Below are 203,377 nucleotides of genomic sequence, written 5' to 3' on the forward strand. Positions count from 1 at the left end.
TTACGTCGCGGGCTTCACGGCTCCCGAGGGCAAGACCATGGGCCACGCGGGCGCCATCGTCTCCGGCAGCTCCGGCACCGCCGCTGCCAAGAAGGAGGCTCTCGAGGCCGCAGGCGTCAAGGTCGGCAAGACGCCGAGCGAGACCGCTGCACTGGCACGCGAGCTCTTCTCGGCACTCTGATCTGTTCCGACCTCCGGGTCGGACGTGAATCGCACAGCGCCCCGGCGCGGCAGCAATGCCGTCCGGGGCGCTGTACTCTTTTCGCCGGTGCAAGACACCTTCCCCCGCGTGGAGTCGAGTGATTAGATGCGTGCATGACGAACCCGCAGGATCCCGAGTCGTCGGCGTCGACCGAACGACAGGCCCCGTCCGAGCAGCAGACGCAGTTCGTACCGCAGCCCCCAGCGGGCGCGCCGATGCCGCCGGGGCAGCAACCTCCGGGCGTTCCGTACCCCGCGCCCGGCCCGGATTCACAGCAGTGGACGACGCAGGCCGCGCCTGCCTATGGTCTACCGCCGCAGCACCCGCCGTACGGTCCGGGCTTTGTCCCGATGCCGCCGCAGCGGCCGTCGTTCTTCGCGCAGTTGCCGCGGCCGACGCTCCTCGCGCTGGCGGCGTCGGCGGCGGGCATCGTCACCTTCTTCATGGGGTTCCTCGGGTGGATCACCATTTCGTCGGACATCGAGCGGAAGGCCGAGAACTGGTCGGCGGGGGTCGGCGACAGCGTCAACATCCCCGCGTACTTGACGCCGTCGCTGGTGCTGAGTCCGGGATGGTTCTTCCTCCTGCTCGGGGCGGTCGCGGTCGCGAGCGCGGGGCTCGTCGCCCCGAAGCTGCGGCGCTTCCTGCCGTACTTGGCGTTCCTGTCCGTGGTGGGATGGCTGGGCTTGTTCGTGTGTGCGCTGGGACTGCCGCCGTTCATCTCGCTCGGGGCAGGCGCCTACGTCGCGCTGGTGATCGGGTTCGCTCAAGCCGCGCTGTTGGTGGTCGCCGCCGTCCTCGACGGCATGGACCCGGGGCACCCCGCACCGCCGCAGCCGCCGCTGCAGCCCGCGCCGACACACCAGCAGCCCCCGCCCGCGTACTGACGGCAGCAGCCTGCTCGCACCGCGATCGGGTGGAACCGGCGTTGCGGTGAGGCATCATCGGACCCATGAGACTTGATCGACCGGATGCGCACGCCATGATCGACGCCGCTCTGGATCCCGCATCGTGGGAACCCTGGGACCAGGCGGACGAGTCCGTCCTGACCGGCCGGGGCACAGCGGGTGGTCGTGCGGTCGCGCTGGTGGTCAGTGAGTTCGGCTTCGCGGGCGGCTCGATCGGCGGGGTGGCGGGGCAGCGGATCGTCGACGCGGTCCGGCGGGCCACCGCCGAGCGACTCCCGATCCTCGCCATGCCGGCGTCGGGTGGCACCCGCATGCAGGAGGGGACACCTGCATTCCTGCAGATGTCCGCGATCACCGCCGTGGTGAACGACCATCGCGAGGCGGGCCTGCCCTACCTGGTGTACCTGCGGCATCCGACGACTGGCGGAGTCTTCGCCTCGTGGGGATCGCTCGGCGACGTGATCTGGGCGCAGCCCGGCGCGCTCACCGGTTTCCTCGGGCCCAAGGTGTACGCGGGCATCTACGGCCGATCCTTTCCGGCCGGCGTCCAATCGTCGGACAACCTGCGCCGGTTGGGCTTCAACGACGACGTGTTCGCCCCCGCAGCACTCGGCGGCCGACTCAGCGAGGTGCTCGAAGCCCTCGACCCCGCTGCACGCACCGTCCGCAGCGACGGGCAGGTGCGGGTGGCGACGCCGGTCGACGATGCGTGGGCCGCGGTCAAGTCGACCCGAGCGCCGGACCGTCCCGGTCTCGCCGACCTCGAAGCCCATCTCGGAGCAGTGCACCTGGCGGGCGACGGACCCGTGCGCCTCGCCCTGGCACGCGTCGCCGGACGTCCGACGGTGCTCGTCGGTCAGGACCGCACCGTGCAGGAGGCCGGGCACCTGATCTCGGCCGCCGAACTCCGCGTCGCGCGCCGCGCGGTCGCGCTGGCCGGTCGGTGGCGACTGCTGCTCGTCACCGTCGTCGACACCAGCGGCGGTGAGCTGTCGGCGGCAGCCGAGGAATCCGGGCTGGCCCGACAGATCGCCCACTGCACCGCCGAACTGCTCGCGGCGCCGGTGCCGACCGCGTCCATTCTGTTGGGGCAGGGGACCGGCGGCGCAGCGCTGGCGATCTTCCCGACCGATCTGCGGATCGCGGCATCCGACGCCTGGCTCTCACCGCTGCCGCCCGAAGGAGCGAGCATCATCATGCACGGCGACGTGGAGCATGCGCCCGCGATGGCCCGCGAGCAGCGGATCTGGGCCCGTGACCTGCACGATCTGGGGATCATCGACAGCGTGGCCGACACGATCGGCGACCTGACAGCGAGACTCGACGACTGGGCGGCGTCGGATCCGGTGCCGGATCGGGCCGGTCGCGTTCGCGTCGGGCGGTAGAGTCGGCACCGCCATGCCATCTGACCTCGATCCGCCGCGACCGGCCACCCGCCGTGACCAGGCGAAGGCCGCTCGACGGGTGGAGATCCTCGCCGCGGCCGCGCGGCAGTTCGCGAGTCGCGGCTACCAGGGGGTGCGGCTGGAGGACATCGGCGCAGCAGTCGGCATCAGCGGTCCGGCGATGTACCGGCACTTCGCCTCGAAGACCGCCTTGCTCGACACGATCCTCGTCGACATCTCTGAACAGTTGTATGACGGCGGCTCCGCGGCGGCGGGCTCGCCGGGATCGCCCGACGATCGGCTGCACAAGCTGATCGAGTTCCACATCGATGTGCTCGTCACCCGCCCCGACCTCATCAGCGTGCAAGACCGAGACCTGTTCTCCCTGTCCGACGACGCCAGGTATCGGGTGCGATCGTTGCAGCGGCGGTACGTCGAAGAGTGGGTGCGGGTGCTGTGCGAACGCGCCGCCGAGCGGGGGACCGATCTGGAGGCAGTGGAGGCTCGGGTGCGGATCCATGCGATGTTCGGGCTGCTGAACTCGTCGCCACGACTTCCGGCGTTCCCTCCGGAGCGCCTGCGCGCCTTGCTGATCGGGATGGCACTCGGCGCACTCGACGGCTAGGTCCGGTTGGGTCACCGCGCACTCGAGAACTCATCGTCACGAACCACTGGAAAAAGTGGGCGCTCTCACCTATCCTCAATTTCAGTTAATCGAAACTAACTGAAAGGCGGGCACGACGGTGACGACCTCAACCGATGCGCACCTGGCCAATGTGGACGTGCTGCGGACCCGCTTGGCCGCGGCGGCGCAGGGCGGCGGCGAGAAGGCACGCGCCCGGCACCTCTCCCGCGGCAAGCTGCTCCCGCGCGATCGCGTGGACGGCGTGATCGACCCGGGCTCGCCCTTCCTGGAGGTGGCGCCGCTCGCGGCCAACGGCATGTACGACGACAAGGCGCCCGCCGCAGGCGTCGTCGCGGGCATCGGCCGCATCCACGGCCGCGAGTGCATGATCGTCGCCAACGACGCCACGGTCTCCGGCGGCACGTACTACCCGGTCACGGTCAAGAAGCATCTGCGCGCCCAGGAGATCGCCTCCCAGAATCGGCTGCCCTGCATCTACCTCGTCGACTCCGGCGGCGCCATGCTCCTCAACCAGGAGGAGGTGTTCCCCGACCGGGAGCACTTCGGCCGCATCTTCTACAACCAGGCCACGATGAGCGCCGCGGGCATCCCGCAGATCTCCGCGGTCCTCGGCTCGTCGACCGCGGGCGGCGCGTATGTCCCGGCCATGAGCGACGAGACTGTCATCGTCCGCAACCAGGGCACCATCTTCCTCGCGGGGCCGCCGCTGGTGAAGGCCGCCACCGGCGAGGACGTCACCGCGGAGGAACTCGGCGGGGGCACCATGCACTCCACCGTCTCCGGCGTCACCGACCACCTCGTCGACAACGACGAGCAGGCCCTCGCGAAGGTCCGCGAGATCGTCAAGACCCTGGGCCCGCGGGAGCCCGCGCAGTGGGAGACCACACCGACGCGTGTTCCGCAGCGCCCGCAGACCGACCTGTACGACGTGGTTCCCACCGATCCGCGCATCCCCTACGACGTCCACGAGGTCATCGAGATCCTCGCCGACGGCGGCGAGTACACCGAGTTCAAGGCCGGCTACGGAACATCACTGGTCACGGCCTTCGCGACCGTCCACGGACACCCCGTCGGGTTCGTGGCCAACAACGGCGTCCTGTTCAGCGAGTCGGCGCTCAAGGGTGCGCACTTCATCGAGCTCTGCGACCAGCGCCGGATCCCACTGATCTTCCTGCAGAACATCACCGGCTTCATGGTGGGACGCCAGTACGAGGAGGGCGGCATCGCCAAGAACGGCGCCAAGATGGTCAACGCCGTCGCCTGCGCTCGGGTGCCCAAGTTGACCGTCATGATCGGCGGCTCGTTCGGTGCAGGCAACTACTCCATGTGCGGGCGCGCGTACTCACCGCGCTTCCTGTGGATGTGGCCCAACGCCCGCATCTCGGTGATGGGCGGACCGCAGGCCGCCGACACCCTCGCGACCGTCCGGCGGGGTGGAATCGAACGGTCCGGCGGAACCTGGTCGGCCGACGAGGAAGAGGCCTTCAAGGAGCCGATCCGCAAGCAGTTCGAGGAACAGTCCGACGCCTACTACTCCACCGCGCGGCTGTGGGACGACGGGATCATCGACCCCGCCGACACCCGCACGGTGCTCGGTCTGGCTCTCGAGGCCTGCCGTCACGCGCCACTGAACGACCCCGCCTACGGCGTCTTCCGGATGTGAGAGACCAGGAAATGAACTCAGCAACGAACTCTGCCACCACCGTGCGCGCCCGCAACATTCGCAAGGTCCTCGTCGCCAACCGCGGCGAGATCGCGTGCCGCGTCATCGCCACCCTGCACCAGATGGGGATCAAGTCCGTCGCCGTCTACTCCGACGCCGATGCGGACGCACCCCACGTCAAGGCGGCTGACGAAGCCGTCCGTCTCGGACCGGCCGCCGCGACCGCCAGCTACCTGCTGATCGACGCCGTCATCGACGCCGCCCGGATCACCGGTGCCGACGCCGTCCACCCGGGCTACGGCTTCCTGTCCGAGAACCAGCAGTTCGCGCAAGCCCTCGCCGACGCGGGCATCGTCTTCATCGGCCCGCCGGCATCCGCGATCGCGACGATGGGCGACAAGATCACGGCCCGCGCCGCCGTGACCGCGCGCGACGTCCCCGTCGTCCCCGGCATCTCGCGCCCCGGCCTGTCCGACCAGGAACTCATCGACGGCTCGGACGCCGTCGGCTTCCCGGTGCTCATCAAGCCGAGCGCAGGCGGCGGCGGCAAGGGCATGCACCGGGTCGAGGACTCTGCGGGCCTGCCCGACGCCCTGGTGACCGCGCGCCGCGAAGCGGCGTCCGCGTTCGGCGACGACACCCTCTTCCTCGAGCACTTCGTCCTCACTCCGCGCCACATCGAGGTCCAGATCCTGGCCGACGAACACGGCAACGTGATCCATCTCGGCGAACGCGAATGCTCCCTGCAGCGTCGCCACCAGAAGGTCATCGAGGAGGCGCCGTCGGCTCTGCTCGACGAGGCGACGCGGGCCCGGATCGGCGCCGCCGCGTGCGACGCCGCCCGATCCGTCGGCTACACCGGCGCGGGCACCGTCGAGTTCATCGTCTCCGCCGCCAAACCGGACGAGTTCTTCTTCATGGAGATGAACACCCGCCTGCAGGTGGAGCACCCGGTCACCGAGATGGTCACCGGCGTCGACCTCGTCGAACAGCAGATCCGCATCGCGCGCGGCGAAGTGCTCGCCTTGACGCAGGACGCCATCGTGCTCACCGGACACGCCGTCGAAGCGCGCGTCTACGCCGAGGACCCCGCCGAGGGATTCCTGCCGACCGGCGGCACCATCGCCCGGCTGTCGTGGCCGCGCACCGCGGTCGACGAACCCCGGCACGACGTCGGCGTCCGGATCGACAGCGGCATCACCGCCGGATCGGTGATCGGCAGCGACTACGACCCGATGCTCGCCAAGGTCATCGCCCACGGCGCCGACCGCGACGAGGCCTTCGATCGTCTCGACGAGGCGCTCGCGGAGACCCGCCTGCTGGGCGTCGTCAGCAACATCGACTTCTGTCGCCACGTCCTGGCGCACCCCCAGGTGCGCGACGGCCGACTCGACACCGAACTGCTCGACCGCATCGGCGCCGAGTACGTCGGCGCCGAGGCCGATCCGCGAGCGCTGGTCGCCGCGACCCTCGGCGCCCTGGATCTGGGCGATCCGAACGATCTCTGGTCCTGTGCCCTGGGTTTCCGGATCGGAGCGCCGTCGCCGGTCGTTGCCCGGCTCACCGAGGGCGGTCGGCGGTACACGGTCTCGGCGCACATCCTGCGGACGCAGCCGGGAATCCTCGACGCTGCCGTCACCATCGACTACGTGGACACCGACCGGGAGCCGTGGAGTACGGACGTCCGTCTCCGCGAGGTGAGTCCCGGTGTCTTCGACCTCGTCTTCGACGGGCGCTCCCGTCGGTGGGAAGTGAACGTCGACGACCGCTCCGGTCGCCGCTGGGTTGCCGGACAGCCCGGAACGTGGATTCTCGAGACGGAGCGAGCCCTGGCGGAGGACGATGAGACCGACGCCGCGGGCGGAGTCCTCAGTCCCATGCCCGGCACGGTGGTCGCCGTCCCCGGCGTGGACGGCGACGAGGTGGCAGCAGGCGACGCACTGGTGGTGGTCGAGGCGATGAAGATGGAACACACTCTCCGCGCACCGATCGGCGGTACCGCGTCGATCAAGGTCCGCGTCGGCGACAAGGTGGACGCCAAGCAGCTGCTGGCCCTGGTCCAGCACACCGAATGACCAGAATCGCCGGCATCCGAAGAACCGTCACCCCACGTAAGAATTTGTAGAGACGACAGAGGGACTGCACTCACATGGAACTGACTCAGGAATACACCGACCTGGTGACCACGGTGCGCGACTTCGCGCAGCAGGTGGTGGCGCCGGTCTCGGCCAAGCACGACGAAGAGAAGTCGTTCCCGTACGAGATCGTCGAGCAGATGGGCCAGATCGGCCTGTTCGGCCTTCCGTTCAGCGAAGAGTTCGGCGGCATGGGTGGCGACTACTTCGCCCTCGCGCTCGCCTTGGAAGAGCTCGGCAAGGTGGACCAGTCGGTCGCCATCACCGTGGAGGCCGGCGTCGGCCTCGGCGCCATGCCGATCTACCGGTTCGGCACCCAGGAGCAGAAGGAGACCTGGCTGCCCGACCTCCTGGCAGGGAAGCGGCTCGCGGGCTTCGGCCTCACCGAACCGGGCGCTGGATCGGACGCAGGCGCCACCGCCACCACCGCACGTGAGGACGGCGACGAATGGGTCATCAACGGCGGCAAGCAGTTCATCACCAACTCCGGCACCGACATCACCTCGTTGGTCACCGTCACCGCCGTCACCGGTGAGCGAGACGGCGGCCGCAAGGAGATCTCGACGATCATCGTGCCTGCGGGCACGCCCGGCTTCACCGCTGAACCCGCCTACAACAAGGTCGGCTGGAACGCCTCCGACACGCATCCGCTGAGCTTCGACGATGCTCGCGTCCCGCGCGCCAACCTGCTCGGCGAGCGCGGTCGCGGCTACGCGAACTTCCTCTCCATCCTCGACGAGGGGCGCATCGCGATCGCCGGACTCGCGACCGGCGCAGCGCAGGGCTGCGTCGACGAGTCGATCAAGTACGCCCGCGAACGGAAGTCGTTCGGCAAGGCCATCGCCGAGTTCCAGTCCGTCTCGTTCGCGATCGCACGCATGGAGGCTCGCGCTCACGTCGCCCGCATGGCCTACTACGACGCGGCCGCCAAGATGCTCGCAGGCAAGCCGTTCAAGAAGGAGGCCGCGATCGCCAAGATGGTGTCGTCGGAGGCGGCGATGGACAACGCGCGGACGGCTACCCAGATCCACGGCGGCTACGGCTTCATGAACGAGTACCCGGTGGCCCGTCACTACCGCGACTCCAAGATCCTCGAGATCGGGGAGGGCACCACCGAAGTCCAACTCATGCTCATCGCCCGCTCGCTGGGACTGCCCGCATGACCCCCGGCGAGGGCGCGAAACGCGTCACCCAACGCGGCCTCTGGTACGAGGAGTTCGAGGTCGGGACCGTGTACGAGCACCGTCCGGGGCGCACCATCACCGAGGCGGACAACACCTTCTTCACCACGCTGACCATGAACACTCAGGCGCTCCACCTGGATGCGGCGTGGTCGGCGACCCAGCCCGGATTCGGCGGTCAGCGACTGGTGAACTCGATGCTCACCCTGTCGACCATCGTCGGGCTGTCCGTCGCGCAACTGACGCAGGGCACCCTCGTCGCCAACCTCGGTTTCCACGACATCGCCTTCCCGGCACCGATGTTCGCCGGCGACACCCTGTACGGCGAGACCGAGTGCACCGGGAAGCGACTCTCGAAGTCGCGGCCGGGTGAGGGGATCATCGACCTCACTCACGTCGGCCGGAATCAGGACGGTGTCGTCGTCGCCCGAGCCTCGCGGTCAACGCTGGTGCGCGTGCGCCCCGAGGAGGACTGAGCGGCATGGGTGAGAACACCTGGACTCCCACCGGCCCGGCCCTGCTGTTCTGCCCGGCCGACCGACCCGAGCGGTACGCCAAAGCGCTCGACCGTGCGGACATGGTGATCCTCGACCTCGAGGACGCGATCGCTCAGGTCAACAAGGCGCAGGCGCGCGACGCGCTCATCGGGAACCCGGTGGCCGCCGACCGGGTGATCGTGCGGATCAATCCGGCCGACACCGCCGACCATCAGCTCGACCTCGACGCCGTGGCGTCCACGCCGTACCGGCTGGTGATGCAGGCCAAAGTGGAGTCCGCGGCGCAGCTCACCGCGCACGGACTCCCGACCATCGCACTCATCGAGACCCCGCTCGGCGCCGTCCGCGTCGAGGAGATCGCCGCCGCTCCCAACTGCGTCGGACTGATGTGGGGCGCCGAGGACCTCGTGGCGGGCATGGGCGGATCGTCGAGCCGATTCGCCGACGACGAGGCGCATCCCGGTCGCTACCGCGACATCGCGCGGTACGTCCGCGCCCGCGTCCGGCTCACCGCCGCGGCGTTCGGCGTGGCCGCGGTCGACTCGGTCCACATCGACATCGCCGACGTCGACGGGCTGGTCGCGGAGGTGCGTGACGCCGTCGCCCAGGGCTACACCGCGACCGCGTGCATCCATCCGAGCCAGGCCGCGCACATCCGCGACGGTTACGCACCGTCGGCGGAGCGCATCGCCTGGGCCCGCACCGTCCTGGCGGGCGCGGAGGCACACGACGGCGGCGTCTTCGCTGTCGACGGCCAGATGATCGACGGTCCGGTGATCGCTCAGGCGCGCGCCGTGCTGTCGCGGGTGACCGACGCGCCCACGGACCCACCGCACTCCTGAAGTACCCGACCATCGCGATCCGCACGGAGGACAACCATGACCGAACTCGCAGACTCGGCGCTGTCGTACGCGTCCGGGGAGACGCAGCCGCCGCTCCTGACCCGCACTATCGGCGCAACCCTCGCGGCGACCGCCGCGAAGTACCCCGAGTCCGACGCGCTCATCGACGCCGCCGTCGACCGGACCTGGACGTGGTCTCAGTTCCGGCGCGACGTTCTCGCCCTCGCGGCCGGTCTGCTGCGGCACGGCGTCCAGCCCGGCGACCGCGTCGCACTGTGGTCACCGAACCGCTTCGAATGGGTGCTGACACAGTTCGCGGCCGCCGAGATCGGTGCGATCCTCGTCGTCATCAACCCGTCGTACCGGCGCCACGAACTCGCCTATGCGTTGACGCAGTCGGGGACCTCACTGGTCCTCTCGGCGGAACGGTTCCGCGATTCCGCGTACGCCGAGATGCTCGACGACGTCCGTGATCAGGTCCCGGACCTGCGCGAGGTGGTGCTCTTCGAGTCCGAGGTCTTCGCCGCGATGCTGACCGAGCCGACGGCGGACGAGGTGGCGACGATCGCCGAGATCGCAGCAGGACTGAACGCGGCCGACCCGATCAACATCCAGTACACGTCGGGCACCACCGGGTCGCCGAAGGGCGTCACGCTGACGCACCTCAACATCGGCAACAACGGCTACCTGGTCGGTGCGCTGCTGGAGTACACCGAGGCCGACCGCATCTGTCTGCCGGTGCCGTTCTACCACTGCTTCGGCATGGTGATGGGCAACCTCGCGGCCATCGCCTTCGGTTGTGCCATGGTGATTCCCGGACCGGCCTTCGAGCCCAAGGCCACGCTCGGCGCCGTCGAGAAGTACCGGTGCACCAGCCTGTACGGCGTGCCGACCATGTTCATCGCCGAGCTCGCCGTGCTCGATGCCGCAGGCGGGGCCGACGGAGACGGCGAGAGCTTCGACCTGTCGTCGCTGCGAACCGGGATCATGGCGGGCTCGCCGTGCCCGGAGCAGGTGATGCGCCGGGTGATCGACGAGATGAACATGTCGCAGGTGTCCATCTGCTACGGCATGACCGAGACCAGCCCGGTCTCGACCCAGACCCGGATGGACGACGCGCTGGACCTGCGAGTCGGCACCGTCGGACGCGTCGGTCCGCACTTGGAGATCAAGATCGCCGACCCGCTGACCGGCGAGACGTTGCCGCGGGGCGAGACCGGCGAGTTCCGCACCCGTGGCTATTCAGTGATGCAGGGCTACTGGAACGACCCGGAGAAGACCGCTGAGGCGATCGACGCCGACGGCTGGATGCGCACCGGCGACCTGGGGGTGATGGGCGAGGACGGGTACGCGCGGATCACCGGCCGCATCAAGGACATGGTGATCCGCGGCGGCGAGAACATCTATCCGCGGGAGATCGAGGAGTTCCTCTACACGCATCCAGACATCGTCGACGCGCAGGTGATCGGCGTCCCCGACGAGAAGTACGGCGAGGAGCTCATGGCATGGGTCCGCGTCCGGGAGGGTGCACCGGAGATCACCGCCGACACGATCCGCGAGTTCGCGACCGGACACATCTCCCGCCACAAGATCCCCAAGTACGTCCGTGTGGTTGACGAGTTTCCGATGACCGTCACCGGTAAAGTCCGAAAGGTGGAGATGCGCGACAAGTCGATCGAGTTCTTAGGGTTGGGGTAGATGACACATTTCAGTCGGTTCGCCGAAGCCTTTTCTGAACGTGCTGGAACGTCGTTGACCACGTACGACGAGGTCTGGCAACGATCAGTGGACGATCTCCCCGGCTTCTGGCGGACGGTCTGGAACTTCTTCGATCTCGACGACATCGCCGCGACCCCGCTCGCCGACGGCGACGCCGCGGTGCTGGCCGATGCGTCGATGCCGGGCGCCGTCTGGTTCCCCGACATCGAACTCAACTATGCCGATGCGATCCTCCGGCACGCGGACCTGCCCGGCGAGGCGATCGTCGGCCTGGACGAGAACGGTGTCCGGACCGCCGTGACCTGGGCGCAGCTCCCGGTCCGGGTCGGCGCCGTCGCGCATGCGCTGCGCGAGGCCGGCGTGAACAAGGGCGACGTCGTCGCGGCCTACCTGCCCGACATCCCCGAAGCGGTCATCGCCTTCCTCGCGACGGCCTCGCTGGGCGCGCTGTGGTCCGGCTGCGGTCAGGACTACGCGCCCGAGGGCGCGGCCGGTCGACTGGCCCAGCTGCAGCCGACCGTGCTCTTCTCGGCGGCGGGCTACCGCTACAACGGCAAGGACATCGACAAACGCGCCGATTCGGCGGAACTCGCAGGCCTGCTCGGCGACGTCGTCCACATCATGGTCGGCGATCCCGGCGAGACTGATTCGGACCAGAATACGGCCAGACGATGGTCGGATCTCATCGCGGACGAGTCGCATCGCCCCGAGCCGGTGAAAGTCCCGTTCGATCACCCGCTGTGGGTGCTGTTCTCGTCCGGGACCACCGGTCGGCCGAAGGGGATCGTCCACGGACACGGCGGCGTCGTGATCGAACACCTCAAGTGCGCGAGCATCCAGTCCGACATGGACGAGCACTCGGTCTTCTTCTGGCAGACCGCGTTGAGCTGGATGATGTGGAACTACCAGGTCGCGGGCCTGCTGGTCGGGGCGCGCATCATCACCTACAGCGGCTCGGCGCTGTATCCGGACGCGGATCGCCTGTGGCAGACCGTCGCCGACGAGCACGTCACCTTCTTCGGCACCAGCCCGGGGCAACTGCAGGCCTCGCGCAAAGCCGAACTGCGTCCGGGAGCCGACCACGACCTGAGTGCGCTCGAGTTGCTCGGGAGCACCGGCTCCACCCTGGCCGCCGACCTGTTCGACTGGGTGGACGACAACGTGAAGGCGGGACTGCCGATCTTCTCGATCAGCGGCGGCACCGACGTGGTCTCCGCGTTCGCGGGTGGGACCACCGGGGTACCGGTCGTCGCGGGTGAACTGTCGGCGCGTTACCTGGGTGTCGGACTCGAGGCCTGGTCACCGAACGCGCAGCCGCTCGTCGGCGAGGTCGGCGAGATGGTGGTGACCACACCGATGCCGTCGATGCCGGTCACGTTCTGGAACGACCCCGACGGTGAGCGTTACCGCTCCGCCTACTTTGCACATGAGTGGGAAGGCACAGGGCCGGCCTCGCCGGTGTGGCGGCACGGCGACTGGGTCACCGTCACCGAGCGCGGGGCGCTGGTGATCCACGGCCGCAGTGATGCGACGCTCAACCGGCACGGCATCCGCATGGGCTCGGCCGACATCTATGAGGTGGTCGAAGGCATTCCGGAGATCGCCGAAGCCTTTGTGCTCGGAGTCGACGGCGCCGACGGGAAATATTGGATGCCGCTGTTCGTCACGCTCGTGGCGGGGGCGGAACTGACCGATGAACTCACCGCGCGTGTGGCCGCCGACGTGAAGACCAGACTGTCTCCGCGCCATGTGCCCGACGAGATCGTCGTGGCGCCCGGCATCCCCCACACACGCACGGGGAAGAAGCTCGAAGTGCCGGTCACAGCGATTCTCGCTGGTCGGACCGAGGTCAATGTGGATCCGAAGTCGGTCGACGACTACTCGCTCATCGAGTGGTACGCGGAGCAGGGGCGCGCACACCGCTGGTGATTCGAACGGTGGACGGCTTCTGCGGGGTGACGGGGTCGTGTATTAGCGTGGGTGACGTTCGGAGGCCATCACAGGGGGTGGCCCGTGCCTCGAGGAGTGATTGATGACTTACCCGCAGTCGGGTCCTGGCTACGGCCAGGGTGATGCCGGACAGTCGGCATACGGCCAGCAGCAGCACGCCCAGCAGGCCGGATACGGTCAGCAGCAGTACGGACAGCAGGCGGGCTATGGTCAGCAGCAGTACGGTCAGCAGGCCGGATACGGCCAGCAGCAGTACGGCTACCAGGCGCCGAAGCCGCCGAGCCAGGGACTGCCCGCCACCACGCCGACGATCCTCGCCGCCGTCATCGGCGCGCTCGGAGTGATCACGCTCTTCCTCGGTTTCTTGAGCGCAGGCACCTTCAGCGGATCCGGCACCAGCAAGGACATCGAGATCGGCAAGCTGTACGAGACCGCGTATGCGCTGCCGTGGGGCCTGCTCGCCGTCGCCGGACTACTGGCGGCGACGACCTTCCTGGTCGGGCACTCCAAGGGTGTCGTCGCAGCGTTGACGGCCCTCACCGGCGTCGGTGCGCTCGCGACCGTGTTCGTCATCTCGACCGGTTCGGGCAAGGGCGGACTCGGCGCCTACGACAGCAGCGAGATCAAGTCCAGCGCCGGCGTCGGCGCCATCATCCTGCTCATCTTCGCGATCCTGTCGTTCATCGCCGCGATCTTCTGGCTGCTGATCGAGTCCGGGCAGGTCAAGGTCGCCGGGGCCACCGCGGCCGACGCCTCGGCCGCACAGGCTGTTGCGCCGGCCGTCGACACGTCGGCGTACGGCTACGGCCAGCAGGCTCAGCAGTCCGCGTCGTACGGCCAGCAGGCGCCGACCACCTACCAGGCGGGCCAGTCGTACGGGCAGCCGGCTGCGTCGGGCTATGCGCAGCCGACGTCGTCGCCGTCGAACCCCCTCCCGTCGAACCCCCTGCCGTCGACCCCCCTGCCGTCAACTCCGGCCGACCCGGGTGCGACGACCGCGTTCCAGAAGCCGGAAGGCCAGCAGGACGCGCACTGACGTCACATCACGGAGCGTTCCCGGTCACCTCGCGGTGGCCGGGAACGTTTGTGTTTCCGGGAGTTCCTGAGTCCCGTCTGTGGGTTCGAGCGGATTCGGCCGCTGCGCGGCGCGTCGAGAGGTCGTGCGTGCCGTCGCGTGACACCCTCGTAGGTGATGTCCGCGCCCACTTCTGAATCGTTGGCGACCCGTCTGCGACAGGTCCGCCTGGCTCGTCGTGCCGATCAGGCGCCGAGACTGCCCGCCACGTGGGACGTGATCAAGGTCGGACTGACCGTGCCGACGTTCGCGTGGTTGGCCGCCGTGGCGTTGGTGCTGATCACCAAGGTCGCTGCGGGCGCGGGGTTCTCCGGTCTCGGCAGCGCGACCGCCGCGGGCTGGCTCGCGATGAACCAGACCACGTTGACGATCGGCGGCGTGGTGATCGGGGTCCTGCCGCTGGTCCCGACGATTCTGATCGGGTACGGAACCTACCGGGTGGTGCGCCGCGCGACGGTCGACGCCGACTCGTTCAACGAACTCCTTCGCGTTGCGGGCACCGCGATCGTCGGTCCGGTGTTGGCCACCGCCTTGGCGCTCGCGATCGTGGCCGATGGCGCGTCGTCGGTGAGCCCGGTCGGCAATCCGAATCCGCTCGCCGCATTCGGTATGACGATTCTGGTGCACGGGGTGTCAGCCGCGGTCGGCCTGGTCCACCGGGTGCTGCCGCCCTTCCTCGACGAATTCGCGATCCCGGCGTCGGACCGGATCGGCGCCCGCGGCGGCGCTGCCGCGTTCGGCGCGCTGATCACCGGCGGAGCCGTCGCCGTCTTCGTCGGCTTCGTCGTGCACTTCAATGCCGTCGGCGACGTGATCGCCCAGGGCAACACCGTCGACGGCTACCTCGGACTCACCGTCTTGTCGGTGCTGTATCTGCCGAACTTCGTCGTCGGCGGGGCCGCCGTCGCCTCCGGCGCCAGCGCAACGCTCGGCAGTTCGGTCATCGACGCACTGAGCACCCATCCCGGAGTGCTCCCGCCGGTGCCGGTCGCGGCGGTGGTGCCGACGTCCGACCTCGGCGCGCAGGGAGCTCTGCTCTTCGCGGTGCCCGCCGTCGCGGGCATCCTCCTCGGCTGGTACACCCGCAGCGCCGACCTCGTCGCGCATCTGCGGGCGATTGGCGTCGGTGCGGCCGTCGCCTCGCTGCTGATGGTCGTGGCGGCGGGCGTGTCCGGCGGCACCCTCGGAGAACTGGGCGAGGCGGGAGTCGGGGTCCCGGTCGCCGGAGTCTTCACCTTCACCGCAGTGGGGGTGACCGCGGTGGTCACCGCGGGCATTCAGTGGCTGGTGGGCTACCTCCGCGATCGAGGCGGCCGGTCCGACGGCAGCGACTTCGATGAGTTGTTCGACGACGAGGACGCCGCCGACGTCGGCTCAGCCGGCGGGGACGACGTCGCCGAACTCACGGAGACGGCCGACGACAGTCCGGACGACGAGGCGGACGCCGACGATGAGCCGGACTGGGACGACGAGGCACGGGTGCCCCAGACCCGGGTTGAGGGCGACGCCGAGATCGCAGACGGCGATGCGACCGCGGATGACGCCCCGCGATCCGCGGCCGAGGTCGATCCCGCCTGAGCGTCCTACCTGCGCGTCACCTGCCGGGAGCAGACCACTAAGCTGGCAGCGTGACATCAGCCCAGGACGCCCGTGTGCCCGTGGTCGTCATGGCATCCGGAACCGGGACGCTGATGGCCGCCATCGTGCAGCTCGCCGCCGCGCACGACGCGGCGTTCACCGTGGTCGGCGTGATCGTCGACCGCGACTGCGGGGCGGCCGACCGCGCCGCCGCCGCAGGCATTCCCGTCATCCGCTGCGCGGTGCGCGACTACAACGATCGCGCCGCGTGGGATGCCGCGGTGACCGCCGCCGTCGCACAGCACGATCCCGAGTGGGTGGTGACCGCCGGCTTCATGAAGGTGCTGGGCGCGGCATTCCTCGGCCGTTTCGGCGGCCGGATCCTGAACTCCCACCCCGCGTTGCTGCCCGCCTTCCCGGGCGCACACGGGGTGGCCGACGCCCTCGCGTACGGCGTCAAAGTCACCGGAACCACGGTGCACCTGGTCGACGACGGCGTCGACACCGGACCGATCCTCGCGCAGCGCACCGTGGAAGTGCTGCCCGACGACACCGAAGAAACCCTCCACGAACGCATCAAAGAAGTCGAGCGCGTGTTGCTTCCCGAAACGGTGCACGCGGTCGTCACCCGTGGCGTTGTCACAGATGGACGAAAGGCACACATCAAGTGAATGCACCCGCAGATTCCGGAGCCCGCGCCGTCAAGCGCGCGCTGGTCAGCGTCTACGACAAGAGCGGTCTCACCGAACTGGCCACGGCATTGCACGCCGCGGGCGTCGAGATCGTCTCGACCGGTTCCACGGCCAAGACCATCGCGGGCGCGGGCGTGCCCGTCGTCGAGGTCAGTGAGCTGACCGGATTCCCCGAGTGCCTCGAGGGCCGGGTCAAGACCCTGCACCCGCGTGTGCACGCGGGCATCCTCGCCGACACCCGCAAGGACGACCACCTCAAGCAGCTCGACGAGCTCGGCGTCGCGCCGTTCGAACTGGTCATCGTGAACCTGTACCCGTTCACCGAGACGGTCGCCTCCGGCGCCACCCCCGACGAGTGCGTCGAGCAGATCGACATCGGCGGCCCGTCCATGGTGCGTGCCGCGGCCAAGAACCACCCGTCGGTCGGCGTCGTCGTCGATCCCGCCGACTACGCGGACGTCACCGCGGCGGTCGCCGCGGGCGGATTCACCCTCGAGCAGCGCAAGCAGTTGGCGGCGAAGGCATTCCGCCACACCGCCGACTACGACGTCGCGGTCGCCTCCTGGATGAGCTCGGTGGTCGCGCCCGACACCAGTGGCTCGCAGTTCCCGGTGTGGACCGGCGCCACCTGGAACCGCTCGGCCGCTCTGCGGTACGGCGAGAACCCGCACCAGGCCGCCGCGCTCTACGTCGACACCGAGGGCGCGCCCGGGCTCGCCGAGGCGGAGCAGTTGCACGGCAAGGAGATGTCGTTCAACAACTACACCGACGGTGACGCCGCCTGGCGCGCCGCGTACGACCACGCCGAGCCCGCCGTCGCGATCATCAAGCATGCCAACCCGTGCGGCATCGCGGTGGGTGCCGACATCGCCGAAGCGCACCGACTGGCGCACGCCTGCGACCCGGTCAGCGCCTACGGCGGCGTCATCGCGACCAACCGCGAGGTGTCGGTGGAGATGGCCGAGCAGGTCGCCGAGATCTTCACCGAGGTCATCATCGCGCCGAGCTATTCCGACGGCGCCGTCGACGTGCTCTCGCGGAAGAAGAACATCCGCATTCTCGTTGCGCAGGCGCCCAGCGCCACCGGCACGGAGATGCGTCCGATCTCGGGTGGACTGCTGGTGCAGGAGCGCGACGTGATCGACGCCGACGGCGACGATCCCGCCAACTGGACTCTCGCGACCGGAGACGCCGCGGACGAGGCCACCCTGCGCGATCTCGTCTTCGCGTGGCGGGCCTGCCGCGCGGTGAAGTCGAACGCCATCCTGCTGGCACATGGCGGCGCCTCGGTCGGCGTCGGCATGGGGCAGGTGAACCGCGTCGACTCCGCGCACCTCGCAGTGCAGCGGGCGGGCGATCGTGCCTCCGGTTCGGTCGGTGCCTCGGACGCCTTCTTCCCGTTCCCGGACGGCCTGCAGGTCTTGCTCGACGCCGGCGTCCGCGCCGTCGTCCAGCCCGGCGGATCGGTCCGTGACAACGAGGTCATCGAAGCGGCCAAGACCGCGGGCGTCACGATGTACCTGACCGGCGCACGTCACTTCGCACACTGACCATCCTGGAGCTGTTCGGCCTGGTCGCGGCAGGTTTCGTTGCGGCTCTGGTCGGATATGTGACCGGCCTGGCGTCCATCGTCAGCTATCCGGCACTGCTCGCCGTCGGCTTGAACCCGCTCGCGGCCAACGTCACCAACACGGTGGCGTTGGTCGCGAGTGGTATCGGCAGCTTCGCGAAGTCGGGCCGCGACCTCACGGCCGGGGACGGCGGTCGGTCGCTCGCGCGGTCGGCGCTGGTGGCGGTGGCCGGCGGCGCGGTCGGTGCCGCCCTGCTGCTCCTGGCTCCGGACGAGGCCTTCGCGTACGTGGTCCCGTACCTCGTCGCGCTGGCGGCTCTCGCGCTGCTGGCACAGCCCTCTCTGCGGCGGTGGTTCCATCGCGGGGTCGACCGCCCGGTGCTGTGGGCGGTCGCCGTGTTCGTCGTCTCGATCTACGGCGGCTATTTCGGCGCGGGCGCCGGCGTCATCTTCCTCGCGCTGGCGATGCTCTTGACCGAACTCCCGCTCTGGAAATCGGTGCTCTTGAAGTCGGCGCTGCTCGGGGTCGCGAATGCGGTCGCGGCCGTCGCCTTCATGGTCTTCGGCCCGGTCCACTGGGCCGCCGCCGTGGCGATGGGCATCGGCTGCCTTCTCGGCGGCTGGATGGGGCCACCGGTGGTCGCGCGACTCCCGGCGACTCCGTTGCGCATCGCCATCGGCGTATGCGGACTGGGGTTGGCCGTGTGGCTGGGGGTGTCGTCGTGAGCAGTTCAGGGAATCGCGCGACGCAGAGTCGCATAGGCGATGCCCGACAGCACTGCCGTGACGACCAGACCGCCGACCGCGATGCGGAGCGGAGTCAGGTCCAGGAACCACGTGCCGACCGTCGGCCATGCGCTGCCTGCGCTGATGCCGAGGATCGCGATCGCGAGAGCCAGTGCGATGGCGACGCCGAGCAGAACCAGCCACAGCATGCCGAACCGCTTGTACACGGTGGCGGCGAAGAAGCCGATCGTGAACGTCAGCATGGGCGCCATGAAGTACAGCAGCGTCGCGACGACGGGCCCCTGATCCCAGATCCACGGAACGGCGAAGAAGTAGCCGTTGATGCCCCAGCCGTCGGTGGCCTTCTCGACCAACCCGCCGATCAGGTACACCAGTGACAGCAGAAGCGAGGCACCCACCGCGGTGAGCGTGGTCCCGACGTAGAACTCGCGGCGCGTCACACTCATGGCCTGCGAGAACGGGAACGTCATCAGCAGCGCCTGGATGCCGATCACGGCGAAGTACCAGAGCGGGGCCTGCGAGCCGCCGCCGTACATCGGCTCGTCGAGATCGGTCACCGACATGGTGATGGCGAGGTAGATGATCATCGAGATGGCGAACGCTGCGCCGAAGATGATCAGTGGGAGCCAGATGAAGGTCTTCCGGTTGATCAATTGCATCCGGACGACGTTGAGTGTGCGCGTCATGACCGGGCTCCTTTCGCTGCGGTGCCGCGTTCGGTGTCGGAGTGCTGGGTGAGTCGGACGATCAGTTCCTGCAGGGAGACCGGCGTGGTGCTCAGTCCGGTGCGGGACATCGCCTCTTGGTCGGTCTGCGTCAGCCTGCCCATCACGGTGGCGGAGGCGATGGGGCCGAGATGTTCGCGGTGCAGTTCCTCGCGGTCGCCGATCAGCGCGTCGACGGCCTGTTCGGCGCCGACGACGGTGAATGCGCGGTCGCGCAGGTCGTCCGCCGCTTCGTCGAGCACCAGCCTGCCGTCGTCGACCACCAGCACCCGTTCGATCAGATCGGCGATCTCGTCGATCAAGTGGCTCGACAGCACGATCGTGCGTGGATGCTCGGTGTAGTCCTGCAGCAGACGGTCGTAGAAGGTCTGCCGCGCGACGGCGTCGAGACCGAGGTACGGTTCGTCGAAGAAGGTGACGTCCGCGCGCGAGGCGAGGCCGATGATGACGCCGACGGCGGACCGCTGACCGCGGGAGAGCTTCTTGATGCGCGTCGATGTCGGCAGCCGGAAGTCCGTGATCAATTGGTCGGCGAAGGCCTGGTCCCAATTCGGGAAGAACAGCCGCGCCATGGCGAAGGCATGATCGGCGACCGAGTCCTCGGGGTACCGCTGGCTTTCGCGGACGAAGCAGATGCGGGGGAGGACCGCCGTGTTCTCGTAGGGCTGCTCGCCGAAGATCCGTCCTTCGCCGGCGGTGGCGAAGTTCTGCGCCGTGAGGATCGACATGAGCGTGGTCTTGCCCGCGCCATTGCGGCCGAACAGTCCGCAGATGGTGTGCGCAGGGACGTCGAATGTGACGTCGTCGAGTGCGAGAGTCGTGCCGTATCGCTTGGTGAGGCCTCGCGCACTGATGGCGGCTGAGCCGGTCGCGTGGGTCATGGCCGGTGTCCTTCCTGCGGAGAGTCGATGGTTGCTGAGCGGTCGTGAATGAGGGCGACGACATCGTCGGTCGTCAGATCGAGGCGGCGGGCTTCGACGAGCAGCGGCACCACATAGCGGTCGGCGAAGGCCTCTTGTCGCCGCTTGCTGAGTGTGGCTCGGGCGCCGTCGGCGACGAACATGCCGACACCGCGCTTCTTGTAGAGGACTCCCCGGTCGACGAGCACGTTGATGCCCTTCGCGGCCGTCGCCGGGTTGATTCGGTAGAACGCGGCGAGCTCATTGGTCGACGGCGCGCGCGTCTCTTCGGCCAGACTGCCGTCGATGATCGAGTCGGCGATGTGATCGGCGATCTGCTGGAAGATCGCCCGCCCGTCATCGATCATGTTCGGCACCTCTGTCCACTGGTTAATTACTCGACTAACTAACCATGCAACTAGGTCACGTGGCTTGTCAAGGGGTGGTCGGTACGGTTCTCGCATGGATGATCGACGCTGCCCCTGTGGAACCGGCGAGACGCTCGCGGCATGCTGCGGTCGTTATCTGCTCGGTCTCGGTGACGCCAAGCCTGCGCCGACGGCCGAAGCGCTGATGCGCAGCAGGTACACGGCTTTTGCGCTCGGAGACGAAGCGCATCTCCTCGCCACGTGGCATCCCGACACGCGGCCGGAGTCGTGTGCGCCGGACCGCGGCACCCGATGGTTGCACTTGACGATCGACGACGTCGTCGGCGGTTCGCCGTTTCATACGGACGGGGTCGTTGAGTTCACGGCGGTCTATCGCGATGAGGCGGGACGTGGCGAACTGCATGAGCGCAGTCGGTTCGTCAAAGCCGACGGGAGTTGGCTGTACGTCGACGGTGTCGTCCGGACGGGTCGTGGTCGCTGACGGCATGTCCCGTAATGCTCAACCAATTGGTTGACAATCGCGACTGGCAGGCGTCTACTTGTACTCAACCATTTGGTTGAATAAGGAGGCGGAGATGTCCGACGAGCTCTCGCTGGTCTTCGCGGCGTTGGCCGATCCGACGCGACGGGACATCGTCGCGCGGCTCACCACCGCGGACGCGACGGTCGGGGAGCTCGCCGAACCGTACGACGTCACGGTGCAGGCGGTCTCGAAGCACCTGAAGGTGCTGGAGGAGGCCGGTCTGGTCACGCGGAGTCGGGACGGTCAACGGCGGCCGGTGCATCTGGAAGCCGAGGTCTTCGACCTGATGACCAAGTGGATTGAACGGTATCGACGCACGGCAGAGGCGCGGTACCAGAAGCTCGATGCGGTGCTCGCTGAGATGGCGGACAACCGCGACTCACTCCCATCCGAAGGAACGGCATCATGAACACCGACACCTACGCACAAGCAGCGATCGAGGCCGACCCGACTCTTCCGATCATCCGGGTCACCCGCGACTTCCGCGCCACCCCGGCGCAATTGGCCAAAGCTCACCTCGACCCGGACCTCTACCTGCGGTGGGTGGGACCGGACGGCATCACCTCACGCAGCACTGTCTGGGATGCCCGCAACGGCGGGGAATGGGCGTACGTCTCCGAACACGAGGGGCAGGAGTTCCGGTTCCGAGGCTGCTTCCACACCGTCAGTGACGACCTCATCATCCAGACCTTCACGTACGAGGGGATGCCCGACGACGTCTCACTGGAGACGCTGCGCTTCGTCGACCTCGGTGACGGTCGTACCAGGCTCGAGGCCCAGTCGCTGTGCGAATCCATCGAGTCGCGCGACGCCTGGCTGCGGTCGGGGATGGAGGAAGGCGTGATCGACGGCTACGCGAAACTGGATCGGCTGCTGGACTCCGGCGAGGTCTCGGCGTGACAGCGCTCGCGGCTCTCACTCCTGCGCAACGGCACCGCGCGGTCGCCGCGGGCTTCGCCGAGGAGGTGGCGCGGACGATCGATTGGGACGCGCAGAGTCCCGTGGGCGACTGGGTGGCGCGTGATGTCGTCGCTCATCTGCTCGACTGGTTCCCCGACTTTCTCGCGGCAGACGGCGTGCATCTTGCCGACGTCCGGATCGGCGACGATCCCGTGACGGCGTGGTCGACGCGCTTGGCGGCCGTTCAACAGTTGTTCGACGACCCGGGCAGGGACTTCACTCATCCGCGAATCGGCGTGTTTCCCCTGGCGGAGGCCATCGACCGCTTCTACACGGCGGACGTCTTCATGCACACGTGGGACCTTGCGCAGGCGGGTGGACGCACGCCCGACCTCGATCACGACTACGCCGAGCAGTTGCTCGCCGGTTTGGCGAGCATGGAGCGGGTTCTGCGCGAGTCCGGCCAGTACGGCCCGGCGCAGCAGGCGCCTGACGGGGCCGACGCCGTGGTGCGGCTCGCGGCCTTCATCGGTCGGGACCCGAACTTCGCCGTGGCGTAGTCGGCGGCACCTTCGGCCCCACGCTGGTCGAGTGCTGCCTGCGAGCGGAGCGAGCACGCAGTTCATCGAGACCGTCGTGAGTTCCGCCGGCATCAAGGGGCTTTCCGCTGCCATCGTGTGGTGATCTCGGCAGTGTTCCGACGGATCGTGAGCCGCCGCTTCCGTGGCGGGTGGCGGTGGTCGTCAGCGAGTCCGCGTCCAATTGATCTCAGCTGAGAACTGCTCGCTCAGGCGCTTCCGGCGGAACATTGCCGCCGGAGGGTGCTGAGCGAGCAGTTCTCAGCGGCATGTGACCGTAGACGGCCTCGCGCGGGCACACGCACATCCCTACAGAGTGGTACCCACCCACTTGGGGTCGCGGCCGGCGAAGGCCAGGATCTGGTCGGTGTCGTCGCTGTTGCTCTCCGGCACGACTGCCGCGGCGAAGACGCCGGGACGACGCGTCGCCTCGTCGGGCACGTTCTCGAACACGCGGCGGATGAAGGCGATCGACTCCTCGGGAAAGCGGACGGACTGGCCGGTGGCGGCGGCGAGGTCCCAGCCGTGGATGAAGAGGTCGACAGCAGGAAAACTCAACCCGTCGCGCACGGAACGACGGCCGGCGGGGCTGTCGACTTCGCGATTCAGATCGGACTCGGTGACGGCGCCCAGCGCGTCGCGGGCGTTCGCGACGGCAGCATTCCACCAGTCGCCGGGCTCGCCCTGGACGGCTGTCGAGGGCGGATCGTGGCGGGTGGACTGCACGGCGTCGCCCCGCAGGATCTGTGCGCCGACGTGCGTCGTCTCTCCGACGTGACCGAGGACGTCGAGGGCCGACCAGCCCTCGCACGGGGACGGCGCTGCCCATCCGCTGTCGGGAACCGCGCTCACCACGTCGCTGAAGAAGCGCAGTCCGTTCTCATAGGTGTCCAGTGCATTCCAGGTCATCATGGAACTCCTTGTCGAGTGGGGACACCTCACACTAGGCGGACCGGACGACAATCCGGGGCCGGACCGATCACCGCACTTCCTCGTCGCCGCATTCCAGGTAGCGTGGATCACGTGGCTGTCACTGATATCGACACTCCTGCACCGGCTCTCACCACCGTCCGCGAACTGCGCGCCTCCGGGCACGTGCAGCGCGAGATCCGCGACGAGATCCGCAACAATCTCTTGACCGCACTGCGTGCGGGCGACGACCCGTGGGACGGCATCGTCGGTTTCGACGACACGGTGGTCCCGCAAGTCGAGCGCGCGCTCATCGCCGGGCACGACATCGTGATGCTCGGTGAGCGCGGTCAGGGCAAGACCCGGCTGCTGCGCACCCTCGCCGGACTGCTCGACGAGTGGACGCCGGTCATCGACGGCTCGGAACTGGACGAACATCCGTACAGTCCGATCCTGCCCGCATCGATCCGTCGCGCCGCCGAGCTCGGGGACGAACTCCCGATCGCCTGGCGACACCGCAGCGAGCGATACCGGGAGAAGCTCGCAACCCCGGACACCTCGGTCGCCGACCTCGTCGGCGACATCGATCCGATGAAGGTCGCGCAGGGGCGCAGTCTGGGCGACCCGGAGACCATCGCCTTCGGTCTCATTCCGCGCTCTCACCGCGGCATCATCGCCATCAACGAGCTGCCCGACCTGGCCGAACGCATCCAGGTCTCGATGCTGAACGTGATGGAGGAGCGTGACATCCAGGTGCGCGGCTACAGTCTCCGGCTGCCGCTCGACGTCCTGGTCACCGCCAGCGCCAACCCGGAGGACTACACCAACCGCGGCCGGATCATCACTCCGCTCAAGGACCGATTCGGCGCGGAGATCCGCACGCACTACCCGCTCGAACTGGACGACGAGATCGACGTCATCGAGCAGGAGGCCGACCTCGTCGCGACGGTGCCGACCTACCTGATCGAGGTGCTGGCCCGGTTCACCCGGTACGCCCGCGAACACCCGTCCATCGACCAGCGGTCGGGCGTCTCCGCACGGTTCTCCATCGCGGGCGCCGAGACGGTCGCGGCCGCCGCGCTGCACCGGTCCGCGGTCGCGGGGGAGGAGTTCGCCGTCGCGCGGCCCGTCGACCTGCAGTCGGTGGTCGAAGTGCTGCGCGGCAAGGTCGAGTTCGAGTCCGGCGAAGAGGGCCGCGAGATGGAGGTCCTGGACTACCTCCTGCGCAAGTCCGTCGCCGACACCGTCCGCGCCCACCTCGGCGGCGTCGACATGCGTCCACTCGTCACCGCCCTCGAAGCCGGTGAGGAAGTGCTGACCGGCGACCGCGTGCCGGCCTCTGACGTCCTCACCGCGCTCGGGGACGACGCCGCTGTCGCCGCGGTGCTCGACGACGTCGCACAGCGCCTGGACGTGACCGACGACGCCGAACGGGCCAGCGCCGCCGAACTCGCGCTGGAGGGCCTGTATCTGGCCCGGCGAATCGGCAAGGACACCGACGAGTACGGCCGCACCGCGTACCTCGTCGAGCGGCCGGACGACGAAGACGACGACGATTAGCACCATGACGGCACGGACGAGACCATGAGCAGACGACGTTTCCATCGCTCCGCCTACCGGCGCTACACCGGCGGGCCGGACCCGCTCGCGCCGCCCGTCGACCTCCGCGAAGCCCTCGAGGCCATCGGCGACGATGTGATGTCGGGCGCCTCGCCCGAGCGTGCGTTGCGGGAGTTCCTGCGCCGCGGCAGCGAGAACATGCGCGGACTGGACCGCCTGGCGGAGATGGCGAACAAGCGTCGCCGCGAGCTGCTTCGCAACAAGAACCTCGACGGCACCTTCGACGAGATTCGCGAGCTTCTCGACTCCGCCGTGCTCAACGAGCGCAAACAGTTGGCCCGCGATCTCGACGACGACGCGCGGTTCGCGGAGATGCAGATCGAGAATCTCCCCGCCTCCACCGCGCAGGCGGTTCGCGAGCTCGCCGACTACGACTGGCGCAGCCCGCAGGCCCGCGAGGATTACCAGAAGATCTCCGACCTTCTCGGGCGCGAGGTCCTGGACCAGCGGTTCTCCGGAATGAAGCAGGCGTTGGAAGGAGCGACCGACGAAGACCGGCAGCGCATCTCCGAGATGCTCGACGATCTCAACGACCTCCTCGCGGCGCACAACCGCGGCGAGGACACCGCGGAGCAGTTCAGCGACTTCATGGACAAGCACGGCGAGTTCTTCCCGGAGAACCCGGAGAACACCGAGGAACTGGTCGACGCGCTCGCTCGCCGGTCGGCCGCCGCGCAGCAGTTCTTCAACTCGCTGACGCCCGAGCAGCAGGCGGAGCTCGCCGAACTGTCCGCACAGGCCTTCGGGTCGCCGCAGCTGATGTCGCAGCTCTCGCAGATGGACGACGCCCTGCGCCAGGCGAGGCCGGACCTCGACTGGGACGGCGGACAGCAGTTCTCCGGCGACCAGCCGATGGGGTTCGGCGAAGGCGCCGCCGCGCTGCGCGACATCGCCGAATTGGAGAACCTCGCCGAGCAGCTGTCGCAGGGGTATGCGGGCGCACAGTTGGAGGACGTCGACGTCGACGCCCTCGCGCGGCAGCTGGGCGACGAGGCCGCGGCCGATGCCCGCACCCTCGCCGAACTGGACCGGGCCATGCGGGAGGAAGGATTCTTCGACCGCAATCAAGACGGCCAGCTGCGACTGAGCCCGAAGGCGATGCGACGGCTCGGCCAGGCCATCCTGCGCGATATCGCCCAGCAGCTCTCGTCGCGCGGCGGAGACCGACAGACCGACCTCGCCGGTCGTCTCGGCGAACCCACCGGCAGCAGCCGAGAATGGCAGTTCGGCGACACGCAGCCGTGGAACGTCACCCGCACCGTGACCAACGCGGTGCTGCGCACGGTCTCGGAGAGCCCGTCGGCTGCCGCTGATCTCGCGGCGGGCGGCGGCGTGCGCATCGACGTCGGCGACATCGAGGTCATCGAGACCGAGGCCCGCACGCAGGCTGCGGTGGTGCTGCTCGTCGATACGTCGTTCTCCATGGTCATGGAGGGGCGGTGGACGCCGATGAAGCGGACGGCGCTCGCGCTCAACCATCTCGTCTCCACCCGGTTTCGCGCCGACGAACTGCACCTCATCGAGTTCGGCCGGGTCGCCCGCGACACCACGGTCGAGAAGTTGACGGGACTGGAACCCCGCATGGAACAGGGCACCAACCTGCACCACGGTCTCCTCCTCGCGCAGCGCCATCTGCGTCGATTCCCGAACGCGCAGCCGGTGGTCCTGATCGTCACCGACGGTGAGCCCACGGCGCATCTGGAGGCGAACGGTGAGGACTTCTTCTTCTATCCGCCGCATCCGAGAACCATCGGCCTCACCGTCTCCGAGCTCGACCACCTGTCACGGATGGGGACGCAGATCACGTTCTTCCGCCTCGGCGACGACCCCGGTCTCGCCCGGTTCATCGACCAGATCGCGCGACGCATCGGCGGCCGCGTCGTCGCGCCCGAGCTCGACGGACTCGGGGCCGCCGTGATCGGCGACTACCTGCGGTCGCGCCGCGCGCGGTGAGTCCGTCGCTGCGGCGCACGGGTCCGGTGAAGCGCGGCTGACATGGGCTTCAGTCGCGACGAACTCCTCGCCTATACGGGTGCGACCGTTCCGGATCTCCTCGGCCCCGACTGCCGCCTGTTGATCTCCGGGATCAACCCCGGCCTGTGGACCGCCGCGACCGGCGCGCACTTCGCTCGCCCCGGCAATCGCTTCTACCCGGCGCTGTACGCGGCGGGGATCACCGATCACGTGATCGATGCGTCGAAGGGGATGCAGGACGCCGACGCCGCGGCGCTCGTCGCCGCAGGCATCGGCATCACCAACGTGGTGCCGCGAGCGACGGCCAAGGCGTCCGACCTCACGCGTCGGGAACTGATCGACGGCGGACGCGAGCTGATCCGCACGGTCCACCGCGTGCGCCCGCGGGTGCTCGCGGTCCTCGGGATCACCGCCTACCGTGACGCGTTCGGCAGACGTGCGGCGCAGACAGGCGAGCAGGACGAGATGATCGGCGACGCCTGGGTCTGGGTGCTTCCCAACCCGAGCGGGCTGAACGCTCACGAGACCGTCGAGAGCCTGGCCATCGCGTATCGAGCGGCCGCTGACGCCGCATCGGTCCCGGATCTGCGCCGTCGGCGTTAGTCTGTTCGCATGAGCGACCTCGAACCGCGTGAAGTCCGAGCAAGCGACGCGGACCGCGAACAAACCCACACCGTCCTGTCCGCCGCGATGACCGCGGGTGCTCTCACCCCCGAGGAGTACTCACAGCGGGCGAATGCAGCCGCCGTCGCGCGGACCCGCGCCGACCTCGACATGCTGACGCACGATCTACCGCTCGAACAACTCGGGGTCCGGCCCGCCGAGGTCTCCCTCGCGAAGACGCGGGTGAACTCGTCCGGACGGTCCCCGATCACCTCCGCGACCGCGATCTTCGGTGGACGACGAGTCGGTGGACGTGCCGCCGTCGGGACCTCGCTCACCGCCACCGCGATCATGGGCGGCGTGGAGATCGACCTTCGTGACGTCGAATACACCGCGCCGGTCCTGGAGCTGCACTGCCGTGCGATCATGGGCGGCATCGAAGTCACCGTCCCGCACGACGTGACCGTCGAGGTCCGCGGCATCGGCATCATGGGTGGCTTCGACAGTCGTGCAGAAGGTCCCGGTCGGGACGGCGCGCCGGCGGTCGTCGTGAGTGGTTTCGCGCTGATGGGCGGCGTCGACGTGAAGCGCCGCGACCGCGATTCCTGAGGCGGTCACGCCAGCGTCGCGGCGATGAGCGCGATGACCGGGATCGACAGCAGCGTGGTGACCAGGGCGGAGTCGCGGGCAAGCACCTCACCTCGTCGATACCGCGTGGCGTAGACGAGGACGTTCTGCGCGGTCGGCAGCGCGGCGATCACCACCTGCGCGAACAATTGATGCCCGGTCATTCCGAAACCCCACCGGGCCAGCGCATAAGCGACGGCGGGCATCGCCGCCATCTTCATCACGGAGGCGAGGACGATGTCGCGCCGCGGACTCTGGCCCTTCTTGAACACGGAGACGCCGGTCAGCGTCAGGCCGAAGGTCAGCAGCGCGAGCGGCACCGACGCCTGGCCGAGCATGTCGAGCGGTTCCATGATCGCCTGCGGCGGCGTCCAGCCGATCAGCGAGATCGCCAGGCCGACGACGCCGCCGACCAGGATCGGATTCTTCAGCGGCGTGGTCACCGTGGTGAGCGTCGACGTCCGCTGCTCGTCCGGCAGGGCGGTGATGTCCAGTGCGGCGAGCGCCACCGGCGAGTAGAAGACGATCTGGAACAGCAGCAGCGGCGCGATGAACGACGCGTCGTCGAGGACGAAGATCGCGATCGGCAGCCCCAGGTTCACGCTGTTCACATACGACGACGACAGCGCACCGATCACGATCTCCGGAATCGCTCGCCGCAGCCACAGCCGGGCGAGGAGCGCATAGCAGAGACCGACCGCCACCGCGGAGACCGACGCCACGGCGAGCGTGGGGGAGAAGACGACCGAGAGATCGCTGGTCGCCAACGCGTGGATCAGCAGCGCAGGCGTACAGACGAAGAAGACGGCGCGCGCCAGCACCGACGCGGCGTGCTCGCCGAGACTTCCGGTCCGCCCCAGGAGGTAGCCGAGAGCCACGATCACGAAGATGACGGTGAACCCGGAGATGACGCCTGACACCGGAGCGATTATGCCTGGGGTGTGGGTCCGGCTCGGCCCTCAGCCTGCCGCTCCGCGCCGACTTGAAGTCTCGGGCCCTCGACAGCTAATCTGTTCAGGTTGTGTGCCGCGGTCGCTATGCCGTGGTGGCAAAGCGATCAGCGGGTCAGGCGGGTCGGGATTTCAGAGCCCGAACCCACCCGCAAGGTAGAGAAGGGCTGGAACCATGGCAGTACCCAAGCGTCGGATGTCGCGGGCCAACACCCGCAGCCGTCGTTCGCAGTGGAAGGCAGACAACGTCGCCCTGCAAGAAGAGAAGATCAACGGCGTCTCGCAGCGCATCCCGCGTCGCCTCGTGAAGGCGGCCAAGCTCGGACTGGTCGACCTCGACCGCCGCTGAGCTGGCGCGACGCATCAGCAAACGACTGTGACCGGTGAGAAATCACCGGTCACAGTCGTTTTGTCATTTCTGAAGCAACTCTTCTCGGTGCCGAGGCCGGTAACGGTGAGGTCTCGAATCCCGGCCCGGTTCCATGGCCCGACACGCCGCGCAGTACGTTGACGCTGAGTCGAAACTAGAGTCATGCGTAACTAATGTGACGTTCGTCGGGGATGTGATCGTGGCAGAGACAACTCAATCCATGGAGTCCGAGACCGGGCCGGTACGCGTCAACAAGACGGTGTTCATCGGCTCCAGCGTCGGCATCGTGGGCATCATCATCTGGGCCCTGATCGACCAAGAGGGCGCCGATCGGATCATCGGCACCGCGGTCAGCTGGGTCTCCCGTGAGCTGGGATGGTTCTACATCCTCCTGGCGGCCGGCGTCCTCGCCTTCGTGATCTGGGCAGCGGTGTCGAAGGTGGGACGGGTCAAACTCGGTCCGGACCATGCCAAACCCGCCTACAGCGTGTTCTCCTGGACGGCGATGCTGTTCGCCGCGGGGATCGGCATCGACCTGATGTTCTTCTCGGTCTCCGAGCCGGTCACGCAGCGCGCCATGCCGCCGCAGGGCGACGGTGCCACGTTCGAAGCCACCCGCCAAGCCGTGGTCTGGGCGCTGTTCCACTACGGGCTGATAGGCTGGGGGCTCTATGCGCTGATCGGCATGGCGCTGGCCTATTTCGCCTACCGGTACAACCAGCCGCTGAGCCTGCGCTCGGCACTGCGCCCGATCTTCGGCGACCGGGTCAACGGCCTGCTCGGCGACAGCGTCGACATCGCCGCGCTGCTCGGCGCCATCTTCGGACTCGCGACCAGCCTCGGCATCGGCGTCGCTCAGTTGAACGTCGGTCTGGACGAGCTCTTCGGGATTGCGCAGAGCACCTGGGCGCAAGCCGGACTGATCGCGCTCGCCGTGCTCATCGCCACCCTGTCCGCCGTCTCTGGCGTCGACAAGGGCGTGAAGCGGCTGTCGGAGATCAACGTCCTCGTCGCACTCGGGTTGATGCTGTTCGTCCTGATCTTCGGGGCCACCACGTTCCTGATGAACGGCCTGGTCCAGAACACCGGCGACTTCATCTCGATGTTCCCCAGCATGGTCCTGGACACCATGGCCTACGACCATCCCGACGAGTGGATGGCGAGTTGGACGCTGTTCTTCTGGGCCTGGTGGATCGCGTGGGCTCCGTTCGTCGGCCTGTTCCTGGCCCGCATCTCGCGTGGCCGCACCATTCGCCAGTTCGTCAGCGGCACCCTGATCATCCCGTTCCTGTTCATCCTGGTGTGGATCTCGATCTTCGGAAACAGTGCGCTCGACGTCGTCCTCGGCGGCAACACGGAGTTCGAGCAGACGGCGATCAACGAGCCGGAGAAGGCCTTCTACGCACTGCTCGATCAGTACCCGGCGGCACCCGTCCTGATCGTCGTCGCCACCTTCACCGGACTGCTGTTCTACGTGACGAGCGCCGACTCCGGCGCGCTGGTGATGTCGCACTTCTCCTCTCGCATCAGTGACAACGAGTCCGACGGGCCGCGGTGGGCCCGCATCTTCTGGGCCGCGGCGACGGGTCTCCTGACCCTGGCGATGCTGATGATCGGCGGCATCAACACGTTGCAGCAGGCCACGGTGATCATGGGCCTGCCGTTCGCCGTGGTGGTCCTGCTGATGATGCTCGGGCTGTTCCGCGCGTTCCAAGTAGAGGCGCTCTGGGTCGACTCGCAGCGCAGTGCGCTCACGCGCGCACTCTCGAGTCGCGCGTCCGGCGGCACCGCGCTGAACTGGCGCCAACGCGTGGCGCGCGCCGTCCGTTATCCCGACCGCGACGACATCGCACACTTCACCGACACCGTCGTCGAACCGGCGCTGCGCGACGTCGCCGCGGAACTGGAACGGTCGGGCATGAGCGCCGCGGTGGGCGTCACGCATGTGGAGACCTACGACCTCGACGCCTACCACCTCGACGTCGACTTCAACGGGACCAAGGGCTTCCACTATCAGGCCTTCCCGACCAGACATCCGATTCCGGTGTTCGGGCGCACGCCCGACACGTCCGACTCGTTCTACCGGCTCGAGGTGTTCACCGCCCAGGGCAGTGAGGGATTCGACGTCTACGGCTTCACCAAGACGCAGATCAGCTCGAACGTCCTCGACCTCTACGAACGGCACATCGAGTACCTGCACACCGTCGGCGACGTCGAGTCCTCGCACACCGAGTGCGAGGCGACACTGGACTGGTCGGCGGACTTCGTCGACGAGGACCAGCCGCCGGTCGACGACGCCGAGTCGTCGCGGACCGAAGACCTGCCCGCACTGACCGACCTTTCCGACAAGGAGACGATTCGTGAGCCCTGAGACCCTGTTCATCGACGGCGAGTGGGTCGGCGCCGCCGACGGCGGTACCCGCGAGATCCGGTGCCCGGCGGACGGCACCCTGGTCGCCACCGTGAGCGAGGCGACGGAGAAGGACACCGAACGGGCGATCGCCGCCGCTCGGCGCGCCTTCGACGACCGCCGGTGGGCGTCGGTCCCGACGCCGCAGCGGTGCGATCTGCTCGCGCGGGTCGCCGCGACGATCCGGGACCGCAAAGAGGAATGGGCCCGAGCCGAGGCACTCGACACCGGCAAGCGGATGGTGGAAGCGCGGCTGGACATGGACGACATCGCCGCGTGCTTCGACTACTACGCCGACATCGGAGCGCACGACGCGGGACGCCTGGTCGACGCGGGATCGGCCGACGCCCTCAGCCGCATCCAGTACGAGCCGATCGGTGTCTGCGGACTCATCACGCCGTGGAACTACCCGCTGCTCCAGGCCGCCTGGAAGATCGCGCCGGCCCTGGCCGCAGGCTGCTCCTTCGTGCTCAAGCCCGCGGAACTGACGCCGCACACCGCGATCATGACGATCCGTCTGCTCGCCGAACTGGGTCTGCCCGCCGGCGTCGCCAACCTGGTCACCGGCGCCGGAGCCACCGCGGGCGCGCCGTTGGCGTCGCACCCCGACATCGACCTGGTCTCGTTCACCGGCGGACTGGTCACCGGCCGCGTCATCGCGGCGGCCGCCGCACCGACCGTGAAGAAGGTCGCGCTCGAACTCGGCGGCAAGAATCCGAACGTGATCTTCGCCGACGCCGACTTCGACGCCGCCGTCGACAACGCGCTCAACGCCGCCTTCGTCCACTCGGGGCAGGTCTGCTCAGCGGGTGCACGCCTGGTCGTTCAGGACACCATCGCCGAGAAGTTCGTCGACGCCCTCGTCGAGCGCGCTCGGCAGATCGTCCTCGGCGGGCCGTTCGACGACGCCGCCGAGACCGGTCCGCTGATCTCGGCAGCCCACCGCGACAAGGTCCACGCCTACGTTCAGGCCGGGATCGCCGAAGGCGCGCGGGTGCGCTGCGGCGGCGCCTTCGCCACCGGGCGATCGGGGGACTCCGATCTCGACGCCGGCTTCTACTACCTGCCGACGGTCATCGACAACGTGCACCGCGGCATGTCGGTGGCGGTGGACGAAGCGTTCGGTCCCACGGTCACCGTGGAGACCTTCACCGACGAGGACGACGCCGTCGCCATCGCCAACGACACCGTCTACGGTCTCGCCGGCGCCGTATGGACGCAGGACGCGGGCAAGGCGCAGCGGATCGCCAACCGACTGCGCCACGGCACCATCTGGATCAACGATTTCGGCCCGTACCTCCCGCAGGCGGAGTGGGGTGGATTCGGCCAGTCCGGTGTCGGCCGAGAGCTGGGGCCGACGGGTCTCGACGAGTATCGGGAAGCCAAGCACGTCTACCAGAACATCGCGCCCGCGGTCACCGGGTGGTTCGCCGACCGCACCGGGAACTGACCGCACTGGGGGACGAACCACACCGGGGGGACTAACCACACTGGGGAACCAGCCACATTGGGGAACCAGCGGAAGTCAACGAGAAAGGCTGATGAGCACAGTGGTTGATGGAGAGGTCAGAGAGTTCGACTACGTCGTCGTCGGAGGCGGCTCCGGAGGATGCGCGGCCGCCGCGCGGCTGTCGGAGGATCCGTCGGTCAGCGTCGCCCTGATCGAAGCCGGTCCCGACGACCGCGGAATTCCCGAAGTGCTGCAGCTCAATCGATGGATGGAACTGCTGGAGTCGGGGTACGACTGGGACTATCCGATCGAGCAGCAGACCCACGGCAACTCGTTCATGCGCCACGCGCGGGCCAAGGTGCTCGGCGGCTGCTCCTCGCACAACTCGTGCATCGCGTTCTGGCCGCCCGCCGAGGACATGAACTCGTGGGAGAGCACCTACGGCGCCACCGGCTGGAACGCCGACGCGCTGTGGCCGATCCTCCAGCGGCTGGAGACCAACGAGGACGCCGGCCCCGACGCGCCGCACCATGGCGACAGCGGCCCGGTGAATCTGATGAACGTTCCGCCCACCGACCCGTGCGGCGTCGCACTGCTGCAGGCCGCGAGTGAGTTCGGCATCCCCACGGTCACGTTCAACACCGGAACCACCGTCCGCTCGGGAGCGAACTTCTTCCAGATCAACAGCAGACGTGACGGGACCCGCGCGTCGTCGTCCGTCTCGTACATCCATCCGATCGCCGATCGGGAGAACTTCACCCTCCTCACCGGACTCCGCGCCAAGAAGTTGCTCCTCGACGGACTGCGCTGCGTCGGCGTCGAGGTGGTCGACAACCAGTTCGGCAAGACGCAGGTGGTCCGTGCCGGGCGCGAGCTGGTGCTGGCGGCGGGCGCCATCGACACGCCCAAGCTGCTGATGCTGTCGGGGATCGGCCCCGCCGAGCACCTCGCCGGGCGCGGTGTGGAGATCGTCCTCGACTCGCCGGGCGTCGGTTCCAACCTGCAGGATCACCCCGAGGGCGTGATCTCGTGGGAGGCCAAGCAGCCGATGGTCACCGACTCCACCCAGTGGTGGGAGATCGGGATCTTCGACACCGTGGACTCCGGGCTCGACCGACCGGATCTGATGATGCACTACGGCAGCGTCCCATTCGACATGCACACGGTACGACGCGGCTACCCGACCGCGGAGAACGTCTTCTGCCTGACCCCGAACGTCACGCACGCGCGGTCGCGCGGCACGGTGCGACTCGCCTCGCGCGATTTCCGTGACAAGCCGCTTGTCGATCCGAAGTACTTCACCGACCCCGAGGGCTACGACATGCGGATCATGACCGAGGGCATTCGCCGCGCCCGCGAGATCGTGAAGCAGCCCGCGATGGCCGACTGGGCCGGCCGGGAACTGTTCCCCGGCCCCGACACCGTCGAGGACCGCGACCTCGAGAAGTACATCATTCGCACGCACAACACCGTCTACCACCCGGTGGGCACCGCGGCGATGGGCTCGGCCGACGACGCTCCCGTCGACGCCGAGTTGCGCGTCAAAGGCATCGACGGACTGCGAGTCGCCGACGCCTCCGTGTTCCCCGAGCACATCTCGGTGAACCCGAACATCACCGTGATGATGATCGGCGAGAAGTGCGCGGATCTGGTGAAGGCCGCTCGCTGAGAGACTATTTTTAACTAAAGTCAGTAGGTATTCTGGTTCGCGTTGTAGTCGGTAGCACGAGCGAACTGGAGTCCTGATGGCACTCGATCCGCGTACCCCGATCCTGGTCGGCGGGGGACAGATCAACAACCGAGACGGCGGCACGGAGCCGGTCGACCTGATCGTCGAGGCCGCGCAGGCGGCCTCGACGGAGGCGGGGTCGACGCGGCTGCTGGGGCGCATCGACTCGGTCCGACTGGTGCGCATGCTGTCGTGGCGGTATCGCGATCCGGGCCTCCTGGTGGCCGAGCGGCTGGGTGCGCCGGTGGTCCACACCGCCACCACCGGCGACGGGGGCAACTGTCCGCAGACCCTCGTCTCGATGGCTGCGGCGGATGTTCTCGCCGGTCGTTCGGAGGTGGTCCTGGTCGGCGGCGCGGAGGCCTGGCGCACCAGGATGAAGCTCCGCGCGAACGGCGAGCGGCCGGAGTGGACCGCACAGGGGGACGAGGTGCGTCCGGCCGAGTCCGCGGTTCCCGAGGTGCCGATGGTGTTCGACGCGCACACACGGATCGGGCTGGACCGGCCCGCGTTCGTCTACCCGCTCTTCGAGGAGGCGTTGCGCGCGTCGTCGGGCCGGGGGTTCGCGGAGCATCGCGAGATGATCGGGCGCCTCTGGTCCCGCTTCGCCGACGTGGCGACGTCGAACGAGCATGCGTGGATCCGTCGGGGTGCCACGGCGGACGAGATCATCACGCCGCGGTCGGACAATCGATGGGTCTGTCGGCCGTACACGAAGCTGCTGAACTCGAACAACATGGTGGATCAGGCGGCCGCCGTCATCGTGTGCTCGGTCGGTGTGGCGACGGAATTGGGCATCGCGCGCGACAAGTGGGTCTTCATCCACTCCGCAGCCGATGCGCACGACACGTACGACATCGTCGAACGGCACCGACTCGATGGAAGCACGGCGTTGCGGGTCGCGGGCGTCCGGGCGTTGGAGGCCGCGCAGATCGGTGTCGACGACGTGGACCTGGTCGACCTCTACTCGTGCTTTCCCTCCGCGGTCCAGGTCGCTGCCACGGAGTTGGGGCTGCCGATCGACGATCCGTCGCGGCCGCTGACGGTCACCGGCGGCCTGACGTTCGCGGGCGGACCGTGGAACAACTACAGCAGCCATGCCATCGCGACGATGGCGACCGCACTGCGGGAGAATCCGGGCGCCCGCGGCCTGATCACCGCGAACGGCGGCTACCTCACCAAGCATGCGACAGGCGTCTACGGGACCGAGCCGCCCGTCCGTGCCTTCCGGCACCTCGACGTCCAGGCGGAGGTCGACCGGCATCCGACCGTGACTGCGCGGCACGACTATCGCGGGTCGGCGTCGGTGGAGACGTACTCGGTCGCCTACGGCCGCGACGGTGAGCCGGAGCGCGCGTTCGTCGCGGTGCGGACCCCGGACGGTGGACGTGCGCTCGTGGGCACGGATCGGGCCGATCAGCTGAGTGTGCTCGTCGACGACGACTGTCTCGGCGCGACGGCCGCCGTCGATGGTGAGGGAGGGCTGCTCGGCGTCGAATGACGATCCGTGGAAGTGCGTTACAAATGACGAATAACGTCACCTGTTGACCTAATGGTCGTAGGTAACCTAAGCTCGGCTGTGACGCGACTCACGCTCGCCGACGAGATGGGTGTCGCGCGCATTCCACGACGATCGAGGAGATTCGACGATGACCACAGAAACCACCCTTCCGGCAGCTCCGACGTTCCCCGACCGCGCCGAGGTGTTCATCGGCGGTGCCTGGACGGCGTCGTCGGGCGACGAATGGATCGACGTCGTCGATTCCTGGTCGGAGAAGGTCGTGTCCCGGGTTCGGGCGGCGACGGCGGCCGACGTCGATGCCGCCGTGGCCGCTGCGCGGGCGTCGTTCGACGCCGGCGTCTGGGCCCGGACGCCGATCGCCGAGCGCGCCGACGTGATCGACGAGATCGCCGACCGTCTCGAGGCCCGGCTGCCGGAACTGATTCAGATCGGCATCGCGGAAGTCGGCATCACGAAGCCGGTCAGCGCGATGACGCAGGAGATGACGACCGGCCTGTTCCGCGCGGTCGCGAACGAAGCGCGCACCGTGAACCTGGTCGACGAGCGGACGCGTGCCGATGGCGGGATCTCGCGCGTGCTCAAGGAGCCCAACGGGGTCGTCGGGGTGATCATCCCGTGGAACGGCCCGATCGGGACCATCGCGTTCAAGGTCATCCCGGCGCTCGCCGCGGGCTGCTCGGTGGTGCTCAAGACCTCACCGGAAGCGCCGCTGTCGCCGTCGGTGTTCGCCGATGTGGTCGGTGAACTGGTCGCCGAAGGACGGATCCCGGAAGGCGTCGTCAGCGTTCTCGTCGCCGATCGCGAGGTGTCCGAGAGCCTGGTGGTCAATCCCGAGGTGGACCACATCACCTTCACCGGCTCCACCGTGGTGGGTCGCCGCATCATGGCGTTGGCCAGTGAGCGGATCGCGAAGGTGTCGTTGGAGTTGGGCGGCAAGTCTGCGGCCATCATCCTCGACGACGCCGACCTCGAATCGGTGATGCAGGCACTCCCGATGGGGGGCTGCATGCAATCCGGTCAGGCGTGCATCGCGCTCACCCGAGTCCTGGTGTCGGAGAAGCGGCACGACGAGGTGGTCGCGGCCTACCGCGCGGCGCTCGGGATGCTGCCGCTCGGCAATCCGTGGGAGGAGACCAACTTCCTCGGGCCGCTGGCGTCGGCGCGGCAGCGCGATCGCGTGGAGGGCTACATCGAGACGGCGAAGGCGGAGGGCGCGACCGTGGTGCACGGCGGTGGCCGCGGAGGCTTCGACCACGGCTTCTTCGTCGAGCCGACCCTCATCGACAACGTCACCAACGACATGCGCGTCGCCCAGGAGGAGATCTTCGGGCCGGTCATCTCGATCATCACCTATCGCGACGAGGACGACGCGGTGGCCATCGCGAACGATTCGCAGTACGGCCTGTCGGGCGCGGTGTTCTCCGCGGACCCCGAGCATGCGTACGAGATCGCCAAGCGCATCCGGACCGGCACGGTGAACGTGAACGGCGGCGTCATCGACTTCACGATCCCGTTCGGTGGCTACAAGCAGTCGGGCGTGGGCCGCGAGGGCGGCCCGGAAGGGCTCGAGGAGTTCTTCGAGACCAAGACGGTGCACCTGTCCTGACCATCGAGGTCCTGCGCGGTGTGACCGCCGATCACATGTGGTCGCGGATCACACCGTGCAGGAAGCTCCGGACGGTCTCTTCGAACAGCATCTTCTGAGTCAGCTCATTGCTGGCCAGGGCTTCGGCGAGCAACGGCTGCGACTCCGGGTCGACGTTGGGAAAAATCGTCGACTTGGTGCTCGGCTTGCGCATCGCCTCCATCAGCACGGCGCCGATGGCGAGCGTCTCCATGCCGTCGAGGATTCGGACGTGCAGTTCTGTCGGGACGCCCGAATCGAGCAGGAACTGCGCGGTGTCCTCGTAGGTCGCGACGAACAGATCGCGCGGCAGGTGCTGGAGCAGGATCGGTGCGGCGTTGCGGTGGCGCAGGATCGACTGTCGGAAGTTGAGCCCGAGTGCGACGAAGTACTCGGGCCATTCCGGGCCCGGTCGGCGGCGCGGCGTCACGACGGTCGCGCCGGCGATGTGCTTGGCGATCTCGACGAAGATCTCGTTCTTGTCGGTGAAGTGGTGGTACAGGGAGGGGGCCCGTACCCCGAGATGCTTCGCCAGCTTCGGCAGGCTGAATCCGTCCAGTCCTTCATCGTCGATGATCTCGATCGAGGCCTTGACGGCGGCGTCTCGGCTGATCAACGGTTTTGACGGGCGTGCCATGCCGTTTCCTCCTGCGGTCTCACAACATCTGGTCGTCGCGGTCGGCCGGGACCGATCCGTGATACCTCATCAGCATAGGTTTCGCCGGGCGCGGGATCCCCATCCCGCGGTCGGATGTCGATCACTCGAGCTGATGACAAATTACGCTTGACGTCTTACGTAATGTGTATTATCGTCAGAACCAGAGTGGCGCGTATCACAGACGCACACCGCACTCCGCCGAGCAGGCGTCGGATCTGCCCCCGAACCTGCATCGGGCTCACGCCGACTCGGCGAATCAGAACTCAGTCGCAATCACCACTGATCACAAGGGAGAGCACGCACATGAAACTCGAAGGAAAGGTCGCGCTGATCACCGGCGCGGGATCCGGTCTGGGACGTCAGGCCTCGCAACTGTTCTCGGCGGAAGGCGCGAAGATCGCGGTCGTCGACATCGACGCCGAGCGCGCCGAGACCACCGCGCAGCTCGTCAAGGAACAGGGTGGCGAGGCGCTCGCGATCACCGCGGACGTCGCATCCCGCGAGCAGATCACGTCGGCGGTCGAACAGACCGTGTCGACCTTCGGCAAACTGGACATCGCGTGGGCCAACGCGGGAATCGTCTCGCGCGGCGGCGTCCCGACCGTCGCCGGCGGGGAGCAGGTCCTCTTCGAGGACTTGACCGTCGACGACTGGAACCACGTGCTCGGCGTCAACCTGACCGGTGTGGTGTACACCGCGCAGGCCGCCGTTCCCGCGCTCAAGGCCAACGGCGGGGGCGTGATCCTCGCGACCTCGTCGGCCGCGTCCCTCGTCGCCTATCACGACATCGCGCTCTACAGTGCCACCAAGGCCGGCGTGAACGGCCTGGTCCGCGGGCTCAGCCTCGATCTCGGGCCGTACGGCATCCGGGTGAATGCGCTCGCTCCGACGCACGGCATGTCGCCCAACTTCCTGATGCCCGCAGGCTCCCCGGTCGTCGGCCAGTCCTACGAGCAGGTGTCCGGCCCCTGGGAACCCTTCGTCTCGCCGATCCCGCTCAAGAAGGACCGCCCGCCGGACCTCGTCGACAACGCCAAGGTCGCCCTGTTCCTGGCTTCGGACGATTCGGCGTACATCTCCGGGACGGTGCTCGGGTCCACCGACGGTGGCACGCTGTCGCGCGTGGGCATGTGGTTCCCCGAGGATCTGAACCAGCCGAACCCGAACGATCAGTGATGTCCGTCCGTCAGATGCTGTCGGTGGATCGGGCGGCGTGTGCCGGGCACGGCATGTGCTACGGCACCGCGCCCGATCTCATCGACTGCGATGACCAGGGCGACCCGGTGCTGCCCGAGCGGCCGCTGACCGACGACGAGGTGGCCGCAGCGCGCGACGCCGTCGCCGCGTGTCCGGAGCGGGCGCTGACGTTGATCGACGCGACAGCGGCGACGTGACCAGCCATCGGGTGGACCGACTCCGCGGGGAGCGGTGTGCCCCGCCCGCGGAGCATCCCCTCTTCGACCAACACTCCAAGGAACCACAATGACTGCAGCCCAGCGAACACGAGAAGAAGTCACCGTCGATTTCGACGTGTACGACCCGGCTCTGGCCGCCCCGGTCGACCACTTCCAGGAACGCGCCGCGCAACTCGCGGCCGTCGGTCCGGTGGTGTGGTCGCCGCATTACGGCGGCCACTGGATCGTCACCGCGTACAACGAGATTCACGAGGTGCTCCGGGATCCGGAGACCTATTCGAGTTACCCGAACAACCTCGTCACGAACGAGGCGTTCGGCAAGTTCATCCCCATCGAACTGGATCCGCCGGAGCACACGGGGTATCGCAAGGCGCTGCAGCCGTTGTTCGGGCCGATGCGGATGAAGAAGCTCACCGACGACATCCGCGGTGTCGTCGACGAACTCATCGACGGCTTCGCGTCGAAGGGGAGCGCCGAGTTCGTCGAGGAGTTCGCTCACGAGCTTCCGGCCCGCGTATTCCTCGCGCTCATGGACTGGCCGGTCTCCGATGCGCCGCTGTTCACCGAGGCCACGGACATCGTCTTGTTCGGCAAGCCCGGCGGCACTGAGCAGGAGTCACTGGAAGCGCGGGCGATGGCGGGCATGCAGATGCTCGGCTACTTCCAGAAGATGGTCGACGACCGACGGGCGAATCCGGGCGACGACATCACCTCCACCCTGATCCACACGGAGGTGGAGTTGGCCGACGGGACGCGGCTGCTCACCGACGAGGAGCTCAACCGGATGTTCTTCCTGTTGCTCATCGCCGGCCTGCACACCGTGCAGGGGTCGCTGGCCTGGATGATCAAGCAGTTCATCGCCAATCCGGATCAGCGGCAGGAGGTCATCGACGATCCCGCCACCATCCCGAGTGCGGTGGAGGAGATTCTCCGCATCGAAGCCGCGGTGGTTCCGGGACGCCGTGCGACGCGTGACGTGGTGCTCGGCGGACAGCAGATCGCTGAGGGCGAGCAGTTGATTCTGCTGCTGTGTTCGGCGAACCGTGACGCCGAGGAGTTCGACGACCCCGCCGTCGTCGACGTGATGCGCAGCCCCAACAGGCATCTGTCGTTCGGTGGCGGTGCGCATCGGTGCCTCGGTTCGCATCTGGCCCGCATCGAGCTCACGGTGGCCATGGAGGCGATCCACGACCGCATTCCGGATTACCGCTTCGTCGAGGGCGACCCGCCGGTGTTCCACTCCTCGCAGGTGCGCGGTTGTGCACGGATGCCGATCGAGTTCACGCCGGAAAACCGCTGAGGGCGTCGTGACGACGGGGCGTCTCCGGTGTCGGCCAGGCGGCCTGCGCCGGCGACGCCCCGCTCGTTCCCCGGGGGCGATCGTTCGTGGCCCGCGTCACCGGAATCTTTGTGAATCCATTGCCAGTTAAACCTAATTACGATAGGTTTATGTCACCGGTTCGACCGGAGTGCGGCGACAGCCGGCACTGTTCGACACCTGATCACGACGGGAAGACTCATGACGACATCGCTACCTCGACAGGACAGAATCCGACGCGCACTGGAGCTGCTCCGAAACGAGACCACTGACAAGTTCGACGAGGTGATCGACTTCGCGCCGACGGAGTTCACCGATCCGGTCCTCGCCCAAGACGAACGCGACCACATCTTCGGCACCGTGCCGTCGATCGTCGCGCACAGCTCGGAGCTGGCGAAGCCGAACGACTTCATGACCGTTCAGATGCCGCGCAACAACCTCATCGTCACGCGCCAGAAGGACGGCAGCATCAAGGCGTTCGTGAATCTCTGCCGGCATCGCGGCGCGATGCTCGAGGAGCGCGAGAAGGGCCGCTGCCGGATCTTCTCATGCCCGTACCACCGGTGGTCGTACGATCCGGACGGGTCGCTGCGGACCATCACCCGCGACACCACGTTCGGTGAGGTCGACCGCGCGGAGCACGGCTTGATCGAGGTGCCGGTGCAGGAGCGGCACGGGTTCGTCTGGGTCGTCGACAACGCCAACGCCACCATCGACGTCGAGGCGTGGCTGGGACCGGAGATGGACGCGATCCTCGCCGAGTACCGGCTCGAGGACGCGGTCTGCTACCAGGCCGGCGGATTCGATGAGCCGACCAATTGGAAGCTCATGCAGGACGCGTTCCTGGACGGTTATCACATTCAGTACGCACACCCGAACACCGCGGGCAAGGTGATCCACACCAACGTCATGGCGCTGGAGGACTTCGGTCGCCACTGCCGCTTCATCGCACCGCGGAAGTCCATCGATCGGTTCCTGGAGGAGGACCCCGGTGACGCCGCGCTCGACAAGTACGTCACCGAGACGCACTTCCTCCTGCCGAACTCGACGCTGCTGCGCCAGCCCGATCACTTCCAGTTGCTGACCTTCCGGCCGCATCCGTCCGATCCGGCGCAGTCGCGCATGGAACAGCGGTTGATCGTGCCCAAGGTCGAAGACAGCGGGATGGACGAGGCGCACTGGGAGCGACTGTGGTCCAAGAACTGGGACATCCTCCTCGCGGTGCTCCACAACGAGGACTTTCCGCTGCTGCGCGGCTCGCAGCGCGGGATGGCGAGCGCCGACGCCGGTGACATGATGCTCGGTCGCAACGAGATCGCGAATCAGGTGTTCCGTCGTGAGACGCGCAGGCTGGTCGCCGACGGTCGGGCCGCGGCGGCTGCGAAGTAGCAGGTCGCCGCGATGATTCACTACGAATGGCGCTCGCAACTCGATGAGCACGATGCCGCGCAGTTGCGCGACCTCCTCGTCCGGGCCGCAGCGTACGACGCCGAGCCCGAGTACAACGCGATCGACCCGGACGAGGTGGTGCGTGACATGGCGGCCGCCGCGCGCAGCGACGGCGCGGGCGTGCGGCACCTGGTCATCTGGCTCGATCCGCGACCGGTGACGCTGGGCGGGGACGACGAGCCCGAGCGGGTGGCGGGCGTGATCCGCCTGGTGCCGCGGAGCGACGGATGGGCCGACGGCACCATCGTGATCGATCCCGACCTGAGATCGATCGGCATCGTCACCCTGTTGCTCGAACGTGAGGGCGTCGACGTGCACGCGGAGGGAGGGTGGCTCGGCAGTGAGTTCGTCGGCATCCGTTCGTGGGCGCGCGGCAATCATCCGGCATCGGGGCGGATCGGCGACCGCAATCTGCTTCCGCGCACCCAGCGCGTGTGGAAGCTGGTACGACCACGCGCGGAGACCGCGGCGGGCGACGATGCCCGCGCGCGGGAGTTGAGCGCCGCCGACGCGGATGCGGTCGCCGAGTTGCTCGGGCGGACCGGTGCGTCCGATCGCGAACGTGAGCGGTGTGCAGCCGGACTGACGGGCGGCGATCGGCGAGTGCTCGGGGTCCACGGCGACGGCGCCCTCGTCGGGCTGATCGATCTGGACCTGACGCCGACCCACGTCGATGAGTTCGGGCGCTGCGCGGGGACCGACTACCTCGCCGTCGCGCCGGAGTGCAGCGGGGATCGTCGACGCGAGGCGCTGTCGGATCTGTTGATCGCGGCCGCAGCGCGGGCGACGGCGGCCGGGCTCGACGGACTGATCGCCTACGCCCCGTCCACCGACGACGGATTGGTCGCGGTCAGTCGACGCACCGGGTTCCAGCACGACCGCACCGATGTGCTCTACGAGATCCGGTGAAGGAGAGACTCATTCATGGACAGTGACCTGTTCGACGACGACCATCTCGCGTACGCCGCGGCAGTCCGCGGATTCGCCGAACGCGAGGTGGTGCCGAACCTGGATCGGTGGGAGACCGATCGCGAGATCGACCGCGAGGTCTGGCTGGCGGCGGGGCGACAGGGGCTGCTGGGCCTGTCGGTACCCGAGCGATTCGGTGGCAGCGGCGTCACCGATTATCGGTTCCGCGTCGCGCTGATCAACGAGCTCGCCGCCGTCGGCGCGAGTTCGCTGCAGTCCGGATTCTCGACCAACGACGACATCGTGCTGAGCTACCTGCTTCGGCTCGCGACCGACGAGCAGTGCGAGCGGTGGCTCCGTGGCTTCACCACGGGCGAGACGATCGGCGCCATCGCCATGAGCGAACCCGGCACCGGCAGCGATCTGCAGGCGATCAGCACCTCGGCGGTGCGCGTCGACGGCGGGTGGCGGCTGTCCGGATCCAAGACGTTCATCACCAGCGGCATCCTGGCCGATCTGGTGATCGTGGTGGCGCGGACCCCGGCCGCGAGCGATGCGGACGCGGGGGCGAAGGCCTTCACGCTGTTCGTGGTGGAGTCGGGGATGCCCGGCTTCCGTCGTGGTCGCAAACTTCAGAAAGTGGGATTGCAGGCGCAAGACACCGCGGAACTGTTCTTCGACGACGTGTACGTCCCCGACGCGAACGTCCTCGGCGACGTCGGCGGCGGATTCGGACATCTCATGGACAACCTGCCGCTCGAGCGGCTCGGCATCGCCCTGGCCGGGCAGTTCTCGGCCGAGGCCACGCTGCGCTGGACCGTCGACTACGTCCGCGATCGGCGAGCTTTCGGCAAGGCGATCGCCGACTTCCAGAACACCTCGTTCACGCTCGCCGACCTGATCACCCGCACCGAGTCGTGCCGCGCCTATCTCGACCGCGCCGTCACTCGCTACAACGCGGGAACCCTGACCGCGGTCGACGCGGCCAAGACCAAACTGATCGCCACGGAGAACCAGTGGGCGGTGATCGACGCCTGCGTGCAACTGCACGGCGGGTACGGCTACATGCTCGAGTACCCGGTCGGGCGAGCCTTCACCGATGCGCGCATTCAGCGCATCTACGGGGGCACCAACGAGATCATGAAACTCATCATCGGTCGCCACGAACTGGCCGGATCCACCCGCTGATCGGCCGGCTGCGCCCGTGCTCGATCGACCACTCAACGCTCTCTCGCCACACCTATCCAGCCCGCCTCCCGAACAAAGGAACGACGCCATGACCGCAACAATCGGAGCAGCCCTCGACTGGTGGGGCCGCACCAAACCGGACTCCACAGCACTCGTCTTCAACGGCTCCGAGCTCTCTTACGGCACGCTGCGCGACTGGACGAGCCGGGCCGCGCGCCATCTGTGCGACACGGTGGACGTGACGCCGGGCGATCGCGTGGGACTGCTCGGTCCCAATTCGTTGGAGTGGCCGGTCGCCGCACTGTCCGTGCTGAAGTCCGGCGGCATTCTGGTGCCGCTGAACAGTCGTTACCAGCCGGCGGAACTGCGCAAGATCGCCGACGACGCCGGCCTCACCACGGTCATCGTGGCACCGGGCTTCGAGTCGCTGGCCGAGCAGACCGCTGCGCTGGGCACGGGGTTCACCATCGTCACGTATGCCGATCTCGAGGCGCTTCGGACGGGCGGCTCCGACGACTTCCGCGTCGACGTCGCACCAGACGAACCGACGACGATTCTGTTCACCAGCGGATCCACCGGACTCTCGAAGGGCGTCGTCCTCACCAACCGGACCCTCCTGTCGATCGTCCTGGAGAACACGCTGACCGAGGAGGGGTTCCGGCCCGGAACCACCACGCTGCTCGTTCTCCCGCTCGCATTCACCCCCGGCCTGGTGTACGGGCTGCTGATCACCACGGTGCTCGGCGGCACGTTGGTGGTGGAGCCCGATCTGGTGCCGTCGCGCGCGGTGACGCTGCTGGAGAAGCACGCGGTGGAGGCGATCTTCGGGGTGCCGCTGATCTTCGAGGCCATCTCGCGGGCGCCGGAGTTCGCGAACGCCGACCTGTCGTCGCTCAAGACCGCGATCGTCGGCGGCGCCGCGGTGCCGACCGACCTGCTCGCGCGTTGGGCCGACAAGGGCGTGCTGCTGCGGCAGATCTACGGCATGACCGAGGCAGGCGGCGTGGCGACCGCGACCATCCGCTCCGAAGCGATGGATCACCCCGACCGATGCGGTACCGGCTCCATCTTCACCCAGGTCAAGGTGTTCGACGCCGACGGAAACCAAGCCGCGCCCGGTGAGACCGGCGAACTGGTGGTCCGCGGCCCGGGCGTGACGCCCGGATACTGGAACGACCCGGAGACCACTGCGTTGGCACTCCGGGACGGCTGGCTGCACAGCGGCGACCTCGGCGAGGCGGACGAATCCGGCCGAGTCAAGTTCGTCGATCGGTTGAAGGACCTGATCATCTCCGGCGGCATCAACATCTCGCCGGTGGAGTTGGAGGGAGCGATCGGGTCCATCGACGGTGTGGTGGAGGTGGCGGTCATCGCCGCGGAGGACGAACGATTCGGGGAGACGCCCGCAGCGATCGTGACCGTCGCGGGCGACGTCGACGCCGCGACGATCGTCGAGCACTGCTCGCGCGTCCTCGCGGACTTCAAGGTGCCGCGCTATGTGGTCGTCACCGACGATCCGCTGCCGCGACTGCCGTCCGGCAAGATCGCCAAGACGGTGATCCGGGACGAGTACAAGGACGTGCACGTCCGCTTCGAGAAGGTTCGATAGCCGTGGGATCGAGTGGTTCGCAGACGGAACTGTTGGCGGAGTGGTCGACGCTGTGGGTTGAGCGCCGCGGCGCCGCGGCGGTGATCTGGCTGAACCGGCCGGAGCGACTCAACGCCTTCACGTACGCGATGCGTGACGACCTGGTCGCCGCCTTCGATGCGACGGATGCGGACGACTCGATCCGAGCGGTGGTGATCACCGGAACGGGGCGCGCCTTCTGCGCCGGCGCCGATCTCGAGGCCGGCGGCGACACATTCCTGCCCGAGTCGGGCGCGGGGTCCCTCTCCGGCGAGGGCATCCCGCCCGACTCGGGCGGCACCACGTCGCTGCGCGTCTTCGCCTCGCGAAAGCCGGTGATCGTCGCGGTCAACGGTCCGTCGGCGGGGGTCGGGGTCACGATGACCCTGCCCGCCGACGTTCGCATCGCCTCGGACGACGCCAAGTTCGCTTTCGTGTTCACCCGTCGGGGTCTGGTCCCCGAAGCCTGCTCGTCGTGGTTCCTGCCGCGGATCGTGGGGATGGCGACCGCGTTGCGGTGGACGATGTCGGGAAAGACGGTGCAGGCCTCCGAAGCGCTCGATGCCGGCCTGGTGTCCGAAGTGGTTCCGAAGGCACAGGTGCTCGACCGTGCGCTCGCCATCGCCGAGGAGTTCGCGGACGGGACGTCACCGGTCTCGGTGGCGCTGACCCGGCAACTGCTGTGGCAGATGGCGGCGGCGGACAGTCCGCAGCGGGCGCACCGGGTGGAGTCCCGGTTGCTGGTGGAGCGAGGACAGTCCGGTGACGTGCGCGAAGGCGTAGCGTCGTTCCTGGAGAAGCGGCCGCCCGCGTTCGTCGATCGGGTCAGTGCGCACGCCGCTGACTTCGACTGGGATCGCTGACGAAGGCGGACCAGTAACAAAAGACAGAAACCGTCTCATGTATCGTCATGGGTGACGGCATGACGACAGGACTGGGACAATGGCGCGCAGAAAGACGGGAAACGTTCTCTCCGAGGACGCGGACGAGGCGCGTGACCAACTCATGGTGGCCGCCGAGCGGGTCTTCGCCAAGTATGGTCCGGCGAAGACGACGATGGACGACATCGGCCGCGAGGCGGGGGTGTCGAGGCCGACCGTCTACCGGTATTTCGCGGGACGCGACGCACTGATCGGCGCGCTGATCGAGCGTCGGTCCCGCCTGCTGTTCGCGAAGGCGAGGGAATTTCTGCTCAGTCAGCCCACCTTTGCCGATCAGCTGGTGGAGGGCTTGATCTTCCTCGTCGACCGCGGTCGTCAGGATCCGTTGATCAGGGTGCTGGTCTCGCCCGAGCACATGCAGATGGCCGAGCCGCTCGTCGGCAGTTCGGGGCTGGCGGCACGACTGACGGCTGAGATGTGGGAGCCGATCCTCGACCGGGCGCTCGAGCGGGGCGAGATCCGCCGCGACTTGGATCGCACCAAGATGGCCGAGTGGATCGCCCTGATTCAATTCATCCTGGTGGGACGCCTGGACTTCGACAGGCCCGACGACCCGTCGCACCGCGAGATGCTCCGCACCTTCGTGCTCCCGGCGTTTCTGCCGTCCGCCGTCGTTCCCGAGAAGGGCCCAGACGCCGACTGACGGGCCGGTACCGGCGGACCCGCTACAGGTCGATCACCAGGCGCGCGGACCGACACCGCGAGACGCAGATCATCATCACATCGCCCGCCGCGGCCTCGTCCTCGTCGAGCACCGAGTCTCGATGATCGATCTCACCGCCGAGCACCGCCACCTCGCAGGTGCCACAGGTTCCTTCGCGACAGGAGAAGTCGGCGTCGACGCCCGCATCGAGAACGGCGGACAGGATGGACTCGTCGGCTGCGACGGTGAGGGTCTGTCCCGACTGCGCCAATTCCACCTCGAAAGCGGTGTCGACGGCGTCGGCGGAGATCGCCTTCGGTGAGAAGCGCTCCACGTGGAGCGGTACCTCGTGGCGACGGCTCTGCTCCTCGATCGCGAGCAACAACGGTTCGGGCCCGCAGCAGTAGACCTCGCCTCCGGCGTCGACCTCGCTCAATGCCGAGTCCAGATCCAGGAGACCGACCTCGTCGGCCGGCGCGAGGGTGACGGCGTCGGGATGCGCACGGGCGAGTTCGTCGGCGAAGGCCATGCTTGCGCGCGTGCGTCCGCCGTACAGCAGACGCCACGGCCGACCGGCGCGGTCGGCGGCCGCGATCATCGGCAGCAGGGGGGTGATGCCGATGCCGCCCGCGACGAACAGGTATGACGGCGCGTCGACGAAATCGAAGTTGTTCCTCGGTCCGCCGGTCACGATCTCGGCTCCGACACAGAGCTGATCGTGCACGTACGCCGAGCCGCCGCGGCCCGCGGTCTCACGGAGCACCGCAATGCGCCACTGGTTGCTGGAGTCGCCACCGCAGAGCGAGTACTGCCGGACGATGTCGCCGCCGAGCTCGACGTCGATGTGGGCGCCGGGCGCCCAGTCCGGCAGCTCGCCGCCGCGTGGATCCTCCAGGACGAGGGAGACGACGTCGGCGGCGACCGTGTCCTTGGCGGCGATGCGGAGTGTGCGGTGAGTGGACATGGGAGGCCTTCGCGTGAAATTCATTGAGTACCCGATAATCTTATGGTATTAGTTTTAGGGAGGCAATAGAGAATTGGGATTCGAATTCGATTCCAATTCTCGTGCAATGACTTTCACCGGCCGATCGGCCCTTGTGAGGCGGTTTTCACCATGTCATTGAAAGAACGCGTCCAACGGTTCGCCGGCGACGGCGTCGACCTTGCAGCGACCAGCTGGGATCCGGACGGGCACCGAGCGGGCATCGCCGTCCTGCTGCACGGCGGGGGACAGACGCGGCATTCGTGGCTGCGCACCGGTCACCGTCTCGCAGTGCAGGGCTGGCAGGTGCACGCCGTGGATCTGCGTGGGCACGGCGAGAGTGACTGGACTGCGGACGGGGATTACACGGTCGCCGCGCACGCACGCGACGTCGCTGCGATCGCGCGAGCGCTGCCCGAGCGGCCGGTGCTCATCGGAGCCTCGCTCGGCGGCATGGCGTCCCTCATCGCTCAGGCGGACGCCGATCTCGCTCGCGCGCTCGTGCTCGTCGACATCACTCCGAAAGCGGAGCCCGAAGGCCTCGAGCGGATTCACGAGTTCATGGCGCGCGGCGTCACCGGCTTCTCCTCGCTCGAGGAGGCGCTGGCCGCGGTCGCGGCGTACAACCCGAATCGACGGCGGGCGCCTCGCCTCGACGGCCTGCGTAAGAATCTGCGACTGCGCGACGGGCGTTGGCACTGGCACTGGGACCCGAGAATCCTCGCGCAACGCGAGAACTCGGTGGACGCGGCCGCCGAGCGCGAGGCGTGCGCCCGATCGGCCGCACGACGCATCACGGTTCCCACGCTGCTGGTGCACGGGGCGCAGTCCGACATCGTGTCCGCCGATGGCGTCGCCGACCTGCTGACACTGATTCCCGGGGCCCGGCACGTCGAGGTGTCCGGGGCCGGACACATGGTCTCCGGCGACGACAACGACGTCATGGGCGACGCCATCACCGACTTCTGCGCGCACCTCGGCGACGGGCACGCGGCTCTGATCCCAACACGTCCCAACAGATCCCAACACAGTGAGGAATGAGAGATGACGACTGACACAGTGGGTACCCGGTTGGAAGGCAAGGTCGCCTTCATCACGGGCATCGCCCGCGGACAGGGACGGGCGCACGCGGTGCGACTCGCACAAGAAGGGGCGTCGATCATCGGGATCGACATCTGCGACCAGATCCCGACGGTGTTCTATCCGATGGCCACCCGTGAAGATCTCGCGGAGACCGAGCGTCTGGTCAAGGAGGTCGGCGGGCAGATCGTGACGACGATCGGAGACGTTCGGCGACGTGAGGACATCGAAGCCGCACTGGCGGCGGGCATCGAGCAGTTCGGGCACGTCGACACCATCGTCGCGAACGCGGGCATCATGCCGGTGATCGGACCGGGTGAGCAGAAGCAGGCGTGGTTCGACGCCGTGGACGTCATGTTGACCGGCGTGTGGCATGTCCTCGACGTGGTGGCCCCCATTCTGGTGGAGCAGGGCCGCGGCGGCACCATCACGATCACGAGTTCGGCCGCTGGCTTGCGGAGCATCGGTCTCAACACGCTTCCGGGGCAGGCCGGGTACACCGCGGCCAAGCACGGCGTCGTGGGGTTGATGCGGCTGTACTCCAAGGAGCTCGCGAAGGACTTCATCCGGGTCAACACGATTCACCCGACCGGGGTGAACACGCCGATGGTCGCGAACGCGGAGTAGGGCGAGTTCGTCATGAGCCATCCCGAGGTCGCCGCCGACGACGCGTACAAGAATCCGATGCCGGTGGAGCTCATCGAAGCCGTCGACATCAGCAACGCGATCGTCTTCCTCGCCTCCGACGAGGCCCGGTACGTCACCGGCGTCGCGATGCCGGTGGACGCGGGTTACAACAACCGCTGAGCCCCGACACCACAAGCGAAAGGCGCGTCGACCCGGTCGACGCGCCTTTCTGGTGTCGGATGGTCAGTCGTTCGGCTGCAGCACATCCGATTCGACGAGTGCCGCGATCTCCGCGTCGGTCAGGTGCAGCAACTCGGTGCCGATCTCGCGGGTGTGCTCGCCTGCCGACGGCGCCTGACGCGCAGGCGGATCGGCGATCGCTCCGAAGATCGCGGCGCGAGCGACGGCGGGGAGGGTGATCCCCAGGAGGTCATGGGTCACGGTCGTGAAGCTGCGGCGCGCGAGGAGATGCTCGTCGTCGAGCAACTCGGGCAGCCGCGCCATCGGGGCGGCGGGGATCCCGACGGCCTGCAGGTCCGCCGCGGCCTCGTGTGGCGTCCGGGTCGCGGCCCAGGCTGCGACGACGCGGTCGACCTCGGCGCGGTGCGCCAGGCGGTCCGCGGACGTCGCGAAACAGGGATCCGCCGCCTCCGTGACCGCTGCCGACGCGAGACCGGCGAACGCCGCCCACTGCTCGTCGGTGCGGATCGTGACGACGAGCCATTCGTCGTCGCCGCGGCAGGCGAACACGCCGCTGGGCGCGCACTGTGGATCGGCATTGCCCGTGGGCCCGACAGTGCCCGGTGCCAGGCTCTCCGTGGCCAGCCCGACGCCGATCTGATTCAGCGCGACATCGACCTGGGCCAGCGAGATGGCGGTGCCGCGTCCGGTCCGGCGTCGATCGATCAACGCCGCGAGGATGGCGGTCGCGCACAGATGGCCGGCGATGTGATCGGGGTACACGGTGGACCCGTCGCACAGGAGATGGTCCCGCGACGGATAGCGCCACAGTGCCGAGACGCCGGACCCGGCGCGAACCAGCGGCCCGTACCCCATCCGCGTGCGCCAGGGGCCGACGTCGCCGAACGCGCTGGACTCGGCCACGATGATGCGGGGGTTCACTCGGGCCAGCGACTCGGCGGAGAACCCCATCGCCGCAAGGGTTCCGGGTTTGAAGTTCGCGACGACGACGTCGGCGTCGGCGACCAGACGCCGGAAGAGGTCGGCGCCCTCCGGCGAACGCAGGTCGATGCCGAGGCTGCGTTTGTTGCGGTGCCCCCAGGCCACCGATGCGGGGATCTTGGCGCCGCGTTTGGACTGCCGCAGCCCGTCCGGGTAGCGAGTGTTCTCGATCTTGATGACGTCGGCGCCGTAATCGGCCAGTTGACGGCTCAACTCGGCACCGAAGACGATGACGCCGAGGTCGAGGACGCGAACACCGGACAGGGGCGCCGGCGCTGCTGTTCCGTGCGGCGTCCCGGACGATGCCTCCTGAGCAGGTGTCGCGCGCTCGGGAGACCACGACGGCGCGGACGAGCGCACCTGTGCCGGCGAGCGGAAGCCCGCCCGCCGCCCACCGATCCGGACGTACCCGGACGGGATGCGGGCGGTGGTGCCGGGCATGATCTCGGCGTCGATCAACGCGCCCGACTCGGCGAAATGATCTTCCGCCAACGCCTGTCCGAGCGTCGAGACGGCGCCGATGGGGATGCCGCGCGCTACTCCCTCGGTCACGAGTTGCTCGCTGGTGTGCTGCGCGAAGAGGGCGCCGATGCGCGCATGCAGGCGATCGGCGTCGGCGAATCGGCCGGGGATCGTGTCGTAGCGTGGATCGGCGAACTCCGCGGGGCTGCCCAGCCACTCGAACATGCTGCGCCACGGGCGCTTGGCGAGGAGACAGAGACGGACCTGTCCGTCACGGCTGTCGAAGACGGGGTAGAAGTTCGACGCGTCCGGCCGATTGCGCGGATAGTCCTCCGAGCGGCCCGCGGCGGCGGAGCCCTGCGTGCCGAAACCGGGATCGAACCCGTGGACCATCGCCTCGTATGCCGAGACGTCGACGGTGTCGCCGAGGCCGGTGTCCAGCCGTCGGTGGTAGGCGAGCAGCGCGGCCCACGCCGCGTGCGCTGCGACGGTTCCCTCAGCGAGCCCGGCGGGCGGGAGCAAGGGGACCTCGCCCGGTGCGCCGGACCGTGACAGGACGCCGGACATCGCGTACAGCACGGGTTCGTCGGCGACTCGATCGCGGTACGGTCCGGTCAGACCGAACGGGGTGACCGCGACCCAGACCAGATGCGGTGCGCTGCGGCGGAGCGCCTCGAGGTCGAGCTCCCACGACGTCAGCGCAGCGCGTGGCTCCGAGGTGATCACGATGTCGGCGCAGGTGATCACCTCGCGTAGACGGGCCCGATCGGCCTCGGCGTCCGCTCGCAGGCGCAGCACCGACTTGTTCGCACGTCGCAGGGCGTCCGCGATGGCAGGCGCGGGACCCTCGGTCGAGTGGTCTGAGGACACGCGGAGGACGTCGGCGCCGAGATCGGCGAGGAACCGGCCGGTCGATTCACCCATTCCCTCGGTGAGGTCGACGACCCTCACCGCGGTGAGGGGAAGCGCGGTGTCGAGGGGACGCGCGGCGTCGGCGGGGATCGCGGACTGCGGGGCGGTGGCCATATCGATCACGCTTCTTTCACTCACAGATAGATGGACTTGGTCCGCCGGTAGGGAACGAGGCCTTCGGGACCCAACTCGCGTCCGAGCCCGGACGCTTTGACGCCGCCGAACGGAGCGCCCAGATCGAGGGCGTAGTGGTTGACGCCGACGGTGCCGCTCTCGATCGCATCCGCGATCGCGACACCGCGCTCCTCATCGGCGGTCCACACCGAACCGCCCAGCCCGTACGGGGAGTCGTTGGCGATGGCGACGGCCTCCGCGTCGTCGGTGTAGGGCGTGATGGTCAGGACCGGGCCGAAGATCTCCTCCTGCGCCAGCCGGGCGGCGTTGTCGACGTCGGCGAAGACCGTCGGTGCGACATACCACCCGGTGTCGACGCCGTCGGGAACTCCGCCGCCGGTCGTGAGCCGGTGTCCGGCGGCGACACCGATGTCGATGTAGTCGAGGACGCGACGCTGCTGTGCGCGCGTCACCAGCGGCCCGATCTGCGTCGCCTGGTCCAGCGGATCGCCGATCCGCAGTGCAGCGACCGTCTCGGTGACGGCGTCGACCACCTCGTCGTACCGAGACCGTGGCGCCAGAATCCGGGTGCACGCGTGGCAGGTCTGCCCGTTGTTCACCAGCGAGACGTCGGCGAGCCGCGCCGTGACGTGGTCCAGATCGGCGTCGTCGAGGATCACGGAGGCGGATTTGCCGCCGAGCTCCAAGGTGACCGGGCGGAGCAGGCGACCGCAGACCTCGCCGATCGCACGACCGGCGGGCGTGGAGCCGGTGAAGGCGACCTTGTCGACGCCGGGGTGCTCGACGAGATGCGCGCCGGTCTCACGGCCTCCCGGCACGATGTTGAGGACGCCGGCGGGCAGACCGGCGGCGAGGGCGGCGTCCGCGAAGACGTAGGCGTCGAGTGCGGTTTCCGGCGACGGCTTCAGGACCACCGTGCATCCGGCGGCGAGCGCTGGTGCGATCTTCATGGCTGCGAGTGATTGCGGGTAGTTCCACGGGGTGATCGCCGCGACGACGCCGACCGGTTCGTGGCGTACCACCGTCCGCGTGCCGAGCGCGCTGGCGCGCACATCGTCGCCGGCGCCGTTGCGAATCACATCGGCGTAGTAGCGGACCATCATGGCGGGCGCATAGCCGTTGACACCGACCGACAGTGCGATCGGCATGCCGTTCTCGCGGCTCGACAGTGCGGCGGTCGCTCGAGCGCGGGCCTTGAGTTCGCCTGCGAACCGGTCCAGCAGATCCGTTCGTGCGGCGATGGGGAGCCCAGCCCATCCGGGCAGTGCTCGCCGTGCGGCGCCGACCGCGTCGTCGACATCGGCGGCGGTCGCGTCCGCGGCGGCTCCGAGGACCTGCTCGGTGGCGGCCTCGACGACGTCCGTCTGTGCGCCGCCGCGGGGAGCGCGCCAGTGCCCGTCGATGAACAGGTCGGGTCGGTCCAGCGCGAGGGGTGCGCTGTCGGCTGATGACATGGCTGGTCTCCTTCGTGGGAGGCGGGAAAGCACGGGGTGGGTTAGAGAGCGTCCTGGTGACCGAACAGAGTGGACGAGACCAGGGGCGCCATCGGTCCGCCGATGAACAGTGAGGTCCGGGCGCCGTCGACCTGGTTCGGCGAGGTGCCGCGGATCTGTCGGACGGCCTCCACCGCCAGGCCCATCCCGTTGACGAAACTGTCGGCGATGTTTCCGCCGCTGGTGTTCACCGGCAGGGCGCCGACTCCGGCGGTCATGTTGTCGACGGTGAGGACGTCGCCGGCTTCCGGGCCGGTGGGTGCCAGTCCGTGGTCGATCAACGCGGCGACGGCGGGTCCGGAGAAGTTCTCGTACACCTGGGTGACGTCCACGTCGGCGGGGCCGCATCCGCTGGCGGCCCACAGGCGGTCCGCCACTCCCGGTCTGCCGTTGCGTCCGGCGAAGCCTGCGGAGGTGTACATGTCGTCGTTGTCGATCAGGGAGGAGTAGCCGCCGGGCGCGCCCTGGGCGCCGCCGAGCAGGTAGGCGGCGTCGGGACGCAGTGCGCGTGCTCGTTCGGCGGACACCACGATCAGTGCGACGGCCCCGTCGTTCTCCCGGGAACAGTCGTACAGGTGAAAGGGTTCGGTGATCAGCCGAGAACTGTCGTAGGCGGCCTCATCGAGGGGTCTGCCGTATCCGGCGGCGGTCGGATTGTTCTGTGCGTGGCGGTAGGCGGCGAGAACGAGCGAGCGCAGGGCCTCGCGCGGGACACCGTCGTGCTCGAGCAGCCGCTGCGTCCTGAGCGCACAGACCTGGGCCGGCGATCCCACCCCGTGTGCGAGGTAATGCGGACCGTAGAAATAGCTCGCGTATCCGAGCCTGCCGGTGTCGGCCTGCGCCATCGATCGGAAGACGGCGACGGTCTCGGCCTGTCCTGCCGCGATCGCGACCGCGGCGTTGTTGATCGCGGCGGCGACGCCTCCGCCTCCGCCGCCCCACATCATGGTGGACCACAGGACGTCGTGGACGCCCAGGGCGGCGCCGACGGTGGCGCCGTCGAACCCGCCGCCGGCGTAGGAGACGAAGCCGTCGACCTCGTGGGGATCGATGCCTGCGTCTCGGCAGGCGGCGACGATGGCCTCGAGGGTCATCGGGAGTTCGCCGTACGGGGCCTCGCCTCGCGGGTAATGGTGGTCGGCCACGCCGACCACGGCGGCTGCGCCGCGCAGTGGTGAAGTCATTCGTCTATTTCCTGTTCTCGGACCGGTACCAGCGCAGCAGCGGCCAGTCCGCGCCCTCGTCGAGTTCGAAGCGGCCGTGCACGGTGTCGCCGATCCGGACCGTGTCGGCGTCCGGCATCAGTCCGAGCACCCGTCGACCGCCCGCGTGGGGGAGCTCCACCAGGACGGTCACGTAGGGTGTCCGGTCGGCGTACTCCTGGATGAAGGCACGGTGACTGCGCGACCAGGCGTAGACGACTCCCGTCGGTTCCACCGACTGCCATGCGGGGCAGAGGGTGTGGCACGCCGGGCAGATCCATTGCGGGCCCCAGATCCACCGCTGACAGTGCGCACATCGCTGCAGGCGCAGCTCACCGAGTTTCGATCCGTCCCAATACGGCTGGTCCAGGCCGTCGGCGGCCGGTCCCCACGGAAACTCCATGTGCGATGGCGCGTCACCGGCGGTCTCACCCGGCTCGGGATCGAAGTTCTCCAACCGCGCGGCGAGCCACCGGCCGTCGTGTTGCTCCCAGAACGATCGCAGGCCGATGGACCGGTCCGGGAGTCGATAGACGCTGTCGCCGACGCGCAGGTCTCCGTCGGCGCGGACGTCGATGATCTCGGCGTGCTGGACGGCCGAGCGCGGGACGTCGATTCCGTGGAACACGGCGGGCAGATTCTCGCGGACCATCTCGGCCATCGCGGCCTTCATGTCGCCGGTTCTGACGTGGTCGACATGCTTGGCGTAGATCCGACGAAATTCGTCGAGATCGGTTTCCGACATCCGCTGCTCCTCCTGGTCGGGTGCATTCCTGCTTGCATTAAAGCTAATGACAGTAGATAAAAAGCGCAAGGTCTCACGAGACTGGCGAACTCTTGTAAAGCTACTGGCATTAGATTTATGATCGCTGGCAGTCTACTGAGAATCGGAGCCCGCCCGTGACCTACGTCGTGACCCAGAACTGCTGTAACGAAGCGAGCTGTATCGCGGTCTGTCCGGTCGACTGCATTCATCCGGGACCGGGCGAGCCCGGGTACCGGACCACCGAGATGCTGTACATCGATCCCGTCGCCTGCATCGACTGCGGCGCGTGTGCCGATGCCTGTCCGGTCGAGGCGATCAGCCCGGACGAGAGTCTCGAAGGCCTCGACCTGCGGTATCTGGAGATCAACGCCGGCTACTACGCGGGGGCGGCCGGCACCGGGACGCAGTGCGAGTCGGCTGCCGACCGGGATCCGACGGAGCGGTCAGATGGGCGGCTCCTCGGCCGGGTCGCGGTCGTCGAACAAGCCTCGCCGCTGCGGGTCGCGGTCGTCGGATCCGGACCGGCCGCCAGTTACGCCGCCGAGGAGTTGCTCGCCAACCGGGACGTCGATGTCGAGGTCACCATGCTCGAGCGATTGCCGTTCGCGGGCGGACTGGTGCGCTACGGGGTGGCACCGGATCACAGCAAGACCAAACTGGTCGAGCGCGGCTACGCCCGGACCTTGGGCAGACCCGGCATGACCGCCTACCTCGGAGTCGAGGTGGGGCGTGATCTGACGCTCGACGAACTCGCCGATCACCACCACGCGGTGATCGTCGCCACCGGTGCCGACCGCGATCGGCAGTTGGGGATTCCGGGGGAGAGCCTCGCCGGCGTGCACGGCGCCAGGGAGTTCGTGGCCTGGTACAACGGTCATCCGGATCTCGCCGAGGCGCGCTTCGACCTGTCGTCCGACCGCGCAGTGGTCATCGGCAACGGAAATGTGGCACTCGATGTGGCTCGGATACTGGTCAGCGACATCGACGATCTCCGTCGGACCGACATCGCCGACCATGCACTCGACGCGCTCGCCGCGAGTGCGATCCGCGACGTGGTGGTGATCGGTCGTCGCGGGCCCGCCGCCGCGGCGTGCACCGTTCCCGAACTCCTCGGGCTGTCCGCTCTCGACGGCGTCGACGTCCTCGTCGACGACCGGTGCGGTGACGCCGAGGAGGCGGACTCGGTGGGGCCGGAGGTCGCGTACAAAGTGCAGCTGCTTCGTGAGTACGCGGCGGCCCGACCGCAGCACGATCGACGGTTGACCCTGCGATTCCATGCCGCACCGCAGGAGATCCTCGGCGCCGAATCCGTCGACGGCGTTCGCCTCGCGGCGCCGGACGGCAGCACAGACGACCTCGCGGCCGGCCTGGTGCTTCGGTCGATCGGCTATCGCGGCACGCCCTTCGCCGACCTCCCCTTCGACGCGCAGACCGGAACCGTCGCGAACATCGGGGGCCGGGTGCACTCTCCGGAGTCGGACGCTCCGGTGCCCGGACGGTACGTCGCCGGCTGGATCAAACGCGGACCGACCGGGGTGATCGGCACCAACAAGCTCTGCGCCCAGGAGACGGTGGCGGCGCTCCTCGAGGACTACGCCGCAGGAGCGCTCGCGGAGCCCGTCGGATCGGCGAGCGAGTTCGCGGACGTGATCTCGCAGCGCAGGCCGCAAGCGTTGAGCGCCGCCGACTGGGTCGCCGTCGACCGGTACGAGCGGAGTCTCGGGCGCAAGCAGAAGCGGCCTCGCGTGAAGCTGCTCGACCCGGGGCCGGCCCTGGCGAAGCGGCAGTGATCACCCGACGGACTGCAGGAACGCCCGAAGGGACTCGACGAACAGGCGATCGTCGTCCCATTCTCCCGAGCTGAGCGTGGCGATGACCTCCGGCGTGAACTCCTCCGGTGCGGTCGGTGCGGCCATCGCGGGGCGGCCGGTCGCGGCGCACATCGCCGACCCGATGGTCATCCGGTGAACGGCTTCGAGGATGAACATCTGGTGTGCGGCGTGAACGCCGCAGCCGGCGAGAACCCGGCAGTGCTGCGCATACAGCCGTTCGAGGAGGCGCTGCGGAAAGTTCTCCACGACGAGTGGGACCGCGCGGGCATGCTCCAGGAGGGCTCCGCGGAATGAGACCGCGCCGTCGATGAGCCAACTGATCCAATCGCCGTCGACGACATCGGGGTGGTCGGGGGTGTCGAGCACGATCACCCGGGCGGCCTCGGCGAGGATCTCGCCCTTGTCCGCGAAATGGTTGTACAGCGACGGGGCCTTCACGCCCAGTCGTCTCGCCAACCGGTCCAGGCTGAATGCGGCGGGACCCTCGGCGTCGATGATCTCGACAGCCGCCCGAGCCACGGTGTCACGGTGAATCAGCGGCCTGCGTCCCACAGCAGGGAATCTACGCGGGCCGATGCGGGGCCGTGCTACCGGCTCGGGACGGTGCCGATCCGGGTGCCGCGCATCGGCAGATCGGCGAACTCGGTCCGCAGATCGCCCTTGCGGATCTTCATCCCCGCGGTGCGTGGCAGCGGGCGGTCGAGGAACTCGACATAGCGGGGCGCCTTGTACGGCGACAGCCGGTCCCGGCAGTGCTGCACCACGGCGGCTGCGGTGAGTTCGGCGCCATCGGCGACGCGGATCAGTGCGGCGGGGGTCTCGCCGAATTCGCTGTCGCTGACGCCGATCACGGCGATCTCGGCGACCTCCGGCAACTCGGCGATGGCCCGCTCCAACTCCGCAGCGTAGATGTTGATGCCGCCCGAGATGATGATGTCCTTGGTCCGGCCGATGACGCGGATCCGGCCGTCCGTGTCGCGAACGCCGATGTCGCCGGTGCGGAGTCGGCCGCCGCCGAACGTCGTCGCGGTGAGATCGGGGTCTCGCCAGTACCCCGCTGCCATTCCGGGCCCGGAGATGACGATCTCGCCCGGTTGGTCCGGGCCGCAGACGGTTCCGTCGTCGTGACAGATGTGGAACTCGTTGAGGACGCCGCCGATCCCGACGCTGTCGGGATGGACCATCGCGTCGGCGACGGTCGGGATGGTGGCGTGGGACTGGGACTCGGTGAGGCCGTAGGCCTGACGAAGTCCGATTCCTTTGGCGCCCCAGCGGCGGATGAGGTCGTCGGTGACCGGGTTGCCACCGGTGAACGCGATGGTGAGCGACGACAGATCGGCGCCGTCGAAGTCGGGGTGGTCGGCCATCTGCTCGTAGAACACGGTCGTGGCGCCGAGGTGGTTGACGCGATGATCGCGGATCAGCGCCAGCGCCACGGCGGGGTCCCAGTCGGGCAGATAGATGATGCTGCCGCCGAGCACCAGCGGTCCGAGGAAGCCGTTGAGGAGTCCTGCGCCGAACGCCATCGAACTGACGCTCAGCGCACGGGCGTGAAGGAAGGTCGGTTCGGACAGGCACCACTCGAAGAAGCTGCTCGCGAGTGATTCGTGGGTGAACACCACGCCCTTCGGCGCCCCGGTCGATCCCGAGGTGGACAGGATCGCGACCGGATCAGCGCCGTCGACGGCTGCGATGGCCAGATCCTCGGACGAGGGTTCGCCGCGACCGAGCCGATCCAGATCGGTGATGGGGACGCCCAGATCGGTGACCCCCGACGCCAACGCCGCGGATGCGACGATCACCGTCGGTTCGGTCTGTGCGACGGCATGGGCGAGATCGACGGGGCCGCTGCGTTCGTTGAGCGGGCAGATGACGGCGCCGAGTTTGAGGACGCCGAGCGCGGTGACGACCCATTCGGTCGTCGGCCGGCCGAGGACGGCGACGCGGTCACCGCGTCCCACCCCGTGTTGTCGGGCGAGTTCGAGCGCGGCGCGGGTGGCCGCCGAGTCCAGCTCTCGCCAGGTCAGTTGCGTGTCACGGCAGGCGACGGCGAGCAGGTCGCCGCGACGGTCGGCCCAGGCGGACAGGGCACGGAGGATGCTGGTGTTCATGTGGGGGTCCTTGAGCTGAAGGAGACGAGGGTGTCGGTGCGGTCGTGGCTGAACGCCAGTGATCGCAGGCGGTCGATGAGGGCGTTGTCGTCGGCGTCGACGAGGGCGGCGATCGAGTCGATCGCCGACGAGGAGCGCAGTGCGGACGCTCGATCGATCGGCGTCTGCGGCAATTCCTCGCCGAGAACTCGCCACCGTGCGCTCAGCGAGGTCGCCGTCGACCCCGGCTCGGCGTGCGGTTCCGGGGCGGTCGAGTGTCTGAGCAGATGGTGACGCCGGGTGCGGACATCGGCGCCGAACCGGGCCGCCAGTCGCAGGGCTGCGGGATGCGATCCGTAGGCGCACGCGGTCGCCTGTGATCGGAAGAGTGCAGGGGAGACGGTGAGCAGATGTTCGACCGCGGCAGTCGCCACTCCGGTCGATCGGAACTCCGGAGCGACCACCAGATCGACAACGATGAGCGCGTCGCTCCCGTCGACGGTGTCGCGCTCACAGAGAGTGATCACGCCCGCCAGCCGCGGGCGGTCCGTTGCGGTCACGGACCAGCGATGCAGCGCGGTGTGGATCTCGATCGTCGATGTCGGCGGGGGAAGCCGCCACCCGGGTGGCGGACCGAAGCCCATCGATTCGTCGATGTCACGAGCGCGCGCGATCAGCTCGTGCGCGGCGGACCGTGGCGGTGCGAGGTACCGCTCGACGCTGACGAGCTCGTCGTCGTTCACGGTGCGGTGAGTCATCGTGGCGACGAGATCAGATCGTTGACCAGCCGCCGGAACAGGTGGCTGGCGATCTCGTTGCGGCCCAGCAGCATGGACCCGGCGTCGAGGTTGTTCATGGCGCGTTGGAGCCCGTCCAGAATCGGGAAGTCCTCGTCGTGCAGGATCGCGATGAGCAGACCCCAGTTCTTCTCCCATCGTCTGCGCCAGTGCTTGGGCTCCAAACCGCTGCTGCTCACCGACGGGGCGAGGATGCGCATCTGCATGATCGATTGCGCCGGATCGGCGCCGACCGGCCGGAAGGTGAGCAGTTCGAAGTGCGTCGCATGCTTGAGCAGCATCGTGTTCGGTCCGAGATAGCAGCTCTCGATGGTGTGCGACTCCATCGCGGTGTCCCAGTCGACGTCGTGGCCGATGTACTCGTCGAGCGTCTTCCTGGCCGTCAAGAACCAGAACGATCGACCGAAGTCCTCCAGCGCGACGGCGTTGGTGTGCAGCATGCGTCCTGCGGTGTTCGGGTGAGCGTATTTGACGTGGTAGTTGTCCAGGAACCCGTCCTGCATCACCTTCCAGTTGGTCGGCCGACGATACGTGTGCGGGTCGATGCTGACGAGGTCGCCGAGGGCGTAGGAGGCCAGGATCGCGTCCATCTCGGGACCGAGCCAGGCGGCCACGTCGATCGACCGATGGGGGTCGTCGATGGCCCAGATGAAGCCGTGACGCTCCTCCACCGGGATCTCGACGAGGCCGTACCGGGTGCGATCGAACGCTCCGAACGTGTCGTCCAGTGTGACGGTCCGCAGCGCGCCGGACGGATCGTACGACCACCGGTGGTACGGGCAGGAGAACAGTCGGCATTTACCGGACTCCTCCGTGACGAGTTCAGCGCCTCGGTGGCGGCACGAATTGATCAGTGCCTTCACGCCGCCGTCGCGCTGCCGGACCAGGATCACCTTGTTGCGCGGCAGTTCCACGGTCACGAAATCGTTTCGCTCGGCGACCTCCGAGGAGTGCGCGACGATGACGGGCACGCTGCCGAAGACTCGATCGCGTTCGAGTTCGGCACGGACCGCATCGGAGAAGTCGGGGGCCGCCGACCCGCCGATCTCCGGCCATAGATCGGTGGTCGACGCGTCGAGATGGCCGAGCAGGGTGCGCAACGCGCGCGTTCGCAGTTGGTGAAGGTCGATGGTGACGGGCAACGTGAGCTCCTCTGTCGATCCGGTATGTGACTACCGTCACCACATAGACTAATAGCATTAGTTTATTGCGGTCAAGACCTTCCGGCGGTCGACTCACCCGAAGCGCAGCTCGCGTCGGCCGGCTACTCGGCCCGCCATCGAGGTGCGCGCTTCTCGGCGAAGGCGCGCGGGCCCTCCTTGGCGTCTCGACTCTTGAAGACCGCGAGGATCTCCGCGGTGTTCGCGGCCCACTGCGAGGTCTCGGACGGTACCGCCCCGTCGACGATGCCGAGGGCGAGGCGCTTGGACGCCTGGACGGCGAGCGGCGCATTCGCTGCGATCTCGTCGGCGAGGGCGACGGCGGCGTCCACGACGTCGGCGTCCGGGACCACTCGGTTGATCAGACCCACGTCGACGGCCTGCTGGGCGGAGAAGGTGCGCCCGGTCAGCAGCAGTTCCATGCCGATCTTGCGGGGCAGCGCGTCGATGATTCGGAAGGCGCCGCCTGCGGCCGCGATGATTCCGCGCTTCACCTCGGGAAGGCCGAACTGCGCGCTCTCGGCGGCGACGGCGATGTCGCTCGCCAGGACCAACTCGGTCCCGCCGCCGAGAGCGGTGCCGTTCACGGCGGCGATCAGCGGTGTGCTGATCGGATGGGTCACGATCCCTGCGAATCCCCACGCCCGTCGATCGCGGGACGAGGCGTCGATCCGCTCGCCGCGAGCCAGTGCCTTGAGATCGGCGCCGGCGCAGAACGACTGCGATCCCGCGCCGGTGAGGACGATGGCGCGGATGTCGGGGTCGGTGTCGGCGCGTTCCACCGCGTATCCGAGGGCGTCGGTGACGGCGGCGTTCACCGCGTTCCGCGACTCGGGGCGATTGATCGTGATCACTTCGACGTGGCCGCGGCGCTCGGAGACGACGACGGGGGTGGCTTCACTCATGGGCTGGCTCCTGTTCGATAGGTGTTCGTCCGTGAATTAAACCTTATAGCTATAGATTTATGGTCACGGGCGATACGCGATGAAGCCACTCACTGGCGGGGTGCGTCGTAGATCTCCGCGATCACCGCCGCGTACTTGTCGGCGACGCCGCGACGTTTGAGCTTCATCGTCGGTGTGAGTTCCGCCGAGTCCGGCAGCCATTCGTCTTCGAGAAGTCGGTACGCCTTGATCTGTTCGACGCGGGAGAGCTGAGCGTTCGCGGTCGCCACCGCGGCGTCGATTTCTGCCTTCAGCTCCGGGTCGTGCAGGATGGCCGACGGCGAGGTGTCGCGGTACCCGTGCGCGGCTGCGAAGGTACCCGCCGCATCCGGATCCAAGACCAGGAGCGCGACGTTGTAGGGTCGTCGGTCGCCGATCACGCAGGCCTGCCCGATCAGCGGATTGGCGCTCTTGAGCTTGCTCTCGATGTTCACCGGCGACATGTTCTTGCCCGCGGCGTTGATGATCAGTTCCTTCTTGCGATCGACGATGGCGACCCAGCCGTCGTCGTCGATCGTCGCAATGTCGCCGGTGTGCAGCCAGCCGTCGGCGTCGATCGCCTCGGCGGTCTTCTCCGGAGCCTTCCGGTATCCGCGCATGACGTGTGCGCCGCGCAGCAGCAGCTCGCCGTCGGCAGCGAGCTTGGCCTCGGTGCCCGGCTGCGCGAGTCCCACCTTGCCGACGCGGATGTCGGTGGGGATGTTGGTGAAGCCGAGTGCGCCGGTCTCCGACATGCCGAAGCCCTCCTGCAGCGGCAGCCCCAGCGCGAGGAAGAACTCATGGACTGCCGGCGCGATCGGCGCCGCTCCCGTCATCAGCAGCGCGACGCGGTCGAAGCCCAGCTGGGTGCGCAGTCCGGCGAAGATCGCCGCGTCGGCCCGAGCGATCTGGGCGGCCAACTCGTCGGGAACCGGCTCGCGCCGCTGGCTCACCTGCACACCGGTGGTGGCCGCATCGATGGCGGCGAGGGTCGGCGTGCGCTGTTCGTCCGGCAGGCCGTTGAACCGGGCGAGCAACGCGGCCCGCAGCTTCTCCCAGATCCGAGGTACGCCCAGGAACCAGGACGGGCGAGCCTGTGCGACGGCGCCGAACACCTGCGTGGCATCGCGCACCGTGGTGATGGGCCAGCCCGTCACCGTCGCCAGGTAGTGCGAGAAGACACGGTCGGCGGCATGCGCCGTCGGCAGGTACGAGATCGCCGCTCCGGACTCGGCGAACGGGAAACGCAGATTGCAGGTGTGCATGACGAACATCAGGTTCGCGTGCGTCAGTTCGACGCCCTTCGGGGCGCCGGTGGTGCCCGAGGTGTAGATCAACGTGGCGATGTCGTCCGGGGTCACGTCGGCCCACGTCGTCGCGAAGTCGAAGCCCTCGGGGCGTCGACTGCGCAGGTCGTCGAACGAGAGGACGCTCGCGTCGCCAACGGTCGACGGGAGGTCGCCGTCGGGATCGACGACGACGATGTGCTTCAGATGGGGAGTCTGGGTGCGGCCGATGACGTCGAGGAACCGTTGTTCGGTGATCACCACGGAGTTCTCGGCGTTGCCGAAGAGGAAGGCGATCTGATCGGGCGCCGACGTGAGATAGATCGAGAACGGCGTCGCTGCCAGGTGCAGGGCGGCGGTGTCGACGATATGGAATTCCGGGCTGTTCGCGAGCATCATGGCGACCGTGTCACCGCGGCCGACGCCGAGGTCGGCCAGCCCGCAGGCGGCCTGCTGCACCGCCTCGGCATACTCCGCCCAGGTCAGCGAGCGATCTTCGCCGAATGCGATCAGTGCCGGTTGCTCCGCGCGCGCTGCCGCGGTGGCTTGGAACGCGGCCGGGAGGGTCGCGGCTGCGATGCCGGGAGCAGCGGCGCTACGGAGGGTCTCAGCGCTGGACATGGGGTGCCTCAACTTTCTTCACAGGTGGGATCGGTCCGAGACGGTGGGCGGACACGGGGAGTGCGGGAACACGGCAGGGCGGGGCGCCCCGCCGTCAGACGGACGAGGCGGAGCGGGAGGCGACGGAGAGGTGGAAGTCCGCGAGATCGGGCTCGTGCACGCGCGCCCAGTAGTCGACGTACCGCCACGGACTGTTGGTCACGATCCGTCCTCGTTGGTTCCGGTAGTACGTGGTCGTACCGCCGTAGTCCCAGACCGTGCGCGCCATCGCCGCGTCGAGGTCGGCGTTGTAGGCGTCGTGAACGTCTTGGCGCACTTCGACGGTCGACAAATCGTCGTCGATCATCCGGGAGAGCAGTGCCGTCACATGCTGAATCTGCATTTCGGTGCCCGCGATCACCGTGCCGCCGTGGCCGGTGTTGGTGTTCGGGCCGTAGAGGCAGAAGAAGTTCGGGAACCCCGGGACGGAGATGCCCAGGTACGCACGTCCGTCGCCCTCGCCCCACGTCTCGTGCAGGTCGCGTCCACCGCGGCCCTTGACCTCGATCGAGGCGAGGACGTCGACGGCGCGGAAGCCGGTGGCCAGCACCAGGACGTCGGCGTCGTGGTGTACACCGTCGACCGTGCGCACACCGGTCGGCGTCACGGCGTCGATGCGATCGGTGACCAGGTCGACGTTGTCGCGGGTCAGCGTGCGGAACCAGCCGGCGTCGATCAGCAGACGCTTGCCGTACGGCGGATAGTCGGGGACGCTCTTGGCGAGCAGGTCCGGGTGGCCCGCGAGTTCGTGCTCGATGTACTTGGTCAGGTGGGCGCGGAGGCGGTCGTTGCCCTTGTTGACGGCGCGGCCCACGTGCGGGTAGTCGGGGTCCACTTGCAGCAGACCCCACACCTTGTCGCCCATGCGCCAGAACAGTCGTGCGCGATACCACGCGAGATAGAAGGGCACGTGGGCGTTGAGGAAGTGGTTCGCCTCGCTGACCGACCGGCCCTTGAGCGGGTGCGGCATGGCCCATTGCGGCGACCGCTGAAAGACGGTGACCTGCTCGGCGATCTCGGCGGAGGCGGGGACGAACTGCATGGCGCTGGCACCGGTGCCGATGACGGCGACCCGTTTCCCCGCGAGTTCGGTCGACGGATCCCAGCAGGCGGTGTGCATGGTGGGACCGGCGAAGTCCTCGAGGCCTGCGATGGCGGGAACGCTCGGCTGGTTCAGCAGGCCCACAGCGCTGATCACGACGTCGGCGGTCAGGGTCTCGGTGACCTCGGCGCCGTCGGCCGGACCCACGTCCACGTGCCAGACGGAGGCGTCCTCGTCGAACGTCGCGACGTGGACCCTGGTGCCGAACCGTGCGTTCTCGACGACCCGATGACGGGCGGCGAGGTGGTTCCAGTAGGCGTCCAGCTCTCCCTGTGACGCGAAGTAGTCGGACCAGTCCGGCTTCGGGTCGAACGAGAGCGCGTACAGGTAGCTCGGCGTGTCGACGCCGCAGCCGGGGTAGTGGTTCTCATGCCAGGTGCCGCCGACGGCGGGGTTCTTGTCGATGATCGTGTAGTCGATGCCCGCCTGGCTCAACCGGACCGCCATGGCGAGGCCGGAGATGCCCGCGCCGATGATGATCACCCGGAATCCCGCCGACTCCGTGGTCGGCTCGCTGTGCCTCGGTCGGATCCCCATCTCTTCGGCGAGCAGGGGGCCGTACTCGGCATCGATGGGTTCGGCGAGCATCACCGACAGGATCTGCGCGATGCGGTCCGGTGACGGTGGCGCGTCGGGGACGACGAGGTCGCCTTCACGCCAGGCCAGCAGGATCCGCCGCGCCTCGGCGCGGATCTGCTCGGCGGTGTCGTCAGCGAACCCGCCCGAGTCGTGATCGCCGAGATCGGTTGGGGGCGTGGGGAGATACGGTGCCGACACCCAGCGGTCGTCCTGGGTCAGGAGGGCCAGGCTGCCGAGCAGAATCGGAAGATTCGCCTCGGCGAGAGCGGCGTCGAGCTCGTCGTCGGTGAAGTCGCGCGTCGGTGCGAACGCGCCTGCCGGCTGCGCGCCCCAGTCGGAATTCGAAGTGGGTCTGGACTGCGTCATACTCGTGACCATACAATCTGTTTAGACGTGGTGTCAATCACATCGATCAGAACATGTACACACTATCTAGACAGAATGTATGGTCCTCCTATGAATGCAACGACGAAGCAGCGGACCGCTCGCCGGGTCTACGAACCAGAGCACGAAGAGTTCCGAGCCAGTTTCCGTCGATTCCTGGAATCGACGGTGATCCCGAACTATCCGCAGTGGGAGGCCGACGGCGTGGTGCCGCGGTCGGTCTTCACTGAGGCCGGGGCGCACGGGTTCCTCGGCACCGCCATCGACGAGGAGTTCGGGGGAGGCGGCGTCGACGACTTCCGGTTCAACGCCGTCATCGCCGAGGAGGTGGCCGTCGCGGGCGTGATGTCGTTCGGCATCAACCTGCACAACGACATCTGCATCCCCTACTTCCTGCGCTACGCCGACGCCGAGCAACGACGCCGCTGGCTGCCCGGTCTGGCGTCCGGGGAACTCATCGCCGCGATCGCGATGACCGAGCCCGGGACCGGATCCGACCTGGCGGGCATCACGACCACGGCCACGCGCGACGGTGATCACTTCGTCCTCAACGGCGCCAAGACGTTCATCTCCAACGGCATCAACGCCGACGTGGTGATCGTCGCTGCGCGGACCGACGCCGCAGGCGACCGGCACAGCGGACTCTCGCTCCTCGTCGTCGAACGCGACACCCCGGGTTTCTCGCGCGGCCGAAACCTCGACAAGATCGGCATGCACGCGCAGGACACGGCTGAGCTGTTCTTCGACGACGCCCGCGTGCCGGCGGCCAACCTGCTCGGCGAACTCGGTGGCGGTTTCAAGGCGCTGGTGTCGAATCTGCAGCAGGAGCGATTGACGATCGCCGTGGCCAGCGCCGCCGCCGCAGCACGGGCGGTGGAGCTGGCCTCGGAGTACGTGACCGAGCGGAAGGCGTTCGGCAAGCCGCTGTCGGCGAACCAGAACACGCGGTTCACGCTCGCCGATTGTCACGTCCAGTCGGAGGTCGTCCGCACCTTCGTCGACGACTGCCTGCGGGAGCACTCGCGCGGTGAGCTCAGCGCCGACCGGGCCGCGATGGCGAAACTCGCCGCGACCGAGACTCAGGGCGTGGTCGTCGACAAGTGCCTGCAGATGTTCGGCGGGTACGGATACATGGCGGAGTTCCCGATCTCGCGCGCCTACGTCGACGCCCGCGTGCAGCGGATCTACGGCGGCACCAGCGAGATCATGAAGGAGATCATCGGAAAGTCGATGGGGATCTGAGATGCTGCGAACACTCTTCGAATCCGAGCATGACGCCTTCCGCGAATCCGTGCGCGCCTTCCTCCTCAAAGAGGCGGTTCCGCACACCGCGGACTGGGAGGCGGCAGGGCTCGTGGACCGCTCGTTCTGGTCGGCAGCGGCCGCCCAGGGCTTGGTCGGATTCGCCGCGCCCGAACAGTTCGGCGGATCCGGTCTGCGCGACTTCCGCTTCAACGCCGTCATCAACGAGGAAGTGGTGCGGACGGGTGCGGTCGGCGACGGCTTCTCGTTGACCAACGACATCGTGTTGCCCTATTACCTCGACATCGCGACGCCGCAGCAGCAGGAGCGGTGGCTGCCCGGCATCACCGCGGGCGACACCGTCATCGCGATCGCGATGTCCGAACCGGGTACCGGCTCGGATCTGCGGGCCATCGCCACCACGGCGACCCGGGAGCCCGGCGGCTGGCGGCTGAACGGCTCGAAGACCTTCATCACCAGTGGCATCCAGGCAGACCTGGTCATCGTGGCGGCGCGTATCGCGGAGTCGGACGGCGGCGGTTACGGATTGTTCGTGGTCGCCGCCGGTCAGGAAGGCTTCCAGAAGGGACGCAAGCTGGACAAGATCGGCCGGCGTGCACAGGACACCGCTGAACTGTTCTTCGCCGACGTCTTCGTCCCCGACGCCGATGTGCTGGGCGAACCCGGCTCCGGTCTGCACTACATGATGCGCAACCTCGCCCAGGAGAGGCTGTCGATGGCCGTCGTCGCGGTCGCCAGCGCCGAACACGCGGTCGCCACGGCGGTCGAGTACGCCGGTGAACGGCACGCCTTCGGCAAGCCGATCGGAAGCTTCCAGGCCAATCGATTCCGTCTTGCCGAGCTGTCGACCAAGACGCAGATCGCGCGCGTCTACGTGGACCGCTGCATCGAGGCGACCAATGCCGGCGAGCTGACGGCGGCGGAGGCCGCAGGCGCCAAGTTCTGGACCACGGAATTGGAGTTCGAAGCGCTCGACACCTGTCTGCAGATCCACGGTGGGTACGGCTACATGGAGGAGTTCGAGGTGGCTCGGCGGTGGCGTGATGCCCGAGTCCAGCGAATCTACGGTGGCACCAACGAGATCATGCGGGAGATCGTCGGGCGGTCGCTCGGCCTCTGAGATCGCTGGCGGGGAGAGAACAGATCGCCCCGAATCACGACGGTGATTCGGGGCGATCGGTCTACCTGGGAGCGATGACCTCACACCTTCGCGACCACAGGCATGCCGCCCTTGTTCGCGGCCACGTCTGCGCTGATCTCGTCGTAGCTAGCGACCTCGTTGCGCTTGTCGCCGTTCGGCACCGCGATCGCACTGTTGAAGTTGTGGAGCAAGGTGAACGCTGCCTTCTCGTCGTCGTGGGGAAGAGCGCGCTGGACACGGTCGGCCACCCGGATCAGCGGGCGGGCCGCGGGGAGGATGTGCCGCCACGCCGTCTTCTCAGCGCCCAGCGCGTCCATCACGTCGGCGGGCAGCCACTCGCGGAGCAGTCCGTAGGCGAGCTTGAGTCGGCGTTCGTTCGTCATCACCTTCGCGATCGGGCCGGGGAGCACCTCCACGTCGCCCGGAGGGTTCTCGATGCTGAAACGGATGACCGACTCGACGACGTCGCGGCACAGATCGTCCGGCGGGAGCTCGAGCATGGTGTGCAGTTCGGTCTTTCGGCGGGCGTCGTCGTAGTCGGTGTGAAGGATGGCGGGCGCGACTCCGATCACGTGGCCGACGTAGCGGGACAGCGCGAAGATGTCGTCGAGCTCACGGTCGGAGAAGCGGATGCCCGAGGCCTGCACGGCATCGGTGAACTTGACGCCGAACTGGCCCGCCTGCGTGACCATCGAGTCCATGTCGTTGATCGGGATGCCCCAGTCGGCCCAGTCCCACGCCTCCGAGTTGTTGAGGCTGTGGCGGACCGCCGCGTGGATCATGCGCACCTTGGCGGTGAGTCGGAAGCCCTCCTCGAAACGGCCCATGCCGCCGGGCGTGTAGGCCGCGACCACGTAGCGGAAGCTCTCGATGAGCCGGGTCCCGACTTTGTCGGCCTTGCGTAGACGGCCGCTGAACAGCACCGGGCGGGTTGCGCTGTACATCGAGAATCCGCCGGCGATGGTGGCCCACGCCAGAATCGGTTGAACGATCATGCCGGCTCGCCAGAAGGCGACGGCCCCGCGGTAGATCTGGTCGAAGTCGACCCAGTCGGGCACCGACTCCATCTGCTCGAAGAGCGCGGCGACGGCAGGCGTCACGTCGTCGAGAGCATCGAGACCGTGTTCGACGGCGGTGTCGAAGGTCCGCCAGTTCATCGAGTTGCTCTTGTCCTTGAAATCCAGGAAAGCGCGGTAGGCGTAGTCGTCGGCGAGCAGCGCGTGGTCGGTGACCTGTTCGACCAACGGTCGACCGAACATGGCGATCGCCTTGTCGACGGTGTCTTTGTTGATTCGACCGAGATCGAGCCCCCGGGGCAGCCCCTCGGGGACGTCGAGGTCGCCTCGAAAGGTGAGTGGTTCGAGGGTGGTCATGATGTTCCTCCTGTGCCTGTCGGTATCGATTGGCCGCCTGTGGCGTATCGATTCGCCTGCGCTGGTGTGACCGGCGCTACATCTCAGGGTAGACGTCACTGAACACTCTGTCTACACTCACTGTCTAGCCGCATGTACAGGGCGGTGTTGTGAACGATTCCCGAGGAGATGCGATGACCTTCGATCCAGATGACGTTGCGACGGCGACGCTCGAGCGGCTGCTGTCCGATCGGTGGAGCTGCCGATCATTCCGTTCGGACGAGGTTCCGCGCGCCGAGATCGACCGCGTCCTCGACGTCGCGCGCCGATCACCGTCGTGGTGCAACACCCAGCCCTGGCATCTGCACATCACCTCGGCGCAGCGGACGGCTGACCTGAAAGAGGCCTTGGCAGCAGCGATCGCCGACGGTCCCGATCAGCGGCCGGACCTGCCCTTTCCCGAGTCGTACGACGGCGTCTATCGCGATCGCCGACGAGAGAGCGGACGCCAACTGTACGAGAGTCTCGGGATCGCGATGGGCGATCGTGCGGCGTCGATGCGGCAGACGCTGCGCAACTTCGACTTCTTCGGTGCTCCGCATGTCGCGATCCTGACGACGGATCGGTCGCTGGGGACCTACGGCGCCGTGGACTGCGGGCTGTTCATCAACAACTTCCTGCTCGCCGCGCACAGCCGGGGGATCGCCAGCATCCCACAGGCCGCACTCGCGACGCAGGCGCCGATTCTCCGCGACTTCCTCGACCTGCCGGACGATCGGATCGTCGTCGTCGGAATCTCGTTCGGGTACGCCGACCTCGATCATGCGGTCAACGCCTACCGCACCGACCGCCAGTCGACCGCCGACGTCGCGACCTTCGTGTGAGGTGGGAAGAATGACTCAACGACTGATCACCACCGCCTCGGGCGTCTCGATCAACGTCCGTGACCTCGGCGACGGACCCGCCGTGCTCTTCATTCACGGCTGGAGCCTGTCCGGCGAGGTGTGGGACCGCCAACTGCGCGTCGTCGCCGAAGCGGGCTACCGCACCATCGCGATGGACCAGCGCGGCCACGGGGGCTCGGACGCGCCGCTGACCGGGTACGACATCGAGGATCTGACCGCCGACGCCATCGGTGTGCTGGATTCGCTGGGGATCTCCTGCGCCGTCGTCGTCGGGTGGTCGCTCGGCGGAATGGTGGCGCTGCGGGCGGCGTGCGATCACCCGGACCGAATCACCTCCACGGTGCTCGTCGCCTCCAACGGTGTGGCGGCGTCGCGGACCGATGCGTTCCCCTTCGGTGTTCCCGCCGACGGGCCGCTCGGTGCGATTCTTGCGGCCGAACATCACGACCGGATCCAGTTGCGACGGAAGGCGGTCGGGGATCCGTTCAAGCAGGCGCCGACACCCGCCGTCCTGGATTGGCTGCACCGGATCTCGCTTCAGACGCCGAGCTGGGCTGGGATGGCGGCGATGCGGACACTGCTGTGCACCGACCAGACGGCGATTCTCGACCGGCTTTCCGGACCGGTGACGGCGCTGGTGGGCGCCGCCGATCCGGCGCTGTCGATTCGCGGTGCACGATGGCTCGCGGATCGGGTCGACGGTCGCCTCGTCGAGTTCGACTGCGGGCACTACCCCATGCTGGAGTGTGCCGATGAGTTCGACGCCGCGCTCCTGTCCGCGATCGGCGCCAGACGGCATGTCCGTACATAGTGTAAAATCGGACTGATGAGCCAGGGTTCCTTTACGCGGCATCGTCCGCGGGCGTTCGACGGGACGTCCGGGGCGGAGCAGTCGGTGTTCGACGCCACCGAACGGCTTCTCGAAGAGATCCCTCTGCAGGATCTCACTGTTGCGCAGATCCTGCCGGTCGCCGGTGTCTCCCGAGCCAACTTCTACCACTACTTCGCCAGTAAGCACGACGTGCTGGTAGCGCTGGTGGCTCGGATGTTCGAGGACTCCTATGGCGCGAATGCGCCGTGGTCGAGCACGCCCGGTCGGGATCGAGCGCGGCAGATGGGATCGTCCCTCGCGAGCACCCTCGAGATGTGGTCGCAGCACGGCGCGGTGATCGGGGCCGTCATCGAGCACATGCACAGCCAGCCCGCGGTGGGGGCGGCGTGGCAGCGCATGTTCACGCGATTCGTCGACACGATCACCGAGCAGGTGCGGTACGAGCGCGAATCCGGGCAAGCCCCCGACGGGGCGCCGGCTGATATGGTCGCCGCCCTGCTCGTCGGGGCGGTGGAACGCGCCTTCTATGTCAGTACGCGGCACCTGGATCCGCGACTGCCCGCGGTCGACGACATCGCCGATTCGCTGCGAGCGCTCAATGAGGCGGCGATGTATGGCGGACGGATCGCGGAGTACCGGGCCGATGCGAACCCGGATGCGGAGCCTGTTCCCGTCCGCCCCTCGTCGTTGACTGCGCCGGACACCGACGGACTCGACTCGGAGACGCCGACCGCGATCCTCAACGCGATGCGAGAGTTGCTCGTGGACCAGAGCCTGGCGAAGTTGAGCGTTGCCGCCGTGCTCAAGGCCGCAGGCACCTCGCGCGCGTCGTTCTATTTCTACTTCCGGAGCAAAGAGGACGCGTTCGTGGTGCTGTTCCGGCAGGCGGCCGCGGGAATCGTCGCCGGCCTGCAGGGGCTCGTGGATGTCGATCGATCCGATCCCGTGGCGCTGGTGGAGCAGGTGGGGCAGTGGCTCGATCTGGACGGATTCACCGGGCCGGTGATTCGGAACGCGGTGCATGCGTGGCCCCGACTGCCGGAGCTGCGGATCGAGTACCTCGCGGCGATGGACGCGATGGAGTCGACCCTGGAAGCGATCATCGAGACGGATCGTGCACGGGGCCTGGCGCCCGACGGACCGCCGGCACCGCAATATGCGGCGACGCTGCTGTGGGCCATCGAGCGAACCGTCGCGGGATCACTGGCCGGCGAGGACCACCTCGGAGATCTGAGCGAGGTCACGTCGCTGGTGGGTGCAGTGCTCTACGGTGCGATCTACGGCAGACGGGATGGCCCGCCGCAGGGTGAATAGGGGCGCAGTCGATTCGCTCGTCCGCGTCCAGGTCGGCGGTCGCCGGAGCAGACCGTCGACCGCGACCGGTAACGCGAAACTGTCAGTGCCCGAGGAACTTCGGCGGTCGACGTTGGGCGAATGCGGTGATGCCTTCGCGGAAGTCGGCGGCGTCGACGAGCCGAGTCTGACTGTGGACCTCGGTCTCGAGTGCCGCGTCCAGCCGGTCGAGAAGTGCGGCGTTCAGGCTGTGCTTGATGGCGGCGAACGCCTTGGTCGGACCGGACGCGAGTTCGTCGGCCAAGGCCGTCGTTCGAGTGGACAGCGCGTGGTCGTCCACCACCTCGTCCACCATGCCCCAGTCCAGGGCTGTCGGCGCGTCGACCCGGGTGCCGAGCATCGCCATGCGGGTGGCCCGCCCGATTCCGATCCGTGCGCCGAGCAGCAGTGACGCCCCCGCGTCGAGGGTGAGCCCGACCTTGGCGAACCCGAGTGAGAACCAGGCGGACTCCGCTGCCACGACGTGATCGCACGCCATCGCCAAGGCGCAACCGAGTCCCACCGTCGATCCGTTCACCGCGGCGACGGCCGGCTTGGGCATGGTGCGCAGAGTGCGGATGATCGGGTTGTAGTACATCCGCAATTCTTCTTCGGTCCGCGGAGCGAGTCTCGTCTCGGGCGTCACGTCGCCCAGCGCGATGTCGGCGCCTGCGGAGAACGCCGATCCGGCACCGGTCAGGACCACGCATCGCACCGTGTCGTCGCGTGCCGCCTCGTCGACGGCGCGGCGCAGAGCTCGCTGCAGTCGTGGATCGAACGTGTTGAGCGCCGCTGGTCGATTCATTGTCAACCAGCGGGTGGCATCCGTCTGCGCAATCGTCAGGACGTCGGACTGTGTGCGCGGCGCGTCGGCTGCGGGGGTTGCTTGGGGCGGCATGATCAGAGACAACCAGACATTACGTCTGAACGCAATGTCCCGCCTCATTTTCGGGCTGCTGACAAAAAACGCTTGACGTATCATGTAAACCTACTTACTGTAGGTACCAATCGTGCCGCAGGTCACAGGGGAGACGTTCATACTAGGGCCCTTAGGCCACCGAGGCGAGTGATTGACATCACGTCTGAACACTATGTACGCTCATCGTGTTCAAGCTGTGTTCTTCGGCGGGCGCGACGCCCGACGGATATCGCGGGACGTGCCGATTCTTGCCAGAGTTCAGGAGTTTTCGATGAGTGTTACCGAGATCGCGACGACGATCGGATCGTCAGCGGGCGAAGAAGTCGACATCGCTCGGCGCGCATTCCGCGACGGCAGGACGCGCTCACTCGCGTGGCGGACCCGTCAACTGCGGGGGCTCCTCCGATTCATCGACGAGTGCGAGCCGGAGATCGTCGCCGCCATCGAAGCAGATCTCGGTCGCAGCGCCATGGCGTCGTTCATGGCGGACATCGGTCCCGTGCGCCACGAGATCCGGCACACCCTGAGCCGGCTGAGCGGCTGGATGAAGCCCACGTCAGTGCCGATCGGTGCGGCCACCGCGCCGGGCAAGGCGTTCACGATTCCCGAGCCCAAGGGGGTCGTCCTGATCCTCGGCACCTGGAACTTCCCGTTGCTTCTCACCATCCAGCCGCTGGTCAGCGCGCTCGCCGCGGGGAACACCGCCGTGATCAAGCCATCGGACATGGCGAGTGCCACCGGCCGCGTCATCGCCGACCGACTGCCGCAGTACGTCGACAGCTTGGCCGTGCGCGTGGTGCTCGGCGACGGCTCGGTGAACCGCGAACTGTTGAAGCACCCGTTCGATCACACCTTCTTCACCGGCTCCACCGCGGTGGGCAAGAAGGTGATGGAGGCGAGCGCCGCCCATCTGACGCCGGTGACCCTCGAACTCGGCGGCAAGAGCCCGGTGGTCGTCGCCGCCGATGCCGACATCGACGTGGCGGCTCGTCGTATCGCCTGGGCCAAGTCGATCAACGCCGGGCAGACGTGCATCGCACCCGACTACGTGATCGTCGAGGAATCGGTCCGGCCACGCCTCGTCGCGCGACTGCTTGAAGAACTGCCCGCGCAGGCTGCGAACGACACCACCCACATCGTCAATCGGCATCATCTCGACCGGCTCAGCGGACTGTTGACGACCAGCGGTGGGGAGGTCTTCGGCGGCGAGGTGAACGTCGACACGCTGGGCATGACGCCGGCGCTGGTGACCGACCCCGACCTCGACTCCGAATTGATGCGCGACGAGATCTTCGGTCCCATCCTGCCGGTGGTGAGCGTCCCCTCGGTCTACTCCGCGATCGAGTTCATCAACGATCGTCCCAAACCCCTTGCGCTGTACCTGTTCACCGAGTCCTCCGAGACCGCCGACGACGTCATCGGTCTCACGTCGTCGGGGGCGGTCGGCGTCAATCATCTGCTGTATCAACTGCTGGTCCCCGAGCTGCCTTTCGGCGGCGTCGGCGACTCGGGACTGGGTCGCTACCACGGCAAGCACGGGTTCGACACGTTCAGTCACCACAAGGCGGTGCTGCGCAAACCGACACGTCCCGACCTGGCCGTCACCTATCCGCCGTATGGATCGGTGATGCGCCGGATCCTCCGCACTGCGATGGGCTGACGCCGCCGCAGTGAATTGACCGCAAGCTCAGCGCACTCCGGACACGATGTCGCCGTGCGCTCAGCCCCGTATTCCCAACCGCAAGGTTCGCCAGCCACTAGGAGAGGTGACGATGAGCGCAACGACGCTCGAGCCTGATGATCTGCGAATATCGCAGAACAGAATCCAGATTCTGTTCAACGGAATCCGCAGATTCCTGACCGGACTGCGTGACCGTGTCATGTCGAGTCTCGACACGATCGGTCGATCCGCCTCGCTGGCTGGTGAGATGGTCCGTTTCACGATCACGGACACGGTGTCGTTGCGACTTGCGGGCAGTGAGGTGATCGACCAGATCTGGAAGCTGTTCAAGGTCACTGCGCTGCCTGCGTTGCTGATGGCGGTGCCGATCGGCGCCGAGGTGTCGGTGCAGGTCGGTGGTGTCATGGACCAGGTCGGAGCCAACTCGTTGGCCGGCGCCGCCAGCGGTCTGGGCGTGGTGAACCAGGGTGCGCCGATGGCCGCCGGGCTGTTGTTGAGCGGCGCCGCGGCGTCGGCGATCGCCTCGGACCTGGGCTCGCGATCGATTCGCGAAGAGATCGACGCTATGCGCGTGATGGGCGTCAACCCGATTCAACGCTTGATCGTTCCCCGCTTCCTGGCGATGCTGGCGATCGCGCCCGCCCTGTGCGTGATGATCATCGCCTCCGGTGTCGGCGCGGGTCTGGCCATCTCGGCCAACATCAACGATGTGGTCCCCGCCAGTTTCTGGCAGTCGTTCGGCGCGTTCGCCACCCCCGTCGACCTCGCGTTCTCGGTGTTCAAAGCGGTGCTGTTCGCGTTCATCGTCGTGGTGATCGCCAGCCTGCGCGGACTCGAGGCCAAAGGCGGACCGAAGGGCGTGGCGAACGCCGTGAATGCGTCCGTGGTCCTGAGCGTCTTCTGCATCTTCATGACGAACCTCGCGGTGAGCCAGGTGCAGACGATGTTCTTCCCGGCGAGATTGGCGTGAGGGCATGACACAGAATCAGATGCGATCGCAGAGCGCGTCGCCTTCCGGCGGGATCCTCGTCCGAATCGGGCGGGCCGTCTCAGCCAAGATCGCCGGTGCGATCGCCGAACTCGGCCAGATCGCGATGTTCGTGTGGAAGACGATCGTGCTGTTGCCGACGACGATCCGTCAGTACCGCAAACAGACCCTCAAGACCATGAACGACATGGCGTGGGGCAGCGGCTCGATCATCGTCGACGGCGGTGTGGTGAGCCTGATGTTCTTCCTCGGTCTCGCCGTCGGCGCCGTGGTGGCGATCATGGCGTTCATGGCCTTCGACCTTCTCGGGTTCGGGGCGCTGACCGGCATCATCAGCTCCTTCGGCAACATCCGCGTGGTCGCGCCGATCATCACCGGCATCGGCTTCGCCGCCCAGGCCGGCTGCCGGATGACCGCCGAGATCGGCGCCATGCGGATCTCCGAGGAGATCGACGCGACCGAGACCATGGGCCTGCGCGCGATCCCGTTCGTCGTCGGCACCCGCCTGGTCGGCGGCATGCTCGTGGTGCTGCCCAGCTACGTGATGGCGCTGGTGGTCAGCTTCATCACCGGCGGCATCATCGTCAAGACCTTCCACGATCAACCCGCAGGCACCTACGACCACTACTTCGCGCAGTTCGTCACCTGGCAGGACCTCCTGGCGTCGATCGTCAAAGCCGTGCTGTTCTGCGCCATCGTGACGCTGATCCACTGCTACTACGGCTACTTCGCCAGCGGCGGCCCCGCGGGCGTCGGCGCCGCCTCCGGACGCGCCATCCGCGCCTCCCTGGTCGCGATCGTCGTCCTGAACTTCGTCATGACGGTCGTCATCTGGGGCCTCAATCCACCGCTTCCGTTTAGGGGTTGACATGGCAAAAGCAATCAACCAAGACTTCGTCCGCGGCAGCGGCGGCACCCAGCTTCGGGCTCTCGTGACCTCCGGCGTCGCCGCCATCCTCGTGATCGTCCTCGCCATCGCGGCGATCGTGATCGTCTACCCCAGGGCCTCGGCGCCATCGGGGCGGACGGTGCACCTGGTGCTGCCGACGGTCGGACCGGGGCTGCAGGCCAAGAGCAAGGTGCTACTGCGCGGCGCCGAGGTCGGCGTGGTGACCGACGTCGACTCCACCGACCCGTACTCGGTGCACGTGGACATCGCGCTCGACGACTCCGCGGCTGCGAGCCTCACCGACGCCTTCGACGTCGACTTCCGTCCAGCCAACTACTTCGGCACCACCGCGATCAACCTGATCGCTAAGGCCGGCGGCGGATCGATCCGCGAAGGACAGACGATCCGTCGCGATTCGGCCCCCGACTTCACCATGTCGACCATGATCGAGCACGGCTCGATCGTCGTGGACGGCAGCCTCACCCGTGATGTCATCGACAGTCTGAACAAGGTGACCGACTACGCGTCCGGTCTCGCGCCGCTGGTCCAGACGCTGATCGTCGTCAGTGACAGTGTGGCGCGCACGCAGAAGCAGTTGCCGAGCACGCTGATGGCGCGGATGAACGACATCACCGCGGTCTTCCCCAAGACGAACATCGAGGCACTCGGTGCCCTGGATGCGATCACCAACAGCAGTTTCAATCGGCTGCCGGACGGATCGCGCGGGGTCGACAAGGCCTACCACGACCTGATGAACAGGTCGCTGACCGTGGCTTCGGACGGGTTGTTCGGCGCGATCGGCAAGCTCCTGGGCTCGCACTCCGCCGAGCTCACGCCGGTGGTCACCGCGATCAAGTACCTGACCGACGAAGTTCCCGGAGTGATGGGCGACGCGTCGACCATGACGAAGTTGCAGGAAGCCATCGAAGGTCTCCAACGCAGTTTCCGCGGTCCGAAGGGACAGCAGACGCTGCAACTGCGGATCCTCTTGGACTCCGTGCCCGGCGTCGCGCAGTCGATGGCCGCCATGGGCGTGCGCCCGGGCGCGACACCGGATCACCACGTCACGAAGAAGGAGGACTGACGGTGGCCTCACCACGAGTACAGACACTGATCTCGAGTGCCAAGGTGGCGGCGGTCGCGGTCTGCGCACTCCTGTTGTTCATCCTGGTGATCAATGCGATGCGCAACCCCGTCGAGGAGAGCACGCGCTCGTATTCCGCCGACTTCACCGACGCGTCCGGCCTGCACCCGAACGGCGACGTCCGGTACAAGGGCAAGCGCGTGGGCAAGGTCACGAAGGTCGAACTCATCGAGGGCGAGGCACGCGACAAACCGCTCGCCCGCGTCGAGTTCACCCTCGACGAGGATCACTCGATCACCGACGCGACGAGACTGGCGATCAAGTACCAGAACTTGACCGGTGTGCGGTACGTCGACGTCCGCGGCGACGATGAGTCCGGACCCCGCATCAGCCACGTGCCCGCGAGCCACACCGTTCCGTCCTTCGACATCACGGAACTGTTCAACGGACTGCAACCGGTCCTGTCGACCATGCAGAACAAGGACATCAACGAGTTCAGCGAGAACGCGATCGCCCTCCTCCAAGGAGATGGATCGGGCTTGGGGCCGATGCTCGACAGCACCCAGAAACTGACGAAGTACGCCAAGAGCCGACAACAAGTCGTGTCGAAGCTGACCGAGAATCTGGCACGGATCTCCGATGTGATGGGCGGACGGAACCAGAATGTCATGGAGTTCCTCCACGCCATCGATCTCCCGATCACCAGCGCGACCACCGTCCTCGACGAGTTCGCGGTGACGGCCTCCGCGGGCCCGGCGTTGTTCGAGCCGATCGACCGGATCCTGACGGCGTTCAACGTTCGCGACGACACCGACATGCCGCGTCGCATCAAGGCGATCTTCAAGAACGCGACGCAGCTGTTCGGCGTGTTCGATCTCATGCCCAATGCGTTGGAGGGACTGAAGGGCACCGACGGATTCCAGGAGCCCTACCCGAAGTGTGCGAACGGGACCGCGAAGATCCCGCTCGAGGCGAAGTTCTTCATCGACGACAGGCAGGTGACCCTGTGCAACCCATGACCCTCTTGGGCAAGGTGCCGACGTTCCGCAAGAAGAAGGCGCAGCACGATGCCGACCACCGGCTGCTCGGACTCGGTGTGATCGTCGTGGTGATCCTGCTGCTCGCCGGTGTGTTCGTGCTGTACATCCATCCGCCCGGCAAGAAGGCGATCACCTTCGAGGTGACGGACGCCGCGTCGATCCACACGGGCGAGGACGTCCGGATCGCGGGCATCGTCGTCGGCAAGGTCTCCGCGGTGACGATGCAACAGGACTCGGTTCTGATCGAGGCGCGGATCGACGACTCCGCGTTCGTCGGAGACCAGGCGAGCGTCGACGTCCGGATGCTCACGCCGGTCGGCGGCTACGCGATCACCATCATCCCCCGCGGCACCGACGAATTGACGGACACCATTCCCGCGACGCGAGTGACGGTGCCCTACTCGATCGGCGACGTGATTCAGGCGGCGCCGCACACCACCGACGGCATCGAGACGCCGACGTGGCACTCCAACATCAAGCAGGTGGCCGATGCGCTCGGGAAGAACGACACGTCGCTCCGCTCGATCGTCGACGGGCTCGACTCGGTCACCGAGGTCTTCGCGAAGCAGCGTGATCAGGTCCACCAGATCGCGGAACTGGCCTCGACCTATCTGAACACCTTCAATACGAACAAGGACTTCGTGTTCACGCTGATCAAGAAGCTCGACTCGGTGGTGACCAGCTATCACGTCAACTCGACCGGCTTCGACTACGCCTATCAACTGTTCTCCGACGTGCTCTACAAGGCGGGACCCACGTTCCGCACCTACCTGGTCAACAGCCAGGCCTACGAACCGCAGATCCGATCGATCATGGCGCAGATCCGCACGATGGAGACGGAATTGGAACCGACGATCAACGGGCTCATCGGCATGCGCGACAAGCTGAAGACGTCGCTCACGCCTGGCAGCCTGCGCCAGCTGAGCAACGGTCAGCTGATGCTGGAGAACCTGTGCATCCCGCTCCCCGGAAAGGAGTGCTGAGATGACTGACATCAACGACGCCGTGCCGGCTCCGCGTGCTTCTCGGCTCCGCCGCCGCGTCTTCGGCGCGCTGGCCGTGACGACCGCGGTGGCGATCGGGGTGACGGCGACCGGCTTCGGCTTCAGCAGTGCCGCGACGACCTCCGCAGGAACCGGAGGCGGCGACGGCTTCTGCGTCGACTTCACCGACGCCATCGGGCTGTACGAAGGGAACCCGGTCACCCAGATGGGGGTGAAAGTCGGCTCGGTGACGCAGATCAGCGCCCACGGTCCGCGGGTCCGGGTCACGTTCTCATTGGACTCAGGCCGTGCCTACCCGGCCACGGTGAAGGCCGTCACGCGCTCCAAGTCGTTGTTGGCCGACCGCAGTCTCGAACTCGTCGGCAATTATGCGACCGGGCCGGTGCTGGAGGCAGGGCACTGCATCTCGATGCAGAACAGCTTCACCCCGAAACCGATCAGCGAGGTCGCCGGGTCGGCGTCGGACTTCCTTGAGGGGCTGTCGGCCAACGGTGGCGACGACCTGCAACGGGCCCTGTCCGGTGCCGATCTGGCGCTCGACGGCACCGGCGCCAAAGCCAACTCGATGTTCCGCAACGCAGCGGACGCAGCCAAGAACCCGGACGCGTTCACCGCCGACATCGGTGCGTCGATCGCCGACATGGCGCCCCTGACCGACGCGGCGCTGAAGCACTGGGAACAGATCATGTCCCTCGCCGACCAGGGAGCCTCCGTCGCAAGCCTTGGTACTGGACTGTTCTACAAGGTCGCCAAGTTCTGCCGCGGCATCGGATGGACCATCGCGCTCATGTACGACGTCTGGAAGCACTACGGGCCGGAACTGGAGAAGATCGTGCTCGACGTCGGGTCGCCGGTGGTGTCGGCGATCGCAGGCAACGCACCCACGTGGCGCACGAACCTGAAGTCGCTCACACCGGCGATCGGTGACGCGTTGCGCGATCAGACCGCGGCCACCGGTGCGCTGTCGGTTCCGTACCAGGCGCCGTCGGTGACGGTCAGTGCGCAGCAGTGCAAGGCGTTGGGGAAGGCGTGCAAGCGCGGAACCAACCAGACGACGTCGGTCAACCCGATCGACCTGGTGCTGAAGGCGGGGGCGAAGTGAAGACCAGATTCCTGTGGATCCTCGCGGTCCTCGTCCCGGTGATGCTGGTGATGTCGGGCTGCTCGCTGAGCCCCAACCGCCTGCCGTCGGTCAAGGCCGGGGTGAGCGCGGACTACGAAGTGACGCTGAAGTTCGCCAGTGTGCTGAACCTGCCGACCGGCGCCGACGTGATGATGAACGGACTGCAGGTCGGGCGGGTCAAGGAACTCAACGAGTCCAAGGACGGCGTCGACGTCGTCGTCGGACTCACCGCGTCGCGCCCGGTGCCCGCCGACTCGACGGCGATCATTCGCCAGAACACCCCGCTGGGCGACACCTATCTCGGCTTCACCCCGCCCGAGAATCCGACGAACGCAGGCAACCTGCACGACGGTTCGGTGGTGCCGATGTCGCGAACCACGTCGCCGCCGACGCTGGAGGACACGATCGCGGTGCTCGCCTACTTCGTCAACGGTGGAACCGTCCAGAAAGTCCAGGACACGATGGTCACGCTGAACAAGACGCTGCCGCAGATCAAAGACGTGCGCAGGCTCGCATCAACGGTGGCGACCGACCTCGACGACCTTGCGGGCAACCTCGGGGAGATCGACCGACTGCTCACCGGGCTCGACGGCGTCGCGAAGTCGTTCCCCGCGAGTCGCGTGCAGATCGAGCACGTTTTCGGAGATCAGGGCATCGACTATTACAAGACGGTCGGATACTCGCTGGTCCGACACATCGCGACCCTGCTGCCCTCCGTCGGGTCGGTGTTCACCGGCGGTCTCTGGGTGGTTCCCTTGCTGACCTCGATCGCCGAGGCGGCCGAGAACGCGGCACCCATCTGGCCGGCGGGCGACCGCATGGTGGCCGGCGCGAACGACTTCGTCAGCAACACGCTGAAGCCGTTCCTGAAGAATCCGCGCGTCGCGATCACCTCGGTGAAGGCCAAGGGAAGCGACAAGCAGATGCTCGCGGACTCGGCATCGATCCTGCGCATCCTGGGGGTGGTCCGATGATCACCAAGACACGACTGTCCGTGCTGGGGATGCTGGTGATCCTGGTTGTGTCGGTGCTCTACATCTTCAATGTGGGCCTGCACCTGATGACCGTCGGCGCCAAGTACGCGAGCATCACCGTCCAGGACACCAACGGCATCCTGGTCGGATCACGCGTCCTCTTGCGCGGCATCGAGATCGGGCACGTCACCGAGATCTCGCAGACCCCCGAGGGGGCCAAGATCACCTGGGACTACCAGGACTCACAGCAGATTCCGACCGCCAGTGATTTCCGCATCGACAACCTCTCCGCGCTCGGCGAGGCCTATGTGGCCGTGCTGCCCACGACGGAGGCCGGGCCCTACCTGGCCGATCACGCCACCATCGCCGGACCGCGCGTGCGGGAGGCGTCGACCTTCAAAGACATGTCGAAGCAGGTCACCGAGGTGCTCACCCAGGTCGATCCGAAGCAGGTCAAGAACGTCTTCCATCAGCTCAACGCGGGCCTGCCCGACGACATCGAGGTGCTGGGCGACTTGAACCGAGTGGGTGAGCTGCTCGTGACGCAGATGATGCGCAACGAGGATTCGCTGCGCACCCTGCTGGCGACCATGCAGCCGCTGCTCATGCAGTCGTCGCGTCTCCCCGGCGACATGGCTCGGCTCACCCCCGAGATCCGCGACTTCGGCAAGATGTTCGCTTACCTCGAAGACGGGGTGAAGGACGCGATCGACTGGTCGGGCCCCATGTACACGGGCATCACCGAAGGCGCGAGCCCCCTCGTCGCACTGTTGCAGAAGTTCTTGGACGACAACTCGGGCGACCTGAAGATCATCGGCGAGAACCTCCTGCCGGTGACGGCGGCGGGCGCGGCGTCGATGCGCACCGTTGACGCCGGGAAGTTCCTCGACACCCTGATCGCGGCCACGAACCGCGGCGGACTGACCATCCACATTCCCGGGGGAGGACGGTAACCCATGCCTGAGATCGCCGCCTGAGGCGGATGCCGCACCGTCCAGAGACATCACCAAGACCGATCCTGAGGAGTTCACAATGAGCGGGAACACCATGGCGCCGGAACGCGCTGACGAAACCACCGAGACGCCGATCGCCGAAGAAGCCGTCGACATCGCATCGCCCCGTCCGCGGCCCGAACCGGCGACGGAGAAGCCGTCGGTCTCTGCTGCGCAGGACACGCAGGCACCCGCCGTCGACGCCGAGGAGTCGTCGCGAGGCCGGGCCGCCCTCGCGAAGCTCTCCAATCGAACGATCAGCATCAAGGAGTTTCTCGCAGGCGTCGTCGTTGTGGCGATCGTGGCGGTCGTCGCGGTGCTGGCCTGGCTGGTGGTCTCCCTCTCGTCCGAACTCGACGGCATGAAGGCCGCCGACGCCGACACCGCGCATGCGGAGAAGGTGGCGCTGGACTACTCGGCGGGAGCCGCGGAGATGAGCTACGAGGACACGCAGGGCTGGCTCAAGCGGCTGACCGCGAACACCACCCCCGAGCTCGGCACCAGACTCCGCAATGCGGCCGGTCAGATGGAGCAGTTGCTGCGACCGTTGCAGTGGTCGTCCACAGCGTCGCCGATCTCGGCGAAGGTGACCTCGGTCGACGGCGACGTCTATCAGGTCGACGCGTTCGTCGGCATCGTGACCAAGAATGTGCAGGCGCCGGCCGACGGCGTCGAGACCACCGCGACGTACAAGCTGACGATCGACAAGGCTCAGGACTGGAAGATCACCGCGATCACCAGCAACGGCACCAATCTCAATGCGGACGGCGCGACACCCGCGGACGGTACGCCGCCGGCGACGCAGAATCCCGCCGCACCGACACCGAACCAGCCGTCGACCCCCGCGGGCGACTGACCGGGCCCCGCGCCGCGACGAGCAGAGAGGAAGGACGAGGTCATGGGTGTTGAGGTCAGTGTGGCGAATCTGACGAAGTCGTTCGGGTCGCAGAACATCTGGCGAGACGTGTCGTTGACGCTGCCGCGAGGTGAGGTCAGTGCACTGTTGGGGCCGTCGGGTACCGGCAAGTCGGTGTTCTTGAAGACGTTGATCGGTCTGCTGCATCCCGAGCAGGGATCGGTCATCGTCGATGGCACCGACATCACCGAGTGCTCGGCCAAGGAGCTGTACGAGATCCGGAAGCTGTTCGGCGTCCTGTTTCAGGACGGCGCGCTGTTCGGGTCGATGACGTTGTTCGACAACATCGCCTTCCCGTTGCGTGAGCACACGAAGAAGAAGGAAGACGAGATCCGGCGCATCGTGCTGGAGAAGATGGAGCTGGTCGGTCTGGCCGGCGCCGAGGGCAAGCTGCCCGGTGAGATCTCCGGCGGTATGCGCAAGCGTGCCGGGCTGGCGCGCGCGTTGGTGCTGGATCCGGAGATCATCTTGTGTGACGAGCCGGACTCGGGTCTGGACCCGGTGCGGACCGCCTACATCTCGCAGTTGCTGATCGACATCAACGCCGAGATCGATGCGACGATTCTGGTGGTCACGCACAACATCAACATCGCCCGCACGATTCCGGACAACATCGGCATGCTGTTCCGTAAGGAGCTGGTGATGTTCGGTCCGCGTGAACAGCTGCTGACGTCGGAGCAGCCGGTGGTCAAGCAGTTCTTGTCCGGTGACCGGTTCGGGCCGATCGGCATGTCCGAGGAGAAGGACTCCGCGGTCGCGGCCGCCGAGTCGGCGATGCAGGCGGCCGGGATCTCCGGCGGCGGCACCACCGAGGACTTCTCCGAGATCATCCCGCAGGTCCAGCCGAACCCCGGCCTACCGGTCCGGCAAGCCGCGATCCGCCACCGCCAACACGTGCTGGAGATCCTGCCCACCCTGCCCCCGCGCGCCCAGGAGGCCATCCGCAAGAGCCTGGCGCTGTCCGCCGTGGAGTGACCTCGCGGGCTCGGGGGCACGGGTCACTGCGCGATGAGTTTGTTCACCGTTCGGTTCAGTACGTTCGGGATGAACTTCGCGGCGTTTCCGAGCAGCGTGGTCTGGAGGCCGACGGAGTAGCTGGTGCGGCTCAGCGCACGGTCGGCGGCGGTGGGGTGGACCGACTCCCACACCTTGTCGGCCACCTGCTCGGGCGTGATGCGGACGCCGAGCGTCTTGATGGACTTCGCGTCGGCGTCGGCCAGGGCGGTGTTCGCCCACAGCGGCCAGATGCTGACGACGCGGATGTCGTCGGGCGCCCATTCGAGTTCCAGCGCTTCGGTGAGTCCGGCGACGTAGAACTTGGTGGCGCTGTACGTCGCGATTCCGGGCTGGCCGTAGATGGCCGACGCCGAGGCGATGTTGACCAGATGCGATTTCGGCGTGGCCTTGAGGTAGGGGTGCGCGGCCTGGGCACCGAAGGTGACGCCGAGGGCGTCGATGTCGACCTGCGCTTTGATGACGTCCGGCGAGATCTCCGCCAGCGGGCCGGCGACCAGGATCCCCGCATTGTTGTCGAGCACGTCCAGCCGGCCGCCGGTGTGCGAGGTGAACTCGGCCAGCCGCGTCGACCACTGTTCGGGGTCGCGCACGTCGAGGACGCCCGTGATGAAGTCCGGGTGCTCGGCGGCGACCGCGGCCAGTGCCTCCTCGCTGACGTCGTACACGCCGACGGTCCAGCCCTCGGCGGCGAACCGCTTCGCCGTCGCCAGCCCGATGCCTGCTGCGCCGCCGGAGATGAAGATGGAAGGCATAGAGATTCCTCACTGTGAACTGCGAGGATCTGTCCCCGCCTCAACATTACTGTCCAGTAAGAACTGTAGCCCTTTGCGGTTTCTCTATGCGAGTGCTCAGACGTATCGGACGGCCGAGGATGCGCGTCGACCGGCGTGTTCGCTCAGTCGAATCTCAGTTGTGGAGATAAGACTGTATTCATGCGCATCCTGGTGGTGGACGACGACCGTGCTGTCCGAGAGTCTCTGCGACGTTCGCTGACCTTCAACGGCTACACCGTCGATACCGCGGGCGACGGACTCGAGGCGTTGGAGAAGGTCATCGCGGACCGTCCCGACCTCATGGTGCTCGACGTGATGATGCCGCGACTCGACGGCCTCGAGGTCTGCCGTCGACTGCGTTCGGCGGGCGACGACCTGCCGATTCTCGTGCTCACCGCCCGCGACTCGGTGTCCGAGCGCGTCAGCGGACTCGACGCCGGCGCCGACGATTACCTGCCGAAGCCCTTCGCGCTGGAGGAACTGCTCGCACGCCTGCGCTCGCTCCTGCGTCGGACGACCCGAGAAGAAGAGGAGTCGGAGGCCGTCTCGTACGCCGACCTCACACTGGATCCGGTGACGCGCGAGGTTACGCGTGGCGAACGGCAGATCAGCCTCACGCGCACCGAATTCGCGCTGCTGGAGATGCTGATGAGCAACCCCAAACGAGTGCTGACGCGCAGTCGGATCCTCGAGGAGGTCTGGGGCTACGACTTCCCGACCTCCGGTAATGCGCTCGAGGTGTACATCGGTTATCTGCGTCGCAAGACCGAAGCCGAGGGGGAGTCGCGCCTGATTCACACCGTGCGCGGTGTCGGATACGTGCTGCGTGAAGGAACCCCGTAGGTGCGCAGTCCCCTCCGCCTCACCCGGGCGATCTCTCTGCGGCGCCGGGTCGCGCTGCTCGCCGCCGCCGTGGTGCTCCTGTCGGCCGTCTTGATGGCGGGCGCCGCCTATTTCGTGGTGTCGCGCTCGATGTACAACGACGTCGACACTCAACTCGTCGCCCGAGCCGACGGACTCACCGCGCTGGCGAAGCTCGGCAGGCTCAACAACGGACCCGAGGCACTGCTCGCCGGAACGGTGTTCTCGACGTCGATCACCATCGCTCTCGTCCAGCAGGACGGCCACGCGGTCTCGGTCGGGCAGGTCCCCTTCGGCGATCCGGAACGCGCTGTCGCGAACTCCACCAATCCGCCCGGCAAACTCAATCAGAGTCTGCGCACCACCGGCAATTACCGGGTGCTCGCGCGGAAGCTGTCCGACGGCAGCACGCTCGTCCTGGCGCAGTCGCTGGCGCGCACCGACGCCGTCCTCGCACGCCTGGCGTCGGTCCTGTTCATCGTCGGCGGCGTCGGTGTCGCGTTCGCCGCCATCGCGGGAACGGCAGTGGCCAGGACCGGTCTGCGCCCGGTCACCCGACTCACCGCGGCGGCCGAGCGCGTCGCGCGGACGCAGGACCTGACGCCCATTCCAGTAACCGGCACCGATGAGCTCGCTCGGCTCACCGAGAGTTTCAACACGATGCTGCGGGCGCTCGCCGAATCGCGCGATCAGCAGGCGCGACTCGTCGCCGACGCCGGTCATGAACTGAAGACGCCGCTCACGTCGTTGCGCACCAACCTCGAACTGCTCATCGCGTCGTCGGCTCCCGGCGCGCCCGCGGTGCCCGCGGCCGACATGGTGGAGCTGCGATCGGATGTGATGGCGCAGATCGAGGAGCTCTCGACCCTCGTCGGCGATCTCGTCGACCTGGCCCGCGACGACGCACTCGAAGCTGTGCACCAGGAAGTGGACCTGGAGGAGGTGCTCGACAGTGCGCTCGAACGCGTCCGTCGGCGTCGCACCGACATCGACTTCGACGTGCAGACCACACCGTGGTTCGTGTTCGGCGAGGAGCACGCGCTCTCCCGCGCGGTCCTCAATGTGCTCGACAACGCCGCTAAATGGAGTCCGCCCGGCCGCGCGGTGCGCGTCCGCTTGACCCAGGTGGGACCGGCGTCCGCCGAACTGAGTTTCGCCGACGCGGGCCCGGGCATCGCACCGGAGGACCGCGAGATGGTCTTCGAGCGGTTCTACCGCTCCGACGCCACCCGCTCCATGCCGGGCTCGGGTCTGGGCCTGGCGATCGTGCGACAGGTGGTCACCCGCATCGGCGGCACCGCGACCGCCGATGCGTCCGACGAAGGCGGTGCGCTGATTCGTCTGCGACTGCCCGGATTGCCGCACCATACTGAACCGGAGCCGATCGTCGTTCGGCGATGATCGCGACCCACAGCAAGTTGGCAGGAATCTGGCAGGCTCTGAGCACCTGGGCCCGAAAGAGTTCACAGAAAACTGAAATAGGGTGAATCTCATGACGAACGGCGAATACCCCGGCAACGACGATTGGCGGCAGGTCCCAGGCACGCAGAATCAACCTCCGAGCCAGCCGCAGACCGGCGGATTCCCGGCGTACGGTGCGGCACCGACCGGCGGAGTCGGGCCGGGGGAGCGGTACGCCGGTCCCACCCCGACGGGGCAGTTCCCCACCGCGCCGCAGACGGGGCAGTTTCCGCCGACGGCGCCGCAGACCGGTCAGTTCCCGGCGGGCGCACAGCCGCCGTGGGGACCGCCGCCGGACTCGCCGACTCCCGGAGCCACACCGCCGGGAGCGCCCGCGCCCGCGCCGAAGTCGGGTGGCACGGGCAAGAAGGCGATCGTCGCGGTCGCGGCCGTCGCCTTGCTCGCCGGTGGCGCGGGTGGGGCCGCAGGCGCCTGGCTGGCGAACGGGTCGGGGAACAGTTCGTCGCAGTCGACGACCGTCGCCTCCGGGCCGACCATGACCGAGCAGCCCGCGGCTGAGCCCGGCTCCGTTCAGGAGACCGCGGCCAAGGTGCTGCCGTCGGTCGTCTCGATCACCGTCGTGGTCGGCAACAAGTCGGGCTCGGGGTCGGGCGTCATCCTCAGCGACAACGGCGTCATCCTCACCAACAACCACGTGATCAGCGCGGGCGGCGGGAGTCCGGCCAGCCAGATCCTGGTCAGCTTCAACGATGGAAGTCGTGCGACGGCCAAGGTCCTCGGTACCGACCCGACGTCGGACATCGCCGTCATCCAGGCCGACAAGACCGGCCTGACGCCGATCACCATCGGCAAGTCGAACAATCTCTCGGTGGGGCAGGAGGTGATCGCCGTCGGCTCGCCCCTGGGCCTGGAGGGCACCGTCACCACCGGCATCATCAGCTCCCTGAACCGACCGGTCTCGACGTCCGGCGCCGACGGCGAGGAGTCGGTGATGGATGCGATCCAGACCGACGCCGCGATCAACCCCGGCAACTCCGGCGGCGCGCTGGTGAACTCGGCGGGCGCGCTGATCGGCATCAACTCGGCCATCGCCACCATCAGCGGCGGCGCCGAGCAGTCCGGCAGCATCGGCCTCGGCTTCGCGATCCCGGTCGACCAGGCGATGCGCATCGCCAACCAACTCCGTTCCGGCGGCACCGCGGAACAGGCGAGCCTGGGCGTGACCGTGCGCCCCAGCACCGACGTCACTCGGCCCGGCGCGCAGGTGGTGACCGTCGTGCCCGGCGGCGCCGCGCGGAAAGCTGGAATTCCGGAGGGTGCCGTGATCACTCAGGTCGACGATCGCAAGATCTCCGCCTCGGATGCTCTGGTTGCCGCTATCCGTTCGTACGCTCCGGGCGATACGGTGAAGATCACGTACTACGTGGGGAGCCAGACCAAGACCGCTCAGGTGACCCTGGGTGCCAGCTAATCCGACGATTCACGTACCGAGCCGCAGTTCCGGCCTGAACGACCGGTAAACTTTGACGAAAGGTTGGATGAATGATTGACGCCGTAGACGCCGAAGCTGAGGCAGCTGTTCAAGGATTGGTCACCCCGCGTGCACTCGTCATCGTGGTGGACGACCGAACCGTTGCCGGTGAGGTCCCCGATCGCCTCGGTCCCCTCGTGGTGGAGTTGCTCGAAGAAGCCGACTTTCACGTCGATGCCACCACCGCCGTGTCGGGGGACGAGGTGGAGATTCGCAATGCGATCAATACAGCCGTCATCGGCGGCGTGGACCTCGTCGTCTCGGTCGGCGGAGTCGGGGTGGGCGCACGCGATGTGACCCCCGAAGCGGCCGAGCCGTTGTTGGATCGCCGCCTGCGCGGCATCGAGGAGGCGATCCGCAGTTCGGGCCTGTCTGCGGGCTCCGCGGATGCCGGCCTTTCCCGCGGTGTAGCTGGGATTTCTGGTCAGACGGTGGTCGTCAACCTGTCGTCGTCACGGGCCGCCGTGCGCGATGGAATGGCGACTCTGATTCCGTTGGCGCACCACGTGATCGCTGCCATCAGTGAGTTCTGATTCCGGGCCGACGAACGCGCATCGGGAGACGGAGGAGAGCTGGCGTCGTCGACGCCGGCTCGACGCCGTTTTCGGCGACGATCTACCCGAAACGGTCGCCGATCCTGACGAGGATACGCACGCCGGACGCGGTCGTCGCTGGTATGACGAGAATCGACCACCGCATTACGGGTGAGACGTAGCAAGCTAACTGGCTGGTAAGTGATGCTTCTCACTTAGGGTCACATAACTGATTTCTACACTCTGCAAGTACCCCTCGGGTGGGTTAACCTAAGCCGCGGCTGAGAATACTGTCAGTCCAGCAGGCTTAGGTGCGACAAAACCTGTCGACCACATGAAGGGTGATACGTGTGAAGTTGAGTGGCGTCGGAAAGCGAGCGGCGGTCCTGGCCGCGGCAGCGCTGACCGCAATGACCGGAGCAGTTGTCGTCGGAACCGGGCAGGCAGACGCTGCTCGTCTACCCGGTGGGCACACCAAGGCCGTCGGTGTCGACGGTCAGGTCGTGAACATCTCTCGCAGTGGTGAGCGCTCGCGCATCATGCATTCGCTGGCCGCCAATGGCGCCGGTCGCGCAGGTGCCGTCTCGGGCGTCTACAAGGCGTCGCTGAGCAAGGGCACCGGCGTCATGACCGTCGGGTACCTGGTCGGCTGCCAGGTGAACCTCGCAGGCTTCAGCGGAACGCTCGGCGCGGACATCAGCCTCACTGGCGCTGGCGTCAGCGGTGGACTGACGGTTCCGCTGGCTCCCGGCCAGGTGGTCTTCGCCAAGGCTGACAAGATCAAACTGAAGAAGGGCAAGGGCACGGTCGCGATCGACAGCTTCTCGATCGATGTCCAGCAGTGCGGCGGGTACGCCTCGGCGCGCTCGTTGGTCCAGGTCGTCGCTGCCGACGGCTACGAGGCCGAAGAAGACTCCCTGTCCGGCAAGAGCGGTTACGTGCAGGCGAACCTGTACGGCCGTCCGTTCAGCCTCGGCTGACCCGAGTTTCACAGACTTAGCGAGGTAGAACTATGAACAAGCGTGTAGTCCGCGGCGCCGCAGCGTCCGCCGCCATCGCTGGCGCCGCCCTCATGGGCGCCAGCCTGGTTCCCGCTCCCGCCAACGCCGTGTCGTTGCCGAGCGTCACCAAGGTCAAGAACCTGCCCGAGGGCAAGGTTACGATCAAGCTGTACAACGAATCGGCACGCATCAGCAAGGCTGTCACCAGCACTGCGCTCTCCCGTGAGGTTCGCGTCTCCGGCAAGGTGCGCGTCACCACGAGCGGTGATGTGAAGGGCGGTACCGTTTCTGCAGGGTACATCGTCGGCTGCCAGGTCAACTTCGGTGCCGACATGGGTGCCAAGGGTGGCATCTCGCAGAAGTTTGACGGCAGTGACCCGGCTCCGAGTGTCAGCGGCACCGGCGGAATCAAGCTGGGCCCCGGCCAGGCGAAGTATGCTCCGATCGTTCGCTCCGTCGTCGATGACACGGAGACCAACTCCTTCACCTTCGGTAACGCCACCGGTGGCGTTTCCTACAGCGGTGAGCGCTTCGGCGTCGACGGCTGCGCCGGCTACGCCCAGGCTCGCGCCAAGGTGACCGTCCGCGTTTCGACCGACACCTACGTCGGCAACGTCACGCTGTACGGCAAGCCGTTCAGCATCGGCTGATCAGTCTCGATCGCAGCGAAGCCCACGACCGTGAGGTCGTGGGCTTCGCTGTTTGCTCTCCTCGATTGCCTTCGGCACCCAGCGCTGACGCGTATCGGTGCCGTCGGCCGGTTACCGCCGGAACTGCTCGATCTGCCGGCCCAGCTCGGCGAAGAGATCGTGGTTCAGCGCGAACGCGACGCGCACCTCGTCGACGATGCGGATCCGCTGCTCGGGGGTGAGCGCGTCGCCGATGGTGTCGAGCGCGCGGCGGTAGTCGTCCTTGTACGGCTTCACGGCTGAGCGCAGGTCGAAGGCGTACATCGCGATGCCCGCACCGTCGAGCTCGAACGACCGGTCCAGAATGCGTCCGACGGCCTGGCCGCCGGACAAGTCGCCGAGGTAGCGCGTGTAGTGATGGGCCACCAGATCTCCGCCCCATTCGGCCGCTTCGGTGAGTCGCTGCGCATACGCATCGGCGGCGGGTGAGACGACCGGCTCCAGGGAGACGCCGCTGATGCGGCTCCAGTCGGCGAGGTCGGCGTCGATGCTCGCCAGTCGATCCAGTGCGGGATCGTGCACGTGGCGGACATGCGCGTCGTTCGCGAGCGCTCGTGAGGTGATCTCGAGTGCTGCATAGACGATGCGCAGCCGCTGCAGGTAGGCGATGTACCCGGCGGCGTTGATGCGGCCGTCCAACAGTTCGGCCATGAACTCCGAATTCTCTGCCTGCTCGTGCTCGATGCGTGAGCCCTCTTTCATCTGCACCGAGAGGCGGAGGTCGGAGGCGAGGTCGGGCGGCGTTGTGATGGTCATGGTCGAACCCTTCGGAATGCAGTATTCAGGTGAGCCTAACGTAATATGCCGCACTTTGCTCGCCTCGACGACGTGGTCCAACGACGAAGGACGTCCGCCTCTGCTGAGGCGAACGTCCTTGTGGTCCTGCGACGGTCAGCGCGAGTGGCGCGGTGCGTCGCCCGGGTCCTGGCCGGGAGGCGGCGGGTACTGACCCGGCGCGTACTGGCCCGGAGGCAGGTTGCCGGGAGGCGGGTACTCGCCCGGCGCCGGGTTCGGCGTGGGGAAGCCGCCGGTCGGCGGGCCAGCCGGAGGCGTGAAGCCCTGGCCCTGCTGCGACTGACCCGGCTGGGACTGCTGCTGGCCTTGGTAACCCGGCTGCTGAGCCTGCGGGGGAACCTGCATGGTCTGCGTCCGATCTCCGTAACCCGGTGCCGGAGCAGCGGGCGCGGCCGGGACCGGTGCAGGCGTCTGGGCGGCGCGGTCGCGAGCCTCCTGGGCGGCCTTCTCGGCATCGGCCTTGGCCTTGGCAGCGGCGTCGCGCTCCTTGGCCTCGGGGTCGAGGGCGTTGCGGATCTGAGTCAGCAGCACGATCTCCTCATCCGGATCCTCTTCGCCATCCTCGAGCTTCCGCAGTTCCTGCAGCTTGTTGTACGGCACGACGATCAGGAAGTAGACCACCGCGGCCACGATGACGAAGTTGATGAACGCCGAGATGACCGCACCGAAATCCATGAAGGTCGCGGGCTTGTCCGAGTCGATGGCGAAACCGAAACCACAGATGAAGTCGTTCGACGGCGTGGCGCCTTCTGCTGCCGGTGATTGCGGGCAATCGCCGGTCGGAATCACCGCGATCAATGGATTGATGATCTTCTCGGTGAATGCTGTCACGATGGCGGTGAATGCGGCACCGATGATCACCGCCGTGGCCAGTTCGACCACATTGCCCCGCATCAAGAAGTCTTTAAAGCCTTTAAGCACGTTGTTCCCCTCTGGATTTGGTTGTGCCTATTGCTAATCGGTGAGTCTAAACCACATGTGGACGGTTCGTGCGCGCTCCAGCGCCAGTTCGGGTCGCATTTCAGTGCAGAATTAGTGCCAAAGCGACATCGAGGCTGCCTGCCGCCACGCGCTGGGCCGATGCCTCGTTCATAGCCAACAGAATCGGCGGGTTTGTGGCACCCGTTGTTCTGGGTCCGGAATTCGACGGATCCACCGCGACGACCGCACTCCGAGCCAGGACGTTCTTCTCGGCGTCGATCACATCGACCACATCACCCTGTTGAACGAGATGCGCCACCGATTCGTCGGCCGGGCGCACCGGAACAAGGCGGGCTCCGCGAATTCCGGTCAATGATTCCGGAAGACGCGCAGTCAACAAGCGGGCTTCGGTGATGACTTCGCCTCGGCCGACCGGTCCGGTGAGCCGTCGCCCGATCACCTCGTCGTAGTCGGTGAGGGCACGGTCGGGCGCGATGTCCGCCGGAACGGGTTGGGCGGACAGATCGTCGGAGGTCAATACGGCGCCTGGTTTGAGATCGACGGCGGCGACGATCAACGGCGGAGAGGCTGGACGCCGGGTGGAGATCACCGCGACACCGACGGCGGCGATCACCAGGGCCACAGCGAGGAGCCGCCGAGTTCGGACCGAACGGAATCGACCGCTCGACGACCACGCCGACCGGAGGCGGGACAGGAGAGTGGGGGACAGGCAGTCGCTGGTGAAGAGTCTCATGCAGCCAGCGTCGGCGTCGTCGTGCGGTGCGTCCTCGGAATTCGGCGCGTGTGGATGATGATGGCGTTCGGAGGGTGATTTCCACAGATTCTGCATCTGGGAGGATGTGGGGATGAGCGACGACGTGATCACTGACACCGCGACCGCCGACTCCTCGGAACCTCAGCGCGGCGGCTGGCGCGTCTGGGTCAGCGGGGACGTTCAAGGCGGCGCGATCCTCCTCGTGGCCGCCCTCATCGGATTCGTCTGGGCCAACACTCCGTGGCGCGAGGCGTACCACTCGCTTGTCGGCCTCACCGTCGGGCCGGAGTCCTTGCATCTGAACCTGTCGCTGGGGCAGTGGGCGTCCGATGGGCTGCTCGCGATCTTCTTCTTCGTCGTCGGACTGGAGCTGAAGAACGAGTTCGTCACCGGCAGTCTGCGCAGCCCCAAGCGCGCGGGCGTCCCCATCGCTGCGGCCGTCGGCGGCATGGCGGTGCCCGCGTTGATCTTCGTCGCGGTGGTCTCGGTGGGCGACCCCGAGGCGCTGCGCGGCTGGGCGACGCCGACGGCTACCGACATCGCCTTCGCACTCGCCGTCTTCGCCGTGCTCGGCCGCGGTCTGCCCGTTGCGTTGCGCGTCTTTCTGATGACTCTCGCGGTGGTCGACGACCTGCTCGGCATCATCGTCATCGCCACGGTCTACACCGAGCAGATCGACTTTCTGATGCTGGTGCTCGGGCTGGTCTGCATCGGCGCGTTCGGCTGCGTGATCCGTCTAGGACGCATCCACTGGTGGCTGTTGGTGCCGTTGGCGCTGGTCGCGTGGGGTTTCGTCCACTCATCCGGCGTCCACGCCACGGTGTCCGGCGTCCTGCTGGGCTTCATGGTTCCGGCGGTAGCGATCCGCGGAGAGCGCCTGCCGCGAACCGAACGGATGGAGGCCGTCGTGGCTCCGGTGTCTGCCGCGCTCGCGCTGCCGTTGTTCGCCTTCGCCTCCGCCGGGGTGACGGTGATCGGTGTCGGACACATCGTGCAGCCGGTCAGCGTCGGCGTCTTCCTCGGTCTGGTGCTCGGAAAGGTGATCGGCGTGCTGACCACCACGTTCCTCGTCACCCGGCTGACGCCGCTGCAACTCGCTGACGGGATCTCGCTCCGCAGTCTGTTGCCAGTCACCCTCCTCACCGGCATCGGGTTCACCGTCGCGCTACTGATCGCCGAACTGTCCTTCGCCGCGGGCACCGGCCTGCCCGCCGATCATCTGCCCGCGGCGAAGGTCGGCATCCTCCTCGGTTCGCTGGTCGCCGCGATCCTCGGCGGAACGCTCCTGCGCTGGGATGCACGCAGGTACGGTCACACCACTTCCTTCTCGGTGGATGTTCGCGAGTAGCTCTCCCAGAACGTCGCGCCCCGGATACCGAGCGGCTTCGGATCGAAGACCGGATCCTTGCCCATCGACAGCTGCGATTCATAGTCGCGCAGCGCTTTGTAGGCGGGCTGCTGCAGGATCAGGATGCCGATGATGTTGAGCCACGCCATCGCGCCGACGCCGATGTCGCCTAGCGCCCAGGCCTTGCCCGGGGTGGTGACGGCGCCGTAGACCACGGCCACCAGGATCGTCGCCTGCAACAGCAGCGTCAGGTCGCGGCCGAGGGTGCTGCGCAGCGGGCGGATGAACGTGGTCGCCGCCTTGCCCAGCAGGAACCGCAGGTTGGTCTCGGCCATGTAGTAGTACGCGATGATCGTCGTGAAGCAGAAGAAGGCCAGCGAGATCGCGACGAACGACGCGCCCGCCCCGGACCACAGGGTGTCGAAGCCGACCTGCACATACGTCGCGCCTGGCTCCGGATCGGGCTCGACGCCGTCGAACAGTGGCGTGTTCTGCAGGATGCCGCCTGCCACGGACTCGTCGTTGTACACGCGGTAGGCCCCGGTCGAGAGAATCAGGAATCCGGTGGCCGAACAGACGAACAGGGTGTCGATGTAGACGGCGAAGGCCTGCACCAGCCCCTGTTTGGCGGGATGCGAGACTTCGGCGGCTGCCGCGGCGTGCGGTCCGGTGCCCTGGCCTGCCTCGTTGGAGTAGATGCCCCGTTTGACGCCCCACATGATCGCGGAGCCGAGGATCGCGCCGAAGCCGGCGTCCAGACCGAAGGCGCTCGAGAAGATCAAGCGGATGGTCTCGGGGATCTGGTCGGCATTGATCAGGACCACGACGACGGCGAGCGCGATGTAGACGATCGCCATGAACGGCACCACGACGGCGGCGAAGTTGGCGATGCGCTTGACGCCGCCGATGATGACGAAGCCCAGAATCAGTGCCGATGCGGTGCCGAAGACCCACTTGTCGATCGACGGCCACGCGGTGTGCATGGACTCGGCCATCGAGTTGGCCTGAATGCCCGGCATCAGGACGCCGCACGCCAGCACCGTGACGGCCGCGAAGAGCAGCGCGTAAATCTTGAACAGGCCGGACGCCCGGGTGTGCCGAAGCGCGCGATGGAAGTAGTAGGCAGGGCCGCCGCGATATTCGCCGGTCAACGGGTCCTTGGTCTTGTAGATCTGGCCGAGCGTGCACTCCACGAACGAGGTGGAGGCGCCGAGGAAGGCTGTCGCCCACATCCAGAACAATGCGCCGGGCCCGCCGAACGCGATGGCCGTCGCCACGCCGACGATGTTGCCCGCACCCACGCGGCCGGCCAATGACATCGCCAGCGCCTGGAACGAGGAGACGCCTGATTCGGACGATTCGCCTTTGAACATCAGGCTGATCATGTGACTGAAGTGTCTGACCTGGAGAAATCTGCTTCTGATGGTGAAGTAGATCCCTGCGCCGAGACAGAGGAAGATCAGGCCTCGGCTCCATATCCATTCGTTGAGGGTGTCGATGACGGTGCCCATGCGGCAGTCTCCAGGGGTTGGAAAAAGTTTCCGACCACTGTGTCATGGTGACGACTGTCACGGGGCGAAACCGGTCGTGATTGGCACTCGGAATGTTTGAGTGCCAAGTTCGGTTTACACTGGACGACGAGTTCTACATCTTCGGAGGTTCCCGTGCCCACCTATAGTTACGCGTGCACCGTGTGCGACAACAAGTTCGACATCCAGCAGGCGTTCTCGGACGACTCGCTGACCGTCTGCCCCGAGTGCGGCGGACGGCTGCGCAAGTTGTTCAACTCGGTCGGCATCGTCTTCAAGGGCAGTGGCTTCTACCGCACCGACTCCCGGTCGGGCGGCAGCTCGGTGGCGCCGGCCGCCTCGTCGAGCAACGGCGACTCCGGTTCCACCTCGTCGAGCAGTTCAAACAACTCGTCGTCGAGCGATTCCAGCTCCACCGCGTCGACCTCTGCGGCAGCGCCCGCGTAGGTCGGTAGTCTCCGCACTCACCCGGTAGGCGTTGCGACTCTGCAGAAGCCACGCCCCGGTGTGAGGACCCAGTCCATCGGCACGTCGTTCGCCTCGTGCGGGACGCCGTCGTCGAACAGCTCGTCGTCGTGCACCACCGCGACCACCGGTGCATCCACCGCGACCAGCGTGCGGTCGTAATAGCCGGCGCCGCGACCGAGTCGGGCGCCGGTCAGGTCGGCGGCTACCGCAGGAACCAGAATCAGCTTGGCCTGATGCAGGGCGTCGGGATCGAGTCGATGCCCCATCGGCTCCAGTAGTCCCCAGCGGCCACGATCCAGTGACGACTCGTCCTGGTACTCGCCCCACTGAAGCCGCGTCGGCTCGCCCTCGGGGACGATCGGTAAGAGGACTCGCAGATCGCGGTCCACCAGCGCATCGAGCATCGCCGTCCCACCGGGCTCAGCGCGCGTCGCGACATACGCGGCCACCACGTCACCGGGGTCGAGTTCGACGGGGAGCCGGTACATCCACTCCGCCAACTCGGCATTGTGTTGGGCCAGCACGAACGGCGACAGACCCGCGCGGGCGTCGAGGACGCTGCGCCGCATCTCGGACTTGGATCGGCTCATCACAGCCCTTTCACCAGACTCCACCCATGATCCTGCCAGAAACTGCCGTTACGCTGAGCGTCATGTCCGACACCCCCGTTCGTCTCACCGGCCGCCGCTCTGCCGAGATGGCCCCGCCGATCCCGTACACCGCCGTGGTCCCGGCGGCCGGGCTCGGAACCCGCTTCCTTCCCGCCACCAAGACGGTGCCGAAGGAGTTGCTTCCGGTCGTCGACACCCCCGGCATCGAATTGGTGGCAGAGGAGGCGAAGTCGGCGGGCGCCGAACGACTGCTGATCGTCACCTCGCCCGGTAAGGACGGGGTCGTCGCGCACTTCGTCGACGACCTGGTGTTGGAACACACCCTCGCGTCGCGGGGCAAAGAGGCGATGCTCGCGAAGGTGCGGAACGCGCCGTCCCTGCTCGAGGTGGCGTCGGTGATCCAGGACAAGCCGCTCGGTCTCGGACACGCGGTCGGCTGCGTGGAGGCAGAACTGGCTGACGATGAGGACGCGGTCGCGGTTCTGCTGCCCGACGACCTCGTGCTGCCGGGCGGGACTCTCGGTCGGATGGCCGCGGCACGCGCGCGCTACGGCGGCAGCGTCCTGTGCGCCATCGAGGTCGGCGGCGACGAGATCAGCGCCTACGGCGTCTTCGACGTCGAGGACGACCCCGACAATCCGCGTGTGAAGCGGGTGCGCGGCATGGTGGAGAAGCCGCCCGCAGACCAGGCGCCGTCGAACCTCGCCGCCGCAGGCCGCTACATCCTGGATCGCAAGATCTTCGACGCCCTGCGCGCGATCACCCCGGGAGCGGGTGGGGAGCTGCAGCTCACCGACGCCATCGCGCTGCTGATCGAGTGGGGTGAGCCGGTTCACGTGGTGATCCACGAGGGCACCCGGCACGACCTCGGCAATCCCGGCGGTTATCTGAAAGCGGCCGTCGACTTCGCGCTCGACCGCGACGACTACGGTCCTGAGCTGCGCGCGTGGCTGACCAAACGGCTCGCCGAAGACTGATCGATTCCGCGCGCCTGCGTTCGCTGGACGTCGACGCCCGATAGCCTCGGTGTGCGTGTTGTCTGACGATCGCGACCGCGGTCGTCGCCGTGCATCGTGACGACCCGGGATTGTGAGGAGAACTATGCGCTCGGTCGAGGACCATCTGAGCCTCGTGACCGCTTCGGTGGTCGCGCCACGACCGGTGCAGGTTGCCATCTCGGAGGCCGAGGGCCTGCTGTGCGCGGAAGAGGTGGCCACGGCCGATCCGCTGCCCGGCTTCGACCAGGCGGCGATCGACGGCTACGCGGTCCGCGCCGTCGATGTCGCCCTCGCCGGTACGGAGGCGCCGTCGGATCTCTCGACGATCGACGCCCATGACGTCGATGTCGAAGAACTAGACGACTCCGGTCGCCTCGTCGTTCATCTGCCGGTCGTCGGCGACGTCGCCGCGGGCTCGCGCACTCCGACTCGACTGCAGCCAGGACAGGCGGTCCGTGTCGAGACCGGCGCACCGATGCCGACGCTGGCCGACGCCGTGGTCCCGATCCGCTGGACCGATGGCGGGGACGACCGGGTGATGGTCGGTCACGGCGTCGACTCCGGTGACTACGTCCGCCGCACCGGTGACGACGTGCGGCCCGGCGACATCGCAGTTCGCGCCGGATCGATCATCGGCCCCGCCCAGGTGGGCCTGCTCGCCGCCGTCGGACGCGCCCGCGTGCTGGTGCACCCGCGCCCACGGGTCTCGGTGATCGCCGTCGGCAACGAACTCGTCGACATCGACCGCCAACCGGGTGCCGGGCAGGTCTTCGACATCAACAGCTATTCGCTCGCGGCGGCGGCGCGGGACGCCGGCGCCGACGTCCATCGCGTCGGTATCGCAGAACGCGATCCGGCGCGACTCCGCGAAGCGGTCGAAGCCCAGCTCATCCGATCGGAGATCGTCGTGATCTGCGGTTCGCTCGGCGGCGAGGCAGCAGCCGCCATCACCGATGCGCTGGGCGACCTCGGCGACCTCGACATCGGCCGCATCGGCATGCACCCCGGGTCGGTCCAGGGGTTCGGCTGCCTCGGCCGGGACGAGATTCCGACGTTCCTGCTGCCCGCGAATCCGGTGAGCGCGCTCGTCACCTTCGAAGTGATGGTGCGTCCGCTGATCCGCATCGCGCTCGGCAAACGTCAACCGATGCGGCGCACCGTGCGTGCCCGGACCATCGGCCCGATCCTGTCCGTTCAGGGTCGGCGCGGTTACCTCCGCGGTCAACTCATGCGCGACGAGCGGTCGGGCGACTACCTGGTCCAGGTGATCGGGGAGTCTGAGACCGGCACCTCACACCTGCTGGCCGAACTCGCCGAAGCCAATTGCCTGATCATGGTGGACGAGGACGTCGAAGAAGTCCGTACCGGCGACGAAGTGGACGTGATGTTCCTGGCACAACGGGGGTAGTGCAGACGGGGCCGGTGTCACCGGTCGCTGCGCGGGACTGCTCCGGCATCCGCTTACAATCGCACTGTGCTGAGGTGGTTGGTCGATTCGCCGCGTAATCCGGGATGGCCCGCGGAACTGGGGCCCGTCCGGGTCGGAGCCGGCGTGGTCACGGTGCGTCCGGTCCGGATGCGCGACGCCTCCGATTGGAGCCGACTCCGGATCAAGAACCAGAACGATCTGCTGCCGTGGGAACCGACGGGGCAGGGGCCGTGGGCCGCGCGGCACCAGCCGTCGTCGTGGGGGCCGATGTTCTCGCTGCTGAAATCCGAAGCCAAACGCGGTTCGGTGCTGCCGTTTGTCATCGAGGTCGACGGCCGGTACGCAGGTCAGCTCACGATCGGCAACGTTCAGCGCGGCGCCGTGCGCAGCGCGTGGATCGGCTACTGGGTCGACGCGGACGTCGCGGGGCGCGGCGTCGCCTCCGCCGCGGTGGCGCTCGGCGTGGATCATGCCTTCGGCGCGGTGGGGCTCCATCGTCTCGAAGCCACCGTTCAGCCCGACAACGGGGCCTCGCAGGCGGTGCTCGGGAAAGTCGGTTTCCGACAGGAGGGGTTGCTGAAGCGCTACATGGATGTGAACGCCCGCTGGCGCGACCATCTGCTGTTCGCTCTCACCAACGACGAGGTGTCCGGCAGCGCGGTCGACACGCTGATCCGGTCGGGACGCGCTTTCGCGGTCTGACCGCGCGGGCTCTGATCGTTCCCTGAGAATCGAGATCGCCCGGCGCGCCTGAGCTCTCGCGGTCGTCGCGGTTCCTACTCTATGAGTGGACCGATCTCGAAGACCGACCGGAGAGGAGCTGCCGATCATGCCGACATCAGTGCTGTGGGTGACCCTGATCGCAGTATGGCTGTTCGTGCTCATTCCCATGGTGCTGCGCGGCCGCCCTCAGGCGCGCAAGACCACGGCGGCGGCGGCGAACACCCGGTTGGTGCATCGTGGCGGATCGTCGCGCACTGCGGCGTCGCGGACCGCGACCCGCACCCGGGCCGCCCAGCGTGCCGCCGCGAACGCGGACGAGCGCGCCGCGGAACGGCGTCGGAAAGCGGCGGAGGCTAAGGCGGTAGCAGCGGACGACGACGTCGACTCTGATGAGGCCATCGAGGTCGACGCAGAACTCGTCGATCAGGATGTCGCCGACGACGCTGACGTCACCGGCGACCAGACCGAGGACGTGCTCGACGCCGAATACGAGACCGAGGACGCCGACGCCGACGCCGACGAGATCGCAGCAGAGGGCCGCGCGGCAGAGGACATCGAGGTGGCAGACGAGTCGGGTGAGGACGACGTCGACGTGGTCTCTGCGGCGGAGTTGACCGATCAGATTCCCGTGGTGCCCGACGACGTCGTCGACCTCGATCAGGCGCAGGCTGCACGCGACGCCGATCAGATCGTCGACGACGAGTACACCGAAGACGACAGCGACGTCGAGTACGCGGACGACGAATACGAAGACGACGAATACGAGGACGAGGAATACGAGGACGAGTCGGCGTCGGTCGCCGACGACGAGGTCGAGGATGCGCCGACTCCGCGCGAACTCCGCGGACGCGGCGGGTACGGTCCTGACCGGCTCGTCGAGCGCGAGACCATGCAGTACCGCGAACGCCAGCGGATGGTCGTCGGGTTCTCGGTCGTGACGCTCGGTGCGATCATCAGTGCGTTCTTCTTCCAACCGTGGGGCATCGCCTTCGCGTGCGGCATGGTGGCGGCGTTCGGCACCTACCTGGCGATGCTGCGTCGTACGGTGCGGGCCGAGAACGTCCGCCGTGCGCAGCGTGCGGCCCGTCGCCGCAGGCAGGAGCAGGAGGACGCGCGGCTGGAGTCGCGGCAGGCCGAGCCCACCTATGTGGAACCGCCGGCGCGCCTGCGACGTCCCGGCGGCGCGATCCTCTTGGAGTTCGACGACGAGGATCCGGCGTTCGACCACTTGCCGACCTACGACTTCGCCGACCGCGCCGGTTACGACGAGCAGTACGACGGCGAGCGCACCGAGACCTACGGCCGGGCCGCGGTGTAGGCTCGCCGCCCCCACGTTGGTCGATTGCTGCCTGCGAGCGGAGCGAGCACGCAGTTCATCGAGACCGTCGTGAGGAGCAGCGACGTCCGGCTTCGGCCGTCACCGGGAATCAATCGTTTACGGTATGCGCTGGCACTAAGGTGGCTGCATGAGCGACGAACAGTGGTACTTCGACCTCTCGTCCGGTGAAGTGACGCAGGGCAAGATCGCGAATGTCTTCGACCGGATGGGGCCCTATCCGGATGAGGCGACGGCGCGGCGGGCGTTGGAGATCGCAGCCCAACGTAACGCTGCCGCGGACGAGCAAGACGAGGACTGACCCGCGCGCCCGGTCGCTGCTCCTCAGTGGGCGACGGGTTCGACGGTCTCGGGATGCGCGACGATCCACGTGCGGCACGCGGTCGCGGCGCGGCGCAGTGCGACGACCTCGCCGAGGTACGTAGCGGGGCCGCCGACGATCGGGATCCAGCCGAGCCAACTCAGCAGTCGGGGCGGCCCGGGCCGACTGCCGAGGCTGCGGGAGAGGTCGTAGAGCACGCGGCCGATCTGCCACAGGCGCGAGACGAACGCGGTGTTGCGTGCTGCGGCGTCCTCGGGCATCGCCTCGTCGAGTGTCCGTGATTCCAGGTGAGCGTCGAGGTCGCGGTCGAACAAGATCGCGGCGAGCATCGCGATGCCGGCCTCCCGCGAGGTGACGCCGTATTCGCGGCTGACGGCTCGCAGGACCAGCGCCTGGCTCGCGAAGGCGAGATAGTCGGCCATCGGGAGCTTCTTGGTCCACGCACCGAAGACGCCGGGGAACGCCACCCCGCCGGTCGTGACGAGGCCGATCCGCGATATCCACCACGCGGCGCGGTCCTGCATCGGGAGTTCGTCCCAGCCTGCGGTGCCGGGCCAATCGAGGACGTTCAGGATCTGCGACGCGGCTCCCGCACCCCGGTCGAGGCAAGTGCGCGACGCCGTGGGTAGGAACGTCCGAGGCTTCAAGTCCAGTGGATCCGCGGTCGCAAGGACATCGAGCATCGGGTCGACGGTCGCGATGGTGCGGTCGAGGACCTGAGCGATGTCGGCGTCGGAGAGTGCCATTCACTGGAGGATAGTGGTCAGGTGAGCGATGTGCACTGCCACCGAGCGTAGCGAGCGGGGGGTATCGAGATCTGCGTCCTCGAGGGCGTCTGAGAACTGCTGGCTCAGCACCCTCCGACGGCAATGTTCCGTCGGAAGCGCCTGAGCGGGCAGTTCTCAGCCGGAATCTGTCGGATGAGACTTCCCTGACGACCACCGCCACCCGCCATGAACTCACGACGGTCTCGATCACTGCGTGCTCGCTGCGGCTCGCAGGCAGCACTCGACCAGCGTGGAGACGACCGTCACTGGGAATCAATCATCAAGGGCGGGACGCTAGTGAAACTGGCTGCCATTCCCACATATGCATACATTGCAATATATGCATATGTGTGTTTGGATCTCACTGTGACCTTCGAAGTCCACGTCACACATGTCGTCGACGACACCTTCGCGGATGTCCACGAGACAACGACCGACCCGGCCTGAACCGCCTCGAATAGGGAGCAGAACCATGAGCACGCATACCACTGCCGAACACACCACTGCTGAGCACGAGCACGGCGAGAACTGCGGCCACGAGGCCGTTCAGCACGACGATCACGTCGATTACCTGCACGACGGACATCGTCACGCACTGCACGGCGATCACTACGACGAGCACTGAGTCGACCCGACACGATCGACGCACGCGCACCCGGCGACGACCGCGTCATCGCCGGGTGCGTTGCCGTCTGCGGAATGGAGAAGAACCCGCAAGTCTGTGACCTGCGGGTTCTCGGTGGAGCTACGGGGAATCGAACCCCGGACCTACTCATTGCGAACGAGTCGCGCTACCAACTGCGCCATAGCCCCGTGGTGTCCGCTCTGGCGAACGAAAGTCAGTTTAACAGCGCACAAACGCCGACGCACAATCGGCCCGGGGCGGGTCGTTCACGCGTCGGCGTCGGCGGGCGCGCTACTTGCCGAAGCCGAAGGTGATGGCGACGTGCAGCAGGTCGCCGCCGAAGATGCTGAAGTCGTTGAAGAACTGGGTCAGAGCGGGGAACATAGCGTTTCCTTCAGGGTGGTGGGTGTGTCGCATCAGGCGATGCCCAATGAGATTTGCACGACCGCCGGAAGGTGCCAACGGAGCCGAATGCGAATCACGTTCGCAAACGAATTGTGTTCCTGCACATAGGGATTCAAAGGCTAATCGGGGGCTTCGACGACCTGTGCCTTTGATTGGCGGCAACCCGGAATTCGCGTGAACTGTGAGTGCCGTCAGCCTGGTGTTCACCGCGCGCCGGAGATGGCGGCTCGCGACGTCGCCGTCGAAGTCTTGACCTAGGGTCGACTGTTGGTATGACACGAGGCGTTACATCGGCGGTCGTCTACTACGTCGTTCGGCGGGTGCAGCGACGTTATCGGCCACGGTGATTCAGTAACGGACATCACAGTGTTTGGGTGGTCTGCCCGTCATTCCCTACTCGCAGGCGATGCCGTCCCCGTCGCCGTCCATTCCCGGGCGGTAGCCGGGTTCGCCGATGAGCAGCGGTGCGGCACCGGCGGCGCGGGCTGCGCTGCAGTTCTTGTAGTAGACGTCTCCGCCTGCCGGTGCCTGGGCTGTGGTCTCGGGAACGCGAGTCCGCCGAGTCGCCGCCGTCGTGGGGGTCTCACGGACCGGCGTGGTCTCGGTCGAGGTCTCCGGAACCTCCGCGGTCGTCGGCGCGGTGCCTCCGCAGTTGGTGAGCAAACGCTGCATCGCCTGTTTCTCCGCCGCGGTCACCCACAGGCGGTAGGCGCTCTTCACCTCGATCTGCCGCGAGACATAGGTGCACCGGTAGGACCGGTTGGGCGGCAGCCAGGTCGCGGCGTCACCGTCGCCCTTCTGCTGATTGGTCGGGCCGTCGACGGCCTGCAGGTTGCGCGGGTCGTTCGCGAAATCAGTGCGTTCCTCGGTCGACAGTTGCTGCGCACCCTTCTGCCACGCGTCGGACAGGGCGACCACGTGGTCGATCTGCACCGCGGACGAGGTCTTCTGTCCACGCTCGAAGGCGATGGTCTTCCCGGTGTACACGTCGTCGACGGTGCCGCTCAGCACCACGCAGTCGCGCGTGCGCGGCTTGAACGTCAGGTCGGTGAGGTCTCTCTTCAAGATGTCGTTGCGGGTGTCGCAACCGTTGTGGCCGAACTCGACGGAGACGTCGTCGCTCCACGCCTGACCGAACAACGCTCGGTCGTAGCCCGTCTTCGGCGCCCGGCCTTTCACCGGCAACGTGGCGAGAGCAGCCAAGGCAGCGGTCGACGCCGCCGACAGAGCCTTGGTCGACGGGGCGGCGGAGCTGCTCATGGAGGTGGACGCGGGCGGCGCGGTGCTCGACCACGCGATGTCGCCGCGGTCGGTAACAGCGGACGCAGCGCTGGTCACCGCGGTGTCGGAGGCGGGGGAACAGCCGGTGATCAGGACCGCGGCGGCGGCGCCGACGGCACTGAGACCGACGGCGTGCGAACGGCCGATGAGCGATCGGCGGAGCGAGACGGACAAGCGAACCAACATAAGCGCATCATCGCATCGCCCTAAGACAATTCCGGCATCGTCGCGCCGAGGTAACTTGATCGTGTGACCCGCATCGCAGAGCAGAACCTCGTCGTCTCCACCGTTTCCGGTCCCGTTCGCGGCCGCCACGACGCCGACGTCGTCGCATTTCTCGGCATTCCCTACGCCGCACCGCCGACCGGGGCCGCCGCGTTCGCCGCGCCGCAGCCGCACGCACGGTGGGAGGAGGTCCGTGACGCCACCGAGTACGGCCCGACGGCACCGCAGGTCGGCTATCCGGCACCGATCGCCGCACTCCTCGACAACATCATCGAACCCGGCGACGACTACCTCAATCTGAACATCTGGACGCCGGATCCCGGGGCGACCGGCCTGCCCGTCATGGTCTGGATCCACGGCGGAGCGTTCTCCCGCGGATCCAACCGCCTCGGCATCTACGCCGGCGACACCTTCGCCCGCGACGGCGTGGTCTGCGTCGGCATCAACTATCGGCTCGGCGTCCCCGGTTTCGGCGCGGTCCCGGGCGCTCCGGACAACCGCGGACTCCTCGATCAGATCGCCGCCTTGGAATGGGTGCGCGACAATATCGCGGCGTTCGGCGGCGACCCCGCCGACGTGACGATCTTCGGCGAATCGGCGGGTGCCATGAGCGTGGCGTCTCTGGTCGCCTCACCTCGTGCGACGGGGCTGTTCCACCGTGCAGCGATGCAGAGCGGCAACGGTCTCACCGCGGCCGACCGCGACGATGCGCGCAAGGTGACGGCGAAACTCGCCGAGAAACTGGGTGTGGAGAACACCGCGGCGGCGCTCAGCGCCATTCCGATGCCGGACCTGCTCAAGGCCCAGACCGACGTGGTCCTCGAGTTCACGATGAATCCGGACCCCGACGTCTGGGGGAGAACCGTTGCCGACATCGGACTCGGCATCATGACCACCTTCCCGGTGATCGACGGTGATGTGCTTCCGGCGACGCCGGAAGCGCTCATCGCCGATGGAGCGGGGCGTGACATTCCACTGCTCGCGGGATGGAACCAGACCGAGTTCCGGTTCTTCTTCGCTCCGACGGGCATCGCCGCCGCAGCCACCGAAGGCATGGCGCGCGACATGCTCGGCCGCGCAGGCATGCCGACCGACCTGCTGGAACGGCGTCTCGCGGACGGCGCGAGTGCGGGCGACGCCCTGTGCGAGGCGATCACCGCGATCGCCTTCTCCGATCCCACCCGGGCGCTCGCCGCTGTGCGCACGGATGCGCCGACCTACCTGTACGAGTTCGCGTACGAGAGTCCGGTCGCCGACATCCGTGCCGGCCACGCCGTCGAGCTGCCCTTCGTGTTCGACCACCTCGACATCGCGCACTCCCTGGTCGGGCCCGAGCCGGATCAGTCCGTCGCCGATGCGATGCATGCGGCGTGGGTCCAGTTCGCGAAGACCGGCGAACCGGGCTGGGCCGGGGCGGAGCCGCATCGGTTCGGCTGATGCTCTGAACGCGCCCCGGCAGCACCGACGCGGAGTCAGTGCCCGGGCACCAGGTGCAGCTTCTCCGACAGCCAGTCGGTCACCAGGTCGCTGAGGTCCCCGCTCGCGTCGATGTCCGGTTCGCGCTTCACGTACGGGGTCGGGGCCTCACCGGCGATGACTGCGCCGAGGTTGCGTACGGCATCCGAGCCCGCATCGTCGAGGTAGCCGGAGTGCGACGGGCCACCCGCCACAAGCGTCCCATCGCTGTAGTAGCCGGAGTCCAGGCGGGTGACGCCCGGCGTGCTGTCGGGATCGCCGCCGTGGAGTCCCTCACCGAACTTCTGCCAATACTGGATCGGGTCGCCGGGTGGCGTCAACGAGTACCGTTCGACGACCGGGTTCGGGTTGTGCCAGGGACCGTCGCCGACACCCGTCCCCGACGCGGACGCGTACACGACACGGTCGGCCCGCAGTCCCAACTGCTCGGCGGTGCCGACGATCGCCCCGCCGTACGAGTGACCGATGACGGTGATCGGCGTCGGCCGTCCGCTCGCCGTCATCTGCCGCTCGACGGCGGCGGTGAAGCCGACCAGATCCGGGGCGATGGTGCGTGCGGCCGTCGGGTCGACGGCGGTCCCGACCAGGGGTGTGAAGTCCTTCTCGACGATCGACTGGGGGAACTCGCCGTCGGCGTAGACGATCACCGGCGAGCCGCCTGCCTTCGCGATGTTGGCGGCGCGGCGCCGGTAGTCGTCGGCGTTGTGCAACCCGGTTCCTGTGCCCGGGACCAGCACCGCGAGGCCGGGTGAATCGACGGTCACGTCGCCGACCAGTTCGATGAACCGGCCGTTGCCGACGTCGTGAAAGCCGAGGAAGGTGCGCGGGACGGTGGTTCCCGGGCGCAGCGGATCCGATGCCGGAGCCAGCAGGCTCCGCAGGTGTTCGGCTTTGTCGCTGCGACTGCGTCCAGCAGCGAGTTCCTTCGCCAGCGCGGCCTGGATCGAGAGCCGGTTGGCCTGGATCCGGTCGGTGAAGTCGACGCCGTTCAGATTGCCGATCAGCTCCGGTACCCGGTTCACCAGGGTGGCCCGTTCGGCGGCGTTCAGACTCTCCCAATACCGCGCCACCTCCTCCGCGGTCATCCGAGACAAGGCGTTCGCCGCCTCGTCGGCGGACCGGTACTCGCCGTTCGGCAAGGGCACCAGAGTTCCCGAGCCGTCCAATTGCCCGGTGAGGAGCTTCAGCTTCGCCCCCAGCACCACATCGGCCATATCGGCCTGATCCAGCAGACTCCGGATCCGATCCATGAGGTAGTCGGCGTCGGCCCGCCGCTGGGGATCGGGATGCGCGACGGCGCCGTTGTCGCCCACGTTGAACCCGGTGACCCGTGCCGTCTGCAACTGGCTGCGGAGCCGGTCTTGAACGGCGCCCATCCGGGATTGGCCGGCCCGCAGCGTCTCGCTGATCTCGACGAAAGTGCGCTCGAGCCGCCTCAGTCTGGTCACCTCGGCGGCGACCCGGGCTTGGGCCGCGACACGGGTGCGGCCCGACCAGGTCGGGTCGATGTCGAAGGTGCGTCGCAGCGTGTCAGCGGTGCCCGCCGACTCGCCTGCGACTGCGAACTCCGTCGACGCGGCCAGCAGAGCATCGAGCGGCCACGCCAGGACAGCGGAGACCGAGGTCATGACCGTCGCCGCTCGGCCAGGGCCGCCGCCGCGGCCGCGTCGGCCTCGACCGTGAGTGCACCGAACCGGTCGAGCGCGTCGGCCAGCGCGTGGAGCTGGGTGGCGCGGCCCGTTGTCACCGCACGGGTGGTCCGCAGGCAGGTGTTCAGTGCCTGCGCCGCCGCGGATCCGGAGACGGGAAGATCGCCGACCTCGGGCGCGAGGTCGGCGATCTGTGTGCCGCAGTGCCGCCACCGGGCGACGACCTGGGCCAATTGCTGCGGGGTGATGCCGAAGTCCATCGGTGCCTCCGAATGATCGAGTGTGAACCCTTCATTCGGTTAGACGCACGGCCGGTGGTTTCGGCTCCCACGCTGTCCACAGGCTCCGACATTCCCGATGCCGGGCTGTGGATGATCTACACGGCGACCGGCGCGCCGCCGGGGCGGGGGAGCGCACCGGCTTCGGCGTCGGCGAGCAGCTTCCGCACGGTCTCTCCGGAGTCGGTCTTGTTGGTGCCGATGAATCCCGACGGACCGCGCTTGATCCAGCCGGTCACGTACAGGCCGGCCAGCGGTTCGGCGCCGTCGACGATCCGTCCCGCGACGTTCGCGACAGTGCCCGTGGCCTCGTCGAACGGCAGACCTGGAACTGGCCGACCGCGGTAGCCGATGGCCGACAAGACCAGGCCGGCCGGGATCACGAGTTCCTCGTCGGTACCGGTCCGGACAAACCTGACGCCGGTCGCTCGGGCATCACCGCAGATCTCCTGCGGCGTGTACCCGAACGACAGCCGGATGAACGGCTCGTCCGGTTTCGGCCGCTGGGAGATCTCCGCCAGCAAGGCGATCTTGGCGGCGATCGTCGTGTCGGCCACATCGGAGGCGTCGACGTCGACGAGCTCGGCGGGATCGACCCAGACGCGGGCTGGACCGTCGGCGAGGCCGATCAACTCAGGCAGCGTGAACGCGGCATGCTCGGGTCCACGTCGTGCGACGACGACCACCTCGCGGATCGCGGATCCGCGCAGCGCAGCCAACGCCGTCCGGTCGATCGTCGTGGGCGCGAGCCGGTCCGGGTCCGCGGTGAAGATCCGAGCGACGTCGAGGGCGACGTTGCCGTTGCCGATCACGACCGCCCGTTCGGTGTCCAAGTCGGGAGCCGAGTAGCGGAAATCCGGATGGCCGTTGTACCAGCCCACGACCGACGTCGCGCTCTGGACGCCGTCGAGGTCGACGCCGGGGAGCTGCAGGGGACGATCGGTGGGAGCACCGCCCGCCCACAGCACCGCGTGGTGCGTGCGGCGCAGCTCGTCGAGGCTGATGTCGCGGCCGACCTCGGTGTTCAGCCGGATCTCGAGGTTCGGGTCGCGCGCGATCTCGTCGAACAGATTCGTGACGGTCCGTGTCGACTCGTGGTCGGGCGCGACGCCGAACCGGGCGAGGCCGAACGGCTCTGAGAGCCGCTCGAACACCGTCACCGTCACCTGTGTGTGCTTGAGGAGTTCGTCGGCGGCGTACATCGCCGACGGACCCGAACCGACGATGGCGATGCGCAGTTCGTCGGGTGCGGCACCGCGCAGTCGTTTCGGCTTCGAGATCGGCGCCATGGGCAGTCGCCACTCCTGGCGGACCGGGAAGCGGGCGTCGCCGGGTGCCGAGTCCGGGTAGTGACCAGCGTTGACGTCCGCGAACCGTGCGGCGGTCTCCGACAGGCGATGGCCGGGGGTGATGGCGCCGACCGGGCAGGCGCTGACGCACGCGCCGCAGTCGACGCATGTCGCCGGGTCGATGTACAGCATCTCTGCGATGCCGAAATCGGGTTCATCGGGTGTGGGATGGATGCAGTTGACCGGGCATGCGTAGACGCACGAGGCGTCGCCACAGCATGCCTGCGTGATGACGTGAGGCACTGGTTGCCGATCAGCTCGCGGTGTAAGCGGGCTCGCTGCGGTAGCGCGACGCGCGGCCGTCGATGCCCAGCGCCCGCCAGACCCGACGCGCGACCGGATTCATCAGACCGCACTGCTCGGCGAGCATCCGGACGTCGCCGAAGACGCCTGCCAGGAACGCGGCCGACTGCGGCGAGTCCCAGAAGATCTCGTTGAGGACCTCGCGCGGGACGTCGAACTCGCGCTCGAACTCCTTCGGCGGCACGACGATGGCGCCGCACAGTACGCGCATCACGATCGGCATCGCGATCGAGAGCAGGAACTTGGCGAACCGACCCTTCGGCGGGACCGTGGTCCGCAGATGATTGTGCGCGAACGAGATGTGCCGCGCCTCCTCGGCGACATGCAGCTGCATGACGGCGGACATCGCGGGATGCATGTCCTCGCTGGCACGCAGGAAGTCCTTCTGGATGTGGTCGATAGGCTCTTCGCCCGCGAGCACACCGAAGAAGAAGACGGTGGGCGTCAGCGTGGAGAACAGCGGAATGATCGGGGAGAGGCGGCGCAGCCACGGCCGCATGCCCTTGGTCTCCATGCCGATGCGGTTGACCAGCTCCTGGAACATGAGGGTGTGGTTGCACTCCTCCTTCGCCTCGTGTGTGGTGTAGCGGAACCGCTTGTCACCGTTGGGGAGGCGGTCGGCGTACTGCATGAGGCCGCGGATCAGGATCGACTCGAACTGCAGTCCGACCTTGGCGACGTTGGCCTGGCGCCACATGCCGATCTTGATCTGCTTCTCTTCGGGAAGTGCCTGGTACCACGGGTGCCGACCGATGGGGTCGACCGTGGAGGAGAGGATCCACCGCGGATCGTCGGGGACGACGGCCATGTGCGGCGCATCCCAGTCGATGTCGAGGTAGGGATCGAAGTTGCGACTGACCGACGCCGATGAGAGATCGTCGAGAACCTGCTCGTAATCGGTCTCGACTGCGTGCTTGGCCGGCGGCGTGTAGGTGGTCGGCCGGGGCTGAGTTGTCGTCATGGTCTTCTCCTGAGCTCGTCGGTGGACGAAGGTCTCCGAACTAGTGGCTTCAGCGTCTCACCGCTTCGGAATCTTGTCAATGCTCGATGGCACAATCAGTGTCGGTTCATCCGGGGTGGCCTGCATCACAGGTCAGTCGGCAGGGACAATGTTCGGGTGGAGATCGTAGGAATCATCGTCGTCTGTGTGCTCGCCGTCGCCGGCGCCAACCAGCTCGCGCCTCGCGTGCGAATCGCCGCACCGCTGTTGCTGGTCGCGGTCGGTGTCGCCGTCAGCTACCTGCCGACGGCGCCGAACATCTCGGTGAACCCGGAGATCATCCTGATCGGCGTGCTGCCGCCCCTGCTCTACGCCGGTGCCGTCGCCCTGCCCGCGATGGACTTCAAACGTGACTTTCAGGCGATCAGCGCCTTGTCGATCGTGCTCGTGGTGGTGAGCGCGCTGCTGCTGGGCGTGTTCTTCATGTGGATCCTGCCCGACGCGGACTACGCGACGGGGGTTGCGCTCGGCGCCATCCTCAGCCCGACGGACGCCGTCGCGACCGCCACCGTCAAACGCGTCGGTGCACCACAACGACTGGTCACGGTGCTCTCCGGTGAGAGCCTGTTCAACGACGCCAGCGCGCTGGTGGTGTTGCGGGCGTCGATCGCGGCGATGGCGACGAGCGTCTCGCTGATCGGCGTCGCGGTCTCGTTCGTGTGGGCGATTCTCGCGGCGGTCGTGGTCGGCGCCCTGGTCGGTTTCGTCTTCGTCCGCATCCGCGAGCAGATCTCCAACGTCGCCGTCGCCACGGCGATCTCGTTCACCACCCCGTACATCGCGTACGTACCGGCCGAGGTGATGGGCGCGTCCGGTCTGGTGGCCGCCGTCGCCGCCGGGTTGGTGACCGGACGTGGCTCACTCCGACGGCTCACCGCCGCGCATCGGCAGTCCGATCAGCAGACCTGGGCCACCGTCGAACTGTTGCTGGAGGGCGGCGTCTTCCTGCTCATGGGCTTGGAGTTGAAAGCGCTGGTCGAGGACGTGTGGGAGAGTCACGAGACGGTGTGGCACGCCGTGTGGCCCGCGGCGATCGCCTTCGCTCTGCTGATGGCGATCCGGTTCGGGGTGGTGATGGCGTTGGTGGCGGGGATCGCTCGGCGATCGCGCCGCGTGATCGCGCGAGCGCCGTTGCTGGAGCAGATGCAGAACCGGTTCGGTGATGCGGAGGTCAGCGCCGATCGGATGACGCGGAACCTCCAACGTCGGATCGACCGTCGGCTCGCGGACATCGACTACTACCGCACCTCGTCGATCGGCGTCCGTGAAGGTTACGTGGTGGTCTGGGCGGGGATGCGCGGGGTCGTCACCCTGGCTGCGGCCCAGACGCTGCCTGCGGAGACGCCCTACCGATCGCTGCTCATCCTCATCGCGTTCGTCGTCGCGGCCGGCTCGTTGATGCTTCAAGGCGGCACGCTGGGGCCGTTCATCACGATGCTCAAGCTGCCGGACCAGCGCGCCGACGCGGCCGCCGAGCGCCGTCGCCTCAATCGAGAGATGGTCGCGATCAGCGAGGAGGTCCTGCACGATCCGTCGGTGTGCGGCACCGATGGCTATCTGGCGCGCAGCGTGGAACAGGTCAGGGCCCTGGAAGCCGACGATGACTTCGAGGGCGACGCCCTCGACCTCAGACTGCATAACGCCGCTGAGATGCGGCGGGTGCGCCGGGTCATCATCGATCGACAGCGGGTGGAGTTGATCGATCTCCGCGACCGCGGCGCCTACAGCTCGGATGCGCTGTCGGCGGCACTCGAACGGCTCGACGCCGAGGAGATCAGCATCGGCGCCTACCGGCCGCATTGATGGCTCGAGGGGTCAGCCGAAGAGGATCGTCGGCAGCACGCTGGTGAACCAGAGCAACGACAAGCCGAGGAGCAGCCAGAACGCGCCCTGCCAGACCTGCCAGCGCCCGCCGGCCCGTGAGCTGATGAAGGTGCGGGCACCGGCGGCGAGCGTGCCGACGAGGACGACGGCGAGCGATGCCAGCATCAGCCCCTTGGTGAGGCCGTCGCCGTCGACCGAACCGGCCGCGATCGCGCAGATGATGCCCAATCCGATGGTCACGGCGACGTGGATCGCCGCGGGACGGAACTCGCGCGACGAGAAGATGGCCGACCTCATCGAAGACTCCTGAAATTTCATTGTGGGCGGGTGCGGACGGAAAAGACTCCGGCGGGGCAGAGTCCTTATGACTCCATTGTACGGATCCGAACTGCACCGATCGGGACACGAGGTGTTCGTACCGATGCGCACCCAAGGATCGTGATGGACAATGGAATTGAGGCTTACTACGGGCGCGGCGAGAGCGTCTCGGGCCGGTGTGAAGGAGAGAGTCGCTAATGAGCCTGATTCTGGTCGGCGTCGACGGATCGCCCGAATCGACCAACGCGGTCCGGTGGGCGGCCGCGGCAGCTGCGGCCGAGAACCTCGACCTCAAGATCGTTGCCGCGTACAGCTCCACGACCAGCGATTACGCACCCGGTCTGGTCATCCCGCAGGACGTGATCGACGCGATCCGCAGCGAGTCGACCGGATTCGTCCAGGATGCCGCCGCCGTTGCTCGCGAAGTGGCGCCCGACGTGAAGTTGAACGGCTCGATCGTCGAAGGCGACGCCGCTCGCGTCCTGCTCGAACTCGGTGAGAAGGCGCACATGACGGTGCTCGGCACGCGCGGCCTGAGCAGCGTCAAGGGACTGTTCCTCGGATCCGTGAGCACCAGCGTCGCCGCCCACTCGAAGGGGCGCGTCGTGATCGTGCCGGGCGGAGCGCTCGGCGGCGACGGGCCGGTGGTGGTCGGCGTCGACGACTCCAAGATCAGCGACCCTGCCGTCGCGGAGGCCTACCGTCAGGCCGATCTGCGCGGCAAGAAGCTGGTGGCCGTGCACACCTGGACTCCGCTCGACGCCGACGCCCTCCACGGCTTCGGACTCGACGCCGCCGAGATCGACGAGATGTCGCAGCAGGCCGTCGAAGCCGTCGCCGAGCGGATGGCGGGGTACGGCGAGGACTACCCCGACGTGGAAGTGGAACGAGTGGTGGTTCCCGAAGAGCCGGCGAAGGCGATTCTCGACGCGGCAGGCGACTCCGCGTCGCTGATCGTGATGGGCAGCCGTGGTCGCGGCGGGTTCACCGGCCTGCTCCTCGGTTCACGCAGCCAGAAGGTCCTGCACCACGCGCACGTTCCGGTGATGATCGCGCGCCGCTGACCGACACTCGCAGCGGCCGCCGCCGCTCCGTACGTCAGGCCACTGTGGTCTGACGTACGGAGCGGCTGCTGTTCGGACGCCCTCGCTACGCTGAACTCACAATGAAAAACCTCCCTCGCGGGCTGTGGATCCTGCTGATCGCCAACGCGGTGATCGCCCTCGGATACGGCCTGGTCGCCCCTGCGCTGCCCATCTTCGCCAAGAACTTCGACGTCTCGACGGCTGCCGCGGGCTTCGTCGTCTCGGCGTTCGCCCTGATGCGCCTGATGTTCGCCCCGGCGGGCGGACGCCTGGTCACGATCCTCGGTGAACGCAAGATCTATCTGACCGGTCTGTTGATCGTCGCGGTCAGCACCGCGGCGTGCGCCTTCGCGCAGAGCTATTGGCAGCTCCTCGTCTCCCGCGCGGCAGGCGGCATCGGCTCGACGATGTTCACCGTCTCGGCGATGGCGCTGCTCATCCGACTGTCGCCGCAAGAACTCCGCGGGCGTGCGTCCGGCTATTTCTCGGCGGGTTTCCTGGTCGGCAACCTCACCGGTCCGCTGATCGGCGCCGCGCTGGTCGGGTACGGACTCCGACTCCCGTTCGTCGTCTACGCCATCGCGTTGCTGATCGCCGCGGCCGTCGTGGCCGGATTCATGCCCCCGCCACCGGAGCCGGAGCCGACCGGTGACGAGAAGAGCGAACTCCCGGCGGCACCGGCCTTCTTCTCGTCGCTGAAGACGCGTGAGTATCGGGCCATCCTCACCTCGAACTTCGCTCAGGGATGGGCGTCGATGGGCGTCCGGGTGGCGTTGGTCCCGTTGTTCGTCGAGGAGGGGCTCAACTCCGGTCCCGGTTGGGCGGGCATCATTCTGGCCTGTTACGCGGCGGGCAACATGGTCGCCATTCTGATCTCGGGACGGCTGTCGGACCGGTACGGCAGGCGAGCGGTGATGCTCCCCGGTCTGATCGTGGCGGCGGCAGGCACGCTGCCCCTCGGCTTCTCGCCGGACATCTGGGTGGCGTTGGTGCTCACCTCCGTCGCAGGAGTCGGCTCGGGCTTGTTCGCACCGACGCACCAGGCGGCGCTCGGCGACCTGCTGGCCGGCCGTCGCCGCGGCGGATCGGCACTCGCCGCCTACGGGATGGCGTCCGACGTCGGCGCCGTCTCGGGCCCGATCGTCACCGGATTCATCGCCGACGCGGTCGGGTACGGCACGGCGTTCGTCGTCACCGGCGGGGTGGTGCTGTTCGCCCTCGTGATGTGGCTGTCGGTGCCGGGCGCCATCACGACCAGCTCGGCAGCCAGATCTGCTGATTCCACTCCACGCTCGAAATAGGGGCGCCGACCAGGACCGGCCACAGCCAGACGAAGTTCGCGATCACCAGCGCGATATAGAAGGAGACGGCCAGCACACTGAGCAGTCGTCGCTCCGACTGCGCGCCGCGCGGCGCAGCGCGCAGCAGGTCCCCGCACACCAGCGCCAGTCCCATCACCAGGAACGGCGCCATGGCGGTGGCGTAGAAGAAGTACATCTGACGGTCGATGTCGCCGAACCAGGGGACGATTCCCGCGCCGTAGGCGACGAGGACCGCCACATAGCGCCAGTCGCGTCGCGATGCGATCCGCCACAGCGCCCACCCGACCATGGGAAGCGCGAGCCACCACAGTGCCGGTGTGCCGATCAGCATCTGCGCGCGGATGCAGTCGGCGCCCGAACATTGGTCGGGTCCGTACGAGATCGCGTACAGCATCGGCCGCAGGCCCATCGGCCACGTCCACGGCTTGGACTCCCACGGATGGTGGTTGCCCGCCGCGTTGGTGAGTCCGGCGTGGAACTCGAGGATTCCGGACTCGTAGTACCAGAACGAGCGGACCGCATTCGGCAGCCACGACCAGGTGCCGTCGACCCCGATCTTCTCCCCGGTCGCATACCGGTACACCGCAGTCTCCGACGCGAACCACGGCGCGAAGCTCGCCAGATACATGAGGAACGGCATCAGTCCCAGCGACGACGCCGATGGGATCAGATCGCGCCGCAGCACCCCCATCCATGGACGCTGCACGTGATACGCCTTACGCGTGGCGACGTCGCATCCGAGTGAGAGCAGCGTGAACGCGACGACGAAGTAGGCGCCCGACCACTTGGTGCCGCACGCGAGTCCGAGCATCAGGCCTGCGGCGAACCGGTACCAGCGGAAACCGAATCGCGGACCGAACGGGGAGTCACCGATCCGGCCCTCCTCCCAGACCCGGTGCATGCGTTGTCGCATCTGGTCGCGGTCGGACACCAAGGCCGCGAAGGCCAGGGTGATGAACAGGATCTGGAAGATGTCGAGCATGCCCATCCGGGACTGCACGAACAGGACGCCCTCGCAGATCGCGAAGACGCCTGCGATGGCGCCGATCAGCGTGGAGCGGGCCAGCCGTCGCACGGTGAGATAGACCGCGAGGACGATGATCACGCCCGAGACCGCCGAGACGAACCGCCAGCCGATCGGGTTGTACCCGAACATCCATTCGCTGAGCGCGAGCATCCACTTCCCGACAGGTGGATGCACCACGAGACCGTACGCGGGGTTGTCCTCGATGAAGTTGTCGCCGGTCAGGACCTGCCAGCCCTGGGGGACGTAGTGCTTCTCGTCGAAGACGGGGGTGCCGTTGTCGGTGGGATGCGCCAGATCCCAGAAGCGGGTGGCGACGGCGATCAGGGTCAGCACGGCGCCGACGATGGTGCCGCGCAGGCGGTCGGTGGCGCCGACCACCGGTTCGGGGACCTGCGGACCGGGTGCCGTGCCCAGGTCTTCGGTGAGCGCGCGGTCCGCGACGGTCGCGCGTTCGATGGAGGCGGCAGGGGTCACCTGAGCGATGGTAGCCGGATCAGTAGTCTGAGTCGGTGATGAGTAGGGACCGGAGCACCGGCGTCGACGTGGCGGGCGAGCCGGGAGCAGGGCGTCTGGTTCTGGCGGGGACGCCGATGGGACAGCCGGACGACGCGTCGCCGCGACTGCGTGCCGCGCTCGGCTCCGCCGACATCGTCGCCGCCGAAGACACCCGCCGCACTCGAGCCCTGGCAGCGGCTCTCGGCGTCGAGATCACCGGGCGCGTTCTCAGCTACTACGACCAGGTGGAGGCGGCGCGCACACCGGGCCTGATTCAGGCGATCGCCGACGGCGCCACCGTCCTGCTGGTCACCGATGCCGGGATGCCGTCGGTCAGCGACCCCGGCTACCGGCTGGTCGTCGCGTGCGCGGACGCGGACCTGCCGATGACCTGCCTGCCGGGACCGTCGGCCGTGACCACGGCGCTCGCACTATCGGCGATGCCGTCCGAGCGGTTCTGCTTCGACGGCTTCGCACCCCGCAAGTCCGGCGCCCGTCAGGAGTGGCTGAGCGAGCTGCGCACGCAGACGCGCACGGTCGTCTTCTTCGAGTCGCCGCACCGGCTGGCGCAGACCCTGGCCGACGCCGCCGCGGTCCTCGGCGAGGACCGTCGTGCCGCGGTCTGCCGGGAACTGACCAAGACATACGAGGAAGTGCGGCGCGGCGGGCTCGCCGAACTGGCTGCGTGGGCGGCCGACGGTGTGAAGGGCGAGATCACGGTGGTGCTGGCGGGCGCCCCGGCCGTCGACGAGTCCGTCGAGATCGACGACGTCGCCGCCCGCGCCCAGGAGCTCGCCGAGGGCGGAGTCCGACTCAAGGAGGCCTGCGCGCAGGCGGCCGCCGGCACGCCATTCTCGCGTCGCGACGTCTACCAGGCGGTCCTGGCAGCGCGGAGCGAGTGAGGGTGGCGATGCGGAGCGGCGCGATCCCGGAGGCGGCCGGCCGGGCCGTCCGGGAACTGAATCCGGCGTACTTCGGGATGGTCATGGCGACCGGCATCGTCTCGATTGCCGCGAAGGCACAGCACTGGGACGTGCTGTCGACGGTGTTGTTCGCGATCGCAGGCGTCGCCTATGCGGTGCTGGTCCTGATGAACCTGGCGCGACTGCTGCGCTTTCGGCAGGTCGTCGCACTGGATCTGCGGGTGCCGACGAGGACGTTCGGCTTCTTCACGATCGTCGCCGCGACCGGCGTGCTGGGCTCCCGCGTGATGCTGGACGGGCAGCTCGCGGCCGCCGTCGTGTTCCTCGCGGTGACCGCCGGACTGTGGCTGGTCCTCGGGTATCTGCTGCCGCCGCTGGCGTTCTCGACCGGGGCGAGTGAATCGCAGCTGGAACGCGCCGACGGCACCTGGTTCCTGTGGGTGGTCGCGACGCAGTCGGTCGCGGTCCTGGCCGCGGCGGTGCAACCGCACGTCGACACAGGTCGAGCGCAGCTGGCGCTGCTCGCCGTGCTCTGTTGGTCGGTCGGTGTGTTCCTGTATGTCGCCGTCGCGTTGTTCGTCGCGTCCCGCGTGTTCATTCACCAACTGCGGCCGGGAGAGCTCAGCGGCGCCTACTGGATCGCGATGGGTGCCACGGCGATCACCGTGGTCGCGGGCGCGAACATCGCGGGAATGGCCGACGCGCCGATTCTGCGGGTCACCCAGTCGACGATCGAGGCCGGGTCGGTGATCTTCTGGGCGTTCGGAACGTGGTTGGTCCCGCCGCTCCTGTTCGCCGGCTACTGGCGCCACATCCGGCATCGTGTCCCGCTGTCGTACGACATCTCGTTCTGGTCGATTGTGTTCCCGCTCGGCATGTACGGCGTCGGAAGCAGACAGCTCGGCACCGTCAACGACATACCGCTCCTCGACACCATCGGCCACGTCGAGATCTGGGTCGCCGTCGTCGCCTGGGCGCTGACGTTCGCGGGTTTCCTGCTGACACTGGTGCGGTGGGCGCAGTCCGCGATCGCCCGGACAGCCGAGCGCGCGGGACCGGGCTGACCGCCGCGTGCACGCGCCGGACGCCGCGGGCGTCGGTCGTCACCCGAAGGCGACGATCGACGCCGCTTTGTCCAGGCATTCCTGCCACTCCGCGGCGGGGTCGGAGTCGATGGTGATGCCGCCGCCGACGCCCAGTGTCAGCGCACCGTCCGGCGTGATCGCCACGGTGCGGATGGCGACGTTCAGGTCCAGGAGACCGTCGGGTCCGGCCATCCCGAGCGCACCGCAGTAGACGCCGCGCGCTCGTTCCTCCCAGTCGGCGAGGAGTTCCTGCGCGCGGATCTTCGGCGTTCCGGTCACCGAGGCGGGTGGGAACGTCGCATCGAGCAGCGCCGTGTTGCCGACGTCGTCGGCGAGGTCGGCGGCCACGGACGACACCAGATGCCACACCCCGGGCGCGCCGACTACGGTCAGCAGATCGGGGACGGTGACCGAGCCGGTGCGGGCCACCCGACCGAGGTCGTTGCGGACCAGATCGACGATCATCACGTTCTCGGCGATGTCTTTGGTCGAGGCGGCGAGCAGGGTCGGGTCGGCGGAGGCGGGCAGGGTGCCTTTGATCGGCGACGACGTGACCCGACTGCCGCGTCGGTCGAGAAAGGACTCCGGGCTGAAGCTCGCGATGGCACCCCACGTCCCGGACAGCCACGCCGCTTTGGCGGGTGCGGTGGTGGCGACGACGTCGGCGAAGAAATCGAGCGGGCGACCGTGGAGCAGGCCGCTGAACTGGGTGCAGACGCACGCCTGGTACACCTCGCCTGCGACGATCGCGTCGCGGCACTGCTGCACGGCGCGCAGATGGCGGTCGCGGTCGGGGACCGCCCAGTCGGCGTGCCAGGAGGCGCGGTCAGTCGTCGCGGCGAGCGCGTCGGTCACCCAGCCGGGCCGGGCGGCTCCGGACGCGCTGACCCACGACCACGCGCCGTCGACCAGCCGGAGCACACCGTCGGTGAGACCACCGACCACCTCCGGCAACGGTGACTCGCCGCTCCGCACGGGGAAGCCGAGCGCACCGAACCAGAACTCGTCGGGACGGTCCGGCGGTGCGACACCCGCGGTCACGGCGATCGAGGGGGCGATCACCGCGTCGGCGTCGGCCCAGTCGCCGATCAAAGCGGCCGGTCCGGGGAGCCCGCGGCGCGCAGTGGCGGAATCGAGCGCGTGCACGACGTCGAGCGCCGACACCGCAACGGCGGTCATGCGCGGCCGGTCATGCGTCGACGGTGGGCATTTCCTGACGCGGGAACACCGGCGTCGGCTTCGGCAGTGCGGTCCCCGGCGACAGCCGGTCGGTGACGGCGGTGAACCGGCGGGCCTGCTCGTCGGCGTCGATGGCGAGCAGATCGAGCAGCGTCGACGTGGAGGTCGGCATCACCGGCTGCGCGAGCAGAGTGACGACGCGGACCACCTCGGCGCACACGTAGAGAACGGTGCCGGTGCGGTCGAGGTCGGTCTTGGCGAGCTTCCACGGTTCCTGTGCGGAGATGTACCGGTTGGTGTCGGCGAGGACCGACCACATCGCTTCGATGCCGAGGTGGATGGCCTGACGGTCGAACAGGTCGCGGACTTTCGGTAGCAGCGCGTCGGCGGCGGCGAGCAGAGCCGAGTCCTCGGTGGTGAGGTCGCCGGGCTGCGGCACTTGCGACTCGAAGTACTTGCCGATCATGCTCAGCGTGCGCTGTGCCAGGTTGCCGTACTCGTTGGCGAGGTCGGCATTGTTGCGGGAGACGATCGCCTCCGCGGAGTACGAGCCGTCCTGTCCGTACGAGACCTCGCGGAGGAAGAAGTAGCGGACCGCGTCCAGCCCGAACTGCGCCACCAACTCGTGCGGATCGACGACGTTGCCGACCGACTTGCTCATCTTCTCGCCGCGATTGAACAGGAAGCCGTGCGCGAAGACCCGCTGGGGGACGTCGATGCCTGCGCTCATCAGGAACGCGGGCCAGTACACGCAGTGGAAGCGGATGATGTCCTTGCCGATGATGTGCAGATCGGCGGGCCAGAACCGGTCCAGCATCGTCCCGTCGTCGGGGAAGCCGACGCCGGTCAGGTAGTTGGTCAGTGCATCGACCCACACGTACATCACGTGATCGGGTGCGCCCGGGACCGGGACGCCCCAGTCGAAGGTCGTTCGCGAGATCGAGAGGTCGTTGAGTCCGCCCGCGACGAAGGCGCGGACCTCGTTGCGCCGCACATCCGGGCCGATGAACTCGGGGTGCTCGTCGTAGAGGGCCAGCAGTCGGTCCTGGTACTGGGAGAGACGGAAGAAGTAGGTCTGCTCTTCGGTCCAGGTCAGGACGTGGCCGTTCTCGGTCGCGACGCGCTGACCGTCGTCGGCGACGGTCGTCTCGTCCTCGCTGAAGAACGCCTCGTCGCGGACGTCGTACCAGCCGGCGTACGAGTCGAGATAGATGTCGCCCGCGGCCTCCATCCGCTTCCAGATCTCCTCCGACGCCCGGTGGTGGTCGGCGTCGGTGGTGCGGATGAAGCGGCTCAGATCCGTGCCGAGGGCGGCGTGCAGCGCCTCGAAGCGGTCGGAGTTGGTCTTCGCCAACTCAGCCGTCGAGACGCCGTCCCGCTCGGCCGTCTGCTGCATCTTCTGCCCGTGCTCATCGGTGCCCGACTGGAACCGGACGTCGAATCCGTCGAGGGATTTGAACCGGGCCAGCACATCCGCCGAGATGAACTCGTAGGCGTGCCCGATGTGCGGGGCGCCGTTCGGGTACGCGATGGCGGTGGTGATGTAGAAGGGCGACGACGCGCCAAAGGACTCGCTCGGCATAATACGGCGATTGTACGTGCGCGGGAGGGATCAGACCGCGCGACCCTCCCTCCGTCGCTGGTCACGCCGAACGGCGGCTAGCGTCCCGGACGCCGGTACGGTTCGCAGCCGGGAGGGGCCTCGGGGGCGTCACGTGATTCCACCGGCGGGATGTCGCGGATGACGGGGTCGTCGCCGAGGACGAACTGTTCGCCGTGGTGCGCGAGGTCGACGGTCGGTCCCGACAGCAGGCGGTAGGTGGCCTGCTGCGAGTCGATGGCGACGACGATCCGCGACTCACGGATCACCATGCGGAACGACATGTAATTCAGTCGCGAGGGGAGTCGCGGTGCGAACGTGATCTGTCCGTCGAAATCGCGCATGCCGCCGAATCCGGCGACGCAGTCGGTCCACGCACCTGCCAGCGCCGCGATGTGCAGACCGGACGAGACGTTGTTGTGGAGGTCGTGCAGGTCGGTGAAGACCGATTCGCTCATCAGGTCGTACGAGAGGTCCAGGTACCCGACCTCCGCGGCGGTCACCGCCTCGCAGCAGGCCGAGAGCGACGAGTCGCGCACCGTGATCGGATAGTAGTAGTCGAAGTTCGCGAGCTTCTGCTCCGGCGAGAACCGATCGCCGAACAGGTACATCGCGAAGACGAGATCGGCCTGCTTCACCACCTGCTTGCGGTACAGGTCGAAGTACGGGTAGTTCAGCAGCAGCGGGTAGCGGCCGCGGGAGCGATCGAAGTCCCAGCGGTCGAGCTTCGTGAACGACTCGGACTGCTGGTGCACGCCGAGGTCGTCGTCGTAGGGGACCGTCATGTCATCGGCGCAGCGCGTCCAGCGCGTCAGGTCGTCGTCGTGCACGCCGAGACTGCGAGCCACCGCGGGCTGGCGGGAGCAGGCGGCGACGGCGTCGCGCAGCGCCTGCTGAACAGCGAGGTTGGTGAACACATTGTTGTTGACGATCGCGGTGTACTCGTCGGGTCCGGTGATGCCGTCGATGCGGAACTTGCCGCTGGAATCGTGATGACCGAAGGCGGAGAAGAAGCGGGCGATCTCGACGAGCAGCTCCACGCCGCACTCCACTTCGAAGGCTTCGTCGCCGGTCGCGCGGATGTAGCGGGCGGTCGCATTGGCGATGTCGGCGGACACGTGGATGCCGGCAGTTCCTGCGGGCCAGTAGCCCGAGCACTCGTCGCCGTTGATGGAACGCCACGGGAACATGGCCCCGTCCTGACCGAGTTCGGCGGCGCGTTCACGCGCCTTGTCGAGGGTCATGTGCCGCCAGCGGAGCTCCTCGCCCGCAGCGGCCGGGACCGTGTAGGTGAGCATCGGCAGGACGAAGCTCTCCGTGTCCCAGAAAGTGTGGCCGTCGTAGCCGGGGCCGGTGAGGCCCTTCGCCGGGATGGCGCGGGACTGTCCGCGCGCGCCGGCCTGCAGCACGTGGAACAGGGCGAACCGGACCGCCTGCTGCAGCTCCGGGTCGCCGTCGAGCTCGATGTCGGCGTCCAGCCAGAACTCGTCCAGGTAGTCGGCCTGCTCCTGCTTCAATGCCTCCCACCCCGTTTCGCGGGCCATCGCGAGCGCAGCCTCCACCTGTGCGCGCAGCGCGGGCACCGAGCGGCGCGCCGACCAGCCGTAGCCCATGTATTTGGTGAGGACCAGCTTGCTGCCCTGGGGGACGGTCGCGGCGACGGTCAGGCGCGCGAGGTCGCCTTCGGCGCGGATCGCGGTGTCTGCCGAACCGGGAAGCTCCAGCTCGTGATCCATGCCCGCGGCGACGGCGAGCTCCGACCGTCGGGTGTGGTGGACCAGGACGGCGGAGAGGTCTTCGCAGTCGGCGAGATCGCCCACCAGCGGCTGCTCCAACGACGCCGCCATTCGCGGATCGGCGGCCGCCGAGACGCCGCCGATCGGCTCATTGGCCAGCAGGTCCGACTGGAGGACCAGCTTCATGTCCTCGCCGATCGGCTCCACCTCGTAGCGAATGGCGCCGATGGTGCGCTTGGTGAACGACACCAGCCGCTCGGATCGGATCCGCACGGTGCGGCCGGTCGGGGAGGTCCACAGGGTGCTGCGGCGCAGTGTGCCGGTCCGGAAGTCGAGGACCCGCTCGTGCTCGACGGTCCGGCCGTACCGCAGGTCCATCGGCTCGTCTTCCACCAACAGCCGGATGATCTTGCCGTCGGTCACGTTGACGACGGTCTGCCCCGACTCGGGGTAGCCGTAACCGCTCTCCGCGTAGGGCAGATCCCGCAGCTCGTAGAAGCCGCTGAGGTAGGTGCCGGGCTGGTCGACGGGCTCGCCCTCCTCGAAGGATCCGCGCAGCCCGATGTGCCCGTTCGAGAGGGCGAACAGCGTCTCAGTCCGACCGATCATGTCCACGTCGAGGCCGCGCCACCGCAGCTGCCACGGACTGACGTCGAATCCCTCGACCGGATGCACGCCGTGGTGGGGCACGTTCACCGGATCGGTATGGCTCGACGTGTCGCCGTGGGTGGTGTGGGCCAGCTCGCTGGTGGTCGGCTCGATCACAAGGAGATCCTTCTCGGCTTTGACTGGGACAGGTCAGTTCTCGGCGAGCAGCTCGTCGAGATCAGTGACGACGATAGAGGCACCGGCCGACGTCATCGCGTCCGACTGGCCGCCGCCGACACGATCGACTCCGACGACATACCCGAACCGCCCGGCGGCGCCCGCCTGGACACCGGAGATCGCGTCTTCGAAGACGCACGCCGCCGCGGCGTCGACGCCCATCAACTGTGCGCCCCGCAAGAAGGAGTCGGGGGCGGGTTTGCCTGCCAGGTGCTCGTCGACGATCGTGTTGCCGTCGACCCGATGCTCGACGAACTCGGTCAGCCCGGCGGCGTCGAGGACTTGAGCGCCGTTGCGGGAGCTCGTCACGACGGCGATCCGGAGGCCCGCATCGCGAGCGGCGTGCAGATAGCGCACGGAACCGGGATAGGCGACGACGCCGTCACGGTCCAGGGCGGCGAGGAAGGCGTCGTTCTTCGCGGCGGCGATCGCGGTCGCCGCGTCGTCGGCCACCTGCAGTCCGCGGGAGTCCAGGAACGATCGGACGCCGTCCATGCGGGGGCGGCCGTCCACGAAGTCGAAGTAGTCCTGATCGGTGAACGGGCGCAGTTCGTCGGTGCGATCGGCGATCGCCCCGCCCGCGCGCTGCGTCAGAAAGGCGTTGAAGGTGTCGGTCCACGCGGTGCGATGCACCGAGGCGGTATCGGTCAGCACGCCGTCGAGGTCGAAGAGGGCGACGGTGATGACATCAGGAAGTCCCAGCACGACCACGACGCTACCCGGCGATTGCTGCTGGGGCTTCACAACCAATGTGTTGCTCCCAGCAAGTCAGGTGATGCTAGCCTAACTCGGTGATTTCTAAGTCTGAGCGCAGGCAACCGTCCCTCGATCTGAGCGCTCCCGGGGCCGCGAGCATCAGTCGCCGTTCGCTCCTCCGCGGTGCCGGACTGGGCGTGATGGCCCTGGCACTCGGCGCATGCTCGTCGCGGGAGACGGTGGACGGTGGCGGTGGAGGGGCCGGCAAGCAAATCGCCGTGACCGACATGCGCGGCATCGAGGCGCAGCTCTCGGGGCCCGTCGAGCGGATCGCGACGGCAGTCATTCCGGCACCTGCGATGATTGCGGCCGTGGACGGCGGCTACGACCGGATCGTCGGAATCAACGAGTCCACGAAAGCCTCGAACCGACAAGGCATTTTCGAGGAGATGTTCCCCGAATCCGCGAACTCGACGGTGATCGCGCCCTCGAGTTTCGTGCCGAATGTCGAGACGATCGTGAAACTCGATCCGGACGTCGTCTTTCAATGGTCCGATCGGGGCGACGACTTGATCGACCCGATCGAAGCCGCCGGATATCCGGTTCTCGGGCTGGTTTACGGCACGCAAGCCGATCTCGAAGCGTGGATCTCGATCTTCGGTGAGGTCCTGGACAAGCCGGACCGCAGTCGCGAGATCCTCGAGTGGATGCATGCCGAGGAGGCATCCTTGCGGGAGAAGACCCGGGGCCAGGACAAGACGGTGCGGACGTTGCACCTGAAGCAGTCGGGCGAGGGCTACGCTGCCAGGAATTCGACCACCTACGAGCACTACTGGATCACGCTCGCCGGCGGCGAGAACGTCGCCGCGGACCTGGTCGGCGCCGACAGCACCGTCAGTGCCGAACAGCTCATCGAGTGGGATCCGGAAGTGATCACCTTGGGCGGCTTCGACGAGCGGACACCGCACGAGGTGTACGGAGACCCGGCGTTGGCGTCGATCAGCGCCATCCGGAACAAGCGGGTCTACAAGGCGCCGATCGGCGCCTACCGGTGGGAGGTGCCGTGCGCCGAGTCTCCACTGATGTGGCGATGGGCGACGAAGATTCTGCACCCTGATCTGGATCTCGGTGATCTGCGGGCCGAGACGGCTGCGCGGTTGAAGCAGCTGTACAACTACCAGGTGTCGAGCGAGCAGATCGATCGGATCCTGCGCGTCGACCTCAATGGCCCGAGCGCCGACTACGCGGTGTTCCGTGCGTGAATCCGCCGCTGCCGTCCGGGTCGGTGCTGCCCTGGACGTCGGCGACGACGCTGCCGATCCAGCAGGGCTCGAGGTGGCCACGTCGCGACGGTGGCGAGTGCATCCGGTGGCGGTCTGCGTCGTCATCGTGCTGATGGTGGCGGTGGCCGCGTTGACGATCGGCCGATCCTGGGTGCCACCGAACGAGATCCTTCGGATCTGCGCCGATAGGTTTCTCGCGTTGCTCCCGTTCATCGACGATTCGCCGGTGCGCAGGACGTGGACTGACGCCGAAGCCTCCATCGTGCTGCAGGTACGACTGCCGCGTGTGATTCTCGGGCTCCTCGTGGGCGGCGCACTCTCCCTCGGTGGCGCCTGCCTCCAGGCGTTGTTTCGCAATCCACTCGTCAGCCCCGACATCATCGGCGTGACGGCGGGCGCCTCGCTCGGCGGGGTCCTGGCGCTGATGCTCGGACTGTCCAGTGCGCTGCTCGTCGGCGGCGCATTCGGATTCGGCCTGGTGGCGCTGGCCATGGTGCTGGCGCTGGCACGATTGGCCCGGACGGGCGCGGTGTTGATGATCGTCCTGGGCGGCATCGTCATCGCGGCGTTCTTCAATGCCTGCGTCTCGTTCATCACCTATGTGGCGGATCCGTACTCCGAACTACCCTCGATCGTGCACTGGCTGCTCGGGTCGCTGGCGTCCGCCGACTACGGCAAGGTGATCACCGCGCTGATCCCGGTCGCACTGGGTGCGACTGTCATTCTCGGAATGCGATGGCGGATCAACGTGCTGTCGCTGGGCGACGACGACGCCACAGCGCTCGGCGTGGACCCGCGCCGTGCGCGCCCGCTCCTTCTCGGCGCGATTGCGCTGATGACGGCCGGAACGGTCGCCGTCGCCGGTGCGGTGAGCTGGGTGGGGTTGGTCGTACCTCATCTGGCGCGACTGTGGGTCGGGACTGACCATCGTGTGCTGCTTCCGGTGTCGATCCTGCTGGGCGGAGCCTATTTGACGGTGATCGACACGTTGAGCCGAACGCTGACCAGCAGTGAACTACCACTCGGCGTGCTCACCGCCATCATCGGAGCGCCCGTGTTCGTTGGACTGCTCATCATCGCGATCCGAAAGGGGACGCTCAGTGGACTGTGATGTCGACGAAGCTCAGTCGCTCGGCGGCCCGACGCAGGCGGCGCCGTCACCCGCGGCGGACTGCGGGACACCCGTGCTGCGCGTCGACGGGCTTGGATTCCGCTACGGCGCACGGATGCCCTGGCTCTTCCGCGACCTCGCATTCACTGTGCGTGAGGGGGAGATCCTCTCGATCCTCGGGCCCAACGCGCGAGGGAAGACGACCCTGCTCAAGAACCTCGCGGGCATCCTGAAGCCGGTGGCGGGTTCCATCACCGTCGATGTTCCGAGCAGTTACGTTCCGCAGGACCACGGCGCAACGTCGTCGTACCTGGTCGAGGACATGGTGCTCATGGGGCGTACCCGGATGTTGGGCGCATTCCGGTCTCCCGGCGACGCCGATCGCGAGGCCGCGCGCGCCGCGATGAAGCGAGTCGGCATCGCGCGGTTGGCGGGCCGGTCCTATGCCGCGCTGTCGGGAGGACAGCGACAACTCGTGCTCATCGCGCGCGCCGTGGCGTCCGAGGCCCGACTGCTGATCCTCGACGAGCCCGCGTCTGCACTGGACCTGCACAACCAGGCTCGGGTTCTCCACGTTCTCGGTGAACTGGCAGATCTGGGAATGGCAGTGGTCATGACGACCCACCATCCCGATCACGCGCTGCACTGTTCACGCAACACGCTGTTGCTCTTCGGCGAGCACGACGCGCAGTGGGGCGCGACCACGTCGCTGTTGACAGCGAGCACGCTCAGCGCCGTGTATCGGTTGCCGATCGACGTGCACGCACTGTCGACGCCCTCCGGTACGCGATGGATCACGGTGCCGGATCTCGATGGGGCGCCGCTGGTGTCGCACATCGCCCCGCGCAACGAAGACGATCAAGTACTGACGACGAACACAACTGACAGGGAGGGACGATGACGGTTTACCGACTCGACGGACGGGTCGAGCCGCCCATACTCGATCACGCGCCATGGATGGACGACATCACATCGGCCAGCGTCTACGATCTCGACTCAGATGCGGCGCAGTCGCGCATCCTTTCGGCGGACGGGTTGCTGATCGCCTCCAGCGCTGATCATGTGCACTTGGCGAAACACCGTGCGACGTTGACCTCGTTCGTCCGTGACGGAGGTCGCGTCCTCGTCAACGGTCAGGTCGTCCTGCCGTTCATCGACGGACTCGCGACGTGGTCCAAACTGAACTACAGCACCGCCGGCGACCTGCAACCCCATCTGGTTACTGCGCACCCGCTGTGGGACGGGGTCGATCACCAGGACCTGCACTATAGGACCGGGCGACCCGGGGTGCACGACTACCAGACGCTGACCTCGATCGGCGTCGCCGGCTTCTACGGGCGGGGATATCACGTCAATCTGCCTCCGGACGCACAGGTGATCACCGGTATCGGCCCGCTCCGCCTGCCTCTGGACTACAGCTATCGGATCGGGCTGGGCGAAGTGATCGTGCACGCGGGACGGGATCTGGACAAGTACGCAGACCCGCGATACAGCACTGGCGCGTTTGGTCCCAATATCGCTGCCTGGCTCAGCGGTTCCACGAATTCGACGACCACACCCGATCTTCAAGGAGTCGCGCGATGAGCCTTCCTCGCATCTGCCTGGTGCACTGCGGGACGTACCCCGCTCTGACGACACTGCAGGATCTTGCCGTGCTCGCGTACGGCGTGGACGGCGTCTACCTCCCGGACGCCGATCCGGAGAAGATTGTCGACTACGACGTGGTCGTGGTCTCGGATCGGCTGCCCCCGGTGCAACGAATGAAGCTCGAGACCATGACCGACCGGATCGTGCAGGACTCGTCGAAGACGCTCATCGTGCTCGGCCAGAACGATGTGCAGGACTGGCTGCCCGGCCTCGGCTTCACTTTTCGCAGGCCGGTGTTCTGGAAGTGGCGCACCGGAGAGGACACCGGGACTCGAGGGCGTCTGCCCGAGGACCCGTTCTGGGACTATTTCGATCTCGGCGCGCTGAACTGGCACAATCACGGGCTGCTTCACCCGTCGGCGGGGACCAAGTCACTGGTGGTGGTCGAGGAGGACGGCCGCGAGCAGGGGGCCGTGGTCCTCGTGGACGAGGTCAACCAGCCGGCCAGGCTGCTCGTGACCACGATGGACCCGGTCTATCACCATGGGTCGGGCTTCATGCCCGGTGCCACGCGCATGCTCTACGGCCTCCTCCGATGGTCGGTTGCGCCGCGGGACCGGCGATCGGTTGATCGCTCCGACGCCGGGCTCACCGAACCAGCGGACACCGTGCACGCGGGATGACCGCCTCACCCGCCGAAGGCACACGAGGGATGGTCGACGACGGCGACCGCATCTGGGTGGGCGGTTCGGCAATCGCAGTGGTGTCGGGCAAGGTGGACCTGTGACCGATCAGGACGAAACGACGGAGACCACCGCCACGGACCTCACGGCCAAAGAGATCCGCAAGCGCAAGCGGCGCATGCCGCCGCCCGATCCGACGCCGCTACCGGGGCTCGTCGATGCCCACACGCACCTCGCGGCGTGCGGAGGTCGCGCCGAAGAAGACGTCCGCGTGATCCTCGACCGCGCCGAGGCCGTCGGTGTGGAACAGGTCGTGACCGTCGCCGACGACATGGTCGACGCCCGCTGGGCCGTCGCCGCCGCCCATTGGGACTCCCGCGCGTTCGCCGCGGTGGGACTGCACCCCACCCATGCCGCCGATCTGGACGATGCGGCGCGTGCCGAATTGACGGAGATGGTCGCCGATCCGCGCGTCGTCGCAGTCGGGGAGACCGGCCTGGACTATTACTGGACCACCCGGTCGGACGACTGCGCTGATCCCGCCGTGCAGCGCGACGCCTTCGCGTGGCACATCGACTTGGCGAAGCGGTCGGGCAAGCCGTTGATGATCCACAATCGCGAGGCGGATCGGGATCTGCTGGACGTGCTCGCCGCCGAGGGCGCGCCGGAGACGGTGATCATGCACTGCTTCTCCGGAACGCCCGCGATTGCGCGTGAATGTGTCGACCTCGGGTACGTGTTGAGCTTCTCCGGGACTGTGACCTTCACCAACTCCGTCGAACTTCGTGAGGCCGCACTGCTGACTCCCGACGAGCTGATTCTGGTGGAGACCGATGCACCGTTCCTGACTCCGCATCCCTACCGTGGCCAGCCGAATCAGTCGTATTGCCTGCCCTACACGGCGCGCGCGCTCGCCGAACTTCGAGGAGTCTCGGAGGAGCAGATGGCTGAAACCTTGGGAGGTAACGCGCGCAAGCTTTATTCGGTTCCGTTGCGGTAACGATCCCCGAACCGTTATCGTATCGTGATCCGTGCTGCCGACGCGGATGGCTGTACCCGACCCCGGCAGGAAATGATGTCTGTTCTTAAACGTATTAACGCGTCCACGTCCATGCGCGCTCGAGTAGCACTCGGCGCCGTCCTCGCCACCGTCGCCGCAGGAGCGACCACCGGCGCGGTCATGCACAAGGAAGTGACGCTCGCGGTCGACGGCCAGACGCAGACGGTCAGCACCATGGCCTTCTCGGTCGAGAGCGTGCTCCGCGACAACGGCATCACCCCGGAAGCCGGCGACAAGATCAGCGTGGACCTGTCCAGCGCTCCCAAGGACAATCAGGTCATCACCGTCGACCGGCTCAAGAAGGTGCAGCTCGTCGTCGACGGCAAGCCGATCAACATCACCACCAATGCCTCCACCGTCGAACAGGTGCTCGCGGAGCGCGGCATGGAGTCCAGCGCCGTCACGCAGCCGCTGAGTCGCACGCTTCCCGTGGACGGCTCCGACGTCGACGTCACCTCGCCCAAGCGGGTCAAGCTCGACGACGGCGGCACCAAGTCCACGCCCACGGTCGCAGCCAAGACTGTTCGTGACCTCCTCGAGCGCACCGGCAAGCCGCTGACGGCCACCGACAAGGTGACCCCCGCCGCCGACACGCCGGTCACCAAGGACATGAAGATCAAGGTCACCCGCATCGTGACCGAAGACAAGACCGTCACCGAGGCGGTCAAGCCGCCTGAGAAGACGGTCGACGACGACACGCTGACCAAGGGACGCAAGGTCGTCGAAGAGAAGGGCACCCCCGGCAAGGCTGAAGTCACCTACTCCGTCACCACCGTCAACGGCAAGGTGACCAAGAAGGAGAAGGTCAGCGAGAAGGTCCTCGTCGAGCCCACGGAGGCCACCGTCCGCGTCGGCACCAAGCCCGGCGCCCCCTTCGTCGCCCTCGGCAGTGTCTGGGATCAGCTCGCTCAGTGTGAGGCCACCGGAAACTGGGCGATCAACAGTGGCAACGGCTTCTACGGCGGCGTCCAGTTCGACCAGAACACCTGGGACCGCTGGGGAGGCCAGGAATACGCGCCGCGTGCCGACCTCGCTACCCGCGAGGAGCAGATCGCCATCGCCAAGAAGACCCAGGCGGCGCAGGGATGGGGCGCATGGCCTTCCTGCTCGTCCAAGCTGGGGCTTCGGTAAGTCTTCGTCAACCTCACTACGCTCGCCTGCTCGCGCGGGTTCGCACGGATCATGATCCGCGCGAACCCGCGCGAGCTGCTTTGTGCGCGTGGTGGCAGTTGCCGCCGCGCCCGCGGTGATCGATCACGTGATCTGGGCCATGTCGACCAGATGTCTGGCGCCGTGTATCGTCACACCCAATTGATAACGATAATCGTTTGCATTAGGGGGTGTGATGACTTTCGAGGACTCAGGCCGCACCACGGCACAGTCGCAGTCCGGGGAGGCCGCGCACAGCGCAGATCCGCGGTCGGGTGAAAGACGTTGGGTCACTGCGCTGGTCGGGTTGTCTGCGGTCGTGATGACCCTCGACATCAGCATTGTGAATGTCGCTCTCCCCGACATCGCCGCCGACTTCGGTTCCGGACTCGAAGCGGCGCAGTGGATCATCAATGCCTACGTACTCGCTTTCGCCGCGCTGCTGCTCACCGTCGGCGCGGCCTCCGATCGACTGGGCAGGCGTCGGATCTTCCTCGTCGGTCACGTGATCTTCGCGGTCGGCTCCCTGCTGTGCGCGCTCGCCCCGACGGACGCGATCCTGATCGGAGGGCGAGGAGTGCAGGGGATCGGCGCCGCTCTCGTTTTCGGCACCTGCCTCGCGCTGCTGTCGGACGCCTACGGCGACGACTCCGCCGGACGCGTCCGCGCGGTCGGCGTCTTCATGGCGTGCGGCGCCGGTGCCGTAGCGCTCGGCCCGTTGGTGGGCGGACTGCTCGTGGAACTGGGCGGGTGGCGCTGGATCTTCGCGATCAACCTGCCGATCGGCGTCGGCGTCATCATTGCGACGCTGGCGACGATGAATCTGGCCGACAAGACCGTCGGCAGCAGCCGTGTGGACCCGGTGTCGACGGTGCTGATCACCACGCTCTTCTTCGCCGCCAACTTCGCACTTCTGTCGGGTCCCGACCACGGTTGGACGTCGCCGCGGGTGCTGCTCTGTGCTGTGGTGACCGTCATCGTGGGAGTGGCAGCGTTCTGGCGGCAACGAGCTCTGGGCGACGATGCCATGGTCGACCTGTCGTTGTTCCGGATCCCGACCTTCTCCGCGGTGATCTTCATCAGCTTCGCCATTCGGGTGTTCAGCTTCGGCGTCTTCCCGTTCCTCATCTTCTGGTTCTCCGGCGCCAACGGCCTCAGTCCGGTGCAGACCGGTGCGGTGCTCCTCTTCCTCGCGATTCCGATGATCATCGCTGCTGGACCGTCGGTCGCCCTGGCCCGCGTCGTCTCGCTCGCCAGGGTCCTGGCCCTGTCGATGTCGACGGTCGCCGCAGGTCTGATCTGGGCCGCCGTCGTGGCCGGCCCCGACGCGTCGTGGACCGCGTTGATCGGACCGCTGGTACTCATCGGAATCGGGTCCGGACTCTCGATGCCGCACATCATGGACATCGCGATGGCCGTCGCGCCCGCCCGATTGGCAGGCACGGCGACCGGCGTCGCGAACACCGCTTTCCCGCTCGGCACCGCCGCAGGCATCGCCGTCTTCGGTGCACTCATCCACGGCCGGGTCGACGCCGCGTCCGCGCTGCCCGAGCCGGCCCGCCCCCTGGCGTATGTGGCCGAGTTCGATCGCCTCGCACCACTCGGCGAGTCCGCGGTCGACGCCGCGCGCTCGGCCTATGGGAGTGGACTGACCACCATGTTCATCGTTGCGGCGGCAGTCGCTGCCGTCGCCGCGGTGGTCGCGCTCACCAGCGTGCGCACGAACGACTTCCGGGCCTGACCGGTCCATCTTCACCAGACGAAGGAAACATCCGCGTCGACGCGGCCGTGACCCGATCAGCGGTCCGGCGGTCACCGCGCGGACCCGCACGAAAGGGCGATCAACCATCAGCACAACGGCCAATCCCGTACCTGCCGAAACCATCATGCCGGGGTGCACCCTCCCGACGACCTCGACTCAGCGGGCCTACCTCGTCGGACGTGATGCAGCGCAACCGCTCGGCGGCGTCGACTGTCTGGGGTATGTCGAGTTCTCGGAGAGCGGGGTGACCCCTGAGCAGTTGCAGTCGGCAGTGAATGCGGCGTCCCGGCATCCGGCGCTGCGTTCGGCGATCGCGACCCCCGATGCGCTGATCGACATCGATCGACCGGCTCCGACGGTCCGAGTTCACGACCTCAGCGCCGACGAAGACGGCGGCGAGTCCGCACTGGCTGCCGTCCGTGAACGGATGGCGGGCACCTACTTCCGCCTCGACGAGGGCCACGCCTGGGACGTCGAACTCTCGCTCCTGGGCTCCGGGCGGTCGGTGATCCACCTCGCGGTGGCGCTCACGGTCGCCGATCTGATCGGGATCACCGTGCTGTGCGCCGAGATCGCCGCGCATATCGCCGTACTCCGCGAGACCGGAGCCGAGCCCGACCCCGCGCCTCGCATCGACTACGCGGACGTCCGCGCGGCTCTCGCCGACAGCACTCCGAGACGTCCGAGCGTGCCCGGTGACATTCTCGCGACGCGCGTCGACGAACTGCTCGAGGCGCCGGTGCTTCCGATGGTCGATCCGGGCGGGCCCGACGTCGCACCCCGGGTCACCCGGCTCGCGGCGACGCTCGACGATGAGACCTGGACGCGACTCGGCGAGCTCGCCGGTGACATCGGAGTGACCCGCGCGGCGATTCTGCTGGCGGTCTACGCAGAGGCCTTGCGCCGATGGACCGACGACGAGCGGCGCGACTTCATCATCACCGTGCCGGGCCTGTCGGTCGCCGGTACCGAGGCGCACATTCTCGATCGCACGCGAATCTACGCCACTCGCTGCATCGATCGTCCCGACCTCAGCGCTGCTGACGCATTCGGAGAATCCGCTGCCGAACTCCGCTATCGGATCGCGCGCGGAGTGGACGCGGTCGACGAGCTCAGGCGGGCCGTCGCCACCGGGGCCGGTCACCGTGGGCTCGCACCCTACGTCCTCACCTACAGCGCCGACCGACCCGTCCTACCTGCCGCGGCCACCGAACTCCTCGGTCATCCCACGATGATCCGATCGTCGACACCCCAGGTGATCATCGATTTCCAGGTCTATCGCTTCGTCGCCGACGAAGTGAGCCTGTCGTTCGACGTCCGCGACGGTGTGCTGGCCGACGGCGTCGCCGAACAGCTCTTCGCCACGACCGTCGAGGCAGTGACCGCACTCGCCGACTGGAGTCCGGAACAGGTTCGCTCCACCCGCATCGCCGATGTGGTGGCCCTGCCCGAGCAGGTTCGCCGCCACCGCGAACTGCTCAGCGGTGAGCGGGCCGCACCGCCCGGACTGTTGCACGACGATTTCCGTGACGCCGTCGCTCGACATCCCGAGCGGGTGGCGCTCGTCTGTGCCGATCGGCAGTGCGACCGGATCGCGGTCGAACATGAGGCGTTGACGTACGGCGACGTCGACGCGTTGGCGCGCGCTCTGGCCATCGACCTGATCGACCGAACCGATCCTGACGACATCGTCGCGCTCGACCTCCCGAAGGGACCGGCACAGATCGTCGCGGCGCTGGCGGTTCTCTATGCCGGTTGCACGTATCTCCCCATGCCACAGGGACTCCCGGAATCGCGACGCGGCGCGATACTCGACGCCGCGCGACCGACAGTGATCCTGGGGCCCGACGACCTTCCCAGCACGGTAGCGCCCGCACCGGGTGCTGAGGGCAGGCGCGACGCCGCTCCGGCCGCTCCGGCATATGTGATCTTCACGTCGGGATCCACCGGGACGCCGAAGGGGGTGGTCATGTCGCACGCCGCGGCGGTCAACACCGTGCGCGATGTTCGCGATCGCAACCGAATCGACGCGGACGACGCGCTGATCCCGGTCGCCGCGATGTCCTTCGACCTCAGCGTTTTCGACGTCTTCGGCGTCCTCGGGTCCGGCGGTCGACTGATCTGTGTGGGGGATGCCCAGGCCCGCGACCCGTTCGTCTGGCTCCGCCTGATCGACGAGCATCGGGTGACCATCTGGAACAGTGCCCCGATGCTCGCCGAGATGCTGGCCGCCGCCGCGGATCGTCGGACCCCGCCACTGCCCTTACGTCGTGTCCTGTGCTCCGGCGACCGCATCGACCGGGGGCTGTACGACAGACTCGCCGCGATCGCGCCCGAGGTCACGGTGGTGGCGATGGGCGGCGCAACGGAGGGCGGTATCTGGTCCAACGAGTTCCTCGTCGGCGCCGACACCGCACTGCGTCCGGAGTGGGCGTCGGTGCCGTATGGCGGGCCGCTGACCGGACAGCGTTACCGGGTCGCCGACGCGGACGGTCGTGACTGCGGCGCGCATGTCGTCGGTGAATTGTGGATCGGCGGCGAGAGTCTCGCCAGCGGTTATCTGGGCGATCCGGAGCTCACTGCGGATCGCTTCGTCGACGACGCCGGTGACCGCTGGTACCGAACCGGCGACCTCGGCCACTGGGAGGCCGACGATGTGCTGGTCATTCACGGCCGCACCGACGGGCAGGTCAAGATCCGCGGCCATCGCATCGAACTCGGCGACGTCGAGGCGCACCTGCGTCGCTTACCGGCCGTCACTGACGCCGTCGCCTTCGCGTTCCCCGGCAACACCGCGCTCGGTGCAGCCGTCGTCCTGTCCGCACCCGCCGAGGGCGCGACCGGCGACGATATCGTCGGCGACGCGGGCAGAGTGCTGCCCGCGCACATGGTGCCGCGCCGGATCGACGTCTGGGACGCCCTCCCGGTGACCGGGAACGGCAAGGTGGATCGGGCGGCGGTGGCGACGCACGCAGGCGACACGCGGCCGACATCCGTCACCATCGACGAGACGGTCGACGCACGGACGGCGTTGGTCGTCGCGGCCTACGCCGAACTGCTGCCGGGGCCGGTGGACGAGCACACGAACTTCTTCGCAGCGGGCGGCGAGAGTTTGGCGGCCGCCCGACTGTGTCGCCTGCTGGCCGACGCCGGTCACGTGATCACGGTGGCGGATGTGCTCGCGGCCCCCAGCGCAAGCGCACTGGCCGATCTGCTCTCCGACGTCCCCTCGACCCCGTGCGACAATGCGCGTGAGGTCGCTGTCGACACGTCGGTCGACCGCTTTCCGCTCACGCCCCTGCAGCGCGCCTACACGCTCGGTCGTGACGGCCTCCGTGACCAGGTCCGCTCGGACACGCTCTTCACCCTCGTCCTCTCGCTGCCGGACCACGTGGGTGCGGACGATGTGCACCGCGCCGTCCGACGACTCACCGACAGCTGGGAAGGTCTTCGCTGTGCGCGAGTCGGTGACGGTGAGCAGGGCGTCGCTGACGCCGTCGACGTCCCGCTTGTTCGGGTATCCGGGCCGCTGCGCGACTACCTGCCACACCACCGATGCCGTACCGTCTGCGCCGTCGTGGTCTCCGAGCAGGATCCCGGTGAGGTGGGCCTGGCCATCGACTATCTGGGACTGGACGCCCGCAGCCTGGTGACCGTGGTCTCCGCGATCATCGCGGTGGCCGACGGCGGCGAGATCCCGTCCCGTGTGCTCGGGGACCTCGCGGGCTTCGCCGTCCACGCTCGCACACCCTCGCCCAGCAGTACGACGATCGGAGGCAGGCGTCCGGTACCCGACGATGTCGACCTCCGGGTGCCGATGCGCGCGGTTCCGACGGAGCTCACGCCGTTCGCGTCCCGGCGCATGGTGCTGACCGACGTCGACGGGCTGAACCGCGCCGCGGACGACGCGGGCGTCACGCCGAGCGTGCTGCTGTTGCACGCCTTCGGCGCGACACTCAGCGAGGCGCTGACGGCCCCACGCATACCGATCACCGTGCCGATCTCGCATCGCCCCGTGGAGACCGCAGGCGCGGAGTCGGTCGAGGTCCTCGGAAACTTCACCCGACTGGAGACGGTGATCGTGGATCCTGCCGCGGGCCCCGAGGCCGTCGGAGCGCAGCTGTGGGGCCGGATCGGCAGCGAAGACCCCGCCGCACCGGGGGCGGGTGGCCCGGAGAACCGCATCGTCTTCACCTCGACCCTCGGCCTCGACTATTCGACCGCCGATGCAGCGCTCACTCCCGTCTGGTCGCTGACCGCGACGCCGGGAGTACTGCTCGACTGTCAAGTCCTCGATCATCCCGACGGCATCGAAATCCGGTGGGACCATCCGCACACGGTGCTCGATCCGACGTTCCTCGACCGCGCCCAGCACCTGTTCGTCGAGCGACTCGGACTGACCGATGAGCGGGCATCGATCCGAGCGTCGTCCGCCGCGAGCCTCCTCACCACCGAACAGGTCCTCGACGCGCTCGAACAGCGGTTGCGGCCGGACGTCGTCGACGATGCCCCGTCCGCGGCACTGCTGCGTGGGATCGCCGACCGTCATCGCTCGGGACTTCGGCCCGACGACGGCACCGCGCACTGGACGGCCGACGACGTCGACCACCTGACAGCGGTCCTCGACGGCTCGGTTCCGCAGACAGCGCTGCTGGAGCACCCGCGTCTGGCTCCGGACGCGATGCTCGCCGCGACCGACCAGTTCGGCGCTTTCCTCGATGATGTAGCCGGAGAGATCGTCGCCAAGGCAGCAGCGCTGGGGCGGGCGATTCAGGTCGTCGAACTGGGTGCCTCGGTCGGTGAGCGGGTGATCCGCCGACTCGGCGACCTCGGCGCCGACCATCACTGGGAGTGTGTGGAGCCGGATCGACTGCTCGCGCACATCGCCCATCGGCGTGGGCTGCCCGTGCGCGCCGAGGCATCGGCAACGGTGGCGGACGTCATCGTGATCGGTGGCGCCGCACACCGCGACCCGCGGATCCTGCGAATTCTGCACCGGCTGCCGCGCCGAGACGACGCCGTGCTCTGGCTGTGCGAGCCATCGCTCGACAGGCGAGAGATCCTGCTGTCGGCCGCGATCCTGAATCCTGCAGTGCTGACGCAGCGGGTCGACGCCCCGCTCTGGCACTGGTGTTCCGTGCTTCGCGACCGCGGCTTCACTCCGGTCCGCGCCGTGGAGCACGACTCGCTCGTGTCCATCCGGGCAAAACTCAGCATCACACCTCCCGACCATCGGCTCTCAGCTGCAGCGGAATCCCCGGTGGCATCGGCGTCGACACGCACGCAGCCGACACCGGCACCGGCATCGGTACCGGCACCGACCGACACGGCCTCCGACGACGTCGCGACCATCGCCACCGCGTGGCGGGAAGTTCTCGGGCTGACCGCCGATCCCGAACCGCATACCGACTTCTTCGACGTGGGCGGGGACTCGTTGAGCGGGACTCGAGTGATCTCTCGGCTGGCGGCCGACGGCTTCACCGAGGCCCGCTTGGTCGATCTGTTCAACCAACCGGAGTTCGGTGCCTTCGCCGCCACCGTGCGCCGCACTGGAGTCGAGCATCCGCGCGTACCCTCGACGAGCCGTGACCCGCATGTCGCGGTCGGCGACGACGGCGCGTTTCCGCTGACGGCGGTGCAGCGCGCCTACCTGGCGGGACGCGATTCCGAACAGATTCTCGGCGGCAACAACGCCCACTGCTATTTCGAGCTCAGCGTCGACACCCTCGACATCGCAGCGCTGGCACGAGCGGTCGACGTCGTCGTGGCGCGCCATCCGTCGTTGCGGTCGCGGACGGTCGACGCGTGGACCGGCGAGGTCGTGGTCGCCCATACGAACTCGGCGCCGCTGGCGTGCGCGGACCCGCGCGCAGCCACCGAGGCCGAATCGATCGACCCGACACTGCCCGGCGCGCTCCGTGTCCGGGTCGGATCTGACGTGGGCGGTTCCTCGGTCGTCGGCATCGGCATGGACAACCTCTGGCTCGACGGCCAGTCGATGTTCCTGGTGCTCGACGAACTCAGCCGCGCTTATCGCGGCGAGGTGCTGCCGTCGCCGGTGAACCTCACGCCGGCCGACTACCTCGCCGGACATCCGGAACTGGTGGTGTCGGCTGCTCCCGAAGACCGCGTTGCCGCGGTGGCGCGCGCGTTGCCGCCGGCGCCACGGATCTGGAGCCGGTCGTTGGCCGGTGTCGAAACGCCTCGCTTCGACCGTGTCGAGACGCTCATCCCGACCGCGGAGTGGACGCAGATTCGCCGCTGGTCGGCCGGCCGACGTGTCTCGCCGAACGCGCTGCTGCTGGCCGCCTACGTGCGCGTGCTCGGCCGGTGGGCGTCGACCGACGCGCTGACGGTGAACGTGACAGCGTTCGATCGCGATCCGACGGTGCCCGAGGCGGCTGCGCTCGTCGGCGACTTCACGCGACTGTTCCTGGTCGGAGCCACCGACGTCGACAACGACTTCGCAGCGTTGGTGCAGCGCGTGCAGCAGGCGGTGGTCCGGGGGATGAGCGAACCCGAGTACGCGACCACCGAGATCTGCCGGGAACTGCTGTCATCGCGAGGGACTCCCGTCGATGCGATGTTCCCCGTGGTCTTCACCTCGGGACTCGGGTTGTCGCCGACGGGCCGACACGATGACGAGGACCGACTCTTCGGACGCCTCGAGCGGGTCCGTTCGCAGACTCCGCAGGTGGTCTTGGACCTGCAGGTCACGGAGGGCAGCGCAGGGCTGCGGCTGACCGCTGACTTCATCACGGAGTTGCTCGGTCCCGATGCCGTTCGCGATCATCTCGACGAACTGACAGCGGCCCTGCGCCGTTGCCTGCTCGATCCCGAACAGGCGAGCACTCACGATGACGGACTCCACGACCGGCACGGAATCGTCGAGCAGGTGACGCGCGCCTGGTCGACGACACTCGGGGTGTCGGAGATCGGCGCGGACACGAACTTCTTCACCTCCGGTGGCGACTCCCTCAAAGCCACCGCACTGATGCGCCGACTCATCGAAGACGGCCTCGGCGGACTCTCCTTGCGCACGCTGCTCGAGAACCCCCGATTCGACGACTTCCTCGTCGCAGCGACGGCGACTCCGGCCGTCACTCCTACGCAGCCCGCGATGCTCGACGACGATGAGGCCGGAGACGGTTTCTCACTCACCGAGATCCAGGCGGGCTATCTGGTCGGTCGAACCGCCGCGTACGCCGACGGCGGCACCGGCTGCCAGGGATATCACCAGTTCGACCTCGTCCTGTCCCATCCCGACGCATCGGCGGGTGGCGCCCCCACAGTGGAGCGTGCTCCACGGCTCCGCGCTGCCTGGGCGCGCGTCGTCGACGCTCACCCGATGCTGCGAATGCGGGTCGATCCCGATCGCTTCGAACAGCGAGTGGATCCGAACCTGGACGTCCCACTGCAGGTGATCGAGTGCGCAGACCGAGCCGATGCCGATGAGGAGAGCGCCCGGCTGGCGGACCGATTGGTGCGGCACGTCTACGATCCGTCCGAGCCCCGTCCGCTGCTCGACGTCGTCGTGGTCCTCGGCCCCGACTCGGCTGTGCTCCATGTGTCGGTGGACCTGCTGGTGACCGATTACGTCGGTCTTCGGATCGTGATCGACGACTTCGACCGTGCGCTGCGCGGACTCGACGTTCGTCCGCCGTCCGCCACGTTCGGCGACTACCAGCGCGCGGACCGCCGTCGACGACAGACTCCGCAGTACCGGGAACGCCGTCGCCGCGCCGAACAGTACTGGACGCACCGAATCCCAGACCTGTCGGCACCGCTGCGGTTCCGCTCCGCTCCGAACGCCTCCTCCGATGGCCAGTCGGCTCCGGGGTACACGCGACGCTCGCAGCACCTGTCCACCGCTGAATGGGATCGGCTGTGTGCGACCGCAGCCGGTCTGGAGGCGACGCCGGTCGCGCTGATTCTCGGTGAGTTCGGTGCGGTGGCCGCAGCCCATGCGGCGCAGCCGTCGTCCACGGTGATGCTGACGCGCGTCGACCGGCAGCCGTTGGTGGCCGACATCGACCGCATCGTCGGCGACTTCACCTCGACCTTGATGATCGAGGTGCCGGGCGGCCTCGATCGAGCGACGGCCGTCCGCCGTGTCCGCGACGAGGTCTTCGCTGCCCTGGATCACTCCGAGTTCTCCGGAGTGGAAGTGGCGCGTCTGGTGGCCGGCGACTCGAGGACGCAGACGGTGGTGCCGGTGGTGATCACGTACACCGTGGACGCGGCCGACTCCGCGGCCCCTCGCCTGGTGGTCCCGCGCGAGGGCACCGGGCGCAGCCGGACTCCGCAGGTTCTCCTCGACGTCCAGATCACGCCCCTGCCGGGCGGCGTCGCCATCGACTGGGATGCGCGTGACGACGGATTCGACTCCGAGGTGCTCGACGCAGCCTTCGCTGACTTCGTCGAACGTCTGCGTCGTGTCGGAGCAGCGACGACGGCCGTCGAGACCGCGCTCGCGGTGGCACACGAGCGACTCGCGCTGTCCGATGATGCGGTGGCAGACCTGCTGTCCGACAGTGAGCAGACGGTCCGCGACGTCATGGCCTGGCACCTCGCCCGAGCCGGAATGCATCGTCCGATCGCCGTCGCCGAGGTGGCGCGCCGCCTCGGCGCCGGACCGCGGACACCACTGGTGCGGCGGTGGGTCGAAGAGTTGATCGCAGCGGGGATGGTCAAGGAGTACACGCACGGTGTCTGCCTGACGGCGCCGGCGATCCCGCTCGCGGACAGTCTGGAACGGTGGCGATCGATTCGGGCACGGGCCGCAGAGATCGACTACGGCGATCGCCAACTCGCCTATGTCGAGGAGTGCCTGCATTCCCTGGAAGGGCTGTTGAACGGCAGCGTCGACCCGCTCGCACTGCTGTTTCCCGGCGGGGAACTCGAGGTCGCCCGCGCGGCCTACGACGACAATCTCCTCGCCCGGTACCTGAACGGGGTCTGCGCCGCAGGGATGCGAGCGGCGGCCTCCGGCCGATCATCGCTGCGGGTCCTGGAGGTGGGCGGCGGCGTCGGCGGAACCACGCGGACGGTGCTCGACGAATTGGCCGGGCACCGCGTCGACTATCTGTTCACCGATGTCTCCCGCTTCTTCTTGGACGCGGCCGAACAGCGATGGCCGCAGGTGAGCACGGCCCTGTTCGACGTCAATGACGACCGCGCTCCGTCGACCGACGGGTTCGACGTGATCCTGTGCGCCAACGTGCTGCACAACGCCCACGACATTCCGGCTGCCGTCGCACGGCTCCGTCGACTGCTGCGGCCCGGCGGCGCGCTCGCAATCATCGACTCCACGGCACCGTCTGCGGCGCTGATGGCGACGATGGAGTTCAAGGAGGGACTCGCCGATCGCCGGGACCTGCGGGCCGAGACCGGCTCGCCGTTCCTGCTGCTCTCGCAGTGGTGTGACGTCCTGGCGGAGGATCAGGTGGCGGTGTATCCGCCGTCCGGGCATGTGCTGGAGACAGCGGGTCAACATCTGTTCTGGGTCACTCCCGCGGCCGCCGCGTCGCAGGCGGCGCCGCACGAGCGTGAATCGCAGGTCGCGCAGATCTGGTCCGAAGTGCTCGACGTGCCCGTCGCCGGGCTGACGGCCGACTCCGACTTCATGACGTCGGGCGGCGACTCGCTCCTGCTGGCCCGATGCGTCGGACGGCTGCGACGCGAACTCGACTGGGCCGAGCCCTCTGCCTGGGACCTGGTGTACCGGCGAGTCGTCGCCGATCCCACGATCGCGGGCTGCGTGGCCGCGCTGACCGGTCGGTCGACGACGGATCGGCGTGTCCCAGAACCAGCGCTGACTGCCGATCCGCACGCCTGGGTCGACACGGCATCCCGCCGCGACGCCGTCGAGGCCGGCCTCGACGGCCCCACGGAGGCTCGGCTTGTGCAACTCGTCGCGCCGACGGCGGTGTCGGCGACGCCGATCGTGCTCTTCCACGACGGCTCCGGTGGGCTCGGTCCGTACCGCGAGTTGGTCGATGCGCTCGGCACGCGCATCGACGGCGGGGTCTACGGCATCGAGCGCTCACCCGGCGACGGCTATCTCGACATCCCCGCCGAGGACCTGTTCGCCGTCCTGCAGCAGCGCTGCGCCCGATCCCTCCTGCGCCTGCATGCGTCGTCGATTCACCTGGTCGGCTACTGCATGGGCGGACTCCTCGCCGCGGGTACGGCACCACTGCTGGAGGCGCACGGCATCACGCCGATCGTCACGGTGATCAGCTCCTACCGCATCCCGTTCCGGCTGACCGACGACGTCCTCGCGGACTATGCCTTCGCCAAGGCGCTGGGCTGGGATCCGGCCGATTTCGGCATCGACGTCGATGATGATCACGTCGGTGCCACGCTGACCGACGCCCGCGCCGCCGGCCATCGGACGATCGACGCCGAGGTGGTTGCCGAGCACGGACCGGGCAGTCTGACCGACGCACTGCGTGCCGCCCCGCCGACGGTGCTCGATCGGGTCCGCTGCGCGGTGGGTGCGCGGGGTCGCGACGGCATCACCGAGGAGGTGCTGCTGGGCATGCGAGAGACCTTCGTGCACAGCGTCTCGGCGGTCGCCGCGTGGCGACAGCCCGTGATGGTGACTCCCGCTACGTTCCTTCGCCAGGAGAAGCCGATGAGCTACCTGCCGTCCCTCGGTGAGGACATGTCTGACTTCTGGCGGTCGCACTGCGTCGGCGGACTGGACGTCGTCGACATCCCGGGTGATCACTTCAGCTGTCTGAACGGCGCCAACGCATCGTCGGCGGCGCAGTTGCTCGCCGAGTTGACGCTCGCGACGGCCGACCAGGAGGTCCGGTGAAGATCATCGTGGTCGGTGCGGGCGGCACCGTCGGCCGCTCCGCAGTCCGTCATCTGCGCGCTCGTCTCACGGCGAGCGACGAACTGGTTCTCGTCCGCCGTGGTCCCGCCGACACCGATCCGGAGGGCGGGCCGGCGATCACGGTGCTCGACGTGCGACTTCCGCTGACCGACTGGCCCGCGGAGTTCGCCGACGCCGACGTGCTGTTGTCCTGTGCCGGGCCGTCGTATCGGTACACCGATGCGTTGGCGCGACGGTGCGATGCCCGCGGCGTCGCCTACGTGGACGTCGGCGGCGACCGGCCGTGCCTGGACGCGCTGGCACGCGTCGAGCCCACCGTGCCGATCCTGTTGGGCGCCGGTGTGCAACCGGGGCTGCTGGCCTGGCTGATCGGGGAGGTCGCCGAACCGGGGGCGGACGTGCTGGCACTGTGCGGCGGGGCGCAGCCACTGTCTCAGGCCGCCGTCGCCGAGTACGCGCGCAGCGTGACCGACCCGGATGGCTGGCCGGGACGCGCGTGGGTCGCAGGCAGTCCGGAGACGGACACGTCGGCGCCGCCGGTGCCGCCGACCGCATCGGCCACCGTGCATCTGCATCTGGACGCGGAGTCGGCTGACCTCGCGGCCCGGATCGGCCCGGCGCGATTGCGCTGTTTCAATGTGGTCGACGCTCCGCGGATCGCGGCCGCGCTCGGGCGTCTGGTCTCCGGCGAGATCTCGGTCGACGACGTGCTCGACGCCGCCCGTCACCACGAGGGCGCCGATGCAGAATCCGATCGCGCACCGTATTTCACCATCGCGGTGACCAGCCGTGGGCCGACCGGTGTCCGTCGCGCTCGAATCACCGTCGACGACAGTTACGCGCTCTCCGGCGCCGTTGCCGCCGCCACGGTGCTCGCCGTGCGGGCCGAACCAGCCGGGGCGCGCTGGGCGTCGGCGAGCGCGGCCGCGGCGTCCTGGGCCGACGTGGTCGAAGTGGACCGGACACCGACCGCCGAGTGCATCGTCGTCGGCGCCACCTTCGGGCGGGTGTATGCGCAGGCGCTGGCAGCCGACCGTGGGCCACTCGCGCTGGTCGGGATAGGTGGAGTGGGCGGACCCCGTTCCACCGACCTCGCCGCCACCCTGGACGTCCCAGCGCTGCGCGGCACCGTCTCCGGTGTCGACGCCGCCGTTGTCGCAGTGCGCGGAGAAGTCGTGGGTGGGGCAGGCGACGAACTCGTCGACGACCTGTTGCGCGCCGGGGTCTGCGTCCTTCAGGAGCATCCGGTCGACGCCCGCGCGATGGGACGACACCTGCAGATCGCCGCGGAGCACGGGCTCCGGTATGCCCCGACGGGCTTTTACGAGCATCTCCCGACGAGCCGTCGATGGATGGCGGCCATGCATCGCCTGCGCAGTGCAGGTGCCGTCGCTCATCTCTCGGTGCGGACCAGCATGCAGGTCCTCGAGCGCGCGCTGCTCATCGTCGCCGACGGTCTCGAGGCCGTTCCGTTGGAAGCCGGCCGGATCACCCCGATCCGTCCCGGTGCGTTCCTTGTCTCGGCCGATTGGGGCGGTGTCGCGGTCGATATCGCCGTCAACAACCGACGCGACCCCGACGACCCGGATGCGAACAGCCATCCGATCTTCTCCGCGGCGGCCGTGACCGGTGGGGGAGAGCTGTCGTGGCCGCACATCCATGCCCCACTGCGGTGGACTCCGCACCCGGAGATCGTGGTCGAGGACCACGTCGCCGCGTTCACCCTGCTCGACGATGAGGACTCGGCGGATCGGTCCGCTGACGTCGCCGCGCTGTGGGCGAGCGCTGTCCGCACGTCGGTGCATGCGGTGCTCGACTCCGCAGCCACCCCGACTCCGGTCTCCGGACGACATCTGGCGGTCGTCGACTGGTGGCAGCACCTGTGTGCCCGAGCGCCGCAGCCGGAGTTGATCGGGCTCGAACGATGACCGCACGGGTGATCTGGACCCTGCTGACGCCGGTGCGCGGGAGGATGGTCGCCGCCGTTGCGGTCCAAGTGGTGTCCTCGGTGACGTCGGTGGTGCCGTACTGGGCGCTCATGGTCCTGATCGACCGCGCGCTGTCCGACGGCGCCGACGCGCTGACCACTCCGCTCATCGTCTTCGTCGCCGGTCTGGGGGCGTCGGCGGGGCTCGGCGCCTCGGCCCTGTTCCTCTCCCATCTGGCCGACGTGGAACTCCAGGCCGAGCTGCGGCTGGCGCTGGCCGATCGGATCGGGCGCCTGCCGCTCGAATGGTCGGCGGACCGGTCCAGCGGAAGCATCCGACAGTTGCTGAACGACGACGTGAACGCTCTGCATCAGCTGGTGGCGCACACGCTGGTGGAGATCGTCGCGGGCGTGCTCACTCCGGTGACCGGCCTGCTCTTCTGCTACGTCGTGGACTGGCGGCTCGGGCTCGCCGCCACTGCGCCGATGGTCGTCTACGCGATGCTCTTCGCGGCACTGGCCGGGGAGTCGGCGAAGACCGGCATGGGCGCGATCAACAACGCGCTCGCCGCCGTCTCGACCGCCATCGTCGAATACGTCGACGGCATCGCTGTCCTCAAGGTCTTCACCCGCGATGCTCAAGGATTCGGGCGCTTCGCGGGTGCTTCCGAGGAGTTCCGCCGCACGTTCCGCGCTGTCGCCGGTCCGCAGATCCGTGCCCAAGCCGTCGCAGTCAGCGCGCTGTCCGCTCCGGTCGTCGCCGCGTCGGTCCTGGCCGCCGGAATCTGGTCGCACCAGCACGGGTGGTCGTCGCCGGGCGAGCTGGTGGTCGTGGCGACCGTCGCCATGCTGGTTCCCGCCGGCGTCTCGACGGTCGCGCTGAGCAACCAGGCACGCCGGACGTCCGAAGCGGCTGCGGTGCGGATCCATGAGGTGCTGCGGGCGCCGGTTCGGGTGCTCGTCGAACCGGCCGCCGAACCCGTCGACGGTTCGCTGCAGGTGGACGGCGTCGGGTACCGCTACCCCGGCGGACCGGAGGTCTTGCACGACGTGAGCTTGTCGATCGCCCACGGCGCGACCGTGGCGCTGGTCGGACCGAGCGGATCGGGAAAATCGACGCTCGCCGCCGTGCTGGCTGGACTCCGCGAGCCCACCGCGGGACGGGTGACGATCGGCGGGGTGGATCGACGGAGCATCCCGGAGACGCGGTTGCGTCGACACCTCACGGCGATGGTGCAGAACTCGACGCTGCTCCGATCGTCGTTTCACGACAACATCGCACTCGCCGCACCCGGTGCCGCCCGCGCCGAGGTCGAAGGCGTCGCGCGCGAGGTCGGCGTGTTCGACCGCATCGCTGCGACACCCAGTGGATTCGACTCGATCGCGGGTGTGGACGCCCACTTGTCCGGCGGGGAGGCGCAGCGCGTGGTCGCGGCGCGATCGATCCTCGCGGGCAGCGCGATTCTGGTCCTCGACGAGGCCACGTCGGCGGCCGATCCCGAGGCAGAGCACCGTGTTCAACTGGCCATCGACCGCGCGGTCGCCGACCAGACCCTCGTCATGGTGACGCACCGACTGCCGACGGCGACCGAGGCCGACCTGATCGTCGTCCTGGACCGCGGTCGGGTCGTGGAGACCGGCCGCCACGAGGACCTCCTCGCCGCCGACGGACTCTATCGCCGCATGTGGTCGTCCTCGATCGAGGGGGCTCAGCGATGATTCGGGCGTTGCTCCGCCTCGCCGATCCGCGGGGACGTGATCGGATTCGACGGACGGTGCTGCTCGCGATCGTCGCCGGGACCTCGCACGGGTTCGCGGTCGCGCTGATGGTGCCGGTTCTGCAGTCCCTGCTGGGTTCGGGGGAGCATCTCGGCCTCTGGTTCGGCGCGATGATCGCCGCCTGCCTGCTGCACGCTGTCACCCTCGCCGCCGCGACGGTCGATGCCTTCGGGTCGTCGCTGCAGGTGATCGAGTCGATGCACACCCGGCTGGGCCGCCGGTTGATCTCGTTGCCGGTCGGCTGGTTCTCCGCGACCAGCGCCGGGCGGGCGTCCGACCTCGCTGTGCGCGGCACGCTGTTCGTGGCGCAGACGTCGATGGACGTCGTGGTGCCGGTGGTCGTGAACCTGACCTCGCCGATCATGCTGGTGGTGGTCGTGTCGGCGATCGACTGGCGGACGGGACTCGCGCTGGCGCTCGGCGGCGCGGTGATCGCCGCGGTGGCGCGGTGGGCGTCGTCGCGCGACGCCCGAAGCGAGCGCGCCTTGGCGGCGGCCGCCGCCGAGAGCGATGCGCGAGTGCTGGAGTTCGCGAGCCACCAGGCCGAACTGCGCGCTGCGGGTGTGGCCGATCGCGAGTACGCGCCGTTGCGCAACGCGATCGAGGAACGCCGACGCCGCGCGCACGCCGCGCAATGGGACTCGGTGCTCGGGATGGTCGCCCAGAGCACGGCGGTACAGGTGGTGTTCGGCACCGTGGTCGCGCTGTCGATGTGGCGCCTGACCGGTGCCGACGGCGGGGACCCCGTGACCGCTGTCGCGTTGGTGGCCGCCATCACGCAGGTGGTCGGTCCCTTGCGCGTCATCGCGTCCATGAACACGGCACTGCGGGCGTCGACCGAGGAGATCGCGCGGATCTCCGATCTCCTCGAGACGCCGTCGCTGCCGGAGCCGGAACCCCCGACCGCACCGCCGGACTCCACCGACGTGGTCTTCGACGGTGTGCGGTTCGGTTACGACGATCGACCGGTCGTGAGGGGACTGTCGGCCACGCTCCCGGATCGGCGGGTGACGGCCGTCGTCGGACCGTCCGGATCGGGCAAGACCACGCTCGTCCGCCTCATCGCCCGACTGTGGGACGTCGACGCGGGATCGGTGCGCATCGGCGGCGTCGATGTGCGCGACCTGGAGACTCACGACCTGTACGGGTCGATGTCGCTGATCTTCCAGGACGTCTACCTGTTCGACGACACGCTGCTCGCCAATGTGTCTCTCGGCGATCCCGACGCCGACCACGATCGCATCGAGCGGGCGGCGACGTTGGCGCGGCTGACGGAGGTCGTCGAACGGCTGCCGCAGGGCTGGTCGACGCCCCTCGGCGAGAACGGTGCACGACTGTCGGGCGGCGAGCGGCAGCGGGTCGCGATCGCGCGAGCGCTGCTGCGGCGGGCGCCGCTGGTGCTGTGCGACGAGCCGACCAGCGCCGTCGACCTGCCGACCAACCGCGCGATCACCGAAGGGCTGATGGCGCTCGCCGAGTCGGCCACCGTCGTGATCGTCGCGCACCAGCTGGAGACGATCCGCAATGCCGACCACGTGCTGGTGATCGAGGACGGCGTCGTGGCGCAGTCGGGCGATCACGACACGCTGATCGCGACCGAGGGCGTGTACCGCAGGCTGTTCGCTCAGCGTGCGGCCGCGGAGCGCTGGCGCCCGGCCTCAATGACGTCTGCAAGCAATCGAGAGGACCCCGACTCATGACTATCGAAACCACCCAGAGCAGGTCGACCAGCACCGCTCGTGACCTGATCTCCGTCGGCGTGTTCGCAGCCCTGTACGCGGTGATCGTCTTCGCGTTCAATTTCCTGGGCTTCTTGAACCCGGTCGCGATGGTGGTCGGCCTGCTGGTCGGACTGGTGGCGGGCGGGGTGCCGTTCATGCTCTTCCTCACGAGAGTTCACCGGCCGGGGATGATCGTGCTGTTCGCCGTCTTGTTCGGCGCCGTCCTGCTCATCACCGGACACCCGGTGGTCGCGATCGGCCTGCTCCTGGTCCTGGCCGTCGTTGCCGAGGCGATCATGTATCTCGGCCGCTATCGGTCGCGATCCGCGGCAGTCGCCGCGTACACCGTGTTCTCACTGTGGGCGGCCGGCCAGCTGTTGCCGCTGTTCTACGACCGGTCCGGTTACCTGGACGGTGCGGGCATGCAGGAGATGAGCGCCGAGTACGTCGATTCTCTCGATCGCCTGCTGTCGGTGCCGGTGCTGATCGGAGTCGACCTCGCGACCGTCGTGTTCGGTCTTGCGGGAGCGCTTCTGGGCCTGCGACTGCTCGACAAGCACTTCCGCAGAGCAGGCCTCTCGTGAGACTCGACCCACGGACCAAGCTGATCTTCGTCGTCGGATCGAGCCTGCTGCTGTTCGCACCCGGCGGCGCCGCGTGGACGCCTGCGGTGTTGATCCTCGGTTGCGTGTTGTCCGCGTCGGTCCGGGCGTGGCGACGCCTGCTGCTCGTCAGCGTCACCGCAGCATCGCTGGGCGCGCTGGCGTACGGCCTGCCCGCGGTGGCCGACTCGCCGGCCACCGCGGCGCTGGCGGTCGTCGCAGCATTCGCCCTGCGGTTCGCGGTCCTCGGCGGCGTCGTCGCCCATCTGCTGTCCACCACCGACATCGGCGACTTCACGGGTGCACTGCGGGCGGCGCGGACACCGCAGGTCATTCTCGTGCCCGCCACCGTGATGCTGCGGTTCTTTCCGATCGTCGCCGACGAGACGCGCGCGGTGTGGGCCGCGATGCGGCTGCGACAGTTGACCGGTGTCGGCGCCCTGCTCCGCCACCCGATGCTCGTCGTCGAGCAGCTGGTGGTTCCCACCATCGCGTCGAGCCTGCGGATCGCCGACGATCTGACGGCGTCCGGGCTGGTGCGCGGCGTGACGGACCCCGGACCCACCACCACGTTCCACCGTCCGCGGCTGACCGCCGTCGACGCCGGTGCTCTGCTCGGCGCGGCAGTGCTGTTCGGGTGTACCTACGCCACGCTGAAAGCGGTGTGATGAACCCTCCGACGATGATCGACGTCCGTGGCCTGCGGTGGCGGTTCCGCGCCGCGGATCGCGAGAGTCTGCGCGCGGTGGAGCTGACCGTCCCGCAGGGACAGACCCTCGTCCTCTGCGGGGCCAGCGGCAGTGGCAAGAGCACACTGCTCCGCGCGTGCAGCGGACTGGTCCCACACCTGTACGACGGCCAGTTGGACGGCAGCGTCCGGACCGCAGGCCTCGATGTGGCGAGCGCCGGATTCGATCGGCTCGGTCGTCGGATCGGCCTGGTGTCGCAGCATCCCCGCAGGCAGTTCTTCGCCGACCGGGTGATCGACGAACTCGTCTTCGCCTCCGAGAACTTCGGTGTCGATCCCGACCGCATCGGTGCGAACCTCGAGGCCACGGTGGAGCAATTGTCGTTGGCTCCGCTCCTGACGCGGCGCCTGTCGACGCTGTCGGGCGGTCAACAGCAACGGGTCGCGATCGCATCGGCGCTGGTCCACCGTCCCGACCTGCTTCTCCTCGATGAGCCGACGTCGAATCTCTCGGCGTCCGCGATCGACGAGGTGGTGAGCGCACTCGCCGCAGTGAAGGCGACGGGCACCACCATCGTCATCGCCGAACATCGACTGCACGCCGTCGCACCGATCGCGGACCGACTGGTGATGATGGCCGACGGGCGCGTGGAACAGGACTGGGACCCGTTCTCGCCCGCCACCTTCACCGACGAGGAGGCGGCCGCGCTCGGCCTGCGATCGCTGTCCGCGCCGACCGCCGCCCTCCCGCTCGCCGAGACCGGCGGCGCCAGAGCGTCAGGCGGGTCGGTGCCTCGGCCCGGACTCACCGTTCGCGACCTGACATGCACGGCAGCGGGGCAATCGATCCTCGACGTGCCCTACGCGGAGTTTCCGCGCGGTGCGGTGACCGCGGTGGTCGGTGAGAACGGGGCGGGCAAGTCCACGCTGCTCCGGGTCCTTGCAGGGCTGCAACGGCATCGCGGTGCGATTGCGCTCGACGGCGTGGACCTGCCGCGTCGCCGCAGACGCGGTCGGACCGCGATGGTTCATCAGGACGTCGGCCGCCAACTCTTCTTCGCTTCGGTCCGCGATGAGGTGGCCGAGGCCGCGCCGGACGTCTCGTCGGCAGCGGCGTCGCGGGTCCTGCACCGCTTCGGTCTCGCGACGGTGGCCGACCGGCATCCGCTGGCGCTGTCCGGTGGACAGCAGCAACGGCTGGCGATGGCGACGGCCGGGCTGAGCAGCCGCGATGTGCTTCTCTTCGACGAACCGAGTTCCGGCGTGGATCGACGGAATCTCGATGCGCTGGTCGCCGTGATCCGTGACGCCGCGCGGCGTGGCGCGGTCGTCGTCCTCGTGACGCACGACGAGGCGCTGCTGGCCCGCGCCGCGGACAGTCGTCTGGTGTTGACGGGTAGCTCTCGGGCATCAGTCACAATGGACGGGTGAACTCGACGACGCCCAAGCTGCTCGGCCCCGCGGAGATCCGTGCACTGGCCGCCGAACTCGACGTGCGGCCCACCAAGACGCTCGGGCAGAACTTCGTCCACGACGCGAACACCGTCCGACGGATCGTGACCACGTCGGGGATCGGCAGCGACGACGTCGTCCTGGAAGTGGGGCCCGGCCTCGGATCACTGACTCTCGCCCTCCTGGAGAAGGCGGGACGGGTCGTCGCCGTCGAGATCGACCGCAAGCTCGCGGCGCGCCTGCCGCAGACCGTCGCCGAGTTCGCTCCCGCGCAGGCACCGAACTTCGACGTCGTCACCGCCGACGCGATGACCGTGCACCCCGACGACCTTCCGTACGTGCCGACCGCGCTGGTCGCGAACCTGCCGTACAACGTCGCCGTGCCGGTGCTGCTCCACCTGATGTCCGAGTTCCCGACCATCCGTACCGCGCTGGTGATGGTGCAGGCCGAGGTCGCGGACCGCCTCGCCGCCACGCCCGGCGGCCGGATCTACGGCGTCCCCAGCGTGAAAGCACGCTTCTTCGGCGATGTCGCCCGCGCGGGCTCCATCGGCACGCACGTCTTCTGGCCCGAACCCAAGATCCAGTCCGGTCTGGTCCGCATCGACCGCCGCGACGCCTTCGGCACCGATCGCGACCTCCGGGTCCGCACGTTCGCCGCGATCGACGCCGCGTTCGCTCAGCGGCGCAAGACGCTGCGGTCGGCGCTGTCGTCGTGGGCGGGGTCGGCGCCGCAGGCCGAGGAGTTGCTCCGAGCCGCCGACATCGATCCCGGACTGCGCGGTGAACGCTGCAGCGTCGACGACTTCGTCCGACTCGCCCGCGTCCGCAAGGACGCAGGCAGCGACGCCGGGACGCCGCGATGATGGGTGGAGCCACCGCCCGGGTGCCGGCGAAGATCAACCTGCACCTGGGCGTCGGCCCGCTTCGCGATGACGGGTTCCACGAACTCTCCACGCTGTACTGCGCGCTGTCGCTGTACGACGAGGTCACCGTCCGCGCCGCCGACGATCTGTCGGTCACGGTGCGCGGCGAGAGCCGCAGGCAGGTCCCCGCGGACGCCACGAACCTCGCTGCGCGCGCCGTCGTCGCGCTCGCCACCCACGCGGGCACGGATCCCCGCGTCGCGATCACGATCGCCAAGAACATCCCCGTCGCGGGCGGGATGGCCGGCGGATCCGCCGACGCCGCGGGGGCCCTGGTGGCCGCCGCACGCCTGTGGCGGCTCGACATCACCCGTGACGAACTCCTCGCGATCGCCGCCGATCTCGGCTCCGACGTTCCGTTCTCCGTCGTCGGCGGCGCGGCGCTCGGCACCGGTCGCGGCGAGCGACTGCTGCCGGTACTGCATCGGGGGGAACTGCACTGGGTCCTCGCCGTGGCGGGAACCGGACTGTCGACGCCCGACGTCTATCGTGAGATCGACCGTCTGCGGGCCCGTGACGAAGACCAGCCGACGGCCGCGGGAACCGCACGTCCGGACCCTCTGCTGCAGGCGCTCGCGTCCGGCGATGTGCACGCGGTGGCGCCTTTGCTCCACAATGATCTGCAGCCGGCCGCACTGTCGCTGCAGCCCATGCTGCGGCGTACCCTCCGCGCCGGACGCGAAGCGGGAGCACTCGCCGGGATCGTCTCCGGCTCCGGCCCCACCTGCGCGTTCCTGTGCGCCGACGCCGATGCCGCGGTGTCGGTCGCCGCAGAACTCTCGGGTTCGGGGGTCGCGAAGGCGGTGCGGACCGCGTCGGGACCGGTGCCGGGCGCCCGGCTGGTCCCGATCAACTGAGTTCGCCAGAACAACTGAAGGTAAGGAAGTAGATGTCGCGCACCAACACGTCGCTGATCAATGCGGAACGGATCAGTAAGAGCTTCGGCATCAAGCCGCTGCTGGACGAGGTGAGCGTCGGCGTCCACGAAGGAGATCGGATCGGCGTCGTGGGTCTCAACGGCGGCGGCAAGACCACGCTGCTGGAGATCCTCGCGGGGATCACCGAACCGGACGACGGCCGGATCTCCCGCGTCGGCGACATTCACGTTGCGACCGTCACTCAGCGCGGCGACCTCGACCCGGAGATGACCGTCGCCGACGCCGTCGTCGGCATCGACCGACCCGAGCACGAGTGGGCGGGCGACGCCCGGATCCGTGGCGTCCTCGCGGGCATCGGCGTCGACGAGATCCTGCACCGCAAGGTCGGTGAACTGTCCGGCGGGCAGCGTCGTCGGACCGCACTCGCCGCCGCGCTCGTGACCGATTCCGACCTGCTGATCCTCGACGAGCCGACCAACCATCTGGACATCGAAGGCGTGTACTGGCTCGCCGATCATCTGGTGAACCGGCGCAGCGCGCTGATCGTCGTCACCCACGACCGCTGGTTCCTCGACACCGTCGCCACCCGCACGTGGGAGGTGCACTCCGGTCGCGTCGATGAGTACGACGGGGGATACAACGACTGGGTGTTCGCGCGAGCCGAACGCGCTCGGCAGGCCGACGCCGCCGAGGAGCGACGCCGCAATCTCGCCCGCAAGGAACTCGCGTGGCTGCGTCGCGGGGCGCCCGCTCGCACCTCCAAACCGCGGTACCGGGTCGAAGCCGCGGAGAAGCTGATCGCCGACGTCCCGCCACCCCGTGACACCGTCGAGCTCTCGGCGTTCGCCAAGCGCCGTCTCGGCCGCGTCGCCATCGAACTGGAGGATGCGCACGTCGTCACGCCGGGCGATGCTCCGCGGACGCTGCTGGAGCAGACGACGTGGCGGCTCGCCCCCGGCGAGCGCATCGGCCTCGTCGGGGTCAACGGTTCCGGCAAGACGACGCTGTTGCGCGCCCTCGCAGGCGACGCACCCGTCGCGCCCGGACGCCGCATCGAGGGCAAGACCGTCTCGATCGGGTGGCTGCGTCAGGAACTCGACGACCTCGACCCCACTCTCCGACTGCTCGACGCGGTGGAGGAGGTGGCGGGCACCGTGCTGCTCGGGGACAAGGAGCTCTCGGCCAGCCAACTCGCCGAGCGGCTCGGCTTCTCGCCTGCGCGGCAGCGCACACCGGTCGGCGACCTGTCCGGCGGTGAGCGCCGTCGACTGCAGTTCACTCGGGTGCTGATGGCCGAACCCAACGTGCTGCTGCTCGACGAGCCGACCAACGACCTCGACATCGACACCCTCCAGCAGTTGGAGGACCTGCTCGACGGCTGGGCCGGGACGCTCGTCGTCATCAGCCACGACCGGTATCTGATCGAGCGCGTCTGCGACAGCACCTGGGCGCTGTTCGGCGACGGCAAGCTCACCAACCTGCCGCGCGGGATCGAGCAGTACCTGGAGCGCCGTGCGGCCGACGCCGCCGCACCGGCCAAGACTTCGGCGAAATCGTCCGCCGCGAAGCCGGATGCCGACGCCGGCGGACTGTCCGCGGCCGATCATCAGGCGGCACGCAAAGAGTTCAACGCCGTCGAACGCAAGATGGAGAAGCTGAACTCGCAGATCGCGAAGATCCACGAGACGATGGCTGGTTTCGACCAGAGCGACTACAGCGGTCTCGCTGAACTGACCGAGAAGCTGCGCACCGCGGAGTCCGAGGTCGAGAGCCTCGAGGAGCGGTGGTTGGAGCTCTCCGACCTGGTCGGCTGACGCCCACGCACGCTTCGCGTTGTGTGCCGACGCCAGCTAATCTGACCGGCATGTCTTACATTCGCACGGAGATCCGCGGCACCGTCGGAGAGATCATCCTCGACCGCCCACGCGCCCTGAACGCCCTCGACCAGTCGATGATCGACGACATGCAGTCGGTCCTCGAGGCATGGGGCGACGACGACGCGATCGAACTGGTCCTCGTCACCTCGGCGAGCGATCGGGCGTTCTGTGCCGGCGGCGACATCCGCGCGATCCGCGACCACGCGTTGGCGGGCGAGCCGGACGACGTCCACCGGTACTTCGCCGCCGAGTACCGACTCAACCATTTGATCGCCGAATACCCGAAGCCGTACGTGGCGTTGGTCGACGGTGCGGCGATGGGCGGCGGACTCGGCATCAGCGTGCACGGCGAGGTCCGCATCGTCACCGAGAACGCGCTGATCGCGATGCCGGAGACCGCGATCGGATTCTTCCCCGACGTCGGCGCCACCTACTTCCTGCCGCGGCTGCCGCAAGGCGTCGGCATGTGGTTGGGTCTCACCGGTGCGCGTATCCGCGGCGCCGATGCGCTCGCCGTCGGCCTCGCGACCCACTTCGTGCCGTCCGAGCAGCTCGGCGACGTCGCCGAAGCCATCCGCAACGGCGTGCCGCTGCGCGAGGCGCTCGCCGCTCACCGCGAGCAGCCTGCGTCCGATCTGCCGCTCCGCAAGATCGCCGAGTACTTCGACGAGGCCAACGTCGTCGCCATCGTCGGCGGACTGCGCGGCGCGGTCGGCGACGCGTGGGCCGAGGAGATGCTGGACCTGCTCAGTTCGGCGTCGCCGACGAGCTTGTTCGTCACGGCGGAACTCATCGGCGCCGGGATCACGTCGTCGCTCGCCGAATGCCTGGACCGCGAGTTGTCCGCCGCCGGCCGGATCACCGCGCACCCGGACTTCGCGGAAGGCGTCCGTGCGGTCCTGGTCGACAAGGACCGCAATCCGGCGTTCTCGCCCGCGACCGTCGAGGAGATCGACCCGTCGGTGACGGAGCAGATCGCGGGAGTCTGACGGCTCTCGGAGTTCCCGGGACCTACTTCGTGACCTGGAACAATCCCGACAACTTCGCCGTCTTCGGCGGCTGCGCAGGAACCGGTGTCTCGTCGTAGGTGATGTCGTCGTTCGGATCCAGTGGGTTGGCCGACTGGGCGAATGCCTGCGGGCAGTCGAAGCGGCCCGACGCCTCCCACTCGGTGACTCGCTGCAGCTTCAGCGTGCAGGTCGACGACGTGTAGTAGACACCGTCGATCGAGACGCCGACGGTTGAGGTGATCGGCGCGTCGGGGTTGCGTGCGCGGGCGTCCTTCGGCCACGGGAGCACTCCGCCTGCGAGGTCGACGGCGAGGAACTCGAGTTGGCCGCCCTCGCCGCGGTCTCCCGCGAAGGTGAACAAGAGCGTGTCCGGGGGAACGTTGGGATCGGGTCGGCCGGTCTTGGCGAAGCGCACGCACTGTGCGGTGCCGTCGGCGGGGGTCACCGAGACCGTCATGTCGCCGGTGCCGTACCGGAGTGCATAGCCGCTGCGAGCGATCTTTCCTGCGGGCGGCACCACGGTGCACTCCGCGGCACCGAGCACTTTCGTCGACGCCGGTGTGGGGCTCGGTGAGCTGTCGGCGGCGTCGGGCGCCGGGTCGCCGCCACACGCGGTGAGCGCGGCGACGGCGCAGGCGGCCACGGCGGACAGGGCCCGGCGGGTCCGTGTCATCGGATCAATCGGCCGCGGCGACCAGCGGTTCCAGCAGCAGATCGGGGTGTTCCTTCTCGATGTACTGCAGTCGCCACTTGTCGGAGAACAGGGCGAGAATGGCGCCGTCGCTGCGGGTGAAGACCTCGACGCCGCGCTGCCGGTTCAGTTCGGGCGCACTCGCCTCGTCGGTGCGGCGGGCGATCGAGTAGCCGAGCGGTTCGACGATCGTGTCGACCTTGAACTCGGCTTTCATCCGCGCGGTCACGACCTCGAACTGCATCGGGCCGACCGCCGCCATGACCGGCGAGGCGTCGCCGCGGATGTCGTTGCGCAGCACCTGGACCACGCCTTCGGCGTCCATCTGGTCCACGGCCTTGCGGAACTGCTTGTACTTGTCCGCCGTCGTCACCCGCAGCGCCGAGAAGTGCTCGGGCGCGAACGACGGGATGGGCGGGTACTGCACCTTCGGGTCGATGAACAACGTGTCGCCGGGCGCCAGCGCCATTGCGTTCACCAGTCCGACGACGTCGCCGGGGAAGGCGTTGTCGACGGTCGACCGGTCGCGGCCGAACACTGCTTGCGCGTATTTGGTCGCGAATGGCTTCCCTGTCTGGGCGTGCGTGACGACCATCCCGCGCTCGAACTCGCCGGACACGATCCGCATGTAGGCCAGTCGGTCGCGGTGGCTGGTGTCCATTCCCGCCTGAACCTTGAAGACGACGGCGCTGAAGGCGTCGGTCACTTCGCGTTCGGTGCCGTCGACGGTCTCCCGGCTGCGGGGAGGTGGCGCGAACTCCACGAGCGCGTCGAGCAGTTGGCGGACGCCGAAGTTGAGCATCGCCGACGTGAAGATCATGGGGGAGGTCTGGCCGGCGAGGAACATCTCCTGGTCGTGATCCTGGCCGAGTTCGCTGAGCAGCTCGCTCTCTTCCTGGGCGGCCGTCCAGGCGTCGCCTTCGCGCTGCGCCGCCTCGTCGGCGTTCAGCAGGATCTCGGGTGCGATCTTCGCGCCGCCTGCCGTGCGTTCGAAGTGGATGTACTCGCCGGTGCGGCGGTCCAGGAGGCCGCGGTAGTCGCCGGCGATGCCGACGGGGACGTAGAGCGGCGTCGGGATCAGCCCGATGCGCTCACTGATCTCATCGATCAACTCCAGTGGCGTCTGTCCTGGACGGTCCCACTTGTTGATCACCGTGATCACCGGGATGCCGCGGTGGCGGCACACTTGGAACAGTTTCAACGTCTGCGGCTCGAGGCCCTTCGCCGCGTCGATCAGCATCACTGCGGCGTCGACCGCGGTCAGGACTCGGTACGTGTCCTCGGAGAAGTCGGAGTGGCCGGGAGTGTCGACGAGGTTGATGACGTTCGGGACGTCGGACGTCGACGCCTCCGGCGTGTAGTTGAACTGCAGCGCCGTCGACGTGACCGAGATGCCGCGCGCCTTCTCCATCTCCATCCAGTCCGATACCGTCGCGCGTCGGCTGCCCTTGCCGTGCACCGCGCCCGCCTCGCTGATCATGTGGGCGTGCAGCGCCAGAGCTTCGGTCATCGTCGACTTACCGGCGTCGGGGTGGGAGATGATGGCGAACGTACGACGCCGCTTGACTTCGCGACTGATGACCTCAGAACTCACCCGTCTACGCTATCTGTTTGCAGTGGTCACCGGCAAAATGGAGCGGAGCGACAGGTCGAGCCGAGTCACGAGGCCGAAGGCCGAGAACTCGGTCGAGACCAAGTGAGTGACAGATTGAGCCGACGCCCGATGACAGGTCGAGCCGATGGCGCGGAGCGCCAGGTCGAGCCGAGTCACGAGGCCGAAGGCCGAGAACTCGGTCGAGACCAAGTACCAGCAGCTGGGAGAAGAACCAACAAACAGCGCAAACAGGGAGCGAAGACCGCCCCACCACGCGCCCCGCACCACTTCCCGTCGAGTAGCACCACTTCTGGTTCCCGCACTGGTTCGCGACCAAGTGCGAGAACCACAAGTGCCGCGAGAGAACTGAAAGTGGTGCACACCCGTCGACAACGGTCACCGAGCGCTGAAAACTGTCTCGTCAGCGCCCTCCGGCGGCGATGTTCCGTCGGAAGCTTCTGAGCGGACAGTTTCTAGGACTACCTATGCGCAGACCCCCAACCGCTACTCGGAATCAACCGAACCAGGCCACTCCACGAGGTACGTCCGAGCTTCCTTGATCTTCGCCGCCTTCGACGTACTCGCGAATCTGAACACGTGACTGAAGTGCACGCGACTCGAGCCGGATTCCAGGAAGCCGTCGCACGACGCGAGTCGGCCGTGAGTGATGACCGAACTGACTTCGAGATAGTCGGCTGCTTCGGCCGGGCACACGACGTCGGCGATCGCTTCGTCACCGGCGGACTGTCTGCCCCCGATAGTCCAACTGACGTCGTCGGTCAGCCATGCGGTCATCGCCTCGGCGTCGCGGCTCGCCCAACTCGTGACGAATTCGCTGACGATGCCGATTCGCGGCGCGTTGCCGCAGTCGGTGGGGAGGGTTATGTGCATGAGGGGTGGGGGTTGGGGTGTGGGGGTGGGGTTCGCGGGCTTAGTTTAGGTGGGTTTCGGTGTCATGTCGCGTGGTCTCGACCGACGCCTCGGCCTTCGGCCTCGGAAGTCGGCTCGACCTGTCGCTCCGCTCCAGTCTCGACCGACGCCTCGGCCTTCGGCCTCGGAAGTCGGCTCGACCTGGCGCTCCGCGCCACTCCGCTCCATCACTCAAAGGGGATTGGCGGCAGCTTCACTACCTGGGCGGCGTAGCTGAGGCCGGCGCCGTAGCCGAGGAGGAGGGCGGTGTCGCCGGGCTTGGCGGCGCCCGTCGACAGGAGGTCCTCCATCGCCAGGGGGATCGACGCGGCCGACGTGTTGCCCGTCGTCTCGATGTCGTTCGCGACGACAGTCGACTCGGGGAACTTCAGGCTGCGCGCCAAGAGATCGTTGATGCGCGAGTTGGCCTGGTGGGGGACGAAGACGTCGATGTCCGCGGCGTCGACCTTTGCGACGTCGAGGGCGCGCTGTGCGACCTTACCCATCTCGAACGCGGCCCACCGGAACACGGCGGTCCCTTCGAGGCGCAGGTACGGGCGCTTCTCGATGTCACCGCCGTCCATGTAACTGATCCAGTCGATGTCCTGGCGGATCGCGTTGAACTGGGTCCCGTCACTGCCCCACACCACCGGGCCGAGACCCTGCTCCTCCGTCGGTCCCACGACCACGGCTGCGGCGCCGTCGCCGAAGATGAAGCAGTTGGAGCGATCGGTCATGTCGAGCGTCACCGACAACTGCTCGGCGCCGACCACCAGCACATGGCTGGCACTGCCGCCGCGAACCATGTCCGACGCGAGGGACATCGCGTATCCGAAGCCCGCGCAGCCCACCGTCACGTCGAACGCGGGCACACCGTTGGCGCCGAGTTCGGTGGCAATGGCCGTCGCGCCGGCGGGCGTCAGCAGCAGGTGGGTGTTGGTCGCGAGGATCACCGCGTCGATGTCCGAGCCGGAGAGCAGTGCATTCGCGATCGCCTTGCGACCCGCATTGATGCCCATCTCGACGACCGTCTCGTCCCGACGCGCAAAGCGACGGCTCTTGATGCCGGTCCGCGTGTAGATCCACTCGTCGGACGAATCGATCTGTTCGCAGATCTCGTCGTTGGTGACGACGCGCTCCGGCCGGTACGCGCCGATCCCCAGCATTCCGATCTTGCTGATGCCTACGGCTTCGGGCAGTTCGTTCATCCGTGTCTCCCAAGGGTCGGCGCACGCGTCGACACGCGCTTTTCTCGACGGTCTCACGGCGTACCGGTTACCGGGAAGTACTACCCGCGGGTCGTGGTGAAGGACTGCGATTCCACTGTCCGCGGCTTCCGACCGTTTCCGGCGGATACCGTTACTTGTATGTCTGTATCGACCACCCGGCTGTTACTGCTCGGCGCGGTCGGGCTGTTCGAGCCGGTCAACGGCTACCAGGTCCGTCGCGAGTTGCTCTCGTGGCGCGTCGACGAGTGGGCCAGCATCAAACCGGGCTCGATCTATCACGGTCTGCGGACCCTGGCGGCGCGGGGACTCCTGCTTGATCGGACGCTCGCCGACGACGGCCGCGACGTCGTCGTCTACCAGCTCACCGAAGCCGGACGGGCGACGTTGGAGGAGGCGATCGTCGCTGCGATCGTCGAGGTCAACGTGTTCGATCGCCACGCATTCCAAGCCGCGTTCGGACTGCTGCCGATGCTCGGGACGGAACGCGCGGCGCAGGCGCTGCGTACGCGCCGCGCCGGTGTGCACGCCAAGATCGGGCATATTCTCCCGCCCGCGGATTCTGACCCGTACGCTCCGCCGCACGCCGTCCGCAGCCTGGAGTTGTGGAAGAGCTTCGCCGAGGTGGAACTCCACTGGCTCGACGGCGTCCTCGCCGACATCGACGCAGGCGGATTGAGTTTCGCAGGAGTCGGTCGGTGGCAGCCGCCCGCCGACGACCCGGGCTATCAGATGGTCGACGACCGAGCCAGGTATCTGACCGAGCTCGGACGCGACCGCGGCTGAAACCCGGTTGACAGTCCTTCAGTGACGGCCGCACACTTTAGGGTATTCAAATTTGACTAGCCGGACGGAAGGGGAGCGGATGATCCACGCGCGCGGGCTCGCGGCGACATTCGTGACAGGCAAGGGCAAGAACAAACGAGAAGTGCGGGCCGTCGACGGTGTGGACTTGGACATCGCGGAAGGCGAAGTCGTCGGTTTCCTCGGTCCCAACGGCGCGGGGAAGACCACCACGTTGCGCATGTTGACCACGCTGTTGCGGCCGACCGCGGGCACGGCGACGGTCAACGGGTTCGACGTGGTCGCCGACTCCGTGCAGGTGCGCCGCAGCATCGGCTACGTGTCGCAGATGGGGTCCACGTTCTCCCAGGCGCTGGCCGGTGACGAGGTGGCCGACCACGGGCAGCTGTACGGGATGAGTCGGCGCGACGCCGTCGCCCGCGGTCAGGAGTTGTTCGCGCAGCTCCAACTCGACGGACTGTGGGACCGGATGCCCAAGAACATGTCCGGTGGCCAGCGTCGCCGCCTCGACATCGCCATGGGGCTGATCCACGATCCGACGCTCGTCTTCCTCGACGAGCCCACGACCGGCTTGGATCCGCAGGCTCGCGCCAACCTGTGGGAGCACATCGCCAAGCTGCGCACCGATCGGGGCGCCACGGTCTTTCTGACTACGCACTACCTCGACGAAGCCGATGCGCTCTCGGACCGGATCATCATCATCGACAACGGAACGATCGTCGCCGCCGACACCCCGGAGAACTTGAAGTCGCATGTCTCCGGCGACCTCGTCCACCTGGAGTTCGCCGCGGCCGAACCAGTCACACACGCTGCGGAACAGCTTCATCGGTTGGGTGCGACGGAGATCACGACCGACGGCTTCGGCGTCCGCGCCCGCCTGCGGGGCTCGGCCAAGGTGATCCCGGGACTGCTGCGCGATCTGGAGGCGGGCGGCAACACCCTCGACTCGATCGAGATCCTGCGGCCCACGCTCGACGACGTGTTCCTGACGCTGACCGGGCGCAGTCTGCGCGACGCGGAATCGGCCGTCGACGCCGAGGAGGTGTCCGATGAGATTTCTGCGTGATTCGTACATCGTCTTCCGCCGGCAACTGCGGATGAACCTGCGTAATCCGGCGTGGGTCCTGATCGGCATCATGCAGCCGGTGATGTACCTGGTCCTGTTCGGTCCACTGCTGAAACCACTGGTGGAACAGTTCCCCGGTGCCGGCGACAACGCCTACACCTTCCTGGTCCCCGGTCTGCTGGTGCAGCTCGGCATGTTCGGTGCGATGTTCGCGGGGTTCGGCCTGATCGGCGAATGGCGCGAAGGGGTCGTCGAAGCTGAACGCGTCACGCCCGCCAGCCGCACCGCGCTGCTGTTCGGCCGGCTGCTCCGCGACCTGCTGCAATTGCTGGTTCAGGCGTTGATCCTGGTGGGCCTCGGTTATGCGATGGGCATGCGCGGTTCGGTGGTCGGCGTGATCATCGGCATCATCATCACGCTCCTGGTCGGCGGTGCGTGCGCGGCGGCGTCCAACGCCCTGGCGCTCACCACCAAGAGCGAAGACGTGATGGCGCCGGTGCTCAACATGTTGTTGATGCCGATCCTGCTGCTGTCGGGAATCCTGCTCCCGATGACGCTGGGGCCTGCGTGGCTCAAGCGGGTCTCGGACTTCATGCCGTTCCGCTGGATCGTCGACGCCGTCAGATCGTCGTTCCTGGGCGACGTCGCGGCGTCGAGCGTCGGGTGGGGACTGCTGGCCGCAGTGGTGCTCAGCGCACTCGGCGGATGGTGGGGGACCAGCGTGTTCCGCCGCGAGAACGCCTGACTCCTCAGGGAAATGCGACAGGGGCCGGACGATGCCGTCCGGCCCCTGTCGCATCATGCACGACGACGTCAGCGAATCAGTCGACTATTCCGGCGAGGTGCTTGGCGAGCGGACCCGGCTCGGCGTCGGCCAGTCCGTCGAACGACGTGACCTGCGGTACGGGCGGCAGAGTGGCGACAGTCCCCGCGTAGCTCAGTCCGGCGCCGAAACCCAGGATCAGCGCGAGCTGGCCGCCCTTGGCCTTGCCGGTCGCGAGCATCTCCTCGATGGCGAGGGGAATCGACGCGGCCGACGTGTTGGCCGTGGTCTCGATGTCGCCCGCCATCGGCAGATCGTCGGGCAGGCCGAGGTTCTTCTTCATCAGATCGTTGATCCGGGCGTTGGCCTGGTGCGGGACGAAGACCTCGATGTCGTCCGGGCCGGCTCCCGACTCGGTCAGCATCTTGGTCAGCGCGCGGGGCAGCGTGACCGCGGCCCACCGGAAGACGCGGGGGCCCTCCATCCGGATGATCATCCGGCCCACCGGATCGGTCTCGGGATCCTTGCCCTGGTACTCGACGGCGCGTGCCATGTACTCGACGGTGTCGTGGTTCTGCTTGATCGCTTCGGCGTTCTCACCGTCGCTACCCGACACGATCGGGCCGATGCCGTTGACCTCGCTCGGTCCGACGACCACCGCGCCTGCGCCGTCGCCGAAGATGAATCCGGTGCTCCGGTCGCGCGGGTCCAGGCCGACGGACATGGTCTCGACGCCGATGACGACGACGTTGGTGGCGCTGCCCGCGCGGATGGCGTCGGCGGCCACGCCGAGCGCATAGCCGAAGCCGCCGCAGCCGGCGGAGACGTCGAAAGCCGGGATTCCGTTGAGCCCGATGTCGGAGGCGATGATCGGCGCGCCGTGCGGCACGTTCCACGGCCAACTGCTGGTGGCGAGGATCAGCATGTCGACGGACTCGCGCTCGATCCCGGAGTTGACGATGGCGCGCTCGGCAGCGGTGGCGGACATGCTGCGCATGGTCTCGTCGCCGCTGATCCACCGGCGGGCCTTGATTCCGCTGCGCTCGAAGATCCACTGGTCAGACGAGTCCATCACGCGACAGAGCTGGTCGTTCGTGATCAGTCGCTTCGGTCGGTATGCACCGATACCGAGCATCGCGATGTTCGTATGGCCCGTGGGGGAAACCAGAGTCGCCAAGTTATTCGTCCTCGTCATCACGTCCGGCGCGGGGGTCGCCGAATACTCGGCGGTAATTCTACTTCTGTGTCCCGAAGCCGTCAGCACAGGATCTGTCGGTGCCGTCACGGAGCGGGCAGCGGCGGCGTGGACGATGTCGTGTCCGGATGCTTCTCACGAGCGCCCAGCGTCATCGCCGCTCCCGCCACGGACAGGACGGAGCCGGCGACGAAGACCAGCCAGAACCCGCCGACGGCCGCGACGAGTCCGGCGCCCAGCATCGGGCCGATGAGCTGGCCGAGTGCAGCCGAGACGTTGACGATCCCGAGGTCACGTCCGTGGTCGTGGTGGTACGGCAGCAGATCGGTCGCGAACGCCAGGCCCGCCGTCATGAACGCGCCGTACCCGACGCCCATCAGCGCGGCCGCGACCACCGTCGTCGCGAACGTCGTGTGAGCCACGATCACCAGTCCCGCGCAGGCCTGAATACCCGCCGCGACCACGGTCAATAGACGTCGGTGCCCACGGCGGTCCGCGACGAGGCCGAACACGACCGAACTGCCGACGGTGAACACCGTGTACACGACGATCAGGATCAACAGGTTGTTCTCGGCGGCGTCGGTCTCCTGGCCCAGCCCGTACAGGAGGAAGAACAGAAACAGCGACGTGCCGAGCGCATTGCCGATGTTGCCGACCAGCCGGCCGCCGAGCATCCAGCAGAAGTCCCGGTCGCGCAGCGACGCCCACCGCTGTCGATCGGGACTCACCGCGTCGGTGTGGGGCGGCGCGGGGTCCGGCAGCCCGAACGCGGCCGCGGTGCCGACCACGGCCACCAGTGCCGCGAGCACCAGATAGCCCGGCACCACGTCGAGCCCAAGCACCACGATCGTTCCGACGCCCAGCACGATGCCGAGGGCCTGCGACGACCCGATCGCCGCCGACGCCCCGCCGCGCTGCTGCGGCGGCAGTTGGTCGGGGATCATCGCGGTGAATGCGGCCGAGGCGACGGCGACCGCCGCCGAGACGCCGATCCAGCAGGTCGCGACCAGCCACGGTCGGTGGGCCACCCCGGTGGCTACGAGAAAGATCGCCATGCCCCACGAGCCGCCGAGCGCCCAGATCCGCCGCCGGGCACCCAGCCAGGCAGGGAAGTGCGATCCGTCGGTCCGGTCCGAGCCCGCGCCGGCGAGCGGGCCCGCGATCACACCGACCAGTCCGCCGATCCCCAGGATCATTCCGGAGACCACGACCGAATGAATCCAGCGGTCGCCGTCGTCGGCGGTCTGTTCGTCCAGTTGCAGCGGAAGGAGCAGCTGCAGCGGCGTCAGTTGCGCCATCCAGATCACCAGCCACGCGAGCGTGAACAGGGTCAGCCACCGGCGACCGATGGCCGATGAGGTCATGCCCGGTTCTCCGCGATCACCCGTCCGTACCAGTCGTACGACGTCTTCGGCATGCGTGCCGACGTCTCGAAGTCGACGTGCACCAGGCCGAAGCGCTGCGTGTAGCCGTCGGCCCATTCGAAGTTGTCGATCAACGACCAGACCGTGTACTCCTGCACGTCCGCGCCCGCGGTGATCGCTTCGCCCACAGCGCGGATGTGCCCGTCGAGGTACGCGATCCGATCCGGGTCGCAGGGCTGGACACCGCGGTCCGGTTCGGGGAACGACGCGCCGTTCTCGCTGATGATCACCGGCGGCATCCCCGGGTACCGCGCGGTGAAGTCGAGTAGCAGGTCGCGGAGGGTGTTCGGCACGATCGGCCAGGCGGGACCGAACCCGGTGACCGGAGCGCCGGGCGTGGGAACGATGTCGAAAGGGATCGGATTGTCGTCGCCGGTCGGTGCGGTCACCGTGGTGGGGTTGTAGAAGTTCACCGCGTAGAAGTCGGGGCGCTCCGCGATCACGTCCAGGTCGCCGTCGTGCACCGGCATCGCCGCGCCCAGGGACGACAGATCCGGATAAGCGCCGGTCAGGATCGGATCGGCAAAGATCCGATTGTGAATGAGGTCGTAGGCGGCGACGGCCTGCGCGTCGTCGTCGTGCAGTGGCAGTACGTGGGTGTGGTTGTTCGCGATGCCCACCGACTCGGCGCCTGCGGCGCGGAGCACCCGAGTCGCCAGGCCATGCGCCAGCAGTTGGTGGTGTGCCGTCGGCAGCGCGTCGAACAGCAGGACCTCGCCGGGCGCCAGCTCGCCGGTCGCGTAGCCCTGCAAGGTGGTCATCGCGGGCTCGTTGATCGTGTACCAGTGCTTCACCCGATCGCCGAGTCGATCGACGACGAGTGCGGTGTAGTCGGCGAACCGGTGGGCGGTGTCGCGGGCGAGCCAGCCGCCTGCCTCGTGGATCGGTAGCGGCAGGTCCCAGTGATAAAGCGTCGGGAACGGTGTCACTCCCGCGTCGAGCAAGTCGTCGACCAGGCGGGAGTAGTAGTCGAGCCCGACCGGGTTGGGGCTGCCTGCGCCGTCCGGCTGGACACGCGTCCAGGAGATGGAGAAACGGTAGCGGTCGAGTTCCAGATCCGCGGCGAGCGCGACGTCCTCTCGCCATCGGTGATAGCTGTCCGGACCGGGATCGGCGGTGGACCCGTCGACGACCTTGCCCGGCGTGTCCACCCAGTCGTCCCAGACGGAGCGTCCGCGCCCGCCCGCAGTGCGTGCGCCCTCGATCTGGAAGGCGGCCGTCGCCGCCGACCAGCGGATCGGCCGAGGAAGGATGGGGATGTCGTGGGAGGTGGGCAACGGGCATCGCTCCTTGCAAATCCGGCCTGCATTCGATCAAACGATCAAGTTATCAGGCCATCATTGTCGATCGCGCGGCGAAATGCGGGCGGTCGAGCGAATTGGGGATCCGAAAGCAGTGATGCCGTACTGCGCGCCCGGAATCGCCGAACGCACTACGGCATCAGCGAGCGGAGACGACTACCAGGCGTGGACCACGTTCTGTGCGGCCTCGAGGCCCTGCTTGGCGAGCAGCTCCGCCGCGTCGACACCGTTCGTCACGAGGAGCTCCACCTCGGCCTTGACGGTGCCGGGAAAGGGCTTGAGAACGTAGTCCGCGGGATCCTGGCGTCCGGGCGGACGCCCGATGCCGAGCCGGACCCGGAGATAGTCGCGCGTGCCGAGTGCCTGCGACAGTGAGCGCAGACCGTTGTGGCCGCCTTCGCCGCCGCCCTGCTTCAGGCGCACGACGCCGAAGTCGATGTCGAGCTCGTCGTGCAGGACGATCACATCGGTGGGCGCGACCGAGTAATACGACGCCAACGGGCCGATCTGGCGACCGGTGACGTTCATGTACGTCCGTGACTTCGCGACCAGGACCGGCTCGCCGCCGATCCGCACGGTGGCGGTGAGCGCACCGGAACGCTTGTGCACGGAGAAGCTCTCGCCGTACGAGGAGACCAGGCTGTCGGCGACCATGGCACCGACATTGTGCCTGGTCTTCTCGTAGGCGGGACCGGGATTGCCCAGTCCGACAATGAGTTTCACTCAGAGTCCATTCGGGTCCGGCGGACTTACTCCGCTGCGGCCTCGGCTTCGGCCTCTTCTTCTTCGTCAGCAGGCTCCTCGGAGGCCTTCTGCGCCTCGACGGCGACGAGCAGCGCCTCGGGGTCGGTGACCAGGGTCGAACCCGCGGGGAGTTCGAGCGATCCGGCGGTGATGTTGGTGGGAGCCTCGAGGCCCTCGACCGAGATGACGATGTGCTCGGGGATGTTCAGCGCGTCGGCCTCGATCTCCACGGTGCTGGCTTCCGAGACGACCAGTGTGCCCGACTTCGAGGTGCCCTCGACGAGGAGGTTGACCTCGACGATGACCTTCTCGCCGCGCTTGACGATGAGGAGGTCGACGTGCTCGATGTAGTTGCGCAGCGGGTGGACGTCGACCTGCTTGGTCAGCGCGATCTGCTTGTCGCCGTCGATGTCGAGCTCCACGACGGCGTTGACGCCGTTGTTACGCAGGATGGCCGACAGGTCGCGGTTGGGGAGCAGCAGGTGCTTCGGCTCGGTGCCGTGGCCGTACAGAACGGCGGGGACCTGGCCGGCGTTGCGGGCGCGGCGGGCGGAGCCCTTGCCCTTCTCGGTGCGGGCGGTGGTGGCGAGCTGCGGGGCGGTAGCCATGCGATTCTCCTCGGTTGGGGTGGTTCGTGGTGGCGTCTTGACGTCTGCACACACGGCCTGGAACCGAGGTGGCCGAAGCCGCCTGGGGAGTTCACACCGTCGCGCCGATTACGGTGACTGTGCACCCTCGCCGAGACAACGCCGCCTAGAATACCATCGGCGCATGACCTCAGAAAAACCGACGGAATTGGTTCAGGCGTTCTTCGCCGACCTCGCGCAGGGTCGGGTCGACGCCGCCCTCGAGCGGGTGGACGAGGACATCGTGTACACCAACGTCTCGCTGCCGACCGTGCGCGGCAAGAAGCGCTTCGCTGCGGTGATGGGCGCGCTCAACGGCAAGCGCATCGCCTTCGACGCGGCGATCCTCGCGATCAGTGCCGACGATCTCGGCGTGGTCCTCACCGAACGGGTCGATGAATTGCGGGTGGGCCCGCTGCGCATCCGGTTCTGGGTCTGCGGTCGTCACGAGGTCCGCGAGGGCCGCCTGACCCTGTGGCGCGACTACTTCGACTTCTGGAACTGCACGCGCGGTTTCGTCCGCGCCATCGCTGCACTGGTGGTGCCGAGTCTGCACCGGCCGTTGCCGACCGCGGGCCGGATGAGCCTGCGAGCGTGAGACCTGCTCAGAGCACCTCGTCGATCGCGTCCAACGGGCGCGCAAGCCGAGTGCCCTTCTCGGTCACCACGAATGGTCGCTCCACCAGCACCGGGTGCTCGGTCATCGCGGTCAGGATCTGCTCGTCTGAGGCGTCGGCCAGGTTCAGTTCCTTGTAGAGCTTCTCGCGTTTGCGAGCGGCCTGCCCCGGAGTCAGACCGGCCGCGTCGAAGAGCTCGGTGAGCTGATCGCGCGTCCAACCGGTGTCCAGGTATTTGATGATCTCCGGCTCGACGCCTGCTTCGCGGAGCTTCGCGAGGGCGTTGCGGGAGGTCACGCAGCGGGGATTGTGATAGATCTTCGCGTCCACGAGTCCACGGTACGTGGCTCCGGCTCCCCGCGTGGTCATGCGGTGATCGCGGCAGTGCTCCAACAGATCCCTCCTAAGAACTGCTCGCTCAGGCGCCTCCGACGGAACATTGCCGTCGGAGGGTGCTGAGCAAGCAGTTCTTAGGGCGTGTCTGGCAAATCCCTTGCATCTGATCCGCCGAGGCCCGCAAAAGGATTTGCCAGACACGCCCCAGTAGCATCCAGGTCATGGTGTTGCGCCTGCTCGCCCGCATCTGTGCCGCACTCGCGCTGCTCGCCGTTTCCGCGGCAGGAGCGTGGGCAGGCGCAGGGGAGGCCTGCGCGTGCAGTTGTCTGCCGCTGACGCCGGACGAGACGGTGCGCGCGGCGGACGCGATCGTGGTGGGTACGCCGGTCTCCGACCGCGTGGAGGGCGCCGACCGGATCTACGTGTTCGAGGTCGATGCCTCCTACAAGACGCGCGTCGCCGAACGGATTCGGATCCGCACCGCGGCGGAGGGCCCCGCCTGCGGACCGCAGTTGACGATCGGCACAGCGACGATGGTGGTCCTGCATCGATCGCTCGACGACGCGAACCTCCCGACGCGGTCGTGGTCGACGTCGCTGTGCGCCAGTCTTGCGCGACTCGACCCCATGCCTGCGACCGCCGGTGAGCGACTGGAACCGATCGCCGCGAACGACGACGCCGACCAGGCCCTCACCCGATCACCGTGGGTGGTCGGGGCAGGGGCGCTGGCCGGCGTCGTGGTGATCGTCGGTGGGGCGCTCGCGGTCAGGCGTTACCGTCGAACAGGCTCGTGACCGAGCCGTTCTTGAAGACCTCCATGATGGTCTGCGCCAGCAACGGGGCGATCGACAGCACCGTCAAGTTCTCGAACTGCTTGTCCTCACCGATCGGCAGGGTGTCGGTCGCGATGACCTCCTTCGCGCCGCACGTGGCAAGGCGCTCGGCGGCCGGGTGCGAGAACACGCCGTGGGTGGTGGCGATGACGACATCGCCTGCGCCGGCGTCCTTGAGGACCTTGACGGCGCCCGCGATGGTGCCGCCGGTGTCGATCATGTCGTCGATGAGGACGCAGGTCTTGCCCGCGACCTCGCCGACCACGCGGTTCGACTTGATCTGGTTCGGCACGTCGGGGTCGCGAGTCTTGTGCACGAAGGCCATCGGCGCACCGTCGAGGGCGTCGGCCCACTTCTCGCCGACCTTGACGCGTCCGGCGTCGGGCGACACCACGCAGATGTTGTCGGTGCCGTAATTGCTGCGGACGTACTCGGCCAGCTGCCCCTGGGCGTGCATGTGGTCCACCGGACCGTCGAAGAAGCCCTGGATCTGGTCGGTGTGCAGGTCCACCGTCACGATCCGGTCGGCGCCCGCGGTCTTGAACAGATCGGCGATGAGGCGCGCGGAGATCGGCTCACGGCCGCGGTGCTTCTTGTCCTGGCGCGCGTACGGGTAGAACGGGATGATCGCCGTGATGCGCTTGGCGGAGCCGCGCTTGAGGGCGTCGATCATGATGAGGGTCTCCATGACCCACTGGTTCATCGGGTACGGGCAGCTCTGCAGCACAAAGGCGTCGCTGCCGCGGACCGACTCCTCGAAGCGGACGAAGATCTCGCCGTTCGCGAAGTCACGTGCCGTCTGCGGGGTGATGTGAACGCCCAGCTCGTCCGACACGGCCTGTGCCAGTTCGGGGTGCGCCCGCCCGGCGAACAGCATCAGATTCTTCTTGTTGTCGGTCGTCCAAGTCATGGGTGACTCATTCTCTCCTCAGCGGTGGGCTTCATTTGTCGGGAGTCGGTGAACACTCGGGGATTACCTGTTGTTCGCTAGCTATTCTGCTGGGCGTCACGTGCCGCGTCGGCAGCAGGGGTGCCGGGACGCTTGGCGACGACCCAGTCGGGGATGGTGCGTTGGGGACCCGACGACACCGCGAGAGCGCCCGCCGGGACGTCCTCGCGGAGCACCGTACCGGCTCCGGTGTACGCGCCGTCGCCGATGGTCAGCGGTGCGACGAACATGTTGTCACTGCCGGTGCGGCAGTGCGAGCCGATCACGGTCTTGTGCTTGTTGACGCCGTCATAGTTGACGAAGACGCTCGACGCCCCGATGTTGGTCTGTTCGCCGATCTCGGCGTCGCCCACGTAGGTCAGGTGCGGCACCTTGGTGCCGGTGCCGATCTGTGCGTTCTTGGTCTCGACGAAGGTGCCGATCTTGCCGTGCTCGCCGAGGTCGGTGCCGGGCCGCAGGTAGGCGAAGGGGCCGACGGTGGCGCCCGCGCCGATGACCGCCCCCGATCCGTGCGTGCGGATCACCTGCGCACCGTCGCCGATCACGACGTCGGTCAACGTGGTGTCCGGGCCGATGACGGCATCGTCGGCGACCACGCAGCGGCCGTGCAGCTGGGTGCCGGGTTCGATCCGCACATCCTGGCCGAGGACCACGTCGACGTCGATCCACGTGGTGGCGGGGTCGACGACGGTGACCCCGGCACGCATGTGACGTTCGACGATGCGGCGGTTCAGTTCTGCGCCGAGCGCGGCGAGCTGAACACGATCGTTGCAACCCGCGACGACGCTCGGATCGGCGACGGTGAACGCGTGCACCGGACGGCCCGCGGCGCGGGCGATCGCGACCAGGTCGGTGATGTAGTACTCGCCCTGCACGTTGTCGGTGGAGAGTTCGGCGATCCCGGTCCGCAGCATGTCGGCGGAGAACGCGTAGATGCCCGCGTTGACCTCGGTGATGGCGCGCTCCGCCGGGGTGGCGTCCTTGTGCTCGGTGATGGCCAGCACGTCGGCGGTCGCGATGTCGACGCCGGGTCCGCCTGCGCGGACGATACGTCCGTAGCCGGTGGGGTCGTCGGCGATGAAGCTGGTGAGGGTGACCGCGGCGGCGTCGTCGCCGTCGGTGCGGCGGTGCTCGGCGATCAGTTCGGTGAGTGTCTGGCCGTCCAGCAGGGGAGCATCGGCGACGGTGACGATGACGGTGCCGGTGAAGTCGTCGGGCAGCCCGGTCATGCCCGCACGCGCCGCATCGCCGGTGCCCAGCGGACTGTCCTGCTCGGCGATGGTGACGGTGCGGCCGAGTTCGGCGGCCACCTGCTCGATCGCCGCGGTGACGCGTTCGCGTTCATGGCTGACGACGGCGATCAGGTGATCGGGATGCAGTTCCTGGGCGCCGTGGAGAGCATGTCCGACGAGGCTGCGCCCGCCGATCTCGTGCAGGATCTTCGGGGTCTTCGACTTCATCCGGGTGCCCGCCCCTGCGGCCAGCACGATGACGGCGATGCTCCCGGTCGACGGCTCTTCGCTCATTGGGGTCCCTTCGCAGGTCGATCGCGATTGGTCTCCTCGGCTGCACGACCACCCGTTCGGGCGACCGCGGTGGTGAGGACGCGGCCAAATCTTACGCGAGGCCGCCTCGACGAATGATACTCGGCGGTAGCCCAGGGATCGCGTGTCGCGTCGATGCGCCGACCGGCGTGGAACCCGTCGCGCCCGTCAGCGGTAATGCGGATTGTTCATGACCGGGATTTGAATACTGATCGGCAACCGCAGTTCGGACATGTACAGCAGGACGAATTGACGCAGGAACTCGTCGAACAGCCAGTACGCCTTCGGCGGCATGCCTGCCTGCAGTATTCCTTCACGCACCGCCACGTACGGGCCCCACGAGACCTCGAGCATCGGCGACCACACGGGTTCGCGGGGGATCTTGAGGTCGTCGGCGATCTGGTCGCCGAGCATGAACCGGGTGATCGCGCCGAGGACGCCGCGGCTGACCAGCGAGAGGTCGAGGTTCTTGCCGAGATCGAGCAGCATGTGCGCGAGTTTGATCCCCTCGGGCGTGGCGTCGATGACGGGATCGAGCACCTGCTTGGCCTGCGACTCAGCGGACGCCCACGACGAGGGGATATATTCGTCGGCGATGCCGAGTGCGTGCGCCGTCAGCTGCCACGAGTGCAGAAAGCCTGCCGATTCGTCCGCGGCGACCGGCACACCCCACTTGCGGAACTGACGCATCGCGCTCGTCGGGAGGCTGTGCCAGGTGACCATCATGTCGGCCTGACTGATCGGCAGTTCCTCGTCCGCGGCGTGCTGCCAGTACGGCGAGCGCGGCAGGATGTGGCGGACGCCCGCATGGGCGAGCCTGGTCTTGACACATGTCACGACGTGCTCGCCGTCCGGGGCGAAAGCGTTCGCCGTGCCGATGTCGTACCCGAGCTTGGCGGTCTTCGAGATGCGGTCCTTCATCGCCGAGCCGCCCCACGAGTAGTAGACGGCGCGCGCCTCGTGCGGGATCACCGTGCTGAGCATTCCGCTGACGAACCCGTAGATGACGCCGAGGTAGGTGCCGCGCTTCTCGTTGAATCGGGCGGCTGCGGCCAGCTTGCCCCGGTCGGTCCACGAGGGCAGGGCGACGGCGCGCTGCAGGAACTCGTGCAGGTCGTGCGGCAGTCCGTCGGGGAGTGGCTGGCCGTTGCGCGTCCAATGCTTGAGGAGCCTGTTCACTGTCGGGATCTCGCCGCGGCGCGCGAGGTCGGCGACGAGGTCGTCGCATTCGGGGTCCCCGACCCTGTGCGGATCGGCGCCGGAGCCGGTGCCCGGGACGGACTGGGCGGGTGACCACGTCCACGGCGTGGCCGGGGCGATCACCGCGAGTGCGCTCGCCGCGGAGAGCGCGGCACCGCCTTTGAGCGCGGTCCGCCGGGTGAGTGCGTGCGGTGTCTGGTCGGTCGATGCGTGATCGGTCGATGCGTGGTCGGACATGATGTGCCTCCTCGTTCCTGTGTTACAAAATCTATGAGTATGTAACATAGGTGCATCGTCGCTCGTTGTCTGGCGTATCGGCGATACCGTTGAGACGACCGGGTCGGGGACCAGTGGTTGAAGGAGTGTGAGTTGCCTGTGGCGATCCCGTCGACGGCAAGGCCCGAAGCGACGCTGTTCGAGCGTGCGATTGCTCGGGCGACCCAGGGGGCGGGCGAACCCGTGGATGCGACCAGGGAGAAGTTGATCGAGGCCGCGTACCAGCAGTTCTGCGAGGCCGGCGTCACGCGGTCGTCGATGGAAGAGGTCGCCCGTCGGGCGGGTACCGCACGGATCACCATCTACCGGAAGTTCGACACCAAGGACGCCCTGGTCGATGCGGTGATGCTGCGAGAGTTTCAGGAGTATTTCGGCGCTTACTTGCAGGTCATGGCGACTGCGGTGACGGCGGCCGATCGTGCGGTGATGGCTTTCGTCACCTCCTTGCGGACCATCGGCGGCAATCCGTTGATCCGAAAACTCCTCGAAACCGAACCCGAGATGGTCGCCGGTGTGGTCGGCGGTGGCGACGGCCGCACGTTCGAGGCGGTTCGCGACTTCGTCGCCCACCAGATTCTGCGGGAGCAGGGTGCGGGAAACATCCCTGCCCGTGTCCGCACCATTCCGGCTGCCGACCTGGTGGTCCGCATCGCCGGATCGTTCCTCACCTTCCCGAGCGATCTCGTCGACTACGACGACGAGGAAGCGCTCGTCAGCTTCGCCCGCGAATTCCTTCTTCCGATCCTGGGGCTGCGCCGCTCCTGATCTCGGATGCCACATCTCGGTGAACACGCCGAGTGGGAATGTGTCTCCGCTGTCCATCAGTGGTGGAGCCTCATCGTGATGCCGCCATTCATCCAGTTCGACGCCGTCGTAGGGCCCTGATACGCAGGTGCCGACCTTCGTCACTTCGATGCGGTCGTCGATCGTCCTTCTTGGCTGCACCGGGACGATCTTTCCTGCTAAGACGGCAAGACGTCTTGCCTCCTCCGATTTGTGTGTTACGTTTCTCTCGAACTTGTAACATTCACTGGGAAACGGGGATGCAGATGGCGTTTGAGCTGCCGCAGTCGAAGGGCCCGGTGCGCGACCTCGCGGTCGAGGCCGGGCACACGCTCGGCTTCGCCCTGCAGTCGATCGGATCGCTGTTCGTCACCATCGCGCGGCTGCGCCTGTCCCTCTCGGAGACGGTGAACCAGACGGTCTTCATCGGCCGCGTCAGCACCGGTCCGTCGCTGTTGCTGATGATTCCGGTCGGCGTCTTCATCGCCGTCTCGGTCGGCGAGCTCGCCGGCCGGATCGGCGCGGGCGGCTACTCGGGCGCGGTCGTGGCGTTCATCATCGTCGGACAGGCGTCGGCCCTCGTCTGCGCACTCATGATGGCGGGTGTCGCGGGCTCGGCCATCTGCACCGACCTGGGCTCCCGCAAGATCCGAGAAGAGATCGACGCAATGGAGGTCATGGGCGTCAACGTGCTCGAGCGCCTGGTGGCGCCGCGGATCGCTGCGGCGATCATCGTCGCCCTCGTTCTGTGCTCGCTCATCACGGTGACCGGCGTCGGAGCCTGCTATCTCTACCACATCTACGTCCAGCATCTGCCCGCCGGAAGTTTCATGGCCACCTTCAGCCAGTACGGCCGGACGTCGGACTTCGTGATGGCCCTGATCAAGTCGGCGCTCTTCGCGCTCTTGGCGACGATCGTCGCCTGCTTCAAGGGGCTGCACGCGCGCGGCGGACCGAGCGGCGTCGCCGACGCGGTCAACGAGGCCGTCGTCATCGCGTTCGCGCTCGTCTTCGTCTTCAACACGATTCTCTCGCAGCTCTACTCGATGATCGTCCCGGCAGTGGGGGCGTACTGATGACCCGACACTTCGACGTGTCGATCCCGACACGGACCGACATCGGCCTGCGCGTGCGTCATCGCGTCGGTCGTCGGCTCGGTGGCTTGGCCGACGGCACCGTCCGCTTCGGTGAGTACGTCACGTTCGTCGGACGAGCCGTCATCGGTGTGCCGTTCGCGCTGATGCACTACCGCAAACACGTGGTCCGGCAGATCGCCGAGGTGACGTTCGGGACCAAATCGCTGCTGTCCGGCGGCGGCACCATCGGCATCGTGCTGGCGATGTCGCTCGCTGCGGCCGCGATGCTCGGCGTCGAGACCTATCGGGGCCTGCAGTTGGTCGGCATGACGTCGTTGTCGGGGATGCTCGCCGCCATCGCCAACACACGTGAACTCGCGCCGGTCGTCGTCGCCATCGCCCTCGCAGCGAAGGTCGGCACGGGTTTCACCGCGCAGATCGGCGCCATGCGGATCTCCGACGAGATCGCGGCGCTCGATTCGATGGCGATCCGATCGGTGCCCTTCCTCGCCACCACGCGGATGATCGCGGCGATGGTCTGCGTCCTGCCGATCTACATGGTCGGGCTGCTCGCCAGCTACATCTCCACCCGCATGGTGGTGGTGTGGTTCCACGGCGAATCGTCGGGCACCTACGACTACTTCTTCCATCTCGCGCTGAGCCCCACCGACCTGGCGTTCTCGGCGCTCAAGGCCATCGCGTTCGCTGCGATCGTCACCCTGGTCCACTGCTCGTACGGGTACTTCGCGAGCGGCGGCCCGGAAGGCGTCGGGCAGGCCGCAGGTCGTGCGCTGCGGACGTCGATCCTCGCCATCGGCATCTTCGACGTGATCCTCACCTTCGGCCTGTGGGGCCTGGTTCCCGAGATCCCCGGAATGGGGATGTAGTGATGACGGTCATGCTGCCGGGCCGCCCGGTCTCCAAGTTCCGATACGTGCTGCGCGCGCTTCTCGCCGCCGTCCTCATCGTCGCGTTCGCCGTCTGGATGGTGGGCCGCAGTGCCGGGTGGTCCGCGGACGAAGCCGAGGTGTACACCGACGTCCCCGTCGGCGTCGGACTCCTCCAGGAGGGCGCGCCGGTCCGCTTTCACGGCATCAAGGTCGGGCGGATCTCGTCCATCGAAGCGGGTGCGACGTCGTCGCGCGTGACGCTGGCGCTCGCCGATTCCGCGATCGGCCAGATCCCGGGTCGAGTGACGGCCCGCGTCCTGCCGCGCACGTTCTTCGGTGACGTCTACCTCCAACTGATCCCGACCGAGGGGTCGCAGCAGAGCACGGATCGCTTGTCGGCGGGCGATCAGATCGCGATCGACGACGGCCCCGACGCGGTGAACCTCTACGACGTCTTCGCGAAGCTCTCGCACCTGATCGAGGAAGTGCAACCGCAGGAGATGACCATCGCACTCACCGCCGTCAGCAAGGCCGTCAGCGGTCGCGGCGATCAACTCGGCATGATGATCGACGACTGGTGGGCCGCCTCCAAAGAACTGGAGCAGTCGGTGACCCGATTCATCGAAGCGACACCGCAGTTCCGCGAGGTCGCCGAGAGTCTGGAACGGGCCACGCCCGCTGTCATCGAGACGATGGCATCGGTCACCTCGATCTCCCGCGGGATCGTCGATCATCGCGATCACCTCGCCGACTTCTTCCGCAGCGCCGTCGATTTCGTGTCCGCAACGGGATCGTTCGTCGCCCAGCAGCGACGATCCCTCATCACCGTGCTCGACGCGACGGGCACCATCCTCTCCACCGTCGCCGAGAACCCGCAGGGCGTCTCCCAGACCGTCGCGGAGGCGGAGAAGTTCGGCAAGGCCGGCGCGATCCTCTTCTCGACCGGACGATTCAACATCACCACCGTCGCGACGTTCTCGCAGCCGATGCCGTACACCGCCGCGGACTGCCCGACCTATGGGTCGCTCCGCGGCGCGCACTGCACGGGGAGAGGTGCTGAGTACGGCGTCGGACCGGTTCGGAAGCCGGGTGAGGGGCCCGGTCGAGTCCTCGACCCACCGAAGCGGACCGTCGCGCCGGCGAGCACTGGTCCCGAGATCGTCGGCGGCGCTGCTGAGGCACAGCCGCTCGGCCTCCTCGAAGGCTCAGTGGCCCCGTCCCGCACACGTCAGTCGGGAACTCCCAACCCGGCGACCACGCTGATGCTCGGCCCGATGGTGCGCGGCACGGAGGTGACGGTCCGATGACTCGCCTCTCACCGTTCGTCGCGATCAAAGCGGGACTGCTGATTCTGACCGGCGTGGTGGCCGCGGTGCTGGTCGTCAACACCCTGCGCGTTCCGGTCGCCGGGGACACCGATGAGTACACGGTCGTCTTCACCGACGCCGAAGGCCTCATCGACGGCAACCCGGTCACGATGTCGGGCGTGCGGATCGGTCGGGTCGACGGCATCGCCCTGCGTGCGCAGCCCGACGGTACCGCCCTCGCGTACGTGACGGTCGCCGTGCAGTCGGCGCATCCGCTTCCGGAGCGTGTCCGCGCCTCGATCCGTTACGGCGACATGCTCGGCGCCCGGTACGTCGCGATCGAGTCCGATGCGACGGCACCGCCACGAGTCGGGAACGTGGTCGCCGCAGCGGCGACTGATCCGCCGATCAACCTGACCGCGCTGATGAACGGTTTCCAGCCGCTCTTCGCCTCGTTGGAACCGAAGCAGGTCAACGAACTCGCGCAGGGATTCGTCGACACCTTCGCCGGCCGCACCAGATCGGTCCGCCTGCTGCTGAGACAGATCGCAACGATGGGATCCGACCTCGAATCGAACAGCGCCGTGTTCGCCCGCGTCGTCTCGAATCTCACCACCCTCATGCAGAGCGCCGATCAGCGCAGCGACCAAGTGACCGAGCTCTTCGCCGGACTCGGCGATCTCACCACGTCGATCGTCGGTGACGAGGGGCGCCTCACCGCGCTGTTCGATTCCGGCGATCGGACGCTCGCAGCCCTCGCGCAGATGATGACCGTGGCGGGCGACGATTTCGCCGAGGCGCTGACCGGCCTCAACGACGTCACCGGCGCGTGGGTTCCGCACACGGCGAAGTTCCAGACGTTCCTGCAGAAGCTGCCGGTGATGGCCGACAAGATCAACCATGCGGGCCGCTATGGCGGGTTCATGTCGCTGTACATGTGCAACTTCACGCTCAAGGCCGGTGGGGCGGAAGCCAATATCTTCGGCACGTCGCACTCGGCGATGTGCAGGTAGGGGAGTAGCACCGTGTTTCTCGTCCGTCTGATCGACGTCTTCGTCGGGGTGTTGGAGTTCATCTTCAAACCCGGTCGCCGCAACGCGGGCGCCTCGCCCGCCGTTCTCGGCACCGCGGGCATCGTCGTGCTGGTGGTGCTCATGGTGGCCGCGATCGGCGTCCCGCAGCTCGCGTATCACTCGAGTACCTCGCCGTACACCGCGGAACTGCACAATGCCGGCGGGCTCACGACCGCTGATCCGGTTCTTGTCGCGGGCGTCCCCGCCGGCCGGATCGAGTCCATCGACCTCGCGGGCGACCGCGTCCGCGTGGGCTTCCGGCTGGACAACGACCAACCGCTCGGCAACCAGACGCGGTCCGACGTCCGCCTGCGGACCGTCCTCGGCAAGCGATACCTGGAGATCGTTCCCGGCGGTACCGGGAGCGTGGGACCGGACAACACCATCCCGCTCTCGCGGACCGGAACGTCGTACACGCTCGACGATCTCTCCGACGACGCCGTCACCACCTCGGCCGCGATCGATCCGGAGGTGATGCGGACCCTGATGTCGACCATGCAGTCGCTGGTTCCGGACCCGGAGACCCTCACCGCGTCGATGGACGGCATCAGTGGCGCGGCGTTCGCGGTCACCAACAGCGGTCGGCAGCTCGACCACCTCCTGAGCCTGGCGAAGCGACTCGCGACGGTGTCGGCAGATCAGGCCGACTCCATCTCGACGGCGTTCGGCAACGCGCAGGCCGTCGCACAGATGCTGGTGGTGCGTCGGCACGTCCTCACCCGGCTCGCTGACAACCTGCGCCAGGTCCTGAAGTCCATGGCGACGGCGTTCCCGCAGGTCCCGATGGGAGAGCTGATGAAGAACGTCACCGCGGTGACGGCAACGCTGTCGGCCAACGCCGATCAGGTCTCGGCGATCCTCACTCACCTGCCGCCGTCGCTGCGCACCATCACCGATGCGACCGGCAACGGCAACTGGGCCGATGTGACCTCGCCCGCCGCGATCATTCCGGACAACATGCTGTGCGTCCTCGGTGTCATGAAGGGATGCAAGTAGATGACTTTCCGTCAGGTCCGAGAGGTCCGGCAGCGCAAGCGGTACGGCGGTCGGGTGGTGCTGGTTCTGCTGCTGGTCGCGGCGATCGTCGCCGGACTGTGGTTCACGCTGGTCCGAGAGCCCGACATCCGCACCGTCCGCGCCGAGTTCGAATTCACCAACGGACTGTACGAGGGGTCCAAGGTGACAGTCCTCGGGGTGCCGGTCGGCCGCGTCGAATCGCTGACCCCGCGCGGCGACCGCGTCGTCGTCGAGATGACGATCGACGGCGACGTGACACTGCCCGCGGGGGTGCACGCGCTCATCGAGAACGCGTCGGTCATCAGCGAACGGCACCTGGACCTCGCACCCGCGTACACCGGCGGACCCGCCCTCGACGACGGTGCCACCATCCCGCTGACCAGGACGCGTGCGCCCATCAGCTTCGACCAACTGCTCGGCAGCATGAGCACCATCACCGACGTCCTCAGCCCCGACAAGGGTTCCGCGGGCGGCGCCGGCAACGGTGACCTGGGTGCCCTGCTGAACCGCACCGCGCAGGCCTGGGACGGCGGTGGTGAGCGGTTCAATCGGGCACTCTCGCAGTTGGCGTCGGCCAGCGGACTCGTCGGCGCGCGCAGCGGCGACATCGAGGGCCTCGTCGTCAGCCTCGATACGCTGATGAACTCGTTCCGCGCCAAGCAGGTCTCCCTCGACGGCTTGGTCCGGTCGATGAGCGCGCTCTCCGATCAGTGGCGAGACCAGGACGTCACCACCCCGATCAACGACCTCAAGACGGTGTTCGACCAGATCAATCAGTTCGTCACCGATCACGCGGGCGACGTCGGCACCGTCGCCGCGAACCTCGAAGAACTCGGCACGGTGCTGGCCGCCAACCGGTCCGGACTCGCCGAATTCATGGACCTCGCGCCGCTGATGATGCAGAACCTCTCCAGCACCGTCGGTCCCGACCGGCGCGGCCGGATCCGCCTCAACGTCTCCACCACCCTCACCCAGTTCCGGACGCTGAAGCCGCTGTGCGAGAAGTTCCCGATGCCGCTGTGCACCGGCGCAGGCCTGACCAACCCGATCTCGTTCCCGATCTCGATGTCCGACCCCCTCGGCATCGTCTCCGCGATCACCGGCCAGTCGCCGAGCGCGCCGAAGAAGGGACAGCGATGAGCAGGCAGACCAGGGCTGTGCGGGTCGCGGCGGCGGGTGTCGCGCTGACCGTCTCCCTCACCGGGTGTTCGTACGGACTGCAGAATCTACCGGTCGGCGGCGGCAGCGGAGGACTCGACGTGACGGCCGACTTCACCGTCGCCGACGGCGTGGTGCCGGGCGCCGATGTCCGCAGCGGACAGCAGGTGATCGGCCGCGTCGTCGAGATCGGCCTCACCGGTTCCGGCGCCCGCCTCACGTTGGCGCTCGACCGCGGCACGGACCTGCCCGCGAACGTGACCGCGGCGTTGGAGGTTCCGTCGGCGCTCGGGACGCCGTTCATCCGACTCGAGCGCCCCGAGCAGCCACGGGGCCGGCTGGTCGACGGTGCCGAGATCGGCGCCGACCGCAGCTCGATCGGACCTCAGGTGGAGGGCACCCTCGCCGCACTCGGAACGGTCGTCTCCGGTAGTGGATTCGGGCAGCTGCAGTCCATCGTCGCCAGTCTCAACGAGGCGTTCGCGACGCGCTCCGACAAGGTCGGCGACCTCATCGACACGCTCAACCGGCTGCTGTCGGCGTCGTCGCCCTACACCCGGGACTTCGAGCGCGCGATGCAGGCCGCCGCCCGCGTCAGCGACGTCTTCGTCGCCAACCAGCAGAAGGTGGCCGACTTCCTCGACCAGACACCGCGCGCCGTGGCCGTGCTCGCCGGTCAGCGTGATCGGATCTCAGCATTGATGGACCAGACCACCGGGCTCGCCAAGAATCTGGACGCGATCACGCGCGGTCGGCAGCAGACGCTGAATCACCTGGTGCCCGACGCGCTGACTCTCGTCAACGCACTCGGCTCGTTCAACGACGACGTCGGCGCCACTCTCACACAGATGAACGCCTTCATGTCGAACTTCTCGTCGGCCATCCGCGGCGACTACCTGACCTTCGACGGTGCGCTCGACGTGCCGGGCAGCATCGACAAGATCCTCACCGGCGGCATGCTCGCCTCCGGTCAACCGCTGCCCACTCCGGGTGAGCTCGCCGACGTCCTCACCGGCGGACTGACGGGTGGCAAGAAGTCCGACACCGAACCGGACACGAAGAAGCCGGAGAAGAAGACCGAGAAGACGAAGGGAACGCGAGGATGAGAGACCGGTTTCCCGTCGGGACCTTCCAGTTCGTGCTCTTCGTGGTGGTCGCTGTGCTCGTGATCCCACTCGGCGTCAATTACATCGCGGGCGCCGAAGGATTCACGGGCAAACTGCATCTGCACGCCTCGCTGAACGACGCCTTCGGGCTCACCGAGGGGACCGGCGTCACGGTGCGCGGCGTCGACGTCGGCACCGTCAGCTCGTCACGCCTCGCCGCGGACGGACGATCTGCCCAGGTGGAATTGACGCTGCGCGGCGACACCCAGATCTCCACCGATGCGTACCTGCAGGTCACGATGGGGTCGATGGCGGGCATTCAGAGTGTCGACATCGTCACCGACTCCGCCGCCGGGCCGTTTCTCCAGGACGGCGACCGCATCGCGGCCCCGGCGGACAAGCAGCCGATGCAGATGGATCAGATCATCCTGAAGGCGTCGCATCTCCTGGAGACCGTGCGCGACGGGTCCGTCTCCACCGTCGGACGCGAACTCGCCGCCGCGTTCGGTGATCGGGGCGATTCCCTGGAGAAACTGGTCGCCAACGGTGCGGCGCTGGCCTCGGTGGTCCGACGCAACGCGCCGCTGCTCTCGGGAATGCTCGGCGACTGGGTCGACACGCTCGACGCGATGGCCGACTCCACGGCGAGCTTCGAACGCGGGATGCGGTCGGCCGCCGACTTCACCGACCAACTCGACGCGCAGCAGCCGGTGTTCGTCTATCTGCTCGACCACTCGCCGCAGGCGCTCGATCGCGCGACTGCGCTCTTCGACAAGTACCGCGGAACGTTCGGCGGCGTGCTGGCGAACCTCGTGGCGGTGGAGCCGATCATCGCCGACCGTGACGATGCGCTCCGCACCGGACTCACCACCATCCCGCAGGGCCTGAAGGATCTGCGGTCCATCGTCAAGAACAACCGCGCCGACTTCACGTTGCTCGGCACGCAGGGGCCGGTCTGCCTGTTCTACGACGAGCCGCGGCGCACCATCGGCGACCTCACGCCGTCGCAACCGAATCTGGCGCGCTATTGCCCGCCGGGCGACGGCCACGGCCAGCGCGGCGCCGTCAACGCGCCGCGTCCCAATGACCTCGGCACCCGCACCTGGAAGCAGCCCGGCGGCGTCGCGGGGCCTCCGTCCGTCACCGACCCGCTGTTGATCCCCGATGGCGCCGAACTCCTCCTCATGTGGCGAGACCTGTTGGAAAGGACACGAAATGGCAAGTGAGACCACGGTCAAGGACCGCGCGATCGATGAGACCGAGGTCGCGCTGGACGTCGACGCCGCGGACCCGTCGGACAGCACGACGACGAAGGCGGCTCGTAAGAGCGCACCGCTGCGTGCACGGAGCTCGCGACGTCGCGGCCGCCTGCTGCTCGGTGTGTTGCTGGCGGCGCTCGTCGCCGCCACGGGCTTCTTCGGCTATCACTACTTCGCGGATTCGTCCGCGAGCGGCGACGCCGACCGCATCGCCGTCACCGCGATCGCCGACGATTACACCACCAAGCTCGCGAGCTTCGACTACCGCGATCTGAACAAGAACCGAGAGCAGATCACCGCGATGTCGACGTCGTCGTTCTCGGCGAAGTACGACGAGATGGTCAAGGCGCTCACCGAGATCGTCTCGAACGGCCAGGGGGTCGCCACCGCGAAGGCCTCCCACGTCGCCGTGCAGTCGATCGACGGCGACACCGCGACCGTGATCGCGTTCGTCGACCAGAAGGCGACCAACGTCGTTGCGCCCACCGGCAAGGACCAGGCGTATCGCATGGTCTTGACCATGAAGCGCGACGGCGACACCTGGCTCGTCGACGACGTCCAGACCGTCTGACCCACGCCCCGAACCCCACACCGCAGAACAGGAGAACCGCGATGTCCGTCGATCATCTGCCGGCCGCCCCGGCCACCGAACCCGACTCCGAGACCAACGCTTGGACCAAATACCACCTCAAGTACCTTCCCGACCTGGACACCGCGGTCCCGGAGCTCACCACCGCGCAGACCAGGATCAAGATCAGCACCCGCAAGCGTCGCGTCACCAGCCTGCGCAAGCCGGCGGTGGTGCAGGAGGCGCTCGACTTCTGGGGATTCGCCGGGGCCGCCGCCAATGTCGTGATGCAGCTCGGCTGGCCGGAGGTCGGGTACGGCGTCATGGAGAGCAAGGTCGAGACCGGCGCGCTGATGGTCCATCCGTGGAAGCGGGCGCGCACCACCACCCAGTATCTGGCGGTCGCGATTCTGGGCACCGATGAGGAGAAGGCCAAGTTCCGGGAGGCCGTGAACTCCGCGCACCGTCATGTGCGGGACGACGGTCGCAGCCCGGTCAAGTACAACGCGTTCAACCGTGAGCTGCAGTTGTGGGTGGCCGCCTGCCTGTACATCGGGATCGAGGATTCGCACCAACTGCTGTCCGGGGTGATGAACGAGGAGGAGGCGGAGGTCTTCTACCAGTCGTGCAAGACGCTCGGCACCAGTCTGCAGGTGCCCGATGAGATGTGGCCGCCGACGCGGGCCGACTTCGATCATTACTGGAACTACGCCTGTCAGCGGGTCGTCATCGACGACACCACGTGCGACTTCCTCAACGACCTCGTCGACCTGCGGATGATTCACCCGTTGATCCGGTTGCCGTTCGCGAATCTGCTGCGGTTCCTCACCATCGGCTTCCTCCCGCCGCTGTTCCACGCCCAACTCGGGCTGGAGTGGACCGACGACGACAGGCGCCGCTTCGAGCACCTGTTCACCTTCGTGTCCGTGGTCAACAAGTTTCTGCCGAAGTTCATCCGGTTCGGCGGCAGCCGTTGGCTGTTGCGCGATCTGCAGCACCGCATCAAGCACGACAAGGCGATGATCTGACCGTGGGTTCGCGTTCTCGTCCGACGCTGTCGGAGGTGCTCGACGATTCGGTCAGCACCTTGCTCTGGCCGCGGGCCGCGCTGATGCAGCTCGCGGACCCGGCGGTCGCGCAGACGGAGATCGACAGCGGCGGCTACGGCAATCGTGCGTGGCATCGGTGGTCGCGGACCATCGAGTACATGCGGATGACCGCCGCGCTCGACGACGACGCCATGGCCGCTCTGGTCCGCGAAGTCAATCGCATCCATTCGACGATCCGCGTTCCGGAGGACGCCGACGGCGCGCCGGTGAAGAGCGCTGCGGGACGCAGGCCGGCCTTCGACCCCACGTTTCAGGTGTGGGTCGCCGCGACGTGGTGCGTCAGCATGCTCGATGTCTATCAGTTGCTCGTCGCACCGATCGACGACGACGTGCTCGACGTCCTGGTCGCCGACTTCGCGCGGGTCGGGACCACCCTGCAGATGCGGCTCGAGGACTGGCCGCGCAGTCACGCGGCGCTGCGGCAGTTCGTGGCCGAGGGAGAGTCGCGGTATCCGAGCCCGCTGCCGTGGGCGGGCCCCGACGACCCGCCCGAGACGGTTCGCGCAGGTGATGTCGGGATGCAGGTCTTCACGACGTACTCGCACAAGCGGCGCGTGGTGCGGCAGATGCCGAGGATCCGGCTGTTGACGTGGGGTATGGCCGGTCCCGCACTGCGTGCGGCGTATTCGCTCGAGTGGACTGACGGTCACCAGCGTCGATTCGAGAGGGAGGTGGTGTCCCGGCGTCGCGCTCGCGCCCTGCGGCCCGCTTTCTGGCGTCGTCGGGAGGGTCGTGCCCAACGTCGTCGCGCCCTCGACCGCCTCGCGGCCCAGGAGACGATCTCCTACAGCGAACTGAAAGCGCGCGAGCGGCGGCAGCGCCGGACCGAAGCTCGGATGCCGGTCGAGTAGCCGGTCCGCTCCTCGAACCCCGGCGCGCTGTCCCGCTCGTTACGCCGCTATGGCACAATCATCTTCGCTGTATTCCGCCGTGGTGTAATGGCAACACTCCTGATTTTGGTTCAGGCATTTCAGGTTCGAGTCCTGGCGGCGGAGCAAGCGGTCGCGAAGCGCATTCCGGCGACGAGGCGCTCGATGGTGAACTCCTCGGGTCGGGCAAGAATCAGCCGGCCGGATTCAATGATGAGTGCGACGATCAGTCGTGCGTGCAGGTCACGATCCGCGTCGACGTTCTCGTCGCCGGTGTTGGTGTACGCCGTCAGCAGTTGAGCGACCATGTCGGCGGCCTGTTCGCGGCCGCGGTCGATGGTCTTCCGGAACTGCGGTGTGGCGCTGTCGACAAGCTGCAGGATTGCGCTCCACAGTTCGGGTGACGCTGTGAACATCCTCAACAGGTTGGCGAAGAGCGCCAGCCCGAAATCGGGCTGCGAGCCGGAACTCACCTCGTTCTTTGCGTGCTCGCCTGCCTCGTAGCACTGCGCGATCGCTCGCGCTTCTTCGCGCGCCAGTGATGCCCTCAGGAGTGCCGCTGAGTCGTCGAAGTGCTTGTACACGACCGGTCGCGTCACGCCGGCGGCCTCGGCGACCGACTCGATGGACACTTTGTGGACGCCGCGCTCGACGATGACGCGGAGCACCGTGTCCAGGAGCTGCTCCCGGCGTTCCTCCGGTGTCATGCGTGGCGCGTACGGGCGTTTGCTCGTGTTCTGCGGTGGTGCCATCGCCGCACCGCCCTTCCTGTCGTTGATACGAACCGCAATCTTACATCTTGTGTAGCTTCGGTCCATGAAGCTACGCTAACCGTAGCTACAGGAAATGTAGCTTTTGGGATCTCGATCCTTCGCGGTCCCGCTCCGGGATCCATCGGGCCTTGGAGAACGTCGTTCGGTTCACCAACAGAGGAGGTCGTTGCAGTGGACAATCGGAGTGACCGCGTCTGCGTGATCGGGGCCGGCTACGTCGGCAACGGTGTCGCGGGTGCGTTGAAGCGGGCCGGAGTGCCCTATGACCAGGTGGAGGTCACCGACCGAGTCGGCGGCAATTGGTCGCACGGCGTCTACGACTCGACACATCTGATCAGCTCGAAGCGATCCACCCAGTACGCCGAGTTCCCCATGCCGGCCGATTACCCGACCTTTCCCAGTCGGGCCCAGATGCTGGCCTACCTGCAGTCATACGTTGACCACTACGGGCTCGCGGAGCACCTCGAGTTCCGCACCGAGGTCGTCGAGGCCCGACCGGTCGACGCGAACGGCATGGCGGGCTGGGTCGTCCGGCTCGCGTCCGGCGAGGAACGGCACTATCGGGCCCTGGTGGTGGCCAACGGGCACTACTGGGAGCGGAACCTGCCGCAGTACCCCGGAGAGTTCACCGGTCGGCAACTGCATTCGAAGGACTACAGGCGGCCGGCGGACTTCGCCGGCGAGCGGGTGCTGGTCGTGGGGGCGGGGAACTCGGCAAGCGACATCGCGGTGGAGGCGTCGGCGACCTTCGGTTCCTCCGACATCTCGATGCGACGCGGCTACTGGTTCATCCCCAAGGCGATGTTCGGCATCCCGGTGTCAGAGCTGGACCGGGTGTGGTTGCCGATGTCCCTGCAGCGGACCGGATTCAAGCTGATGCTGCGGTTGAGCTACGGCACTTATCAGCGTTACGGGCTCAAGCGGCCCGACCACAAACTGTTCACCCGCGACGTCACCGTGAACAGTTCGTTGATGTACGCGCTGCAGCACGGCAAGGTGCGGCCGCGGCCGGAGATCGAGCGTTTCGACGGCTCGACCGTCCATTTCGCGGACGGCACGTCGGACGACTACGACACCGTGGTCTGGGCCACCGGATTTCGCACTCGTTTCCCGATGCTCGATGAGTCGATGTTCGTCTGGGAGAACGGCGACCCCCTGCTGATCGAGCATGTGCTCGCGCCCCGCTACGCCAACATCTACCTCATGGGCTTGGTCGCCCCGCGCTCCGGAGCCGGCCGCATCATCTCGGACGGCGCGGCCTTCCTCGCCGAGGCGATCCCGGTGCAAGCGCGCTTCGCTGAGCCGCTCTCCGATGTCCTCGCCCGCTGGGTCCCGGCGAACTCGTCGATGCTCGCGGGTTCCGCCGAGATCCTCACTCGCATCAAGATCCTGCGGCAGGCGGTGCGACTCTTGGCCGCAACATCGGTATTTCGTCCACAACCACGCCGTCGACCGCGTATGTCGGCGGCACCGCGGCCGTCGGCCCCGCTACCGGCCACCGTCGCCGAGGCTTCGTCGCCTCGCGACCTCACCCGTAAGGAGAGCATTCCGTCATGAGTCTTCCCGATGCCACCCCGAATTCCAGGATTGTCGTCACCGGCGCATCCAGCGGAATCGGCGAAGCGCTCGCCGAATCCTTCGCTCGCCGCGGATATTCCCTGACCCTCGTTGCCCGGCGCAAGGACCGGCTGTGTGCCCTCGCCGAACGTTTGGCCAGCACCTACATCGTGCAGGTCGACGTCGAGCCCTGCGACTTGGCGAACGCGGTCGAGCGCACCGCGCTCATCGCTCGTTTGAGTGCCGGGGACGTCAGCGGGCTCTGCCTGAACGCGGGCTTCGCCACATACGGCGGCCTTCTGACGCTGGACCCGGACCGGGAGCGAGAGCAGGTTGAACTGAACGTGGTCGCGGTCCATCACCTCCTGATCGGTCTCCTGCCCGGCATGGCGGCTCGCAGCTCTGGGGTGGTCCTGGTGACCGGTTCGACTGCCGGTAATCAACCCAGCCCGAACAACGCGACCTACGCGGCAAGCAAGGCCTTCGCGAACACGCTCGCCGAATCGCTGCACGGCGAACTCGCGGGCAGCGGCGTCACCTGCACGTTGCTCGCTCCGGGCCCGGTCCGCACCGAGTTCGCGGCGGTGTCGAATCTCGGAGCCATCGAGCGGCGTCTACCGGGCTTCGCCTGGGTCACTCCTGAGGTTGCGGCCGAAGCCGCGGTACGCGGCGCAGCCAAAGGGCAGCGGCGGGTGGTGCCCGGCACGACCGCGAAACTGCAGGATCTCGGCGGCAAGTACACGCCGCGCAGCATCCTCAACCCGATCTTGCGCACGGCCTACGGGGACCTCCGATGACGGGCCGCGGAGCGGAGTACGGCCTCCGCGGCAGTCTGCGGAAGGCGCTGACGCTCGCGCCTCCGAACGGGCTCCTGTACCGCGACGCGCACTACTTCACCGCCACCGTCGAGGTCGACGTCGCCGCGATGGCGCCGTGGCTGCCGTCGGGAGTGCGTGCGGTCAGTCCTGGGCGCGCGGACGTCTTCACCGCCTGGTTCCCGGACTGCACGTACGGATCGGTGTATCACGAGGCCGGAATCTTCGTGCACATCAAGACGATCGGCGGCCGAACTGGAATCCATTGCCCCTGGATGATCGTGGACGACGATGTCGCACTGATCCTGGGTCGCGAGTTGTTGGGATACCCGAAGAAGCTCGGCGAGATCGAGTGGACCCTCGGCGACAGTCATCTGTCGGCGACGGCAGCCCGCCGCGGCACCGACCTGGTCGCGATGAGTGGCCGACTCGGCGATGTCATCGACGACGCGCCCCCGATCCTCGGGCGGCCGCACCGCAACGTCACCGGCATCCTCGGTGCGGCGTTGCCTCGGATCATCGGTTTCACCCCGGGCGAGCATCCGATCCAGACCCGCGCAGTTCACCTCGACGAATTCCGCGTCGTCGGCACCGAACGCGACCCGATCGACCGACTGGGTCTTGGCGCCGTCGTCGACGCTCGTCTGCACCGAGTGAACCTCTCTGCTGGGGTCCCGCCAATCCCGTTGCGTCCATTGACCCCGCTGTTCTCCCTGACCCGACTACGCCCGAGAGTGCTGTGAGTAACGTGACCGAATCCCTTCTTGCCGAACCACTGGTCCTGCCCTGCGGGCAGCGGATCCCGAACCGCATCGCCAAAGCCGCCATGAGCGAGCAACTGGCCAACCGTGACGGCACGGCGAGCGATGACCTTCGCCGCTTGTACGCCGTCTGGGCCGGCAGCGGTGCGGGCCTGCTGTTGTCGGGCAACATCATGATCGACCGCGACGCGCTCACCGAGCCCGGCAACGTCATCCTCGACGACGCCCGCGGTCTGGACGCGGTCCGTGCTTGGACCGCGGTCGCCTCGGCGACAGACACCAAGATGTGGGCACAGATCAATCATCCGGGGAAGGTCGCCGTGTCGCCGTTCAATCGGCGGCCCGTCGCACCGTCGGCACGGCGCAGCACGGTGCCCGGCTACAACATCCGCAAGCCTCGCGAGCTTTCATCGAGCGAGATCCGAGGCATGATCGCCAAATACGCCCGCACCGCTGAACTGGCCGTGGCGGGTGGCTTCCATGGTGTGCAGGTGCACGCTGCACACGGCTACTTGCTCTCGCAATTCCTCTCGCCACTGTCGAATCAGCGCAACGACGAGTGGGGCGGCGATGCGAGCCGACGGATGCGCGCAGTCCTCGAGACGGTCGCGGCGGTGCGCGAGGCGGTCGGCGACGCAGTCCCGGTCTCGGTCAAGCTCAACTCGACCGACTTCGTTCACGGAGGGTTCAGCGGCGGGGAAGCCCTCGATGTGGCGATCGCCCTCGGCGAGCAGGGCGTCGATCTCCTCGAGATCAGCGGGGGCGGCTACGAGCAACCAGCAATGACGGGAGTCGCGGCCGGGCAGCGACCGGGCCCAGCGGGGCGCGGGTACTTCTTCGATTTCGCACAACGGATCCGTGCCGCGTCGACGGTGCCGATCATGCTCACCGGAGGCTTACGCGAACTCTCGGCCATGGAGGAGATTCTGGCCGGCGGCGTCGTCGACGTAGTCGGAGTGGGACGTCCGCTGACCTTTGTGCCCGACTACCCGAGACAGTTGCTCAGTGGTGGCGTGCCCGTCCTTCCGAACGGCGCCCCGCGCGTGGGTTACCGTCCCGCGAACGGCTATCTGGAGCTCGCTTGGCATAACAATCAGCTGCACAGGATTGCCGCGGGAAAGACCCCGCAGCGCCACCCCGGTATCCACACGCTTGCGCAGTCGCTGATGCGCATCACGGTGGCTGCGGGCAAGCAGATGTCCATTCCGCGGTAGCCGCACCGTGTTCGCGCCGTGCGCAGCATCCCGTTGCGGCTGGGGTTCTCTGTCGTGAAGTGAACAGTGTCACGTCATCCTTGCATCATACCCCTAAGGGGTATAAATTCTTTCTCAGATACCCAATGGGGGTACCGACGACGAAAGGATACGCAATGAGCACGAACGAGTTTCAGGTGACGGGTATGACGTGCGGGCACTGCGAGATGTCGGTCCGTGAAGAAGTCGGCGAGGTCGCCGGCGTGGAGGACATTCAGGTCAGCGCACAGACCGGCAAGCTGGTGGTCGCTGGTTCGGCGCAGATCGACGACGCAGCGGTGATCGCGGCGGTGTCGGAAGCCGGCTACCAGGCTGTGCGGGTCTAGGCCGCAGCGGCCGGAAGTAGGAATTGGCATGAACGCACCGACACGACTGAGTTTGTACGGGTTGGTCTTGGTGGCCGTGTTCGCCGTGGCTGCGGTCGTGGCGAATGCGGTCGTGCCTGAGTCCACCGTCACGAACTGGACGCACGAGGCAGAACAGAACAATCATCACGCGGGAGCTGGGAAGGACGACGTAGACATGGCAACGGGGCATGCGGGCCACGGTGCGGGGGCGGCGGACTTGGGATTGGCCCTGGAGAAGGACGGGTATCGATTGGGTGCGGTGACTGCGCCCGCCGCGACCGGTGAGGCCGGCGCGTTGTCCTTCACGGTCACGGGCCCGGATGGGAAGGCGGTTACCGCGTTCGATCTGGAGCATGAGAAGGAACTGCACCTGATCGTCGTGCGCGCGGACGGGCAGCATTTCCGCCATGTCCATCCTCAGCGCGGAGCCGATGGCACGTGGTCGATCCCGTGGACCTGGGATGCCGGCGGCACCTACCGCGTCTATGCCGATTTCGCGCCGAGCGCGACCGGTGCCGGGATGACGTTGTCGACGGCCGTCCAGGTGAGCGGTGACTACCGACCGGTGCCCACCCGGCAGGTTCGTAGCGCGTCGTCGGACGGATTCACTGTCACCGTCGCCGGGGATCTGGTGGCGGGCGGCTCGTCGCCGCTGACCATGACCATCACGCGTGACGGGCAGCCGGTCACGACGCTGCAGCCGTACTTGGGCGCTTACGGGCACCTCGTTGCGTTGCGTGAAGGCGATCTCGCCTACCTGCACGTGCACCCGCACGGGGAGGCACCGAAGGCCGGCCAGACCTCGGGTCCGGAGATCGTCTTCGAGGCCACCGCGCCCACCCCGGGCCGCTACCTGCTGTACCTGGATTTCCAGGTCGACGGGCAGGTCCATTCGGTCCCGCTGGTGCTCGACGCGGCGGAGTCTGCTCACAATCACGGAGGAACCAGTCATGAGCACTGAGAACCCGACGGCGGCCCAGCCGGGTGCGGCGGCGTCGACGGTCGAATTGCTGATCGGCGGGATGACCTGTGCCTCGTGTGCGAACCGGATCGAGCGGAAGCTGAACAAGCTCGACGGCATCACCGCGAGCGTCAACTACGCCACCGAGAAGGCCAGCGTCACCGCGCCTGCGGGGGTGGATCCGCAGATGCTGATCGCTGAGGTCGAGAAGACCGGCTACACCGCGGCATTGCCGCAGCCCAAGAATGCCGTCGCCGACACCGAGGACGTCGACAGTCCCGAGGACGCCGAATTGCGCAGTCTGCGCCAACGGCTGATCGGGTCGGCGATCCTCGCGATCCCGGTGATCGCGATGGCGATGATCCCCGCGTTGCAGTTCGACTACTGGGGATTCGCCTCGCTGGTGTTGGCTGCACCCGTCGTGCTGTGGGCCGGCTGGCCGTTCCACCGCGCCACCTGGACCAACCTCAAGCACGGCACCGCCACCATGGACACGCTGATCTCGGTCGGCACGTCCGCGGCGTTGCTGTGGTCGATCGTCGCGTTGTTCTTCGGAACTGCGGGCGACCGCGGGATGACCCACGCCTTCGCGTTGACCGTCTCGCGCAACGACGGTCTGTCGAGCATCTACCTCGAGGTCGCGGCCGGAGTCATCACCTTCATCCTGATGGGCCGCTACTTCGAGAAGCGCTCCAAGCGCAGGGCCGGTGCAGCGCTGCGCGCGCTGCTCGAGCTCGGCGCCAAAGAGGTCGCGATCGTGCGTGACGGCGTCGAGGTGCGGGTTCCGATCGAGGAGCTGTCGGTGGGCGACGAGTTCGTGGTCCGGCCCGGCGAGAAGATCGCGACCGACGGTGTCATCACCTCCGGCTCCAGCGCCGTCGACGCCTCGATGCTGACCGGCGAATCGGTGCCGGTCGAGGTGACCGTCGGCGATCCGGTGACCGGCGCGACCGTCAATGCGGGCGGTCGGCTGGTGGTGCGTGCGACGCGGATCGGTGCCGACACCCAGTTGGCGCAGATGGCCGAACTCGTCGAGGACGCGCAGTCGGGTAAGGCCGACATCCAGCGGCTCGCCGACCGGGTCTCGGGCGTCTTCGTTCCGGTCGCCATCGCGATCGCTGTGGCCACGCTCGGTGCCTGGATCGGGGCGGGTTTCCCGCTCAGCGCCGGATTCACCGCCGCGGTGGCTGTCCTGATCATCGCCTGCCCGTGCGCGCTTGGCCTGGCCACGCCGACCGCATTGCTGGTCGGTACCGGCCGCGGTGCCCAGATGGGTGTGCTCATCAAGGGACCCGAGGTGCTGGAGTCGACCCGCAAGGTCGACACGATCGTGCTGGACAAGACCGGCACCGTCACCACCGGCGCCATGAGCCTGGCCGACGTGATCCCGGCCGCGGGCGTCGACCGCAGCGACTTGCTGCGCCTGGCCGGTGCTCTGGAAGACGCTTCCGAGCATCCCATCGCCCAGGCGATCGCCAAGGGCGCCACCGCCGAGATCGGCGATCTGCCCGAGGTGGAGTCGTTCGAGAACGTCGAAGGTCTCGGCGTGCAGGGAGTGGTGGACGGTCACGCCGTCATCGCCGGTCGTGAAGCGCTGCTCGCCGAGTGGTCGCAGCACCTCGACGACGACCTCGCCGCAGCCAAGCAGGCGGCCGAAGCCCAGGGCAAGACCGCGATCGCGGTCGGGTGGGACGGTCAGGCGCGGGGCGTGCTCGTGGTCTCCGACCAGATCAAGGCCACCAGTGCCGAAGCGATCGCACAGTTCAAGCAACTCGGTTTGACGCCGGTGCTGCTGACGGGCGATAACCAGGCCGTCGCCGCTCAGGTCGCTGCCGAAGTCGGCATCGACCAGGTGATCGCCGAAGTGATGCCCAAGGACAAGGTCGACGTCGTGGCCCGCCTGCAACGCGAAGGCAAGGTCGTGGCGATGGTCGGCGACGGCGTCAACGACGCGCCTGCGCTCGCTCAAGCCGACCTCGGCCTTGCGATGGGCACGGGCACGGACGTGGCCATCGAGGCTGCCGACATCACGCTGGTGCGCGGCGACCTCCGCGCCGCCGCGGACGCGATCCGGCTGTCCCGTAAGACACTGGGCACCATCAAGACGAACCTGTTCTGGGCTTTCGCCTACAACACGGCGGCCATCCCACTGGCAGCGTTCGGATTGCTCAACCCGATGCTCGCCGGTGCGGCGATGGCGCTGTCCAGCGTCTTCGTGGTGTCCAACAGCCTCCGGTTGCGGGCTTTCAAATCCCGTGCGACCGACAGTCCGGCTGCCGACCGTCAAGCACCCTCCGACCGCCAGTCGAATACGGTCTGACCGCGACTACCGATCACAAGCTCAGGGTCCGTGCCACACGTGCGCGGGCCCTGAGCGCGTGGATGGAACAGACCCCAGCGGACGACGCGCTCGTGCCTGTGTCGCGGACATGCGGATCGGCAGGGGAGAGGGTCGCGATCAGTAGAATCGACATCATGTTCGGCACGTCGGCCTGTGTGCCGCCCACACCGTAGAAAGACCTGACTCATGACATCCCCACACGAATCACACCACGGCTATATCGCTGACAAAGACGCCTACCTGCGGCGTATGAGCCGCATTGAGGGACAGGCCCGCGGCATCTCCAAGATGATCGCTGAAGACAAGTACTGCATCGACATCCTCACGCAGGTCAGCGCGCTGACCCGCGCGCTGCAAGGCGTCGCCATCGGCCTCCTCGACGATCACATCGAGCACTGCGTCGTCGACGCGGCGAAACTCGGCGACGAGGAAGCCGCCGTCAAACTCAAGGAGGCGACCGACGCCATCGCGCGCCTCGTCCGCTCGTGAGAGCACTCCGGTCGCGGGACTGATCATCCGGCCCAGACGTGCTTCGGCGCGTCCTGCACGTCGGCCCACTCGATGTAACCGCTACCGGTGATGTCCGAACCGCGGAACCGTCCCTGATAGCTGTACGCGCCGACGTACCCGCGACCGAGGCCGAACCGCCAGGGACTGTCGCACTCCGCTTCCAACTGCAGGACCTCGCCGTCCGTGTCCCGTGCCGTCCACCGGATCCTCGCCGGCACCCGCATTGAACGCCGCCACGGGTCGACCTGGGGTTCGCCGTACTCGACGACTTCGAAGCGCACGTCGTCCAGGACCGACGTCTCGTCACCGAGGACGCGGACATGGACCAGGAGGCAGGCGTTGCGACCGCGCGCGCTCACCGAGGTCAGCAGGATCTGGGTCCGATCGTCGATCTCGATGATCTGGTAGGTGAAGAAGTCTGCCGGCAGCTTCCACTGGATGTCGACCAGCGGACGGAACACGCTCTGCGGGGTGGACGCGCGCGCGTACTCGAAGGTGCCGAGACCAGAGATCTCGGTGATGCCGCGCGCATCGGTCACCGTGCCGGAGTACGGAGCCAGCAGGCTGAGGTGGTCGTAGACGGGGGTGCGGACGAAGTACGACGTCTGGTCGGTGATCGTCAGGCGGATGTCGACGGTGAACGTCGGATACTTGCCCACGACGTGCGCGGTGTCGCCGTCGACGTCGATCGTCAGGGCATCTGACCACTGCAGGTGCGAGCCGTCGACCGCGAATGTCGTATCGGTCGACGCGTCGTACGCGGTGTAGAAGTGCTGGTCGTCGTGCGCCGTGGAACTGAAGACGGTCGTCGTGTTGCGGCGATCTGGAGCCTCGAGCTGTTCGTTGTCGAAGATCTCGGTGTCCGTGGTGCCGATGACTGTCATCGTATTGAGATAGCGGTACGGGTCGGGGAGCAGTGGGACGAAGACTCCGTAATGGACCACCGACCATCGTGAATCGGCATGGGGAATCATGGCCGGCGTTCCGTCGTAGGGAGTGGTGGATCCCTTCAATCGGGTGTCCATCAATGGCAGTGCCCTGTCGACGACGAGCCGTGAGAGAGCTGTGCTGAAAAGCTGAGACATGGCTCCCGCCTTCTCGCTCCCGGCCGAGAGCGTCTGTCGTTCCAGTGAAGTAGCAGCCTCGATAGTAGGCGTAACTGCTCGTTACATAAAGGGGCGGCCCAGGCGCACTGGTGGGGCGGGAACGACCAGGAGCGGGAGTGATTTTGTCACTGTGACGCCCGGGCTGAGGTTCTCGACCGGGTCGTCCGTACACCTACGGTAGCCGGATGCGTGGTCTGATTCAGTGACTTGACCTGCAGACTTGACCTCTCCGCCAACTGTGCGTAACTTATTCGACGTCGGAGCGGCCACGCCGCCGAGACAGTCCCCGAAAAGTCCACCGCGAACCTTCGCGGTGGTTTTCTCTGGGGTCAGCGACCAGCTGAACGAGAACTTCAAATCAACGGAATTCCAACGAAAACCAACGATTTGCAGAACATCGAGAGCCGGTGCTAAGTTAGAAAGGTCGCCTCGGAGACGGGGAGATCGACAAAAGTAATTGCAGATGTCTGCTGGAGTTCGGCCGGGTTGTGGTCTGGTTGGTGCTGGTGGGTGTGTGTTCTTTGAGAACTCGATAGTGTGTTTTGGATTTCTTGTGCCGCAAGATTGATTTTTTGTGGCATGGAGATTTTTGGACAGATTTGCCGGCTGCCTGGTGGTGGTCGGCGGTTTTATGAATTTTTTACCATGTCAGTTTTTTGGATTTGGTCAGGTTCTATTTTTCTGGCTTTGTGTTGAAACTTTAGTGTTTCTGCATTTTTTGTTGGAGAGTTTGATCCTGGCTCAGGACGAACGCTGGCGGCGTGCTTAACACATGCAAGTCGAACGGAAAGGCTCCTTCGGGGGTACTCGAGTGGCGAACGGGTGAGTAACACGTGGGTGATTTGCCCTGAACTCTGGGATAAGCCTGGGAAACTGGGTCTAATACCGGATAGGACCTCGCATCGCATGGTGTGG

Annotated in this window: 173 protein-coding genes, 2 tRNA genes, 1 rRNA gene and 2 pseudogenes (1 of these 178 only partly in view); 124 read left to right on the forward strand and 54 right to left on the reverse strand. The window is 67.6% G+C overall.

Annotation, left to right across the window (positions count from 1 at the left end; all coding sequences use genetic code 11):
- From sucD to GH2_RS10270, 16 genes are all read left to right on the forward strand, one after another.
- On the forward strand, window positions 1-181 hold the final stretch of the coding sequence (sucD, locus tag GH2_RS10195; protein WP_066166898.1) for a succinate--CoA ligase subunit alpha. Its footprint begins 722 nt before the window's first position; 181 of the gene's 903 nt are visible here — the last part of the coding sequence; its start codon lies off the left edge, out of view; the stop codon is at window positions 179-181.
- Between the two features lie 134 nt (window positions 182-315).
- Entirely contained in the window at window positions 316-1,089 is a 774-nt protein-coding gene (locus GH2_RS10200; protein ID WP_066166903.1) for a DUF5336 domain-containing protein, read from the forward strand.
- Window positions 1,090-1,154: 65 nt separating this feature from the next.
- A complete protein-coding gene (locus GH2_RS10205) occupies window positions 1,155-2,495 on the forward strand; it encodes a carboxyl transferase domain-containing protein (protein WP_239588756.1) in 1,341 nt (446 codons plus the stop codon).
- 13 nt (window positions 2,496-2,508) lie between these two features.
- Window positions 2,509-3,120: a TetR/AcrR family transcriptional regulator gene (locus tag GH2_RS10210; protein ID WP_066166909.1), complete on the forward strand. Its 612-nt coding sequence runs from the start codon at window positions 2,509-2,511 to the stop codon at window positions 3,118-3,120.
- A gap of 118 nt (window positions 3,121-3,238) precedes the next feature.
- Window positions 3,239-4,804, forward strand: coding sequence for a carboxyl transferase domain-containing protein (locus GH2_RS10215; RefSeq protein WP_066166912.1), 1,566 nt, complete (start codon window positions 3,239-3,241; stop codon window positions 4,802-4,804).
- Window positions 4,805-4,815: 11 nt separating this feature from the next.
- A complete protein-coding gene (locus GH2_RS10220; RefSeq protein ID WP_066166915.1) occupies window positions 4,816-6,879 on the forward strand; it encodes an acetyl/propionyl/methylcrotonyl-CoA carboxylase subunit alpha in 2,064 nt (687 codons plus the stop codon).
- A gap of 74 nt (window positions 6,880-6,953) precedes the next feature.
- Entirely contained in the window at window positions 6,954-8,102 is a 1,149-nt protein-coding gene (locus GH2_RS10225) for an acyl-CoA dehydrogenase family protein (protein WP_066166918.1), read from the forward strand.
- Window positions 8,099-8,596: a MaoC family dehydratase gene (locus GH2_RS10230; RefSeq protein ID WP_066166921.1), complete on the forward strand. Its 498-nt coding sequence runs from the start codon at window positions 8,099-8,101 to the stop codon at window positions 8,594-8,596. The genes GH2_RS10225 and GH2_RS10230 overlap by 4 nt, the downstream gene beginning before the upstream one ends.
- 5 nt (window positions 8,597-8,601) lie before the next feature.
- Complete coding sequence (locus tag GH2_RS10235) at window positions 8,602-9,459, forward strand: HpcH/HpaI aldolase/citrate lyase family protein (RefSeq protein WP_066166924.1); 858 nt, start codon at window positions 8,602-8,604, stop codon at window positions 9,457-9,459.
- 36 nt (window positions 9,460-9,495) lie between these two features.
- Entirely contained in the window at window positions 9,496-11,157 is a 1,662-nt protein-coding gene (locus GH2_RS10240; protein ID WP_066166927.1) for an AMP-binding protein, read from the forward strand.
- A complete protein-coding gene (locus tag GH2_RS10245) occupies window positions 11,158-13,107 on the forward strand; it encodes an acetoacetate--CoA ligase (RefSeq protein WP_084247426.1) in 1,950 nt (649 codons plus the stop codon). It begins immediately after the preceding gene.
- 103 nt (window positions 13,108-13,210) lie between these two features.
- Window positions 13,211-14,164: a DUF5336 domain-containing protein gene (locus GH2_RS10250; protein WP_066166929.1), complete on the forward strand. Its 954-nt coding sequence runs from the start codon at window positions 13,211-13,213 to the stop codon at window positions 14,162-14,164.
- Between the two features lie 156 nt (window positions 14,165-14,320).
- Complete coding sequence (locus GH2_RS10255) at window positions 14,321-15,781, forward strand: cell division protein PerM (protein WP_239588755.1); 1,461 nt, start codon at window positions 14,321-14,323, stop codon at window positions 15,779-15,781.
- 89 nt (window positions 15,782-15,870) lie between these two features.
- Window positions 15,871-16,452, forward strand: coding sequence for a phosphoribosylglycinamide formyltransferase (gene purN / locus GH2_RS10260; protein ID WP_066167360.1), 582 nt, complete (start codon window positions 15,871-15,873; stop codon window positions 16,450-16,452).
- Window positions 16,449-18,023, forward strand: a complete 1,575-nt coding sequence (purH, locus tag GH2_RS10265) for a bifunctional phosphoribosylaminoimidazolecarboxamide formyltransferase/IMP cyclohydrolase (RefSeq protein WP_066166932.1) — start codon at window positions 16,449-16,451, stop codon at window positions 18,021-18,023. Before purN ends, purH begins: the two co-directional genes overlap by 4 nt.
- Window positions 18,020-18,769 (forward strand): sulfite exporter TauE/SafE family protein, encoded by a 750-nt coding sequence (locus tag GH2_RS10270; protein WP_066166935.1) that lies wholly within the window; start codon window positions 18,020-18,022, stop codon window positions 18,767-18,769. The genes purH and GH2_RS10270 overlap by 4 nt, the downstream gene beginning before the upstream one ends.
- A 5-nt stretch (window positions 18,770-18,774) precedes the next feature.
- Here GH2_RS10270 and GH2_RS10275 read toward each other — a convergent pair whose 3' ends face one another.
- Genes GH2_RS10275 through GH2_RS10285 form a run of 3 tightly spaced genes read right to left on the reverse strand, consistent with a single transcriptional unit; the run spans window position 18,775 to window position 20,782 of the window.
- Entirely contained in the window at window positions 18,775-19,476 is a 702-nt protein-coding gene (locus tag GH2_RS10275) for a hypothetical protein (protein WP_066166938.1), read from the reverse strand.
- On the reverse strand, window positions 19,473-20,396 hold the full coding sequence (locus GH2_RS10280) for an ABC transporter ATP-binding protein (RefSeq protein ID WP_066166941.1): 924 nt from the start codon (window positions 20,394-20,396) through the stop codon (window positions 19,473-19,475). Before GH2_RS10280 ends, GH2_RS10275 begins: the two co-directional genes overlap by 4 nt.
- Window positions 20,393-20,782: a GntR family transcriptional regulator gene (locus GH2_RS10285; protein WP_066167363.1), complete on the reverse strand. Its 390-nt coding sequence runs from the start codon at window positions 20,780-20,782 to the stop codon at window positions 20,393-20,395. The genes GH2_RS10280 and GH2_RS10285 overlap by 4 nt, the downstream gene beginning before the upstream one ends.
- Window positions 20,783-20,876: 94 nt before the next feature.
- Between GH2_RS10285 and GH2_RS10290 the strand changes: the two genes are divergently transcribed.
- From GH2_RS10290 to GH2_RS10305, 4 genes are all read left to right on the forward strand, one after another.
- Window positions 20,877-21,284 carry a YchJ family protein gene (locus tag GH2_RS10290; RefSeq protein ID WP_066166944.1) on the forward strand — a complete coding sequence of 136 codons (408 nt, stop codon included), beginning with the start codon at window positions 20,877-20,879 and terminating at the stop codon, window positions 21,282-21,284.
- 94 nt (window positions 21,285-21,378) lie between these two features.
- The gene (locus tag GH2_RS10295) at window positions 21,379-21,735 is read left to right on the forward strand and encodes an ArsR/SmtB family transcription factor (RefSeq protein ID WP_066166946.1); all 357 of its coding nucleotides are present in this window, start codon (window positions 21,379-21,381) and stop codon (window positions 21,733-21,735) included.
- Window positions 21,732-22,226 carry an SRPBCC domain-containing protein gene (locus GH2_RS10300; RefSeq protein ID WP_066166952.1) on the forward strand — a complete coding sequence of 165 codons (495 nt, stop codon included), beginning with the start codon at window positions 21,732-21,734 and terminating at the stop codon, window positions 22,224-22,226. Before GH2_RS10295 ends, GH2_RS10300 begins: the two co-directional genes overlap by 4 nt.
- Window positions 22,223-22,786, forward strand: coding sequence for a DinB family protein (locus GH2_RS10305; RefSeq protein ID WP_066166955.1), 564 nt, complete (start codon window positions 22,223-22,225; stop codon window positions 22,784-22,786). The genes GH2_RS10300 and GH2_RS10305 overlap by 4 nt, the downstream gene beginning before the upstream one ends.
- 327 nt (window positions 22,787-23,113) lie before the next feature.
- On the opposite strand, the gene GH2_RS10310 is transcribed toward GH2_RS10305, so the two are convergent.
- Complete coding sequence (locus GH2_RS10310) at window positions 23,114-23,716, reverse strand: TIGR03086 family metal-binding protein (RefSeq protein WP_239588754.1); 603 nt, start codon at window positions 23,714-23,716, stop codon at window positions 23,114-23,116.
- A gap of 111 nt (window positions 23,717-23,827) precedes the next feature.
- Between GH2_RS10310 and GH2_RS10315 the strand changes: the two genes are divergently transcribed.
- The 4 genes from GH2_RS10315 to GH2_RS10330 are packed head-to-tail and all read left to right on the forward strand — an operon-like array spanning window position 23,828 to window position 28,519.
- A complete protein-coding gene (locus GH2_RS10315; protein ID WP_244885356.1) occupies window positions 23,828-25,273 on the forward strand; it encodes a magnesium chelatase ATPase subunit I in 1,446 nt (481 codons plus the stop codon).
- Window positions 25,274-25,297: 24 nt separating this feature from the next.
- Window positions 25,298-27,286 carry a VWA domain-containing protein gene (locus tag GH2_RS10320; protein WP_066166956.1) on the forward strand — a complete coding sequence of 663 codons (1,989 nt, stop codon included), beginning with the start codon at window positions 25,298-25,300 and terminating at the stop codon, window positions 27,284-27,286.
- A 42-nt stretch (window positions 27,287-27,328) separates the two neighbouring features.
- Window positions 27,329-27,910, forward strand: coding sequence for a G/U mismatch-specific DNA glycosylase (mug, locus tag GH2_RS10325; RefSeq protein ID WP_066166959.1), 582 nt, complete (start codon window positions 27,329-27,331; stop codon window positions 27,908-27,910).
- Between the two features lie 9 nt (window positions 27,911-27,919).
- Window positions 27,920-28,519, forward strand: a complete 600-nt coding sequence (locus GH2_RS10330; RefSeq protein WP_066166962.1) for a DUF1707 SHOCT-like domain-containing protein — start codon at window positions 27,920-27,922, stop codon at window positions 28,517-28,519.
- A gap of 5 nt (window positions 28,520-28,524) precedes the next feature.
- On the opposite strand, the gene GH2_RS10335 is transcribed toward GH2_RS10330, so the two are convergent.
- Window positions 28,525-29,457 (reverse strand): AEC family transporter, encoded by a 933-nt coding sequence (locus GH2_RS10335; protein WP_066166965.1) that lies wholly within the window; start codon window positions 29,455-29,457, stop codon window positions 28,525-28,527.
- Window positions 29,458-29,662: 205 nt separating this feature from the next.
- Between GH2_RS10335 and rpmF the strand changes: the two genes are divergently transcribed.
- The 6 genes from rpmF to GH2_RS10365 all read left to right on the forward strand — a co-directional run bounded on the left by rpmF (window position 29,663) and on the right by GH2_RS10365 (window position 38,574).
- The gene (gene rpmF, locus GH2_RS10340; protein WP_006894691.1) at window positions 29,663-29,836 is read left to right on the forward strand and encodes a 50S ribosomal protein L32; all 174 of its coding nucleotides are present in this window, start codon (window positions 29,663-29,665) and stop codon (window positions 29,834-29,836) included.
- Between the two features lie 220 nt (window positions 29,837-30,056).
- Window positions 30,057-32,228 (forward strand): choline BCCT transporter BetT, encoded by a 2,172-nt coding sequence (betT, locus tag GH2_RS10345; RefSeq protein WP_244885358.1) that lies wholly within the window; start codon window positions 30,057-30,059, stop codon window positions 32,226-32,228.
- Window positions 32,218-33,717, forward strand: a complete 1,500-nt coding sequence (locus GH2_RS10350; RefSeq protein WP_066166968.1) for an aldehyde dehydrogenase family protein — start codon at window positions 32,218-32,220, stop codon at window positions 33,715-33,717. Before betT ends, GH2_RS10350 begins: the two co-directional genes overlap by 11 nt.
- 91 nt (window positions 33,718-33,808) lie before the next feature.
- The gene (locus GH2_RS10355) at window positions 33,809-35,386 is read left to right on the forward strand and encodes a GMC family oxidoreductase (protein ID WP_066166971.1); all 1,578 of its coding nucleotides are present in this window, start codon (window positions 33,809-33,811) and stop codon (window positions 35,384-35,386) included.
- A 76-nt stretch (window positions 35,387-35,462) separates the two neighbouring features.
- Window positions 35,463-36,947: an acetyl-CoA acetyltransferase gene (locus GH2_RS10360; RefSeq protein ID WP_066166974.1), complete on the forward strand. Its 1,485-nt coding sequence runs from the start codon at window positions 35,463-35,465 to the stop codon at window positions 36,945-36,947.
- A 148-nt stretch (window positions 36,948-37,095) separates the two neighbouring features.
- Window positions 37,096-38,574, forward strand: a complete 1,479-nt coding sequence (locus tag GH2_RS10365; RefSeq protein ID WP_066167373.1) for an aldehyde dehydrogenase — start codon at window positions 37,096-37,098, stop codon at window positions 38,572-38,574.
- Between the two features lie 31 nt (window positions 38,575-38,605).
- Here the strand turns inward: GH2_RS10365 and GH2_RS10370 are convergent, their stop codons facing one another.
- Window positions 38,606-39,229, reverse strand: coding sequence for a TetR family transcriptional regulator (locus GH2_RS10370; RefSeq protein WP_066166980.1), 624 nt, complete (start codon window positions 39,227-39,229; stop codon window positions 38,606-38,608).
- Between the two features lie 324 nt (window positions 39,230-39,553).
- Here GH2_RS10370 and GH2_RS10375 point away from each other — a divergent pair, with 324 nt between their 5' ends.
- The 9 genes from GH2_RS10375 (at window position 39,554) to GH2_RS10415 (ending at window position 48,740) form a co-directional block, all read left to right on the forward strand.
- A complete protein-coding gene (locus GH2_RS10375) occupies window positions 39,554-40,426 on the forward strand; it encodes an SDR family NAD(P)-dependent oxidoreductase (protein WP_066166984.1) in 873 nt (290 codons plus the stop codon).
- On the forward strand, window positions 40,426-40,644 hold the full coding sequence (locus GH2_RS10380; protein ID WP_066166987.1) for a ferredoxin: 219 nt from the start codon (window positions 40,426-40,428) through the stop codon (window positions 40,642-40,644). The genes GH2_RS10375 and GH2_RS10380 overlap by 1 nt, the downstream gene beginning before the upstream one ends.
- Before the next feature lie 88 nt (window positions 40,645-40,732).
- Window positions 40,733-41,965, forward strand: a complete 1,233-nt coding sequence (locus tag GH2_RS10385) for a cytochrome P450 (protein WP_066166992.1) — start codon at window positions 40,733-40,735, stop codon at window positions 41,963-41,965.
- Between the two features lie 219 nt (window positions 41,966-42,184).
- On the forward strand, window positions 42,185-43,372 hold the full coding sequence (locus GH2_RS10390; RefSeq protein ID WP_066166995.1) for an aromatic ring-hydroxylating oxygenase subunit alpha: 1,188 nt from the start codon (window positions 42,185-42,187) through the stop codon (window positions 43,370-43,372).
- 12 nt (window positions 43,373-43,384) lie between these two features.
- The gene (locus GH2_RS10395) at window positions 43,385-44,341 is read left to right on the forward strand and encodes a hypothetical protein (RefSeq protein WP_066166998.1); all 957 of its coding nucleotides are present in this window, start codon (window positions 43,385-43,387) and stop codon (window positions 44,339-44,341) included.
- Window positions 44,342-44,356: 15 nt separating this feature from the next.
- Window positions 44,357-45,529: an acyl-CoA dehydrogenase family protein gene (locus tag GH2_RS10400; protein WP_066167001.1), complete on the forward strand. Its 1,173-nt coding sequence runs from the start codon at window positions 44,357-44,359 to the stop codon at window positions 45,527-45,529.
- An 88-nt stretch (window positions 45,530-45,617) separates the two neighbouring features.
- Window positions 45,618-47,138, forward strand: coding sequence for a class I adenylate-forming enzyme family protein (locus tag GH2_RS10405; protein ID WP_066167003.1), 1,521 nt, complete (start codon window positions 45,618-45,620; stop codon window positions 47,136-47,138).
- A 2-nt stretch (window positions 47,139-47,140) separates the two neighbouring features.
- On the forward strand, window positions 47,141-48,019 hold the full coding sequence (locus GH2_RS10410; RefSeq protein ID WP_066167006.1) for an enoyl-CoA hydratase-related protein: 879 nt from the start codon (window positions 47,141-47,143) through the stop codon (window positions 48,017-48,019).
- Window positions 48,020-48,098: 79 nt separating this feature from the next.
- Window positions 48,099-48,740: a TetR/AcrR family transcriptional regulator gene (locus GH2_RS10415; RefSeq protein WP_066167009.1), complete on the forward strand. Its 642-nt coding sequence runs from the start codon at window positions 48,099-48,101 to the stop codon at window positions 48,738-48,740.
- Between the two features lie 22 nt (window positions 48,741-48,762).
- Here GH2_RS10415 and GH2_RS10420 read toward each other — a convergent pair whose 3' ends face one another.
- A complete protein-coding gene (locus GH2_RS10420) occupies window positions 48,763-49,704 on the reverse strand; it encodes a PDR/VanB family oxidoreductase (protein WP_066167011.1) in 942 nt (313 codons plus the stop codon).
- A 150-nt stretch (window positions 49,705-49,854) separates the two neighbouring features.
- On the opposite strand from GH2_RS10420, the gene GH2_RS10425 reads away from it, so the two are divergent.
- On the forward strand, window positions 49,855-50,763 hold the full coding sequence (locus GH2_RS10425) for an alpha/beta fold hydrolase (RefSeq protein WP_066167014.1): 909 nt from the start codon (window positions 49,855-49,857) through the stop codon (window positions 50,761-50,763).
- Between the two features lie 3 nt (window positions 50,764-50,766).
- Window positions 50,767-51,609, forward strand: a pseudogene (locus GH2_RS10430) (mycofactocin-coupled SDR family oxidoreductase).
- A 63-nt stretch (window positions 51,610-51,672) separates the two neighbouring features.
- On the opposite strand, the gene GH2_RS10435 reads toward GH2_RS10430, so the two are convergent.
- From GH2_RS10435 to GH2_RS10450, 4 genes are read right to left on the reverse strand one after another with little or no spacing between them, the layout of a single operon-like run.
- The gene (locus GH2_RS10435; RefSeq protein WP_066167017.1) at window positions 51,673-54,099 is read right to left on the reverse strand and encodes a CaiB/BaiF CoA-transferase family protein; all 2,427 of its coding nucleotides are present in this window, start codon (window positions 54,097-54,099) and stop codon (window positions 51,673-51,675) included.
- A 20-nt stretch (window positions 54,100-54,119) separates the two neighbouring features.
- Window positions 54,120-55,574 (reverse strand): aldehyde dehydrogenase, encoded by a 1,455-nt coding sequence (locus GH2_RS10440; protein ID WP_066167020.1) that lies wholly within the window; start codon window positions 55,572-55,574, stop codon window positions 54,120-54,122.
- Window positions 55,575-55,615: 41 nt separating this feature from the next.
- Window positions 55,616-56,797, reverse strand: a complete 1,182-nt coding sequence (locus GH2_RS10445) for a thiolase C-terminal domain-containing protein (RefSeq protein ID WP_066167023.1) — start codon at window positions 56,795-56,797, stop codon at window positions 55,616-55,618.
- A 4-nt stretch (window positions 56,798-56,801) separates the two neighbouring features.
- Entirely contained in the window at window positions 56,802-57,218 is a 417-nt protein-coding gene (locus GH2_RS10450) for a Zn-ribbon domain-containing OB-fold protein (protein ID WP_066167377.1), read from the reverse strand.
- Window positions 57,219-57,715: 497 nt separating this feature from the next.
- Between GH2_RS10450 and GH2_RS10455 the strand changes: the two genes are divergently transcribed.
- A complete protein-coding gene (locus GH2_RS10455; RefSeq protein WP_066167026.1) occupies window positions 57,716-59,371 on the forward strand; it encodes an FAD-dependent oxidoreductase in 1,656 nt (551 codons plus the stop codon).
- Here the strand turns inward: GH2_RS10455 and GH2_RS10460 are convergent, their stop codons facing one another.
- The 7 genes from GH2_RS10460 to GH2_RS10490 all read right to left on the reverse strand — a co-directional run bounded on the left by GH2_RS10460 (window position 59,372) and on the right by GH2_RS10490 (window position 68,376).
- Window positions 59,372-59,932: a TetR family transcriptional regulator gene (locus tag GH2_RS10460; RefSeq protein WP_244885360.1), complete on the reverse strand. Its 561-nt coding sequence runs from the start codon at window positions 59,930-59,932 to the stop codon at window positions 59,372-59,374.
- A 68-nt stretch (window positions 59,933-60,000) separates the two neighbouring features.
- Window positions 60,001-61,524, reverse strand: coding sequence for a class I adenylate-forming enzyme family protein (locus GH2_RS10465; RefSeq protein WP_066167032.1), 1,524 nt, complete (start codon window positions 61,522-61,524; stop codon window positions 60,001-60,003).
- Window positions 61,521-62,261 carry a GNAT family N-acetyltransferase gene (locus GH2_RS10470; protein ID WP_066167034.1) on the reverse strand — a complete coding sequence of 247 codons (741 nt, stop codon included), beginning with the start codon at window positions 62,259-62,261 and terminating at the stop codon, window positions 61,521-61,523. The genes GH2_RS10465 and GH2_RS10470 overlap by 4 nt, the downstream gene beginning before the upstream one ends.
- A complete protein-coding gene (locus GH2_RS10475; protein ID WP_239588753.1) occupies window positions 62,258-63,442 on the reverse strand; it encodes an aromatic ring-hydroxylating oxygenase subunit alpha in 1,185 nt (394 codons plus the stop codon). The genes GH2_RS10470 and GH2_RS10475 overlap by 4 nt, the downstream gene beginning before the upstream one ends.
- Window positions 63,443-63,564: 122 nt before the next feature.
- On the reverse strand, window positions 63,565-64,365 hold the full coding sequence (locus tag GH2_RS10480) for a crotonase/enoyl-CoA hydratase family protein (RefSeq protein WP_066167036.1): 801 nt from the start codon (window positions 64,363-64,365) through the stop codon (window positions 63,565-63,567).
- 89 nt (window positions 64,366-64,454) lie between these two features.
- On the reverse strand, window positions 64,455-66,290 hold the full coding sequence (locus GH2_RS10485) for an AMP-dependent synthetase/ligase (RefSeq protein WP_066167038.1): 1,836 nt from the start codon (window positions 66,288-66,290) through the stop codon (window positions 64,455-64,457).
- Window positions 66,291-66,384: 94 nt separating this feature from the next.
- Window positions 66,385-68,376 (reverse strand): flavin-containing monooxygenase, encoded by a 1,992-nt coding sequence (locus GH2_RS10490; RefSeq protein ID WP_239588752.1) that lies wholly within the window; start codon window positions 68,374-68,376, stop codon window positions 66,385-66,387.
- 75 nt (window positions 68,377-68,451) lie between these two features.
- Here GH2_RS10490 and GH2_RS10495 point away from each other — a divergent pair, with 75 nt between their 5' ends.
- Together GH2_RS10495 and GH2_RS10500 are read left to right on the forward strand one after the other, a co-directional pair.
- On the forward strand, window positions 68,452-69,636 hold the full coding sequence (locus GH2_RS10495) for an acyl-CoA dehydrogenase family protein (protein WP_066167044.1): 1,185 nt from the start codon (window positions 68,452-68,454) through the stop codon (window positions 69,634-69,636).
- Between the two features lies 1 nt (window position 69,637).
- Window positions 69,638-70,777: an acyl-CoA dehydrogenase family protein gene (locus GH2_RS10500; protein ID WP_066167047.1), complete on the forward strand. Its 1,140-nt coding sequence runs from the start codon at window positions 69,638-69,640 to the stop codon at window positions 70,775-70,777.
- Between the two features lie 80 nt (window positions 70,778-70,857).
- Here GH2_RS10500 and GH2_RS10505 read toward each other — a convergent pair whose 3' ends face one another.
- The gene (locus GH2_RS10505; protein ID WP_066167051.1) at window positions 70,858-72,171 is read right to left on the reverse strand and encodes an oxygenase MpaB family protein; all 1,314 of its coding nucleotides are present in this window, start codon (window positions 72,169-72,171) and stop codon (window positions 70,858-70,860) included.
- Window positions 72,172-72,344: 173 nt separating this feature from the next.
- Between GH2_RS10505 and GH2_RS10510 the strand changes: the two genes are divergently transcribed.
- The 3 genes from GH2_RS10510 to GH2_RS10520 are packed head-to-tail and all read left to right on the forward strand — an operon-like array spanning window position 72,345 to window position 75,201.
- Window positions 72,345-73,034 carry a nitroreductase gene (locus GH2_RS10510; RefSeq protein ID WP_066167054.1) on the forward strand — a complete coding sequence of 230 codons (690 nt, stop codon included), beginning with the start codon at window positions 72,345-72,347 and terminating at the stop codon, window positions 73,032-73,034.
- A 10-nt stretch (window positions 73,035-73,044) separates the two neighbouring features.
- On the forward strand, window positions 73,045-73,866 hold the full coding sequence (locus GH2_RS10515; protein ID WP_066167057.1) for an alpha/beta fold hydrolase: 822 nt from the start codon (window positions 73,045-73,047) through the stop codon (window positions 73,864-73,866).
- Window positions 73,867-73,881: 15 nt separating this feature from the next.
- On the forward strand, window positions 73,882-75,201 hold the full coding sequence (locus GH2_RS10520; RefSeq protein ID WP_066167060.1) for a TetR/AcrR family transcriptional regulator: 1,320 nt from the start codon (window positions 73,882-73,884) through the stop codon (window positions 75,199-75,201).
- An 82-nt stretch (window positions 75,202-75,283) separates the two neighbouring features.
- Here the strand turns inward: GH2_RS10520 and GH2_RS10525 are convergent, their stop codons facing one another.
- Complete coding sequence (locus tag GH2_RS10525) at window positions 75,284-76,117, reverse strand: enoyl-CoA hydratase/isomerase family protein (protein WP_066167382.1); 834 nt, start codon at window positions 76,115-76,117, stop codon at window positions 75,284-75,286.
- A gap of 292 nt (window positions 76,118-76,409) precedes the next feature.
- Here GH2_RS10525 and GH2_RS10530 point away from each other — a divergent pair, with 292 nt between their 5' ends.
- The 11 genes and pseudogenes from GH2_RS10530 to GH2_RS10580 all read left to right on the forward strand — a co-directional run.
- Window positions 76,410-77,798, forward strand: coding sequence for an aldehyde dehydrogenase family protein (locus tag GH2_RS10530; protein ID WP_066167062.1), 1,389 nt, complete (start codon window positions 76,410-76,412; stop codon window positions 77,796-77,798).
- A 220-nt stretch (window positions 77,799-78,018) separates the two neighbouring features.
- The gene (locus GH2_RS10535; RefSeq protein WP_174545341.1) at window positions 78,019-78,789 is read left to right on the forward strand and encodes an ABC transporter permease; all 771 of its coding nucleotides are present in this window, start codon (window positions 78,019-78,021) and stop codon (window positions 78,787-78,789) included.
- A gap of 19 nt (window positions 78,790-78,808) precedes the next feature.
- Window positions 78,809-79,675, forward strand: coding sequence for an MlaE family ABC transporter permease (locus GH2_RS10540; protein WP_157086065.1), 867 nt, complete (start codon window positions 78,809-78,811; stop codon window positions 79,673-79,675).
- A 1-nt stretch (window position 79,676) separates the two neighbouring features.
- Window positions 79,677-80,780 (forward strand): MlaD family protein, encoded by a 1,104-nt coding sequence (locus GH2_RS10545; RefSeq protein WP_066167070.1) that lies wholly within the window; start codon window positions 79,677-79,679, stop codon window positions 80,778-80,780.
- A gap of 2 nt (window positions 80,781-80,782) precedes the next feature.
- Window positions 80,783-81,799, forward strand: a complete 1,017-nt coding sequence (locus GH2_RS10550) for an MlaD family protein (protein ID WP_066167073.1) — start codon at window positions 80,783-80,785, stop codon at window positions 81,797-81,799.
- Complete coding sequence (locus GH2_RS10555) at window positions 81,796-82,803, forward strand: MlaD family protein (RefSeq protein WP_084247430.1); 1,008 nt, start codon at window positions 81,796-81,798, stop codon at window positions 82,801-82,803. The genes GH2_RS10550 and GH2_RS10555 overlap by 4 nt, the downstream gene beginning before the upstream one ends.
- A gap of 1 nt (window position 82,804) precedes the next feature.
- Complete coding sequence (locus GH2_RS10560; protein WP_084247431.1) at window positions 82,805-83,926, forward strand: MlaD family protein; 1,122 nt, start codon at window positions 82,805-82,807, stop codon at window positions 83,924-83,926.
- Complete coding sequence (locus GH2_RS10565; protein ID WP_244885361.1) at window positions 83,923-84,921, forward strand: MlaD family protein; 999 nt, start codon at window positions 83,923-83,925, stop codon at window positions 84,919-84,921. The genes GH2_RS10560 and GH2_RS10565 overlap by 4 nt, the downstream gene beginning before the upstream one ends.
- Window positions 84,918-85,874, forward strand: coding sequence for an MlaD family protein (locus GH2_RS10570; RefSeq protein ID WP_066167077.1), 957 nt, complete (start codon window positions 84,918-84,920; stop codon window positions 85,872-85,874). Before GH2_RS10565 ends, GH2_RS10570 begins: the two co-directional genes overlap by 4 nt.
- Before the next feature lie 79 nt (window positions 85,875-85,953).
- Complete coding sequence (locus GH2_RS10575; protein ID WP_066167080.1) at window positions 85,954-86,769, forward strand: hypothetical protein; 816 nt, start codon at window positions 85,954-85,956, stop codon at window positions 86,767-86,769.
- Between the two features lie 42 nt (window positions 86,770-86,811).
- Window positions 86,812-87,786: pseudogene (locus GH2_RS10580) on the forward strand (ABC transporter ATP-binding protein); the annotation flags it as partial.
- 41 nt (window positions 87,787-87,827) lie between these two features.
- On the opposite strand, the gene GH2_RS10585 reads toward GH2_RS10580, so the two are convergent.
- Complete coding sequence (locus GH2_RS10585; protein ID WP_066167082.1) at window positions 87,828-88,598, reverse strand: SDR family oxidoreductase; 771 nt, start codon at window positions 88,596-88,598, stop codon at window positions 87,828-87,830.
- Between the two features lie 180 nt (window positions 88,599-88,778).
- On the opposite strand from GH2_RS10585, the gene GH2_RS10590 reads away from it, so the two are divergent.
- The 6 genes from GH2_RS10590 to GH2_RS10615 all read left to right on the forward strand — a co-directional run bounded on the left by GH2_RS10590 (window position 88,779) and on the right by GH2_RS10615 (window position 94,617).
- Entirely contained in the window at window positions 88,779-89,462 is a 684-nt protein-coding gene (locus GH2_RS10590; protein ID WP_066167085.1) for a response regulator transcription factor, read from the forward strand.
- Window positions 89,463-90,881 (forward strand): HAMP domain-containing sensor histidine kinase, encoded by a 1,419-nt coding sequence (locus tag GH2_RS10595; RefSeq protein ID WP_066167089.1) that lies wholly within the window; start codon window positions 89,463-89,465, stop codon window positions 90,879-90,881.
- A 91-nt stretch (window positions 90,882-90,972) separates the two neighbouring features.
- A complete protein-coding gene (locus tag GH2_RS10600; protein ID WP_066167092.1) occupies window positions 90,973-92,373 on the forward strand; it encodes a S1C family serine protease in 1,401 nt (466 codons plus the stop codon).
- 71 nt (window positions 92,374-92,444) lie between these two features.
- Window positions 92,445-92,966, forward strand: coding sequence for a MogA/MoaB family molybdenum cofactor biosynthesis protein (locus tag GH2_RS10605; RefSeq protein ID WP_066167095.1), 522 nt, complete (start codon window positions 92,445-92,447; stop codon window positions 92,964-92,966).
- Between the two features lie 350 nt (window positions 92,967-93,316).
- Window positions 93,317-93,946: an MspA family porin gene (locus tag GH2_RS10610; protein ID WP_066167098.1), complete on the forward strand. Its 630-nt coding sequence runs from the start codon at window positions 93,317-93,319 to the stop codon at window positions 93,944-93,946.
- A 32-nt stretch (window positions 93,947-93,978) separates the two neighbouring features.
- Window positions 93,979-94,617: an MspA family porin gene (locus GH2_RS10615; protein WP_066167101.1), complete on the forward strand. Its 639-nt coding sequence runs from the start codon at window positions 93,979-93,981 to the stop codon at window positions 94,615-94,617.
- A 111-nt stretch (window positions 94,618-94,728) separates the two neighbouring features.
- Here GH2_RS10615 and GH2_RS10620 read toward each other — a convergent pair whose 3' ends face one another.
- From GH2_RS10620 to GH2_RS10630, 3 genes are all read right to left on the reverse strand, one after another.
- Window positions 94,729-95,412 (reverse strand): biliverdin-producing heme oxygenase, encoded by a 684-nt coding sequence (locus GH2_RS10620; protein ID WP_066167104.1) that lies wholly within the window; start codon window positions 95,410-95,412, stop codon window positions 94,729-94,731.
- A 135-nt stretch (window positions 95,413-95,547) separates the two neighbouring features.
- The gene (locus GH2_RS10625; protein ID WP_066167107.1) at window positions 95,548-96,372 is read right to left on the reverse strand and encodes a large conductance mechanosensitive channel protein MscL; all 825 of its coding nucleotides are present in this window, start codon (window positions 96,370-96,372) and stop codon (window positions 95,548-95,550) included.
- Window positions 96,373-96,472: 100 nt separating this feature from the next.
- Window positions 96,473-97,126 carry an SAF domain-containing protein gene (locus tag GH2_RS10630; RefSeq protein WP_066167396.1) on the reverse strand — a complete coding sequence of 218 codons (654 nt, stop codon included), beginning with the start codon at window positions 97,124-97,126 and terminating at the stop codon, window positions 96,473-96,475.
- Window positions 97,127-97,238: 112 nt separating this feature from the next.
- Here GH2_RS10630 and nhaA point away from each other — a divergent pair, with 112 nt between their 5' ends.
- Window positions 97,239-98,495, forward strand: a complete 1,257-nt coding sequence (nhaA, locus tag GH2_RS10635) for a Na+/H+ antiporter NhaA (RefSeq protein ID WP_066167110.1) — start codon at window positions 97,239-97,241, stop codon at window positions 98,493-98,495.
- Here the strand turns inward: nhaA and GH2_RS10640 are convergent.
- The gene (locus GH2_RS10640) at window positions 98,459-100,006 is read right to left on the reverse strand and encodes an alanine/glycine:cation symporter family protein (protein ID WP_066167113.1); all 1,548 of its coding nucleotides are present in this window, start codon (window positions 100,004-100,006) and stop codon (window positions 98,459-98,461) included. The genes nhaA and GH2_RS10640 overlap by 37 nt on opposite strands.
- Window positions 100,007-100,159: 153 nt before the next feature.
- Between GH2_RS10640 and GH2_RS10645 the strand changes: the two genes are divergently transcribed.
- Entirely contained in the window at window positions 100,160-100,471 is a 312-nt protein-coding gene (locus GH2_RS10645) for an FmdB family zinc ribbon protein (RefSeq protein ID WP_084247433.1), read from the forward strand.
- 17 nt (window positions 100,472-100,488) lie between these two features.
- On the opposite strand, the gene GH2_RS10650 is transcribed toward GH2_RS10645, so the two are convergent.
- Window positions 100,489-101,082, reverse strand: coding sequence for a 5-formyltetrahydrofolate cyclo-ligase (locus tag GH2_RS10650; RefSeq protein ID WP_066167120.1), 594 nt, complete (start codon window positions 101,080-101,082; stop codon window positions 100,489-100,491).
- 62 nt (window positions 101,083-101,144) lie between these two features.
- Here GH2_RS10650 and GH2_RS10655 point away from each other — a divergent pair, with 62 nt between their 5' ends.
- From GH2_RS10655 to GH2_RS21750, 5 genes are all read left to right on the forward strand, one after another.
- The gene (locus GH2_RS10655; RefSeq protein ID WP_066167122.1) at window positions 101,145-102,080 is read left to right on the forward strand and encodes a UTP--glucose-1-phosphate uridylyltransferase; all 936 of its coding nucleotides are present in this window, start codon (window positions 101,145-101,147) and stop codon (window positions 102,078-102,080) included.
- A 124-nt stretch (window positions 102,081-102,204) separates the two neighbouring features.
- Window positions 102,205-103,509: a molybdotransferase-like divisome protein Glp gene (glp, locus tag GH2_RS10660; protein WP_066167125.1), complete on the forward strand. Its 1,305-nt coding sequence runs from the start codon at window positions 102,205-102,207 to the stop codon at window positions 103,507-103,509.
- 66 nt (window positions 103,510-103,575) lie between these two features.
- Window positions 103,576-104,232 carry a GNAT family N-acetyltransferase gene (locus GH2_RS10665; protein ID WP_066167127.1) on the forward strand — a complete coding sequence of 219 codons (657 nt, stop codon included), beginning with the start codon at window positions 103,576-103,578 and terminating at the stop codon, window positions 104,230-104,232.
- Window positions 104,233-104,359: 127 nt separating this feature from the next.
- Complete coding sequence (gene sepX / locus GH2_RS10670) at window positions 104,360-105,571, forward strand: divisome protein SepX/GlpR (RefSeq protein ID WP_066167128.1); 1,212 nt, start codon at window positions 104,360-104,362, stop codon at window positions 105,569-105,571.
- 148 nt (window positions 105,572-105,719) lie between these two features.
- Window positions 105,720-105,890, forward strand: a complete 171-nt coding sequence (locus tag GH2_RS21750; RefSeq protein ID WP_169802438.1) for a hypothetical protein — start codon at window positions 105,720-105,722, stop codon at window positions 105,888-105,890.
- Window positions 105,891-105,913: 23 nt separating this feature from the next.
- On the opposite strand, the gene GH2_RS10675 is transcribed toward GH2_RS21750, so the two are convergent.
- Window positions 105,914-106,657 (reverse strand): hypothetical protein, encoded by a 744-nt coding sequence (locus GH2_RS10675; RefSeq protein WP_066167130.1) that lies wholly within the window; start codon window positions 106,655-106,657, stop codon window positions 105,914-105,916.
- Between the two features lie 493 nt (window positions 106,658-107,150).
- Between GH2_RS10675 and GH2_RS10680 the strand changes: the two genes are divergently transcribed.
- Window positions 107,151-107,303, forward strand: a complete 153-nt coding sequence (locus GH2_RS10680) for a zinc transporter permease (RefSeq protein WP_066167133.1) — start codon at window positions 107,151-107,153, stop codon at window positions 107,301-107,303.
- Between the two features lie 115 nt (window positions 107,304-107,418).
- Here the strand turns inward: GH2_RS10680 and GH2_RS10685 are convergent.
- Both GH2_RS10685 and GH2_RS10690 read right to left on the reverse strand, forming a co-directional pair.
- Window positions 107,419-107,491, reverse strand: a tRNA-Ala gene (locus GH2_RS10685).
- Between the two features lie 610 nt (window positions 107,492-108,101).
- Window positions 108,102-109,163, reverse strand: a complete 1,062-nt coding sequence (locus tag GH2_RS10690; RefSeq protein ID WP_239588750.1) for a GmrSD restriction endonuclease domain-containing protein — start codon at window positions 109,161-109,163, stop codon at window positions 108,102-108,104.
- Window positions 109,164-109,238: 75 nt separating this feature from the next.
- Here GH2_RS10690 and GH2_RS10695 point away from each other — a divergent pair, with 75 nt between their 5' ends.
- Window positions 109,239-110,651: a carboxylesterase/lipase family protein gene (locus GH2_RS10695; protein WP_066167138.1), complete on the forward strand. Its 1,413-nt coding sequence runs from the start codon at window positions 109,239-109,241 to the stop codon at window positions 110,649-110,651.
- A gap of 35 nt (window positions 110,652-110,686) precedes the next feature.
- Here the strand turns inward: GH2_RS10695 and GH2_RS10700 are convergent, their stop codons facing one another.
- The 4 genes from GH2_RS10700 to GH2_RS10715 all read right to left on the reverse strand — a co-directional run bounded on the left by GH2_RS10700 (window position 110,687) and on the right by GH2_RS10715 (window position 115,230).
- On the reverse strand, window positions 110,687-112,318 hold the full coding sequence (locus tag GH2_RS10700) for an alpha/beta hydrolase (RefSeq protein ID WP_066167142.1): 1,632 nt from the start codon (window positions 112,316-112,318) through the stop codon (window positions 110,687-110,689).
- Entirely contained in the window at window positions 112,315-112,599 is a 285-nt protein-coding gene (locus GH2_RS10705) for a hypothetical protein (RefSeq protein WP_066167145.1), read from the reverse strand. Before GH2_RS10705 ends, GH2_RS10700 begins: the two co-directional genes overlap by 4 nt.
- 116 nt (window positions 112,600-112,715) lie before the next feature.
- On the reverse strand, window positions 112,716-114,209 hold the full coding sequence (locus tag GH2_RS10710; protein ID WP_066167148.1) for a 4Fe-4S binding protein: 1,494 nt from the start codon (window positions 114,207-114,209) through the stop codon (window positions 112,716-112,718).
- Window positions 114,210-114,219: 10 nt separating this feature from the next.
- Window positions 114,220-115,230, reverse strand: a complete 1,011-nt coding sequence (locus GH2_RS10715) for an AurF N-oxygenase family protein (protein WP_066167151.1) — start codon at window positions 115,228-115,230, stop codon at window positions 114,220-114,222.
- 156 nt (window positions 115,231-115,386) lie between these two features.
- On the opposite strand from GH2_RS10715, the gene GH2_RS10720 reads away from it, so the two are divergent.
- Entirely contained in the window at window positions 115,387-117,072 is a 1,686-nt protein-coding gene (locus GH2_RS10720; protein ID WP_066167153.1) for a cation:proton antiporter, read from the forward strand.
- A 12-nt stretch (window positions 117,073-117,084) separates the two neighbouring features.
- Here the strand turns inward: GH2_RS10720 and GH2_RS10725 are convergent, their stop codons facing one another.
- Window positions 117,085-117,390 (reverse strand): hypothetical protein, encoded by a 306-nt coding sequence (locus GH2_RS10725; RefSeq protein ID WP_066167156.1) that lies wholly within the window; start codon window positions 117,388-117,390, stop codon window positions 117,085-117,087.
- 218 nt (window positions 117,391-117,608) lie between these two features.
- Here GH2_RS10725 and GH2_RS10730 point away from each other — a divergent pair, with 218 nt between their 5' ends.
- Both GH2_RS10730 and GH2_RS10735 read left to right on the forward strand, forming a co-directional pair.
- A complete protein-coding gene (locus GH2_RS10730; protein WP_066167159.1) occupies window positions 117,609-118,475 on the forward strand; it encodes a universal stress protein in 867 nt (288 codons plus the stop codon).
- 101 nt (window positions 118,476-118,576) lie between these two features.
- On the forward strand, window positions 118,577-119,797 hold the full coding sequence (locus GH2_RS10735; RefSeq protein WP_066167163.1) for an MFS transporter: 1,221 nt from the start codon (window positions 118,577-118,579) through the stop codon (window positions 119,795-119,797).
- Here GH2_RS10735 and GH2_RS10740 read toward each other — a convergent pair.
- Window positions 119,745-121,301 (reverse strand): dolichyl-phosphate-mannose--protein mannosyltransferase, encoded by a 1,557-nt coding sequence (locus GH2_RS10740; protein ID WP_066167398.1) that lies wholly within the window; start codon window positions 121,299-121,301, stop codon window positions 119,745-119,747. The genes GH2_RS10735 and GH2_RS10740 overlap by 53 nt on opposite strands.
- Before the next feature lie 56 nt (window positions 121,302-121,357).
- On the opposite strand from GH2_RS10740, the gene rsmI reads away from it, so the two are divergent.
- Window positions 121,358-122,242 (forward strand): 16S rRNA (cytidine(1402)-2'-O)-methyltransferase, encoded by an 885-nt coding sequence (rsmI, locus tag GH2_RS10745; protein ID WP_066167166.1) that lies wholly within the window; start codon window positions 121,358-121,360, stop codon window positions 122,240-122,242.
- An 8-nt stretch (window positions 122,243-122,250) separates the two neighbouring features.
- Entirely contained in the window at window positions 122,251-123,327 is a 1,077-nt protein-coding gene (locus GH2_RS10750; RefSeq protein WP_066167401.1) for a tellurite resistance/C4-dicarboxylate transporter family protein, read from the forward strand.
- Window positions 123,328-123,366: 39 nt separating this feature from the next.
- On the opposite strand, the gene GH2_RS10755 is transcribed toward GH2_RS10750, so the two are convergent.
- From GH2_RS10755 to GH2_RS10770, 4 genes are all read right to left on the reverse strand, one after another.
- On the reverse strand, window positions 123,367-124,527 hold the full coding sequence (locus GH2_RS10755; protein ID WP_066167169.1) for an aminodeoxychorismate synthase component I: 1,161 nt from the start codon (window positions 124,525-124,527) through the stop codon (window positions 123,367-123,369).
- Between the two features lie 10 nt (window positions 124,528-124,537).
- Complete coding sequence (gene metG, locus GH2_RS10760; RefSeq protein ID WP_066167171.1) at window positions 124,538-126,109, reverse strand: methionine--tRNA ligase; 1,572 nt, start codon at window positions 126,107-126,109, stop codon at window positions 124,538-124,540.
- 77 nt (window positions 126,110-126,186) lie between these two features.
- Window positions 126,187-128,553, reverse strand: coding sequence for a glycoside hydrolase family 65 protein (locus GH2_RS10765; protein WP_066167404.1), 2,367 nt, complete (start codon window positions 128,551-128,553; stop codon window positions 126,187-126,189).
- 108 nt (window positions 128,554-128,661) lie between these two features.
- On the reverse strand, window positions 128,662-129,393 hold the full coding sequence (locus GH2_RS10770; RefSeq protein WP_066167408.1) for a beta-phosphoglucomutase family hydrolase: 732 nt from the start codon (window positions 129,391-129,393) through the stop codon (window positions 128,662-128,664).
- A gap of 86 nt (window positions 129,394-129,479) precedes the next feature.
- Here GH2_RS10770 and GH2_RS10775 point away from each other — a divergent pair, with 86 nt between their 5' ends.
- The 19 genes from GH2_RS10775 to GH2_RS10865 all read left to right on the forward strand — a co-directional run bounded on the left by GH2_RS10775 (window position 129,480) and on the right by GH2_RS10865 (window position 161,704).
- A complete protein-coding gene (locus tag GH2_RS10775) occupies window positions 129,480-130,646 on the forward strand; it encodes an ABC transporter substrate-binding protein (RefSeq protein ID WP_204700981.1) in 1,167 nt (388 codons plus the stop codon).
- Window positions 130,639-131,778, forward strand: a complete 1,140-nt coding sequence (locus GH2_RS10780; protein WP_244885364.1) for a FecCD family ABC transporter permease — start codon at window positions 130,639-130,641, stop codon at window positions 131,776-131,778. The genes GH2_RS10775 and GH2_RS10780 overlap by 8 nt, the downstream gene beginning before the upstream one ends.
- Complete coding sequence (locus tag GH2_RS10785; RefSeq protein ID WP_244885365.1) at window positions 131,768-132,679, forward strand: ABC transporter ATP-binding protein; 912 nt, start codon at window positions 131,768-131,770, stop codon at window positions 132,677-132,679. The genes GH2_RS10780 and GH2_RS10785 overlap by 11 nt, the downstream gene beginning before the upstream one ends.
- Window positions 132,676-133,362: a hypothetical protein gene (locus GH2_RS10790; protein ID WP_066167177.1), complete on the forward strand. Its 687-nt coding sequence runs from the start codon at window positions 132,676-132,678 to the stop codon at window positions 133,360-133,362. Before GH2_RS10785 ends, GH2_RS10790 begins: the two co-directional genes overlap by 4 nt.
- Entirely contained in the window at window positions 133,359-134,048 is a 690-nt protein-coding gene (locus GH2_RS10795; RefSeq protein WP_066167179.1) for a hypothetical protein, read from the forward strand. Before GH2_RS10790 ends, GH2_RS10795 begins: the two co-directional genes overlap by 4 nt.
- A gap of 178 nt (window positions 134,049-134,226) precedes the next feature.
- A complete protein-coding gene (locus GH2_RS10800) occupies window positions 134,227-135,048 on the forward strand; it encodes a TatD family hydrolase (protein WP_066167414.1) in 822 nt (273 codons plus the stop codon).
- Between the two features lie 75 nt (window positions 135,049-135,123).
- A complete protein-coding gene (locus GH2_RS10805) occupies window positions 135,124-136,239 on the forward strand; it encodes a resuscitation-promoting factor (protein WP_066167416.1) in 1,116 nt (371 codons plus the stop codon).
- Between the two features lie 214 nt (window positions 136,240-136,453).
- Complete coding sequence (locus GH2_RS10810; RefSeq protein WP_066167182.1) at window positions 136,454-137,998, forward strand: MFS transporter; 1,545 nt, start codon at window positions 136,454-136,456, stop codon at window positions 137,996-137,998.
- 265 nt (window positions 137,999-138,263) lie between these two features.
- Window positions 138,264-148,844, forward strand: coding sequence for a non-ribosomal peptide synthetase (locus GH2_RS10815; protein ID WP_169802439.1), 10,581 nt, complete (start codon window positions 138,264-138,266; stop codon window positions 148,842-148,844).
- A complete protein-coding gene (locus GH2_RS10820) occupies window positions 148,841-150,793 on the forward strand; it encodes a Gfo/Idh/MocA family oxidoreductase (RefSeq protein ID WP_066167189.1) in 1,953 nt (650 codons plus the stop codon). Before GH2_RS10815 ends, GH2_RS10820 begins: the two co-directional genes overlap by 4 nt.
- A complete protein-coding gene (locus GH2_RS10825) occupies window positions 150,790-152,511 on the forward strand; it encodes an ABC transporter ATP-binding protein (RefSeq protein ID WP_066167192.1) in 1,722 nt (573 codons plus the stop codon). Before GH2_RS10820 ends, GH2_RS10825 begins: the two co-directional genes overlap by 4 nt.
- Window positions 152,508-154,271, forward strand: a complete 1,764-nt coding sequence (locus GH2_RS10830; RefSeq protein ID WP_066167195.1) for an ABC transporter ATP-binding protein — start codon at window positions 152,508-152,510, stop codon at window positions 154,269-154,271. The genes GH2_RS10825 and GH2_RS10830 overlap by 4 nt, the downstream gene beginning before the upstream one ends.
- Window positions 154,268-154,876, forward strand: coding sequence for an MptD family putative ECF transporter S component (locus GH2_RS10835; protein WP_066167198.1), 609 nt, complete (start codon window positions 154,268-154,270; stop codon window positions 154,874-154,876). The genes GH2_RS10830 and GH2_RS10835 overlap by 4 nt, the downstream gene beginning before the upstream one ends.
- A complete protein-coding gene (locus GH2_RS10840) occupies window positions 154,873-155,562 on the forward strand; it encodes an energy-coupling factor transporter transmembrane component T (RefSeq protein WP_066167201.1) in 690 nt (229 codons plus the stop codon). The genes GH2_RS10835 and GH2_RS10840 overlap by 4 nt, the downstream gene beginning before the upstream one ends.
- A gap of 14 nt (window positions 155,563-155,576) precedes the next feature.
- Window positions 155,577-157,013, forward strand: coding sequence for an ABC transporter ATP-binding protein (locus GH2_RS10845; protein WP_066167419.1), 1,437 nt, complete (start codon window positions 155,577-155,579; stop codon window positions 157,011-157,013).
- On the forward strand, window positions 157,010-157,900 hold the full coding sequence (gene rsmA, locus GH2_RS10850) for a 16S rRNA (adenine(1518)-N(6)/adenine(1519)-N(6))-dimethyltransferase RsmA (protein WP_244885366.1): 891 nt from the start codon (window positions 157,010-157,012) through the stop codon (window positions 157,898-157,900). Before GH2_RS10845 ends, rsmA begins: the two co-directional genes overlap by 4 nt.
- Window positions 157,900-158,817 (forward strand): 4-(cytidine 5'-diphospho)-2-C-methyl-D-erythritol kinase, encoded by a 918-nt coding sequence (locus GH2_RS10855; protein ID WP_084247437.1) that lies wholly within the window; start codon window positions 157,900-157,902, stop codon window positions 158,815-158,817. Before rsmA ends, GH2_RS10855 begins: the two co-directional genes overlap by 1 nt.
- A 32-nt stretch (window positions 158,818-158,849) precedes the next feature.
- The gene (locus tag GH2_RS10860) at window positions 158,850-160,652 is read left to right on the forward strand and encodes an ABC-F family ATP-binding cassette domain-containing protein (protein WP_066167209.1); all 1,803 of its coding nucleotides are present in this window, start codon (window positions 158,850-158,852) and stop codon (window positions 160,650-160,652) included.
- 50 nt (window positions 160,653-160,702) lie between these two features.
- Window positions 160,703-161,704, forward strand: a complete 1,002-nt coding sequence (locus GH2_RS10865; RefSeq protein ID WP_066167211.1) for an enoyl-CoA hydratase/isomerase family protein — start codon at window positions 160,703-160,705, stop codon at window positions 161,702-161,704.
- Between the two features lie 22 nt (window positions 161,705-161,726).
- Here the strand turns inward: GH2_RS10865 and GH2_RS10870 are convergent, their stop codons facing one another.
- From GH2_RS10870 to GH2_RS10890, 4 genes are all read right to left on the reverse strand, one after another.
- Complete coding sequence (locus tag GH2_RS10870; protein WP_157086063.1) at window positions 161,727-162,398, reverse strand: hypothetical protein; 672 nt, start codon at window positions 162,396-162,398, stop codon at window positions 161,727-161,729.
- 4 nt (window positions 162,399-162,402) lie between these two features.
- A complete protein-coding gene (locus GH2_RS10875; protein ID WP_066167215.1) occupies window positions 162,403-164,010 on the reverse strand; it encodes a peptide chain release factor 3 in 1,608 nt (535 codons plus the stop codon).
- A 504-nt stretch (window positions 164,011-164,514) separates the two neighbouring features.
- Window positions 164,515-164,901 carry a nuclear transport factor 2-like protein gene (locus tag GH2_RS10885; protein ID WP_066167219.1) on the reverse strand — a complete coding sequence of 129 codons (387 nt, stop codon included), beginning with the start codon at window positions 164,899-164,901 and terminating at the stop codon, window positions 164,515-164,517.
- A gap of 206 nt (window positions 164,902-165,107) precedes the next feature.
- The gene (locus GH2_RS10890) at window positions 165,108-166,127 is read right to left on the reverse strand and encodes a beta-ketoacyl-ACP synthase III (protein ID WP_066167222.1); all 1,020 of its coding nucleotides are present in this window, start codon (window positions 166,125-166,127) and stop codon (window positions 165,108-165,110) included.
- A 159-nt stretch (window positions 166,128-166,286) separates the two neighbouring features.
- Between GH2_RS10890 and GH2_RS10895 the strand changes: the two genes are divergently transcribed.
- The 3 genes from GH2_RS10895 to GH2_RS10905 all read left to right on the forward strand — a co-directional run bounded on the left by GH2_RS10895 (window position 166,287) and on the right by GH2_RS10905 (window position 168,760).
- Window positions 166,287-166,931, forward strand: a complete 645-nt coding sequence (locus GH2_RS10895; protein WP_066167225.1) for a PadR family transcriptional regulator — start codon at window positions 166,287-166,289, stop codon at window positions 166,929-166,931.
- Between the two features lie 79 nt (window positions 166,932-167,010).
- The gene (locus GH2_RS10900; RefSeq protein WP_066167228.1) at window positions 167,011-168,015 is read left to right on the forward strand and encodes an ATP-binding cassette domain-containing protein; all 1,005 of its coding nucleotides are present in this window, start codon (window positions 167,011-167,013) and stop codon (window positions 168,013-168,015) included.
- Window positions 167,999-168,760, forward strand: a complete 762-nt coding sequence (locus tag GH2_RS10905; RefSeq protein ID WP_066167231.1) for an ABC transporter permease — start codon at window positions 167,999-168,001, stop codon at window positions 168,758-168,760. The genes GH2_RS10900 and GH2_RS10905 overlap by 17 nt, the downstream gene beginning before the upstream one ends.
- A gap of 76 nt (window positions 168,761-168,836) precedes the next feature.
- On the opposite strand, the gene GH2_RS10910 is transcribed toward GH2_RS10905, so the two are convergent.
- From GH2_RS10910 to GH2_RS10930, 5 genes are all read right to left on the reverse strand, one after another.
- The gene (locus tag GH2_RS10910; protein WP_372434505.1) at window positions 168,837-169,973 is read right to left on the reverse strand and encodes a beta-ketoacyl-ACP synthase 3; all 1,137 of its coding nucleotides are present in this window, start codon (window positions 169,971-169,973) and stop codon (window positions 168,837-168,839) included.
- A gap of 86 nt (window positions 169,974-170,059) precedes the next feature.
- A complete protein-coding gene (locus tag GH2_RS10915; protein WP_066167237.1) occupies window positions 170,060-171,337 on the reverse strand; it encodes an MFS transporter in 1,278 nt (425 codons plus the stop codon).
- Window positions 171,334-172,674, reverse strand: a complete 1,341-nt coding sequence (locus tag GH2_RS10920) for a GH1 family beta-glucosidase (protein ID WP_084247438.1) — start codon at window positions 172,672-172,674, stop codon at window positions 171,334-171,336. The genes GH2_RS10915 and GH2_RS10920 overlap by 4 nt, the downstream gene beginning before the upstream one ends.
- A gap of 180 nt (window positions 172,675-172,854) precedes the next feature.
- On the reverse strand, window positions 172,855-173,421 hold the full coding sequence (gene pth / locus GH2_RS10925; protein WP_066167240.1) for an aminoacyl-tRNA hydrolase: 567 nt from the start codon (window positions 173,419-173,421) through the stop codon (window positions 172,855-172,857).
- Between the two features lie 26 nt (window positions 173,422-173,447).
- The gene (locus GH2_RS10930) at window positions 173,448-174,050 is read right to left on the reverse strand and encodes a 50S ribosomal protein L25/general stress protein Ctc (RefSeq protein WP_066167243.1); all 603 of its coding nucleotides are present in this window, start codon (window positions 174,048-174,050) and stop codon (window positions 173,448-173,450) included.
- Window positions 174,051-174,213: 163 nt separating this feature from the next.
- On the opposite strand from GH2_RS10930, the gene GH2_RS10935 reads away from it, so the two are divergent.
- On the forward strand, window positions 174,214-174,666 hold the full coding sequence (locus GH2_RS10935; RefSeq protein WP_066167246.1) for a limonene-1,2-epoxide hydrolase family protein: 453 nt from the start codon (window positions 174,214-174,216) through the stop codon (window positions 174,664-174,666).
- Window positions 174,667-174,673: 7 nt separating this feature from the next.
- Here GH2_RS10935 and arsC read toward each other — a convergent pair whose 3' ends face one another.
- Window positions 174,674-175,015 (reverse strand): arsenate reductase (glutaredoxin), encoded by a 342-nt coding sequence (gene arsC / locus GH2_RS10940; protein ID WP_066167428.1) that lies wholly within the window; start codon window positions 175,013-175,015, stop codon window positions 174,674-174,676.
- A gap of 227 nt (window positions 175,016-175,242) precedes the next feature.
- Between arsC and GH2_RS10945 the strand changes: the two genes are divergently transcribed.
- A complete protein-coding gene (locus GH2_RS10945) occupies window positions 175,243-175,815 on the forward strand; it encodes a hypothetical protein (RefSeq protein ID WP_066167249.1) in 573 nt (190 codons plus the stop codon).
- Here the strand turns inward: GH2_RS10945 and GH2_RS10950 are convergent.
- The 3 genes from GH2_RS10950 to GH2_RS10960 all read right to left on the reverse strand — a co-directional run bounded on the left by GH2_RS10950 (window position 175,787) and on the right by GH2_RS10960 (window position 179,784).
- Window positions 175,787-176,764: a ribose-phosphate diphosphokinase gene (locus GH2_RS10950; protein WP_066167252.1), complete on the reverse strand. Its 978-nt coding sequence runs from the start codon at window positions 176,762-176,764 to the stop codon at window positions 175,787-175,789. The two genes, GH2_RS10945 and GH2_RS10950, sit on opposite strands and share 29 nt — an antisense overlap.
- A 77-nt stretch (window positions 176,765-176,841) precedes the next feature.
- On the reverse strand, window positions 176,842-178,329 hold the full coding sequence (gene glmU / locus GH2_RS10955; protein WP_066167255.1) for a bifunctional UDP-N-acetylglucosamine diphosphorylase/glucosamine-1-phosphate N-acetyltransferase GlmU: 1,488 nt from the start codon (window positions 178,327-178,329) through the stop codon (window positions 176,842-176,844).
- Between the two features lie 186 nt (window positions 178,330-178,515).
- Entirely contained in the window at window positions 178,516-179,784 is a 1,269-nt protein-coding gene (locus GH2_RS10960; RefSeq protein ID WP_066167258.1) for an oxygenase MpaB family protein, read from the reverse strand.
- 138 nt (window positions 179,785-179,922) lie between these two features.
- Here GH2_RS10960 and GH2_RS10965 point away from each other — a divergent pair, with 138 nt between their 5' ends.
- From GH2_RS10965 to GH2_RS11025, 13 genes are all read left to right on the forward strand, one after another.
- Entirely contained in the window at window positions 179,923-180,588 is a 666-nt protein-coding gene (locus tag GH2_RS10965) for a TetR/AcrR family transcriptional regulator (protein WP_066167260.1), read from the forward strand.
- Between the two features lie 284 nt (window positions 180,589-180,872).
- Window positions 180,873-181,682, forward strand: a complete 810-nt coding sequence (locus GH2_RS10970) for an MlaE family ABC transporter permease (RefSeq protein ID WP_066167431.1) — start codon at window positions 180,873-180,875, stop codon at window positions 181,680-181,682.
- On the forward strand, window positions 181,682-182,569 hold the full coding sequence (locus GH2_RS10975; protein ID WP_066167262.1) for an MlaE family ABC transporter permease: 888 nt from the start codon (window positions 181,682-181,684) through the stop codon (window positions 182,567-182,569). The genes GH2_RS10970 and GH2_RS10975 overlap by 1 nt, the downstream gene beginning before the upstream one ends.
- Before the next feature lie 2 nt (window positions 182,570-182,571).
- Window positions 182,572-183,879 (forward strand): MCE family protein, encoded by a 1,308-nt coding sequence (locus tag GH2_RS10980; RefSeq protein WP_066167264.1) that lies wholly within the window; start codon window positions 182,572-182,574, stop codon window positions 183,877-183,879.
- Window positions 183,876-184,892: an MlaD family protein gene (locus tag GH2_RS10985; RefSeq protein WP_066167267.1), complete on the forward strand. Its 1,017-nt coding sequence runs from the start codon at window positions 183,876-183,878 to the stop codon at window positions 184,890-184,892. The genes GH2_RS10980 and GH2_RS10985 overlap by 4 nt, the downstream gene beginning before the upstream one ends.
- A 12-nt stretch (window positions 184,893-184,904) precedes the next feature.
- The gene (locus GH2_RS10990; protein WP_066167269.1) at window positions 184,905-185,948 is read left to right on the forward strand and encodes an MlaD family protein; all 1,044 of its coding nucleotides are present in this window, start codon (window positions 184,905-184,907) and stop codon (window positions 185,946-185,948) included.
- Complete coding sequence (locus GH2_RS10995; RefSeq protein WP_066167272.1) at window positions 185,949-187,109, forward strand: MCE family protein; 1,161 nt, start codon at window positions 185,949-185,951, stop codon at window positions 187,107-187,109.
- Window positions 187,106-188,233, forward strand: a complete 1,128-nt coding sequence (locus GH2_RS11000) for an MCE family protein (RefSeq protein WP_084247439.1) — start codon at window positions 187,106-187,108, stop codon at window positions 188,231-188,233. The genes GH2_RS10995 and GH2_RS11000 overlap by 4 nt, the downstream gene beginning before the upstream one ends.
- The gene (locus GH2_RS11005) at window positions 188,230-189,459 is read left to right on the forward strand and encodes an MlaD family protein (protein ID WP_066167274.1); all 1,230 of its coding nucleotides are present in this window, start codon (window positions 188,230-188,232) and stop codon (window positions 189,457-189,459) included. The genes GH2_RS11000 and GH2_RS11005 overlap by 4 nt, the downstream gene beginning before the upstream one ends.
- Window positions 189,449-190,063, forward strand: a complete 615-nt coding sequence (locus GH2_RS11010) for an Rv1363c family protein (protein WP_066167277.1) — start codon at window positions 189,449-189,451, stop codon at window positions 190,061-190,063. The genes GH2_RS11005 and GH2_RS11010 overlap by 11 nt, the downstream gene beginning before the upstream one ends.
- Window positions 190,064-190,104: 41 nt before the next feature.
- Entirely contained in the window at window positions 190,105-191,088 is a 984-nt protein-coding gene (locus GH2_RS11015) for an oxygenase MpaB family protein (protein WP_084247440.1), read from the forward strand.
- A 2-nt stretch (window positions 191,089-191,090) separates the two neighbouring features.
- Window positions 191,091-192,020 carry an oxygenase MpaB family protein gene (locus GH2_RS11020; RefSeq protein WP_066167280.1) on the forward strand — a complete coding sequence of 310 codons (930 nt, stop codon included), beginning with the start codon at window positions 191,091-191,093 and terminating at the stop codon, window positions 192,018-192,020.
- Window positions 192,021-192,093: 73 nt separating this feature from the next.
- Window positions 192,094-192,164 (forward strand) — tRNA-Gln (locus GH2_RS11025).
- On the opposite strand, the gene GH2_RS21290 is transcribed toward GH2_RS11025, so the two are convergent.
- Window positions 192,140-192,790 carry a TetR/AcrR family transcriptional regulator gene (locus GH2_RS21290; RefSeq protein WP_169802440.1) on the reverse strand — a complete coding sequence of 217 codons (651 nt, stop codon included), beginning with the start codon at window positions 192,788-192,790 and terminating at the stop codon, window positions 192,140-192,142. The genes GH2_RS11025 and GH2_RS21290 overlap by 25 nt on opposite strands.
- Window positions 192,791-192,982: 192 nt before the next feature.
- Between GH2_RS21290 and GH2_RS11030 the strand changes: the two genes are divergently transcribed.
- The 8 genes from GH2_RS11030 to GH2_RS11065 all read left to right on the forward strand — a co-directional run bounded on the left by GH2_RS11030 (window position 192,983) and on the right by GH2_RS11065 (window position 201,335).
- Window positions 192,983-194,368, forward strand: a complete 1,386-nt coding sequence (locus GH2_RS11030; protein WP_066167283.1) for a flavin-containing monooxygenase — start codon at window positions 192,983-192,985, stop codon at window positions 194,366-194,368.
- Window positions 194,365-195,165 carry an SDR family NAD(P)-dependent oxidoreductase gene (locus GH2_RS11035; RefSeq protein WP_066167287.1) on the forward strand — a complete coding sequence of 267 codons (801 nt, stop codon included), beginning with the start codon at window positions 194,365-194,367 and terminating at the stop codon, window positions 195,163-195,165. The genes GH2_RS11030 and GH2_RS11035 overlap by 4 nt, the downstream gene beginning before the upstream one ends.
- Window positions 195,162-195,926 carry an acetoacetate decarboxylase family protein gene (locus tag GH2_RS11040; protein WP_084247442.1) on the forward strand — a complete coding sequence of 255 codons (765 nt, stop codon included), beginning with the start codon at window positions 195,162-195,164 and terminating at the stop codon, window positions 195,924-195,926. The genes GH2_RS11035 and GH2_RS11040 overlap by 4 nt, the downstream gene beginning before the upstream one ends.
- A gap of 5 nt (window positions 195,927-195,931) precedes the next feature.
- A complete protein-coding gene (locus tag GH2_RS11045) occupies window positions 195,932-197,158 on the forward strand; it encodes an oxidoreductase (protein ID WP_066167440.1) in 1,227 nt (408 codons plus the stop codon).
- 155 nt (window positions 197,159-197,313) lie between these two features.
- Window positions 197,314-197,523 (forward strand): heavy-metal-associated domain-containing protein, encoded by a 210-nt coding sequence (locus GH2_RS11050; RefSeq protein WP_066167290.1) that lies wholly within the window; start codon window positions 197,314-197,316, stop codon window positions 197,521-197,523.
- A gap of 28 nt (window positions 197,524-197,551) precedes the next feature.
- Window positions 197,552-198,505 (forward strand): DUF8832 domain-containing protein, encoded by a 954-nt coding sequence (locus tag GH2_RS11055; protein ID WP_066167293.1) that lies wholly within the window; start codon window positions 197,552-197,554, stop codon window positions 198,503-198,505.
- Complete coding sequence (locus GH2_RS11060; protein WP_066167296.1) at window positions 198,495-200,825, forward strand: heavy metal translocating P-type ATPase; 2,331 nt, start codon at window positions 198,495-198,497, stop codon at window positions 200,823-200,825. Before GH2_RS11055 ends, GH2_RS11060 begins: the two co-directional genes overlap by 11 nt.
- A 207-nt stretch (window positions 200,826-201,032) precedes the next feature.
- Entirely contained in the window at window positions 201,033-201,335 is a 303-nt protein-coding gene (locus GH2_RS11065) for a metal-sensitive transcriptional regulator (RefSeq protein ID WP_066167300.1), read from the forward strand.
- Between the two features lie 23 nt (window positions 201,336-201,358).
- Here GH2_RS11065 and GH2_RS11070 read toward each other — a convergent pair whose 3' ends face one another.
- Complete coding sequence (locus tag GH2_RS11070) at window positions 201,359-202,441, reverse strand: DUF6670 family protein (protein ID WP_066167303.1); 1,083 nt, start codon at window positions 202,439-202,441, stop codon at window positions 201,359-201,361.
- 739 nt (window positions 202,442-203,180) lie between these two features.
- Here GH2_RS11070 and GH2_RS11075 point away from each other — a divergent pair.
- Window positions 203,181-203,377: ribosomal RNA gene (locus tag GH2_RS11075) — 16S ribosomal RNA — on the forward strand; the annotation flags it as partial.

It is taken from the genome of Gordonia hydrophobica NBRC 16057, assembly GCF_001592365.1.
Lineage (GTDB): Bacteria > Actinomycetota > Actinomycetes > Mycobacteriales > Mycobacteriaceae > Gordonia > Gordonia hydrophobica.

Coding starts and splice junctions, on each gene's coding strand:
- GH2_RS10200 (WP_066166903.1), top strand. CDS start 316: ATGACGAACCCGCAGGATCCCGAGTCGTCGGCGTCGACCGAACGACAG.
- GH2_RS10205 (WP_239588756.1), top strand. CDS start 1,155: ATGAGACTTGATCGACCGGATGCGCACGCCATGATCGACGCCGCTCTG.
- GH2_RS10210 (WP_066166909.1), top strand. CDS start 2,509: ATGCCATCTGACCTCGATCCGCCGCGACCGGCCACCCGCCGTGACCAG.
- GH2_RS10220 (WP_066166915.1), top strand. CDS start 4,816: ATGAACTCAGCAACGAACTCTGCCACCACCGTGCGCGCCCGCAACATT.
- GH2_RS10225 (WP_066166918.1), top strand. CDS start 6,954: ATGGAACTGACTCAGGAATACACCGACCTGGTGACCACGGTGCGCGAC.
- GH2_RS10230 (WP_066166921.1), top strand. CDS start 8,099: ATGACCCCCGGCGAGGGCGCGAAACGCGTCACCCAACGCGGCCTCTGG.
- GH2_RS10235 (WP_066166924.1), top strand. CDS start 8,602: ATGGGTGAGAACACCTGGACTCCCACCGGCCCGGCCCTGCTGTTCTGC.
- GH2_RS10240 (WP_066166927.1), top strand. CDS start 9,496: ATGACCGAACTCGCAGACTCGGCGCTGTCGTACGCGTCCGGGGAGACG.
- GH2_RS10245 (WP_084247426.1), top strand. CDS start 11,158: ATGACACATTTCAGTCGGTTCGCCGAAGCCTTTTCTGAACGTGCTGGA.
- GH2_RS10250 (WP_066166929.1), top strand. CDS start 13,211: ATGACTTACCCGCAGTCGGGTCCTGGCTACGGCCAGGGTGATGCCGGA.
- GH2_RS10255 (WP_239588755.1), top strand. CDS start 14,321: ATGTCCGCGCCCACTTCTGAATCGTTGGCGACCCGTCTGCGACAGGTC.
- purN (WP_066167360.1), top strand. CDS start 15,871: ATGGCATCCGGAACCGGGACGCTGATGGCCGCCATCGTGCAGCTCGCC.
- GH2_RS10275 (WP_066166938.1), bottom strand. CDS start 19,476: ATGACGCGCACACTCAACGTCGTCCGGATGCAATTGATCAACCGGAAG.
- GH2_RS10280 (WP_066166941.1), bottom strand. CDS start 20,396: ATGACCCACGCGACCGGCTCAGCCGCCATCAGTGCGCGAGGCCTCACC.
- GH2_RS10285 (WP_066167363.1), bottom strand. CDS start 20,782: ATGATCGATGACGGGCGGGCGATCTTCCAGCAGATCGCCGATCACATC.
- GH2_RS10290 (WP_066166944.1), top strand. CDS start 20,877: ATGGATGATCGACGCTGCCCCTGTGGAACCGGCGAGACGCTCGCGGCA.
- GH2_RS10295 (WP_066166946.1), top strand. CDS start 21,379: ATGTCCGACGAGCTCTCGCTGGTCTTCGCGGCGTTGGCCGATCCGACG.
- GH2_RS10300 (WP_066166952.1), top strand. CDS start 21,732: ATGAACACCGACACCTACGCACAAGCAGCGATCGAGGCCGACCCGACT.
- GH2_RS10310 (WP_239588754.1), bottom strand. CDS start 23,716: ATGATGACCTGGAATGCACTGGACACCTATGAGAACGGACTGCGCTTC.
- GH2_RS10320 (WP_066166956.1), top strand. CDS start 25,298: ATGAGCAGACGACGTTTCCATCGCTCCGCCTACCGGCGCTACACCGGC.
- mug (WP_066166959.1), top strand. CDS start 27,329: ATGGGCTTCAGTCGCGACGAACTCCTCGCCTATACGGGTGCGACCGTT.
- GH2_RS10330 (WP_066166962.1), top strand. CDS start 27,920: ATGAGCGACCTCGAACCGCGTGAAGTCCGAGCAAGCGACGCGGACCGC.
- rpmF (WP_006894691.1), top strand. CDS start 29,663: ATGGCAGTACCCAAGCGTCGGATGTCGCGGGCCAACACCCGCAGCCGT.
- GH2_RS10355 (WP_066166971.1), top strand. CDS start 33,809: ATGAGCACAGTGGTTGATGGAGAGGTCAGAGAGTTCGACTACGTCGTC.
- GH2_RS10360 (WP_066166974.1), top strand. CDS start 35,463: ATGGCACTCGATCCGCGTACCCCGATCCTGGTCGGCGGGGGACAGATC.
- GH2_RS10365 (WP_066167373.1), top strand. CDS start 37,096: ATGACCACAGAAACCACCCTTCCGGCAGCTCCGACGTTCCCCGACCGC.
- GH2_RS10370 (WP_066166980.1), bottom strand. CDS start 39,229: ATGGCACGCCCGTCAAAACCGTTGATCAGCCGAGACGCCGCCGTCAAG.
- GH2_RS10375 (WP_066166984.1), top strand. CDS start 39,554: ATGAAACTCGAAGGAAAGGTCGCGCTGATCACCGGCGCGGGATCCGGT.
- GH2_RS10380 (WP_066166987.1), top strand. CDS start 40,426: ATGTCCGTCCGTCAGATGCTGTCGGTGGATCGGGCGGCGTGTGCCGGG.
- GH2_RS10385 (WP_066166992.1), top strand. CDS start 40,733: ATGACTGCAGCCCAGCGAACACGAGAAGAAGTCACCGTCGATTTCGAC.
- GH2_RS10390 (WP_066166995.1), top strand. CDS start 42,185: ATGACGACATCGCTACCTCGACAGGACAGAATCCGACGCGCACTGGAG.
- GH2_RS10395 (WP_066166998.1), top strand. CDS start 43,385: ATGATTCACTACGAATGGCGCTCGCAACTCGATGAGCACGATGCCGCG.
- GH2_RS10400 (WP_066167001.1), top strand. CDS start 44,357: ATGGACAGTGACCTGTTCGACGACGACCATCTCGCGTACGCCGCGGCA.
- GH2_RS10405 (WP_066167003.1), top strand. CDS start 45,618: ATGACCGCAACAATCGGAGCAGCCCTCGACTGGTGGGGCCGCACCAAA.
- GH2_RS10415 (WP_066167009.1), top strand. CDS start 48,099: ATGGCGCGCAGAAAGACGGGAAACGTTCTCTCCGAGGACGCGGACGAG.
- GH2_RS10420 (WP_066167011.1), bottom strand. CDS start 49,704: ATGTCCACTCACCGCACACTCCGCATCGCCGCCAAGGACACGGTCGCC.
- GH2_RS10425 (WP_066167014.1), top strand. CDS start 49,855: ATGTCATTGAAAGAACGCGTCCAACGGTTCGCCGGCGACGGCGTCGAC.
- GH2_RS10435 (WP_066167017.1), bottom strand. CDS start 54,099: ATGGCCACCGCCCCGCAGTCCGCGATCCCCGCCGACGCCGCGCGTCCC.
- GH2_RS10440 (WP_066167020.1), bottom strand. CDS start 55,574: ATGTCATCAGCCGACAGCGCACCCCTCGCGCTGGACCGACCCGACCTG.
- GH2_RS10445 (WP_066167023.1), bottom strand. CDS start 56,797: ATGACTTCACCACTGCGCGGCGCAGCCGCCGTGGTCGGCGTGGCCGAC.
- GH2_RS10450 (WP_066167377.1), bottom strand. CDS start 57,218: ATGGAGTTTCCGTGGGGACCGGCCGCCGACGGCCTGGACCAGCCGTAT.
- GH2_RS10465 (WP_066167032.1), bottom strand. CDS start 61,524: ATGAACACCAGCATCCTCCGTGCCCTGTCCGCCTGGGCCGACCGTCGC.
- GH2_RS10470 (WP_066167034.1), bottom strand. CDS start 62,261: ATGACTCACCGCACCGTGAACGACGACGAGCTCGTCAGCGTCGAGCGG.
- GH2_RS10480 (WP_066167036.1), bottom strand. CDS start 64,365: ATGAGTGAAGCCACCCCCGTCGTCGTCTCCGAGCGCCGCGGCCACGTC.
- GH2_RS10485 (WP_066167038.1), bottom strand. CDS start 66,290: ATGTCCAGCGCTGAGACCCTCCGTAGCGCCGCTGCTCCCGGCATCGCA.
- GH2_RS10490 (WP_239588752.1), bottom strand. CDS start 68,376: ATGACGCAGTCCAGACCCACTTCGAATTCCGACTGGGGCGCGCAGCCG.
- GH2_RS10495 (WP_066167044.1), top strand. CDS start 68,452: ATGTATGGTCCTCCTATGAATGCAACGACGAAGCAGCGGACCGCTCGC.
- GH2_RS10500 (WP_066167047.1), top strand. CDS start 69,638: ATGCTGCGAACACTCTTCGAATCCGAGCATGACGCCTTCCGCGAATCC.
- GH2_RS10505 (WP_066167051.1), bottom strand. CDS start 72,171: ATGACCACCCTCGAACCACTCACCTTTCGAGGCGACCTCGACGTCCCC.
- GH2_RS10510 (WP_066167054.1), top strand. CDS start 72,345: ATGACCTTCGATCCAGATGACGTTGCGACGGCGACGCTCGAGCGGCTG.
- GH2_RS10515 (WP_066167057.1), top strand. CDS start 73,045: ATGACTCAACGACTGATCACCACCGCCTCGGGCGTCTCGATCAACGTC.
- GH2_RS10520 (WP_066167060.1), top strand. CDS start 73,882: ATGAGCCAGGGTTCCTTTACGCGGCATCGTCCGCGGGCGTTCGACGGG.
- GH2_RS10525 (WP_066167382.1), bottom strand. CDS start 76,117: ATGCCGCCCCAAGCAACCCCCGCAGCCGACGCGCCGCGCACACAGTCC.
- GH2_RS10530 (WP_066167062.1), top strand. CDS start 76,410: ATGAGTGTTACCGAGATCGCGACGACGATCGGATCGTCAGCGGGCGAA.
- GH2_RS10535 (WP_174545341.1), top strand. CDS start 78,019: ATGTCGAGTCTCGACACGATCGGTCGATCCGCCTCGCTGGCTGGTGAG.
- GH2_RS10540 (WP_157086065.1), top strand. CDS start 78,809: ATGCGATCGCAGAGCGCGTCGCCTTCCGGCGGGATCCTCGTCCGAATC.
- GH2_RS10545 (WP_066167070.1), top strand. CDS start 79,677: ATGGCAAAAGCAATCAACCAAGACTTCGTCCGCGGCAGCGGCGGCACC.
- GH2_RS10555 (WP_084247430.1), top strand. CDS start 81,796: ATGACCCTCTTGGGCAAGGTGCCGACGTTCCGCAAGAAGAAGGCGCAG.
- GH2_RS10560 (WP_084247431.1), top strand. CDS start 82,805: ATGACTGACATCAACGACGCCGTGCCGGCTCCGCGTGCTTCTCGGCTC.
- GH2_RS10570 (WP_066167077.1), top strand. CDS start 84,918: ATGATCACCAAGACACGACTGTCCGTGCTGGGGATGCTGGTGATCCTG.
- GH2_RS10575 (WP_066167080.1), top strand. CDS start 85,954: ATGAGCGGGAACACCATGGCGCCGGAACGCGCTGACGAAACCACCGAG.
- GH2_RS10585 (WP_066167082.1), bottom strand. CDS start 88,598: ATGCCTTCCATCTTCATCTCCGGCGGCGCAGCAGGCATCGGGCTGGCG.
- GH2_RS10590 (WP_066167085.1), top strand. CDS start 88,779: ATGCGCATCCTGGTGGTGGACGACGACCGTGCTGTCCGAGAGTCTCTG.
- GH2_RS10600 (WP_066167092.1), top strand. CDS start 90,973: ATGACGAACGGCGAATACCCCGGCAACGACGATTGGCGGCAGGTCCCA.
- GH2_RS10605 (WP_066167095.1), top strand. CDS start 92,445: ATGATTGACGCCGTAGACGCCGAAGCTGAGGCAGCTGTTCAAGGATTG.
- GH2_RS10615 (WP_066167101.1), top strand. CDS start 93,979: ATGAACAAGCGTGTAGTCCGCGGCGCCGCAGCGTCCGCCGCCATCGCT.
- GH2_RS10620 (WP_066167104.1), bottom strand. CDS start 95,412: ATGACCATCACAACGCCGCCCGACCTCGCCTCCGACCTCCGCCTCTCG.
- GH2_RS10630 (WP_066167396.1), bottom strand. CDS start 97,126: ATGAGACTCTTCACCAGCGACTGCCTGTCCCCCACTCTCCTGTCCCGC.
- nhaA (WP_066167110.1), top strand. CDS start 97,239: ATGAGCGACGACGTGATCACTGACACCGCGACCGCCGACTCCTCGGAA.
- GH2_RS10640 (WP_066167113.1), bottom strand. CDS start 100,006: ATGGGCACCGTCATCGACACCCTCAACGAATGGATATGGAGCCGAGGC.
- GH2_RS10650 (WP_066167120.1), bottom strand. CDS start 101,082: ATGAGCCGATCCAAGTCCGAGATGCGGCGCAGCGTCCTCGACGCCCGC.
- GH2_RS10655 (WP_066167122.1), top strand. CDS start 101,145: ATGTCCGACACCCCCGTTCGTCTCACCGGCCGCCGCTCTGCCGAGATG.
- glp (WP_066167125.1), top strand. CDS start 102,205: ATGCGCTCGGTCGAGGACCATCTGAGCCTCGTGACCGCTTCGGTGGTC.
- sepX (WP_066167128.1), top strand. CDS start 104,360: ATGCCGACATCAGTGCTGTGGGTGACCCTGATCGCAGTATGGCTGTTC.
- GH2_RS21750 (WP_169802438.1), top strand. CDS start 105,720: ATGAGCGACGAACAGTGGTACTTCGACCTCTCGTCCGGTGAAGTGACG.
- GH2_RS10675 (WP_066167130.1), bottom strand. CDS start 106,657: ATGGCACTCTCCGACGCCGACATCGCTCAGGTCCTCGACCGCACCATC.
- GH2_RS10680 (WP_066167133.1), top strand. CDS start 107,151: ATGAGCACGCATACCACTGCCGAACACACCACTGCTGAGCACGAGCAC.
- GH2_RS10700 (WP_066167142.1), bottom strand. CDS start 112,318: ATGACCTCGGTCTCCGCTGTCCTGGCGTGGCCGCTCGATGCTCTGCTG.
- GH2_RS10705 (WP_066167145.1), bottom strand. CDS start 112,599: ATGGACTTCGGCATCACCCCGCAGCAATTGGCCCAGGTCGTCGCCCGG.
- GH2_RS10715 (WP_066167151.1), bottom strand. CDS start 115,230: ATGACGACAACTCAGCCCCGGCCGACCACCTACACGCCGCCGGCCAAG.
- GH2_RS10725 (WP_066167156.1), bottom strand. CDS start 117,390: ATGAGGTCGGCCATCTTCTCGTCGCGCGAGTTCCGTCCCGCGGCGATC.
- GH2_RS10730 (WP_066167159.1), top strand. CDS start 117,609: ATGAGCCTGATTCTGGTCGGCGTCGACGGATCGCCCGAATCGACCAAC.
- GH2_RS10735 (WP_066167163.1), top strand. CDS start 118,577: ATGAAAAACCTCCCTCGCGGGCTGTGGATCCTGCTGATCGCCAACGCG.
- rsmI (WP_066167166.1), top strand. CDS start 121,358: ATGAGTAGGGACCGGAGCACCGGCGTCGACGTGGCGGGCGAGCCGGGA.
- GH2_RS10750 (WP_066167401.1), top strand. CDS start 122,251: ATGCGGAGCGGCGCGATCCCGGAGGCGGCCGGCCGGGCCGTCCGGGAA.
- GH2_RS10755 (WP_066167169.1), bottom strand. CDS start 124,527: ATGACCGCCGTTGCGGTGTCGGCGCTCGACGTCGTGCACGCGCTCGAT.
- metG (WP_066167171.1), bottom strand. CDS start 126,109: ATGCCGAGCGAGTCCTTTGGCGCGTCGTCGCCCTTCTACATCACCACC.
- GH2_RS10790 (WP_066167177.1), top strand. CDS start 132,676: ATGACGGTTTACCGACTCGACGGACGGGTCGAGCCGCCCATACTCGAT.
- GH2_RS10795 (WP_066167179.1), top strand. CDS start 133,359: ATGAGCCTTCCTCGCATCTGCCTGGTGCACTGCGGGACGTACCCCGCT.
- GH2_RS10800 (WP_066167414.1), top strand. CDS start 134,227: ATGCCGCCGCCCGATCCGACGCCGCTACCGGGGCTCGTCGATGCCCAC.
- GH2_RS10805 (WP_066167416.1), top strand. CDS start 135,124: ATGTCTGTTCTTAAACGTATTAACGCGTCCACGTCCATGCGCGCTCGA.
- GH2_RS10810 (WP_066167182.1), top strand. CDS start 136,454: ATGACTTTCGAGGACTCAGGCCGCACCACGGCACAGTCGCAGTCCGGG.
- GH2_RS10825 (WP_066167192.1), top strand. CDS start 150,790: ATGACCGCACGGGTGATCTGGACCCTGCTGACGCCGGTGCGCGGGAGG.
- GH2_RS10830 (WP_066167195.1), top strand. CDS start 152,508: ATGATTCGGGCGTTGCTCCGCCTCGCCGATCCGCGGGGACGTGATCGG.
- GH2_RS10835 (WP_066167198.1), top strand. CDS start 154,268: ATGACTATCGAAACCACCCAGAGCAGGTCGACCAGCACCGCTCGTGAC.
- GH2_RS10845 (WP_066167419.1), top strand. CDS start 155,577: ATGATCGACGTCCGTGGCCTGCGGTGGCGGTTCCGCGCCGCGGATCGC.
- GH2_RS10855 (WP_084247437.1), top strand. CDS start 157,900: ATGGGTGGAGCCACCGCCCGGGTGCCGGCGAAGATCAACCTGCACCTG.
- GH2_RS10860 (WP_066167209.1), top strand. CDS start 158,850: ATGTCGCGCACCAACACGTCGCTGATCAATGCGGAACGGATCAGTAAG.
- GH2_RS10865 (WP_066167211.1), top strand. CDS start 160,703: ATGTCTTACATTCGCACGGAGATCCGCGGCACCGTCGGAGAGATCATC.
- GH2_RS10870 (WP_157086063.1), bottom strand. CDS start 162,398: ATGACACGGACCCGCCGGGCCCTGTCCGCCGTGGCCGCCTGCGCCGTC.
- GH2_RS10885 (WP_066167219.1), bottom strand. CDS start 164,901: ATGCACATAACCCTCCCCACCGACTGCGGCAACGCGCCGCGAATCGGC.
- GH2_RS10890 (WP_066167222.1), bottom strand. CDS start 166,127: ATGAACGAACTGCCCGAAGCCGTAGGCATCAGCAAGATCGGAATGCTG.
- GH2_RS10895 (WP_066167225.1), top strand. CDS start 166,287: ATGTCTGTATCGACCACCCGGCTGTTACTGCTCGGCGCGGTCGGGCTG.
- GH2_RS10900 (WP_066167228.1), top strand. CDS start 167,011: ATGATCCACGCGCGCGGGCTCGCGGCGACATTCGTGACAGGCAAGGGC.
- GH2_RS10905 (WP_066167231.1), top strand. CDS start 167,999: ATGAGATTTCTGCGTGATTCGTACATCGTCTTCCGCCGGCAACTGCGG.
- GH2_RS10910 (WP_372434505.1), bottom strand. CDS start 169,973: ATGACGAGGACGAATAACTTGGCGACTCTGGTTTCCCCCACGGGCCAT.
- GH2_RS10915 (WP_066167237.1), bottom strand. CDS start 171,337: ATGACCTCATCGGCCATCGGTCGCCGGTGGCTGACCCTGTTCACGCTC.
- GH2_RS10930 (WP_066167243.1), bottom strand. CDS start 174,050: ATGGCTACCGCCCCGCAGCTCGCCACCACCGCCCGCACCGAGAAGGGC.
- GH2_RS10935 (WP_066167246.1), top strand. CDS start 174,214: ATGACCTCAGAAAAACCGACGGAATTGGTTCAGGCGTTCTTCGCCGAC.
- GH2_RS10945 (WP_066167249.1), top strand. CDS start 175,243: ATGGTGTTGCGCCTGCTCGCCCGCATCTGTGCCGCACTCGCGCTGCTC.
- GH2_RS10950 (WP_066167252.1), bottom strand. CDS start 176,764: ATGACTTGGACGACCGACAACAAGAAGAATCTGATGCTGTTCGCCGGG.
- glmU (WP_066167255.1), bottom strand. CDS start 178,329: ATGAGCGAAGAGCCGTCGACCGGGAGCATCGCCGTCATCGTGCTGGCC.
- GH2_RS10960 (WP_066167258.1), bottom strand. CDS start 179,784: ATGTCCGACCACGCATCGACCGATCACGCATCGACCGACCAGACACCG.
- GH2_RS10970 (WP_066167431.1), top strand. CDS start 180,873: ATGGCGTTTGAGCTGCCGCAGTCGAAGGGCCCGGTGCGCGACCTCGCG.
- GH2_RS10975 (WP_066167262.1), top strand. CDS start 181,682: ATGACCCGACACTTCGACGTGTCGATCCCGACACGGACCGACATCGGC.
- GH2_RS10980 (WP_066167264.1), top strand. CDS start 182,572: ATGACGGTCATGCTGCCGGGCCGCCCGGTCTCCAAGTTCCGATACGTG.
- GH2_RS10985 (WP_066167267.1), top strand. CDS start 183,876: ATGACTCGCCTCTCACCGTTCGTCGCGATCAAAGCGGGACTGCTGATT.
- GH2_RS10995 (WP_066167272.1), top strand. CDS start 185,949: ATGACTTTCCGTCAGGTCCGAGAGGTCCGGCAGCGCAAGCGGTACGGC.
- GH2_RS11000 (WP_084247439.1), top strand. CDS start 187,106: ATGAGCAGGCAGACCAGGGCTGTGCGGGTCGCGGCGGCGGGTGTCGCG.
- GH2_RS11005 (WP_066167274.1), top strand. CDS start 188,230: ATGAGAGACCGGTTTCCCGTCGGGACCTTCCAGTTCGTGCTCTTCGTG.
- GH2_RS11010 (WP_066167277.1), top strand. CDS start 189,449: ATGGCAAGTGAGACCACGGTCAAGGACCGCGCGATCGATGAGACCGAG.
- GH2_RS11015 (WP_084247440.1), top strand. CDS start 190,105: ATGTCCGTCGATCATCTGCCGGCCGCCCCGGCCACCGAACCCGACTCC.
- GH2_RS21290 (WP_169802440.1), bottom strand. CDS start 192,790: ATGGCACCACCGCAGAACACGAGCAAACGCCCGTACGCGCCACGCATG.
- GH2_RS11035 (WP_066167287.1), top strand. CDS start 194,365: ATGAGTCTTCCCGATGCCACCCCGAATTCCAGGATTGTCGTCACCGGC.
- GH2_RS11040 (WP_084247442.1), top strand. CDS start 195,162: ATGACGGGCCGCGGAGCGGAGTACGGCCTCCGCGGCAGTCTGCGGAAG.
- GH2_RS11050 (WP_066167290.1), top strand. CDS start 197,314: ATGAGCACGAACGAGTTTCAGGTGACGGGTATGACGTGCGGGCACTGC.
- GH2_RS11055 (WP_066167293.1), top strand. CDS start 197,552: ATGAACGCACCGACACGACTGAGTTTGTACGGGTTGGTCTTGGTGGCC.
- GH2_RS11060 (WP_066167296.1), top strand. CDS start 198,495: ATGAGCACTGAGAACCCGACGGCGGCCCAGCCGGGTGCGGCGGCGTCG.
- GH2_RS11065 (WP_066167300.1), top strand. CDS start 201,033: ATGACATCCCCACACGAATCACACCACGGCTATATCGCTGACAAAGAC.
- GH2_RS11070 (WP_066167303.1), bottom strand. CDS start 202,441: ATGTCTCAGCTTTTCAGCACAGCTCTCTCACGGCTCGTCGTCGACAGG.